Origin of the sequence: Bacillus sp. B4EP4a, from assembly GCF_006680105.1 — a bacterium.
GTDB lineage: Bacteria > Bacillota > Bacilli > Bacillales > DSM-1321 > Peribacillus > Peribacillus simplex_E.
Window position 1 is genome coordinate 1 of the sequence record NZ_VHIK01000029.1, and the last position, 215,516, is coordinate 215,516.

At 42.3% G+C, this 215,516-nt stretch carries 202 protein-coding genes, 2 pseudogenes, 3 riboswitches and 3 other annotated features; of the genes and pseudogenes, 48 read left to right on the plus strand and 156 right to left on the minus strand.

What is annotated here, in order from left to right; all coding sequences use genetic code 11:
- Positions 1–129: 129 nt before the first annotated feature.
- The 3 genes from pheT to FNK51_RS15160 all read right to left on the minus strand — a co-directional run bounded on the left by pheT (position 130) and on the right by FNK51_RS15160 (position 4,716).
- The gene (pheT, locus tag FNK51_RS15150) at positions 130–2,544 is read right to left on the minus strand and encodes a phenylalanine--tRNA ligase subunit beta (RefSeq protein WP_141993877.1); all 2,415 of its coding nucleotides are present in this window, start codon (positions 2,542–2,544) and stop codon (positions 130–132) included.
- A gap of 28 nt (positions 2,545–2,572) precedes the next feature.
- Positions 2,573–3,613 carry a phenylalanine--tRNA ligase subunit alpha gene (gene pheS / locus FNK51_RS15155; RefSeq protein WP_141993878.1) on the minus strand — a complete coding sequence of 347 codons (1,041 nt, stop codon included), beginning with the start codon at positions 3,611–3,613 and terminating at the stop codon, positions 2,573–2,575.
- A 58-nt stretch (positions 3,614–3,671) separates the two neighbouring features.
- Positions 3,672–3,913 (minus strand) — a binding site (T-box leader).
- 44 nt (positions 3,914–3,957) lie between these two features.
- Positions 3,958–4,716, minus strand: a complete 759-nt coding sequence (locus FNK51_RS15160) for a TrmH family RNA methyltransferase (protein WP_098370017.1) — start codon at positions 4,714–4,716, stop codon at positions 3,958–3,960.
- A 122-nt stretch (positions 4,717–4,838) separates the two neighbouring features.
- On the opposite strand from FNK51_RS15160, the gene sspI reads away from it, so the two are divergent.
- Positions 4,839–5,048, plus strand: coding sequence for a small acid-soluble spore protein SspI (gene sspI, locus FNK51_RS15165; protein WP_061464325.1), 210 nt, complete (start codon positions 4,839–4,841; stop codon positions 5,046–5,048).
- Between the two features lie 16 nt (positions 5,049–5,064).
- Here sspI and FNK51_RS15170 read toward each other — a convergent pair whose 3' ends face one another.
- The 7 genes from FNK51_RS15170 to FNK51_RS15200 all read right to left on the minus strand — a co-directional run bounded on the left by FNK51_RS15170 (position 5,065) and on the right by FNK51_RS15200 (position 13,719).
- Positions 5,065–5,448 (minus strand): general stress protein, encoded by a 384-nt coding sequence (locus tag FNK51_RS15170; protein ID WP_141993879.1) that lies wholly within the window; start codon positions 5,446–5,448, stop codon positions 5,065–5,067.
- 401 nt (positions 5,449–5,849) lie between these two features.
- Positions 5,850–6,662 carry a YflT domain-containing protein gene (locus FNK51_RS15175; RefSeq protein WP_141993880.1) on the minus strand — a complete coding sequence of 271 codons (813 nt, stop codon included), beginning with the start codon at positions 6,660–6,662 and terminating at the stop codon, positions 5,850–5,852.
- A gap of 169 nt (positions 6,663–6,831) precedes the next feature.
- Positions 6,832–7,761, minus strand: a complete 930-nt coding sequence (locus tag FNK51_RS15180) for a YsnF/AvaK domain-containing protein (protein WP_141993881.1) — start codon at positions 7,759–7,761, stop codon at positions 6,832–6,834.
- A gap of 230 nt (positions 7,762–7,991) precedes the next feature.
- Positions 7,992–9,317, minus strand: a complete 1,326-nt coding sequence (locus tag FNK51_RS15185; protein ID WP_141993882.1) for a (Fe-S)-binding protein — start codon at positions 9,315–9,317, stop codon at positions 7,992–7,994.
- A complete protein-coding gene (glcD, locus tag FNK51_RS15190) occupies positions 9,314–10,726 on the minus strand; it encodes a glycolate oxidase subunit GlcD (RefSeq protein ID WP_141993883.1) in 1,413 nt (470 codons plus the stop codon). Before glcD ends, FNK51_RS15185 begins: the two co-directional genes overlap by 4 nt.
- A gap of 118 nt (positions 10,727–10,844) precedes the next feature.
- Entirely contained in the window at positions 10,845–11,957 is a 1,113-nt protein-coding gene (locus FNK51_RS15195; protein WP_141993884.1) for a PucR family transcriptional regulator, read from the minus strand.
- A 73-nt stretch (positions 11,958–12,030) separates the two neighbouring features.
- Complete coding sequence (locus tag FNK51_RS15200) at positions 12,031–13,719, minus strand: L-lactate permease (protein ID WP_141993885.1); 1,689 nt, start codon at positions 13,717–13,719, stop codon at positions 12,031–12,033.
- 244 nt (positions 13,720–13,963) lie between these two features.
- On the opposite strand from FNK51_RS15200, the gene FNK51_RS15205 reads away from it, so the two are divergent.
- The 4 genes from FNK51_RS15205 to FNK51_RS15220 all read left to right on the plus strand — a co-directional run bounded on the left by FNK51_RS15205 (position 13,964) and on the right by FNK51_RS15220 (position 17,744).
- Positions 13,964–14,689: a FadR/GntR family transcriptional regulator gene (locus tag FNK51_RS15205; protein WP_141993886.1), complete on the plus strand. Its 726-nt coding sequence runs from the start codon at positions 13,964–13,966 to the stop codon at positions 14,687–14,689.
- A gap of 186 nt (positions 14,690–14,875) precedes the next feature.
- Entirely contained in the window at positions 14,876–15,592 is a 717-nt protein-coding gene (locus tag FNK51_RS15210) for a (Fe-S)-binding protein (RefSeq protein ID WP_141993887.1), read from the plus strand.
- A 23-nt stretch (positions 15,593–15,615) separates the two neighbouring features.
- Positions 15,616–17,046 (plus strand): LutB/LldF family L-lactate oxidation iron-sulfur protein, encoded by a 1,431-nt coding sequence (locus FNK51_RS15215; RefSeq protein WP_098370007.1) that lies wholly within the window; start codon positions 15,616–15,618, stop codon positions 17,044–17,046.
- Entirely contained in the window at positions 17,040–17,744 is a 705-nt protein-coding gene (locus tag FNK51_RS15220) for a LutC/YkgG family protein (RefSeq protein WP_220126993.1), read from the plus strand. The genes FNK51_RS15215 and FNK51_RS15220 overlap by 7 nt, the downstream gene beginning before the upstream one ends.
- A gap of 59 nt (positions 17,745–17,803) precedes the next feature.
- On the opposite strand, the gene FNK51_RS15225 is transcribed toward FNK51_RS15220, so the two are convergent.
- Together FNK51_RS15225 and FNK51_RS15230 are read right to left on the minus strand one after the other, a co-directional pair.
- On the minus strand, positions 17,804–18,889 hold the full coding sequence (locus FNK51_RS15225; protein ID WP_098370005.1) for a M42 family metallopeptidase: 1,086 nt from the start codon (positions 18,887–18,889) through the stop codon (positions 17,804–17,806).
- 64 nt (positions 18,890–18,953) lie between these two features.
- Positions 18,954–19,442, minus strand: coding sequence for a dUTP diphosphatase (locus FNK51_RS15230; protein ID WP_098370004.1), 489 nt, complete (start codon positions 19,440–19,442; stop codon positions 18,954–18,956).
- A 109-nt stretch (positions 19,443–19,551) separates the two neighbouring features.
- Here FNK51_RS15230 and FNK51_RS15235 point away from each other — a divergent pair, with 109 nt between their 5' ends.
- Positions 19,552–19,932, plus strand: a complete 381-nt coding sequence (locus FNK51_RS15235) for a sigma-w pathway protein ysdB (RefSeq protein WP_141993889.1) — start codon at positions 19,552–19,554, stop codon at positions 19,930–19,932.
- Positions 19,933–19,985: 53 nt separating this feature from the next.
- Here FNK51_RS15235 and FNK51_RS15240 read toward each other — a convergent pair whose 3' ends face one another.
- The 13 genes from FNK51_RS15240 to speD form a co-directional block, all read right to left on the minus strand.
- Positions 19,986–20,555 carry a TVP38/TMEM64 family protein gene (locus FNK51_RS15240; RefSeq protein ID WP_098370002.1) on the minus strand — a complete coding sequence of 190 codons (570 nt, stop codon included), beginning with the start codon at positions 20,553–20,555 and terminating at the stop codon, positions 19,986–19,988.
- Between the two features lie 60 nt (positions 20,556–20,615).
- Complete coding sequence (locus tag FNK51_RS15245; RefSeq protein WP_286178733.1) at positions 20,616–20,891, minus strand: DUF1294 domain-containing protein; 276 nt, start codon at positions 20,889–20,891, stop codon at positions 20,616–20,618.
- Between the two features lie 69 nt (positions 20,892–20,960).
- Positions 20,961–21,320 carry a 50S ribosomal protein L20 gene (rplT, locus tag FNK51_RS15250; RefSeq protein WP_034309067.1) on the minus strand — a complete coding sequence of 120 codons (360 nt, stop codon included), beginning with the start codon at positions 21,318–21,320 and terminating at the stop codon, positions 20,961–20,963.
- Positions 21,321–21,355: 35 nt separating this feature from the next.
- A complete protein-coding gene (gene rpmI, locus FNK51_RS15255; protein ID WP_034309070.1) occupies positions 21,356–21,556 on the minus strand; it encodes a 50S ribosomal protein L35 in 201 nt (66 codons plus the stop codon).
- Positions 21,557–21,590: 34 nt separating this feature from the next.
- Entirely contained in the window at positions 21,591–22,091 is a 501-nt protein-coding gene (gene infC / locus FNK51_RS15260; protein ID WP_034309072.1) for a translation initiation factor IF-3, read from the minus strand.
- A 98-nt stretch (positions 22,092–22,189) separates the two neighbouring features.
- Positions 22,190–22,326: a sequence feature (ribosomal protein L20 leader region), on the minus strand.
- Positions 22,327–22,453: 127 nt separating this feature from the next.
- On the minus strand, positions 22,454–22,948 hold the full coding sequence (locus FNK51_RS15265; RefSeq protein ID WP_141993891.1) for a GNAT family N-acetyltransferase: 495 nt from the start codon (positions 22,946–22,948) through the stop codon (positions 22,454–22,456).
- Between the two features lie 53 nt (positions 22,949–23,001).
- Positions 23,002–23,172, minus strand: a complete 171-nt coding sequence (locus FNK51_RS26620; protein ID WP_179085987.1) for a hypothetical protein — start codon at positions 23,170–23,172, stop codon at positions 23,002–23,004.
- 106 nt (positions 23,173–23,278) lie between these two features.
- Complete coding sequence (gene thrS / locus FNK51_RS15270) at positions 23,279–25,210, minus strand: threonine--tRNA ligase (protein ID WP_098369999.1); 1,932 nt, start codon at positions 25,208–25,210, stop codon at positions 23,279–23,281.
- 389 nt (positions 25,211–25,599) lie between these two features.
- Entirely contained in the window at positions 25,600–26,460 is an 861-nt protein-coding gene (gene ytxC, locus FNK51_RS15275; protein WP_141993892.1) for a sporulation protein YtxC, read from the minus strand.
- 120 nt (positions 26,461–26,580) lie between these two features.
- The gene (dnaI, locus tag FNK51_RS15280) at positions 26,581–27,519 is read right to left on the minus strand and encodes a primosomal protein DnaI (protein ID WP_098369997.1); all 939 of its coding nucleotides are present in this window, start codon (positions 27,517–27,519) and stop codon (positions 26,581–26,583) included.
- Positions 27,506–28,918 (minus strand): replication initiation and membrane attachment family protein, encoded by a 1,413-nt coding sequence (locus FNK51_RS15285; protein ID WP_286178734.1) that lies wholly within the window; start codon positions 28,916–28,918, stop codon positions 27,506–27,508. Before FNK51_RS15285 ends, dnaI begins: the two co-directional genes overlap by 14 nt.
- A gap of 64 nt (positions 28,919–28,982) precedes the next feature.
- Entirely contained in the window at positions 28,983–29,444 is a 462-nt protein-coding gene (nrdR, locus tag FNK51_RS15290) for a transcriptional regulator NrdR (RefSeq protein ID WP_057911467.1), read from the minus strand.
- Between the two features lie 268 nt (positions 29,445–29,712).
- Positions 29,713–30,093 (minus strand): adenosylmethionine decarboxylase, encoded by a 381-nt coding sequence (gene speD, locus FNK51_RS15295; RefSeq protein ID WP_034311443.1) that lies wholly within the window; start codon positions 30,091–30,093, stop codon positions 29,713–29,715.
- Between the two features lie 584 nt (positions 30,094–30,677).
- Between speD and FNK51_RS15300 the strand changes: the two are divergent.
- A pseudogene (locus tag FNK51_RS15300) lies at positions 30,678–30,920 on the plus strand (IS5/IS1182 family transposase); the annotation flags it as partial.
- A gap of 144 nt (positions 30,921–31,064) precedes the next feature.
- On the opposite strand, the gene FNK51_RS15305 reads toward FNK51_RS15300, so the two are convergent.
- The 13 genes from FNK51_RS15305 to FNK51_RS15365 all read right to left on the minus strand — a co-directional run bounded on the left by FNK51_RS15305 (position 31,065) and on the right by FNK51_RS15365 (position 46,733).
- Positions 31,065–32,102, minus strand: a complete 1,038-nt coding sequence (locus FNK51_RS15305) for a glyceraldehyde-3-phosphate dehydrogenase (protein ID WP_141993894.1) — start codon at positions 32,100–32,102, stop codon at positions 31,065–31,067.
- Positions 32,103–32,261: 159 nt separating this feature from the next.
- Positions 32,262–32,861: a dephospho-CoA kinase gene (coaE, locus tag FNK51_RS15310; protein ID WP_098369993.1), complete on the minus strand. Its 600-nt coding sequence runs from the start codon at positions 32,859–32,861 to the stop codon at positions 32,262–32,264.
- Positions 32,862–32,884: 23 nt separating this feature from the next.
- Positions 32,885–33,517 carry a sporulation membrane protein YtaF gene (ytaF, locus tag FNK51_RS15315; RefSeq protein WP_098369992.1) on the minus strand — a complete coding sequence of 211 codons (633 nt, stop codon included), beginning with the start codon at positions 33,515–33,517 and terminating at the stop codon, positions 32,885–32,887.
- Positions 33,518–33,596: 79 nt separating this feature from the next.
- Positions 33,597–34,427 (minus strand): DNA-formamidopyrimidine glycosylase, encoded by an 831-nt coding sequence (gene mutM / locus FNK51_RS15320; RefSeq protein ID WP_141993895.1) that lies wholly within the window; start codon positions 34,425–34,427, stop codon positions 33,597–33,599.
- A 19-nt stretch (positions 34,428–34,446) separates the two neighbouring features.
- The gene (gene polA, locus FNK51_RS15325; protein ID WP_141993896.1) at positions 34,447–37,071 is read right to left on the minus strand and encodes a DNA polymerase I; all 2,625 of its coding nucleotides are present in this window, start codon (positions 37,069–37,071) and stop codon (positions 34,447–34,449) included.
- Between the two features lie 127 nt (positions 37,072–37,198).
- On the minus strand, positions 37,199–38,131 hold the full coding sequence (gene hflC, locus FNK51_RS15330; protein ID WP_098369989.1) for a protease modulator HflC: 933 nt from the start codon (positions 38,129–38,131) through the stop codon (positions 37,199–37,201).
- Positions 38,128–39,162 (minus strand): FtsH protease activity modulator HflK, encoded by a 1,035-nt coding sequence (hflK, locus tag FNK51_RS15335; RefSeq protein ID WP_141993997.1) that lies wholly within the window; start codon positions 39,160–39,162, stop codon positions 38,128–38,130. Before hflK ends, hflC begins: the two co-directional genes overlap by 4 nt.
- 252 nt (positions 39,163–39,414) lie before the next feature.
- Positions 39,415–41,190, minus strand: a complete 1,776-nt coding sequence (gene pnpS, locus FNK51_RS15340; RefSeq protein WP_141993897.1) for a two-component system histidine kinase PnpS — start codon at positions 41,188–41,190, stop codon at positions 39,415–39,417.
- Positions 41,187–41,906: a response regulator transcription factor gene (locus FNK51_RS15345; protein ID WP_098369987.1), complete on the minus strand. Its 720-nt coding sequence runs from the start codon at positions 41,904–41,906 to the stop codon at positions 41,187–41,189. Before FNK51_RS15345 ends, pnpS begins: the two co-directional genes overlap by 4 nt.
- Before the next feature lie 239 nt (positions 41,907–42,145).
- Positions 42,146–43,081, minus strand: coding sequence for a malate dehydrogenase (gene mdh / locus FNK51_RS15350; RefSeq protein ID WP_141993898.1), 936 nt, complete (start codon positions 43,079–43,081; stop codon positions 42,146–42,148).
- Between the two features lie 122 nt (positions 43,082–43,203).
- The gene (gene icd / locus FNK51_RS15355; protein WP_286178742.1) at positions 43,204–44,520 is read right to left on the minus strand and encodes an NADP-dependent isocitrate dehydrogenase; all 1,317 of its coding nucleotides are present in this window, start codon (positions 44,518–44,520) and stop codon (positions 43,204–43,206) included.
- Positions 44,521–44,615: 95 nt separating this feature from the next.
- A complete protein-coding gene (gene citZ / locus FNK51_RS15360; RefSeq protein ID WP_141993900.1) occupies positions 44,616–45,731 on the minus strand; it encodes a citrate synthase in 1,116 nt (371 codons plus the stop codon).
- A 540-nt stretch (positions 45,732–46,271) separates the two neighbouring features.
- Positions 46,272–46,733 (minus strand): DUF441 domain-containing protein, encoded by a 462-nt coding sequence (locus FNK51_RS15365; protein ID WP_034309113.1) that lies wholly within the window; start codon positions 46,731–46,733, stop codon positions 46,272–46,274.
- 193 nt (positions 46,734–46,926) lie between these two features.
- Between FNK51_RS15365 and ytvI the strand changes: the two genes are divergently transcribed.
- Positions 46,927–48,051, plus strand: coding sequence for a sporulation integral membrane protein YtvI (ytvI, locus tag FNK51_RS15370; RefSeq protein WP_098369983.1), 1,125 nt, complete (start codon positions 46,927–46,929; stop codon positions 48,049–48,051).
- 86 nt (positions 48,052–48,137) lie between these two features.
- Here ytvI and aceA read toward each other — a convergent pair whose 3' ends face one another.
- The 10 genes from aceA to dnaE form a co-directional block, all read right to left on the minus strand.
- Positions 48,138–49,421 carry an isocitrate lyase gene (gene aceA / locus FNK51_RS15375; protein WP_098369982.1) on the minus strand — a complete coding sequence of 428 codons (1,284 nt, stop codon included), beginning with the start codon at positions 49,419–49,421 and terminating at the stop codon, positions 48,138–48,140.
- A gap of 31 nt (positions 49,422–49,452) precedes the next feature.
- A complete protein-coding gene (gene aceB, locus FNK51_RS15380; RefSeq protein WP_141993901.1) occupies positions 49,453–51,045 on the minus strand; it encodes a malate synthase A in 1,593 nt (530 codons plus the stop codon).
- Between the two features lie 376 nt (positions 51,046–51,421).
- A complete protein-coding gene (locus FNK51_RS15385) occupies positions 51,422–51,814 on the minus strand; it encodes an FxsA family protein (protein WP_098369980.1) in 393 nt (130 codons plus the stop codon).
- A gap of 81 nt (positions 51,815–51,895) precedes the next feature.
- Complete coding sequence (gene pyk, locus FNK51_RS15390) at positions 51,896–53,656, minus strand: pyruvate kinase (protein ID WP_141993902.1); 1,761 nt, start codon at positions 53,654–53,656, stop codon at positions 51,896–51,898.
- A 98-nt stretch (positions 53,657–53,754) separates the two neighbouring features.
- Complete coding sequence (pfkA, locus tag FNK51_RS15395) at positions 53,755–54,714, minus strand: 6-phosphofructokinase (protein ID WP_076364752.1); 960 nt, start codon at positions 54,712–54,714, stop codon at positions 53,755–53,757.
- A gap of 268 nt (positions 54,715–54,982) precedes the next feature.
- Complete coding sequence (gene accA, locus FNK51_RS15400) at positions 54,983–55,981, minus strand: acetyl-CoA carboxylase carboxyl transferase subunit alpha (protein WP_098369978.1); 999 nt, start codon at positions 55,979–55,981, stop codon at positions 54,983–54,985.
- Positions 55,978–56,841, minus strand: a complete 864-nt coding sequence (gene accD, locus FNK51_RS15405) for an acetyl-CoA carboxylase, carboxyltransferase subunit beta (protein WP_098369977.1) — start codon at positions 56,839–56,841, stop codon at positions 55,978–55,980. The genes accA and accD overlap by 4 nt, the downstream gene beginning before the upstream one ends.
- A gap of 90 nt (positions 56,842–56,931) precedes the next feature.
- Positions 56,932–57,561: a FadR/GntR family transcriptional regulator gene (locus tag FNK51_RS15410; protein ID WP_098369976.1), complete on the minus strand. Its 630-nt coding sequence runs from the start codon at positions 57,559–57,561 to the stop codon at positions 56,932–56,934.
- A gap of 5 nt (positions 57,562–57,566) precedes the next feature.
- Positions 57,567–58,808: an NADP-dependent malic enzyme gene (gene ystJ / locus FNK51_RS15415; protein WP_141993903.1), complete on the minus strand. Its 1,242-nt coding sequence runs from the start codon at positions 58,806–58,808 to the stop codon at positions 57,567–57,569.
- Between the two features lie 112 nt (positions 58,809–58,920).
- On the minus strand, positions 58,921–62,307 hold the full coding sequence (dnaE, locus tag FNK51_RS15420; RefSeq protein WP_483296122.1) for a DNA polymerase III subunit alpha: 3,387 nt from the start codon (positions 62,305–62,307) through the stop codon (positions 58,921–58,923).
- A gap of 155 nt (positions 62,308–62,462) precedes the next feature.
- On the opposite strand from dnaE, the gene ytrH reads away from it, so the two are divergent.
- Together ytrH and ytrI are read left to right on the plus strand one after the other, a co-directional pair.
- A complete protein-coding gene (gene ytrH, locus FNK51_RS15425; RefSeq protein ID WP_098369973.1) occupies positions 62,463–62,798 on the plus strand; it encodes a sporulation membrane protein YtrH in 336 nt (111 codons plus the stop codon).
- Positions 62,795–63,298, plus strand: coding sequence for a sporulation membrane protein YtrI (gene ytrI / locus FNK51_RS15430; RefSeq protein WP_098369972.1), 504 nt, complete (start codon positions 62,795–62,797; stop codon positions 63,296–63,298). Before ytrH ends, ytrI begins: the two co-directional genes overlap by 4 nt.
- A 56-nt stretch (positions 63,299–63,354) precedes the next feature.
- Here ytrI and FNK51_RS15435 read toward each other — a convergent pair whose 3' ends face one another.
- On the minus strand, positions 63,355–64,293 hold the full coding sequence (locus tag FNK51_RS15435; protein WP_141993905.1) for a DHH family phosphoesterase: 939 nt from the start codon (positions 64,291–64,293) through the stop codon (positions 63,355–63,357).
- Between the two features lie 168 nt (positions 64,294–64,461).
- Here FNK51_RS15435 and FNK51_RS15440 point away from each other — a divergent pair, with 168 nt between their 5' ends.
- Complete coding sequence (locus tag FNK51_RS15440) at positions 64,462–64,764, plus strand: YtpI family protein (RefSeq protein ID WP_141993906.1); 303 nt, start codon at positions 64,462–64,464, stop codon at positions 64,762–64,764.
- A 27-nt stretch (positions 64,765–64,791) separates the two neighbouring features.
- On the opposite strand, the gene FNK51_RS15445 is transcribed toward FNK51_RS15440, so the two are convergent.
- From FNK51_RS15445 to FNK51_RS15455, 3 genes are all read right to left on the minus strand, one after another.
- On the minus strand, positions 64,792–66,111 hold the full coding sequence (locus tag FNK51_RS15445) for a DRTGG domain-containing protein (protein WP_137018167.1): 1,320 nt from the start codon (positions 66,109–66,111) through the stop codon (positions 64,792–64,794).
- A 71-nt stretch (positions 66,112–66,182) separates the two neighbouring features.
- Positions 66,183–66,407: a hypothetical protein gene (locus tag FNK51_RS15450; protein ID WP_098369970.1), complete on the minus strand. Its 225-nt coding sequence runs from the start codon at positions 66,405–66,407 to the stop codon at positions 66,183–66,185.
- Between the two features lie 197 nt (positions 66,408–66,604).
- On the minus strand, positions 66,605–67,285 hold the full coding sequence (locus FNK51_RS15455; RefSeq protein WP_098369969.1) for a metal-dependent hydrolase: 681 nt from the start codon (positions 67,283–67,285) through the stop codon (positions 66,605–66,607).
- 119 nt (positions 67,286–67,404) lie between these two features.
- Here FNK51_RS15455 and FNK51_RS15460 point away from each other — a divergent pair, with 119 nt between their 5' ends.
- Both FNK51_RS15460 and FNK51_RS15465 read left to right on the plus strand, forming a co-directional pair.
- Positions 67,405–68,502, plus strand: a complete 1,098-nt coding sequence (locus tag FNK51_RS15460; protein WP_141993907.1) for a M24 family metallopeptidase — start codon at positions 67,405–67,407, stop codon at positions 68,500–68,502.
- Between the two features lie 490 nt (positions 68,503–68,992).
- Positions 68,993–69,427 carry a universal stress protein gene (locus FNK51_RS15465; RefSeq protein ID WP_141993998.1) on the plus strand — a complete coding sequence of 145 codons (435 nt, stop codon included), beginning with the start codon at positions 68,993–68,995 and terminating at the stop codon, positions 69,425–69,427.
- A 55-nt stretch (positions 69,428–69,482) separates the two neighbouring features.
- On the opposite strand, the gene argH is transcribed toward FNK51_RS15465, so the two are convergent.
- Positions 69,483–70,862 carry an argininosuccinate lyase gene (argH, locus tag FNK51_RS15470; RefSeq protein ID WP_141993908.1) on the minus strand — a complete coding sequence of 460 codons (1,380 nt, stop codon included), beginning with the start codon at positions 70,860–70,862 and terminating at the stop codon, positions 69,483–69,485.
- Complete coding sequence (locus FNK51_RS15475) at positions 70,859–72,064, minus strand: argininosuccinate synthase (RefSeq protein ID WP_141993909.1); 1,206 nt, start codon at positions 72,062–72,064, stop codon at positions 70,859–70,861. Before FNK51_RS15475 ends, argH begins: the two co-directional genes overlap by 4 nt.
- A gap of 212 nt (positions 72,065–72,276) precedes the next feature.
- Here FNK51_RS15475 and FNK51_RS15480 point away from each other — a divergent pair, with 212 nt between their 5' ends.
- Positions 72,277–72,591 (plus strand): hypothetical protein, encoded by a 315-nt coding sequence (locus FNK51_RS15480; RefSeq protein ID WP_141993910.1) that lies wholly within the window; start codon positions 72,277–72,279, stop codon positions 72,589–72,591.
- Between the two features lie 58 nt (positions 72,592–72,649).
- Here the strand turns inward: FNK51_RS15480 and FNK51_RS15485 are convergent, their stop codons facing one another.
- The 4 genes from FNK51_RS15485 to FNK51_RS15500 form a co-directional block, all read right to left on the minus strand.
- Complete coding sequence (locus FNK51_RS15485) at positions 72,650–73,162, minus strand: MogA/MoaB family molybdenum cofactor biosynthesis protein (protein ID WP_141993911.1); 513 nt, start codon at positions 73,160–73,162, stop codon at positions 72,650–72,652.
- A complete protein-coding gene (locus FNK51_RS15490; RefSeq protein WP_098369963.1) occupies positions 73,159–74,001 on the minus strand; it encodes an EcsC family protein in 843 nt (280 codons plus the stop codon). The genes FNK51_RS15485 and FNK51_RS15490 overlap by 4 nt, the downstream gene beginning before the upstream one ends.
- Before the next feature lie 210 nt (positions 74,002–74,211).
- Entirely contained in the window at positions 74,212–75,417 is a 1,206-nt protein-coding gene (locus FNK51_RS15495) for an acetate kinase (RefSeq protein WP_141993912.1), read from the minus strand.
- A 177-nt stretch (positions 75,418–75,594) separates the two neighbouring features.
- Positions 75,595–76,581, minus strand: a complete 987-nt coding sequence (locus FNK51_RS15500; RefSeq protein ID WP_098369961.1) for a class I SAM-dependent methyltransferase — start codon at positions 76,579–76,581, stop codon at positions 75,595–75,597.
- Between the two features lie 549 nt (positions 76,582–77,130).
- Here FNK51_RS15500 and FNK51_RS15505 point away from each other — a divergent pair.
- A complete protein-coding gene (locus FNK51_RS15505; protein ID WP_141993913.1) occupies positions 77,131–77,487 on the plus strand; it encodes a hypothetical protein in 357 nt (118 codons plus the stop codon).
- 168 nt (positions 77,488–77,655) lie between these two features.
- Here the strand turns inward: FNK51_RS15505 and tpx are convergent, their stop codons facing one another.
- The 9 genes from tpx to FNK51_RS15550 all read right to left on the minus strand — a co-directional run bounded on the left by tpx (position 77,656) and on the right by FNK51_RS15550 (position 86,590).
- Positions 77,656–78,156, minus strand: coding sequence for a thiol peroxidase (gene tpx, locus FNK51_RS15510; protein ID WP_141993914.1), 501 nt, complete (start codon positions 78,154–78,156; stop codon positions 77,656–77,658).
- Positions 78,157–78,329: 173 nt separating this feature from the next.
- Positions 78,330–78,806: a GerW family sporulation protein gene (gene ytfJ, locus FNK51_RS15515; RefSeq protein WP_098369959.1), complete on the minus strand. Its 477-nt coding sequence runs from the start codon at positions 78,804–78,806 to the stop codon at positions 78,330–78,332.
- A gap of 14 nt (positions 78,807–78,820) precedes the next feature.
- Positions 78,821–79,513: a DUF2953 domain-containing protein gene (locus FNK51_RS15520; protein ID WP_141993915.1), complete on the minus strand. Its 693-nt coding sequence runs from the start codon at positions 79,511–79,513 to the stop codon at positions 78,821–78,823.
- A gap of 100 nt (positions 79,514–79,613) precedes the next feature.
- Positions 79,614–80,153 (minus strand): RDD family protein, encoded by a 540-nt coding sequence (locus FNK51_RS15525; protein ID WP_260399618.1) that lies wholly within the window; start codon positions 80,151–80,153, stop codon positions 79,614–79,616.
- A 12-nt stretch (positions 80,154–80,165) separates the two neighbouring features.
- Positions 80,166–81,167, minus strand: a complete 1,002-nt coding sequence (gene sppA / locus FNK51_RS15530; protein ID WP_098369956.1) for a signal peptide peptidase SppA — start codon at positions 81,165–81,167, stop codon at positions 80,166–80,168.
- A gap of 308 nt (positions 81,168–81,475) precedes the next feature.
- Positions 81,476–82,471 carry a 4-hydroxythreonine-4-phosphate dehydrogenase PdxA gene (gene pdxA, locus FNK51_RS15535; protein ID WP_141993916.1) on the minus strand — a complete coding sequence of 332 codons (996 nt, stop codon included), beginning with the start codon at positions 82,469–82,471 and terminating at the stop codon, positions 81,476–81,478.
- Entirely contained in the window at positions 82,471–83,763 is a 1,293-nt protein-coding gene (locus FNK51_RS15540) for a four-carbon acid sugar kinase family protein (RefSeq protein WP_141993917.1), read from the minus strand. Before FNK51_RS15540 ends, pdxA begins: the two co-directional genes overlap by 1 nt.
- 29 nt (positions 83,764–83,792) lie before the next feature.
- On the minus strand, positions 83,793–84,767 hold the full coding sequence (locus FNK51_RS15545) for a 2-keto-3-deoxygluconate permease (RefSeq protein ID WP_063232702.1): 975 nt from the start codon (positions 84,765–84,767) through the stop codon (positions 83,793–83,795).
- Between the two features lie 155 nt (positions 84,768–84,922).
- Positions 84,923–86,590: a sigma-54-dependent Fis family transcriptional regulator gene (locus FNK51_RS15550; RefSeq protein WP_181762272.1), complete on the minus strand. Its 1,668-nt coding sequence runs from the start codon at positions 86,588–86,590 to the stop codon at positions 84,923–84,925.
- A 328-nt stretch (positions 86,591–86,918) separates the two neighbouring features.
- Here FNK51_RS15550 and FNK51_RS15555 point away from each other — a divergent pair, with 328 nt between their 5' ends.
- Entirely contained in the window at positions 86,919–87,719 is an 801-nt protein-coding gene (locus tag FNK51_RS15555; protein WP_141993919.1) for an NAD kinase, read from the plus strand.
- Between the two features lie 35 nt (positions 87,720–87,754).
- On the opposite strand, the gene FNK51_RS15560 is transcribed toward FNK51_RS15555, so the two are convergent.
- Genes FNK51_RS15560 through FNK51_RS15580 form a run of 5 tightly spaced genes read right to left on the minus strand, consistent with a single transcriptional unit; the run spans position 87,755 to position 91,347 of the window.
- On the minus strand, positions 87,755–88,525 hold the full coding sequence (locus FNK51_RS15560) for a TatD family hydrolase (protein ID WP_141993920.1): 771 nt from the start codon (positions 88,523–88,525) through the stop codon (positions 87,755–87,757).
- 15 nt (positions 88,526–88,540) lie between these two features.
- Positions 88,541–89,284, minus strand: a complete 744-nt coding sequence (locus tag FNK51_RS15565; protein ID WP_141993921.1) for an ABC transporter ATP-binding protein — start codon at positions 89,282–89,284, stop codon at positions 88,541–88,543.
- Positions 89,268–90,050, minus strand: a complete 783-nt coding sequence (locus FNK51_RS15570; RefSeq protein WP_098369949.1) for an ABC transporter permease — start codon at positions 90,048–90,050, stop codon at positions 89,268–89,270. Before FNK51_RS15570 ends, FNK51_RS15565 begins: the two co-directional genes overlap by 17 nt.
- Complete coding sequence (locus tag FNK51_RS15575) at positions 90,047–90,331, minus strand: thiamine-binding protein (protein WP_141993922.1); 285 nt, start codon at positions 90,329–90,331, stop codon at positions 90,047–90,049. Before FNK51_RS15575 ends, FNK51_RS15570 begins: the two co-directional genes overlap by 4 nt.
- 11 nt (positions 90,332–90,342) lie before the next feature.
- A complete protein-coding gene (locus tag FNK51_RS15580; RefSeq protein WP_141993923.1) occupies positions 90,343–91,347 on the minus strand; it encodes an ABC transporter substrate-binding protein in 1,005 nt (334 codons plus the stop codon).
- 134 nt (positions 91,348–91,481) lie between these two features.
- Positions 91,482–91,590: riboswitch (TPP riboswitch) on the minus strand.
- Between the two features lie 303 nt (positions 91,591–91,893).
- Here FNK51_RS15580 and FNK51_RS15585 point away from each other — a divergent pair.
- Positions 91,894–92,721, plus strand: coding sequence for a protein-glutamine gamma-glutamyltransferase (locus FNK51_RS15585; RefSeq protein ID WP_220126991.1), 828 nt, complete (start codon positions 91,894–91,896; stop codon positions 92,719–92,721).
- Positions 92,722–92,814: 93 nt separating this feature from the next.
- Here FNK51_RS15585 and rarD read toward each other — a convergent pair whose 3' ends face one another.
- From rarD to ezrA, 7 genes are all read right to left on the minus strand, one after another.
- On the minus strand, positions 92,815–93,744 hold the full coding sequence (rarD, locus tag FNK51_RS15590) for an EamA family transporter RarD (protein WP_098369947.1): 930 nt from the start codon (positions 93,742–93,744) through the stop codon (positions 92,815–92,817).
- A gap of 80 nt (positions 93,745–93,824) precedes the next feature.
- On the minus strand, positions 93,825–95,426 hold the full coding sequence (locus tag FNK51_RS15595) for an amidohydrolase (protein WP_141993924.1): 1,602 nt from the start codon (positions 95,424–95,426) through the stop codon (positions 93,825–93,827).
- A gap of 152 nt (positions 95,427–95,578) precedes the next feature.
- Positions 95,579–97,162, minus strand: coding sequence for an acyl-CoA synthetase MbcS (gene mbcS / locus FNK51_RS15600; protein ID WP_141993925.1), 1,584 nt, complete (start codon positions 97,160–97,162; stop codon positions 95,579–95,581).
- Positions 97,163–97,931: 769 nt separating this feature from the next.
- The gene (locus FNK51_RS15605; protein WP_034309203.1) at positions 97,932–98,138 is read right to left on the minus strand and encodes an alpha/beta-type small acid-soluble spore protein; all 207 of its coding nucleotides are present in this window, start codon (positions 98,136–98,138) and stop codon (positions 97,932–97,934) included.
- A gap of 82 nt (positions 98,139–98,220) precedes the next feature.
- Positions 98,221–99,432 carry a tRNA uracil 4-sulfurtransferase ThiI gene (gene thiI, locus FNK51_RS15610; protein ID WP_098369944.1) on the minus strand — a complete coding sequence of 404 codons (1,212 nt, stop codon included), beginning with the start codon at positions 99,430–99,432 and terminating at the stop codon, positions 98,221–98,223.
- Positions 99,429–100,577: a cysteine desulfurase family protein gene (locus FNK51_RS15615; protein ID WP_141993926.1), complete on the minus strand. Its 1,149-nt coding sequence runs from the start codon at positions 100,575–100,577 to the stop codon at positions 99,429–99,431. Before FNK51_RS15615 ends, thiI begins: the two co-directional genes overlap by 4 nt.
- A 232-nt stretch (positions 100,578–100,809) precedes the next feature.
- Positions 100,810–102,504: a septation ring formation regulator EzrA gene (gene ezrA / locus FNK51_RS15620; RefSeq protein WP_141993927.1), complete on the minus strand. Its 1,695-nt coding sequence runs from the start codon at positions 102,502–102,504 to the stop codon at positions 100,810–100,812.
- A gap of 166 nt (positions 102,505–102,670) precedes the next feature.
- Here ezrA and hisJ point away from each other — a divergent pair, with 166 nt between their 5' ends.
- Positions 102,671–103,474 (plus strand): histidinol-phosphatase HisJ, encoded by an 804-nt coding sequence (hisJ, locus tag FNK51_RS15625; protein ID WP_141993928.1) that lies wholly within the window; start codon positions 102,671–102,673, stop codon positions 103,472–103,474.
- Between the two features lies 1 nt (position 103,475).
- Here hisJ and refZ read toward each other — a convergent pair whose 3' ends face one another.
- On the minus strand, positions 103,476–104,132 hold the full coding sequence (gene refZ, locus FNK51_RS15630; protein ID WP_141993929.1) for a forespore capture DNA-binding protein RefZ: 657 nt from the start codon (positions 104,130–104,132) through the stop codon (positions 103,476–103,478).
- 154 nt (positions 104,133–104,286) lie between these two features.
- Between refZ and FNK51_RS15635 the strand changes: the two genes are divergently transcribed.
- Together FNK51_RS15635 and rpsD are read left to right on the plus strand one after the other, a co-directional pair.
- A complete protein-coding gene (locus FNK51_RS15635; RefSeq protein WP_098369939.1) occupies positions 104,287–104,766 on the plus strand; it encodes a GAF domain-containing protein in 480 nt (159 codons plus the stop codon).
- Positions 104,767–105,302: 536 nt separating this feature from the next.
- Positions 105,303–105,905, plus strand: coding sequence for a 30S ribosomal protein S4 (gene rpsD / locus FNK51_RS15640; RefSeq protein WP_098369938.1), 603 nt, complete (start codon positions 105,303–105,305; stop codon positions 105,903–105,905).
- Between the two features lie 98 nt (positions 105,906–106,003).
- Here the strand turns inward: rpsD and tyrS are convergent, their stop codons facing one another.
- The gene (tyrS, locus tag FNK51_RS15645) at positions 106,004–107,260 is read right to left on the minus strand and encodes a tyrosine--tRNA ligase (protein ID WP_141993930.1); all 1,257 of its coding nucleotides are present in this window, start codon (positions 107,258–107,260) and stop codon (positions 106,004–106,006) included.
- 67 nt (positions 107,261–107,327) lie between these two features.
- Positions 107,328–107,544, minus strand: a binding site (T-box leader).
- 148 nt (positions 107,545–107,692) lie between these two features.
- On the opposite strand from tyrS, the gene FNK51_RS15650 reads away from it, so the two are divergent.
- Entirely contained in the window at positions 107,693–110,722 is a 3,030-nt protein-coding gene (locus tag FNK51_RS15650; RefSeq protein WP_141993931.1) for a transglycosylase domain-containing protein, read from the plus strand.
- A 132-nt stretch (positions 110,723–110,854) separates the two neighbouring features.
- On the opposite strand, the gene acsA is transcribed toward FNK51_RS15650, so the two are convergent.
- Positions 110,855–112,573, minus strand: coding sequence for an acetate--CoA ligase (acsA, locus tag FNK51_RS15655; protein WP_141993932.1), 1,719 nt, complete (start codon positions 112,571–112,573; stop codon positions 110,855–110,857).
- 345 nt (positions 112,574–112,918) lie between these two features.
- Here acsA and FNK51_RS15660 point away from each other — a divergent pair, with 345 nt between their 5' ends.
- From FNK51_RS15660 to FNK51_RS15670, 3 genes are read left to right on the plus strand one after another with little or no spacing between them, the layout of a single operon-like run.
- The gene (locus FNK51_RS15660) at positions 112,919–113,551 is read left to right on the plus strand and encodes a GNAT family N-acetyltransferase (protein ID WP_141993933.1); all 633 of its coding nucleotides are present in this window, start codon (positions 112,919–112,921) and stop codon (positions 113,549–113,551) included.
- A gap of 26 nt (positions 113,552–113,577) precedes the next feature.
- Positions 113,578–114,228 carry an acetoin utilization AcuB family protein gene (locus FNK51_RS15665; protein WP_141993934.1) on the plus strand — a complete coding sequence of 217 codons (651 nt, stop codon included), beginning with the start codon at positions 113,578–113,580 and terminating at the stop codon, positions 114,226–114,228.
- Positions 114,221–115,402 carry an acetoin utilization protein AcuC gene (locus FNK51_RS15670; protein ID WP_141993935.1) on the plus strand — a complete coding sequence of 394 codons (1,182 nt, stop codon included), beginning with the start codon at positions 114,221–114,223 and terminating at the stop codon, positions 115,400–115,402. The genes FNK51_RS15665 and FNK51_RS15670 overlap by 8 nt, the downstream gene beginning before the upstream one ends.
- Before the next feature lie 82 nt (positions 115,403–115,484).
- Here the strand turns inward: FNK51_RS15670 and ccpA are convergent, their stop codons facing one another.
- The 5 genes from ccpA to FNK51_RS15695 form a co-directional block, all read right to left on the minus strand.
- Complete coding sequence (gene ccpA, locus FNK51_RS15675) at positions 115,485–116,489, minus strand: catabolite control protein A (RefSeq protein WP_098369931.1); 1,005 nt, start codon at positions 116,487–116,489, stop codon at positions 115,485–115,487.
- Between the two features lie 382 nt (positions 116,490–116,871).
- The gene (locus FNK51_RS15680) at positions 116,872–117,948 is read right to left on the minus strand and encodes a bifunctional 3-deoxy-7-phosphoheptulonate synthase/chorismate mutase (RefSeq protein ID WP_034309244.1); all 1,077 of its coding nucleotides are present in this window, start codon (positions 117,946–117,948) and stop codon (positions 116,872–116,874) included.
- 493 nt (positions 117,949–118,441) lie between these two features.
- On the minus strand, positions 118,442–118,768 hold the full coding sequence (ytxJ, locus tag FNK51_RS15685) for a bacillithiol system redox-active protein YtxJ (RefSeq protein WP_098370103.1): 327 nt from the start codon (positions 118,766–118,768) through the stop codon (positions 118,442–118,444).
- A 129-nt stretch (positions 118,769–118,897) separates the two neighbouring features.
- Positions 118,898–119,470 (minus strand): YtxH domain-containing protein, encoded by a 573-nt coding sequence (locus FNK51_RS15690; RefSeq protein WP_141993936.1) that lies wholly within the window; start codon positions 119,468–119,470, stop codon positions 118,898–118,900.
- Between the two features lie 48 nt (positions 119,471–119,518).
- Complete coding sequence (locus tag FNK51_RS15695; RefSeq protein WP_098369929.1) at positions 119,519–120,028, minus strand: DUF948 domain-containing protein; 510 nt, start codon at positions 120,026–120,028, stop codon at positions 119,519–119,521.
- Between the two features lie 229 nt (positions 120,029–120,257).
- On the opposite strand from FNK51_RS15695, the gene FNK51_RS15700 reads away from it, so the two are divergent.
- Entirely contained in the window at positions 120,258–121,370 is a 1,113-nt protein-coding gene (locus FNK51_RS15700) for an aminopeptidase (RefSeq protein ID WP_141993937.1), read from the plus strand.
- A gap of 56 nt (positions 121,371–121,426) precedes the next feature.
- On the opposite strand, the gene murC is transcribed toward FNK51_RS15700, so the two are convergent.
- The 6 genes from murC to FNK51_RS15730 form a co-directional block, all read right to left on the minus strand.
- On the minus strand, positions 121,427–122,731 hold the full coding sequence (gene murC / locus FNK51_RS15705; RefSeq protein ID WP_098369927.1) for a UDP-N-acetylmuramate--L-alanine ligase: 1,305 nt from the start codon (positions 122,729–122,731) through the stop codon (positions 121,427–121,429).
- A gap of 286 nt (positions 122,732–123,017) precedes the next feature.
- Positions 123,018–125,861, minus strand: a complete 2,844-nt coding sequence (locus tag FNK51_RS15710; RefSeq protein ID WP_353617878.1) for a DNA translocase FtsK — start codon at positions 125,859–125,861, stop codon at positions 123,018–123,020.
- 428 nt (positions 125,862–126,289) lie between these two features.
- The gene (locus tag FNK51_RS15715) at positions 126,290–127,477 is read right to left on the minus strand and encodes an amidohydrolase (RefSeq protein ID WP_141994002.1); all 1,188 of its coding nucleotides are present in this window, start codon (positions 127,475–127,477) and stop codon (positions 126,290–126,292) included.
- A 127-nt stretch (positions 127,478–127,604) separates the two neighbouring features.
- Positions 127,605–127,706, minus strand: a riboswitch (glycine riboswitch).
- Positions 127,707–127,960: 254 nt separating this feature from the next.
- Positions 127,961–128,767 (minus strand): DUF1444 domain-containing protein, encoded by an 807-nt coding sequence (locus FNK51_RS15720; RefSeq protein WP_098369926.1) that lies wholly within the window; start codon positions 128,765–128,767, stop codon positions 127,961–127,963.
- 50 nt (positions 128,768–128,817) lie between these two features.
- Positions 128,818–129,129: a thioredoxin family protein gene (locus FNK51_RS15725; protein ID WP_076364640.1), complete on the minus strand. Its 312-nt coding sequence runs from the start codon at positions 129,127–129,129 to the stop codon at positions 128,818–128,820.
- A 112-nt stretch (positions 129,130–129,241) separates the two neighbouring features.
- On the minus strand, positions 129,242–129,745 hold the full coding sequence (locus FNK51_RS15730) for a hypothetical protein (protein WP_141993938.1): 504 nt from the start codon (positions 129,743–129,745) through the stop codon (positions 129,242–129,244).
- A 123-nt stretch (positions 129,746–129,868) separates the two neighbouring features.
- On the opposite strand from FNK51_RS15730, the gene FNK51_RS15735 reads away from it, so the two are divergent.
- A complete protein-coding gene (locus tag FNK51_RS15735) occupies positions 129,869–130,318 on the plus strand; it encodes a YtoQ family protein (protein ID WP_098369924.1) in 450 nt (149 codons plus the stop codon).
- A 112-nt stretch (positions 130,319–130,430) separates the two neighbouring features.
- Here FNK51_RS15735 and FNK51_RS15740 read toward each other — a convergent pair whose 3' ends face one another.
- The 3 genes from FNK51_RS15740 to FNK51_RS15750 all read right to left on the minus strand — a co-directional run bounded on the left by FNK51_RS15740 (position 130,431) and on the right by FNK51_RS15750 (position 133,095).
- Positions 130,431–131,300 (minus strand): AraC family transcriptional regulator, encoded by an 870-nt coding sequence (locus tag FNK51_RS15740; RefSeq protein WP_141993939.1) that lies wholly within the window; start codon positions 131,298–131,300, stop codon positions 130,431–130,433.
- A gap of 118 nt (positions 131,301–131,418) precedes the next feature.
- The gene (locus FNK51_RS15745; RefSeq protein ID WP_098369922.1) at positions 131,419–131,940 is read right to left on the minus strand and encodes a DUF84 family protein; all 522 of its coding nucleotides are present in this window, start codon (positions 131,938–131,940) and stop codon (positions 131,419–131,421) included.
- An 81-nt stretch (positions 131,941–132,021) separates the two neighbouring features.
- Positions 132,022–133,095 carry a M42 family metallopeptidase gene (locus FNK51_RS15750; protein WP_076364630.1) on the minus strand — a complete coding sequence of 358 codons (1,074 nt, stop codon included), beginning with the start codon at positions 133,093–133,095 and terminating at the stop codon, positions 132,022–132,024.
- Between the two features lie 176 nt (positions 133,096–133,271).
- Between FNK51_RS15750 and FNK51_RS15755 the strand changes: the two genes are divergently transcribed.
- On the plus strand, positions 133,272–133,589 hold the full coding sequence (locus FNK51_RS15755) for a PepSY domain-containing protein (protein ID WP_076364628.1): 318 nt from the start codon (positions 133,272–133,274) through the stop codon (positions 133,587–133,589).
- A gap of 50 nt (positions 133,590–133,639) precedes the next feature.
- Here FNK51_RS15755 and FNK51_RS15760 read toward each other — a convergent pair whose 3' ends face one another.
- Both FNK51_RS15760 and trmB read right to left on the minus strand, forming a co-directional pair.
- Positions 133,640–134,485 (minus strand): YtnP family quorum-quenching lactonase, encoded by an 846-nt coding sequence (locus FNK51_RS15760; protein ID WP_098369919.1) that lies wholly within the window; start codon positions 134,483–134,485, stop codon positions 133,640–133,642.
- Positions 134,486–134,624: 139 nt separating this feature from the next.
- Positions 134,625–135,263 (minus strand): tRNA (guanosine(46)-N7)-methyltransferase TrmB, encoded by a 639-nt coding sequence (gene trmB / locus FNK51_RS15765; protein WP_098369918.1) that lies wholly within the window; start codon positions 135,261–135,263, stop codon positions 134,625–134,627.
- 241 nt (positions 135,264–135,504) lie between these two features.
- Here trmB and FNK51_RS15770 point away from each other — a divergent pair, with 241 nt between their 5' ends.
- The gene (locus FNK51_RS15770) at positions 135,505–135,780 is read left to right on the plus strand and encodes a YtzH-like family protein (protein WP_141993940.1); all 276 of its coding nucleotides are present in this window, start codon (positions 135,505–135,507) and stop codon (positions 135,778–135,780) included.
- On the opposite strand, the gene FNK51_RS15775 is transcribed toward FNK51_RS15770, so the two are convergent.
- The 8 genes from FNK51_RS15775 to FNK51_RS15810 all read right to left on the minus strand — a co-directional run bounded on the left by FNK51_RS15775 (position 135,781) and on the right by FNK51_RS15810 (position 144,848).
- A complete protein-coding gene (locus tag FNK51_RS15775) occupies positions 135,781–136,563 on the minus strand; it encodes a phosphotransferase family protein (RefSeq protein WP_063232868.1) in 783 nt (260 codons plus the stop codon).
- A 291-nt stretch (positions 136,564–136,854) separates the two neighbouring features.
- Positions 136,855–137,886, minus strand: coding sequence for a diacylglycerol/lipid kinase family protein (locus FNK51_RS15780; RefSeq protein WP_141993941.1), 1,032 nt, complete (start codon positions 137,884–137,886; stop codon positions 136,855–136,857).
- The gene (locus tag FNK51_RS15785) at positions 137,798–138,805 is read right to left on the minus strand and encodes an NERD domain-containing protein (RefSeq protein WP_141993942.1); all 1,008 of its coding nucleotides are present in this window, start codon (positions 138,803–138,805) and stop codon (positions 137,798–137,800) included. The genes FNK51_RS15780 and FNK51_RS15785 overlap by 89 nt, the downstream gene beginning before the upstream one ends.
- Before the next feature lie 21 nt (positions 138,806–138,826).
- Complete coding sequence (gene thpR, locus FNK51_RS15790; RefSeq protein ID WP_098370100.1) at positions 138,827–139,384, minus strand: RNA 2',3'-cyclic phosphodiesterase; 558 nt, start codon at positions 139,382–139,384, stop codon at positions 138,827–138,829.
- A 230-nt stretch (positions 139,385–139,614) separates the two neighbouring features.
- Positions 139,615–140,853 carry an Nramp family divalent metal transporter gene (locus FNK51_RS15795; protein WP_141993943.1) on the minus strand — a complete coding sequence of 413 codons (1,239 nt, stop codon included), beginning with the start codon at positions 140,851–140,853 and terminating at the stop codon, positions 139,615–139,617.
- Between the two features lie 213 nt (positions 140,854–141,066).
- The gene (gene dat, locus FNK51_RS15800) at positions 141,067–141,921 is read right to left on the minus strand and encodes a D-amino-acid transaminase (protein WP_141993944.1); all 855 of its coding nucleotides are present in this window, start codon (positions 141,919–141,921) and stop codon (positions 141,067–141,069) included.
- A gap of 21 nt (positions 141,922–141,942) precedes the next feature.
- Positions 141,943–143,355 (minus strand): dipeptidase PepV, encoded by a 1,413-nt coding sequence (gene pepV / locus FNK51_RS15805; protein WP_141993945.1) that lies wholly within the window; start codon positions 143,353–143,355, stop codon positions 141,943–141,945.
- Positions 143,356–143,510: 155 nt separating this feature from the next.
- Positions 143,511–144,848, minus strand: a complete 1,338-nt coding sequence (locus FNK51_RS15810; RefSeq protein WP_141993946.1) for an MATE family efflux transporter — start codon at positions 144,846–144,848, stop codon at positions 143,511–143,513.
- A gap of 463 nt (positions 144,849–145,311) precedes the next feature.
- Here FNK51_RS15810 and FNK51_RS15815 point away from each other — a divergent pair, with 463 nt between their 5' ends.
- A complete protein-coding gene (locus FNK51_RS15815) occupies positions 145,312–146,046 on the plus strand; it encodes an SDR family NAD(P)-dependent oxidoreductase (protein WP_141993947.1) in 735 nt (244 codons plus the stop codon).
- 84 nt (positions 146,047–146,130) lie between these two features.
- Here the strand turns inward: FNK51_RS15815 and FNK51_RS15820 are convergent, their stop codons facing one another.
- From FNK51_RS15820 to FNK51_RS15880, 13 genes are all read right to left on the minus strand, one after another.
- Positions 146,131–146,616 (minus strand): DedA family protein, encoded by a 486-nt coding sequence (locus FNK51_RS15820; protein ID WP_098369910.1) that lies wholly within the window; start codon positions 146,614–146,616, stop codon positions 146,131–146,133.
- Between the two features lie 259 nt (positions 146,617–146,875).
- A complete protein-coding gene (gene lepB, locus FNK51_RS15825) occupies positions 146,876–147,424 on the minus strand; it encodes a signal peptidase I (protein ID WP_192206107.1) in 549 nt (182 codons plus the stop codon).
- Between the two features lie 94 nt (positions 147,425–147,518).
- A complete protein-coding gene (locus FNK51_RS15830; protein ID WP_141993948.1) occupies positions 147,519–147,902 on the minus strand; it encodes a DnaJ family domain-containing protein in 384 nt (127 codons plus the stop codon).
- Between the two features lie 187 nt (positions 147,903–148,089).
- Entirely contained in the window at positions 148,090–149,979 is a 1,890-nt protein-coding gene (locus tag FNK51_RS15835; protein ID WP_141993949.1) for an immunoglobulin-like domain-containing protein, read from the minus strand.
- A gap of 176 nt (positions 149,980–150,155) precedes the next feature.
- A complete protein-coding gene (locus FNK51_RS15840; RefSeq protein WP_098369906.1) occupies positions 150,156–150,566 on the minus strand; it encodes a DUF4064 domain-containing protein in 411 nt (136 codons plus the stop codon).
- A gap of 527 nt (positions 150,567–151,093) precedes the next feature.
- Complete coding sequence (gene cobA / locus FNK51_RS15845) at positions 151,094–152,542, minus strand: uroporphyrinogen-III C-methyltransferase (RefSeq protein WP_141993950.1); 1,449 nt, start codon at positions 152,540–152,542, stop codon at positions 151,094–151,096.
- A 13-nt stretch (positions 152,543–152,555) separates the two neighbouring features.
- Positions 152,556–153,371, minus strand: a complete 816-nt coding sequence (locus FNK51_RS15850; RefSeq protein ID WP_141993951.1) for a uroporphyrinogen-III synthase — start codon at positions 153,369–153,371, stop codon at positions 152,556–152,558.
- Between the two features lie 529 nt (positions 153,372–153,900).
- A complete protein-coding gene (locus tag FNK51_RS15855; protein ID WP_098369903.1) occupies positions 153,901–154,173 on the minus strand; it encodes a hypothetical protein in 273 nt (90 codons plus the stop codon).
- Positions 154,174–154,312: 139 nt separating this feature from the next.
- On the minus strand, positions 154,313–155,023 hold the full coding sequence (locus FNK51_RS15860; RefSeq protein WP_141993952.1) for a DsbA family oxidoreductase: 711 nt from the start codon (positions 155,021–155,023) through the stop codon (positions 154,313–154,315).
- A gap of 74 nt (positions 155,024–155,097) precedes the next feature.
- Complete coding sequence (locus FNK51_RS15865; RefSeq protein WP_098369901.1) at positions 155,098–155,553, minus strand: RrF2 family transcriptional regulator; 456 nt, start codon at positions 155,551–155,553, stop codon at positions 155,098–155,100.
- A gap of 147 nt (positions 155,554–155,700) precedes the next feature.
- Positions 155,701–156,465: a TIGR03943 family putative permease subunit gene (locus tag FNK51_RS15870; RefSeq protein ID WP_141993953.1), complete on the minus strand. Its 765-nt coding sequence runs from the start codon at positions 156,463–156,465 to the stop codon at positions 155,701–155,703.
- Entirely contained in the window at positions 156,465–157,478 is a 1,014-nt protein-coding gene (locus FNK51_RS15875; protein ID WP_098369899.1) for a permease, read from the minus strand. The genes FNK51_RS15870 and FNK51_RS15875 overlap by 1 nt, the downstream gene beginning before the upstream one ends.
- 116 nt (positions 157,479–157,594) lie before the next feature.
- Positions 157,595–158,263, minus strand: a complete 669-nt coding sequence (locus FNK51_RS15880) for a YdeI/OmpD-associated family protein (RefSeq protein ID WP_141993954.1) — start codon at positions 158,261–158,263, stop codon at positions 157,595–157,597.
- A gap of 704 nt (positions 158,264–158,967) precedes the next feature.
- Here FNK51_RS15880 and FNK51_RS15885 point away from each other — a divergent pair.
- Entirely contained in the window at positions 158,968–159,471 is a 504-nt protein-coding gene (locus FNK51_RS15885) for a DinB family protein (protein ID WP_181762273.1), read from the plus strand.
- Between the two features lie 155 nt (positions 159,472–159,626).
- Here the strand turns inward: FNK51_RS15885 and FNK51_RS15890 are convergent, their stop codons facing one another.
- The 13 genes from FNK51_RS15890 to FNK51_RS15950 all read right to left on the minus strand — a co-directional run bounded on the left by FNK51_RS15890 (position 159,627) and on the right by FNK51_RS15950 (position 171,138).
- Positions 159,627–160,499 carry an ABC transporter permease subunit gene (locus tag FNK51_RS15890; protein WP_220126992.1) on the minus strand — a complete coding sequence of 291 codons (873 nt, stop codon included), beginning with the start codon at positions 160,497–160,499 and terminating at the stop codon, positions 159,627–159,629.
- Positions 160,499–161,284 carry a PhnE/PtxC family ABC transporter permease gene (locus FNK51_RS15895; protein WP_141993956.1) on the minus strand — a complete coding sequence of 262 codons (786 nt, stop codon included), beginning with the start codon at positions 161,282–161,284 and terminating at the stop codon, positions 160,499–160,501. Before FNK51_RS15895 ends, FNK51_RS15890 begins: the two co-directional genes overlap by 1 nt.
- Complete coding sequence (gene phnC, locus FNK51_RS15900) at positions 161,274–162,062, minus strand: phosphonate ABC transporter ATP-binding protein (protein WP_141993957.1); 789 nt, start codon at positions 162,060–162,062, stop codon at positions 161,274–161,276. Before phnC ends, FNK51_RS15895 begins: the two co-directional genes overlap by 11 nt.
- 27 nt (positions 162,063–162,089) lie before the next feature.
- A complete protein-coding gene (gene phnD, locus FNK51_RS15905; protein WP_141993958.1) occupies positions 162,090–163,124 on the minus strand; it encodes a phosphate/phosphite/phosphonate ABC transporter substrate-binding protein in 1,035 nt (344 codons plus the stop codon).
- Positions 163,125–163,252: 128 nt separating this feature from the next.
- Positions 163,253–163,966, minus strand: coding sequence for a phosphonate C-P lyase system protein PhnL (locus FNK51_RS15910; RefSeq protein ID WP_141993959.1), 714 nt, complete (start codon positions 163,964–163,966; stop codon positions 163,253–163,255).
- Positions 163,967–163,988: 22 nt separating this feature from the next.
- Entirely contained in the window at positions 163,989–165,167 is a 1,179-nt protein-coding gene (gene phnM, locus FNK51_RS15915) for a phosphonate metabolism protein PhnM (RefSeq protein WP_141993960.1), read from the minus strand.
- Between the two features lie 31 nt (positions 165,168–165,198).
- A complete protein-coding gene (locus FNK51_RS15920) occupies positions 165,199–166,044 on the minus strand; it encodes an ATP-binding cassette domain-containing protein (protein WP_141993961.1) in 846 nt (281 codons plus the stop codon).
- Positions 166,045–166,899: an alpha-D-ribose 1-methylphosphonate 5-phosphate C-P-lyase PhnJ gene (locus FNK51_RS15925; protein ID WP_141993962.1), complete on the minus strand. Its 855-nt coding sequence runs from the start codon at positions 166,897–166,899 to the stop codon at positions 166,045–166,047.
- Positions 166,892–168,025 carry a carbon-phosphorus lyase complex subunit PhnI gene (locus tag FNK51_RS15930; RefSeq protein WP_141993963.1) on the minus strand — a complete coding sequence of 378 codons (1,134 nt, stop codon included), beginning with the start codon at positions 168,023–168,025 and terminating at the stop codon, positions 166,892–166,894. Before FNK51_RS15930 ends, FNK51_RS15925 begins: the two co-directional genes overlap by 8 nt.
- Positions 168,007–168,624 carry a phosphonate C-P lyase system protein PhnH gene (gene phnH, locus FNK51_RS15935; RefSeq protein ID WP_141993964.1) on the minus strand — a complete coding sequence of 206 codons (618 nt, stop codon included), beginning with the start codon at positions 168,622–168,624 and terminating at the stop codon, positions 168,007–168,009. The genes FNK51_RS15930 and phnH overlap by 19 nt, the downstream gene beginning before the upstream one ends.
- Positions 168,625–168,636: 12 nt before the next feature.
- Positions 168,637–169,062 carry a phosphonate C-P lyase system protein PhnG gene (phnG, locus tag FNK51_RS15940; RefSeq protein WP_141993965.1) on the minus strand — a complete coding sequence of 142 codons (426 nt, stop codon included), beginning with the start codon at positions 169,060–169,062 and terminating at the stop codon, positions 168,637–168,639.
- Between the two features lie 278 nt (positions 169,063–169,340).
- A complete protein-coding gene (locus FNK51_RS15945) occupies positions 169,341–170,042 on the minus strand; it encodes a GntR family transcriptional regulator (RefSeq protein WP_141993966.1) in 702 nt (233 codons plus the stop codon).
- Positions 170,043–170,253: 211 nt separating this feature from the next.
- Positions 170,254–171,138: a PHP domain-containing protein gene (locus FNK51_RS15950; RefSeq protein WP_141993967.1), complete on the minus strand. Its 885-nt coding sequence runs from the start codon at positions 171,136–171,138 to the stop codon at positions 170,254–170,256.
- Positions 171,139–171,430: 292 nt separating this feature from the next.
- Between FNK51_RS15950 and FNK51_RS15955 the strand changes: the two genes are divergently transcribed.
- Together FNK51_RS15955 and guaC are read left to right on the plus strand one after the other, a co-directional pair.
- Positions 171,431–171,760: a hypothetical protein gene (locus FNK51_RS15955; RefSeq protein WP_141993968.1), complete on the plus strand. Its 330-nt coding sequence runs from the start codon at positions 171,431–171,433 to the stop codon at positions 171,758–171,760.
- 352 nt (positions 171,761–172,112) lie between these two features.
- Positions 172,113–173,096, plus strand: a complete 984-nt coding sequence (gene guaC, locus FNK51_RS15960; RefSeq protein WP_141993969.1) for a GMP reductase — start codon at positions 172,113–172,115, stop codon at positions 173,094–173,096.
- A 60-nt stretch (positions 173,097–173,156) separates the two neighbouring features.
- On the opposite strand, the gene FNK51_RS15965 is transcribed toward guaC, so the two are convergent.
- On the minus strand, positions 173,157–173,498 hold the full coding sequence (locus tag FNK51_RS15965) for a zinc ribbon domain-containing protein YjdM (protein WP_098372052.1): 342 nt from the start codon (positions 173,496–173,498) through the stop codon (positions 173,157–173,159).
- Between the two features lie 158 nt (positions 173,499–173,656).
- On the opposite strand from FNK51_RS15965, the gene FNK51_RS15970 reads away from it, so the two are divergent.
- The 4 genes from FNK51_RS15970 (at position 173,657) to FNK51_RS15985 (ending at position 178,145) form a co-directional block, all read left to right on the plus strand.
- A complete protein-coding gene (locus FNK51_RS15970) occupies positions 173,657–174,346 on the plus strand; it encodes a response regulator transcription factor (RefSeq protein ID WP_098372051.1) in 690 nt (229 codons plus the stop codon).
- Entirely contained in the window at positions 174,343–175,347 is a 1,005-nt protein-coding gene (locus tag FNK51_RS15975; protein WP_098372050.1) for a sensor histidine kinase, read from the plus strand. The genes FNK51_RS15970 and FNK51_RS15975 overlap by 4 nt, the downstream gene beginning before the upstream one ends.
- Before the next feature lie 100 nt (positions 175,348–175,447).
- On the plus strand, positions 175,448–176,209 hold the full coding sequence (locus FNK51_RS15980) for an ABC transporter ATP-binding protein (protein WP_141993970.1): 762 nt from the start codon (positions 175,448–175,450) through the stop codon (positions 176,207–176,209).
- Positions 176,199–178,145: an FtsX-like permease family protein gene (locus FNK51_RS15985; RefSeq protein ID WP_141993971.1), complete on the plus strand. Its 1,947-nt coding sequence runs from the start codon at positions 176,199–176,201 to the stop codon at positions 178,143–178,145. Before FNK51_RS15980 ends, FNK51_RS15985 begins: the two co-directional genes overlap by 11 nt.
- A 50-nt stretch (positions 178,146–178,195) precedes the next feature.
- Here the strand turns inward: FNK51_RS15985 and FNK51_RS15990 are convergent, their stop codons facing one another.
- Both FNK51_RS15990 and FNK51_RS15995 read right to left on the minus strand, forming a co-directional pair.
- Complete coding sequence (locus FNK51_RS15990) at positions 178,196–179,257, minus strand: NAD(P)/FAD-dependent oxidoreductase (RefSeq protein WP_141993972.1); 1,062 nt, start codon at positions 179,255–179,257, stop codon at positions 178,196–178,198.
- Positions 179,258–179,523: 266 nt separating this feature from the next.
- Positions 179,524–181,164: a PucR family transcriptional regulator gene (locus FNK51_RS15995; protein ID WP_141993973.1), complete on the minus strand. Its 1,641-nt coding sequence runs from the start codon at positions 181,162–181,164 to the stop codon at positions 179,524–179,526.
- Between the two features lie 425 nt (positions 181,165–181,589).
- On the opposite strand from FNK51_RS15995, the gene FNK51_RS16000 reads away from it, so the two are divergent.
- From FNK51_RS16000 to FNK51_RS27775, 3 genes and pseudogenes are all read left to right on the plus strand, one after another.
- Positions 181,590–182,711, plus strand: coding sequence for an alanine dehydrogenase (locus tag FNK51_RS16000; protein WP_141993974.1), 1,122 nt, complete (start codon positions 181,590–181,592; stop codon positions 182,709–182,711).
- 348 nt (positions 182,712–183,059) lie between these two features.
- Positions 183,060–184,427 carry an APC family permease gene (locus FNK51_RS16005; RefSeq protein WP_141993975.1) on the plus strand — a complete coding sequence of 456 codons (1,368 nt, stop codon included), beginning with the start codon at positions 183,060–183,062 and terminating at the stop codon, positions 184,425–184,427.
- A 23-nt stretch (positions 184,428–184,450) separates the two neighbouring features.
- Positions 184,451–184,601 (plus strand): annotated as a pseudogene (locus tag FNK51_RS27775) (IS110 family RNA-guided transposase); the annotation flags it as partial.
- Between the two features lie 62 nt (positions 184,602–184,663).
- Here FNK51_RS27775 and phnX read toward each other — a convergent pair.
- The 5 genes from phnX to FNK51_RS16035 are packed head-to-tail and all read right to left on the minus strand — an operon-like array spanning position 184,664 to position 189,963.
- On the minus strand, positions 184,664–185,479 hold the full coding sequence (gene phnX / locus FNK51_RS16015) for a phosphonoacetaldehyde hydrolase (RefSeq protein ID WP_141993976.1): 816 nt from the start codon (positions 185,477–185,479) through the stop codon (positions 184,664–184,666).
- The gene (phnW, locus tag FNK51_RS16020; RefSeq protein ID WP_141993977.1) at positions 185,476–186,570 is read right to left on the minus strand and encodes a 2-aminoethylphosphonate--pyruvate transaminase; all 1,095 of its coding nucleotides are present in this window, start codon (positions 186,568–186,570) and stop codon (positions 185,476–185,478) included. Before phnW ends, phnX begins: the two co-directional genes overlap by 4 nt.
- A gap of 25 nt (positions 186,571–186,595) precedes the next feature.
- Positions 186,596–187,588, minus strand: coding sequence for an extracellular solute-binding protein (locus tag FNK51_RS16025; protein WP_141993978.1), 993 nt, complete (start codon positions 187,586–187,588; stop codon positions 186,596–186,598).
- A 13-nt stretch (positions 187,589–187,601) separates the two neighbouring features.
- Positions 187,602–189,218, minus strand: a complete 1,617-nt coding sequence (locus FNK51_RS16030) for an ABC transporter permease subunit (protein WP_141993979.1) — start codon at positions 189,216–189,218, stop codon at positions 187,602–187,604.
- A complete protein-coding gene (locus FNK51_RS16035) occupies positions 189,211–189,963 on the minus strand; it encodes an ABC transporter ATP-binding protein (RefSeq protein ID WP_141993980.1) in 753 nt (250 codons plus the stop codon). The genes FNK51_RS16030 and FNK51_RS16035 overlap by 8 nt, the downstream gene beginning before the upstream one ends.
- A gap of 228 nt (positions 189,964–190,191) precedes the next feature.
- Between FNK51_RS16035 and FNK51_RS16040 the strand changes: the two genes are divergently transcribed.
- Positions 190,192–190,950 (plus strand): DeoR/GlpR family DNA-binding transcription regulator, encoded by a 759-nt coding sequence (locus tag FNK51_RS16040; RefSeq protein ID WP_141994004.1) that lies wholly within the window; start codon positions 190,192–190,194, stop codon positions 190,948–190,950.
- Positions 190,951–191,410: 460 nt separating this feature from the next.
- On the opposite strand, the gene FNK51_RS16045 is transcribed toward FNK51_RS16040, so the two are convergent.
- Positions 191,411–191,761, minus strand: coding sequence for a hypothetical protein (locus FNK51_RS16045; RefSeq protein ID WP_098372038.1), 351 nt, complete (start codon positions 191,759–191,761; stop codon positions 191,411–191,413).
- Positions 191,762–192,286: 525 nt separating this feature from the next.
- On the opposite strand from FNK51_RS16045, the gene FNK51_RS16050 reads away from it, so the two are divergent.
- Positions 192,287–192,508 carry a DeoR family transcriptional regulator gene (locus tag FNK51_RS16050; protein ID WP_034309346.1) on the plus strand — a complete coding sequence of 74 codons (222 nt, stop codon included), beginning with the start codon at positions 192,287–192,289 and terminating at the stop codon, positions 192,506–192,508.
- Positions 192,509–192,593: 85 nt separating this feature from the next.
- Here the strand turns inward: FNK51_RS16050 and FNK51_RS16055 are convergent, their stop codons facing one another.
- The gene (locus FNK51_RS16055) at positions 192,594–193,316 is read right to left on the minus strand and encodes a pseudouridine synthase (protein WP_076364518.1); all 723 of its coding nucleotides are present in this window, start codon (positions 193,314–193,316) and stop codon (positions 192,594–192,596) included.
- 123 nt (positions 193,317–193,439) lie between these two features.
- On the minus strand, positions 193,440–195,041 hold the full coding sequence (locus FNK51_RS16060) for a putative polysaccharide biosynthesis protein (RefSeq protein ID WP_141993981.1): 1,602 nt from the start codon (positions 195,039–195,041) through the stop codon (positions 193,440–193,442).
- A gap of 205 nt (positions 195,042–195,246) precedes the next feature.
- Here FNK51_RS16060 and FNK51_RS16065 point away from each other — a divergent pair, with 205 nt between their 5' ends.
- Positions 195,247–196,512 (plus strand): BaiN/RdsA family NAD(P)/FAD-dependent oxidoreductase, encoded by a 1,266-nt coding sequence (locus tag FNK51_RS16065; protein WP_141993982.1) that lies wholly within the window; start codon positions 195,247–195,249, stop codon positions 196,510–196,512.
- A 115-nt stretch (positions 196,513–196,627) separates the two neighbouring features.
- Here FNK51_RS16065 and FNK51_RS16070 read toward each other — a convergent pair whose 3' ends face one another.
- From FNK51_RS16070 to FNK51_RS16080, 3 genes are all read right to left on the minus strand, one after another.
- Positions 196,628–196,882, minus strand: a complete 255-nt coding sequence (locus FNK51_RS16070) for an MGMT family protein (RefSeq protein WP_063232865.1) — start codon at positions 196,880–196,882, stop codon at positions 196,628–196,630.
- A gap of 78 nt (positions 196,883–196,960) precedes the next feature.
- Entirely contained in the window at positions 196,961–197,521 is a 561-nt protein-coding gene (locus FNK51_RS16075) for an MEDS domain-containing protein (RefSeq protein WP_141993984.1), read from the minus strand.
- Between the two features lie 240 nt (positions 197,522–197,761).
- A complete protein-coding gene (locus FNK51_RS16080) occupies positions 197,762–198,016 on the minus strand; it encodes a hypothetical protein (protein ID WP_141993985.1) in 255 nt (84 codons plus the stop codon).
- Between the two features lie 62 nt (positions 198,017–198,078).
- Between FNK51_RS16080 and FNK51_RS16085 the strand changes: the two genes are divergently transcribed.
- Positions 198,079–199,008 carry an SDR family oxidoreductase gene (locus tag FNK51_RS16085; protein ID WP_141993986.1) on the plus strand — a complete coding sequence of 310 codons (930 nt, stop codon included), beginning with the start codon at positions 198,079–198,081 and terminating at the stop codon, positions 199,006–199,008.
- 117 nt (positions 199,009–199,125) lie between these two features.
- Here FNK51_RS16085 and FNK51_RS16090 read toward each other — a convergent pair whose 3' ends face one another.
- The 8 genes from FNK51_RS16090 to FNK51_RS16125 form a co-directional block, all read right to left on the minus strand.
- On the minus strand, positions 199,126–199,311 hold the full coding sequence (locus tag FNK51_RS16090; protein WP_048682016.1) for a sporulation protein Cse60: 186 nt from the start codon (positions 199,309–199,311) through the stop codon (positions 199,126–199,128).
- Between the two features lie 62 nt (positions 199,312–199,373).
- The gene (locus FNK51_RS16095; protein ID WP_141993987.1) at positions 199,374–200,456 is read right to left on the minus strand and encodes a tartrate dehydrogenase; all 1,083 of its coding nucleotides are present in this window, start codon (positions 200,454–200,456) and stop codon (positions 199,374–199,376) included.
- A gap of 270 nt (positions 200,457–200,726) precedes the next feature.
- On the minus strand, positions 200,727–201,038 hold the full coding sequence (locus FNK51_RS16100; protein WP_034309364.1) for a rhodanese-like domain-containing protein: 312 nt from the start codon (positions 201,036–201,038) through the stop codon (positions 200,727–200,729).
- 114 nt (positions 201,039–201,152) lie between these two features.
- Positions 201,153–202,487: an MFS transporter gene (locus tag FNK51_RS16105; RefSeq protein ID WP_141993988.1), complete on the minus strand. Its 1,335-nt coding sequence runs from the start codon at positions 202,485–202,487 to the stop codon at positions 201,153–201,155.
- 42 nt (positions 202,488–202,529) lie between these two features.
- On the minus strand, positions 202,530–205,043 hold the full coding sequence (locus FNK51_RS16110) for a PEP/pyruvate-binding domain-containing protein (protein WP_181762274.1): 2,514 nt from the start codon (positions 205,041–205,043) through the stop codon (positions 202,530–202,532).
- Positions 205,044–205,408: 365 nt separating this feature from the next.
- Positions 205,409–206,437 carry an NADH:flavin oxidoreductase/NADH oxidase gene (locus tag FNK51_RS16115; protein WP_141993990.1) on the minus strand — a complete coding sequence of 343 codons (1,029 nt, stop codon included), beginning with the start codon at positions 206,435–206,437 and terminating at the stop codon, positions 205,409–205,411.
- 200 nt (positions 206,438–206,637) lie between these two features.
- Positions 206,638–207,480: an aldo/keto reductase gene (locus FNK51_RS16120; protein WP_098372029.1), complete on the minus strand. Its 843-nt coding sequence runs from the start codon at positions 207,478–207,480 to the stop codon at positions 206,638–206,640.
- A gap of 180 nt (positions 207,481–207,660) precedes the next feature.
- The gene (locus tag FNK51_RS16125; protein WP_141993991.1) at positions 207,661–208,866 is read right to left on the minus strand and encodes an MFS transporter; all 1,206 of its coding nucleotides are present in this window, start codon (positions 208,864–208,866) and stop codon (positions 207,661–207,663) included.
- A gap of 188 nt (positions 208,867–209,054) precedes the next feature.
- Here FNK51_RS16125 and FNK51_RS16130 point away from each other — a divergent pair, with 188 nt between their 5' ends.
- The 3 genes from FNK51_RS16130 to FNK51_RS16140 all read left to right on the plus strand — a co-directional run bounded on the left by FNK51_RS16130 (position 209,055) and on the right by FNK51_RS16140 (position 211,100).
- Positions 209,055–209,426, plus strand: coding sequence for a winged helix-turn-helix transcriptional regulator (locus FNK51_RS16130; protein WP_034309370.1), 372 nt, complete (start codon positions 209,055–209,057; stop codon positions 209,424–209,426).
- A 186-nt stretch (positions 209,427–209,612) separates the two neighbouring features.
- Complete coding sequence (locus FNK51_RS16135) at positions 209,613–209,918, plus strand: hypothetical protein (RefSeq protein ID WP_141993992.1); 306 nt, start codon at positions 209,613–209,615, stop codon at positions 209,916–209,918.
- Between the two features lie 30 nt (positions 209,919–209,948).
- The gene (locus tag FNK51_RS16140; RefSeq protein WP_353617892.1) at positions 209,949–211,100 is read left to right on the plus strand and encodes a CAP domain-containing protein; all 1,152 of its coding nucleotides are present in this window, start codon (positions 209,949–209,951) and stop codon (positions 211,098–211,100) included.
- 89 nt (positions 211,101–211,189) lie between these two features.
- Here the strand turns inward: FNK51_RS16140 and FNK51_RS16145 are convergent, their stop codons facing one another.
- Positions 211,190–212,383, minus strand: a complete 1,194-nt coding sequence (locus tag FNK51_RS16145; RefSeq protein WP_141993994.1) for a nucleoside transporter C-terminal domain-containing protein — start codon at positions 212,381–212,383, stop codon at positions 211,190–211,192.
- A gap of 172 nt (positions 212,384–212,555) precedes the next feature.
- Positions 212,556–212,656, minus strand: a riboswitch (purine riboswitch).
- Positions 212,657–212,876: 220 nt separating this feature from the next.
- Here FNK51_RS16145 and FNK51_RS16150 point away from each other — a divergent pair.
- Positions 212,877–213,581: a DUF421 domain-containing protein gene (locus FNK51_RS16150; RefSeq protein WP_141993995.1), complete on the plus strand. Its 705-nt coding sequence runs from the start codon at positions 212,877–212,879 to the stop codon at positions 213,579–213,581.
- A 106-nt stretch (positions 213,582–213,687) separates the two neighbouring features.
- Here FNK51_RS16150 and FNK51_RS16155 read toward each other — a convergent pair whose 3' ends face one another.
- The gene (locus FNK51_RS16155) at positions 213,688–214,434 is read right to left on the minus strand and encodes an alpha/beta hydrolase (protein WP_098372024.1); all 747 of its coding nucleotides are present in this window, start codon (positions 214,432–214,434) and stop codon (positions 213,688–213,690) included.
- Positions 214,435–214,745: 311 nt separating this feature from the next.
- On the opposite strand from FNK51_RS16155, the gene FNK51_RS16160 reads away from it, so the two are divergent.
- Entirely contained in the window at positions 214,746–215,066 is a 321-nt protein-coding gene (locus FNK51_RS16160; RefSeq protein WP_141993996.1) for a PadR family transcriptional regulator, read from the plus strand.
- Positions 215,067–215,516: the final 450 nt, after the last annotated feature.

Consider the following 215,516-nt stretch of genomic DNA (forward strand, 5'->3'; position numbering starts at 1 on the left):
TTACGCCGTTTACTCGTGAATTCACGCTGTTTACTTGTAAATTTACGATTTACTCGTGAGTTTGCACCTTTCACTCGTAAAATCAAAAAAAAGACAGCTCCCCATGTGTCAGGGAGCTGTTTTTTGGTTTTATCCTCTTAGTTCTGCGCCAGCTTTTTCTTTAACGGCTTCAAGCACTTTTTCATGTGCTTTTGTAATGTCCTCGTCCGTTAGAGTACGTTCCGGGTCGAAGTATTTCAGTGAGTAGGCAATGGATTTCTTGCCTTCCTCCATTCTTTCACCTTCGTATAAGTCGAAGATGCTTACTTCTTTCAGCAGTTTGCCACCGGCTTCTTCAATAATATCCTGAATGTCCCCGGCTTTCGTAGCTTGATCCACAACTAGAGCGATATCGCGTGTGGTTGATGGATAGCGCGGAATGGTTTGGTACGCAATCGGCGCGACTTCGGCTTCGGCCAATGCTTTTAAGGAAAGTTCGAAAATGTATGTTTCTTTAATATCCAAGTCTTTTTGGACAGTTGGGTGCACTTGGCCGATAAAGCCAATCACTTCACCATTCAATAGTACTTCCGCTGTCCGTCCTGGATGCATGTCGTTGATTTCAGCTTGGCGATAATTGATTTGATCAGCTAATCCAAGTGTGTCGAATAATGCTTCGATCACGCCTTTGGCTACAAAGAAATCCACTGGTTTCTTTTCGCCTTGCCATAGATGTGACTCCCATAGGCCGGTGATTGCTCCAGCAATATGTTCTTTTTCTTCAGGCAGTTCTTGTTCATCACGCTTAAAGAATACCGAACCAATTTCATACAGTGCCAGTGAATCAATTTGGCGGGCATTGTTATATTTCACGACTTCCAGCAATTGAGGCACGATGCTTAAACGCAGCTGGCTTCTTTCTTCACTCATTGGCATTGCTAATCGAATGGATTCTCTTGCTTCCAATGCGAATTGGGACGCTTTTTCCTGGCTTGTCAGTGAATAGGTCACCGCTTGATAAAGGCCTGCGCCTTCAAGTGTACGGCGTGCCTTCCGCCGTTTAATTTGATAGTCAGTCAATTGGCCTGGGGTAGCAGCACCAATCGGCAGTGTAGCGGGAATGTTATCATATCCAAATAAACGTGCAGCCTCTTCGACTAAATCAGCTTCAATCGTAATATCACCACGGCGCGTCGGGACTGTGATTGTGAATGTTTCATTGTCAAGTTCAACGCCAAATTGCAGACGTTTGAAGATCGATTCCACAACCGATACAGTCATGCTTGTTCCAAGAAGTGTGTTGATTTTTTCAAGAGTGATGCTAATGACCGCAGGTTCCATTGTCAATTCATCAACTTCTGCTGCTCCTTGTAAGACTGTTCCGCCTGCATATTGTGCAATCAATTGTGCAGCACGTTCTCCAGCTTCACGTACACGGGCCGGGTCGACACCTTTTTCAAAGCGGGCACTAGCTTCACTGCGTAATCCATGGTCCTTTGAAGCTTTACGAACTACTGTACCTGCAAAATATGCACTTTCAATAATGATGTTCGTCGTATCATTTTTCACTTCGGAATCCGCTCCGCCCATCACACCAGCTATCGCTACTGGCTCGCTGCCATTTGTGATCACTAAATGGTCAGGTGTCAAAGTGCGTTCCGCTTCATCCAATGTTATGATTTTTTCAGCATCCTTCGCTCTGCGGATGACGATTTCCTTTGAACCAAAGCGGTCATAATCAAAGGCATGGAGCGGTTGGCCGTATTCAAGTAAAATGTAGTTCGTGATATCCACCACATTATTATGAGGTCGGATACCTGCAGACATCAACCTAGTCTGCATCCAAAGCGGTGAGGGTCCGATCTTGACATCCTTGATGATTTTAGCAATGTATATCGGGTTATCTTCTTTCGCTTCAACTTTGACACTGATATAATCAGTTGCTTTTTCAGCTGCCTCTTCTTTCTCGACAACCGGCCATTTCACTTCCCGTCCTAGAATGGCTGCCACTTCGTATGCAACACCAAGCATGCTCAATGCGTCGGAACGGTTTGGAGTCAGCCCAAGTTCCAGCACTTCATCACTTAGACCAAGTTCCTCCAATGCATCTTTCCCTACTTCCACATCATTAGGGAAGACGAAGATACCTGTAGCATAATCCTTGGAAACGAGCTTGGATTCGAAGCCCAATTCCTGAAGCGAGCAAATCATCCCGTGCGATTCCTCTCCACGAAGTTTCGCTTTCTTGATTTTGAAATTACCTGGAAGGACTGCGCCAACAGTAGCGACTGCGACCTTTTGGCCTTTATCGACATTCGGTGCTCCACAGATGATCTGAACGGGATTTTCGGCCCCGATATCAACTTGGCATTTATTCAATTTATCCGCATTTGGATGCTGTTCACGTTCAATGACATGCCCGATGACGACCCCTTTTAGCCCTTCACTTTTCTTTTCCACCCCTTCAACCTCAATGCCGCTTTTCGTGATTTTGTCAGCTAGCTCCGTCGCATTGATGCCTGAAAGGTCAACATAATCTTGTAACCATTTATATGACACAAACATGGTAGGTCCTCCTTTTTAAAATAAAAATTTATGCTTCGTGATGGTTGAATTGTTTTAAGAATCGAACATCATTCGTATAGAAATGACGGATATCATCCACACCGTACTTCAACATGGCAATCCGTTCCACGCCGATTCCAAATGCGAATCCAGAGTATTTCTTGGAATCGAAGCCAGCCATTTCAAGGACGTTCGGATGAACGATCCCGCCGCCAAGCACTTCGATCCAGCCTGTTTGTTTACATACGCTGCAGCCTTTACCACCACAGATTTTACAAGAAATATCCACTTCGACGGAAGGCTCCGTAAATGGGAAGAAACTTGGACGAAGACGGATTTCTCGGTCTTGCCCGAATACTTTTTTCGCAAATACGTCCAGCGTTCCTTTCAGGTCGCTCATGCTGATGTTCTCATCAATGACCAAGCCCTCAATTTGCTGGAATTGATGGGAGTGTGTAGCATCATCGTTATCACGGCGATATACTTTTCCTGGGCAAATGATTTTAACAGGACCTTGCCCTTTATGTTTTTCCATCGTTCTGGCTTGAACAGGTGAAGTGTGTGTACGCATCAGGATTTCATCCGTTATGTAGAAGGAATCCTGCATATCACGTGCCGGATGGCTTTTTGGCAAGTTAAGTGCCTCGAAGTTGTAGTAGTCGCTTTCGACTTCAGGACCTTCCGCAACGGTATAACCCATACCGATGAATAAGTCTTCGATTTCTTCCACGACACGTGTTAATGGGTGTAGATTCCCCTTGTTAACCGGACGTCCAGGAAGTGTGACGTCAATCGTTTCAGTTGCTAGCTTTGCATTGACTGCCGCAGTTTCAAGTGCTTTTTGTTTCTCCTCGATCTTTGTTGCGATCGCTTCCCTTACATCATTGGCCAGTGCCCCGATTTTCGGGCGTTCTTCGGCAGATAATTTACCCATGCCGCGTAATACCTCAGTGATTGGCCCTTTTTTCCCTAAATAAGCAACTCGGACTTCATTCAGTTCTTTTAATTCGGAAGCGGCGGCAACTTTTTGCAACGCATCTTCCTGCAGTTCTAGTAAACGTTCCTGCATCATGTCTTCCTCCTTTATTTTCCTTTTGTAAAAATGAACACAAAAAAACCCCAATCCCTAAAGGGACGAGGTTTATGTATCGCGGTACCACCCTTATTAGTGCACGAACAAAAAAACTTCTGCACTCACTTCATTAAAAATAACGGCTCTTCACCGGAACATTTTTCGGACATCATGTCTTCCCAATGCCAACTCGAAAGGTGAATTCCCTTAAGCAGTGCCATAAAAATGCTTTCAGTCAAGGCATTTTTTCCCTGGATATGGTTAACTTAAGCTACTACTCTTTGTCATCGTTGTTTTCATTATAAAATTCTGTTTTATTATATTATAATTCTTCGGCCGTTTCAAATCGATTTTCGTAAATAGTACATTAAAATCCCGGCAGCGATCCCCACATTCAATGATTCGCTTTTTCCGTAGATGGGAATATAAAGGTTTTTAGTCGTTTTCTCCAGTAATTCCTTCGATACTCCTTGGCCTTCATTACCGACCAACAGGGCAAACCGGGAAGACTTTTCCACTTCTTCAAATGGCGATGCGCCTTCTAATGCCGTGCCATATACCGGTGTGCCGCTTTCCTTCAGCTCATCGATGATTTCGAAAAGGTTTCCTTTAATGACAGGCATATGAAAGAGGCTCCCTTGCGTCGAACGGACCACTTTGGGATTATACAAGTCAGCACACCCTTCGCCAAGTATGACTGCATCGATTCCAGCTGCATCCGCTGTCCTGATCATCGTTCCAATATTCCCCGGATCTTGTACAGCATCGATCAACAAAAGTTTATCCGGATTGATGGACGCCATGCTCGTTGATTTCTGTTCACAAACAGCAGCAATTCCCTGCGGGGCTTCGGTATCACAAATCGCCTTCATAATATCATTTTTCACATAAATGAGTTCTGTGCCTTCCACCTTAAAATGTGCAGGCATTTCAGTTTCTTCATTGATGATCACTTCCAAGACGATTTCTTCTTTTAAGGCCTCTTCAACTAGGTGAAAACCCTCGACTAAATATTTACCTGTTTTATCTCGTTCTTTTTTCGTCAAAAGTTTTTTCCATTGCTTAACTTGCGGGTTTTTTACGGATTCAATATATTTCAAGGGTAAACGCTCCTTTAACTTCACACTGATTTTCCTATTATAACGCAATTCACATACATATTGCATGTGAGTTTGTGAAATGCTATTAATGTCAGTAATTATGTGTTAGAGGAGGAATTATTATGAATTTAAACTTACGTAATGCGATCATCCAAAATGTATCTGGAAATTCGCAAGATCAGTTGGAAGACACGATTGTCGATGCCATACAAAATGGCGAGGAAAAAATGCTACCTGGATTGGGAGTCTTATTCGAGGTCATCTGGCAAAATTCATCTGAGCAGGAAAAACAGGAAATGATCACTGCCCTCGAAGCAGGATTAAAAAAATAACAGCCTTCAAAGGCTGTTATTTTTTTGATTTCGCTTCGCAAGCCTTCAGTTCTTTGATGGAGACTTCTTCATCAAGCAGCAAGATGAATTTTTTTGCGCTCACTTCTTCAAGCATCGCTTTTGTCTCATCATAAGAGTAGCCGTATTTCGTGAAAAAGCTGCGTAAATCTCCAGATCCTTCATCTGTGAAGTAGTGGAAGATTCTTAAAAAAAGAGTGTCCTCCTTATCCTGATTGGCGATGATCAGTATATCCGTATGTTCATTTCCAAGCTGCACATTATTTTTTATATTAGCTGCTACTGTCATTTGGGTGCCAGATACGCCTTTAGCTTTTAAGTCCTGAATTGCAGCAAGTAGTTCCGGATTAGAGTCAAAAACACCATATACGTTTTTTTCCATGTTTCTCCCCCTCCTTGTTACTCTACTTAAAATAATACCTTTGTCATTATACCTTGCAGCTTTAACAATAAACAAGCAAATAGTCTATTGAGAATTCCTGACTAAAGAACAAGGGAACCCTTTGCCTAAAGGTTTTTTTAAAAAAACCGCCTGGTTCAGTTTGCAGATAAAAAGGGGTCGAAAAATATATCCTTCATCAAACAAACCAACTGAACCAAAGCAATATCTTCAACTCATCACCATGTATGATTTCTATCAAGGGAGACCCCGCGTAAAGCGAATGCCTGGAATGGAAATCAACGTCCCAATTTTACAAGCCATAAAGAAACTGCAGACAAACTCGATTTTCATCTAGTTTGTCTGCAGTCTGAACAGCCTTGTGCAGGCAGTTATTTTGCGTATTACAGATTGTCGGTATTGATTCGATTTTTGATGTTTTCATCCTGCAAGCCTTCCTCTTGCTGCCCGCTGGCATTCGGGCTCACGGTCCGATCCAGTGATCCTTGAGCATCAAGGGCTTTATCAGTATCAGCAGAAAACGGGTCTGCATGAGGGTCGCTTGCTAGTGTTCCTTCATAATTCCCTGGTTTTTTCTTCTTGAATTTTTCTGTGGAGTTCCCCCAGATTTCCCTTTCTTGAGCCCGCTTTGTATCCAGCTCTTCATTTCCAAAGATGTTCGCAGAATTCCCATGGAGTTCTTCGCTTCTTCCTGGCTGTGCCTCCACTTCCCCTGTTTGATAGGCATTTGCTGTTGTTTCAGGAAAAAGGTTCGGGTCCGGATTGTTCACCACCCCTGTTTTAAGCGGATTCTCTGCAGGTTCGTCCGTTTCCTCCATGCGATTGGAAGTTATGCTCTCCCGTGCTGTTACGGTTTCCGATTCATCTAACAGAATCAGGAATTTTCCAGCCTCCACTTCATTTATATAAGCGGTGGCTTCACTATCGGCAAGCCCTAACTCACCTAGTCGGTTCCTTATATCTTCAGAACCCTCATTCAGGAAAAAGTGTTTCATCTTATCAATGAAGGAATCCTCGTTAGAGTTAGTAACGACGTCGACATCCGGATCACGCTTTTGATTGACGAAATCCAATTCTTCTTTCTTATCAGCCATTACCGTTATTTCTCCTTCATGGACCCCCTTTTCCTTGAGGGATTGAATAGCCTGGATTATTTCTCTTTCCGTATTAAAAACACCATATAATGTTTTTCCCATGCATCTTCCTCCTCCAATTATTCCGATATTTCTTCTTATGTGTATTTATACCCTGATGGGTGCCAATTAAACAAAAAGGTTTGCCTTCCCTAGGCTCGTACCTTTAATCAGTCTTTTAGACCCAAAAGAAGCCTGCAGTTTTAAAAACTGCAGGCTTCTTTCTTCACCTTTAGAAGCGGTCGGTTCTACGTTCAGTTGCCTTTTTCTCATTTACGATCGATTCATCTGTACTATCAAGCTGGATATCTTCCTTTTTAAGAGTATCCTGAACTTGTTCCGTTTCTTGTACAGCATGTTTCTTGATGACAATTTCATCTGTGACGACCGGCTTTTTCGAAACTTCCAATTTTTCTTCAACTACGGGGATCCGTAATGTTTTCCCATCTTCAATGCTTCCGGTTTCCAGGTTCGCTTCACGTCCTGAAACTGATCTATGCTCGACTGTCACTTCTTCGTGTTCAACAGGGACATTAATCGTTTTATGCTGTTCATTGACTTCTTTGTTAATGACGACTTCTCCTGTCTGAACTCTTTCTTTGTCAATGTTCAGCTGTTCTTCCCGAAGTGTAAGCGTCCTTTCATCCTCTGGCAATTCACGGCCTTGTCCGTTGACTCCATAAACATCTTCATTATTTAATGCATCGGTTTTTTCAGTGCCATTATATAGTTGGTTGGTGGAATTTGTATCAAGCCGTGTAGCGGCAGTATCCATATTTCCGGTCGTGAATTTATCTCTTGCCGTTCCAAGATGGCCTTCACCTTCTTCTACCAGAACCAGGACTTTTCCATTTTCTACATCAAAGACATGTTCAGCCGCTTCACTATTCGAAAGGCCTGCATTCGCCAATCTTGTTGAAAGGTCTGCCGTATCATCCGGCATGAAGAAACGTGCCACCTTGTCCATAAATGATTCGTCGTTAGGAACATTCGTCATTGTATGAACATCCGTTTCACGTTGAGTGTTCGTGAAATCCAATGTTTCTTCCTTGTCTGCGACGACCGTTATATCGTCCCCTTCAAAGCCCTTTGCTTTAAGTGCATTAATTGCCTGGATCACTTCTGCATTTGATTCATATACTCCATATACTGTTTTATTCATTTTACATTCCTCCTTAGGTTTTGTTGTTTCGTTTAGTGGATGCTATGTATAAACTCTACCCGCTATGAACCTAAGTAAACGAGGAATGAATATTTCATTTATGTTATATCATTTACAAATTGTTCTCGGCACAGAACGCTTTTTCAATTGAAATCCAGACTTTTCAAGGGTTTCCCCATTTAAAAATGTAATGTTTAACTAAATAATGCTATTTCATTTTTTTTCTTCTATTATAATGCCACAGCCTTTATTAGCAGGTCCGCTATATGCACCGCTTTCGTACATTCCCCCAAGTTTTCCCTCTCGATCCCCAATTGCATTTGTAATAGACAGCCAGGGTTTGCCGTGACAACAATATCGGCCTGAGTCGATTTCGTGTGTTCCATTTTGGAGTCGAGGATATTCATGGACATCTCTGATTCAACAATATTATAAATCCCTGCGGAGCCACAGCACCGATCCGCATCCTTCATTTCCCTGAAGTCGATTCCTTCTATCGATTGAAGGAGAATTCGCGGAGCCAAGGAGGTGTTCATCACATTCCGTAAATGACAGGAATCCTGAAAAGTTACCGATTGAGCCGGCAGTTTTAACCGAACCTTTTCCTGGAAACGCAAATCAACAAGTATCTCGCTGATATCTTTCAACTTATTTTTAAATGTAACTGCACGGTCATGCCATTCCGGTTCAGCTTGGAGCAAATGGTCATAATCTATGAGAAAAGCTCCACAGCCGCCGGCATTCGTAATGATATAATCAACTTCCTCCGCTTCAAAAGCTTCTATATTACGCTTGGCCAGTTGCTTTGCACCTGCTTTTTCACCACTGTGCCCATGCAGCGCCCCGCAACATGCCTGGGATTTCGGAATCACGATTTCACATCCTGCCAGCTGAAGAAGTTTTAGTGTGGCCTTGTTCGTTTCCAAAAACATCGTATCCATCAAGCAGCCGGAAAAGAAAGCCACCTTTTTGAGCGGGGTTCCGATTGCAGGCAGCCCGGTTGGCCTATTTTTCATTTCTGATTTTTTCGGGACTTTCGGCAGCACCTTTTCCATGGTTGCCAAATTATTCGGAAGCATGTTGAGGACTCCCGTTTTTCGGGCCATGTATTGCAGACCTGATCTCTGATAGAAGCCAAGCAGGCTCGTCATGGCCTGCATTCGCTCCTGGTGCGGGAATAACCCACTAAAAACGGCCTTGCGGATCGTTTTTACAGGGTAACTATGCTTTTTATTCTGATGGATGATATCCCTTGCTTCTTCAAGAAGATGTCCATATTTCACACCTGAAGGACACACAGGTTCACAAGCCCTGCAGCCGAGGCAAAGACTCAATGAACGTTCTACATCCTCATCGGGCTCAATCACACCATCCGCCACCGCTTTCATAAGTGCAATCCGGCCCCTTGGCGAATGGGATTCCTTCAGCCCCGATTCCATATATGTCGGGCAGTGGGGTAAGCAAAAGCCGCAGCGCATACAATTCAACAATTCATCTTCATTCATTTTTTCAGCGAATTGCATGGCGATGGTTTCCCTTTCCTGAACTGTCGTCATGAAGAAATCACCACCCTTTTCCTGGTTTCCTTGGCAAATACTTTGCCGGGATTCATGATGTTATTGGGATCGAAAGCTTGTTTAATCGCTCTCATGGCATCAATCCCTTCTTTCTTCAGCTTCCATTCAAGATAAGGGGCCTTCATCGCCCCTACACCATGTTCACCGGTAATCGTCCCGCCAAGGTCGATAGCCGCGGCAAAAATGTCGGCAAAAGCGAGCTCCACTCTCTCCATTTCCTCATGATCACGAGCGTCGGTAATGCACGTTGGATGCAGGTTCCCATCCCCAGCATGGCCGAAAGTGCAAATGTCCACGTTATGCTTGACAGCGATCTCATTAATCGCCTTAACCATCTTGGCAATTTCCGACCGTGGAACGGTGGCATCCTCCAAAATGGTCGTCGGCTTGAGGCGTGCCAGTGCAGAGAGGGCTGTCCGTCTTGCGGTTTTCAAGGCGGCAGCGTCAGACTCCGTTTCGGCAATTTCCACTGAAACCGCCTTTTCCTGTAGACAAATATCGGCCATCCTTTTCATATCACGTTCCACCACTTCAGGCGGACCATCTTGTTCAATCAGCAGGACGGCTTCCACATTGGTGGGCAAACCGATTTTCGCGAAGTCCTCAACCACGATCAACGTCGGCCGATCCAGAAATTCCAATGTAACTGGAATGATTTTATTTGAAATGATCTTGGCCACTGACTGGGCTGCAGCATCCAGATCTTGATATAAGGCAAGCATCGTCTTTGTCGTTTCCGGCATTGGGATCAGCTTTAAGATCGCTTCCGTAACGATGCCCAAGGTCCCTTCTGACCCGACGAAAAGTTTCGTTAAATCATATCCGGCTACATCTTTGGCAAGCTTGCCCCCTGTTCGAATGATGTCCCCATTCGGAAGGACCACTTCTAGCCCGATGACATAATCACGGGTGACTCCGTACTTTAATCCTCGCAGTCCACCAGAGTTCTCATTAATGTTTCCGCCAATAGTGGAGATTTTCATCGAACTGGGATCCGGCGGATAAAACAATCCCTTTTCTTCAACTGCTGAAATCAAGTCCAATGTGATAAGCCCAGGCTGTACGGTCGCCGTCAAGTTCTCCTCATCTATTTCAAGTAATGAATTCATTCGATTGAATAAAAGGACAAGCCCCCCCTCTGTCGGGCAAGTGCCTCCGCTTAAATTCGTCCCAGACCCGCGTGGAACGATCGGAACACGGTATTCATTGCAAACTTTGACGATGGCTGCGATTTCAGCTGTGCAGCCCGGTTTAATGACAGCATCAGGCATCGCTTGAAACCCTGGCGTTGCATCATATGAATAGACTAGACATTCCACTTTCGAGTCATCGAAATTCTCCTGACCGACGATGGTAAGAAGTAGCTGCTTAACCTGTTTTGTTAACATGTACATCCTCCTCATATAAACATAGGAAATTCGAGATTTTTTATATGATGTAAGTATAAGAAAGAAAACACTCAATCATCTATGTATGAACATATAGAATTTAGAGCTTTCCATAGAATTAATTTGTATGTTTATCCAATATACTTAATGCTAGATACATAGTGACTAAATCGTCTAGCTTCCTGGGATTCAGGCGGGTCAAATCTTCTATGCGCTTGAGCCTGTAATGGAGGGTATTGATATGGATATGCAGGGCTCTAGCGGTCTCCTTTAAGGATAGATCACATGCAAAATACATGGAAAGGGTTTTAAGCAGCTCCTCATTAGGAAGCAACTCCTGAATCGTCCGGGATAAATATTCCTGTCTTGTTTCAGCGGTAACTTCATCAAGCAGGACCTCAAGCTTCAAGTCCTCGTCTAATATGATCCCCGATGAAGGAAGCGCGATTTTCAAAGAACGTTCCGCTTTAAAAAACGCTGACCTGAAAGCGGATCCCGATGCACGCGAACTAACTCCTGCACACACTTTATAACCCGAACTCTCTTCCAGCTTTTTTTGGAGTTTACTTAATTTCTTTAATTGCTGGATTTTTGTACCGATGAAATCGGCTATAGAAAGAATGACGAATTGGTTCCTCCCCCATCGGACTGCGATGTCATTGGGATGCTGCTGTCTTATGTATATCTGAAGCGTTCTCCACACATGAGGTTCAATGATTTCCTCAGTCTTAAATTCACCAAGGGTGATGATCCGGTCTGCATGAACATCTACCCCAAGCAACTTGGCCTTCTGAAGGAAAAGCTCATTGAACGTCTCCAGCTGATGCCATTCAAATACAAAGAATTCCATCAGACGTGATTGGGATTCTGCTTGTTCGATATGATAGCTTTCCTGAATGAACATCTCCGTCATCTTTTTTAAAAGTTCCGCATAGGGGGAAACATGTTTGGGGTCGCCTGTAATTCCAATGACACAAACTGCTTCCTGGTTGAAGAAAATAGGTAGATTTATACCTGCCTTCACTCCTTTCCAACTTCGTTCATCCTGTTTATTGATGATCAATTTCTCACGATTTTTGAAAGCGTGGATAGCTCCTTCATGATAAGCTCCAATACGGCTGTTATCGGTGCTGGCGATAATCGTGCCAGCATGATCAATAATGATGATTTCCTCATCAATCAGTTTCCGAACCTCATGAACCAATTTTCCTGCCACAGCTGTCAATTGCATGATATGTCCTCCTTTTTTGATTGGCCTCGAAAATATTTCGAGGCTCCCCTATGAAAAGGGAGCCTCATTCTACTTATGGAATCATCCAGGAAAGGACGCCATTTTGCAAGAAGGTAATCACACAAACAAGCAGCAATAAAAATAAACTATGTTTGAGCGTGAATCTCAATAATTCCGATTCCCTGCCCGCCAATCCAACGGCAGCACATGCAATCGCTATCGATTGGGGGGAAATCATCTTTCCGGTGACCCCTCCGGAAGAGTTCGCCCCAAGTGCCAAGACCGGCTCCATCCCCACTTTAAGTGCGGTCACTTTTTGCAGACTGCCAAATAAGAGGTTGGCTGATGTATCCGAGCCGGTAATGAACACACCCAGCCAGCCGAGAACCGGTGCGAAGAACGGAAATAAATCACCCGATTTTGCAAGGGTCATCCCTAATGTTGTCGACATGCCTGAAGAATTCGTTACATAGGCAAAAGCCACCACGGCAGAAATCATCAAGATTGGTTTTGCCAACTCTTTCATCGCTTCAACAAAGGTGCTATAAACGTCTTTTGCAGACATGTGTGCGATGAACTTCGTTACGATGGCAGCCAGTAAAATCGCAGTCCCGGCCGCTCCGAGCAGTTCTATTTTATAGAAAGCCGCAATCGGCAATCCATCGCTTCCGATTATCGCATTATGCAGACCTGGGACTTCGATTTGGAAGGTTAATAGTTTCCCGATTTCATTGATTCCGCCAAGCAACGCATTGTTGCCTTCATAATGCCCTGAGAGTGCCGGCTTTATTGGGTTCATCCCCCATATTGTTATGAAAAGCGTTAACAGAAGGAATGGTGACCAAGCATGGAATATCTGCCATTTCGTGTATTTTGTTTCCGCTTCTTCCGTATATAAAGGTTCGACGGCTGCTGCCGTTTCCTCGGATGCAAAGCGAAAGATCGTTTTAGGTTTCCAGAATTTAAGGAAAATTGCCAATGCAAATAGTGACACTAACGCGGAAAGGATGTCCGGTAATTCTGGCCCAAGAAAATTTGAACTTAAGTACTGTGTGATGGCAAAGGAAAATCCGGAAACCAATATTGCCGGCAAGACTTCAAGTGACCTTTTCCACCCAGTCATTATTAATATGAGATATAGCGGAATGAAAGCCGAAAGGAATGGCAATTGGCGGCCGACCATTTTTGAAATCTCCATGGCGGCTATGCCAGTTGGGCCTTCCATGGCGATGATCGGTATTCCAACCGCCCCGAATGCTACAGGAGCGGTATTCGCGATCAAACAAATCCCGGCTGCATATAGCGGGTTAAATCCAAGACCGACCAAAAGCGCGGCTGAAATGGCAACCGGTGCCCCAAATCCCGCGGCACCTTCTAAAAAGGCCCCGAAAGAAAATGCCACCAATAATGCCTGGAGGCGGCGGTCTTCCGTAAGCGAAAGCACCGAAGAACGAATGATATTGAATTGTCCGCTTTTAACAGTCATTTTGTACAAAAATACGGAAGTGATGATTATCCACCCGATTGGGAGCAGCCCATATACGGCTCCTTGTGAAGCGGACATCACTGCTTTTCCTGCAGGCATTCCATATATCAATACAGCCACTGCAAGAGCTACAAGCAACGTGGTTATACCTGCAATGTAACCTTTCATCCGTTTGATGGTAAGTGCCCAAAAAAAGTAAAGAATTGGAATGAGTGCGGCAAGAGATGATAAAACTAAATTATCGGTGATCGGCGTAAAGTTTTGTGTCCATGTCATTCATTTCGACTCCATTTTCTATAAATTTTTTAAAATCAACCGCTAATTGAAACCCCTTACATATCTGAAAATTCTAAGTCATCAGATGACTTGATGAGTACTCATTAAAATTAAATGATTAAAAATATAAAATCAAGATTTTTTTTATTTTTTGTTGATTTTTTAACCTTCTGGAAGTGTCAAAGATCATTTGTGTTATATAATATTAACCAGAGAAACTCATAGAAAATAGAGGTGCTACTACTTGGTATATAAAAAAATAAAGCCGAAAAAAATTTATGAAGAAGTCAGCGATGAACTTTATGAAATGATTCGGTCAGGCAGCCTGAAACCCGGTGAACAATTGGATTCCATTCAGCAGCTTGCGGAAAATTTCCAAGTCGGGCGCCCGGCCATCCGCGAAGCATTAAGTGCATTGAGTTCAATGGGTCTTATTGAAATAAAACAAGGTGAAGGAACATTCGTCAAAACCTTCGACCCCACCATCATGAACCATCCCTTGTCTGCCGCCCTTTTGATGGATCAAGCCAATATCAAGCATTTACTGGAAGTCCGGAAAATACTTGAGTCCGGTACGGCAGAAGTGGCAGCGAAGATGAGAACGAAAGAAAACCTTATCGAACTCAAGGAAAGTCTTTTTAATATGGAAAAGGTATCCGACGATGAAGAACTCAGTGATAAAGCAGATATCGCCTTCCATGTTGCAGTGGCAAATGCATCACAAAATGAACTGCTGATTACATTGATGAACCACGTTTCAGAATTAATGACGGAAAAGATGGGTGATATCCGCCGGATAGCGCTATATTCCGAAGAGATGACACTTAAGCAGCTTTACCAGCAGCATGTCCGGATTCATGATGCAATCGTGGCAAAGGATGAAGACGGAGCGCGCAGTGCCATGCTGTTTCACCTTCAAAGTGTCGAGGAATCACTGGACCGGGTCATCCAAAAAAATCAGCAAAATTAGAGTTGACCTTCCTTTAAATTTCAAAAATACCCTATACAAAAAAGGATTAAATTGATATATTATTTTGAAAACGATTACTTCATTTAAAAAATCTTGGAAATTGGTATATTCTCTTAACCATTTCCTTTTTCCATTTTCTAGTCATCAGATGACCTGTTAACCTATTTGAATAAGGAGGAGTTCAAATTGAAAGTTACTCTCTTTGCAACATGTTTAGTGGATTTGTTTCAATCCAATGTCGGCAAAGCGACAGTGGAGCTACTCGAGAGATTAGGCTGTGAGATCGATTTCCCGGAGTCCCAGATATGCTGCGGACAGCCCGCATATAATAGCGGGTATACGAAGGAATCGAAGGAAGCTATGAAAAAGATGATTAAAACGTTCGCGGATGCTGAATACATCGTAACCCCTTCCGGTTCCTGCGCAGCGATGTTCAAAGAATATCCGGTCCTTTTCAAAGGCGATGCCGAATGGGAAAAGAGGGCGGAATCATTAGCGGCTAAAACATATGAATTGACCCAATTCATCGTGGATGTCTTAAAAGTGACCGATGTCGGGGCGACCCTTAAGGGAAAGGCAACTTATCATACTTCATGCCATATGACACGGCTGCTTAAGGTGAAGGAAGCACCTGCCATTTTGTTAAGCCATGTCAGGGGGCTGGAAATGACACCACTTCCAGATGCCCAAAACTGCTGCGGGTTCGGGGGGACCTTTTCGGTTAAGATGGGGGACATTTCCGGGCAAATGGTCGAGGAGAAGGTCTGCAATATTGAAGCTACCGGCGCTGATTTTTTAATAGGCGGGGATGCAGGATGTTTGATGAATATCGGCGGACGGATCCAAAGGAAGGGGCAACCGGTGAGAGTGCTTCATATCGCGGAAGTCCTGAATAGTATTTAAAGAAAGCGAGGAGGGAAAAACTAATGGCTATGAAAACCAGCTCTGCCAAGTTTAAAGACCGGGTGGATGAAGGAATACATAATGATTTTATGCGATTGGCCGTATCGAGTGCCCAAGAACGATTACACGGAAGGCGTCTGACTGCCGTTGATGAATTGGGAAGCTGGGAGGATTGGCGGTCCCTTGGGGAAGAAATCCGGCAGCATGTGCTTAGTAACCTTGATTTCTATTTGCACCAGCTTGCAGAAAACGTTTCGAAAAGGGGCGGTCATGTCTTCTTCGCTGAAACCGCTGAAGAAGCAAGCGGCTACATTAAGGATGTCATTGTAAAAAAGAATGCCAAAAAGGTCGTGAAATCCAAATCGATGGTCACGGAAGAGATCAATTTGAATGCGACTCTTGAAGCAGTTGGCCTCGATGTCGTTGAAACGGACCTTGGTGAATATATTCTACAAGTGGATGATCATGATCCCCCTTCCCATATCGTCGCACCTGCTCTCCATAAAAATAAGGAGCAGATTAGGGATGTTTTTAAAGAAAAGCTTGCATATACGCAAACCGAAAAACCGGAAGAGCTTACCGCCCATGTGCGGGGCATTCTGCGTAAAGATTTCTTAAGCGCCGATGTGGGCATTACTGGCTGTAATTTTGCTATTGCGGAAACGGGCTCGATCGGTTTGGTGACGAATGAAGGAAATGCCGATTTGGTCACTGCCCTCCCAAAAACGCAAATCACCGTGATGGGAATGGAACGGCTTGTACCTACATTCGATGAATTCGAAGTCCTTGTCAGCTTATTGACAAGAAGCGCTGTCGGCCAAAGGTTGACCAGTTACATCACCGCACTTACCGGACCGCGTGATGAAGGAGATGTAGACGGCCCCGAGGAATTTCACCTTGTGATCGTAGATAATGGACGCTCCTCCATTTTAGGAACTGAGTTTCAATCCGTTCTTCAATGCATTCGATGTGCTGCCTGTATAAATGTTTGCCCGGTTTATCGCCAGGTTGGCGGTCATTCATATGGTTCAATATATCCAGGACCAATCGGTGCTGTGCTTTCCCCCTTACTCGGGGGGTATGATGATTTCAAGGAGCTGCCATATGCCTCCACTCTTTGTGCAGCCTGTACAGATGCCTGTCCGGTTAAGATTCCTCTCCATGACTTACTGAGGAAGCATCGTGAAGTCATCGTTGAAAAGGAAAAAATGGCCCCATTCTCAGAAAAGATGGCCATGAAAGCCTTCGGAATCGGTGCGGCCTCGCCTATGCTTTATAAGTTCGGCTCCAAAATGGCCCCATCCGCGATGTCTCCTTTTAAAACGGGGGATATCATCTCGAAAGGACCGGGACCACTAAAAACTTGGACAGAAAGCCGCGAGTTCCCTGCTCCAGGGAAAGAGAGCTTTCGGGACTGGTTCAAAAATCGGGAAAAAGGAGGGAAACCATCATGAATGGAACCATCCATAATGAAGGGACATTTTTAAACAATATAGCCAAAAACCTGGGAAGGGCTCCTATTACGGAAGGCATCTCCGTTCCGGAATGGAAGCACGCCCCCCAAAAAGAAGTTTTGAAACATGCGACACCAAATGATCTTGTTGCGGAATTGGAGGAGCAATGTAAACGGGTGCATACTCAGTTTCACGTTACCGACTCCAAGCAAGTGATGCATTGTTTAAAACAGGTGATCGAGGAACTTGGAAACGGACCCTTGATCATTCCTAAGGACGATCGATTTTCCGACTATGGATTGGAGGGTATCTTAAAGGAAAAAGATGTCCATATATGGGATCACCAAGCCGGGAAAGAAAATATCGAAAAAGCAGAAAGTGCTAACATCGGAATCACATTCAGTGAGATGACACTAGCAGAATCAGCGACCGTCGTCTTGTTCAGCGATAAGGACCATGGCCGTTCCATCAGCTTCCTTCCTTCCTGTCATGTTTCCATCATTCCAAAAAGCACCATCGTTCCGCGAATGACACAGGCTGCAGCGGCCATCCGTTCAAAAGTTACCCGGGGCGAAGTCGTTCCTTCCTGCATCAACTTCATAACAGGGCCGAGCAATTCTGCTGATATCGAAATGGACCTTGTCGTCGGCGTCCATGGTCCCATCAAAGCAGTCTATATAATCGTCGAAGATAAGTAGAAATAAGGAAAAAAAATGGAGATGACCTGATTAGGTCTCTCCATTTTTAACTTTCTATATTACTCGTAAATGATCCGATCAACCGCTTCACGATCGAGACGTTTGATCACTTCGACAATGAGCTTAACTGCATTCTCATAATCATCCCGGTGGAGCATTGCTGCGTGTGAATGAATGTAGCGTGTGGCAATCGTGATTGCCAGTGCGGGAACACCATTTGCAGTTAAATGGATGGAGCCGGCATCCGTCCCGCCGCCTGGAATCGATTCATATTGATAAGGAATATTCATTTCATCAGCCGTGTCGGTGACGAAATCGCGTAATCCCTTATGTGCCACCATCGATGAATCATAGATGACGATTTGCGGGCCTTCCCCCATCTTACTCATCGCTTCTTTTTCGGAAACCCCCGGTGTATCACCAGCAATGCCAACATCGACGGCAAAACCGATATCCGGCTGAATTTTGAATGTGGATGTTTTGGAGCCACGCAGGCCGACCTCTTCTTGCACAGCGCCAATTCCATAAACTACATTAGGATGGTCGCTGTCTTTCAGCTGTTTAAGCACATCAATGGCGATTGCACAGCCAATTCGATTGTCCCAGGCTTTGGCAAGCAGCATCTTTTCATTATTCATGACCGTGAATTCAAAATATGGCACAACCATATCCCCTGGCTTGACGCCCCATTCCTTAACCTCTTCTTTGCTGGATGCACCGATATCAATAAACATATCCTTAATATCAACCGGCTTCTTCCGCGCCTCCGCTGACAGGATGTGCGGCGGCTTGGAACCGATAATGCCAGTTAGATCACCTTTACTTGTAACGATCGTCACGCGCTGGGCCAGCATTACTTGTGACCACCAACCCCCTACCGGCTGAAAACGTAAAAATCCTTTATCATCAATTTGGGTGATCATGAAACCGACCTCGTCCATATGCCCGGTAACGATGATTTTCGGTCCGTTTTCATCACCCGTTTTCTTGGCAATCAAACTTCCCAGGCCATCTGTCGATATTTCATCCGCAAATGGTGTTATGTATTCGGTCATCACTTTTCTTACTTCACTTTCATTTCCTGCGATGCCTTTAGCATCCGTTAAGTCAGCAAGCATCCTTAACGTTTCATCCAATTGAGCCATACTTATACCTCCCTATAACTTACATTACAAGAATAATTATACAGAAAATCGATTGCATAAACAATCAGTAGCCTTGCTTTTGCCTTTCGTAATTCACTTCATTTTTGCTTACATATGCTTTTTCCACATCCACTGCTGAAAATCCAAGCAACTCCCCTAAATGTAAATACGCAGCAAAAACCTTTTGGAAAGATGCCTCTGTCAACTGTGTACGAAATTCACTGATGTAGCCGTAAATAGCAGTAAATTGAACCGTCAAATCCTCCTGATTCACCTTGAGGGCGGATGGAACTTCCGGTACAAATCCCCGTTCGATTCCAAGTGACAAAATGAAATGAATGCCATCCACGTATTCAGCCAATATCGTTTCTTTATCAGAGGGGCCTTTAAGACTCCAGAATTTAAAACATCTTGTTTCATTGGCAAGCTCTCCAAGCTCCACTAAAAGAGCAAGTATCTTCCGTTCCACTAAATCTTCAGCACCCAAATCATGCTTTGATTGTATATGCTCGTCCAAAGCTGCCTGCATTTCCATTAATTTACCTATGTTCATTTTCATCACTTCTTTCTATCGTCTTCCCCTAAATTATATCAAATAAATGAAACTTATTAAAAACCCATACGTAAATGAAGGGAATCACTCTGTTTAAGGAGGTAGAACCATGGTATTGATCATGCGGTTCATTCTTTTGACTCTCATTATTTTCTTAATATATACAGTCATCAAATACCTATTTAATCCGAAAAGAAAATTAGAACTTGCACATGAACAGAAAAAGTTCTTTCTGCTCGACGATACAGCCAATATACGAAAGAATTTTTTATTGACGTACAACGGGGTGATGTTTGAAGGGGAAAAGTATTTAGGGACGACGGAACGCTCCTTCGAGGTCATCTCCATCTTCATATGGCCTAAAAAAATGGCCGGCCTGAAAGGCTTGAAGCGAAATGACTTCTTAAAAATCGAGGCAGCCATTAAAAAACATTATCCGGATGCCGTTATTGATTGGAAGAGCCCGGTTAAGGAGTTTTTACAAAAATGAAAAAAATTAAACGTAATGAAGAGCCTTGAGAAAAATGGACTCAAGGCTCTATATTAATCATCTGAACGAAAAAATTCCTTCCAAGGGACGACCGTCTGCTTCTCTCTCAATAAATATATCAATAAGGTTAAGGATAATAAAATGATGACGATCATCGTTGGACTGAAATCTGCAATATAGTGGCCAAAAACCGTGTATACGAATGCTACAGGGAGATTGGTCATGAAGGATAGATAAAAATAATTTTTCAGCCCTTTATTAGATTCCAATAAGCAAAGCGACAGTAAGTAAAAGTGTATGAATGGTATTAGCCTCAGTACTGCAATTTGCCGGCTATTTAGCTTTCGATTTCCAAACAGCTTATTCTTTAGCCGCAGCAGCCTATCCTTGGTTTTCGGAAATTTGCCTATCACGAAATAAAAGGCCATACTGGACAACGTCAAACCGATTACCGAATAGATGGTTCCAAAGGCAGCCCCGAATAAGACTCCGCCAGACATGCAAACCACAATGACGGGAATGAATAAAAATTGCCTTAATAAATGAAAAGTGATAAAAATCAACGGTGCAAACACGCTTCCAGATTGAACGTAGCTCATCACAAGTGTCAGTTTATCATTCATGCTCTCCCTCCAGCTACTCTTTGCTGCTTCTACAAGCATATACATCATACGGGCTACATATTACAATTGAATGAATATCTTGATCAATAAGGCTATCTGAAGAATCATCAATAGGGGCAGGCCCCACTTAAAAGCGGCATGCTTCGTCTTATGGCGGAATTGTTTCATCCCCAAAAAGGACCCAGTCCCCCCGCCTATGACCGCCCAAAACCAAAGTGTCCTTTCGCTGATCCGGAACTGCCCATTACGCGCTTTCCTTTTGTCGATTCCCATTAAGGCAAATCCGATGATGTTCGTGATGATCATATAAGCAGCAATGAACCATACTCCTTGCATTCCCATTCCCTCCTTTAAAATATGTAAAAAGCCACCCTCTTGAAAAGAGAGTGGCTGTATCAGTCAGACTTATTTGTCTAATTGTTGTTTAGCAGCAGTTGCTAATTGAGCAAAAGCTTGTTCGTCAGCAACAGCAAGATCAGCAAGCATTTTGCGGTTCACTTCGATACCAGCAAGCTTTAGACCATGCATTAAACGGCTGTAAGAAAGACCGTTGATGCGTGCTGCAGCGTTGATACGAGTGATCCAAAGTTTGCGGAAATCACGTTTCTTTTGACGACGGTCACGGAAAGCATAGTTTCCTGACTTCATTACTTGTTGGTTAGCTACTTTGAAAAGAATATGTTTCGCGCCATAGTAACCTTTAGCTAATTTTATTACCTTTTTACGACGTTTGCGAGTAACAGTACCGCCTTTTACACGTGGCATGTTATTTCCCTCCTATTTAACTCGATAAATCGAACTTATTTAATGTTGTCTAGCATATGACGAATACGTTTGAAGTCACCTTTGCTTACAAGGCTAGCTTTGCGAAGCTTACGCTTTTGCTTAGTAGATTTGTTAGCAAATAAATGGCTTGTGTAAGCGTTAGAACGCTTAAGTTTGCCGGATCCAGTCTTTTTGAAACGTTTAGCAGATCCGCGGTGAGTTTTCATTTTAGGCATAAGGTATTCCTCCTCATTACAAATTACTTTACAATTACTTTTCGTTTTTCGGTGCTAAGATAATGAACATGCTGCGCCCGTCCATTTTTGGGTGTTGCTCGATTGTAGCCACTTCTTTACATGCTTCAGAAAAACGAACGAGTACACGTTGACCAATTTCCTTATGCGTAATGGCACGTCCTTTGAATCGGATAGAAGCTTTTACTTTATCGCCTTTTTCAAGGAATTTAATACCGTTGCGAAGCTTCGTATTGAAATCATGTTCTTCAATCGTCGGGCTCAAACGAACCTCTTTCAGACTGATGACTTTTTGATTTTTACGTGCTTCCTTGTCTTTCTTTTGCTGCTCGAAGCGGTGTTTTCCGTAGTCCATGATCCGGGCTACCGGAGGCTTTGCATTTGCAGCAACTAAAACTAGATCAAGATTTACACGAGCGGCAATTTCCAATGCTTCGAATTTCGTTTTAATTCCAAGTTGTTCTCCGTTTTGGTCAATAAGACGAACTTCACGGGCTCGGATGCCCTCGTTTACCATCGCGTCTTTACTAATAGTTAGCCACCTCCAAAGATATTGGCGAATACGAATATTTGAATAAATTCGGTCACGCTCACAACTCGCTTACAGGATATAATCATAATAAAAAAGTGTGGATGCATGCTGCACCCACACTGATAGACTCATTCAGAAAGATCCAAATAATCAAATCATGACCTGTTAACTGCATTGTTTGCGTCAACCAGGTGAGAAGCGGGTGCTTCTTCTTTTCATCAAACACGTATTCAATTCACTTTAGAAATATATCATAAACACTGATGACTTGTCAAATGCTAAATTTTATTCGTTTTTCACAACAAAATTAATATTATCAGACATTCAGTTATTTGACAATACGTTTTTTAAAGTAATTTGGACAAAAAATATTCATCATGATACTTTCCATCAAAAAACAGTGATTCCCGCTTTATTCCTTCCTTTTCAAAACCCATCTTTCGATATAAGGAAAGCGCAGTGGCGTTGTTTGCGATGACGGACAATTCCAGGCGCCGTATTTCGTTTGTCCGTGCATGCTCCTCCATTTTCTGAAATAGCTTCGTACCGATACCTTTTCCTCTGTCCTGTTCATTGATGCCGATGACGATTTTGGCTGAATGCCTCGTTCGGCCCATTTGATTGCCCAATAAGATTAAATAACCTTTCAACTCATGGCCGCTAGCAGCAACGAGGAAAACGGAAAGGGGATTTTTTTCGATTTGCTCCATTTGCTTTTCCATTTGTTTCCCCGTCGCTTTTCTTTCCCCAGGGTTGAACAGCATATACCCGGAATCTTCAACATGATTGAACAGAGCAGCTAGGTTACACGCGTCTTTCCTTGAAGCCTTTCTAATCTCCATTTATCCCCACTCCCCCTTTGGTTACAGTCCATGCTGACCGAAGCGATCAAATGCTAAGAGTTTTCTTTCGCCTTTTTCTTTTTCTCAATGGTGTCCCAGGAAAATAGGACTATCCAAAAAAGCAGGACCGGGACAATGGCATATTGTCGATAATCATCCAATAACAATAAGATGATGATGACAAGAAATGTCGGTCCGAATAGATAAGAAAATTTCTTTTTCATACTGACCCTCCTTTTCATTGCTGTACATATTTTCACATGATGTTTTCATTTTATCATGCCTTAATTAAGAAGAGGGACACAACTATATGTGCCCCTCTTTTTGCTTTTAACGGCTTACTTCCGCCTTAATCGCTGAAACGAAATCTTCAAAAGCGATCGTTTCGGATTTTTGTTCACCATATTTACGTACATTCACGCTGCCTTCTTTGACTTCATTGTCTCCAACAACCAGCATGTAAGGGATTTTTTGCATTTGCGCTTCACGGATTTTGTAACCGATTTTCTCGTCACGTGTATCCAGGTCGACACGAATGCCTTGCGCTTTAAGTTTTTCCTGTACTTCTTTCGCATAATCCAAGTGCACTTCAGGTGAGACCGGAATCACTTGCGCTTGGATAGGTGCAAGCCAAGTCGGGAATGCCCCCTTGTATTCTTCGATCAAGTAAGCGACAAAACGTTCCATTGTGGAAACGACGCCGCGGTGGATAACGACCGGACGGTGCTGTTTGCCGTCCTCACCGACGTAATTAAGATCAAAACGTTCAGGAAGCAAGAAATCAAGCTGAACAGTGGAAAGCGTTTCATCTTTCCCTAAGGCAGTACGCACCTGAACATCAAGCTTAGGACCGTAGAATGCCGCTTCACCTTCCGCTTCAAAGTAATCCAGGCCAAGTTCATCCATGGCGCCTTTTAACATGCTTTGTGCTTTTTCCCACATGTCATCATCATCGAAGTATTTTTCTGTATCCTGAGGATCGCGATAAGACAGTCGGAATGAATAATCCTTGATATCGAAATCTTTATATACTTCCAGAACCAGGTTCACAACGCGCTTGAACTCTTCTTTGATTTGGTCGGGACGGACGAAAATGTGCGCATCATTCAATGTCATTCCACGTACACGCTGGAGGCCTGAAAGGGCACCTGACATTTCATAGCGGTGCATCAAGCCTAGCTCGGCAATCCGAATTGGCAGTTCGCGGTAGCTATGGATACTGTTTTTATAGACCATCATGTGATGCGGACAGTTCATCGGACGCAGGACAAGCTGTTCGTTTTCCATCTCCATGACAGGGAACATGCCGTCCTGGTAATGATCCCAGTGTCCAGATGTTTTATAAAGGTCCACGCTTCCCATTACAGGTGTGTAGACATGGTCATAACCCAATCGTTCTTCCTTGTCCACGATATATCTTTCGATTGTCCGACGGATGGTCGCGCCTTTTGGCAACCACATCGGCAACCCTTGCCCCACTTTCTGTGAGCTCATGAACAAGTTCAATTCTTTACCGATTTTACGATGGTCACGTTCCTTGGCTTCTTCAAGGAAACGGAGGTGTTCGGCCAAATCTTCTTTTTTATAGAAAGCCGTACCGTAAATGCGTTGAAGCATTTTGTTTTTGCTATCGCCTCTCCAGTATGCTCCAGCGATGCTCAATAGCTTGAACTCTTTGATTTTCCCCGTTGATGGAACATGAATTCCACGACAAAGGTCAAAAAATTCCCCCTGCTCATAAAGCGTTACCTGCTGATCGGCAGGAATCGCATCGATCAACTCCAATTTATACTCGTCGCCGATTTCTTTAAAACGGGAAATTGCTTCATCACGACTCACTTCGATGCGGGAAATTTCCAAGTTTTCGTTGACGATTTTCTTCATTTCTTTTTCAATCAATGGAAGGTCTTCGGGAGTCAATGATTCCTCCAGATCCATATCATAGTAAAAGCCGCCCTCGATGACCGGACCTACGCCGAATTTAGCGTTTTTGTACAAACGTTTGATCGCTTGTGCCATCAAGTGTGCTGTACTGTGACGCAATACTTCAAGAGCATCCGCTGCGTCCTGTGTGACGATTTCGATTGTACCATCTTGTTCAATCGGACGTTTCAAATCATATAATTCACCATTGAATTTTCCGGCAATGGATTTTTTCCTTAAACCAGGACTGATGGATGCAGCGATGTCTTCAGTTGTTGTGCCTTTAGCAAACTCCTTAACCGCTCCGTCAGGAAAAGATATTTTCAGTAATTCTGACATTCAGTTTCACTCCTTCTTATTGTTCGAACAAATTACAGGTTTTTGATTCCATTACAACACAAAAAAGCCCGCCCCTGTATAAAACAGGGACGAGCTTAGTAATAAATATCATTAACCCGCGGTTCCACCCTCGTTCCAGCTTGCTTTTCACGGCAAAATGGCACTTGTAACTTGGTAACGGCAGCTTCCCGTCAGCTCATATTCGCAGAATGCCTGCTTTCCGAGCCGAAGTTTAAAGGTGGTAAGTGTTCCATGCGAATAGGAAGCTTACAGCCTGTTGGCTCCCCTCTCTGATAATCGGCGACTAGAATACCCTTGTCCTCATCATAACTTTTAGTTTTTTAATAGTATGTAGGAAATTATAATTTGTTATACGGTGAAAATCAAGGTTAATTTTCTTTTTTCCACGAAAGATCATTCAAATGCATCGAAAATGACGAAAGTGGCAAGATGGTCGCCCGTTCTTCGAAAATCCTTGAAATGGTCTGGATCAGCCCTTCTTCCTTGTCATCGGTATAGATGCACAAGTTTTCGGGTGCAATCGATAAAAGCGGGGCAAGTATCACCGTATCGAGAAAAAGTGAACTTTTGACAAGAAGCCTCCTGTCGATCATACTATTGATTTTTGGCCGGTCGAGTTTGCTGAATTTCTGATCATAGAAATGAAAACCATCCCGGTTGACCAGGTGCAGCTTTCTTAATTTCGACTCCTGCCCATGAAGGCAATCACGGAGAGTGGCAATGAAATTTTGATAGTCCTGTTCCAGCTTGTATTCATCAATAGCCTTAACGACATACTTTTCCAAAGTGTGCTGAAATGATTTTAAACGGAAGGTCGTAAAAGAATCGAATGAAAAAGATACCTTCCCAGCCAAGATGCTTTGAAGTCCTTCCTCAATCAATCGTTTCTCCGTACTGAATGCTCCATCTTGATTCCTGGCTCTTTCCACCTCGATGATCGATGATGCAATTTCAATGATGGCTTCAATTTCTTCCCGTTCCCTATAAAAAAATTTACCGACTATTATTTGCTCCAGAACAGGAAGCGTCTTTTCTTCCAATAAAAAAGAATGAAATGCATCACGAAGCAGAATTAGCCATTTATCACCTGAAGACTTCGTCATATCCACATGCATGCCTTGTTGCGGAAGAAATCGAATGTATGCTTGAAATTCTGCCCCCAGTGGATGGACAGAAACAAAATTCAGTAATTTCATTGCCTCTGAATCGTTTTGAAACGAAATTTGCACTACGACATCCCCCCTTCCCCCTTGCTTCTTTGTTCATGTATATGGGGATGGGGACGTGTTTAGAAGTAGGATGGGCCTTGTAAAAGAAAAAAGTGACCTCCATTAAGAGACCACTTTCCTTCATCTTCTCCGATTCAAGCCATCTAGCTTGACCGGCTCCGCTAAATATTGAATTCTTTCCATTATCCTGGCTGCCTTCACTTCTTCCTTCTCACCACGCTGTGAAAAGGTTAGGTGGTTTTCCAGGCCATTCAGGTCAAAATTCGAAGTGAAAAACGTCGGCAGGTTTTCCAGCATCCTAAATTGCAAAATCGGACCAAAAACCTCATCGCGTCCCCAGCTCGTCATGGACTCCGCTCCAATATCATCCAGCATGAGGACAGGTGCCGTTTTCACCATCTCAATTTTTTCATTGACCGTATTATCACCTATCGACCCCTTAAGTTCCCGCAAGTAGTCAGGGACATAGACAATAAGGGAGGAAATTTGCCTTTCTGCAAGTTCATTGGCAATCGCACCTAATAAGTACGTTTTCCCAACACCGAATTTCCCATATATATATAAGCCTTTTTGCATTTTACCTGGCTCATATTCCATAATGAACGACATCGCCTTACTTAAAACACCCAAGCGTTTGTTTTCATTATCCGTTTGAGTAAAGTCCTCAATGGTCGCCCTTAAAATATCCTTCGGTACATACAGGCTGCGGATCAACTTTTCCCGTTTCCGCTTTTCATCCTCTGCCAATTTCCGCGGGCAGATTTCATAATTCAGGTTCAGGGCCTTCCCTTGAACCACCAATTTGGGATAATACCCTTGCATCATATTGATGCAGCCATTCAAGCTTGGACATTTATCACATTTATTGCTTTGTGAAGTGAACTCATAAAGCTTCCCCAAGTTTTTATCAATCATTTCCTTCGTGACCGTCGAACTGTTGGCATTCAAAAATAACCGCACTTGTTCGTCTTCAAAAATCTCCTGTTTCAGCTTTTCATAACGCTGTTGAAATTGGTTTGTATTGGCCAATTTATTAAGGGATCTATTAATCTTTTCCATCGTTCATTTCACCTCCTGCTTTCCACTGCTTCCATTTCTCCTGTAGCTCGCGTTTCTGGGCATTCAATTCAGGCTGATCTGCATTCTGCTCCAGCTGTGCTTCTTCTTTTTTCTCAAGCCACTCCGGAACCACTTCTTCCCGTATCGCCTTTTTCCGGCTGCCCTTCGCAGCATTCCTGCTTCCTTGAGCCCAGTCCTGATATTTCCTATGTTCATTTTTAGCTAGTTCCATCGCCTCGACGACCGTAGAGACCTTCAACCGTGCCCAATGGCCTGCCAGCTTTTCCACATAGCCCTTCGTGAACTTCATATCCGTTTTGAGCATGACGTATTCAATCAAGACATTGACGACACCCGGATTCAGCTTTTGATTGATCATCACGCCCTCAACCACTTTTAAATCACCGCTTGATGGCTCTGCACCGCCAGACAATTGCATCAGTCGCTCCCTTGGGGAAATCGTCTCCAAATGACGGATTAACTCTTGTTCCTGTGTTTTCGGTTCTTCTTTTTGTGTCCGTTCACGAATCGGCTGCACCCGATTGACTAGGGAAGGCATATCTGCCTGCCGTTCGATCTGGTACCAGTCCCTTGCCGCCTTTCTGAGCACTTCCTCATCGATCTCATCATCCAATGAAACGGCATCCATTACTAGTTTTTGCATTTCCAGCGGATCAATGCCATATAAAAAAGCAAGTTTGGCAATCGTACTTTTTATTTTCGGAGTAAAGGCCTTTTTCGGTACGATTGAGGATTTCATCCCGGCAAATAAAAGGTCAAAATCAAATAAGTCATCAAATCCCGATGGCTCGACGCCGTCCGTCCGATCGATGAATTGCTGTTCAGGCATCGGTTTCCATTCGTTCTTCGCTTCATCCGTTACATATAAAGAGTCCAAATGATCTGATGAGAATACTTCCGCAAAAGATTTAGTCACACCTTCATATTGATCGGTTAAGATATGATCATCACAAAAGAATCTTTTTAACCGGTTGAATTGCGCTTTGCCGATTTTTTTGTACAAGTAAATATTCAGCATTCCATCCGTGAAAAACTGCTGCGGCGAAAGCGGCGGGTTTAACTCATAGATGAATTCCTTCGTTTCATTTTTCGATTTCTTATATACATTCAACAGACCAATTCCTTCAAGTAAAAGGCGTGCTTCGTAAATATCACCTAACTTAAGGCCGATGGTATTCATTAATTGATAATGTGAGGAGGATTCCGACCATAGCCTGTTTTCCTCCAGCTCACTCCATAACGTCATATATAGGCTAATGCAGATAGGTCCAATAAGAGGTTGATATAGTCGGGTAAGTATTTTCCGATCATAATCATGAAGCAGCCCCGCAGATGAGACCAAATATGAATCCGCTGGGAGCAATTCTTGCCAATGCATTGACATCTCCATTCAAACCTTTCAAAAGATGTAGTGAAAAAAGAGCCAAAGTGAATCTTCAGCTCTACTTTCTTTCCTTATTTATTAAATCTTTCAATTCATCGATAAAGACATTGATATCTTTAAATTGCCGATAGACGGATGCGAACCTTACATAGGCAACCTCATCGACTTCCGCCAGCTTGTCCATTACCATTTCGCCGACATTGTCGCTTTTCACTTCCGATATGCCCTGGTTGCGCAGTTCTTTTTCTACATAACTGGTAATTTGCTCTAGTTCCTTCAAGGGAACCGGGCGTTTTTCGCAAGCCCTGATTAAGCCACGCAGGATTTTATCACGACTGAACTCTTCCCGTGTCCCGCCCTTTTTCACTACAATAAGCGGTGTTTCCTCCACCTTTTCAAATGTCGTGAATCGAAAACCACATGCCTCACATTCACGGCGTCGTCGAATCGATTTACTTTCATCGACTGGCCTGGAATCGAGCACTCTTGTTCCGTTATATTGACATGATGGGCATTTCATCATTATCAGCTCCGTATTTTATGTAGGACTCCCCTATCTAAATGTTCCCCAAGGATTTACTTCTCTATCTTAATCTTATATTAAAAGGAACGGCCAGTACAAGTAAAAAGTGTAACTTCCAGCAGCAGGCACATTCGTTCTGCCCTTGGAGCACCTTTATCAAGGTCTTTGTGCTACAAGGCAATCCTTAGCTATAAAGTGAGCAGGCTGCCGATTCATTGCATTAAAAAAGAGATGCACCCATGGCATCTCTGTGTATACGTGTTTTTTATAGGGCACTTATATTAGCTTTTTTCATTTGTACAGGACCTAATCCACGTGGTAATTCTATGTTTTCACGTGTTTGCGCATTCAAAGCTTCTGCAATATAATCTGCCGCAATATTCGGATCCAAGTTACCGCATGTATAGACATCGATGCTCGCATAGCCGTGTTCTGGAAAACTGTGAATCGTTAAGTGTGATTCAGAAATGATGACAACCCCGCTGACTCCTTGTGGAGCAAATTTGTGAAAGGCAACTTCCCGTACCTCTGCACCTGATTTCAAAGCAGCATCAACAAAAATCTTTTCAATTAAATCGATATTGTTCAGTTTTTCAAAGTCACAACCCCAAAGTTCAGAAATGACATGTCTACCCATTGTTTCCATAGTGTAAGCTGTTTCCATATTAAGCTTCCCCCTTACCATGATTTAAAAATAAGTTCTGATAACTACCACGGGGGAAAGTTAGTCCAAAGAGGTCCTAACCCTTTAAGTAGCCATCATGCAAACCGCTTTTGAAGAAGTTCACGATTCATAGTATATATGGTTTGAATTTTTTTTGCAACTCCAAATTGAAATTTTGGAAAGATAAACTTTATATGTAATAGGGATATAGCGAAGGTTCCAATGTGGGGGGAATTCTGTTTTCCGGGTTTATTCAGCGCCTTAAAGCAGCCAGGAATTGATGGATCACTGCATTAAAAATAGCCCGCTAAAAAATTTTAGCAGGCTCAGACTGTTGACAAACCCGATAATAATTGAGTTTGTCTACTGTTTTTTTAGGTTTTTTATATTTGGCCGTTGATTGAACGTAGGGCACTCGCTTTCCGCGGGCGGTCCGGGAGCCTCCTCGGCGCCATTGCGCCTGTGGGGTCTCCCTTGGACGCGCTTTTCCCGCAGGAGTCTCGTACCTTCCGTTCCAATCAACTTTGTTTTAACAGTAAGATAGAACACCTTTTACCTACAGTCTATTTAAGGAAGAAACCAAGGAGATTAAGGACAGTTCAACTGATACTGAGAGTAGCTACTATTTGAAGGATGAACGAACAAAACAAGTTTGCCTATTCGTTTCATGCGGCATCAAACCGCGATGGATTTGTGTTGGGGACGATCCCGGAAATACGCATGATATTCATATCTTAGAGCCTCTGGTTAAACAAGTGATTGAGAAAGTTGGAAAACCAAGAGCAGTTGCCGCAGATGCAAAAGAAAAGCATGGTATGCGTTGGGTCAACATTCTCTATAACTGCTTCAAATCCAATAAAAATCAAAAAGGTTTCGGAATGTGACCATTTTGAAACCTTTTTGACTACAAACTGAGCCCGCTAAAAAATTTTAGCAGGCTCGATTTTTTTTCATTATTTTACTGATAGTTCGACTTCGGAAGTTTTTTTCAACTCGGATCCCACCAATTTCACAAGATCCACTACCCGGTTGGAGTAACCCCACTCATTATCATACCATGCAAGGACTTTCACTTTCCTGTCCCCAATCATCATCGTCGTCAAACCATCGATGATTGCAGAGTGAGGATTCGTTTTGAAATCACTTGAAACTAAAGGTTCCATCGTGAATTCCATAATTCCTTTGAGTTCATTCTCTGAAGCATCGATGAAGGCTTGGTTCACTTCATCAATCGTGACATCACGGTTTAAATCCACAACAAGATCAACTAGAGATACGTTAGGTGTCGGTACGCGGATCGCCATTCCATGAAGCTTGCCTTTTAATTGCGGCAACACTAGTGAGATGGCTTTTGCAGCTCCTGTAGTCGTAGGAATCATGCTTTCCGCAGCGGCACGGGCACGCCTTAAGTCTTTGTGCGGGTTATCAATATTATTTTGATCATTTGTATAAGAATGGATCGTTGTCATTAAACCGTTGTTTATGCCGAATTTTTCATCAAGCACTTTTGCAACCGGTCCAAGACAGTTGGTTGTACAAGATGCATTGGATATGACGAAATGCTTGTCAATTTCCAGCACTTCCTGATTTACACCCATTACAATGGTAACGTCTTCATTTTTACCCGGCGCTGATAAAATAACTCTTTTTGCTCCTGCGTCTAAATGAAGAGCCGCTTTAGAACGATCATTGAATTTGCCCGTAGCTTCAATTACAATATCTATGTTCATCTCTTTCCAAGGCAATAGCTTTGGATCGCGGTTATTTATTAGTTTTACTCGGCGGCCATTCACTACTAGTGAATCATCTTCCGCTATAATGATACCGTCGAATTTTCCATGTATCGTATCATATTTTAGTAAGTGTGCTAAAGTTTCAGCTGGATAGCTTGCATTAATGGCAACAATGTCCAAACTCTCATCTAATATGGCCTTTCGGAAAACCATTCTTCCAATTCTCCCAAACCCGTTAATCGCTATTCTTGAATTCATTGTTCGGACCCTCCAGAAAATATTAATGTTATACTTATTACCCTTCACATGTAATTAGTATAACATAATTCGAAGGAATTGTGCTAATAAAAATGCGGATTGTACTTATTTTTTCAACACAAAAAGAAGAAACCGGGTGGTTTCTTCTTTTTATCATAATTATATGACATGCCATTCGCTAAGTATGGACTTCACTTGCCTCTTCGTTTCATTAATGTCCCCATTATTGTCGATGACGGCATCCGCTAAAGCCTTTTTATCGGCCAAGGGCATTTGCGAATTGATCCTGGCAAGTGCCTCCGTCTCCGAAAGACCATTCCTGTTCATTAATCGCTGCAATTGAACTTGCTCATCCACATAGATCAAAAGCGTCTTTTCCACCATGAATGTCAGCTTACTTTCGAATAGGAGCGGAATATCCATGAACACCGTTTCTTCCCCTGATGATAGTGCCTCTTCCGTTTTGAGGCGCATCCAATTCCTGACGGCAGGATGCACGATGCCATTCAATAACAATCTCTTTTCCTGATCATTAAATATGATCGACCCGAGCTTTACGCGATCTATATTCCCATCCGGCAATAAGATATCTTCACCAAATGCCTTCACAACTTGATGATAGGCCTCTTCTCCTGGCTCAACGACAGCACGGGAAGCCAGATCTGCATCGACAATCGTGAATCCGAGTTCCTGTAAATAAAGGCTGACGGTGCTTTTCCCACTGGCGATGCCTCCGGTGATTCCAATGATTTGTCCCATAAGCTCCCCCTTTTAACCATGTATCATAACTTGAATAAACCGATGATAATCAATAGTACACCTGGAAGAAAGGTCAAATGCTGGACAACTTTATTATTTGAAAGCAATTTCCCGCTTTGAATTCCGCTCCAAATGAAAATTGAACTCATAACAGCGATGCACCCTGCGAGGATAATCGGCGAAATGCCGATCATAGCCGCTCCAACTCCGGCCCCGAACGCATCCAGCGAAAGTGCAAACCCCAGAACAAGCGCTTCAACACCCGTAATCGTACCTGATTTATCAAAATCGGCATTCAATGGTTTTTGTAAAATATTAATGACTACCCCAAGTGATTTAATTTCAAAATTAAAGATGATTTTTTCATGATATCTATCTTCTTTCAAATCTTTTTCAGGCTTAAAATACTGGTATACCATCCAGGCACCAAGGAAAATGAGGATGATGCCACCCGTTTTTTCAGCCGCCCCGATCGATATGAGCTGACTGATGAATTGTCCGATGACCATCGCAATACCTAAACTCAATGCAGAACAAAATGAGATGACCGCTATTGACCTTAAGGGGATTTTCATCTTCCGCATACCGAATGTCAAACCTACGCCAAATCCGTCAATACTAACTGCAAAAGCGAGAAAAATAATTTGTAGCCACATCGGAATAATACTCCTTCCCTACTCGTTGCTACCCTAGTATATGGATGGAGCCCATCCGATGTGTTTGAAAAAACATTAACTATTTTAGCGGCTGGCATGACGGGCAAATATGTGTGCCGCGTCCTGCAACAACCAGTTTTTCAAGCGGCGTGCCGCATATTTTGCAATTCTCGCCTTTTCGGCCATAAACATTCAGTTCCAACTGAAACATGCCGATTTGCCCTTGGGAATTAATGTATGAACGAATCGTACTCCCGCCTTTTTCCACAGCTTCACCTAACGTCGCAATGATTTCTGCATGCAACGTTTTGATTTCCTGCAACGAGAGTGAAGAAGCGATTCTCTCCGGATGGATACCGGAACGGAATAACGACTCGTCTACATATATATTCCCAATCCCGACGACAACCGTTTGATCAAGGAGAACGGGCTTGATTTTCCTGTTGGTTCTTGCCAACTTCGCACTAAGCCCCTCGACAGTAAAATCTTCAGACAGCGGTTCAGGCCCTAAATGCAACAGTGGCAGCCGCTCAAGTTCTTCCCCTTTGGCAAATAGATGCATCGTTCCGAATTTCCGGACATCCCTGTACCTAAGTTCACTGCCATCCGTGAAAGTGAAGATCACATGGGTATGCTTATCATACGGCTCTTCTTTTGGATGCACGCCGTATTTCCCTTCCATTCTTAAATGCGAAACCAACGAATAATCATCCAAGGTGAAAATGAGGAACTTGCCCCGACGGCCTATTCCAGAAATTGTCTGTCCCCTTAAAGCATCCTGAAACTGTTCGACAGGCTCCGGCGCTTTTATGATCTTTGGCCAGAAGACTGACACTTCCTTGATCTCTTTTCCGAGCACGAGCTGCTCTAACGTTCTTCTGACTGTTTCCACTTCTGGAAGTTCTGGCATTGCAATCACCTATCTTTTATTATTTGGCATCAAACCATGTTGGCCCGAAAGCATAATCCACTTTAAGGGGCACGTTCAATTCAATGGCATTTTCCATTTCCTCCGGAACGATCACTTTAAGGATTTCGAGTTCCTCAGGAGGAGTTTCAAAAATCAATTCATCATGCACCTGAAGAAGCATTCTCGTTTTAAGACCTTCCCGTTTCAGGCGCTTATTCATGTTTATCATGGCTAGCTTGATGATATCCGCGGCACTGCCTTGAATCGGCGTGTTCATCGCTGTCCGTTCGGCAAAGCTCCTGATGTTGAAATTCCTGCTTGTTATCTCAGGTATATAGCGCCTTCTTTGCATCAGAGTCGTGCTATATCCTTTTTGACGGGCCTCATGTATGCTTTCTTCCATATATTCCTGAACACCAGGAAAGCTTCTTAAATACTTCTCGATGAACTCTCCGGCTTCTTTTCTCGTGATGCCAAGACTTTGCGATAGCCCGTAGTCACTTATACCATAAACGATTCCGAAGTTGACCGCTTTGGCATGGCGCCTCATGTTCGAAGTGACTTGCTCTGCCGGTACATGGAATACATCCATAGCTGTCCTTGTATGGATGTCCATCCCGGCCTGGAATGCTTCCACCAATCCGCTGTCATTGGCGATATGCGCCAGGACGCGTAACTCGATCTGGGAGTAGTCGGCAGCAAAAATGATCCAATCCTTTTCGGAAGGAATGAAGGCCTGCCTGATTTTCCTGCCTTCTTCCAGTCTGATCGGGATATTCTGCAGATTGGGATCTGTAGAACTTAACCGGCCGGTCTGGGTCAATGCTTGGTTGAACCGGGTGTGCACCTTGTCCGTTTTGCCATTGACCACTTTAAGCAACCCTTCAATATAAGTTGATTGCAACTTACCAAGCTGGCGATACAGCAATATCTCCTTAACGATATCATGCTTGCTCTCCAGTTTTTCCAGCACATCGGCTGAAGTCGAATAACCTGTTTTGGTTTTCTTCATGACAGGAAGCTCCAACTTTTCAAACAGGATGGCCCCGAGCTGTTTAGGTGAATTGATATTGAACGCCTCTCCAGCCAAATCAAAAATTCGGGCTTCGATGTTTCTTAAGCGAATGGCTAATTCCTGCCCCATGTTTTTCAATCGGCCTATATCCACCTTAATTCCCTGCCATTCCATATTGGCCAGGATGATCGACAGTGGCAGCTCCAGTTCCGTAAATAGGTGAAATTGCTCGAACTCTTGCAGCTTATCAATCATCGGTTCTTTCAGAGAAAGGATCGCCTTCGATTTTCTGGCGATATGCTCCCTCAATTCCGCTTCCTCAGGTATTTTGCGTTTTGCACCTTTTCCATAAAAAACATCATCTGTTTCAAGGCGGATCGCACCTTGTGTTTTCGTGATTTCTGCCACTTCGTCCACTGACTCTGCGGGATTCAGGATATAGGATGCCAAAAATACATCAAAATCGATGCCCTTTATTTCGACTCCTCGATGACGCAGTGCCACAACCGTACGCTTCGCATCGAATACCGTTTTCTTTTTTGTTTCATCCTCTGCCCAGGATTTAAATGCCCCGGAACTCAGAGCATCATCCCCATTGAAGTAAAAATTACCTTGTTCATTACTGATAGCGATCCCCATTATATCGGCACGATGATAATTATCTTCTAAAATCTCAACATATAAGGCACTTTCTTCCGCAAACATTGCTTCTGTCATTTCGGCAGTGTGCACCTCTATCTTCTCCTGTTCAAGCGGTGCACTTTCCGTTACATCCAATTTATCGAGCAAAGTCGAAAAGCCAAGCTCCTTATAGAATGAGATGACTCTATCCTGGTCCATGCCAGTGTACTCGGTCTCGTTTACGGAAACTTCAAGCGGCGCTTCCCTCGTTATCGTAGCTAACTCTTTGCTTAATAGGGCCAGGTCTCTATGTTCTTCTATTTTCTCTTTCAATTTTTGTCCGCTTACCTCATCAATCGACTGCAGAAGGTTTTCAACCGTTTCAAATTGATGCAATAATTTAAGGGCGGTCTTTTCACCAACACCCGGAATACCGGGAATATTGTCGGAAGCATCTCCCATCAACCCTTTTAAATCAATGATTTGCATAGGGGATAGACCGTATTTTTCATGTATATGCTTTGGAGTGTATTCCTCAATTTCAGTAATCCCCTTCTTCGTGATGGAAACCGTCGTACTAGGGGAGGATAATTGTGTTAAGTCCTTATCACCGGAAATGACCTTCACTTCAAAACCATCTTTTTCCGCTTGTAAAGACAGCGTACCGATAATATCATCGGCTTCGTAGTTCTCCAGTTCATACCTTTTTATTTGAAAACAATCAAGCAGTTCACGAATGAAAGGGAATTGCTCCGATAATTCTGGCGGCGTTTTTTGGCGCCCACCCTTATATTCTTTAAATGATGCATGCCTGAATGTCGTTTTACCCGCATCGAATGCCACAAGTATGTGCGTTGGCTTTTCTTCTTCAAGAATGCGGTTGAGCATCATGGTGAATCCGTACACGGAATTCGTATGGACCCCCTTATCATTATTCAAGAGCGGAAGCGCAAAAAACGCACGGTATGCAATGCTGTTTCCATCTATGAGTACTAACTTTTTATCCAAATCCGTCTTCCTCCAGTCATACAGGTTTATGTAGTTATAGCTTCTATATAAAAACGCAAAAAGCCGTTCATTTTCTTTCTCTATTCTACCATGAGTAGAAGCGGAAAGAAAAATGACGGCATCAAGGTTATTTAGTATTTCCCATTAACAAGCTGGCATAAGGGGAGTCCGAAGGCAGAACGATGACCGTTTGATCTCCAATCGTTTTTTTGTAGGATTCAAGAGTCCGGTATAGTTTATAGAATTCGGGGTCTTTGGAAAACGACTTATTATAGATTTTCGCTGCTTCCCCTTCTCCTTCAGCCCTGATCACTTCTGCATCAGCCTCTGCAGTAGAGAGCAATTCTTTCACTTTCCGATCAGTATCCGCAATGATACGGTTTTTCTTCGCATCACCTTTGGATAAGTATTCTTGCGCTTTCGATTCCCGCTCGGAAATCATCCTCTTGAAGACGGATGCTTCGTTTTCGGAGGGTAAGTCAGTCCGCTTTATCCGGACATCCGTCAAGCTGATTCCATAACTGTCCTTTTGCAGCAGTTCGTTGACTTTTTCGGTTATGCGGTCGTTTAAACTTCCCCTGGATGACTTCTCATCATTGATGATCTCATCATAATTCAGCTGGCCCAGCTCTGAACGAACTGCCGAATAGATGAACTCTTCCATTTTCGTTTCGGCATTCTCAAGTGTCCTTGCATTTGTAATCAATTTCTTCGGATCTTCTATTCTCCAAACTGCATAGTTATCAATCAGCATCCGCTTTTTATCTTTCGTATTGATTTCCGCTTCGGAAACATCAGAAGTCATCTGATACTTCGGCAAGGTCATGACACTCTGAATGAATGGCACCTTCGCCTTCAATCCCGGGGTCTTATCGATCCTTACCACCTCACCGAATTGGCGGACGACTTTGTATTCGCCCTCTTTGACGATATAGACATTGGTGAGGATGATTAGCAGCAACGCGATGAAAATAATCAGGAAAATCCCGATTCTCACATAGCCCCTCCAATGAAAATCCCCCTTTTTCAACTCAGAGAAATCTATTATTTTTCCGCTCATTGTTTAGTGCCCCCTTCCCCTGTCGCTTTTTCTTCCGATGCATTCCCTATTTTCGTTTCTTCTTCAGGTATAGCGGCTTCATCAGGTGCAGGAGTTTTTTTCGTTTCCTCCTTTTCAAGCGAGCGAAGCGGCAAGTACTTCATTGTGTTTCCATCATCATTCATAATATACATCTCTGCATTCGGCATTACTTCCTCAAGGGTTTCAATAATAAGGCGGTCCTTCGTAATCCCCTTATTGCCCTTATACTCACTGAGTAATTTTTCAAAAACCGCTACATCCCCGCGGGCAGCTTCCGTACGGGCAGCTTTATCCCCATTAGCCTGTGAAATGAGGGCATCTTTTTCCCCTTCCGCTTCATTCATACGCTTATTTTCATATTTATCCGCTTCGTTGATTTTCGTATTCGCCGTTTCCCGGGCATCTGTTACATTGGTAAATGCTTTCCGCACTTCCTCATTCGGCAACTCCACGTCCTGGAGTTTAACCGCAGATATGGAAATCCCGACATCATATTTCTCCATTAGCTGTGACAATAAATCGCGTACATCCGCTTCGATTTGCGCTTTACCGGATGTAAGGGCATCATCGATTTTCGTGCTGCCGATAATGCTCCGTAATGCAGCTGAAGTCGTATCGTATAATATTTTTTCTGGATCATCCGCATTGTATAGATATTTTGGAGGGTCGGTGATTTTCCACTGGACCACCAGGTCGGCCAGCACAATATTTTCATCACCCGTAATCATTTTGGTCTCACTCGGGTAATCCTTCACCTCTCCATCCTCTTCCTTATATCCAAATTTAAGACTGAATGTTTCTTTGGATAATTTCTCGACCGATTGAACGGGCCAAGGCAGTTTAAAGTGAAGTCCTGGTTCCGTTATCGTTTGCTCCACTTTACCAAACGTCATTATGACAGCTTGATCGGATTCATCAACCGTGTACCAGGTCGATATCGCAACTACACCTAAAATTAAAATAAGAAAGACAAGTCCTGTGATCGTATATATCCTTTTTAAGCTAACGATATGTATCACCCCTTCTTTGCAGTTATATCTTATTTACGCAAGGAAGGGCCTAAAGTTTCATAAAAATAAAATATTTTCCCAGGAAAATAGGATAGAGGAATGGTTCCCGGGGAATATAGCCAAAATTAAAAGACAGAGACTATGTCTCTGTCAATGTTTAACTCCTTGGATGAGGGGTTGTACAACCATTGTACCCCTGCATTATGAAGTCCATTTTAAGGAATTGTAAAGGATATGTAAATAAGAAATCCGCTACATTCCTTTTAAGCTTTTATTTAATGTGACTGTAAAAGTCGTCCCGGTTCCAGGTGTGCTTTCCACATTGATTTTACCTTTATGGACTTCTATTATATGCTTGACGATTGCCAGTCCAATGCCCGTTCCTCCTGAATCGCGGCTCCTCGCCTTATCGATCCGGTAAAACCGTTCAAAGATCCTCGGCAGTTCTTTTTCTTCGATGCCGATCCCACTGTCCTGAACTGCAATATCGACCGTCTGTTCATATTCAATGATATCAACGGTGACCCTGCCGCCATTTGGTGTATAGGTCAATGCGTTCGTAATCAAATTGATGAAAACCTGTTTGATCCTGTCAGATTCCCCTTCAATGAATACAGGTTCCGGTGATGTTTTAATTTCAAGGGATACTTCTTTTTCTTTCAGCTTGCCTATAAGCATCTCTTGTATTTCGCCAAGCACTTTCGTAATATCCACGACCCCTGCGTTTAAAACGAATTCCTGTTGCTCCATTTTGGATAAATTCAGAAGCTCCTGAATGAGTTCTTGCAGCCGATCACTTTCTTTCAGGATAATCGATAAAAAGTGCTTTAAGGTCTTTTCGTCTTTTAAGGCGCCATCCAACAAAGTTTCAGAAAAGCCTTTAATAGAAGTGATCGGGGTTCTCAATTCATGGGACACATTAGCCACGAAATCCTTCCGCATCTGCTCGAGCCTTTTCAATTCGGTGATATCATGGAAAATGAGGAGGATCCCCTTCCATTCATCATGATTCCCGATAATGGGAGCCCCGTAAATCTCAAAATGCTTACGTTCTATGGCAAGCGGTATCTTCACCTGTCGTTTAATCGTTTTTTCCGTTCGAAAGATTTCTTCAATGATGGCTATGACTTCCTGATCTTTAATGACCGAATAATATTCCTGAAACAAAAACGTAGCGGAATTCACACGGAAGCTTTTCTTGAATTCCCGGTTGATTAATGTGGTATACCCTTTACTGTCTATCAGCAAGACACCACTACCGATGTTTTCAACAAGTGTTTCCAAACGATCCTGATTCATTTCCCTCGCAATCTCTGTTTCCTGAAGATTCCTCGCCAATATGTTCAAGGAAGTTGTCAGCATTCCCGTTTCATCGGAATGCCGCCCGAATGTCCGGGTTCCATAATTCCCTTTTGCCAGTTCAATGGCCGCCATCGTCGCCTCCTCGATCGGACGCGTATAATATGAAGTGATTTTGCTTGCAAGCATGAGAATGATGATCAAGGCAACCCCTAAACAAATGATCAATATTTGCCACATTTGTTTATTCACTTGATTGATGGCCTCTATTTCATTGCTATGTACGACAAAGCCTTCAATCTCCCCATCCTTTTCAATCGTCTTCCAATAATAATGGAGGTCCGATTCGCCTTCGACCACTTCATACCCTTCCCCTTGCTTAAGCCCTTTTTCCAAAGTTATTTTACGAAGGACATTGGCATGGCCTTTAAATATTTCATTGGATGATGTCGAATCGTATAATATTTCCCCATTCGTGGAGAGAATGGTTAAATTCGAATCTAAAAGGGGTGTCAGTTTTGCCGTCTTCCCTTTTTCCAAAAAGGACTCAATCCCGCCATGCTCCTGAATATATGTAGAAATGAAAAATGTTTCGTTCTGTATACGGTCATTGAACGTTTTAATATAATAGCTTTTGAACAAGTGTCCTAATAAAAAGCCCACGGCCATCAGGACGACCATCACCAATGTGATGAGGGTATATAAGAGCTTTTTACGATAGGTCGTCATTCTTTTTTAGGCTCCTCAAGCTTATACCCCAAGCCTCTTATCGTTTTAATATATAAAGGTTTTTTTGTATCTTTTTCTATTTTTTCACGAAGATGGCTAATATGGACATCGACGATTCGGGAGTCTCCCGCGAAATCATAATTCCATACCGCACTGAGCAGTTGATCCCTGGTCAGCACTCTTCCTTTATTCTTCGCCAAGTATAAAAGTAATTCAAATTCCTTTGGAGTCAATTCTAATTGCTGTTCATCAAAGAATGCTTCGTATCGTTCCGGGAACACTTTCAATTCCCCTAATTTCAAGAGGCCATCTTCTTGATCCTGACTTGAATCACTACCGTTAGCTTGTAACTGGGATCTTCTTAAAATGGCTTTAATCCGGGCCACTACCTCCCTAGGACTGAATGGCTTGGTCAAATAATCATCCGCCCCTAGTTCAAGTCCCAGCACCTTGTCAAATTCATCGTCCTTAGCTGTCAGCATCAAGATCGGTATATTTATTTTTTGCTGGCGAAGCTGCTTACATACTTCAAGCCCGTCCATTTTAGGCAGCATCAAATCCAATACCACTAAATCGGGGCGTATATCCACGGCAGCCTCCAGCCCTTGTTCTCCATCCAAAGCTGTGATTACCGAATAGCCTGCTTGTTCTAAATTGTACTGAAGTAAGGTAACTATTGATTGTTCATCATCCACTACGAGAATTTTCTTTGACATTAGATCCTCCTGAATTATGTATTACCCAAAAGACCAATTTCTTGGTCTACTCATCCAATTCCATTATAAAGAATATTATATGAAATTTACACATAAAAAAAACGGAAAGTAAGTTATTCCTTATCTTCAGCAGGGAGTTTATTAGTTCCCAGGACTTTTGAAGCGAAAAAAAACTGCCCGGAATCGGAAAAAGACCATGGCCTTTTCTTCCTATATCCGAACAGTCTGATCATGATCACTTATTGAAGGACTTGCATTACTGCTTTAACTGATTCAACTGATTTTGAAAGTGCCGCTTTTTCGTCTTCAGTCAATTCAAGTTCGATGATTTGTTCAATACCGTTTGCACCCAGAACAGTCGGCACTCCAAGGTAGATACCTTCAAATCCGTATTCACCTTCAAGGTAAGCGATGGACGGAAGAACGCGACGTTGGTCTTTAAGGATCGCTTCAGCCATTTCCACTAGAGATGCTGCTGGTGCATAATAGGCGCTTCCGTTTCCAAGAAGGTTGACGATTTCTCCGCCGCCAGTGCGGGTACGAGCCACGATTGTTTCTAAACGATCTTGAGGGATCAATGTTTCCAAAGGAATTCCGCCTGCATAAGAGTAACGTACCAATGGAACCATATCATCTCCGTGTCCTCCAAGTACGAAACCAGTTACATCTTTAACCGATAAGTTTAATTCTTGAGCTACAAAAGTACGGAAACGAGCTGTATCAAGGACACCTGATTGTCCGATAACGCGTTCTTTAGGGAAACCTGATTCTTTGTAAACAGTGTAAGTCATTGCATCTACAGGGTTAGTCAAAACGATGATGGTTGTGTTAGGGGAATATTTAACGACTTCTTTAGTTACTGATTTCATAACTTTTTGGTTAGTTTGAACTAAGTCGTCACGGCTCATGCCGGGTTTACGGGCAATTCCGGCAGTGATGATCACTACGTCGGAATCAGCTGTTTCTGCATAGTCGGATGTACCGATGATGTTAGCATCGAAACCTAGGACAGGTCCTGCTTCCGCCATATCAAGGGCTTTACCTTTAGTAGGGTTTTCAGCTTGCGGTATATCAACTAAAACGATATCGCCAAGTTCTTTTTGAGCGGCTAGGAATGCTGCTGTAGCACCAGTGAATCCAGCTCCTACAACTGTGATTTTTTTACGTTTAGACATGTTATTTCCTCCTTAAAATATATGAATACTTTTGGAATACTTTTAACATCCTCATGAAAATATATATAAGCTTCCTGGAAAAGCAGCCCATTCAGGCACTTTTCCAGAAAGCATGTAATGAATTATTTAAGGTTTTTGATAAGCTCGTCTGCGAACTCAGAACATTTAACTTCCGTTGCACCTTCCATTAGGCGGGCAAAGTCGTATGTAACAACTTTAGAAGCAATTGTTTGTTCCACTGATTTAGTGATGCTGTCTGCAGCTTCGTTCCAGCCAAGGTGCTCAAGTAAAAGAACGCCTGAAAGAAGAACTGAAGATGGGTTAACTTTATCAAGACCAGCATATTTAGGAGCCGTTCCGTGAGTTGCTTCGAAGATGGCATGTCCAGTTTCGTAGTTGATGTTTGCTCCTGGAGCGATACCGATTCCGCCAACTTGTGCAGCTAATGCATCAGAAATGTAATCTCCGTTCAAGTTCATTGTTGCAACAACATCAAACTCTTTAGGACGAGTCAGGATTTGTTGTAAGAAGATATCGGCAATGGAATCTTTAACGATGATTTTGCCTTCAGCTTCAGCAGCTGATTGTGCTTTGTTAGCAGCTTCAGTGCCTTCAGCATCTTTAATTTTGTCATATTGGTTCCAAGTGAACACTTTATCGGCAAATTCTTGTTCTGCAACTTCATAACCCCAAGTTTTGAACGCGCCTTCCGTGAATTTCATGATGTTACCTTTATGAACAAGAGTTAATGATTTACGGCCTTCTTTGATCGCATAGTTAAGTGCAGAGCGAACAAGACGTTTCGTTCCTTCTTCAGAAATCGGTTTGATCCCGATACCAGAAGTTTCTGGGAAACGGATGTTTGTAACACCGAATTCATTTTGTAGGAAGTCGATTAATTTCTTCGCTTCGTCAGAACCTTTTGCATATTCGATACCAGCATAGATGTCTTCAGTGTTTTCACGGAAGATGACCATGTCAGTGTCTTCTGGACGTTTAACTGGTGAAGGTACACCATCAAAGTAACGTACTGGACGAAGACATACGAATAAGTCCAATACTTGACGCAATGCAACGTTCAATGAGCGGATACCGCCACCGATTGGAGTTGTAAGAGGTCCTTTAATAGCGATTAGATATTCGTTAATGACATCAAGAGTTTCTTGTGGAAGCCATTCGCCCGTTTGGTCAAATGCTTTTTGTCCAGCTAAAACTTCTTTCCATTCGATTTTCTTTTCGCCATTGTAAGCTTTTTCAACTGCTGCGTCTAAAACGCGGGATGCTGCAGCCCAGATATCAGGACCGATTCCGTCTCCCTCAATATAAGGAACGATTGGGTTGTTTGGTACGTTAAGAGCACCGTTAGTAACTGTGATTTTTTGGCTTTGTGTCATGTCTCTTACCTCCGATTCAAATTCAAAGGTTAGATGGCCTGCCATTAAATGAGGCAGAACCACTAACCTTTTTTACTCACATCTATTAATTTACTACAAATTCGATGAAATAAAAAATGATTTTTCGAAAAAACTTTTAATTAGCGTTTTTCAATCGGTACGTATTTTTGCATACCTGGTCCAACATACTCTGCACGCGGACGGATAAGGCGGTTGTTTGAATATTGCTCAAGGATATGAGCGATCCAGCCTGAAGCACGGCTTACAGCAAAGATTGGTGTAAATAGGTCATGTTCGATACCTAAACTGTGGTATACGGAAGCAGAATAGAAATCCACGTTCGGCGGAAGATTTTTTTGACCAGTCACGATTTCATGAATTTTGATGGACATATCATAATATTGCGGTTGTCCAGTAAGTTCAGTCAGTTTTTGTGACATTTCTTTAAGGTGTTTAGCACGAGGATCACCTTTACGGTATACACGGTGACCAAAGCCCATGATTTTTTCTTTATTGGCTAATTTTTCGTTGATATATGGCTCAACGTTTTCAACTGAACCAATATCTGTAAGCATTTTCATGACTTGTTCGTTAGCTCCGCCGTGAAGAGGGCCTTTTAAAGCGCCAATGGCAGAAGTTACGCCAGAATAGATATCAGATAATGTAGCCACACAAACGCGTGCAGTGAATGTAGAAGCGTTTAATTCATGGTCAGCATGAAGAACCAATGCTTTGTTGAATGCTTCTTCTTCGATTGCCGTTGGTTCGTTACCGCTTAACATATATAAGAAGTTAGCAGCAAAGCTTAAATCTGTACGTGGAGCAACAGCTTCTTTCCCTTGACGGATGCGAGCGAAAGTTGTTACCAATGTAGGGATTTTTGCTTGGATGCGGATTGCTTTACGATAGTTAGCATCTTCACTCATTACATCTGCTTCTTCATCATAAAGACCCAGAAGAGATACTGCAGTGCGAAGAGCTCCCATTGGATGTACTTTATCGATTGGGTATGTTTTGAAGTGATTAACCACTTCAGCTGGAATTTCAGCATTTTCAGCAAGCTGTTGAGTTAATTCTTTTAATTGGCTTTTGTTCGGAAGAGCTCCGTGCCATAAAAGATAGATTACTTCCTCGAATGTTGCGTTAGAAGCTAAATCATCGATGTCATAACCTACATACGTTAATGTGTCATCGATAATGGAGCTTACTGATGAAGTTGTTGCTACCACACCTTCAAGACCTTTTGTTGCTGTCATACTAAATCTCTCCTTTTCCTAAATATTCCCCTATGCCCTTGCTATTAGCGTATAAATATAGCGCTTCCAAGAAATTAGCTATTGTAAACAACCATCTATTTTTTAGCAGAAGACATACATCTTGTATTGGAAGCGTTCACAGAATATGACCCCAACAATAGTAAAATGTACGATAATCTTTTAAACGAAATTCTAAAAATAATGCTTGTAGCTATTCCTAGTGAGCGCTTGCTCAATAACTACATCTTTTTTTTAAGATTCCTCAAAAATATCAATGATATTCTGAATCCCAATTTTAATAAATCAGAGCAGTTACACCATTATTATAAACAATAAACACTTTTTTGGGAATGAAAAGCACTTAAAATGTGAAAAAATTATTATTTTATTAGAAAAATTAGCTACATATTCTCTTGCTTTTTTTTATGCGATTCAAAACGTTTTTTTTGAAAATTTGCCTCAAAGCAGAATAAACGAAACATTAAATAGAAAATTTATATCCCCAGAACTGACGGACTTTTCTCCCCTTTGCCACTCGCTTCATTTAAAAAAATTGAAGATTTGCATGCATAAATAAGCAATTCCCGCCCCGATTAACGGACCGACAGCCACACCTTTGAATAATGCGACTGCAAGAATCGTCCCAAAAACAAGAGCCGTGGTAATGTGCGGATCATGTGATAGGAGCGTAATCCCATTTTTCGCTATGAGCGCAACCGCTATTCCAGATGCAAGCGCAATCCAGGCATAGGGAGATTTTATTGCGTCTCCGAGTTCCTTGAAACCTATCGCCCCGTTTGCTATGGGTATGAGTACCGAAATCGTAATGATCGTAACGCCCAGGTTGATTCCTTTCGCTTCCAGGTATGGAAACACTTTAGCGTCAAGGCCAATCAGTTTCATGCTTAAAAGAAAACCCGCAGCCATGATCAGTGAGGTGTTTTTCCCAAACCAACCGATTGCAGCAAGCAGAATTAAAAATACTACAGGACCGTTGATCATTCTCCCTTCACCTTCTTCCTTCTGTTTTTGTTATTTTAACATAACAAACTCCCATGTTTCCTGAGAGAAAAATGATTTATGGAACGATGCATCGGCGGAAAAAAGTTAAGCCGAAAGATGAAAGAATCTTTCCTTTCTTTTCCATCATCGTTACAATTATAATACAAACTTTATGATTGAAGGAGGATAAGACTTGAATCCGGTATATATGTATCGTTTCATTCGCTCTTTACTGGTCATCGGAGGGATTATTTTAGGCGGAATCGCCTTGTTTTATTTATCTAAATATACATATCCATTCATCATTGCCATGATAATCGCTTTCTTGATGAATCCCCTGGTCACTTTTTTCGAAAGGAAAGGAAGGCTGCCACGGGGGTTGGCTGTATTCGTTTCCCTTTTACTCATTTTCCTTTTATTTGCGGGTCTTATCACCTTACTGGTCACAGAGATCATTTCAGGGACCAATTACCTGGCCGGAGTCATCCCGAAACATATTGAAACCATCGTGGATTATATAGAAACATACATCGCGTCCACCGTCATCCCTTTTTATAATCAAATAGCTGCCATGTTCAATAATTTGGATACCGAACAGCAGGACACAGTCCTCAAGAATATCCAAAATATCGGTGAATCGATCACTACCGGAGTAAGCGGCTTCATTCAAGCTTTCTTGAAGAACATCCCCACAATCATCGGATGGTTTCCAACTACAGCAACAGCACTCCTTTTTACCCTGCTGGGCACTTTCTTCATCAGCAAAGATTGGGATACCTTTAGCCGCATGACCGGAAAAGTGTTGCCTGATAAGATTTTTGCGGGTGCCAAGCGTTTATTCAGGGACTTAAAACGGGCTTTGTTCGGATTTATCCGTGCACAATTCACTCTTGTTTCATTGACGACTGTGACGATTTTAATCGGATTTCTCATTTTGGGGGTGAATTATTCAATTACCATTGCCCTGATATGCGGACTGGTCGATATCATCCCCTATTTAGGGACAGGTACGATTTTCATTCCTTGGATCATCTTTGAATTCATTGCCGGGAATACAAGTCTTGCAATCGGTTTGTCCGTTCTTTACATAATCGTCGTTGTCCAGCGTCAGTTAATAGAGCCAAAAGTACTTTCTTCCAGTATTGGTTTGGATCCGCTTGCCACTCTCATCGCTTTGTTCATCGGCTTCAAATTGATCGGTTTCCTAGGTCTGATTGCAGGACCTGTCGTACTTGTCATATTCAATACACTCCAGCGTGCCAATGTCTTCAAGGCCATATGGACTTTCATCATCGGGGATACGAAGAAAACGACTTAAGATATTCCATACACTATTAGCATTCACCCATTTCCATTTAAAAATCCGCCTTGAGTACAAGGCGGATCTTTGTTTTTAAGCTAAAATTATTTTGACGTCTCGAATTGTTCTGTTTCAGTAGAACCTGCAAGCGCTGTTGTGGATGATGTTCCACCAGAAACGACTTGTGCCACTTCATCAAAGTAACCAGTTCCCACTTCACGCTGATGACGTGTTGCTGTATAGCCGTCGGGCTCACTAGCGAACTCCGCTTGTTGAAGTTCTGAGTATGCAGCCATGCCGCGGTCTTTATAACCAAGAGCAAGGTTGAACATGCTATGATTCAATGAATGGAATCCTGCAAGTGTAACGAATTGGAATTTATAACCCAATTTACCCAATTCCACCTGATAATTTGCAATCTCTTCATCACTTAATTTCGCTTTCCAGTTAAATGATGGAGAACAATTGTAAGCTAGCAGTTTGCCCGGGAACTCTGCATGGATCGCTTCGGCAAAGCGGCGAGCATCCGCTAGATTAGGTTCAGAAGTCTCACACCAGATAAGGTCGGCATACGGCGCATAAGCAAGGCCTCTTGCAATTGCTTGGTCAAGACCTGCATTCGTGCGGTAGAATCCTTCTGGAGTCCTTTCACCAGTGATGAATGGTGCATCGACCGGATCGATATCATCGGTGATCAAATCTGCAGCATCAGCATCCGTACGGGCAATCAAGATAGTCGGTGTACCCATTACGTCGGCTGCCAATCGGGCGGAAACTAAATTCCGTACTGCCGTTTGGGTTGGAAGAAGGACTTTACCGCCCAGGTGACCGCATTTTTTCTCGGAAGAAAGCTGGTCTTCAAAATGAACGCCTGCCGCTCCAGCTTCGATCATGCCTTTCATTAATTCGAAGACGTTAAGGGAACCGCCAAATCCTGCTTCAGCATCCGCCACGATTGGAGCGAACCAATCGATATCATCTTTTCCTTCAGCAAAGCTGATTTGGTCTGCACGCTGAAGTGTCTGATTAATGCGTTTAACTACTTGCGGCACGGAGTTGGCTGGATATAAACTTTGGTCAGGGTACATTTGCCCTGCGATGTTAGCATCTGCCGCCACTTGCCAGCCGCTTAAGTAGATTGCTTTTAAACCAGCTTTCACCTGCTGCATGGCTTGGTTACCAGTCAATGCTCCTAATGCATTGATGAAATCCTCCGTATTCAATAGATCCCATAGTTTTTCAGAACCACGGCGTGCCAATGTTTGTTCAATATCGATGGAACCTCTTAGTTTAATAACTTCTTCGGCAGTATAAGGACGTTTAATACCAGTCCACCGTGAGTCATTTTCCCAGCTTTGTTGTAATTTTTGCGCTCTCTCATTCATCATCATTATTTCCTCCTAATTTATATTTTGAATATTAAGATAATTTTTCGTATGCGGCATTCGTTAAGAAATCTGCAAAGTCATCCGCTTCAATCAATTGTTCAAATAGTTTAGTAGACTCTTCAAACTTTTCTGATTTGAAAGTTCCTTCCCCTACTTCTGATTTAATGACCGCCAATTCTTCTTCTTTGATTTGATGGAATAATTCCTTGGTTATTTTCCTGCCATCTTCGAGAATGCCTTTTGGATGACGGATCCATTGCCAAACTTGAGCCCTTGAAATTTCAGCGGTTGCAGCATCTTCCATTAAGTTATTGATGGGTGCCGCACCTCTGCCGCTTAACCAGGAGGCGATATATTGGATGCCAACGTTAATATTCGTTCTTAATCCTGCCTCTGTGATCGTTCCCTCCGGTACAGCCAGCAACTCTTGAGCTGTTACATGGACATCTTCCCGTTTTCGGAAAATTTGATTCGGTTTTGGGACGAGCAGGTCAAAAACCTCTTTTGCCGTGCTTACCATACCTGGATGGGCAACCCATGTTCCATCATGACCGTCTCTTGCTTCGCGTTCTTTATCTGCCTTTACTTTTGCAAAAGCCTCATCGTTCTTAACCGGGTCATTTTTAACAGGAATTTGCGCCGCCATCCCGCCTATTGCAGGAGCATTACGAGTGTGACATGTTTTGATTGCCAGTAAGGAATACGCCCTCATGTTCGGGACGGTCATCGTGACCTGCTGCCGGTCTGGGAAGATGACATCATCCGAGTGACGGAATTTTTTCAGGAAACTAAAGATATAATCCCAGCGTCCACAGTTTAGGCCTGCCGAATGTTCTTTCAGCTCGTACAGAATTTCGTCCATTTCGAATGCAGCAAGAATCGTTTCTATCAAGACCGTTGCCTTGATGGTTCCTTGCGAAATTCTCAAATCGTTCTGTGCATATACGAATATGTCATTCCATAATCTTGCTTCGAGATGGCTTTCCATTTTTGGTAAGTAAAAGTATGGACCGCTTTGTTTTTCGACCAACGCCTTTGCGTTGTGGTAAAAGTACAGTCCAAAATCAAAAATGCTGGCTGATATAGGCTGTCCATCCAAAAGGACATGTTTTTCCTCCAAATGCCAGCCGCGTGGCCTTACCTTTAGGACAGCTGTTCTTTCATTTAGTTCATACACTTTGCCATTTGGATTTTTAAATGAAATGGTTCCGCGGATTGCATCCCGCAGATTCAATTGGCCATCAATGCAATTCTCCCAAGTGGGTGAATTGGCATCTTCAAAGTCCGCCATGAATACATTGGCACCTGAGTTCATGGCATTAATGATCATTTTGCGATCAACAGGTCCAGTGATTTCAACCCTGCGGTCCTGCAAATCATTCGGGAGGGGCGCAATCGTCCAATCACTTTCGCGAATATGCTTCGTTTCTTCAAGGAAATCAGGAAGCTTACCTTGATTCAGTTCTTCCTGAACGCTTTTCCGCCGTTCTAGAAGTTCTGCCCTTCTTTCATTGAAATGCCGTTCAATTCTTTCGATGAATTGAAGAGCTTCCGTTGTAAGTATTTGTTCATATCCTGGCTTAATGTTGCCTGTAATTTGTAAGCCTTTTGCTTCCGTAATCATGTTGCCTCTCCACATCCTTTCCAACTCTTTTATGTTATAATACAGTTGTTTTATTTCCTGTTTGTATTATATAACACGTTGTATAAATTTGTCACCAGTTTTTTCTAAAAAATCTAAAAAAAGATTTTCAAGCATGGAAAAGCCTGATTTACCAATGTTTTCAAAGGGTTAATCTTTAAAAATCCTGTTATTATACACTTTTTCATTCTCTTGGAATTCATCATTTAATTGTGAAACAGGCAAAACCCGATTAACATTAAAACTCCCATTTGTTAATCAAAAAAAGCACCCTATAAAAAACTTGGATGCTTTTGTTGACCTTTTTTCCAGTCCAAAAAAGGCTGCCTAAAAGCTTAAGCCTTTAGACAGCCTTATATTATTTATGCTGAATGATAGTAACTTTCCCTTTATTCACCCTGTTCATGATAAACCGGATAACAATCGGTTTGAGGAGATTCCGGGTTGGCGGAAACACTAGGATCAATCCCATGATATCCGAGATGAGCCCAGGGGACAGCAACAGTGCAGCTCCGATAAAGATACAGATTCCATCAATGATTTCATTTCCTGGCATCATTCCGTAACGAATCTGTTCCTGTGCCTTTTTCCACGTTTCCATCCCTTGCCGTTTAGCCAAATAAGCTCCGATCAAGCCTGTGGCTACAATCAGGAACAGCGTTGGCCAAAAACCAATCAGGTTGCCTGACAGCAAAAGGACAATAATTTCAACGACCGGCATCGCAATGATAAACATTAAAAAATATTTCATCTACATTCCTCCTGCACAGCCCATTTCTGGTGCGGTACATCCATCTTACCTCATCGGCACGGAATCAGCCAAAATTTCGTTTTACAAAACGTTGGCATGTCCATCGTAAATGACTCCGCGACCTGCATCGACTGTTATTCTTTGACCATCCTTGAAAACCTTGGTCGCGTCCTCCGCCCCAACGATGACCGGTATGCCCAATGTGACTCCTACAACAGCTGCATGGCTTGTCAAACCGCCTTCTTCCGTAATCAAGGCCGCACACTTTTCAATCGCCGGCATCATTTCGCGGTCCGAACCGATCGTAACCAATACAGAGCCTTCCGTCACTTTTTCCAAAGCTTCCTTGGCATTCTTAGCGATAACCACTTCACCTTTAGCTGATTTCCTGCCGATTCCTTGAGCCTTCAAAAGAACCTCTCCTAACACATGAATTTTCATCAAGTTAGTCGTACCTGTTTCACCTACAGGCACACCGGCTGTAATGACGACTAAATCCCCATGGGAAACTAAGCCGGAATGCAAGCTTTCATCTATTGCGGTTTGAAGCATTTCATCGGTAGTCGTTGCTTTTGGACCAATCTGCGGATAGACTCCCCAAACCAATGCAAGCCCTCTTGTAACATGATCATTGGATGTAACCGCAATGATCGGTGCTTTAGGGCGGTATTTGGAAATCATCCTGGCCGTATGACCGCTTTCCGTAGGGGTGATGATTGCCCCTGCATTAAGATTAAGCGCGGTGTGGGCAACGGATTGGCCAATAGCATCAGTGACATTATGACGGTTCACTTTGCTTCTGACTGATAATATATCCCGATAATCGAGGGCAGTTTCAGCACGTGAAGCAATGTTATGCATCGTTTGCACCGCTTCGACAGGATAGGTTCCAGCAGCTGTTTCACCAGAAAGCATGATTGCATCCGTTCCATCAAATATGGCATTGGCCACGTCACTTGCTTCTGCACGGGTCGGCCTTGGGTTACGCTGCATCGAATCGAGCATTTGTGTAGCCGTTATGACTGGTTTCCCAGCATTATTACATTTTTTGATCATTTGTTTTTGGACTAATGGCACTTCTTCTGCAGGAATTTCCACTCCCAAGTCTCCACGCGCTACCATCAAGCCATCTGAAACTTCCAAGATTTCATCAAGACGGTCTACACCCTCTTGATTTTCGATCTTAGGGATGATTTGAATATGTTCCGCTCCATTTTGCTGCAATAATTCACTTACTTCAAGCACATCGGAAGCCCTGCGTACAAATGAGGCAGCAATGAAGTCAATACCCTGTTCGATTCCAAAAAGGATATCCTGTTCATCTTTCTCCGTTATGCCAGGCAGGTTAACCGAAACTCCAGGTACATTCACGCCTTTTTTGTTTTTAAGTGTACCGCTATTCAAGATCTTGGTATGGATTTCTTTTCTTACCTTATCTATCTTCAACACTTCAAGCCCAATCAATCCATCATCCAAAAGGATTTTAGATCCTGGGTGGACATCATGCAAGAGCCCTTCATAGGTAATGGAGAATTTTTCAGGTGTTCCCAGGACTTCATTCATGGAAATAATGATTTCATTGCCGGCTACAAGCTCTATGGAATCATTCTCCATATTATTTGTCCGTATTTCAGGTCCTTTTGTATCCAACAGGATAGCAACCTGTTTACCCGCTTTTTCGCTCGCTTCTCTAATATTGCGTATTCTAGCGGCATGTTCTTCATGATTTCCATGAGAAAAGTTAAGCCGTGCTACATTCATCCCCGCCTCTATTAATTGAACCAGCTTTTCTATACTTTCACTTGCGGGGCCAATCGTACAAACAATCTTGGTTTTACGCATATTGTCATCCTCCTTTAAGGAAAACTGCCGCCTATCCACCTTTTGAAGACAGGGGCGCAGTGTTTTATGTTTTCTTTAAACATTCCTATCAATAATGATTAAATGGATAGCTCAGCAGATAATTCATACATTTTCTTATCAATTGTATGCGGTTTAGCAAGAGCTTCGATGATATCATAATCAACGAGTTGATTTTGTTCTATCCCGACAGCCCTGCCTCCTTTTCCTTCAAGAAGCAGTTCAACGGCTTTTGCTCCAAGCCGGCTTGCCAATACACGGTCATTTGCCGAAGGAGATCCTCCGCGCTGGACATGGCCCAGGACCGTTACACGGGTTTCAAACCCTGCCTTTTCCTCAATTTTCCTGGAGATATCAACGGCACTTCCAACACCTTCAGCTACAATGATGATACTATGCTTTTTCCCACGGTCATGTCCGCGGTTCAGCTTTCCAATCAGATCTTCTATATCATATTCATATTCAGGACAAAGAATCGTTTCAGCTCCGCCAGCCAATCCAGCCCAAAGCGCAATATCGCCGGCATCTCTTCCCATCACTTCAACCACATAAGTCCTTTCATGAGAAGTGGCCGTATCCCGAATTTTATCGATAGCATCGATGACTGTATTAAGGGCCGTATCAAAACCAATCGTGAAGTCCGTACCCGGTATGTCATTATCAATCGTTCCAGGAACTCCGATACAAGGGAAGCCCCTTTCCGTTAAAGCTTTCGCTCCGCGGTATGAACCATCGCCACCAATGATGACAATGCCCTCGATACCAAGTTTATTCAATTGTTCAATCGCTTTCAGCTGGCCTTCCTCCGTCTTAAATTCCGGACAGCGAGCCGTATGTAACATCGTGCCGCCTCGATGAATGATATCCCCGACCGACCCAAGTTCAAGCTTCTTTATATTTCCATTTATCAGTCCCTGATAGCCATGATAAATACCGAAGACCTCAATTTCATGAAAAATTGCTTTCCGGACAACCGCTCGGACTGCCGCATTCATGCCAGGAGAATCTCCTCCACTTGTCAATACACCTATTCTTTTCATAAATGTCACCTCTCTACAGCACTAATCAATTTTTAGCCTCGTTATATCATTGTACCCTTTTTCAAGCTTCAATAAGCAGTAAGATGCTCACTTGATGTTATAAGCCTAACCGATTCTCATCAGAAATTGAAGTAAAATGGCGCAAAAGTTTACATTCTACACACAAACCATATTCTTTACACGTTTCTGTAATGAATACATATGTGCCCATGAAAGGATGAAAAAACGTGTTGCCCAAGGCAGCACGTTTTCCCTTTTGTAAATGTGTTTATGAATGCTGTTCAACTTCCTTAGGCTCTCCCTCAGGCTGTTTTGCAAATTCATATTCACCGATTTTCTTGAATTTCATATAACGCTGGTTGATAAGATCATCACTATTCAATGGCAGAAGTTCATTGAATGAACGTTTCAGGATATCCTTGATGGCTTCTGCCTGTAAATTTGAATCCCGATGGGCGCCGCCCCTCACTTCAGGAATGATCTCATCGATGACTCCTAAGCGGTTTAAATCGGGAGCCGTGATTTTCATCGATTCCGCAGCCCTCTTAGCCTGAGAGGCATCCTTCCACAGCAAGGCTGCAGCCCCTTCAGGGGAAATTACCGAATATGTTGAGTTCTCAAGCATGAAAATTCGGTCCCCGACGCCAAGTGCCAATGCACCGCCGCTTCCGCCTTCACCGATGACAATACTGATGACCGGCACCTTCAGCCCCGCCATTTCGAAAAGGTTTTTCGCAATGGCTTCACTTTGCCCGCGCTCTTCAGCAGCTTTACCAGGGAAAGCTCCCTTCGTATCAATGAAACAAATAATCGGACGGTTGAATTTTTCCGCCTGTTTCATCAGACGTAAAGCTTTTCGATAGCCTTCAGGATGGGGCATGCCAAAGTTACGACGGATGTTTTCCTTCGTATCCTTACCTCGCTGATGACCGATGACAGTCACGGCAAGTCCATCAAATTCTGCGATCCCAGCGACAATCGCTTCATCATCCCCATAATAACGATCACCATGAAACTCGATGAAGTCATTGAATAATAGCGGAATGTAATCAAGCGTCGTCGGACGGGCTGGATGCCGGGCAATCTGAACGCGATCCCACGGTTTAAGATGGTTATAAATATCCACTTCCAGCTTCTCTAGACGCTTTTCCAATGTTTCGATTTCAGCTGTTAAGTCTACATCAGCGTCCTTCGAAATGGCCTTCAGCTCTTTAATCTTATTTCTAAGGTCCGTAATGGGACGCTCGAACTCTAATTCGTAAATCATAACCATTCACCGCCCGGGGCATGGATTTTAAGGATCGTCGTCAAGGTTTCCTTCATTTCCGTACGTTTGACGACCGCATCCAATTGGCCGTGCTTCATCAAGAATTCAGACGTTTGGAAATCTTCAGGAAGCTCTTCATGAATCGTCTGTTCAATGATTCTTCGTCCCGCAAAACCAATAAGGGCTCCAGGTTCGGCTAGATTAATATCGCCAAGTGACGCGAAACTTGCCGAAACCCCGCCTGTGGTAGGATGAGTCATCATTGATATGATCAGTCCGCCTTCATTGCTGAATATCTTGAGTGCCGCACTTGTCTTCGCCATCTGCATCAAGCTTAAAACACCCTCCTGCATCCGAGCGCCGCCTGAAGCCGTAAATATGATGAACGGAATCTTCAATTCACCTGCACGTTCAATAGCACGGGTAATTTTTTCCCCAACAACGGATCCCATGCTTCCCATCCGGAAATTCGAATCCATGATGGCAGTTGAAACTTGGTACCCATTGATGTTTCCCACTCCTGTGACAACCGCCTCATTAATCTTGGCTTTCTTTCTATCTTTTTCCAATTTTTCTAAGTAATCCGGAAATTCAAGCGGGTTAACTGAAATCATTTCTTTATCAAATTCATTAAAAGTGCCTGCGTCGAATAAAAATTCGATGCGCTCATGGGAAGACATCGGATGATGGTACCCGCAATGCAGACAGACTTTCTTGTTTTTCACCAATTCTTTTGTATACATGATTTTTTTACAGCCGGTGCACTTTGTCATGATTCCTTCCGGTACATCTTGTTTCTCACGATCTAAAGGAACCGTTGCATATTTCTTCTTAGACTTCGCAAATAGCTCTTTAAGCAAGCTTAATCCTCCCTTTACCACCAATTATCTATTTTATGATACTTGGTACAAACTATATCAGAAATGAAATTAGTATCGTGTAAAAAGGTGTCACTCGTCCTTCGACATATTTCTAATTCTAATAAGATAAGTTTCGATGGCTTTTTCTTCATCACGTTCGAGCAAATATGTAAGAAGTGCCAGATAATCTTCTTTTTTCACATTACCCTGTACCATCTCTGATGTTCTAGCATAGCTGTTGACAATGCGCCAAATTCTTTCCAGCAATCGATTGCGATTCAAAATGGCAATTCTTAAGAAGAAATCATCATCATGAAACTCATCCGCTTTGACCCAGACCATTAATCTTTTAATATCCTCAGCCGTAGCGAAAAAGGCGACTATCCGCAAACAGTCAATTTCAATCAGCCTTTTCGTCTCAGACAAATCTTCTTGTACTTTTTTATCTTGCAAAAAAAAGGTTCCCAGAAGCTCGACTAGCTTATGCTCCTGGAAATCCCTGATAAACGTCCCTTCACCACGCCTTGTTTCTATTAACCCTAATAGTTCTAAGGCGCGCAATGCTTCACGGACAGAGGAACGGCCAACATTAAAACGATCCGATAACTCCCGTTCTGATGGGATTTTATCTCCCGGCAGGAGGCTGTCCGCTTCAATCATGGTACGTAGGCTCTCAACGACATCGAGATAAATTTTGGATGAAGAAGTACGACCTGCCAAATTAATTATTCCTCACTTTTTCCAATGATCGCTAATTTCCTTGTTTTTTCTTTAATTTCCTCTGGATCTACATTAATTCTAGCTACTCCCGTTTCCATCGCTGCCTTGGCAACAGCAGCCGCGACTGCAGGTGCTACCCTCTCATCAAATGGAGCAGGGATGACGTAGTCTTCGTTTAACTCATGTTCCTGTATTAAACCGGCAATGGCTTGTACTGCAGCAACCTTCATTTTTTCATTGATATGAGTCGCACGTACATCTAGGGCACCACGGAAAATCCCAGGGAAAGCAAGGACGTTATTGACCTGATTCGGGAAATCCGAACGGCCTGTTCCAACAACTTTGGCTCCTGCCGCTTTTGCATCTTCCGGCATGATTTCCGGATCTGGATTAGCCATCGCGAAAATGATCGCATCCCGGTTCATCGAAGAAACCATTTCTTTTGTCAATGCTCCTGCAGCAGAAACACCTATAAATACATCAGCGTTTTGAATGACAGTTTCCAAAGGTCCTGAAACCTTATTTCGATTGGTCACTTTCGCCACTTGTTCTTTTGTATCATTCATACCTGTCGAACGGCCCTCATAAATGGCACCCTTCGTATCACACATGATAATGTCACGAACTCCATAGCTATAAAGCAATTTAATGATGGCAATGCCAGCAGCGCCTGCTCCATTCGCTACCACTTTAATTTCTGACATTGATTTATTCACTAGTCGTAACGCGTTCACAAGACCGGCAACAGTAACAATGGCTGTACCGTGCTGATCATCATGAAAAACAGGAATATTCATTTCTTTCTTGAGTCGTTCTTCAATTTCAAAACAATTTGGTGCGGCTATGTCCTCTAAGTTCACTCCGCCGAAAGTCGGTTCGAGTAATTTAACGGTCTCTACAATTTTGTCCACATCCGTCGTTTTTAAACAGATTGGGAAAGCGTCAACTCCAGCGAAACTTTTAAATAGAACGGCTTTACCTTCCATAACCGGCATGGCAGCTTCCGGACCGATGTTCCCAAGTCCCAATACAGCCGTTCCATCAGAAATAACAGCAACAGTATTCCCCTTCATTGTATAGTCATAAACGGTATCCGGCTTATCGTAAATATCTTTACACGGTTCTGCGACACCAGGAGAATAAGCCAGGCTTAAATCTACTGCATTCCTTACCGGTACTTTCGAAACTGTTTCTAATTTTCCTTGATTCAAGCGGTGCATATGTAAAGCTTCTTCTCTTAATGTCATAGTTTCACTCCTAAACCAAATTGGGTATCCCATATCTTATATGCTGAAATCTAGTGGTCAGACCACAGCGGCCTGTTTTCAATATAACATAACTATTAAAGTTGTAAAACAGTTATTCTTTCTTGTAAACCACATTCCCTTTTCCGACCAAGTCAAATAATGCCTGCATCAGTCTATCTGTAGGATTGACCCAATCCCAATAAGATAGCTGTACATAGCGGTTTTCCCTCTCGTAAAAAAGCATGACCTTCGTTTCACCGCTATGCTGCATTAAAATTTTTTTTATTTTTTGCAGTGTATCCTTCGTTTGCTTACCAGCCTCGATTTTCAGGAATATCGTTCCGTTTCTTTCCTCTTTCATCTGCTTCACTTTTTCAAGCGGGTATACGTTCCTGATCAAGAGCTGTGTTTTTCCATCCCGCTCTTCCAATGTTCCTTGCAACATAACGAGTTGTCCGTGATTCAAGTCGGCAGAGTGATTTTTATAAACATTTGGAAAAACGACCGCTTCAATATCCCCCTCTTCATCACTAACGCTCAAAAAAGCCATCACATCGCCCTTTTTTGTCCTTATGGTTTTAACCGACGTAATGTACGCGCCAAGCAAGACTTTTGATTCCTTTTTATTGGTAGCTTCATCTATGGTCAAACAGCCGAAGTGCTGAAAAAGTTCTCTATAGCTTGTCACCGGATGATTCGATAGATAAAGCCCCAATGCGCTTTTTTCCAATGAGAGTTTGTGCTCGATAGGGATAGGCTCGACACGGTTGTATTTCGGTTTGAGTGAAAACTCGCCATCGGAAAACATATCGAATAGGTCATCATCTGGATTAACCAATTCAGTATGATTGATCGCTACGTCCAAGCTCGCCAACAATGTTGCCCGGTCCTCACCGAATTCATCAAATGCACCTGAATGCACAAGCGCCTCCAACACTTTTCTATTTACGATTTTTCCCGAAACGCGCAAACAGAAATCGAATAAATCAGCGAACTTCTTCTGCCTCCTTGCAGCAAAGATTTCTTTTAGGACCGTACCGCCTATCCCTTTTATGGCTCCAAGGCTATAACGGATCCCTTCCTTTTCCGGTAAAAACGGGTAACCGCTCCGGTTAATCGAGGGACTCAGAACCATTATCCCTTTCTTTTTGGCTTCACGGATATATTGCGATATCTTTTCATCATTCCCGACGACCGATGTCAGGAGTGCTGCCATGAAATATTCCGGATGGTGGGTTTTCAAGTAACCCAGCTGATAAGCGATGAAACTATACGCCACTGCATGGCTTCGGTTGAATCCATAGTTAGCGAAGCGGACGATCAAGGAATAAATCTCATCTGCCGTTTTTTCGGAGTATCCTTGTTTCAATGAGCCGTTCACGAAATGCTGCCGCTCTTGATCCAGAACATCCTTCTTCTTCTTCGAAACGGCACGACGGAGCAGGTCAGCCTCCCCTAATGAAAACCCGGCTAAGCGGGAGGCGATTTGCATGATTTGTTCTTGATAAACGATGACCCCGTATGTAGGCTCGAGGATATCCTTCAAATCCTCGTGCAGGTAATCAATCGGAGCCAGTCCATGTTTTCGCTCGATGAACAGCGGTATATTTTCCATCGGACCTGGACGATATAGGGCATTGACCGCGACGATATCCTCGAATCGGTTCGGTTTCAGCTTAATCAAAACCTTTCGGATGCCATCCGATTCAAATTGAAACACTCCAGTTGTTTCGCCTCTCCCTAAAAGGGCTAGCGTCTCGGGGTCATCCATCGGGATATGGGACAAGTCGAGCTTTTTCCCCGTTCCCTTTTTTATGTTATTTAAAATATTATCGATGAGCGTTAAATTGCGGAGTCCAAGAAAATCCATTTTAAGAAGTCCCAGTTCTTCGAGAAGGTCCATTGGATATTGAGTCAGATGGATGCCTTCATGCCCCCCCTGAATCGGAATATGCTCGGTCAGTGCCTGATCGCTGATGACGACGCCGGCGGCATGTGTCGAGGCATGGCGAGGCAGCCCTTCAAGCAATAAAGCGGTTTGAAAAAGTTTTTGATTCAGGTCACTCTCATTAACGAATTCCCTGAGCCTTTTCGATTCCTTGAAGGCCTCGGGAAGCGTGATGCCCAGGCGGCCTGGAATCATTTTCGATACCGCTTCCTGTTCCTTTGAATTCAAGCCGAAAACACGGCCTGTGTCCCTTAACGCAGCTTTGGCAGCCAATGTTCCGAATGTAATGATTTGTGCTACATGAAGTTCCCCGTACTTCTTCGCGACATAGGCAATCACTTCTTCACGACGGTTATCCGGAAAGTCAATGTCGATATCCGGCATCGAGACACGTTCCGGATTCAGGAAACGCTCGAACAGCAAGGAATGTTCGATTGGATCGACATCCGTTATCGACAGCACATAAGCGACCATCGATCCGGCGGCCGACCCCCTTCCAGGACCAGTCAGGATTTGTTGATCCTTAGCGAATTTCATGAAATCCCAAACGATCAAAAAGTAATCGCTGAATTTCATCTTGGTGATGATATCCAATTCATATCGCAGGCGCTCTTCATATTGAATGGATGGCTCCGGCAATCTTTTCTTCAGCCCTTGGAAACAGATGGCTTCGAGCATTTCCTCGGCTGTGACTCCATCTTCAGTCGGGTACTTAGGAAGCAGTGAACGGTGAAATGGAATTTCCAGATTGCATTGCGCGGCAATATGCAGTGTATTTTCGAGTGCATCCGGTCTGTCATGAAATAGTTCTGCCATCTGTGCCCGGCTTTTCAAATAAAATTGATCGGATTCAAGAACCGTATGCGTCTCATCCGCCAGCTTGTCGCCATTTCCAATTGCCAATAGGACTTCTTGAGCGAGTGCATCGCTTTCGTTCAAATAATAGACTGGATTCGTCGCGACAATCTTTATCTCTAAATCTCTCACCAACTGACTTATGGCTTCGTTACCTTTTTCCTCATTCGCGATCGAAAGTCTCTGTATGGATACATAAAAGTTATCATGACCAAAAATTTGCAGAAATCGCCCCGCTGCCTGTTTGGCCTCCTCAGGATTTTCTTCCCTCAATAGCGTTTCTATTTGCCCCTCCGCACCCGGTGTGATTGCTATCAAGCCCCGAGAATAGGCTTTAAGCCAATTCATTGGAATGCCTGACGGGGATTTCGTTTTTATGGCACTACTTATTTTAAGCAGGTTTTGATATCCTTGTAGACTTTTTGCCAATAAAAGAAGTCCATGTGGCGAATCCCGTTCATCAAGGACATCTGCAAGTATGCCGATGATCGGCTTTATCCCCTGTCTCTTGCATTCTTTATAAAAATAGACCGAACCGTACATAACATTTCGATCGGTTAAGGCAAGACTTGTACAGCCATCCGCTTTCGCTTTGGCCACAAGTTCAGTGATCTTCACCGTACTTGTCAGCAGGCTGTATCCGCTCTGAATATGGAGATGAGTATACACGTTTTTTCTCCCACCTTTGTAAGGCATGTTTCTTTTCATTATAGTGTTTATTTCAAAAAAAGAAAATATGTTCTCATTACCAATGGAATTTAACTTACTGATTTCCGGCGACTATCATATTACCTCTGAACTTCCCATATAAATGGAATAGAAGAATATCAAGAAAAAAAGGATGATGATATATGAATGAAGCCTTTGTTCCAGCCTTCATCAACAGCTTTTTCATATCGCTTGGCGTATTACTTGGCGGCTCGATAATCGGGGGCCTCGCCGCTTTTTTTACTGGACAAGCCCCGATGACGACTGTATTCCGACTGTCGGACAGCCTTCGTATTTGGGCGATTGTCGCTGCAATCGGGGGTACTTTTGATATGGTTTATAATTTCGAACGCGGTATTTTCCACGGGGAAACGAAGGATATAGTCAAGCAGGTCCTATTGATTCTATCTGCACTTGGCGGAGCACAGACAGGAGCACTGATCATAAACTGGTTCACGCAGGAGCATATTTCATCATGAGGATTCCTCCCTATCACCGGTCTCCCACCTGGCAGCGCTTCTTTGCCGGAGCCGCACTTGGCGGATTGATCAGTTGGGTGATTTTCTTTTATATGCATGGTGTCCAGCAGGAGAAGCAGATCCGGACCCTTCACGAACAAAGTGAAGTGATACAGGATTTAAACGGGAAAATCGCAATTTGGGAGCAGGATTATAAAAAATTGAACCAGAAAAACGAGGAGATATTGACGATTCAGGAAGTGGAAGTAACCATTACGAATGAAAAATACAGTCTGGATCGGCTGAGTATTGCAGAAGCCGAGGATGTGATCGAGGACGACCTTTCCTCTCTTCTTGCCAAAGATGTCGCCAGTGTCTATGACGGAAAGCTGCTTTTGAAAAAATCCATCGAAAATAAGATCGTTACCATCAATAAAAAGCGCTATCGACTTGAAGTCGTCGAGATCATGTTTTATACGAAAATGAATATTGAAATCAAACTAAAAAGGACTACTTCTTAATAATATCCACTAAATTTAAAGACCAAATCATATGCGATTTGGTCTTTAAGTTTTTTTCATTCCGATTTATTCAACTCTTCCATGTCGGCAAGGATATTATCCACTTCATCCCAAGACTGAATCGAAGCCCCTGCTGCAAGCGGGTGGCCTCCTCCGTTATATTTACGGGCAATCGTATTGATGATCGGACCTTTAGAACGGAAACGGACTCTGATTTCTTTATCCTCTTCAATGAAAAAGACCCATGACTTAACATTTTTAATCGAACCGAGCGAGGAAACGAGCTGAGATGCCTCAGATGTAGAAGCCTGGAATTGTTCAAGTATATCTTTTGTGATGATCATTTTCCCTGTGCCATATGGAAGGATTTCAAAATGCTGCAACACATAGCCATTCAACCGGACTATGCTTTCCTCGACGTCATACATCTCCTGATATAACTGCGGGCGGGAGAACGAATAGTTAATCAATTCACTGGCATAGGCAAATGTTTTTTCAGTCGTATTCTGGAATAGGAAACGACCTGTATCGCCAACAATGCCTGCATATAGAAGGCGTGCCGCTTCATCACTCATCTTCAAGCCCTGTTCTTTACCGAACTGGTAAAACTCATAAATCATTTCACTTGCTGAACTTGCCGATGTATCGACCCAACGCATATCCCCATATGGATCTTCATTAGGATGATGATCGATCTTAATCAGTTTATCACCCGTCGTGTACCTTGCATCACAAATCCGGTCCGTATTTGCGGTATCACAAACGATGACCAGAGCACCTTGATATGTTTCATCCGAAATCACATCGAGCCTTCTTAAGTAATTCAACGACGGTTCTTCTTTCCCGACCGTAAAAATTCGCTTTTCTGGGAAAGATGCTTTCAGGATTTCCGCCAATCCCCCCTGTGAACCATAAGCGTCCGGATCTGGACGGACATGACGATGGAGAATGATAGTATCATAACGCTTTATATCTGCTAATATTTCAGCTTTCATATAGATCTCCCCTTAACATATGTATTATCGAGCCTTATAAAGATGATATATTTCATTTAATCAAAAAATTGGGGAAATAGGAAGACTCATCTTGTTAACAGTGGCATTCTCTTTCATTTCCCGCTACAATAAAAAGGTACATATGTTAAATTGGGGGAATTTCAAACGATGCCTATTCTTGTCACCTTGATCGTTCTTTCGCTAGGGGTCTATATGTTTTATAAAATCAAATCGGTCCGAACCAGGATGCCGATGGAGAAAAAGTGGATTTCTGGGAAGTCTTCCATCGCCCTCGGTGCGTTTGTCGCACTATTCGGAATCAATCAGCTTTTTCTGTTCCACACGACCATCACTTATATCATTGCTGCCGTTTTCATCTTCGTTGGCCTATTCAGTGTTTGGGGCGGCTATAAAATGTATAAATTTTATTTGCCACATGCAATCGAAGAAGCTGCAAACCAAAAAGGATAATCGAATTTCGATTATCCTTTTTATTTTTCATGATCGGTCCAGCAATTGGCAAGTCAACATCGCCTTGCCGACAAGTTTGCCTTGGTTAAACACCTCGACATCCACTTTTCCGAATTTACGTCCTACATCAAGGACACGCGGGTGGATTTCAAGCGTACTGTCGATCTGGACTGGCTTGATGAAGTAGATCGTCATGTTTTCCACGACCAAGTCACCGCGCTTATAACTTCGAAGTGCACGGTTTGCTGAGTCGGTGACCAATGTCGTGAACACACCGCTTGAAATGGTCCCAAGGTAATTGGTCATCTGCGGAGTGACGCCATAGTTATACACTTCCTCGCCCTTGCCACGATTCGAAGTCATTACAAGCTGGCTTGTAATCGTATCGTCGATCGTTTCGCCGACCTGTGGCTGCCTTTGACTCATTTGCAGTGCCTTCAGCACATCCTGCCTGCTCACGATTCCCTTTAGGATATGGCTGTCATTCACGACCGGGATTAACTCAATCCCTTCCCAAACCATCATATGTGCAGAAGATGCCACACTCATTTTATCGCCTACGGTCATCGGGTTTTTCGTCATCACCTTATCAATGAGCGTCAGCTCTTCCTGTCCGATGATATCTTTTGATGTGACCATTCCTTGAACCTTCATATTGTCATCGACAACAGGGAAACGGCTATGCCCGGATTCCTGATTCAGTTCATGCCAAGTCTGAACCCGGTCACCCACAGTCAAAAAGGTCGTTTCCTGTACGGGTGTCAAAATATCCTCCACCAGCAAGATTTCCTTTTTGATCAATTGGTCATAGATCGCCCGATTGATCATCGTTGCGACGGTAAACGTATCGTAACTCGTTGAGATGACTGGCATCTCCAATTCATCGGCTAACCTTTTAACGGGCTCTTCCGTATCGAATCCCCCGGTGATCAGCACCGCTGCACCCGCTTTTAACGCGTGCTCGTGGGCCTGTGTACGGTTCCCGACGATCAGCAGGTTTCCTGCCCCTGTATATCTCATCATGGCATCCAGCTTCATCGCCCCGATGACGAATTTATTTAATGTCTTATGAAGTCCCGTTTTCCCACCAAGAACTTGTCCGTCAACAATATTGACTACTTCTGCGAAAGTGAGCTTTTCAATATTCTCTTTTTTCTTTTTCTCAATACGGATCGTGCCTACCCGCTCAATCGAGCTCACGTAGCCCTGGTTCTCCGCCTCTTTAATTGCCCGGTATGCCGTACCTTCACTAACATTCAATGCTTTCGCAATTTGACGGACGGAAATCTTTTCGCCAACAGGGAGACCATCGATATGTTTTAATATTTGTTCATGCTTTGTAGCCAAGCGCTTCACCCTTTTCACGGTATTCCTATTCCCCATTATAAGGTCAAAGAGCCTAGTTTATCAAACAACTACTAGTATTGGCGCAACCTTTTGTATTCCAGCTTGCGTTTTACCTTTTGTTTCTTAGGAGAATATAGTATGCCCGTCAAGTTTCCAGCTACCGCCAACAATGCAAACAACAGCCAGGATCCCGCAAACAGACTCTCCAGACCGCCACTTTCCAACGACAAACGCGGCACGGCATAATACAGCATCACACCGCATAAAAGCAAACACAGCAATAATCTCTGTTTCATCCAATCCCCCCTTTTTTCTCATCTATTCATTTTATGCCTGTGAAAGGAAAAAAGACTTGGCTGCAGAACGAGACTTTACTTTCCATTGCTGGAATCATCTGCGTAAAAGGCAATACTGAACGGAGATCAGTCAATTCGGTCGGCTATGCCAACACGTTACACAAAAAAACGGAAGCCCCTGCAGGCTCCCGCTCCTATTAAAATTCTATTTCATCCCCGGCTTCCATGATCAGTCCATTTCCCTCTTCAAGCAAGTCGATGAATTTGTCAGGATCCTGTTTGATGACAGGGAAAGTATTGTAATGAATCGGCACGACTTGTTTGGCTTGAAGGAATTTCGCAGCAAGTGCTGCATCTTCAGGCCCCATGGTGTAATTGTCGCCGATTGGCAAGAATGCCAAGTCAATCGGATGTCTCTCCCCAATCAGTTTCATATCGGAAAATACCGCTGTATCCCCTGCGTGATAGATCGTTTTCCCTTCTAACATAAGCAATACGCCAGCAGGCATTCCTAAATAAATGATTTGCCCCTCTCCGTTATTGAATCCCGTTCCATGGAAAGCTGGCGTCAGTTTCACTTTTCCAAAATCGAACTCGAAAGCTCCGCCGATGCTCATCCCGTGGGTCCTAACTCCTTGAGCACCCAGGTAGTCGGCAATTTCTGCAATGCCAATGACAAGTGCATCATGCCTTTTGGCCAATTCAACCGTATCACCGACGTGGTCATTATGGCCATGTGTTAAGATGATCACATCCGGTTTCACATCTTCTACCTTCAAATCGGTCAATTCGTTTCCAGTAATGAATGGATCGATTAAAATCGTTTTACCATTCGTTTCTATTTTTACAACTGCATGTCCATGAAAAGATACTTTCATTTTTGATGCTCCCTTCCCATACCCACTAATTTTTTTTAGTAGCTTTCTTAGGCCTTTCCCATTTACTATACTTTTAAATATTGCTAAGGTAATTATATCTTATTAATGGAGGTATCGTCATGAATGAACGTTTGACAGAACTACAAAATTGGTTACAGGCCAATGAGTCAGAAGCCGCTTTACTTACATCTACAGAGAGCATCTTCTATTTGAGCGGTTTTTATAGTGATCCACATGAAAGACTGCTAGCACTTGCGACTTTTGCAAATGCCGACCCATTCCTTGTCTGCCCGCAGATGGAAGTCCCAGATGCTAAACAGGCAGGATGGGCTGGAGATATCATCGGTTACACCGACATTGAAAATCCTTGGGAAAAAGTTAAGCAAGCAGTGAAGAATCGCGGGATAACCATTAATACAATGGCCATTGAAAAAGAGCATATGAATGTAGAACGTTATGAAAAGGTCCAACAATGCTTCGGAGCACCAAAGCTCGTTTCCGCAGAAGAAAAACTTCAAAGGATGCGAATGATCAAATCGGAAGATGAAATGGTCAAAATCCGTGAAGCATGCCGACTTGCCGACTTTGCGATCGAAGTGGGTGTCAGCGAAATTCATGAGGGTAAAACGGAAATGGAAATCCTTGCAGCTATAGAATACGAATTGAAAAAGGCCGGCGTCAGCCAAATGTCTTTTTCCACCATGGTCCTGACTGGTAAAAATGGCGCTTCCCCACATGGCACACCCGGGAACACGAAGGTTCAGCGCGGTGACCTTGTCCTCTTTGACCTGGGCGTCGTTCATGAAGGGTACTGCTCTGACATCACTAGAACGGTTGCTTACGGAGATATCAATGATAAACAGGCAGAAATATACGAAACTGTACTTAAAGCACAAGAAGCTGCCGTTGCAGCCAGTAAACCTGGTATATCCTGTTCCGAGATAGACTTGACTGCCAGAAACATCATCAGGAATAAAGGATACGGTGAATTCTTCCCGCACAGGCTCGGGCACGGACTTGGGATCAGCGTCCATGAGTATCCATCCTTGACTGAAACGAATTCGCTTGAACTTCAATCCGGAATGGTTTATACCATCGAACCTGGCATATATGTTCCAAATGTTGCCGGCGTCAGGATTGAAGATGATCTACTGATCACCGATACCGGCTGTGAAGTTTTGACCAAATTCCCGAAGAGCCTGCAAATCATAAGGTGATGATGTGTTAACCATTTAATATATCGAAACCCGGATACCCCCGCCTTCATTTAAGACGGGGGTATTTATTATTCAAAATTCATTTCAACTAATCGGTCCGAACCAGATATACTCTTCCTTCATCATCATTTAACCATCTTTCAGTGGTGAAACTTGATTCATATTCATTTACACCTGACATAACCACACTATAATAGAAGAGAAAAGCCAAGGCTTGAAATGGTTATAAATCTAATTTTGATTTTCCTTTATTATGCTGTTCTCAAGAATATTAAACTATGCATTATATTTATACTTGCTTTTGCATGCTTTGATATATTTCATTTATATTTTTTACATCACATATTAAGGTTTGAATCATTTTTTCATTTTGGGATTTCCAGATCATTGGCTAAAACATTCGCTAATTTGTTACAATTGAAATCAGATCCATTAGGTAAAACATAGTATAATAGGAATATAATAGAAGGAGGAGATTCACTTGAATAGTATAGATTATAAAAATATTCTTGTAGCAGTGGACGGTTCGGAAGAAGCAGAGTGGGCCCTAAAAAAGGCAATCTATTTAGCAAAACTCAGTGACGCTACCCTTGTGCTCACACATATCGTGGATACAAGGAATTTCCCTACTGTCGAAGCTTATGATATGACTATCCGTGATCACTCTGAAACCTTTGCCAATGAGCTATTGGACAAGTATAAAACGGAAGCCATTGCCTCCGGGATTGCAAAGGTCCAAACAGAAGTTGCATATGGTTCTCCTAAAGTTCAAATTCCAAGGGATTTAGCGAAAAAGCATTCAATCGATTTAATTGTTTGCGGTGCAACAGGCCTAAATGCAGTCGAACGTTTCCTCATCGGCAGCGTGTCGGAAGGCATCGTTCGCCATTCAAAATGTGATGTAATGATCGTGCGTACGAATTGATAAAAGAAAATGATAAAAAGCTCGTTCGCCAAATTGGTGAACGAGCTTTTTCCTGTTATTCACTTACAAGTTTTTCCGCTTTTTCAATCGCCAGCAATACTTGGGCAAAACCTGTACCGCCCGCACTGTTACGGCGTTTAACGGCCTCATAAGGATTTAATGCATCATAAATATCCTGTTCAAACAACTCGGAAGCTTCCTGGAATTGTTCAATGCTTAGGTCCACTAAATAGCAGCCATTCTGGACACAGAACAATACAAGCTTCCCGACCACTTCGTGCGCCTTACGGAAAGGCATACCCTTTGAAGCCAGGTAATCAGCTAATTCCGTCGCATTCGAGAAGTCATTTTTTGTTGCTTTTTCCATTACTTCTGTTTTCACTTTCATCGTTGAAATCATGCCGGCAAATATTTTAAGTGAACCAACAATGGTCTTAACCGTATCAAAAACGCCTTCTTTATCTTCTTGCATATCTTTGTTATAAGCAAGCGGCAGTCCTTTCAAAACAGTCAATAACCCCGTTAGGTTCCCATAAACCCGTCCTGTTTTACCACGGATTAATTCCGCCATATCAGGGTTTTTCTTTTGCGGCATGATGCTGCTTCCCGTGGAAAATGCATCATCCAATTCAATGAATTGGAATTCCTGGCTTGACCAGAGAATGATTTCTTCGCTGAAACGGGATAAATGCATCATCATTGTCGCACTGTTGCTCATGAATTCAATGGCAAAATCACGATCACTCACCGCATCAAGGCTGTTTTCGTAAATTCCCTCAAACCCCAATAACTCGGCACTGAGGGCACGGTCAATCGGGAAAGTAGTCCCAGCTAATGCCCCGGCACCCAATGGAGAGATGTTAATCCTTTTGAAACTCTCGGTGAAGCGCTGCTTATCACGCTCAAGCATCCAAAAATAAGCCATTAAGTGGTGGGCAAATGAAATGGGCTGTGCACGCTGCAAATGTGTATAACCTGGAATTAGTGTTTCCACATTTTTCTTGGATTGTCCCAAAATCGCCATTTGCAAATCATTGATGAGTTCCAGAATCACTTTCGTTTGGTTACGCATATACAGATGAAGGTCGGTTGCAACTTGGTCATTACGGCTTCTTCCTGTATGAAGCTTTCCGCCAACTGGACCGATTTCGCTTATTAGCATACTTTCCAGGTTAAGATGGATATCTTCCATCTCAACCTTAAAAGTCAATTCACCCTTCTCAGCTTTTTCCTGTAAAGTTTTCAGACCCGCAATGATCTGATCCGCATCTTCTTCAGGTAAAATGCTGCATTCCTTTAACATGGTTACATGAGCTAAACTGCCTTGAATATCTTCAAGGACAAGTTCCTGGTCAAAGGAAATGGAAGCTCCAAACTCATCTACCCATTCTTCGGCAGATTTCGTGAATCTTCCTCCCCAAAGCTTGCTGCTCACACTGTCACCTTCTTGTTATTGACCATGCTGTTCACTTTCGTTGGAAGTCCCCATAACTTAATGAATCCAACTGCTGCATCATGATCGAATTCGTCTGCTTTTGTATAGGTAGCCAATTTTTCGTCATATAGGGAGTACTCGGATTTTCTTCCTTCAACAATCGCATGACCTTTGAATAGTTTCACACGGACCGTACCCGTTACATTAACTTGTGTTTCTTTCAGGAATGCAGCCAAAGCTTTTTGAAGCGGAGAGAACCAAAGTCCTTCATAAATCAATTCAGTCATTTTCTTCTCGATCACCGGTTTGAAGTGAGCCAATTCTTTTACAAGCGTGATATCTTCAAGTTCTTTGTGTGCAGCTATCAATGTCATCGCACCAGGAGCTTCATAGACTTCACGTGATTTGATTCCTACTAATCTATTTTCAACGTGATCGATACGTCCAACTCCGTGTTTGCCGGCAATTTGATTCAACTCGACAATCAGGTCAGCCAATTTATAGTTTTTATCATTCAATGTAACCGGTACTCCTTGTTCAAAACCAATTTCAATGATGTCAGCAGTATCTGGCGTATTTTCAAGGCTAGTTGTCAGATCATAAGCCTCTTCTGGCGGAGCTGCCCATGGGTCTTCTAGGATTCCGCATTCGTTACTTCTTCCCCAAAGGTTTTGGTCAATCGAGAACGGACTTGCTAAGCCGATTGGAACGGGAATGCCATTTTTCGCTGCATACTCAATCTCCTCTTCACGAGACCATTTCCAATCACGAACAGGTGCAAGTACTTGCAAATTAGGGTTCAAGGCGGAGATGGATACTTCGAAACGCACTTGGTCATTTCCTTTTCCCGTACAACCGTGTGCAACGGCTACCGCGTTTTCCGCTTCAGCCACTTCCACTAATTTCTTCGCGATCAGCGGACGTGATAATGCTGATACCAATGGATATTTCCCTTCATACAAAGTATGTGCCTGAAGAGCAGTCAATGCGAATTCATCAGCGAATTCGTCTTTCGCATCAATTACATATGAACTTACCGCACCAACTGTGATCGCTTTTTCTTTAATGAAGTCTAAATCTTTCCCTTCACCGACATCCAAGCAGCATGCCACAACTTCGTACCCTTGATCTTGTAACCATTTAATTGCAACGGAAGTATCCAAACCTCCGGAATATGCTAAAACAACTTTTTGATTTTTCATTTTCATCGTCCTTTCGTGTGAATAAAAATTCATCGTTTGTTATTTTTATTCAATCTATGATTAGTACTTTATCATCTTTATTAATGGAATACAAGTAGTATTTCAAACATTTTGCTAAATAATTCGTTAATATTTCAGGGAATTTACACATTGGATGCTTCCGCAAGAATATAGTAAACTAGGAGTATGAAAAATCGAAAAGCGGAGGGCATATGAAAAAGCTATTTACCTATGATGAACGGCTTGGCATCTCAATTCCCGATTTGAATCTGGAGTGGGATGAATATACAAAAGGCGAGCAACAGCAAATACTCGTACACTGGGAGAATATCCGGGGAAGCATCCCGGACCGCATCAAGGAACTGGAATCCACCATTAACCGAAAGCAGTATCGGCTCTCCGATGAGAGTAATTTCGCCAAATCATGCCAACTCAATTCCGAAATTGCGGAACTTGCTTCCATCATTAATGATTTATGGTTATGGTATCGTGCCAATCAAGCCGTGAGTGAAAAGATGCATAATTAAGGCCTATTCCATGCAAAAAAAGCCACAGTTTAAAACTGTGGCTTTTTTTGCATCCCTCTTATAAATCCTTGCGAAGTTCACCAACGACATGTCCCAATTCCGGGAGAATCAATTTATTCATCGCAAGCCTAACCGCCCCTGAAGAGCCTGGGGTGGAAAAAACCGCTTTGTTATTCACGACTCCGGCAATCGCCCTGGATAGAATGGCGGCAGACCCGATATCCTCTTGATAGCTGAGCATTCGAAAAATCTCGCCAAAACCGGGAATTTCCTTGGTCATCAACTTTTTGACCGCCTCGATCGTCACATCCCTATTGGCGATGCCAGTGCCTCCATTTGTTAATATGACATCGACCGTGCTGCTTTGGCTACCGGAATTGACCGCATCCTGAATCGCTTTCCGCTCATCTTTAACGATTACATAATCCGTCACTTCATGTCCTTTCGACTTCAGCAATTCCATCATCAGTGCTCCGCTTTTATCCGTTTCTTCATTTCGCGTATCGCTGACGGTTATCACCATGCAGCGAACTGCCTCCGTGATGGCGTTTTTATGATTCTTGACACTCATTCTTCATCAGCCTTCTTCTCAAGTAAATAACGGTACTGATAGAACTTCTGGGCAAATTCACTGACACTCCGGGTCATTTGATAATTAGACCCAGCCCCTATGGCCATGCTGATGAACGGTATGCCCCGAACCAGTTTTTTTCGGAAAACAGTAATGGATAATGCTTTCAACAGCTGCTTCAGCGGCTGTTCCATCCAGGTAGGGTTTGTCAGTTCTTCGATTCCTAAATAAAAATAATCATCTTCTGCGGTCTGGACCTCGCGGATCAATTCTTCCCAAGCTATTCCTTGGAGCCTCTTTGGCATCGCTCCTGCATTGAATACCTTAAGGGCCAGCATCATTTCAAACGGTGTATTCACCTCAACACCATAAGACATCGCAATCAGCTGTACGATCCTGACATTGATGACCGTCATGGCCGGAATATCGCTCCCTAGCAGAAGCAGGCCTCCTGATCCGCTCATCCCGCCTTGTGCAAATGAATATAAGCGATGCTTAGCGATATGCTGATTGGCTATGTAATTCAACTGATCGATCGATAGGTGTTTCAAATCACTCAACGTTTCGATTTCTTCATTAAACACGCGCGCAGATGCTAAAATCCGCTCTCTTGCATCTATTTGAACTTGTGAGCTCTGAACCATGGCATGCAAATGAAAAAGCCAAGTATCAAGCTTGTCAAAAAACTGTTGTTGGATGTTTTCCGGAAGCAGGGCAAACCCCTGCTCCAACCATTTATCATACAATGCAGCCAGATCCGTTGGCTCATATTGATAAAGTTTTTCCTGCCATTCACTAATTTCATTCAAAAGTTTTATTTCCCGGTTCGTGAATTCCATGCATCAAGCCTCCTATGTACAGAATTGGTGGATTCTCCCTTAAGTATAACATAGAGAAAAGTTTTTCAAAGAATAGATGATGGCGACCCAGCGTTCAAGGGGATCGGTTTGCATGGAGATAAAATCCATGGGAAGGCGGATTTTGAGGATGAATTTTCATGGGAAAGACCCCTTACCAGAGAGATAAGGGGGTCATTATAAAACAGGAAGTCATATTTTCCAAGTTTCGCTCAAAGCTATTTTCATTGTATCCCTGACAATCATGATTTCTTCATTAGTGGGGATGACCATGACTTTCACAGGGGAATAGGGTGCATTGATGAACGCTTCCTTACCCGAGGTGCGATTGAGATCCTTATCCCAATATACCCCCATGAATTCAAGCCCCTCCAAGATTCGCCCCCTAATGGTTTGACTGTTTTCACCGATGCCCGCTGTAAAAATGATGCCGTCCACACCTCCCATTTTAGCTGAATAGGAGCCTATGTACTTGTGAATCCGGTCTGCGAACACTTTAAGTGCGAGTTCAGCCCGCTCATTGCCTTTATCCGCTTCAACTTGAATATCGCGCAGGTCGCTGGAAAATCCGGAAAGGGCAAGAATGCCGCTTTTCTTATTCAGGACATCCAGAACTTCATCTGCTGTTTTTCCCGTCTTCTCCATGATATAAGGAATCAGTGCAGGGTCAATGTTTCCTGAACGCGTTCCCATAGTAACACCGGCCAATGGTGTAAATCCCATTGATGTATCAATTGATTTGCCGCCCTTTATGGCCGTAATGCTTGCACCATTCCCTAAATGGCACGAAATCAATCGAAGCTGTTCAATTGGGCGGCCAATCATTTCGGCAGCCCGCTGCGATACATATTTATGTGAAGTGCCATGAAACCCATACTTCCTTATTCCGTAATCTTCATAATATTCAAGAGGTAAGCTGTACAAATAGGAACCTGCCGCCATCGTTTGATGGAAGGCAGTGTCGAATACCGCAACCGCTGGCACATCATCCAGTATTCGCCTGAAGGCTTTGATTCCGGTGATATTGGCGGGATTATGAAGGGGCGCCAACTCGGAAAGCTTTTCAATTTCCTCTATTACGTCTTCCGTAATCAAGACCGAGTCCGTGAATATCTCACCGCCATGCACCACCCGATGCCCTACGCCATCTATTTCTTCAAAGGAGTCAATGATGCGATGGTCAATCAGCTTTTTCAATAAAAGCCCTACAGCTATTTCATGATTGGGTATATCCATCGTTTCAGAAACCTTTTCGCCTTCGACGCTTAAGGTAAATGCGGAATTTTTCAAGCCGATTCTTTCTACAAGACCTTTTGTAATTACTTTTTCACTTGGCATCTCAAAAAGCTGAAACTTCAATGATGAGCTGCCCGCATTAATAGCCACGATTTTTGACATCCATCCTGCTCCTTTACTCTAAGCTAGTTCCTCCAATGTTCATCCCAACGAACCGTGCAGTGTATTGTACAATCTTATCATGGCAAGCGGATTCAACCAAATAATAATGAAAAATTGCAAATAATCACTCTTTCAAAAAAAAAGAAAGCCAATGCCTGCGGCATCAGCTTTCATTGACTATTTTTCCTCTTTAAACCAATCGTCCATCTGTTGCATGACAGACCTGGTCGCTTCGAAATCCGACAACTTCGGAAGTTGTACGAGCAATGCCTTCTTCGGTGCTTCGATACCCTCTTTTTTCTTTTGGAGGATCAGGATGCTTTTCGCAGCCGCTTCACTCTTAAACATGGAAAGCGGCAGTTGCACCATCCCTTGGATATGTGTATGCTTCTTCAGGAAATCATTGAGTTTCGGAGCTTCCTCCGAGACGAACAGGTTATTCGGGACAATGAAGAATAGGTGTCCGCCATCCTTCGCGTGTTTAACACCTTGTTCAATAAACAAATGGTGTGCATACGAATGTCCCTTATCGGCCTTCAATTCATACTCAGCTGCACGCACATCATTCGGGTAATAACCTATCGGCAAATCACTGACCACAACATCTGAAGGATCGATGAAAAGCGGCTCCAAGCTGTCCTGGTTGAAAAATTCCAGCGGGTGTTCTTGCAGGTTGGCACCTGCGTATGCAAGCCTGATCAAGGTTTCATCAATCTCGACACCATATGAAGCGATGTTTTTATCAGTAAGTTGATTCAAGATCGCAAATAGTAAATTCCCCGTTCCAATGGCAGGATCGAGCATGACTATCTCTTTTTGATTCTTGGTGAATTTACCGACTAAATAGCTGACGAACATGCCGACTGCATCAGGGGTCATATGATGATTCGGCTGAACGCTCTGCTGCATGCCTTTTAAAATAGCAAGCTGATACGCTTTACGGATTGCTTCCTTCTCATATTTCTCCGGTGAAAAATCTGCATAATGCTTCACTAACCTTTTCTTCGATACTTCACTGATTTCCTCCTGCAGGACTTTCCCTTGGAAGAAATTCTCGCCCGTTTCACCCAGGGCATCCAGATACGTACATGAAAGTTCACTTTGCAATATTTGGGCTGTTTCATCAAATTCATAAAATAATTGTTCAACTGGGGTAGACTTCACTTATTAATTCCTCCTGTTTGCTTCTGTCCCTATTTTATAGGTAAGAAGAAAGAGATACAAGCCGTACGTCCTGCTTATCATTCTTCGTATGTTTAACATACTGTTTTTCGATTTGAAAGTTAAATATATGGAATCTCGCGCGCACTCCTTTTTTCAAAATTTCAACCACGAGTAATTAAGAGGTAAATTAAATACAGGGTGTGAAATTTGGAAGTTGATTTCCGCTCCAGGCACTCGCTTTCCGCGGGCGGTCTGGGAGCCTCCTCGGCTTGCGCCTGCGGGGTCTCCCTAGACGCGCTTTTCCCGCAGGAGTCTCGCACCTTCCTCTCCAATCATCTTTGTTATAAAATTTAGATATAAACCATACCCAAGGAGTTGAAGATATTGCTTTGGGTCAGTTGGTTCGGGAACATCATTTGATCACAGTTACGTTTTCCGAAGCCCTTTTGTCTACAAACTGAAATACAGGGTTGCTGCCCTGATTTTTTATTACTTGGAAAGGCTCAATGAATGCCCAAACAGAATACCATACATGAGGTGGTGATTATTATGGATAATCAATATCAATACTATCATGGGCAGGTTAATCCGATAAATCAGCAACATGATACACAGTCAACAGATGAATTTAACAGGCAACAACATGGTATACAGTCAGCAGATGAACTTAACAGGCAACAACAAGGGTTTCAACAAGGATTTCGACAAGGATTTCGCCAAGGGTATCGACAAGGGTATCGAGAAGGATTTCGAGCAGGGCAACAAGCGGGGTTTATTCCAGGACCTCATCAAAGACAAATGCCGTCGTGGCCTAATGAAATTGACATAAAAGTTGGTACACCTAATGGTCAAGAGTGGTCTGGCAAAATTGTTTTACCACTGAATGGTCCGAGTTTGGAGCCATAACTAAATCAAGCATATAATGATAAAAACAGTGTATTAGAAACGAACTGTATTGGTCGGCACTCAAAGTTTAATATACACAGCTCCATTGAAAATCAGGCAAGAATAACATCCGTTAAAAGTTAAAACAAAAAACCGGGCACATAGCGCCCGGTTTCTTAGGATTGCATCTTATTTTGCCGCTTTAGCCGCTTCGATTGCACCTTCGTAATTTGGATGGTTAGTACCTTCACTCACATATTCTACATATGTGATTTCATCAGAGCTGTTCACTACGAATACAGAGCGGGCCAATAGACGAAGTTCCTGCATGACGACACCATATGCTTCACCGAATGAAAGGTCACGGTGATCGGAAAGAACTTGAACATTGTCCAAGCCGCTTGCAGCACACCAGCGTTTTTGCGCGAAAGGAAGATCGTTACTGATCGTCAGTACTTTCACATTATCCAATTTTGCCGCTTCTTCATTGAATTTACGTGTCTGTGCATCACATACACCTGTATCCACGGATGGAACCACGCTGATAATGCGGACAAAACCTTTGGAGTCGCTTAATGTAACCGGTGATAAGTCATTAGCCAATACTGTAAAATCAGGTGCTTTGTCCCCAACTTTTAGTTCTTGTCCCACTAAAGTGATCGGGTTGTTTTTAAATGTAACTGAAGCCATTAATAATTCCTCCCTTTTCTGCTATATGTACAAGCATAATCATATTTGTTTTACCGGAATTTTGCAATAAATTGAATTGGGAAATGTGAATGATGCTTGTACATTACATACATGCTTTTTATGTTGATGGAATACTGCAGCAAAAAGAAAACTCGGCGGGTGCCGAGTCACAGTTAGAAATCTATATCCTGTTTAGGTTCTTGATACCTCTTTACAGCTGGTTGACTGCCGCCTTGATTACTGCCTTGCTTTTGATTACTGTCTTTCTTGGATAGCATGGACTGAATTTTATCGACGACTTGAGGAGCTAAATCCATCATTTTTTCGAGAAGATGTGTCCCTTCATCCAGATGAATCATTTTCACCCCATGGGAACCGACAATCAAAAAGGCAATTGGTGTTATGGAAACCCCACCGCCGCTACCGCCGCCAAAAGGCTGCTTGGAACCACCTTGCTGTCCTTGATGGTTCCCATCCATCATAAATTCGCTGCCACCGGCTGCAAAACCAAATCCCACTTTGGATACGGTTAAAATGACACTTCCATCCGGAGTCTCCACCGGATCCCCGATGATCGTGTTCACATCAACCATTTCTTTCAGATTTTCCATAGCTTCTTTCATTAAACCTTGGATCGGATGATCTGACATTTAAATTCCTCCCTCTAGAACGATTGTTTATTGGAATCATCTGATAGCTTCGCTAATTTCCTCGACTTGAAATGCGGCTTTCCGCCTTTCCTATAACGAAGCAGTTTTATTCCAGTCACCATAGCTTGCCCGATTCTAAATTGTAATATGCAGGAAATCGACGTGTTTGCCTGCCATCTCTGAAAGTCGGGTGTAATGGAATAGGAGGGCATGATCCGGAAGTTGAAATAGGTTGTCAGCAACCCGATGATTGAACCTTTAAGTGCCCAGCATGCTCCAGTTAAAACACCGGTGTGTGCAGCGTTTTTAGTACCGACCATACTATGCCAGGTGAATTTTTTGACTTGGACTTTACCTGTGAATTGACGGACGATCCTATGAAATCCGATTATATGCTGAAGCATCTCCAGACTGTCTGCGAATCCGTCACGCAAATCTTCGGCCGTGTATTTTTTCATTTCTTCCTTTTCGGTTTTTCCGTTCATTTCTTGCTCTTCCTTTACTACTACAGCTGCCGAGTCATCATCCATTTTGATGACTGGAACCTTGAATGTATAGTGAAAAAGCCCATACCAAGCTGATAATTTAATATGTATTAGGTCATTCGTTTGGACACGTTTGTAGTCGATCGACACTCTTACTTTAGTGAAAACAACAATTAGCAGCACCAAAATGAGGATACCCATAATCAACAAAAGCCACTTCATGCACCCACACCCCTTCAGCCTATCATTATCGGCATATGCAAAAAAAAATAAACCTGCAAAAGCGAAAATCACGCTCTTACAGATTTATGAAGCGAAGAAATCATCTTCTGATCAACACAACGCCCGTGTCTGCAAAGACATCATGCAAAGCCTGTTTCTTCGGTAATAGGCCTGCCAAGAGATAGCCAATCCAAGTGACTTTTGAAATATAGCGGCCAATTAGCTCCCTGAACAATATCGTACCCCATGAAATGGTTTTTTTCTCTTCCTTCAATGCCACGACTTTCAGTCCAAAAATCATCTTGCCAAGGGTTTGGTTCAAGAATTTGGTCATCAAAACAAAGTATAAGAAGAATACGACCCCCGTTAAGAAGCCCTCTGCGGAAAACCAGAGATCATCTGTCCCTTCATAAAACTTGAAGATCGGATGAATCAAAATCCGGTTCAAACTTCCGATAACCAATAGATCGGCTAGATAGGCCCAAAACCTCATCCAAAAACCTGCAAAATGCACTTTCTTGACTCCGTCATCATCCACGGTCTTATTGGCTGGTGTAAATTCCTGCTGAACGGGAACCTCTTGATCTGCCATTAGATTGGATGAAGCGATTTGTTCATTGTTTTCATTTCGTTCCGTCATCCTTCAGCCCCCCTATTCCGCATACAAATACATTAAGCGTGGAGAATTTGAAGAGGAAAGGATTTTTGTCAAGACTGCCGTTTCCACATCATTTCCCAACATTTTTTGCGCACCCATACTGAATAATGAACCAAAACCTGCCTCATCTGTATAACGGATAACTTGAGCATCCTTTTCACCGATATCCGTTTTCATTGCAGCAATTACATCATCCAAATGGCCGAAATCATCGATTAGATGGTTTTCTTTAGCCTGACGCCCATCATAAATGCGTCCATCGGCAATTTCCCTTACTTCCTTCTCTGTCATACCGCGTCCGTCTGCAATTACTTTTACAAATTGATCATAAGAATTATTAATCATATTTTGCAGTATTTCACGTTCTTCCCCAGTCATCTCCCTGGTCGGGCTCATAATATCCTTGTGTGGTCCGCTTTTGATGGTTTCGAACTCGACACCATATTTCTTGGCCAGCTTCTCGTAATTATACCCATGCATGATGACGCCAAGTGAACCCGTCATCGTTTCTGGGCTGGCGTATATCTTATCAGCTGGTGCAGAAATATAATATCCACCGGAAGCCGCCATTGACCCCATGGAAACATAGACAGGTTTTTTCACTTTCTTGATATCAAGGATCTTGTCATAGATCTCTGCACTTTCGACGACACCGCCGCCTGGAGAATTCACCCGAAGGATGATTCCTTTGATATCATCATTTTCCTCTGCCATCTTCAGCTTATCCATGAAGGCACGGTGATTATATGTTGCTGAACTAAGTAATGAGGCTTCTCCTGTATCTTGAATCGTGCCCTCTACATCAAATACGGCAATAACATTTGAGTAATCATCACCTTCTATGACTTCCTCGTAAAATGCACTTTCGGAAGCAAATAATTCATCAATGATATTTTCCGTATCCGCTGTAAATAGAGTCGTAGCCGCCCCTACAGCAATAGAGACAAAAAATAAAACGGCTGCGATTCCAAGTGCCGCCCAACGCTTTCCATTCATCTGTTTTCCCCCTTAAGATATATGTATCCTTCTTACCATACGAACTAATGACGAAAATGTTTCATTCCATGATAAACTAAGACATATAAAATTGTAGCAAATAATCCTCTAATTGGAAATGCATTGGTGCATTTTGCACAATTTGCATATTCCTTTCTTTCCTATTTATACAAAAGAGGGATGATGATATACATGCAAATAAAAAAATTTCCTCAAGTTTCTAATTTCGAGCCGGAGCAGTCCATGCTTTAAACGGAAAATCAGCCAAACTAAAAAGCTGCCGGGATTCATCCCGGCAGCTTCTATATTTATTGCTTTGGAGCTAATTCAATTGCTGACTGAATGGCCGCAAGCATGCTTTTTTCATCAGCGATATTCTTCCCGGCAATATCAAATGCTGTCCCATGATCTACGGAAGTTCGGACTATGCCGCCCTTGAGCCCTACGGTAATATTGACTCCAGCCTCAATTCCCATGACCTTGATCGGGGCATGTCCCTGATCATGATAACAGGCAATGACAATATCAAAATCTCCACGGCCAGCCCTGAAGAACAATGTATCTGCAGGAAGCGGCCCGCTTACATTGATTCCCTCACCCTGTGCCCGTTCTATTCCAGGCATTAATTTCTCTTCTTCTTCACCATTTCCAAATAAGCCATTTTCCCCTGCATGGGGGTTTATACCACAAACAGCGATGCTTGGGTTTTGAAAGCCCGCCTTTGTCAGCGTTTCATGTGCAAGCTTAATCACTCTGTACGTCCGCTCAGGATTAATGCTTTCGATAGCTTCGATCAGCCCCATATGAGTCGTCAAATGGATGACCTTTAAATTGGGAGTGGTCAGCATCATCGAAAAGTCATCTGTACCTGTAAGATCAGCAAGAATCTCTGTATGACCAGGGTACATATGACCACCTTTGTGGAGCGCTTCTTTATTCAAAGGGGCCGTACAGATTGAATGAATTTTCTTCTCCTTTGCCAAGTCGATGGACTTTGCCAAAAATTTAAAGGCGCCGTCTCCCGCTAGAGCAGAAACCTCTCCAAACGGAAGGTCCAAAGGCAGGATGTCCAAATCAAGAACATCTATCGAACCGAACTCATACTTCGCCTCTGCAGGATCTTTAATGGCATGCACCATCCCCTCAAAGCCTACGATAGGCTTTACCTTTTCTATTATTTTCGCATCTCCGATAATAAGCGGCCTGCACTGTTGATACACCTCAACGTGAGCCAATGCTTTTACGATAATTTCCGGGCCAATTCCCGCCGCATCTCCCATAGTAATTCCGATAATGGGTCTCATCAAGCATTCTCCCCTTTCAACTTATTCAACGCATGGATAAATACGTCCTCTGAACCAAATCCTCCAGCTTTCGTGACGACATAAATAGCGTCATTACCCAAGAATTTGGAGATAGGGACTCCTATTTCCAGTTCATCAAGCAATTCGAAACCTTTTACATCCCATAGATTGCATATTTGCTTGGCTGTATCGCCGCCGGTCATTGTCACACCTTTAAAATATTGTTTCTCTAACAGGACAGAACATACTGTGCCAATCGCTTTCACAATCTCGTTGCTGACCTGAGTATGAGTAAGGCCTTTTGATTCGCCCGTTTTCCAAGCCATTTCAATATCCGCTTTTTCTGCAGTGGAATAAATGACGACATCCTGCCCTTCTGCTGCCATTTGGATGGCCTCATGATAGACTCTCCTGATTTCCTCTGTTCTTTCCCGGTCGTCCCCTACAGCTTTATGGGACTCGAATGATATTGCATGTACCTGTATCTGTTCCAACATTTTTTTCAATTGTTTCCTTGAATTCTTATTTACACTTCCGATCACCGTAAGGACCGGCGAGCTAGAATTAGGGATCGTCAATCGATTTTCCTTTTGTGGAATGGAGTAATGGTCAGGCAGGTAATTGGCGATTCCTGCCGATCCCGCCCAGGCCAATTCAAGATCCATTTCCTTTGTATAATTCAATATGTCTTTCAAATGCTGCTCTTCGGTTGCATCGATGATGATATACGTTATCGAATCGTCTATAAACCCTTTTAACTTATTGTTCACATGGTTTTTGCCTTTTTCCAAATCTCCCACTGTAATTGTACCAATTCGATGTGATGTCTGGGAACCAATCAACTCTGGCAGATATGATTGGGTCACAGGCGTTTTTGGATCCTTGGAAATCTCTGTTTCACCAAGAGGGATGCCATTTAAATAATGGGTAGAATCCAGAATGGATCTTCCATTTTTGGGATACCCTGGAGCAATCATGACTAAATCCGGTTTTATAGCATCATACATGGCATCCATTTCAGCACCGATATTTCCGCGCATTGTCGAATCCAGCTTTTTGAAGATCGTTGAGAAGCCAGCCTGCTTTAAAAAATCTGCTGCTGCCTTGACTTTATCGTAAGCATCTTGCCTCTCCAGTGAGCGGCTGTCTGTATCAAATACGACGGCATCATAATTTCGTACATTTTCTTCATCCAATCCAAATAGTACGGTCGTTTTAAGACCATGTCGAGCTAATTGGACACCGCTATCATTGGCACCCGTTAAATCATCCGCGATGATCGCTAATTTCATTTTCAATCCCCTCCAAAACATGGGCTAGCCTAATTATTGTATTTAGCCACTCCACCCTTCTTATCCAAGTGCTTGGATAGGAAGCCGATGAATATCGGGAGAAGGATAGCTGTTGTCACGACACTTGCTGCAATTTGAACAGTAGCAAGCTCAGCATGGATTCCGAATGAGGCATTTGCTGCCACGATAGCTACCGGGGTCCCGACAGCATTACCCGCAGTGGAACCTTCGGAAGCACCGACAATAGGGTTCCATCCTATCCATTTAAAGATCAGATACCCTCCTCCACCAGTTAGGAGAACTGTAATCACACCAAGTAATACCCCACTTAATCCTCCTTGGATTATCGCTGTGAAATTAATCCCCATACCTAATGAAAAGGCAAAGAACGGAACAAGCTTATCGCTTCCTTTAGAAAGGAAATCTTTCATCTCGGAATCTAAATTCCCCAATACCACCCCGACTAGCAGCGGAAGCAATACGGCTATGAACGAAGTTGGAGAGAACATGCCATCAGCGAAGCCCATTGTCCCGAAAATAGCAAGCGCTACCATTGTTAAGAATGGACCGTCACTTAAAGCGAGAAATGGGTAGGCGGCCTTGTCTTCTTCCTTCCCATACTGACCGGCTAATGCAATATAAAGCCCGCCATTGGAATTTGTCATGGCTGCAATAATTGCCAATGGTGCCATTCCTAAAAATAATCCGTTACTATCGGCCAGCCAGAATCCTAGTAGCCCGACCAGCGCTCCTAACACCCATTTATATGTTAAAAGTGTAACGCCCTTTTTTACCGAAGTTCCTGCTGTACGAAGATTGATTTGCGTTCCGGCAATTAATAGGAATAATGCTATCAAAGCACTTGAACTGTTCACGAACAGTGCTTCCGTAAAACCGCCAATCCTTAATAGACTAGGAAATAATGTATTGATAGTGGCTGCCAGCAATAGCGGAACAACCATCATCCCCCCTGGGATACGATCAAGCGTTGCTTTAATTCTCATAATAAAAACCCCTTTGTTTTATTATTAAAGCGCTTACAAACTTTATATTAGAATATGATGTTAATAAAAGCAACACTTATTAAAATATAAAACTATTTTTAATAAAAATAGTTTAAAAATGCAACACTTTAATCAAAAAAAAAGCAAACTTAAAGTCATTCTTTAAGTTTGCGCCATAATGTTGCCCGGTTGATACCCAATCGTTCGGCAGTTTTCGTTTGATTATAATTTTCCTCTTTAAGAACTCGCTGAATGATATACTTTTCCATTTCTTTTAGCGTCGCTTTTTGTGAAACGAAGATATCAGTCGGAATGTTATTATCCGCTATTATTTTCTCGATCGTTTCCTTTCGTATCACATACTCTTGTTCATTCAAGGCTATTTGCTTAATTAATTGTTTTAAATCGTCAATGTTGTTAGGATACGAATACTCTTCCAGAAGTGCAAGGGCATCACTTTTTATATTCATCGCCGTTGTTCCGTACTTCTGATGATAATAGGATAAGAAGAATTTCGTTAAGTTTCCTATATCGCTCTTACGTTGCGATAAATCCTGCATATGAATCGTATTTATTGCAAAATTTCCAGCAATGGCTTCGTTGATTTGAACATTTGCTACAATGAATATCGATAGACTTTTTCTGCAGCAAGTGCTTAGAAATTCTCTTAATGGTTCATAATCCTGCAGACAATCGATATTCTTCATAGTTATGGTGCGGATATGCTCAAGAGGCAGCTTGTTAAGATCAGCTTCCTTGAATTCTTTGAAATCAATTGTAAGGAGCTTTCCATTTTTTGTTTGTTCATTATGTATATGATTGACAAGAAACTCTTTACCCGTCCCTCGATTTCCTTTTAAGTGAATGATTTCATGGTTCTTATAGAGTGCTGTTACATTTTTGATCAGAACGGTATCCAAGGCAATCGGTTCTGAGATAGAAGCTGCCTTGATCTGTACACCTTTTTGATCGAATCGTTTCATTGGACTGGCATCTAATACATAAACCCCATATGACGAGTACAAACCATCATGCCAAAAGCCGTCTACCTCTATACTGCTGCCATCGTGTGAAAAACTGGTATGCAGCTGCTTACTTACGTTCACTTCTCCATTCATGCTTCTAAATTGATCATCAGTCAATGGATTGGAGTCAAAATCGGTTAAATGCTCATAGACGATTTGATTATCACTATTTAAAATGACGATATTTTGGACTTCTTTGACTAAAAGCCTTTCAAACATCCTATTGATGTCGCTTTTGTATTGAAGATAGGTGATCATTTCCTTCGCATCATTGATTGCCCTTATGATTGATTCCTTTCCCGATTGAATGAGGAATCCTTTCATACCATAAGAGATGGTTGTATTGATTGTAATCACATCACCAACGATCTGTTTATAACCCTCGTTTTTCAAAGTCAAAATGAGAGGAGCAACATCTTTTGACTCACGGACCGTATAAACCTGTAAAGGAAGGTCCAATAAGTCGATTATCGATTGGGCACCTGATGTTATATTTGAAAATCCCACGATCGCCGTTTTATCTTTAAGCTCACTGGCTAATGTCAGGGAACGAATCATATCATAACCGGAAAGGTGCATGTCGATCACTGGGATATTGACGGATTTCTTAATTAACTTGGCCGTTCCTCCCCTGCTGATTATAGCATCCGCTCCGTTTTCCTCTTCCAATTTCGCAAGTTCCACACCCTTTTCCAAGTCTCCTATGGAATACCCTATTCCTAAATCTGGATAAAGAGGCACGCACGCTTTAATTATTGGAATCATTGATTCATACGGGGCAATGATATGTACTTTCATACACATAACCTACTTTCTTATATATCCGAACCCTATTCACCATTTAATCATATACCCATTGTATGACAGGGATTGAAAGAGCCCTTATTGAGAATTAATTATACCATCATTCGCTTTTCACTTCCTAAAAGGAACTGCTTCGCTATCCAGTTAATCATTCTTTCTTCGATACTGCTTCCTCAAACGAATAACAAAAATGCTTCATTCCATGATAAACTATGTCATATAAAAGTGTACGAAATGTGCAGCTTCATTTTGTACTGGCGGCTTTCCCTTCTTGAAAGAAAAGAAAGCCCTTTCATCACCATACATACTAGGGGGGAACATGATGAACACTCGAAGGAATATTTATTTTTTCCATGCACCGAATGCAGAGATGATCAGCAAGGTGGAATACTTGTCAGACTTGGCGAAGCAACATTCGTATGAAGTCATCCAGGATTTCACGAAAGCAAACATCATCGTAAGCATCGGTGATGACGGCACATTCCTGCAGGCAGCCCGTAAAACCGGATTCAGGGATGACTGTTTATATGCGGGCATTTCCACCACAGGTAACTTGAATATGTATTGCGATTTCCACTTGGAAGACAGTGATAAAATGATCGATGCCATGACAAAAGAGCAAATCGAGGTACGTAAATATCCAACTATCGCTATCCAATTGGACGATCAGCCCTCCTTTTATGCCCTTAATGAACTCAGTATCCGGTCTTCCATCACCAAAACGTTCATTATGGATATTTTCATTGATCAACTCCATTTTGAAACTTTTCGCGGGGACGGGATCATCATTGCGACTCCGACTGGAAGCACCGCCTATAATAAATCGGTCAATGGGGCCGTTGTCGATCCTCTCCTCCCTTGCTTTCAAGTGAGTGAACTTGCTTCCGTCAATAATAATACCTATCGGACCCTAGGTTCCTCATTTATTTTAAGCGGTGATAAGACGTTGACCGTCCACCTTGAAGAAAACGGACCAAGCTATCCGATCATCGGAATGGACAATGAAGCACTAAGCATCAATCATGTCGAAAAGGTAAAGGTCCGGTTAAGCGGTAAAGTCATCAAGACCGTTAAGCTAAAAGACAATTCCTTTTGGGAAAAGGTTAAAAGAACCTTTCTTTGAACTAAAAAAGGTACCGGGTATGGTAACCGGTACCTTTATATATGATAAAAATCTTTCGTATTTTGATAAAGGATTTCATAGACATCCTCAATCGGCAATCCTTTAATCGAAGCAATCTGACGCACACTCTCATGCATCAAGCCGGGATGGGTCCATTTCCCATTGAAAACCCCTTCAAACGGCCATGGTCCATCCGTTTCAATCATCATCAGCTTAAGTGGGTATGCAAAAACTAATTCCTGTATTTCCCTCTCATAACAAACATCAGGTGTAATCGAAATACGGTAGCCCTTTTCGGCCATTCTTTCGACTGTCCGGATATCGCCTTTAAACCAATGAAAGTGTGCCTTTGTGATTTGATGCTTATCCAAAAGGTCGCAAACGATGGGTGCATCGTCATGTACGGCATGAAGGATAACCGGCTTTTCAACCTCTTTAGCTAAGGTCAGGAACCTCTCCAGTATCACTATATACGCTGAGTTATCAATATCGGGATTTTCCTGCCTTAAGTAATAGGGCAGCCCAACCTCACCTATGGCAACCATATCTTGACGATGTTCCCGCATCCAGTTCAAAAGTTCGTTCACTTCTTCATCGCTTGGGAGGGGCTGCTCTGGATGAAAACCAAAGGCAGGCTTTATTCGTGAATCCTTCAGTGAGAGCTGATAATTGTTAATCGAAGAGGCCAAATTCATGGAAACAGACAGCAAGGATTCCATATGAACCTTTTCCATGTCAGTCAGAATCTGCTTCCGCTTAACAACATCATACCGGTCCAAATGGATATGACTGTCGATGATCCTCAAGTTTAATCGCCTCCCTTAAGTAGAAAAAGTTGGTTTCAGTGCTGCATATAAGTCTCTCTTCAAATGAAAAAACTCATCACTAAGAAGCTGTTCTTCACTTCTTGGCCTTGGAAATGGAATTTCCACTTCTTTGATGACAGCAGCCGGTTTTGCTGATAACACATAAATCCTATCTGAAAGGAAAACCGCTTCATCTATGCTATGCGTAACAAAAAGCACCGACCTCCGATTTTCTTCCCAAACCGACAACAGCCATTTTTGCATTTGCAATCTTGTCAGTTCATCCAAGGCAGAAAAGGGTTCGTCCAAGCACATCAAGTCCTGTGGACTTAAGATACTCCGGATGAATGCGGCCCTTTGCTTCATGCCACCAGATAATTCATGCGGATATGCTTTCTCGTACTCTTCTAATCCAGCTTTCATCAAAAGGGCTTTTGCCTTTTCTTTATCTCTGACCCCAGCAAGTTCACTTCCAAGCAAAACATTTTCCAATACCGTCCTCCAAGGTAAAAGGGAAGGCTGCTGAGGCATATAGCTGATATGGCCCTTTAAGCCATTTATCTTTTTACCATCCAGTGAAATGATGCCATGATCCGGCTTCAAAATGCCGCCGATCAAGTGGAACAATGTACTTTTACCGCTGCCTGATGGCCCAAGGATCGTGACAAATTCTCCTTCATCCACATGGAAATTCATCTTCTCCAATATATTCTGTTTATCATCGAAAGAATAGGAGACGTCTTTAATTTCCAGCTTCATCCTTTTCGCCCTCCTTTCTCTTCCAAGAAACTAAGTATTTCTCCAGGATGGTGATGATTCCAAAAAAGATCAGGCTCATTCCCATGATGATGAAAATGGCAACAAACACCCGATCTGTCCTGAACGCAGAGGAAGCGAGAGTCATATAAACACCAATCCCCGATTTTGCTCCAAGCCATTCCGAAATAACTGCACCCATTACACTATAGGTGGCTGAAATTTTCAGGCCGGAGAAAATGAACGGAATCGAGTGAGGAAGTTCCAGCTTCCAAAATAACTGGTTTTTTCCCGCTCCCATCATCTTGAAATAATGCTTAAGTTCGTATGGTGTCTGGCGAAAACCGTCCAATGATGCAACCGCCACCGGAAAAAAACATACAAGCGAAATCACTATTAACTTAGGCAGCATGCCAAAGCCAAACCAGATCACCAAGAGCGGCGCCAAAACAATGATGGGTATATTTTGTGATAGTATGAGCAGAGGATAAACCGCGTCCTTCACACCGGGAAATAGGTGTAAAATTGCCGCGATCAATAAGCCGATGCAGCTTCCAATAAAAAAACCCGACAACGCAAGCTCGGTTGTGGATATAAGGTGTCCGTAAAGATTGCGGGACGACTCAATTCCTTCAATGAAAATGGCCGATGGAGCGGGAAGCAGCCATTCTTCGACTTTCAATAAGACTGTCACTGACTCCCATACTATCAGCAACAATAATAAAAGAAAGAAGGGAGCCCCCTTCTTCCAAATTCCCCTTCCGATCATGCGCGATATTTCTCCGTTAACGTATCCATCGTAATCCCGCTTGGCTGATATAATATTTTCACTTGGGAAATGACATTCGGCGATCCTATTTCAACCATTCTTACATTCATTTTTTCTATCACGGCAAAAAGTTCGGAAAGCTCACCCTCCATTGTCGTTTCTAGCGGGTGAACCTCATACTTGACACCTGATTCTTCAATGATCTTGATTGCTTCATCGACCATAGGGATGACATTTTCCCCTTTAGGAATAATCTGTATACTAATTAATGAGTTGGCCATTGTATTTCCTCCTATTTTGGTAAAAATTCATTGGTAAATGCCTTTTCAGGATCGAAATCACCTTCAAGAAGCTTATTTTCAGTCATCCATTCACTGTAATTCTTCCAAATTTCAAGCTTTTGTTCACCCCATCGCGGAGCATCATCCTGATACTTGTCTGCAAGCCACTCCTGGCTTTTCTTCACTAGTTTTGCATCAAGATCCGGTGCAGACTTAATTAATATGTCCGCTGCATCGTCAGGATTCTTAATCGCAAACTGGTACCCTTTCGAAGCTGCTTGAACGAATGCTTTAACAGTCTCCGGATCTTCTTTTATCATCTTTTCATTCGTAGTTAATACAGGCGTATAGTAATCAAGCTTATCAGAGTATTCGGTTAAGTAAACCATATTAAGCTTTTCATTTCGCAATTCAGCCTCAATGCCTGTCCATCCATAATAAATCCAGGCAAAATCTATATCCCTTTTAACCGAAGTGAAAAAATCCGTGTCTCCTGTATTGACTATATCCACTTTATTTACATCCGCATTTTCTTTTTTCATGAGTGAATCAATGATGGCCTTTTCAACCGGAGACCCCCAGCCGCCATACGTTTTCCCTTCAAAATCCTTGGGAGTTTTAATGTTCTTTGCCTCAGGGGAAGCGAATCCCGAGGTATTATGCTGAATGACGGCAGCTACCGAAACAATCGGCACGCCCTGCACGCGGGCCTGCGTTATGCCCTCCTGGTAACTCACGCCAAATTCAGATTTCCCTGAAGCGACAAGCTTATCAGCTCCGGCTTCACCTGGCATGATAATTTCCACATCAAGACCTTGTTCTTTAAAATAACCTTTTTCCTTGGCTACATACAATCCTGTATGGTTTGTATTCGGTGTCCAATCGAGCACGACCGATACTTTTTTTAATTTTTCATTTCCTTCATTTTTAGATGCTTCTTCTTTTTCATTAGTTCCGCCTGCACCGCATCCAGCCAAAAGGAACAACGAAGTTAACAGTGGCAAGAATTTATTCAAGTCATTATCCTCCTACACATCATATAAGTTCCATATGCCGGAACCATAATGGGGCTCCAGGGTTTATTCAAATACTGGATAAAAAAGCAAAAAACGCCCGAAGATGAATTCGGACGTTAACATACAAAACAGAAAATCAGTAATAATATGTTCCCTCCGCTGGCATCATCCAGATCAGGTTCAAAGAGTCAGCATCTAAAGGATGCAATCTCAGCCAGCATACTGGCCCCCCTACATTTCTCGCACATATGAACTTTTCTCTCTCATTATATCAATTCATGGGGAAAAAGGAATACTAATTTGCTTCTTCTCGCTAATTGGAAAGGTATTCCTTGCACTCTAGGATATCTAGCAAAACATCTTTTGGAATGAAAGCAATAAAATTCTGCCTCTTTTCATTCCAATCATTCTCGGCTGCAACGCTGACTGACACGTTCCAAATAGTCAATTCAAAGCTTGCATTCATATAATGAGCATTACATGTAGACATTTTTGTTTACCGGTTTTATAAACCGTTAATTTCATAAGTAAAAGGTGGATATGATCATGATAAAGATTAATCACAAATGGTTAGATGTCAGTCAAATCCAACCAGGAATAGCATCTGCTAAATCGCTTGAAATTGTCCATTTGCTGGCGGAAGATTCTAACGTCTTTGAATATCGGAAATTTGGAGAGTTTAATTTCGAGATACAACTGAGGAACCGAGTCATTGCGGCAGCTATTGCGTTGGATAAAAGTAATGTAGAATTTTCCACACTTGAGGAATCGGAAAGCAATAAACAATATTGGCGCCTTTCAAAGGATGGCACCTTTACCCTTCAGCCAGGGATTCTCCCTCATGCTGCAATCGTTGACATTTTCATAAATGGAAGGCTTTATGCATTCGAATGCGGGACAGCAATAGTCATCACTTTTTTAAAGGCCATTTTGGATTTAATCGGCCCGAGGAATTTCGACGACCTTTTTTCAAACCTAGTTTTATATGATTGGCACCCTCCACAAAATATGGCTCTCATCATTCATAAAGGAAGGGATTATTCACCAGGTGATTGTGTTTACTTCAAAAACCCTGAACACGACGAGTCAACTCCTGAATGGCAAGGTGAAAATGCCATATTATTAGGAAATAACCTCTTTTATGGCCACGGGATCGGGATTACCAGTGCACAGGGAATCATCACTGAATTAAATAGCAATAGAAAGCCATTCGCCACCATATCAGCATTCCTGACAGATCATATCATTTTCCTGGATAGTTCCTTCTATAGTCAATTCCAACTAAATATCCCCCGTGCAAAGCCTGATCACAGTCCTGTCAGCCTTTCCAATTGTATTGTTTCTGAAATAGGCTCGAATATTTACCTTTCATGACCCTGGCATTTCACTTATGCCGTAAAACCGCTTCATTAAAACTGGCATTTCAAAAAATGCTTGGGGAGAAATCTCCCAAGCATTTTTTGTTATTCACGCACCAATATTCCCTTTGCCTTTGAACCTGCGGGCACTTGCCTGACCCCATTTCGTTATGGATAATGTATAAACAGCCAAGGCTGACCATATGAACAAAAAGGCTAAAAGATGTGCTTTAGTAAAACTTTCATGATAGACGAATACCCCGATCAATAAAGATAAGGTCGGAGCGATATACTGAAAAATGCCAAGCATCGATAACGGGATCTTCTCCGCCCCTTTCGCAAAATATAAAAGAGGCAATGCCGTGACAATCCCGCCGCCCACCAACAGCAGGCTTGTGCTTCCCTCTGTAAAGAATTGCATTTCTGACCTGTTCATCAAGTATATCAGGTAACCCAGGGCAAGAGGCGTTACCATCATCGTTTCGAGCGTCAGCCCGATCGCCGATTCGGCCTTGATCATTTTTTTTGCCAGACCGTATAATCCGAACGTCATGGCCAAAACAAGAGAGATCCACGGGATCGTGCCAAAATGAATGCCAAGGATCAAGACTCCGATTCCTGCAAGCAGGAATGAAATGATTTGGGCCCTGCTCAATTTTTCTTTTAAGACTATCACTCCCAATAGTACACTGACTAGCGGATTGATATAATATCCAAGGCTCGTGTCGAGGATCCGTCCTGAGTTAACGGCCCAGATGAACACTCCCCAATTAGCTGTAACAAGCAGTGACGCCGTTAGTAATGCAGCAAAGAGTTTGGGATTTCCCAATATGTTTTTAACATAAACAAGAAACGCTTGCCATTTTTTCATGAACATCAATAAAACCAGCATGAACACGAAAGACCATAATACCCTCTGAGCTAAAATTTCTGTTGCACCGACTCCCTGAAGGAACTTCCAGTAAATCGGCACGACTCCCCACATCATGTAAGAAAGGGCTGCATAGATCGCCCCTTCTTTTTGTTCATCCACTTTCATAACAAGCCTTCTTTCCATTTACATTCCTTTATCTAATTCCATCTAACAATCTTGTATTCGCATTTCTTTTTTTGCAACTGTTATTTTTTATCATACATGATTTTGTCATCGATGACCGTCATGACCGCCTCAGCTTTTAGGAGATCCTCCGGCGCAACAGCAAAAACATCCAGATTAAACACGGTAAAATCGGCATCGTACCCTTCAATGATCACACCGCGACGTTTTTCCTGGCCGATTGCTGCAGCACTCCCTTTTGTATACAGTGCGAAAGCCTCGTATACGGAAAGCCTTTCGCCCAAGCCATATACGGTCCGGTCCTCACTGTTGATTTTCATCCTTGTGACAGCTGCATGAATGCCCAAAATTGGATTTAATGGTTCAATGGGTGCATCCGACCCTCCCGCACAAATGATGCCCAACTTCAAATAGGTTTTCCAGGCATAGGAGGATTCCAATAGATCGGCTGGAACCTTTTCTTCCACCCACGGGAAATCGGACGGGACGAAACCCGGTTGGATATCAAAGATTACCGGCAGCTTTGCCGCCCGCTCCAACAGCTCCGGCCGGACAATCTGCGCATGGATGAGCCGGTCCCTCTGCCCCTTTTTCGGGGGGAGGGCTTCTATTGCATTCAAGACGTATTCAAAAGCGAGATCGCCAATCGCATGGACAGCAATCGGCATTCCGGCATCCCTTGCTTTTTTCACCCATTCCTGAAGCTCGTTTTCAGTGAATATCGCTACTCCATTCGTATCCTCTTGATCTACATAAGGCTCGCTCAACAGGGCTGTGCGTCCGCCCAAGGAGCCGTCGGTAAATATCTTCATGCTGTCGAATTTGATATATCGCGTACCTTTCTGATAGCCGCCGCCTGCTGCCAGCATTTCTTCAAACGCTTCGTGATGGACGAGCAAATTGGCGCGAAAGGCCATTTCCCGGTCCTCGATTACCGATTTAAACGCCTGATATGTCGGCATGAAGCCATTGTAATAATGGAGGTCCTCTGTATGTCCGCCAGTCAAACCTAGCTTATATGCGTCTTCTATGGCCTCTGTGAGCGCGTTTTCGATATACTCTTGATCAATGCCGGGAAGACTGTCTAAAATAAGGCTCTGCGCCTGACTTTCTTTAAATAAACCATTCAAACGTCCGTCAGGATAACGGCAGATCACCCCGCCTGAAGGTTCTTTTATATCTTCTTTAATATCCGCTTCCAAAAGGGCGCGGGAATTGACCACCAAGGCATGACGGCAGATCCTTTTCAATACGATGGGATGTTCTGTCGATATCGCGTCAAGCTCATCCCGTAATATCAATTCAGGACTCGGCCATTCATTTTCATTCCACCCTTCGGCAACAATCCACTTTCCAACCGGGGTTTTTGAGCACTTTTCCTTCAAGGATTTCAAGATGGACTCCCTGCTATCCATCAAAGAGAGGTCTAAACGAAGCAGCCTTTCACCATGCCCGACCAAATGAAGGTGACTATCCACCAACCCCGGCAGCATCGTTTGTCCATTTAAGTCGATTTCCCTGGAAATATTGCCGGCATATTCATTTTTCAAATAGTCCAGGCTGCCAGTATCAACAATTACCCCCTTTTCAGTGAAGACTGCCTCCACTTGATCGTTTTCTTTAATCATCGTATAAATCGACCCATTGAACCATAACGTTCCCATTCCGGCTTTACACTCCTTATTAAATGATTGTTACTGTGCAGATATGCAGTAAGTGTACCATCTCATATCATGAATTCCCATATTTATGCTTTTATCCAAACACCTGTTAATAAAAAAACGCCAGCCGTGGGGGCTGACGGTAATGCTATCAATCAATTGTTAAGGAGTGCTTCTTCCCTTTTGCGTAAATCCACCCGTTTGATTTTACCTGATGTCGTTTTGGGCAGCTCTTCTAAAAATTCGATTTTCCTTGGATATTTATATGGGGCAGTCAATTCTTTCACGTGCGATTGGAGCGTCTGGATCAAGCCTTGGCTGTTCGGATCGATGTCCTCCATCAGAACTACATATGCCTTGACCACATTTCCCCTTATTTCATCAGGGCTTGCTATAACGGCACACTCTTTAACAAATGGATGCTTAACGAGTGCATCTTCAACTTCAAACGGTCCAATCGTATATCCCGAGCTGATGATGATATCATCAGAACGACCCTCAAACCAGAAATAACCATCTTCATCCTTTTTCGCTTGGTCGCCGGTGATATAATAGTCCCCGCGGAATTGCTGCGATGTCCGCTCGGGATCTTTAAAATATTCTTTAAAGAGAGCAGGTGTATCTACATGTACGGCAATATCCCCCACTATGCCAGGAGAACAAGGTTTACCGGAATCATCAATGATTTCCACATGGTTGCCCGGAGTCGGTTTGCCCATGGAGCCCAATTTAATTTCCATGCCTTTCGTTACACCTACCAGCAGGGTATTTTCGGTCTGACCATATCCATCACGCACTTCAATATTGAAATGGTTTTTAAAGACCTCGAACACTTTTTGATTTAAAGGCTCTCCCGCTGATACAGCACTATGAAGATGGGATAAATCATAGTCATCAAGGTTATCTGCCTTTGCCATCAATCGATACTCGGTCGGTGTGCAGCATAATGCATTCACTTTGTAGTCCTGAAGCAGCTGAAGATATTTTTTCGCCTCGAACTTCCCATGATAGGCAAGACCGGCCGCTCCCGTTCCCAGAACCGCCAGGAAAGGACTCCAGATCCACTTTTGCCACCCTGGGCCTGCAGTTGCCCAAACCACATCCGTTTCGCTGATGCCGAGCCAGTTTGCTGCAGACGTTTTCAAATGTGCATAAGCCCATCCATGTGTATGGACGACCCCTTTTGGATTTCCTGTCGTTCCGGAAGTATACGATAAGAACGCCATATCCTCACTCTTCGTGTCGGCCATAGTCAGCTGATCTGATTCCTCATCGGCAAGCTCATTCAAATCCAGCCAATTTTCGATTCGTTTTCCGATTGAAAATTTCAGGAGACTTTCCGCCCCTTCTATTTCATTCAATTCATGAGTATATTCATGATAACTGATGATTCCTTTGACATCACCATGGTTGACTCGATACTGCAAGTCCTTCGCACGAAGCATTTCGGAACAAGGTATGACAATCATGCCAATTTTTAATGCGGCTAAATACACTTGATAAGCTTCCACCAAACGAGGGATTATGATAAGGACCGTATCACCTTTACCCAGTCCTTTTTTCTTGAAGGCATTTCCGATTTTATTTGCACTTTTTAATAAATTCTCATATGTAAGTTGTTTTTTATCCCCGGTTTCATTCTCCCAGAGGACGGCAACTTTTTCTGGATCTTTTGCAAAACGTTCCATTTCACTCACTAAGTTGTAATGTTCCGGAGCCAATAAGTCTTCACGCTTCATATTCTTCCCCTCCAATTATGAACTCTTAGTACCTACTCATTATACAAGATACTTCTCTAATATTTCTATTTATTTTTACAAATAAATAAAGAGAGCGGGTGTTAGAACCCGCCTCTCTTTAGACTGTAGTCAAATTCGATGAAAATCCAGTTTTCACTAAAAAAACCGTTACAGTTGATTTCAGAAACCCGCTCCCTTTCCGCCGACTGTCTGCCAAGCCTCCTCGACGCAAGCGTCTGTGGGGTCTCGGCTAGCCAGTTTTTCGGCAGGAGTGTCGCAAATTTCTTCAATCCAGTGAGTTTTCATTTTATATAAAACAGTAAAAATCATGAAGTATTGCTAAGTCTTGTTTAAAATAATGGTCCGCACTTTATTCGGCCGCTACGAATTTTGTCAACAAAATAAGAGAGCGGGTGTTAGTACCCGCTCTCTTTAGGTTGTAGTCAAATTCGATGAAAATCCAGTTTTCACTAAAAAAAAACCGTTACAGTTGATTTCAGAAACCCGCTCCCTTTCCGCCGACTGTCTGCCAAGCCTCATCAAAGCAAGCGTCTCTGGGGTCTCGGCTAGCCAGTTTTTCGGCAGGAGTGTCGCAAATTTCTTCAATCCAGTGAGTTTTCATTTTATATAAAAAAGTAAAAAATCATGAGGTATTACTAGGTCTTGTTTAAAATAATGGTCCGCACTTTAATCGGCCGTCACGAATTTTGTCAACAAAAATAAAGAGAGCGGGTGTTAGAACCCGCTCTCTGTAGCCATGTTTATTAAATTATCTGTTGAATCCTCCGCCTAATTGTTGTTCAGCCATTTGAACAAGGCGTTTTGTGATTTCTCCACCAACTGAACCGTTAGCGCGAGATGTTGTGTCGGCACCAAGTTGTACGCCGAATTCTGTAGCGATTTCATATTTCATTTGTTGTAGAGCTTGTTCCACTCCAGGTACCAATAATTCGTTTGAGCTGTTGTTGTTTGCCATGTGTTTTTCACCTCCTTGTGATTATAGAGTGTGTTAAAACACATGGCTTCATTCGTTCAATTTTATTGGTAATTACAGGATATTAAAATAAGTCTTCCATCGCTTCTTCCTTATCGAAAGTCTGACCAGGTTTAACCGTTAATATTTCTGTTTCGGAGACCGCTTTTTCAATCAAGGATTCAAAGTCGACGAAGCTTTCATAGTAATTGACTTTTTCACGTTTCGGTTTTGTTTTTGGGCTTGCCGGCGTAAAGACCGTACAGCAATCCTCGTACGGCAGATTGGATATTTCAAAAGTATCAAGCTCTCTTGCAATTTTGATGATTTCTGTCTTATCCATGGTAATCAGCGGACGCAGGATCGGTGTATTCGTCACCTCATTGATGGCAAACATGCTGCTCATCGTCTGGCTCGCAACCTGTCCAAGGCTTTCACCGGTAATCAGTGCCATGGCTTCTTCCTTTTCACGGATTCGATCGGCGACCCGCATCATTAAACGCCGTGTTGTAGTCATTGAGTAGTTTTCCGGGATTTGTTTTTGAATCAATAATTGGATTTCCGTAAATGGAACGATATGCACTTTCATGCTTCCACTTATTTCTGCAAGCTTGCCTGCCAAATCAATGACCTTTTGACGTGAACGTTCGCTTGTGAACGGCGGGCTGTAAAAATGGATTGCTTCCACGTCCAATCCCCGTTTCATCGAAAGGAATCCCGCAACAGGGCTATCAATCCCGCCTGAAAGCATCAGCATCGCCTTCCCGCTTGAACCGAATGGAAGACCGCCTGCCCCCTGGATGATTTCACCTGTCAAATACACGGCTTCGCGTCTCACTTCCACTAGCAGGTTCAAATCAGGGTTCTTTACATCCACTTTTAAATCTTCTGTATTTCGAAGTAAATGCCCGCCAATTGCCCTGTTAATTTCATCGGTATTATATGGAAAATCCTTATCCGCGCGTTTTGTCGTGATTTTGAACGTGTTCACCTCTTCAAGAGTATGATTAAGATAATACAATGCTGCCGTTTTCATCACTTCAAGATCACGCTCTATTTTTATTGCAGGGCTTAATGACTGAATTCCAAAAATGCCTTTCAACCGCTCAATGACAGGCTTATGGTCCGCACCGTTCAGGAGAACGTACATCCGCTCCCGGTTGGCAGTAAGCACTACACCTTCTATATCTTTTAAACTCCAGCGGATATGTGCCTTCATTTTGTCTACAAAGCCTTTACGGTTTCTTTTTTTCGTGGAGATTTCTCCATAGCGGATAATTATATGATCAAATTTCATTTTGCAACCCTCATTATTTTTTCTAAATTAGCGACTATTTTCTGTATCGCCGCCAGAACATGCTTTGCTTCTTCCATTTCATTGCTATAGGTAGTACTGATTCGGATGACGCTTTCGGAACGGGCTGAATTATGGAACATCGCATCCACCGTTTTGCTTACCGTTCTTTTTTTCGAAGAACAGGCACTGGTCGTCGAAACATAAATTCCTTCCGATTCAAGTGCATGCAGCAATACCTCGGATTTAAGCCCCGGAACGGAAAAATTCATAATATGGGGTGCACCCTTTTCAGGACTGTTAACCATTACCCCGTCCATTTCCTTCAAGCCTTTATATAAATAAGTTTTGATTTGCTGCAGCTTATCATGATACAGCAATTGATTGTTCATACTAATACGCAAAGCCTTCGATAGGGCGACGATTCCCGCAACATTTTCGGTACCGCTCCTGATTTTCGTTTCTTGATTGCCACCATGGAAAAGCGGATCGACCCGAACGCCTTCACGAACATAAAGGATGCCCGTCCCCTTCAAGCCGTGAACCTTGTGGCCGGAAATTGTACATAAATCCACATTGGCTTCACGCAATGATAACGAAACTTTGCCTGTTCCCTGTACATTATCGACATGAAAGAGCACGTTTGGGTATTGTTTTAACAATTTGCCAATTTCAGCAATCGGCTGTATCGAGCCAACTTCATTATTAACATGCATGACGGAAACCAAAATGGTATCTTCCCTCAATGCTTCCTTAAGATCCATTACATCAATTTGCCCAAATTCGTTAACGGGAAGATATGTGATCTCAAAGCCCATTTTCGTCAATGATTGGCATGCATCTTCTACAGAAGGATGTTCAATCGCTGTCGTGATTATGTGTTTGCCGCGATTTCCCTGAGAGTGGGCGGCCCCTTTGATGGCAAGATTATTTCCTTCCGTCCCCCCGGAAGTGAAATATACTTCCGAACTCTTCACCTTTAATAAATCAGCGATTTGCTTTCTTGCAGCGGAAAGCAGTTTTTCGGATTGCACCCCAAGTCCATGAAGCGAAGAGGGGTTTCCGAAATAGTCCGAAGCAACCTTCATGAATGATTCGATTACTTCGGGATATGGTTTTGTTGTTGCACTATTATCAAAATAAATCATGGGTTCACCTTCCATGTTTTTGTATCTATGATGGTCACTCTACTAAATATAAGTTTCAATGTTGCTGTTGCAACTTCTAATATTAACATAATTGAATTTGAAAGAGAATGTAAAACACTGGTCCACTGAATGATAGGAGACCTGCTTCTTTTTATTCCTGCAGAATGATTTAACTTCCCGCCTAGTCTATTCAGGGTCCTGTAAAAGAAAAAAACCCGCCATGGCGGGTTTTTTAGGAAAGGACTTCTTCTATGTTCGCCCCGATTTTTTGTAAACTGCCTGGGTCGACCTTTTCTATGGCCGTGGCTGCCGTTTCCAATGCGGCTTGATATTCGTAGCTTCGGAATTTGGCCTCCGCCTCCCTAAGGCTCTCGGCAACCATATCATGACTGCTTCGATAGCGATTTCCGAATTGGATCACCTTTTCGGCCAAATACATATGTTCGATCAATTCATTGGCTTTTTCGTGGACCCTATTCACCTGTTGAACCGCCTTTTCCAAATAAATATAAACAGAGGCCATGTCAAGCGGCTTTTCTTCAAGTTTCCCCTGAACGTCATCCATGCTTTCTTTGGCGTCCTGAAGCACCACTTTATACTCTTCTGGAAGACCTGGAATATTGCTTTTTGTAATTAAACGTCCAGTATCGACCATTTTGCGCTTCAATTCGGCCAATGCATCCCTGGCATCCATTTCATCTTTTCGTAAAGCCTGTAATTTAAGGGTAAAGTCTTTCTGATTTTCCTGTAATTCCTTCAACTGTGCCGCCAGCCCCTGCATCTCTTCACTGATAAGGGAGCTTGCCATCACATTATCCTCCATTTTCAAGACGAGCAATTGATGGCGTTTCGAAATCTGGGCAATCTGCTTTTCCATTTTCCGTTGTGCATCGAGCTCATTTTCCGTCAAATGATATGTGTGTTGAACATGTATGGTTTCAACTTTAAGTTTATCGTTTTCATATTCAAGGTCACTTAACGTTTTTCTGAGAACTTCATCATTTTTCAAGATATACTGTTTTGAAAGTACTTCTTTTTCCAAAAGGTCATACAGCACTTCAATGCTTTCGCGCATTTCCTTAATGCCCTTTTCCACGGCTTCCGTTTCGGCATTTTCCAATTGTGTTTTATATAGTTCCAGTTCTTCCTCAAGCCGTGATATTTCCTGCTCGAATTGGATATGGCTCAACAGATAACCTTGTCCTGACATCTCCTCATAACCATCCTTCAATTCATGAAGCTGGGAATGCAGCTCTGATTGGCTATCTACCAATAATTTTGGGAGCATTTCCATTTTAACTGACAGAAGCGCCAATTTTCCCTTAATGGATAGAACAAGCTCCCTCGCATTCAAATAATTGCCGTTCACCGTCTCTTCTTCATACTTCTGGAGGATTTGCACTACTTCATCCAAGGAATTTTCCAGCTTATCAGCCGCTTTCCCATAATTATGCCTGTGAGCAAGCAGGGATTTCTTCAATTGACGGTAGGATTCTTTGATATCCTCAATTTCCAATCGATTCTTTTCCTCACTGCCTACGAGTTCATTCAGTTCGTATAAGATCTTTTTGATCATTTCTTCGATTTCATTCAGCTTGACTGTAATTTTGTGCTGTACCTCTTTTGATCGGCTGAAACGGTATTTATCGACGAATTCCTCGGCATCGAATAAAAGCTCTTCGACTTCGGGCATATGATCCGTAATGATGGCGTCCCATTCAATGCGCCAGTTTTCGAACATTTCCTCTGTTTCACCTGTCATATTCAATTGTTTGACTTTAGAAAGCTCTTCCAGCACGGGGCGGTGCATGATGCTTATTTTCCAGGATTCCAGTCGATCGATTTCTTTAAAATATCTCTTTTTGAAAAAATAACCCCAAATGATGAAAATCAAAATTAATACAATTACGCCAATTATGTAATCCATGGTAAGCCCCCTGTTCTAGTCCTTACAGTCTTGCTCGTTTATATCAATTTTAAAAATGTTAAATTTAATGCTTTTATGATACCATGTTAGCAATAATTTTTGACGAGAAAAATGATTTTTTTGTAGAAAATTGCTACAAATACCTGTTTTTTGGGAGGGAAGAACCATGAAAGTTGACGGTCATGTGCACACTCCGTTTTGCCCACACGGCTCTACGGATAAATTCGATGAATATATTACGCGGGGAATCGAGCTAGGATTAAAGGAAATCTCATTTACGGAACATGCTCCATTGCCACGAAATTTTCAAGATCCTACGCCTGAAAAAGACAGCGGCATGGACGCTGCCCTGCTCCTGGATTACTTTCAAGAGCTCCGCGTACTGAAAGAACGCTATAAAGACAAAATCCTGATCAAAACAGGCCTCGAGGTTGACTTTATAGAGGGGTATGAAAATGAAACAAAAGCATTCCTCGACGAAATCGGAGAATTCCTTGATGATAGTATACTTTCCGTCCACTTCATCAAGCATCAAAACAGTTGGCATTGCATTGATTTCAGCGATAATGGGTTTGGTGAGATTGCCAATGAACTAGGTTCAGTGGATTCGGTTTATACCAAATATTACGATACACTGGAAAAATCAATAGAAGCTGATTTAGGCATATATAAACCAAAACGGATCGGGCACATTACGCTTGTCCATAAATTCCAGCATCGATATCCGCCGGCATCAAGTTTTGACGAGCGGGTTTACAAGGTTCTCGACATGATCAAGGATCAAAGATATGAACTAGATTATAACGGAGCCGGGCTTGTAAAGCCGCTATGCGGTGAGCCCTATCCTCCTGAACGATTTGCAAAACGTGCAATAGATCTCGGAATTCCGCTTATTTACGGTTCCGATGCCCATCAGGCTAAAGATTTGGGTCAGGGCCATCAGGCACTGATTGCAGGTTTTAAAGGGTAACTCATGTATACACTTCAGGCCGGCCGGCTAACAGTGGCTGTAAGTCTTCGGCAATGAAAAGGGTATCTTGCAGAAAACGTCCGACTTCATTGGCATAAATATTCGTGTAATAGGCTTCCTGCGGGAAGACATGAAGCACATCCATCGCATAATGGGTATGCAGGACAGGGGCCGTCAATAATCCCTTCAACTGCAGCATATACATGGGAACGGAGACCTGCTGGAAACTCCTGCTCTTGATTCCCTGTTCCAAAATATATTGAAAATAAGACTTTTCCTTAGTAAAATAAGTCGAATGAATTTCGCGGTTTAAATTGGAATCGAGTGAAGATTCCCCATATATGAACCGTGCAGCAAGGAAGTTTTCCCTCTGGAAAGCAAGAATATCCTTTACAAGATTCATCAAGCAATGCTGCGGGCCTTTAAGTTCGAGCAATGTCATGTTCTTATCAAGGACCAGGATATACTCTTCTAAATAGGAAATGAAACAGAATTCCAGCAACCCCTGTTTATTCTTGAAATAGTAGGCAATATTTGCAGCGTTCACTTTCGCTTTATTCGCAATATCCCGTATGGATGTAGCATGATAGCCTTTTAAATGAAATAAATGCAATGCGGCTTCCACAATGGCTTGTTTCGTTGGCGTCTGGCGATTCATTCAGGCAATCCCTCGCTTTCTTTGAGACAAGTCTTGTGGACTACTTCTTCACGGAAGAGCCTGAATCCTTTAGTAAGTTCTCGACAATTTCCCAACAATAAAGCATCATGATTAGATAGTGCTGTAAAAATATGCGGAAGACAGGTGAACGCTTTTGTTTAATGTCGAAATGTATCAAGGAAAAAAAGAAAAAAACTATGAACTGGTCCAAAAACAACTACTTGCATTAATCGAAGATGAAACGAACCAAATAGCCAATTTAAGCAATGCGGCAGCTTTACTTAATCTTTTTCTCGATGAGATTAACTGGGTAGGCTTTTATTTATATGAAGAAGGCCAATTAATTCTAGGACCCTTTCAAGGTCTTCCAGCCTGTGTCCGCATCCCAATGGGCAAGGGCGTATGCGGGACTTCAGCGGCAACTGAAAAAACCCTGCGCGTAGAGGATGTCCACCAATTCCCTGGACATATCGCCTGCGATGCGGCATCAAGATCTGAAATTGTCATACCGCTCATGAAGGATGGCAAATTGCTCGGTGTCCTCGATATCGACAGCCCGATAACGGACCGTTTTGACGAAATGGATCAGCAAGGACTGGAGAAGTTCGCTGAAATCCTTTCCAATCATCTATAAAGTAAAAGGGAGCGGCAAACCTTGCCTGCTCCCTTTTACATTACAGTACCCGTTGTACATGTACCCGGTCCTTTCCTGAACTTTTCGCAATATAAAACCCCTCATAGGCCCTTTTGACATTTTTAGCGAAGAAACAGGATTGAGCCATCCCATGGCATAGGCACCCATGAAATGTCTCAAACCATCCATAATTTTTGGATTCATTATTTCATAATGCTTACAATGAAAAAAAACACTCTATAAATTGCATTTTTTTAATATTTTGTATTTTCCTGCTGTGATACTCTTTATCTATTCCTTAATAAATCATAACTGTCCTTGACTCATTGAGCAGAATATTATACAATACTCCTTGTGTAAAATATTGCAGCCTATGTGACAGCCTTTATGTTCTCATTTTGTTCCTCAATTCAGAGGTGTATCTCGTAACTCTCTGCTGCTAGGGCGAAGGTACATGAAAACAAAATGGTCATGATCGTACATTCACACGGTTTTTATTTTACCAAAATAAAAACATTTAAAGGAGGAGTCATCCTATGGCTCGTTATACTGGCCCAAGCTGGAAACTATCCCGTCGTTTAGGAATTTCCCTAACAGGTACTGGTAAAGAATTAGAAAAACGCCCTTATGCTCCAGGACAACATGGTCCTAACCAACGCAGAAAAATTTCTGAATACGGAATGCAACTGCAAGAGAAACAAAAACTTCGTCACATGTACGGAATCACTGAACGTCAATTCCGTTCAATGTTCGACCGCGCTGGCAAACTTAAAGGTGTTCATGGTGAAAACTTCATGATTCTTCTTGAATCACGTCTTGACAACCTAGTTTACCGTCTTGGTTTAGCTCGTACACGTCGTCAAGCACGTCAACTTGTTAACCACGGTCACATCACTGTAGACGGAAGCCGCGTAGACATTCCATCTTACAAAGTGTCTCTTGGACAAACAATCTCAGTTCGTGAAAAATCACGCAACTTCTCAATCATCAAAGAATCAGTTGAAGCAACTAACTTCGTTCCTGATTTCCTTACTTTCGATGCTGAGAAATTAGAAGGTACTTTCACTCGTTTACCAGAACGTTCTGAATTGCCTGCTGAAATTAACGAAGCTCTTATCGTTGAGTTCTACTCTCGTTAATAACTTCAAAAAACCTCATCCTTGGATGGGGTTTTTTTTTGCACCTAAACACCCTTGCATGACAAAGCCCGGCTGGGATTCAGCCGGGCTTTGAACAATCATTTCACTAATGTGTATTTCTTCTTGCCGCGACGAACGAGGATGAACTCCCCTTCAATCTTGGCAGCTTCCGTCACTACATATTGCAGATCAGTCACTTTCTCCCCATTAATGGAGATTGCCCCATTCTGAATATCTTCACGGGCTTGACGCTTTGATGGCGAAATTTTCGCTTCAACGATTAAATCGACCAAACCGATATCTTCTTTGCTCTCACGTTCGAAGCTAGGGACATCTTTAAAGCCCAATTTGATTTCCGCTGCACTTAAATTCTTCACCTCACCGCTGAATAGGGCGGCAGAGATTTTGATTGCTTGTTCAAGAGCTTCCTGACCATGAATCAAACGGGTCATTTCTTCCCCTAAAGCTTTTTGTGCTTTACGCAAATGCGGTTCGGACTGTACGGATTGCTCTAACTCTTCAATCGCCTCACGAGATAGGAATGTGAAGAATTTCAGGTATTTCACGACATCAGCATCGGCTGTATTGATCCAGAATTGATAAAATTCATACGGAGTCGTCTTTTCCGGGTCAAGCCAAATCGCTCCGCCTTCCGTCTTACCGAATTTCGTTCCATCCGCTTTCGTTACGAGCGGGATCGTCATACCGAATGCTTTAGCATTCTCATCATTGGATTTCCTGATCATTTCAAGACCGGTCGTAATGTTGCCCCATTGATCACTGCCGCCAATTTGCAATTTACAGTCGTAATTGCTGTATAAATGACCGAAATCAATTCCTTGTAAGATCGTGTACGCAAATTCAGTAAAGGAAATTCCCGTATCCAAGCGGGAAGCAACCGTATCTTTTGCCAGCATGTAGTTTATGCCGATGTATTTCCCGTAATCCCGCAAGAATGTAACCATATCGATTTTACCTATCCAGTCATAGTTATTGACCATGACCGCACCATTTTCACCGTCGAATTCAAAGATGTGGGATAGCTGCCCTTTTATGCAGTCTGCATTATAAAGCACTTTTTCCAGTGTTTGCAGCTGGCGTTCCTCTTTTTTACCGCTTGGATCACCAATAAGTCCAGTCGCACCGCCTACTAGCACAAGTGGACGATGTCCGTGCTGCTGGAAACGGCGCAATGTCAAGAATGGCAATAGATGTCCGATGTGCATACTATCCGCAGTTGGATCGACACCACAGTATAAAGAAATTTTCTCTTTTTCTAGAAGGGCCTTAAAACCCTCTTCATCCGTTTGTTGATAAATAATCCCTCTCCACTCGAGGTCTTTAAGCAATTCCATTAAATATTCCTCCTCCATCTTAGAAAAAACCCGCAAAAAGCACACAAAAACGCCCCTTCATAAAATATGAAGGGACGAATGAATTCGCGGTACCACCCAACTTGAGGACATAATATGCCCTCCGCTCAAGACGAATAACGGCCGTCAACCGTTTCCTGCTACTAATCATTTCACAGCAAATGCTCAAGGAAGTAATTCATCATACCATTTGTACCGATTTCCACTAACCACCGGCTCTCTGAAACAGGGATAGTCTGACTACTGGGTCCTATCATCGCGATCATTTAATCATTTTATTATTGTTAATAAACTTTTATCATACATAAGAATCATTGTCAACATCACCCTTACAGATTCTAGAAAAATAAGAAAGATGCCTTTCCCCTACCTGTTATATGCTATAATATATGTGATTTCAGGGGGTATGATACGATGAATAATAATCAAAAAGATAGATTTCTAACAATCTGGAAGCAGCTGACCCGTTTTTTTCAAAATGAAAAAACACACAAAAACGCGCGGGTTACATACCAAGTCATTTGGAATTTAACGCTGATCCTCATTATTGTCGGGATTCTAGGATTCTCATTCGCCGGCGGCGTCGGGGCCGGCTATTTCGCTGCCCTCGTCAATGATGAGCCGGTACGCTCAAAAGAAGATTTAAAAAAAGACATTTACAATTATGAAGAGACCTCTGAAGTATACTTTGCTGATAACGTATACTTGGGCAAGCTTAAGAGTGACCTTGAGCGTGAAGAAGTGTCCATCGATAAAGTTTCCGAGCATCTAAAAAATGCAGTCATCGCTACAGAAGATGAGTATTTTTATGAGCATGATGGAGTTGTCCCGAAAGCCATCCTGCGTGCCGTTTACCAGGAATTTTCGAATGCAGCCGTCCAATCGGGAGGAAGTACATTAACACAGCAGCTCATTAAAAACCAGGTCCTCACCAACGAAGTATCATTTGAACGGAAAGCAAAAGAAATCCTTCTTGCGCTCCGGGTCGAAAAGTTCTTTGAAAAAGAAGAGATTTTGGAAACCTACTTAAACGTCTCCACTTTGGGACGAAACTCTTCAGGCCGTAACATCGCTGGTGTCGAGTCCGCCGCTGAAGGTATTTTTGGCGTGGAGGCCAAAGATCTGACGCTGCCCCAATCAGCCTTTATCGCTGGATTGCCGCAAAGCCCTTTCGGTTATACACCATATACCCAGAAAGGAAAACTGAAAGAAAATCAAGAGCCCGGCATCAACCGGATGAAAACCGTTTTAAAGCGGATGTATAGTAACGGATACATAACAAAAGAAGAATATGATAAAGCAGTCGCATACGACATAACAAAAGACTTTATCGGTAAAACGGAGATGCCATCCGAGAAATATCCATGGCTCACCTATGAAATCGAAAAACGCTCCATCGAAATCCTATCTGTCAGTCTGGCAAAAGAAGATGGATATGAAGAGAAAGATTTAAAGAATGATGATTTAAAAGATCAATATCTAGCACTTGCCGATCGTAAGCTGCGTCAAAACGGCTATCAGATCTATACGACAATCGATAAAAAGATTTATGACAAGATGCAGGAAGTAACGAAAAACTATCCGAATTACGGATACGATAAGACGGCACAAGTCGTCGATCCTGATACGAAAGAAATGAAAACGGTGAGTGAGCCCGTTGAAGCCGGGGCCATTCTTATCGAAAATAAAACAGGAAAAATCATCAGTTTCGTAGGCGGCCGTGATTTCAAGCGGGAACAGACGAATCATGCAACCGCATCACTGCGATCGAACGGATCAACGATGAAGCCGCTGCTCGTATATGGCCCAGGAATCGAGTTAGGAAAGATCTCACCTGGAAGCGTATCGGCCAACGTACCCATTTCCATTCCAGCAGGATCAATGTGGCGGCCAGGAAACTATGGCGGCGGAAGCTATACGGGGGTAACGACAGCCCGTGAGGCACTGAAGAATTCCTATAATATCCCGGCAGCGCTCTTTTACATGAAAATAATCAACCAAGGTCCAGCTTCCTATTTGGAAAAAATGGGCTTCACAACAGTGACGAAAGAAGATTACTCTAATCCATCCATGTCACTGGGAGCTATGTCAAAAGGTGTAACCGTTGAAGAGAACGTCAATGCATTTGGCACATTTGCCAATTCAGGGGAATTCGTCGATGCTTATATGATCGATAAAATCGTATCAAAAGATGGCGAGGTCATCTATGAACATAAAGCGAAACCAGTGGAAGTATTTTCGCCGCAAGCCGCTTACTTGACGCTTGATATGATGCGTGATGTCGTAAACAGCGGGACGGCCGCTTCGGTCAGGAACCGACTCGCTTTCTCAAGTGATTGGGCAGGCAAGACCGGAACTTCCCAAAACTATTGGGACGCTTGGTTCGTCGCTACCAATCCAAATGTATCATTCGGTACATGGCTCGGATATGACACACCGAAATCCTTGCAAGGGACCTACAATGGTCTGGAATATAATAAACGTAATATGTATTATTGGGCAGATCTGATCAATGCCGCATACAAAGTCGATCCTAAACTCATCGACCCCGATAAGCGATTTGAAATGCCAGGCGGAATTGTCAACCGTTCCTTCTGCGGCGTTTCAGGACTGCTGCCTTCAAGTGCATGCCAAAAGGCAGGTCTTGTAAAATCAGATTTATTCATCGCCAAATATGCTCCATCCAGGACGGATGATAGTTTCATAGATGGACAATATGTATCAGTCGGCAGCAAACGCTACGCAGCCCTTCCGCAAACGCCTGGCGAATTCACAAGCGGCGGGTTCATGTTGAATCCCGATTCCTTTGCAGATATCGGACTGAAATATGTCGATGACCCGGGATCCGTGATTCCTGGAGGCGAAAAATCAGGAAATGTCGTCGGAGCGAAAGCGAAATTGAATGATAATGGCAAAGCACCAGATCCCCTATCCATAACGATCAGTAACGATAAGATTACATGGGGCCTGCATCATGAAGGAGATGTCGTCGGTTATCGTGTCTATAAGGACGGCAAAAAAGTGGCGAGCATTAATGCTGGTGGGAGTCTTGTTTACAAAGTCGGCTCAGGCGGTTCCTATTACGTAACGGCCGTAGACATAGTCGGTAAAGAATCAGCCCCTTCCCAACGTGTTGAAAGCGGCGATAAAAAGACAGGTTCAAAAGAAGATTCCGCAAAAAATAAAGATGATCGCGGAAAAGATAAAGTAGCTAACGAAGATAAAAAACCAGACTCAAAAGAAGAGAACGGTTCAGATAAAGAAAAAGAACCAGAAAATGAAACAAATAAAGATAAAGAGCCAGCCCTAGACAAAGATCAAAACAAAGAAAATACTGATAAAGAAAATCAAGAGACCGACAAAGATCAAGACACAGTCAATGATAAAGACACAGTCAATGATAAAGAGCAAGACACGGATAAAGCTGAAGAAGAGGAAGAATGACACTCTTTCTTGAACTAAAACAGTCTGTCGGGTTAGCCCGACAGACTGTTTCCTTATAATCTCCCAAAAAGGCATCCATGAAAGTGACAATGGATGCCTTTTCCTTTTCAATAATCAGCATGACTCAGTTTCTCAGTCCTCCATCGATGATAAATCACCAGTTGGCAAATCAAGTTCCCAAGCTTTCAGGACACGGCGCATGATTTTACCGCTTCTTGTTTTAGGAAGCTTATCCCTGAATTCAATTTCACGAGGTGCCGCATGTGCTGCTAGACCATGCTTTACAAATGTACGAATTTCCTCAATCAACTCATCGTTTGCATCGTATCCGTCACGAAGGGCGATAAACGCTTTGATAATTTCCCCCCGAACCGGATCCGGCTTACCGATGACACCCGCTTCAGCTACGGCTGGATGCTCGACCAACTTGCTTTCCACTTCGAAAGGTCCAACTCTCTCCCCTGCCGTCATGATGACATCATCCACACGGCCTTGGAACCAGAAATAACCATCTTCATCCATATATGCGGAATCCCCGGACACATACCAATCACCTGGCATAAAGTAAGATTCATATTTCGCTTCATTCTTCCAGACGGTCTTCATCATCGAAGGCCACCCTTTCTTGATGGCAAGGTTCCCCATTCTATGCGGCGGAAGCTCGTTGCCTTGATCATCCACTATCGCCGCCTTCACACCAGGAATCGGTTTACCCATCGAACCCGGTTTGATTTCCAGGCAAGGATAATTGCAGATGACCTGTGCCCCGGTCTCCGTCATCCACCATGTATCATGGATACGGTGATTGAATACCTTCATTCCCCAGCGCACCACTTCCGGGTTCAACGGTTCACCGACACTTAAAATATGGCGGAGAGTGCTTAAATCGAACCGCTTAACGATTTCGTCACCTGCGCCCATCAGCATCCTGAAGGCCGTCGGGGCACTATACCATACCGTGACACCAAAGTCTTCCAAGGTCTTGTACCAAGATTCAGGCTTGAACCGCCCGCCTACAATGACATTCGAGGTGCCTGTCAGCCAAGGTCCAAAGATCCCGTAAGACGTCCCTGTCACCCATCCAGGGTCCGCTGTGCACCAATACACGTCCTCATCCTGCAAATCAAGGACCCATCTTGCTGTTTGATAATGCTGGATCATCGCATTATGAACGTGAAGCACTCCTTTTGGTTTGCCTGTGGAACCGGAGGTATAGTGAAGAATCAGACCGTCATTCCGATCCACCCATTCAATTTCGAAATTTTTATCGGCTTCTTTTAATTTTTTATTGAAGTGATGGTACTTTCCTTCTTCTTTTATATTTTCCCCCACCAAGAAAATATGCTTTAAATGGGGTAGCTCATCCACTGGGACGCGCGGCAAAAGTTCAGGTGTCGTCACGATCACACTTGCCTCACTATCTTCAAGACGATCCCTTATTGCGCCTTCCATGAAGGCTTCGAACAACGGCCCTACGACCGCTCCCGTTTTAATCGCGCCCAACAATGCAAAATAAAGCTCCGGGGAGCGAGGCATGAAGATGAAAACACGATCACCTTTTTCCACATTTGCAATGTTCTTGAACACATTGGCCGCCTGATTCGTATAATCTTTCATTTCCTTGAATGTATACTTTTCATTTCTTTTATCGTCTTTGTAATAAAGGGCTACTTTATTCTTTTTGTATGTTTCGACATGGCGGTCAATGGCTTCATGTGCAAGATTCACTTTACCGGTTTCAGACCAGGAGAATTCCTTTTCCGTCTCAGACCAGTCAAACTTCTTGTATTTTTCATCATAATTCTTTAAATTAAAATTACCTTCCACTACTGGCAACGCTTTCACATTCATACGACAAACTCCCCCTTCATTCGGCTCTATATTTTTATTATAGTATAAGAAGACAATTTTCTCAATTTTTAAAATATTAAGTATTTCCATATTAGGGAAAATCCAGCTTGCTGAATTTTGAAAATTACAAGTATGTTATAGTTAAGGTGAATTCATGTTGATGGCTCGGAAAGAAGAAGCACTGTAACAAAAGATTCATATATGTGTTGAACTTTCTAAATTATGCCCCTTGTTTTTATGTATAATTTATTTAAGCTTTCCATTCGGTCAGTTTTTACAAGCAATGCTTCTTATACTCCGGAATGCTAGAGTGTAAGATTACTACATAACAAGGGTGGTGAAAGAATGGAATATAATAAGACCTTCTATACTAAGGAACTGCAGACATTGAGCGGGACGCTCATCATCGAAGGGCCGTTGAACGGCGAAAAAATGTCCGCTTATGAGTTTCACGAGGACTTGGTCGCCTTTCGCCCGCCTGCTTTGCAGCATAAAGCGTTAATAGAGATTGCAGACTTGCCTGAGGGCAGGATCTTTATCGCCCGTGAAAATAAAACGATCGTGGGATATGTAACTTACTTATATCCCGATCCATTGGAGCGCTGGTCGGAAATTAAGATGGAGGACTTGATTGAGCTTGGTGCAATCGAGGTCATCCCTAAATACCGGGGTGCCTCCGTCGGGAAGAACCTGATCCGCCTTTCCATGGAAGACGATTCGGTTGAAGACTTCATCATCATCACCACTGAATACTATTGGCATTGGGATTTGAAAGGGACAGGACTGAATATTTGGGACTATCGCAAGGTCATGGAAAAAATGATGAGTGCGGGTGGCCTGGTCTACTTTGCAACAGATGATCCTGAAATCAGTTCCCACCCGGCCAACTGCCTGATGGCCCGTATCGGCAAAAGAGTCCCGCCGGAATCCATCCAGAAGTTCGACCAATTGCGTTTTATGAATCGGTTTATGTATTAAAGAGGCGAATAAGAGGAGGAAGGAAAATGATTGTAGAAACAATAATGAATGAGGATATTATCACCCTCACTCCAACCGATACAATCCATAGCGCTGTCATGATCATCAAAGAGAAGCGAATTCGCCATATACCCATTGTCGATGACAGCTATCATCTTGTGGGATTAGTCAGCGACCGAGATATTCGGGATGCTGCCCCTTCTATATTCCGTACCGCAGAATACAAAAATGATTTACAAAAACCATTATCAAGCATCATGAAAACGGAAATAATCACGGGGCACCCGCTGGATTTTGTGGAAGAAATCGGGGCTGTTTTTTGTGATAACAATATCAGCTGCCTTCCAATCGTAAAGGGAAGGAAGTTAGTGGGCATCATAACCGGTTCCGATTTACTTCATTCATACGTTGAGTTGACTGGAGTCAATCAGCCCGGTTCCCAAATCGAAATCAGAATCCCGGATAGGGCAGGTTCCCTTCATGATATTGCCCATATTTTCAAAAGGCGCAATTCGAATATCCTGAGCACCCTTGTTTATCCTGAAAAAAATGGAACCGATTATAAAATTCTTGTAATTCGTGTACAGACGATGAATCCATTTATGGTGGTGGAGGATTTGAAGAAAGAAGGCTATACCGTTTTATGGCCTAACCTACCGGGGATTTCACATGAATGATACACCCCTTTTCGTCTATTCGGATGAACTCCTTACCTACAAATTCAACGATGAACATCCATTCAATCAAAAACGGCTTAAGCTCACGCTTGATTTATTAAAAAAACACCATGCCATCAATGATGATCAAATTATCAAGCCCAGAATGGCTACCGATGAAGAATTGGAACTGATCCATGATCACCATTATGTAAACGCTGTCAAATTAGCAGGCCAGGGAAAGCTCCCCCCCGAAAAGGCAGTAAATTATGGGCTGGGAACAGAGGATACCCCTATCTTCCCCAAGATGCACGAAGCGAGTGCCTTGCTTGTAGGCGGTACCTTGACGGCTGTGGATGCCGTCATGACCGGTCAGTCCCTGCACGCACTTAATCTTGGCGGGGGCCTGCATCACGGTTTCCGCGGGAAAGCCTCAGGCTTTTGCATTTACAATGATAGTTCGGTCGCGATTAAATACCTGCAAAAAAAATATGGGGCACGTGTCTTGTATGTCGATACCGATGCACATCATGGTGACGGAGTCCAATGGTCATTTTATGATGATCCCGATGTATGCACCCTATCCATTCATGAAACGGGGCGCTACTTATTTCCCGGCACCGGCAATATTAACGAGCGGGGCCAGGGAAAAGGCTACGGCTATTCATTCAACATCCCGGTCGATGCGTTCACTGAAGATGAATCCTGGCTCGAATGCTATAGGGCTTCTTTTAAGGAGGTCATTGAATTCTTCAAACCGGATGTCATATTAACGCAAAACGGGGCCGATTCCCATTATTACGATCCGCTCACCCATTTATCTGCCACCATGAAGATTTATAGGGAAATACCAAAGTTGGCCCACGAAATGGCCCATAAGTTTTGCGAAGGACGGTGGATTGCAGTAGGCGGCGGCGGATATGATATATGGCGCGTCGTCCCGAGGGCTTGGGCGAGGGTCTGGCTTGAAATGACGAACAATGATATATCAGGTCCCCTATCAAAGGAATGGCTCGATTGCTGGCAGCCTGAGTCCCCTGTTACCCTGCCGGATGAATGGGATGACATGGAGGATATATACGAACCCATTCCGAGGAAGCCTGAAATTACCGAGAAGAATGCCCTGACGCTTGAAAAGGTCCTTTATCCCATCAGGTCTTCCAAGCAAACTTCGAAAAGCAATGAACAAAGTTAGCCAAAAGATCGTTGAAAAACGATCTTTTTTGTCCGGTTGAGAAACAAAAGAGAGTGCCCTCCGGGACACTCTCCAAACAAGTTTATTTCGTTGATTGACGGTTTTCAATCCGATGCGGCAGGATCACTTTTTCAAGACCTTCCTCCACTTGTTCTTTATTCATCAACTTCGTAAGAAGCCTCATCGCAACCGCACCAATGTCATATAAAGGCTGAACGATCGTCGTGATTTGCGGACGCACCATCAATGTCAATCTCGTGTTATCGAAGCTGATCACCTCAAAGTCCTCCGGTACATTATACCCTTTGTCCTGTGCGGCATGGACAATTCCAAGAGCCATTTCATCAGCACCGGCGATGAATGCCGTCGGTCTGTCTTCAACTTCCAGGTACTTTTCAAAAGATTCAATTCCTGAATCATATGTATAATCACCTTCAACAATATAACTTTCATCAAATGAAAGACCAGCTTCTTTCAACCCTCGTTTATAACCAGTCAATTTCATTTCATTAATCAGCGCGGAAGGGTTTCCGCTTACAAAAGCGATATGCTTGTGGCCTTTATCAGCAAAGAATGTCACTGCGTCGAATGCCGCTGCCTCATAATCAATATTAACCGATGGAACTTGCCCGCTTTCATCCACCGAACCTGCCAGTACGATTGGAACCGGTGAATTCTTAAACTCTTTGACATGCTCATCAGAGATGTTGCCGCCCATGAACACGATACCATCCACTTGTTTTCCAAGCATCGTATTCAGCAAATGGAATTCCTTATCTATATTCTCATCAGAACTGCTTAGAATGATATTGTATTTATACATCGTGGCTATATCTTCTATGCCCCGTGCCAATTCGGCAAAAAAGATGCTCGAGATATCCGGGATGATGACCCCGACTGTAGTCGTTTTCTTTGAGGCAAGTCCCCTTGCCACTGCATTGGGACGGTACCCTAACTTCTCAATCACATCGGAAACTTTCTTCCTTGTTGCAGGCTTTACATTTGGATTCCCGTTAACTACGCGGGAAACGGTGGCCATGGAAACATTCGCCTCACGCGCCACATCATAAATGGTTATATTATTCATTCATCCATTCCTCCATTTCTTTCATTTTCCCCATAAAAGACCCGAATTATTTCGAAAAAAAATCTTTTATGCGTTTTTCTCTATAAGGAAGATTATTTTAGGAACGATCTGCCTAACAAAAATGCAGTCCTACTCTCTTCTCAGTCAAATATTCAATACCCTATTCAAGTATAAAATTCACATAGATATCACTTTATGTATGACTCAATCTTCCGAACAGTTCTCATTCTTGTTATTTATCATACGATAGTAGAATCTTTCCTGCAATCCAATAGTGCTTATTTCGAAGCTTTTTCTGCAAAAACTAGTATTTTACCATTAAAAAAAGCCCTTGCCAAGTTGGTAAGGGCCGTAAGTAGATCATTTTAAAGACTTTCTTAGCTTATACAGTTACCCAGTTCAAACGTTTAATTTCATCGTAGAATTCATCAAATTGTTTGAAGTCCATTTGCTGTGCAGAATCCGATAAAGCAACGGAAGGATCTGGATGCACTTCAGCCATAACACCGTCAGCACCGATTGCAAGAGCCGCTTTAGCCGTAGGAAGCAGAAGATCGCGACGTCCAGTTGAATGCGTCACATCAACCATGACTGGTAAATGAGTTTCTTGTTTTAAAATCGGTACAGCAGAGATATCAAGTGTATTCCTTGTTGCTTTTTCGTAAGTACGGATACCGCGTTCACAAAGGATGATGTTGCCATTGCCCTGCGACATGATGTATTCCGCTGCATGAATGAACTCTTCAATCGTTGCAGCCAGTCCACGTTTTAAAAGAACTGGTTTATTTACAGCACCTGCAGCTTTTAGCAAGTCGAAGTTTTGCATGTTGCGCGCCCCGATTTGGATGACATCGATATGATCGATCGCCGCTTCAATATCGTTGGCACTCACGATTTCACTGATGACAGCCAAGCCGTATTCATCAGCAACACGTTTAAGTATTTGTAAACCTTCCAAACCAAGCCCTTGGAAGTCATATGGAGATGTACGTGGCTTAAATGCACCGCCGCGCATCAATTTCAGACCTTTAGCTTTAATGACTTCCGCCACCGCAGCTGTCTGTTCATAAGATTCAACCGCACATGGTCCGAAAACGAAGCTAGGGATCCCGTTACCTACCAATTCACCTTTAATGTCGATGATCGTGTCTTCAGCCTTTTGTTTTCTTGATACAAGAAGCGTTTTCTTCTGATCATCTTTTTGAAGCTCCAAGCCCAATTTAAAGATTTCTTTGAAAATATGTTTAATCGAACCAAGATCAAGCGGTCCTTGATTATTGGCTTCGATAAGATCCAGCATTGTTCTTTCACGGACCGGATCGTAACGGTTTACACCTTGTTTTTCTTTAACGCGACCAATTTCCTGTACAAGTTCAGCACGTTGATTAATAAGATGTAATAACTGAAGGTTCACATCATCCAGTTGATTACGAAGTCCATCAAGCTCTTTGTTGCTCATTACATATCCATCCCTTCGTTTTTTAAAATAGAAATCGGCTCAGCGGACTCAAACTAAAAAATCCCATCTGGATCCTCGAACATCCACCCCGATTGTATTATCAATGAAAAATTTAGAATATTTCATGTATGATTAAATCAATTATAAATGAAGTGCCCATAAATGTCACGATATTTTTCTTTAATAATTAAACGCTTTTAAGCATTAAAGTTATGAATGCATAAAATCAGGTGTTTCATGCAGGAAAAACGATTTAGACTGAATATTGGAACAATCCGTTGTAGGAATTATATTGGAAATAGAACAAGAAAGCTATAATTTAATTGATATTTTATCTTAAAGAGCATTGGACCATGATCAAATCGTCTGCCACTTGAACAGGAAGGGCCTTTAAAGAAAAGGTTTCCCCTTGAGACCGTTTAAAATTCACATGGCCACCAAATGGAATAATAAAAGGCCGGACCCCTTACAAAAGGGATCCGGCCTTCATCATTCATTCAGTAATGGCCTTGCTCAATGAATCATATGTAATCCGCCAATGAGATTCATTCCAGGCAGGTTTTCCACTTTTAAAAAGGATGGCCTGAGGTGATTGATGTTTGACATCAAATGTTTCTGCCACATAATTAGATAGTGGACGAGCTTCCTGAACGGCTAAATAGGCCGTTTTAAGTTGTTCGTTCCCCAAGATGTACCTCTCATATTGTTCAAATGCTTCAGCACTGACCGGGCACGTTACACTATGCTTGAAAAGCAGGAATGTATCCTCTTTTAGAAGCTCATTGAATTGTTCTTCTGTTTCGATTTTGCTCATGACCATAAAACAGTCTCCTTTCCTTGTCCATATAAATTTTACCATCAAAAAGGCGATGAAGCCATCAAAGCACTTCACCGCCTTATTCTTCGTCCCTTTATGCCTCTTCATCCCCATTAAAGGAATCCAAGGAGTTTATTTCATTAGATTATTCTCTGTTTCATCAAATGCCTTTTTCGCTTCATCAAGTTTTAATTTTGCCGCATTCTTGTTTCCGCTTGTAGGATCTGCAGGATTATTTTCCGAGTCATTGCCGTTAGCAAAGTTCGTTTCGACGGATACGATAGGAGAATCGGAAGTTCCGGTTACATCTATATCCTTATTGCTGGAATTCGTCGTATCATCAGCCGCGTCGCCGTTTTCTTTTCCCGTTTTTAAGCTTTTCACTTTATTGACGATATTTGAAGATTTGTTGGAAACGATTTCCGTGACGGAGCTTGTTTTTTCTTTTGCAGTATCAGCAAGGAATGTTCCTTTTTCCATTGCCGTTTGTCTTAATCTTTCTGTTTTCTCTGAAATGTTTTTAGCTTGTTCATTGAAGTCATTCCTTAATTCCTTGCCTGTTTTCGGGGCCATGAACAAAGCTGTAGCCGCTCCGATCATCCCGCCGATCAAGGCGCCAATCATAAAGTCCTTCGAATTGATCGAGTCGCGTTCGTCCTCATAAGATTTCTGATAGTCGTTTGCCGCAAATTCTTTTTGAGTCATAATACATTCCCCTTTCAATTTTCAGTTCATTTTTTATTTAACTAGATTTTAAGATCTAGAACGTAAAAACCTTTTTTTAGGCAGGTTATCTGTTTCAAGCGCTTCCCTTTCTAACTCCGCCCTTTCGGTTGGGGTCGGGGCAGACTGTTTGCTTCTGGCCTTCCACTTGTCCCTTATCTCCATGGCTACATTGCTCCATTGTACAATTTGTGAGATTCGTTCTTGATTATTATCAATCTCAGCCTGCACTTTATGGGAAACCTTTTGGATGGAAGAATTAAAGCTAGAGATGGATGTGCCAACATCCTTCACGGCATCCACCACCGTGTTCAGGTTTTCCGACTTTTGCTGCAAATCTTCAGCCAACGTATTCGTTTTATGTAATAACTGAGTAGTTTCGAGCGTTATGCCCTGCATTTGGCTCTCTAGTCCTGTCAGCGTCCGGGCCACACTGTCCAGGGTAGTTTGAAGTGATGTCAGTACCTTTGTTAGGAAAATAACAAGTACCAAAAAAGCTATCGCTGCAACAGCAGCACTTACGTATAAAATAATCTCCATTGGAACACCTCCGAAAAAAATCGACTTATTTAATGGCTGTTAGATATTAATTACCCCTTCCCTATTATTATAAACTTATTTATTTTTTCAATATACCCTATCAAACCCTAATCTGGAAATATTGTTGTCTGCATCCAGTTCCTCCGTGAAATTCATGGGTGACACTTATGGCAGGAAATCGGGTATGATAGAAAAGATAAGTCGAATTTAAACAATGGAGGTATTTTTTATGAAAGATCCCAGAATTGGTACATTGGCCAAAAACTTAATCAATTATTCCGTGAAGCTTCAAAAAGGTGAAAGAATCTTGATCGAAAACTTCGGATTGCAGCGTGAGCTTGTTAACGCACTTGTGAATGAAGCCTATGCAGCAGGTGGTTACCCATTCGTCCTTTTAAAGGATCACCAAGTGGATCGTGCCTTGCTGATGGGTGCCAAAGAAGAACAGTACAAGTTGATGGGTGAGTTTGAAGCAAACGTAATGAAACAGATGGATGCTTATATCGGGCTTCGTGCCGGGGATAATATCAATGAACAATCCGATGTCCCTTCAGAGAAGATGGCGATTCATGGACAGACAGTCGGTAAAGTACATAGAAATATCCGCGTGCCAAAAACAAAATGGGTCGTACTTCGCTACCCGACAAATTCAATGGCCCAATTAGCCAAAATGAGTACAGAAGCATTCGAAGACTTTTATTTCGAAGTCTGCAACCTCGACTATGGCAAAATGAGCGCAGCAATGGACAATCTTGTTGAATTGATGGATAAAACGGATAAGGTCCGCTTAACTGGGCCCGGTACGGACCTAACCTTCTCCATCAAAGACATTAAAGCCATCAAATGTGCGGGTGAGCTAAACATTCCTGACGGTGAAGTATATACGGCTCCGGTTAAAGATTCCATCAATGGAGTGATTTCGTATAATACTCCGTCCCCTTATCAGGGTTTTACTTTTGAAAACGTGAAGTTGACATTCAAGGATGGAAAAATCGTTGAAGCGGTTGCGAATGATACGGAACGCATCAACAAAATTTTTGATACTGATGAAGGCGCACGATATGTCGGTGAATTTGCAATTGGTGTAAATCCTTATATTCTACACCCGATGCAAGATATCCTCTTTGATGAAAAAATTGATGGAAGTTTTCATTTTACTCCCGGACAATGCTATGATGATGCCTTTAACGGAAACCATTCAGACATTCACTGGGACCTGGTCAATATCCAGCGGCCTGAATATGGCGGCGGGGAAATCCATTTTGATGACGTCTTGATACGTAAGGACGGACGCTTCGTTTTACCGGAACTGGAAAATTTAAATCCAGAAAATTTAAAATAACATAAACACCAATAAAAAAAAACGACCGATCCGCTACTAACGGATGGTCGTTTTTTTTATTTTACCTGCAGTGAATGCTCGTAGGCTGCCTGGAACTTTTGAATGTCCCCCGCACCCATGAATAACACGACACTGTTTTCATGATGTTGCAATATTGATGTTGTGTTCTCCGTAATCAGCTCGGCACCGGGAATCTTATCTTGAAGGTCTTCAATCGATAACTTCCCTTGATGTTCACGAGCAGATCCAAAAATTTCACATAAGTATACTTTGTCGGCCAAATTCAAGCTGTCGGCGAATTCATCCAGGAATGCCTGCGTTCTCGAGAAAGTATGTGGCTGGAATACCGCAACAACTTCACGCTCTGGATATTTCTGACGCGCCGAGTCGACAGTTGCAGAGATCTCGGTCGGATGGTGTGCATAATCATCAATGATGATCTGACTCCCGATTTCCTTTTCGGAGAACCGGCGTTTAACTCCGCCAAAAGTCCGCAACTGGGCTTTCACAGCTTCCGTATCCAAGTTTTCATATTTACAAAGTGCAATGACACCAAGTGCATTCAACACATTATGCTTTCCAAAAGTAGGAATAGTGAATGTATCATAGTAATTGTTCCTTACATGCACATCAAAAGTCGTGCCATCCGGAGTGACGGAAACATTTTTCGCTTGAAAATCATTTCCTTCTGCAAATCCGTAAAAAATAACCGGTACTTTCGCCTGAATATGTGGTAAATGCTCATCATCCCCGCACGCAATGATGCCTTTGTTGACTTGAAGGGCCATCGTTTGGAAAGCCTCGAACACGTCTTCGACATTGGCGTAATAATCAGGATGATCAAAATCGATATTCGTCATGATTGCATAATCCGGATAATAGGAAAGGAAATGACGGCGATATTCACATGCTTCGAATACGAAGTAATCAGAATTCACGATACCTTTACCCGTTCCATCCCCAATCAAGAAGGATGTCGGTTTAGCGCCCCCCATTACATGGGCAAGCAAACCGGTCGTCGATGTTTTACCATGCGCTCCCGTAACGGCCACGCTAATGAAGTTTTTCATGAAATCACCTAGGAAGCGGTGATAACGGATAATCGGCAAATCAAGTTCTTTTGCCTTCACGATTTCCGGATGACTATCCGGAAACGCATTTCCTGCAATGATGGTCATTCCAGGTTGAATATTTTCCTCGTTGAAAGGAAGGATTTTAATCCCGGCTTTTTCTAATGCCAATTGTGTAAAAAATTCTTTTTCGTAATCGGAACCCTGCACTTCAATATTCATATCATGCAGTATTTGTGCAAGAGCACTCATACCCGACCCTTTAATTCCCACAAAATGGTAAGCAGTCATAAAGCGAACCTCCACCAATCGTCTACCTGTATGACAGTATATGACGTCATCTTTTATTTGTTTTTTCCATTACGAGACTTGTTAGTAACGCAATTTCTTAATAGGTTTTTCAAGCTCTTATCTTTAATCATTCATCAACAAAAAACTATTATATCACTTTTTTATTCATTCATCCATGTCAGGCAGATGCCAATTTATCAAATCATTGGTTTTTCCCTCAATTAAGGTGATAAAAAAGGGTTTTCACCCTTTCACATTATATTCAATTTCCTTTTATTAGGTTCTCTTAATTAACATGTAAAAATTCCAGTTCTTCTTCCGTAATCAATACATCCCTGGGCCTTGAGCCCCTGGATTCGGAAACGACTCCCCGTTGCTCCATCATTTCTATTAGACGCGATGCACGGTTATAACCGACACGGAAGCGCCTTTGGACACTCGATGCAGATGCCGCCTGCTGGCTCACGACAAATTCACAGGCCTCGAAAAACAGTTCATCCGCATCTTCCGTGACTTCGGCCCTGTTCAGCAAGTCTTCCTGTTCAAACAGGTATTTCGGCTGCTGCTCCAGTTTAACATGGTTTACGACTTGATCGATTTCTTCATCACTCACGAAAGTCCCTTGCAGGCGCACCGTTTTCGAAGAGCCGTTTTCAGCGAATAACATATCTCCTCTTCCCAATAATTTTTCTGCACCGCCGCTATCGATGATTGTACGGGAGTCGACTTGTGAAGAAACCGAAAAAGCGATCCTTGTCGGGATATTTGCCTTGATCAATCCAGTTATGACATCGACTGAAGGTCTTTGAGTGGCTACAATCAAATGGATGCCGCAGGCACGGGCCTTTTGCGCAATCCGGCAAATCGCTTCCTCTACATCAGCCGGGGACATCATCATTAGATCCGCAAGCTCATCGATGATCACCAGGATATAAGGCAGCTTGCTTGAATATTGACCGGCTTTTTCCGCTTGGTCATTAAAGCGGGTGATATCACGCACACCGGCATGTACAAACAATTCATAACGCCGTTCCATCTCCTCTACAGCCCATTTCAACGCAGCCGTAGCGGCTTTTACATCGGTTATGACTGGACTGACCAAATGCGGGATCCGGTTATATGGGGCGAGCTCGACCATTTTCGGATCGATCAACAGTAATTTCAATTCCTGCGGCGTCGCTTTATACAGCAAGCTGACCAGCATCGTGTTGATACATACACTTTTCCCCGATCCCGTTTGCCCGGCTATCAATCCATGCGGCATCTTTCTCAAATCCGTGATAATCGGCTGACCGGATATATCGAGTCCTAAAGCCACGGCAAGCGGTGATTCATGCTCTTGAAACTCAGTACTTTCCAAAACCTCACGCAAAAATACCGGTTTGCTTTTCCTGTTCGGAATCTCGATGCCAATTGTATGTTTACCCGGAATAGGCGCTTCCATCCGCATATCCTGAGCAGCAAGGCTTAATTTGATGTCATCCATCAGGTTCGTCACTTTATTCACCTTCACTCCCGGCTCCGGATGCACCTCGAAACGAGTTACTGCCGGTCCTTGAGTGACATTGACGACCTTTGCACGGACATTGAAATTTTTCAATGTCTCATCAAGTAATAAAGTCTGTTCCTCGAGCCACTCATCATCATGCACAGCATAAGTGGGAGGTGTCAGCAATTCGATATTCGGAAACATATAATATGGATTATCCTCCGCTTCCACGGAGCCAAAAACTGCCGGGGTATCGCCCTGGCTACTTTCTGCTGCCGCCTCTGTATAAACTGCTTCTTGATACCCACTTCCGGAAATGGTGGATTCCTGTTCCAAGAGCGGCTTAGTGACCGGGCTGGAACCAATATTGGATTCAACTGTATTTTCAGGCACGGCGGCGATTTCCGAACCAGCCTTAGTGTCCAAAAAGGTTGGTGTAATGACCGGAGTCCCCTCTTTCGGCATAACTCTGCCTTCCTCTTGTTTCCGTTCAGGAATGGCGGATGGTTTCGCTTGTCCTGTCTCCGTTTCAGCAGCATCATTCATTGGTCGCTTATCAGGGGAAACTACTGCCCTTTCCGAATTAAGGCTTTTTTTTTCCGGCATCATTTTATTCATGAAGCTGTTTTTTTCCCGATCTTGCTTAAGCATCATCACATTAAATGGGATATGTTTTTTCGGACGTTTAGGCTGCACTTCAGGTATTGCCTCAGATGGATCTTCAGGCAGTGTCCCTTGACTAACGGATGGTTGATTTGATTGTGCAGCAACCTCCCCAGGAACCGATATAGCTTCAGGCGGGGTGTCGTCCGCCTGTTCCATGATGGATACAGCGACTTCGCGTCCAAAATCGACCTGGTCCTGTTCAATAGCCCCTTTTTCCACCGCAGGCTCAATTATGTCAGGCTCGCTTACTGCTTCTTCTGGCAGTGACTCAATGGAATTCCTACGAAAGAAAGCGGGTATCTCCGAATCTTCCCTTTTTTTTTCAGCTTGTTCCGGTATAAGAACGGATGGTTCTATCGTCATTTCCTCATGTGACACTTCTTTTGAGATTTCAGGGATCGATACCGGAATCTCGATATCGGGTCCTTCTTTTTTAAGGATGGGCATTTTGCTTTCTAATTCATATTCGACAATTTCTTCAGAAGGGACCGTTTTTTTTTCCGGACGACGGAACCCATAAATGGGTGAAGGGATTTCCGTTGGGCGGAATGGAGTTTTTGACGGGACTATTTTTGAGGTTTCCTCCCGGTCGAAGCTTCTCCGTTTTGGTTCAGTATCCCTTACAGGCCTTCTCGTTGTTTCTTTGGACACATTCTTCCCCTGTTTGGGTTCATTTTCTTCCCTGTTTCTTTCCCTAGGCTTTCTTTTATTCTGCTCCCGGTCTGGAATGAGCGGAAACTTGAACTGTCCTTTTGGATATTGAAACAGGATTTTCGTATCCGGGTCTGGCGTCTGGGACATATTTTCCACTTTTTGATTGTAAACCTTTATTTCTTCTTTCTTTGACTTAGAAAGCTTTGAAAAATCCATTTTCTTTAATGTCTCTTCATCAAGCGGCTCATCTATAATAATTTCTTCGATTTCAATAATTTCCTCTGCTTGGAACCATTTTTTCATCTTATTTAGCCATTTCAAAACTATCACTCTTTCTACATCTGTAGTTATGTAACTAATTCTACCAGTTATTTTAAAAATATCGAGAAAATTTAAGCTGAATTGGGATTAGCATCTATTTTTTTTATCGCATTCCTGCTAACTTAACGTATTTCGCAGAGCTCCTACCCTATTAAACCCCTTCTGGAATGAGTTTAAACCTATCAATTGCGAAATAACATTAGCCCCTAGTCTACTATTTAAATAAAACACCGCTGTTAAATCGCGTTTACAAAGAGATTAAGTTTTCATGCAGCCTTTGAAGCAGACTGGCCAATTCATTGCAACATCCTTCATGAAACCGCCGACGGCATCCAAATACCTGCCGCAACCCATAAAACACCGTTCGTTAATACCGAACGGTGTTTTGTGGGTTTCTGCGTTTTTTTTGCAAACAAAGACCAAAGGTACTATTTCCATTCATAAAAACTGCATACAACCTGCGCCACTGATTTGGAAGCGATCAAAAGGGCATCCTCATCAATGTCGAATTTAGGATGGTGATTGAAATATGCCTTCTCCACCCCTTTCGGTTTACAGCCAATGTAAAAGAAGCAGCCAGGAATCTTTTCTGCATAATACGAAAAATCTTCCGAACCAGAGAAAACCGGAAATTCCACAACCTTCTTAATATCTTTGTCATCCATGCTTTCCAGGCTATTTTTCACGAATCCAGTCAGTTCAGGGTCATTATATAACGGAGGATAATCGGGAACATATGTAAGTTCGCACTGAACATCAAATTCCGTTTCTATCCCTTTAACGATCCGGTGGATTTCCTTATCGATCAGCTGTTGGGTCTCTGCTGTCATATAACGAACATCCCCTTCAATTTCTATACGATCTTTAATGACATTAAAGCTTCCTTTTCCATCGAAGGAGCCGATTGTGACTACACCCATATCAAAAGGGTTCAAGCGACGGCTGATTACGGTTTGTACGGCTGTCACGAAATGGGCGCCTGCCACAATGGTATCATTAGCCATATGCGGGGAGGATCCATGGCCGCCTACACCCTTTATCGCTAACTTGAAATAGGTCCGTCCAGCCATCGAATAGCCGCCGCGATACCCGACAACCCCTGCTGGATGAGAAGGAAATAAATGGATTCCAAAAACAGCATCCAGTTCATCCAAAAACCCTGATTCCATAATGCTTTTGGCTCCTCCGGGGGGTGTTTCTTCTGCATGTTGATGAATTATTTTGATCGTACCTGATAGGGAATCTTTCAGCTCATTGATGCAGTCTGCCAATACCAATAAATAAGCGGTATGCCCATCGTGTCCGCAGGCATGCATGACACCTTCATTTTTTGAACGGAATGGAACCTCCGCTTCTTCTGAAATCGGCAGTGCATCGAAATCGGCACGGAGACCTATCGTTTTCCCTGGTTTTCCGCCTTCGATCGTCACGATGATCCCTAATCCATTTCCTACATTCGTTTGAATCGATACACCTTTCCCCTTATAAAAATCAATGATATATTTTGCCGTTTTCTCTTCTTTGAAGGATAGCTCCGGATTCTCGTGTAAATGACGGCGGATTTGAACCATTTCCCCTTTACGGGCTTCAAGCATGTTCATTAATTTGCTTTTCACATTCACGATTATTCTCCCCCATTATTTCAAGTTGATTAGCATATTAGTAAGTTCCATGTTCGCTGCAAACCTTCTGTATGTAAAAAGCCAAATAAAAAAGGACAGAGAAGGGTTCCGTAAACTTACCGCTCCCTTCTCTGTCCTTTTACCTGAGAGTTTAACTCCATTTTGGTCATGGAGGTTTCCCCGTTGGTGGCACACTTCCTGCGCGCTCTCCAGAGTTGCGTCCAGCTGCGGTTCCATTTACCTGAGAGATTTGCTCCAAGGGATATTTTTGGAACTTGCTCCTTCGGTGGCTCAATGCTTTGCACTCTCCCACAACGTTCATCCGCTCGTTATATTGTTTTATTCCATATTTTCAAAATATTACAATTATATTATCACCGATTAAAAAATAAATATCAACTCTAAGGGTCATAAACTCTATTAAACTTTAAAAGGACCGCTGTCAGATGCTGACACGGTCCTTTTGTATTCAATATATTATTGTTCACGCTTTTTGTTTTTACCCATAATGAAGATGGGCTCCAACTCATTTTCTTCGTAAAGAAATGATAGAGCCGTTATTGGAACATGACCGCTGGCAAAGAAGCTCATCGCCATTTGCGCAAGAATATCATAGCCCGTATCATTCTTCACATCGGCAATGATGATGACGTCCTGATGGGGAATGGCCACAGCCATGGTTCCCTCGATCTTGTCCTTCATTTCCCGAAGCCATGATTCATTCAGGATCCTGCTGGCATCATAACCATCATTCGTGTTCAAAAAATAAAATGCATTACCTGCAACGATATCCGACTTCATTTCAGTGGAGAGGGAACGGGCATTAAAAAGGGCAATTTCACGGATCCTGTCACCCTGCCAATTTTCCCGTTGAATCATCTTTTCATCTATAAGACGGTAGGTTTTCCCTAAATCAAGGGCATAAAAAATCCGGGTTTCAGCCGTATGCTCATCGAATAAAAATGGATTTCCTTCTTCCGATTCCATTGGAAAGGAGGTCGAGCGGATGACTGGGAAAATGAATTTCTCCTTGCCTTCCATGCTATGTTCTCCCCCCATCACATTCAGGGCCTCTTCCACGTAATAGATAATTTCATCGATGGCCTTTTCCTGTACGTTTTCATAGTTAGCAAGTACAGGAGGCAACTCGATGGTGATACCCTTCCCGGTCTTCACATTTTCCACCCGTAACGTATCTTTCTTGCTATCGAATTTAAATGTGCGATTTTCATCTTTTAAACGTTCCTTCAGGATATTTTTCAGCTTCGTGCTGTCCATTTTCATGACTGACCCTCCTCTTCATTGAAAAATCCCCAGCGAGAAGGGGATTTTGATTATAGTGATTGTATGAATTCCTCAATTTGTTCTTGCGTTTTACGATCCTTGCTCACGAATCTGCCTAGCTCTTTACCATTATCATACGCGATGAAACTTGGTATACCGAATACATCATTAGCCGCACACACATCGATGAATTCATCACGGTCCACATGAATGAATGTAAAGTCAGGAAATTTCGTTTCAATCTCCGGCATTATCGGTTCGATTACACGGCAATCCCCACACCATGTCGCCGAAAAAAGAAAGATATGTTTGCCTTCATTTTTCAATGCATCATATTGCTCAACGGTTTGTAAATTTTCCATTTGAATATTCCTCCTGCTCTAAATGACACCTTAGTTTTTATAATCCCATCATACCAGACTCTCCAGAAATCAACCATTAATACGGATCGGTTGAAAGGCAGGGGTCAGCTTATTACTGGGGCACGGATGAAACGATTTCCATCATTTGTTTTGCATCGGTTTTTAATTGGTCTTTATCCGTTTCGGTTGTCAGCTTCACCCCGCCGATTCCCACTGCAAGCTCATACTTTTCTTTCGGTATCTCTTTGATCGAGATAAAGCCGAATTTATCTTCAGTCTGAAAAGAATGCAGCATTACATTTTGATCATCTTGTTCCTTTATCGCCAAATATATCACGGAGCTGTCTTCTTTTTCATTTGGATTGTCAAATAATATATAAATCTTATCACCTTTTTGTAAAATCAAATTATTATCATGTTCTTCCACTACTTTAAAATCCTTTGGCAGATAGACCTGAATTAGCCCCGCCTCTTGATTGGGCTGTTTTTCATCGTCACGAAAAGCCACTTCAGCAGCCTTCATAGCCTTTTCGGTTTGTCTCTCGATACTTGAGCAGCCCACAACCAAACTGCTTATCAACAGAAAAACAAGGATATTCTTATTCGATAAAGCCATCGTCATTCCTCCAGCCGTCTCTTTTACTACCTTATGGATAATATTATCCTTATTTATGGAATTCATCCATTTTCTAAAAAACATGGTACAATGAAAGCAATTTTAATACCGAGGAGGAAAACAATGAAGTTAACCGTGTATCTTGCTGGGGAGATCCATTCAAATTGGAGAAGTGAGCTGAGAGATAAGTCCGCTGCACTGAAGCTTCCTTTAGAATTTGTAGGCCCGATGGAAAATCATGAACGCTCCGATAATATCGGTGAAGATATCCTCGGGGAACAGCCGAATCCCATCCTGAAGGATGCGGCCGCTTCCCAAATCAATAATTTGCGGACAGGCCTTTTGATGAAAAAAGCTGATCTTGTCGTCGCTCTGTTTGGCGAGAAATATAAACAGTGGAATACTGCCATGGACGCAAGCACCGCCATTTCCCTGGGTAAACCGCTTATTTTGATTCGTCCGGAATCCCATCATCATGCCTTAAAGGAATTATCGGAAAAGGCGAGTGTCACGGTAGAATCCGTTAACCAAGCCATGAAGGTGCTTTCTTATATTTTTGAAGAAGGGCTGTAAATCCCATTGTCCCTTAACTGTCCAGCTCAAGTATGAAAGACTGATCATTTATAAAGAAACGAATAAAAAGCTTGCAGGGCCTCCCCTGCAAGCGAAAAACGAATATTTTATCTTATCCCTTTTTAATGGGAATCCAAATTTCGGAGTAATAGTCAGGGTTTGAAGCGTCGTCATTCGCGTATACTTCCAATTCTGGAGTTCCGGCATGTTCATAACCGCTGGTAGGGAACCATTCGGAAAAAATTCGTTTCCAAGCTTGTTGGATGGCATCCGGCATAGGTCCGTGAACTTCGAATGCAACCCACTTAGAAGCCGGTATCGTAAGGGGTGAAAACTCTTCAGGCACTTTCCCGGCATACTCTGCACCTATCCAATAATCCATCGTTTCATTTTTTTCCACAGCCCGCTTATCGACACATACACCAATCAAGCCATCTATTTGGCCATTGTTCAACTTCGCTAACCTATCTCCTGTTCCATCCGAATTCACTTTCTCCCACAACTTTGGAATCCCGATCAAATTCTCTTCATTAACCAAAGAAAACTCTTGCTTGATTCCAATCAATTGAAAGGAATCCCTTTGAAGGATATTGTATTTCATCGGTTTTGCCCCTTTCAGAATCACCTGTATCACCAGGCGTTCATAGAATTTCAGCTTCCCCATATACTTTCGGGCTTCGCTTGGAGATACCCCATGCTGCCTTCGAAAAGCTTTTGAGAACGCCTCGGGGGTGTCATAGCCATACTTGTAGGCTAAATCAATGACCTTGCCATTTGTTGATGAAATCTCCTGGGCCGCTAAGGTCAGTCTTCGACGACGGATATAGTCACCAATGGTTATATCCGTTAAAATGGTGAATGTCCGTTGAAAATGAAAAGCTGAGGCATTCGCCTGCCTGGAAATACTCTCGATCGTCAGGTCCTCCAATAAGTGCTCCTCGATATATTCGATGGCCTTTTGGATTGATTCAACCCACCCCATTTCGCTCCCCCCTTGTCACTATACTAGCAAGGCCGCTCAATAAAATCCTGTCCGTTCCTGCTCTGTTTTAGCAGTGTTCGTTTCCATCATTCGAAACCCGCTTTTCCATGACAGTGATTCAAAAATCCTGCTTTTTCATTTTCAGCTTATACTCGTGTTGACCGGCTAGCATCCTCATGATATGAAGGAACATTTCCCCCCTGGTGATTCGCTCATTTGTAAATACGCCGATCGCTCCTTCCTTTTTGCTAATATTCTCTTGCCTTGTGAAGGCATCCATCACCGGGCCCAACTCTTCACCGTCCAGCAGCTTCTCAGCAACAATTCCCGGAACTGGGATTCTCGCTCCGGCAGCTACAAAGACCTCACCGTCCCTTGTTGCCATTGCACCCCAATTACACAGAAACAGGGCTTGTCCCATTTTCACGACACCGCCTTCAAGCCCGATACCCATTTCGGCATCACTGTGAATCAAGCAGTTCCGGGCACGTGTCATTGCCCCCTCCATCGTTTCCTCGTCTGAAAAAGGCTGTTCCGGGACCCCGCTCTCCACTTGAAGCGAAATGATTTCTGCATCTTCATATACACCAAGCACGGCACTTACTTTCGCCGGATTTTTACTGCCTACTGCTATTTTCAATATAATTACCTTCCTTCTATGTAAAAAAAGCTGATGGAAAAGGATTCATGACAGCACCCCTTTCCATTTCAGCTTCCACCATCAACCGTTATTAATCAAGGTCTCGAATGTCGTTTTATCACAGGAACGAACCAATTTCCCAATCAGTTCACGTGCAGCGGCATAATCATCAATATGAATCATGGATGCATGTGTATGAATATAGCGGGAACAAATGCCAATCACCCCGCTTGGAATGCCTTCGTTTGCAATATGGACTTGCCCTGCATCCGTGCCGCCTTGGGAAACGAAATATTGATACGGAATCTCATTAGACTCGGCCGTATCGAGGATGAATTCCCTCATGCCGCGATGAGTGACCATCGAACGATCGAAAATGCGGAGCAGTGCCCCTTTTCCTAGCTGGCCAAATTCACTTTTACTGCCGGACATATCGTTCGCCGGACTTGCATCCAAAGCGAAGAAAAGATCCGGTTTGATCATATGAGCTGCAGTTTGCGCACCCCGTAACCCGACTTCCTCCTGGACGGTTGCCCCGGAATATAAGATATTCGGTAACGTTTCACCTTTTAAATCCTTTAACAATTCTATCGCAAGTCCGCAGCCGTAACGATTATCCCACGCTTTTGCGAGGATTTTCTTCTCATTGGCCATAGGAGTGAATGGACAAATCGGTACAATCTGCTGACCTGGCTTAATGCCGATTCTCTTCACATCTTCCTTATCATCCGCCCCGATATCAATCAGCATATTTTTGATATCCATTGGTTTTGAGCGTTGCGATTCATCAAGCAAATGGGGCGGAATCGAACCGATGACACCAATGACCGGACCGTTATCGGTTATGATCTCGACTCTTTGGGCCAATAGCACTTGACTCCACCAGCCTCCCAAGGTCTGAAAGCGTATCATTCCATTTTCTGTTACAGAAGTGACCATGAATCCCACTTCATCCATGTGTCCGGCAACTAGTACAGTCGGCCCATCCTCATCGCCTCTTTTTACGCCAAATATTCCGCCAAGGCGATCCTGGACGATTTCATCCGAATACTTTTCCAGCTCCCGCTTCATGAAACTCCGAACTGCATGTTCATTTCCCGAGGCTCCCGGTAATTCCGTCAATGTTTTAAAAAGCTCCAAAGTCTCATGATTCATTTTTCTACCCCTAACTATGTATTGTTTCTTACTATTTTACAGAACTTAGCATCGTGATACACTAGAAAGTTCTAATTTATCAGTTAATGGGTAAAATTTCAAATTATTAGTCAAATAAAGCGTTCTTCTGTATACTGGAAGAAGCGATTTTAATAAATGCAATGGAGGAGAAATCAATGAATTGGAAAACCTTTTTACTAGGTACTGCAGCAGGTTTTGCTGCTGGATATGCGACAAAACAACTATTGGATCAATCAAGTAAACCTTCTCCCGATAAAGTCTTGGCCCAAGTGAAGGAAACAGTTAAAAAGGATGGAAATATATATGGCTCATGGATCTTGATGAAGCCGGAGAATTATACAAAAAATGACTTGGACTATGAAGTGTACAAAGGCGGGATCACTAGAAACACAGAGGGTAAACGCGAGCAATTCGAGTTTGTTGCAGATGCCTCAACAGGAACGATATTGGAGCTTAATGCGCAAAATGATTGAAACAACAACAGGAGGGCCGTCAAAATGACGTCCTCCTGTAGCTTTCCCTCTTATCGCTTCCGTTTCAATTCGGCTATTATCTCCTTACCCGTTACATCCCATTTGATGGCACAGTATTGGGCATCATGATAAAAGCTATACCAGGAACCATTTTCCAGTCCGGATTTCATCCACTTTTCCTTCGCCTCGATGGAAGTCATCGGATAATCGTCATAAGCGAGGACCCAGAGGACATTCGCATGCGCGTGCGTCGGCATGATATCTGCCATGTGAATCAATCTGTCACCACCATCCTCAATGATGATGATCGCATGTCCATCACTATGCCCCCCGGTATGGATCATTTTAATGCCGTCCGTAATTTCCTGCTCACCTTCAAAAGGACGTACAAGAGAAGCGACAGCCTCCCAGTTTTCTGCCCAATATGTACTTTTTGAACGAATATTCGGGTTTTTCATTTCCACCCATTCAGTTTGGGTCGTAATGATTTCTGCACGCTCGAAAACAGGCACCCAAGTTTCACCTTCACGTTTCGTCAAACCGCAGGCATGGTCGAAATGTAGATGGGTCATTAAAATGTAATCGATATCATTTGGCTGAATCCCAAGTCTGCCAAGATCTTCGACAAGATTGGATTCCTCCGTCACCCCAAAATTCCGTTTCTGCTTGTCATTCAGCTTTCCATTGCCAATACCGGAATCTATAAGCATGTTCAATCCATTGGCCTGCACCAAAATCGGATCCGTACGTAACTCGATTTGGTTATTTTCGTTAACAGGATACTTCTTGGCCCAAAGCGGTTTCGGTACAACACCGAACATCGCACCGCCATCCAAGTGAGTCACACCGCCATTCAACCATGTTAATTTAATTTCCCCTATTTGCATCGTTTCCATTTTACCCCTCCTCTTCCTTTAGTTTAACACCCACTTCCATATATTGAAATCGATAAAGATCAAGTCACCCTCCTGAATGAAATACACCGCCTTAACAAGAAAAAAACCAGATGCTGTGCACCTGGTTTTTGATCGATGATTATTGGAACATTGCTTCCAATCGGTATATCCGGTTGCCTTTACTCGAGAACTTTTCTTCATATTCAGTCATGATGTTGCCTTCAAAACTGCTATTGTGAAGATCAAGGCTTACATATTTCAAGAGCATGCCGTACTCGGAAATACTTTTCAAAGAAGATTCGAATAACCCTTGGTTATCCGTCTTGAAGTGAATCTCGCCTTTGTCTGGCAGGATGCCTTCATATACTTCGAGGAAGGTCTTGTATGTTAACCGACGTTTTGCATGACGTGATTTCGGCCATGGATCAGAGAAATTCAAGTAGACGCGGTCCACGTCACCTTTTGCAAAATAGTCCCCTAAGTTCGCTGCGTCAACATTCAACAGCCTTAAATTTGGAACATCCGCTTCAATCAGCAAGTCCAAAGCAGCTACAATGACGCTTCCATATACTTCAATTCCAATGAAATTCACATCAGGATGGGCTTTTGCCATTTCTGTGATGAAACGGCCTTTTCCCGTACCCACTTCAATATATAACGGATTATCGTTACCGAAAACTTCATGCCATTTACCTTTATGGCTCACTGGTTGCTGAATTACATATTGTGGAAAATCATTCAAACGGTCTTCAGCCCAAGGTTTATTTCTTAAACGCATGATGACACCCCTATTTATAATATAATCGTTCAAACCATAACACGAGTGCATGGATTCCCGCAAGTTGATTTTTTCAGGAAACACACACTGAACAAATAAAAAAACTGCCGGCCATCCAGGCGACAGTCTCTGTAGTTTTCATGTATAAAACTTTCAGCAAAACACACCATAAATAAGTGAAGGGCAGGCGACAACCACCTGGGAATCCCTTGAATCATATTTAAGAAAGGAGAGGTATTATATGCCGCTTTCCCATGAACATCAAATGTCACTATTGAAAGATATATTGACCAACCATCAAACAGACTGCTGCGGATCCGTTTCTGAATGTGAACAGGTTGAAAGGCTCGTCAAATCCTTAATGATCAATAGGGAAATTGACAGCAATGTGAAAACGATACTGACGGAGATTTACGAATACAGTCAAACAGGCATCGGTACCGCCGATTTAGATGCACATATTTCAACCCACCAAAACGACCTGTCCCAGTGGGTGGATGATATAGATCAATTCTGATCAGCCAACCATCAATAATGCTTCCAGCTTTTGCAGTAATTCATTTCTTTCCTCGTAACGCTTTCTACGATGATGCCATTGGATGGAAAGCACAAGTTGTGAAACCGTGTGCCATTTCATCCTCATCTCCAGGCCTGCGTCAAGCTTCTTGCCGTAACGGGCAAGCCATTGATTCCATTCTTCCCTTGGGACATAAGAATACAGGAGTATGCCGAGGTCAATGGCCGGATCGCCAATGACCGCTCCGTCCCAATCAATCAGGAACAATCCGTCAGTTTCGGTCATGAGCCAATTATTATGGTTCACATCACAATGACAGACGACTTTTTCGTCGCATTCAATCAACAGGAGATTATTCTGTAAAAAATGGATGGCCTGCTTGATAATCGGAATATCCGTAACATCCGAAGATAACCCGGTTTCTATGTCTGTAAGTATACTTTCAGGTCGTAAAGGGGATTTCCCAAGCCTTTTGAGCATGCTTAACAAAGGATCGGATTGATGAATTTTTTGAAGCAGCTTTGCGACTCTTATATTGTTCATTTCCTGCTGAGATAGCTCCCTGCCTTCCATCCAATGCTGGGCCGTAATTACATCCCCATTTTCCAGGCGTTTTGTCCACATTAACTTTGGAACAATGCCCTCAGCCGAAAGAACAGCTAAAAATGGCGATGAATTTCGTTTAAGGAAGAGCTTCTGCCCCTCTTTCTCGGCAATAAAGGCTTCTCCCGTAGCTCCTCCGGCAGGGGATATATCCCACTCCTGACCTAATAAATGTTCCAACTGGTTCACCTTCGATTTCCTCGCTTAATCATACAAATGTGGGTACGTTCACCTAGTGTATGTATTACCACTACTTTGAGTCCATGTTTTATAAAAAATCCGCCTGCTGGCGAAGCTGCATATATACTTGCATCGGGATGATACCCGCAATTAAAAACATCCTCATTTAGAGAAATAAAAAAATAGCTATTGAGCAATTAAACAATAGCCATAAATTAAATTTTAGTTGAAAAACGGTTTCTTCGTCAAGTACTATAAAACGATTATACGCATAAAACAAAAACAAATAAATCATTTCATATTTTTGTATGGGTTATTACCCTTGAACATGACGCGGATTTTCTCTTTCAGAACCACTGCAGCTACTTCATGCGTACCAACCATTTGCCCATCAGACTGGATTTTTACTGACCCTTGATTCTTCATTTTTATCATTTTACCAGAAAAAGAATCAACATTTTTCATGCTTAGGTGACCGCCCCAAAAAACGGTGATGAAGACGGTCAATAATTTCAACAAAGTAATATCATGGACCGCAATCACGTTCAACCTGCCATCATCCAGCTTCGACATCGGTGAAATTTTCATCCCACCGCCAAAGTAGGGCTGGTTCGCAATAACAATGAACCAAACCTTTTTCAAAAGATGCCGCTCACCATCAATGATCAATTCCATGCAGCTGGGCTTGTAAGTAAATATCTTTTTTATAAAAATGAACAGATAAATTAATTTACCCGCCCTGACAAAATTAAACCATTTTTTCAGAGCGGAACGTTCTGCTTCATCGGAAATTTCAGCATCAATGCCCATTCCCAGGCTGTTCACGAAATAACCCGCCTTGCCATTCGTCTGAAACCGTCCAATATCAATGGCACGGAAGGCATTATCCTGAAATAAAGAAAGAGCTTCTTCCACACTCTTAGTTTTTTGAATGCCCCTTACATAATCATTGCCGGATCCAGCCGCAATGGAGCCGATGATAGCGTGAGGGAAATCAATGGCGCCATTTAACATTTCATTAATCGTGCCATCTCCCCCGACAGCGATCACCCTGGTATCCTGATTCGTCCCTGATAGAATTTCCTTCGTCAATCTTAGCGCATGCCCCTTTTCACGTGTAAAGAACACCTTATGGGGAACAGCTTTTGATTTCAATATTCCCTCGGCTTTTTTCCAAATCTTCAAACTCTCTTCATTTCCAGCCATTGGATTGACAATGAAATATACCGTTTCATTAAGGCGCGGCATGCTCATTTCCTTCTGTTTGGTTAGGATCGGCTTCCCATTCAGGTCGCAGGCTGGATGTAGTTTGGCAATATTCAAGCAATGCCTGCGCCCCTTTTAACTGCTGTGCCTTAAGAGGGGACGATATAGCCCGCATCCTTTCAAACCATTCCGGGAAGGTCCGTTTATCCAACATCGTAATATTATAAGGTGCTTCGGGATAATCGACATATCCATTCCGGGATAAAATCACCTTTTTAATCGGCATGTTCACTTCATATAGCTCAAATAACTGGGAGACGATGTTCGTCATTCGATTTGCACCCAACAAAGGGTTGAGCACTTTTTTATCAGGATGCTTATGATGCCTGCGGACCCAGAACCGTTCACTCGAACCGATGAAAGCAGCGTCTTCTTCCGCTTCCAGAAAAGTGATGCACCAAGCATCAACAGGGGTCAATAAAATGACTTCGACTTCAACAGGCGCATTTTTCAATAGAAAGATAGGTTTATATAATACGAGAAACGTATCCGGAAAACGCTGCAGAAAAAAGCGGAGCCTCTCATCCAAAAAGAATGATTGGTCCACAAATGACTTTTCACGAAGCGTCGAACTCCCCCATTTCATTTGAAAACGGAGTAATTGATTTAAAAAATTTTGCTTTAATTCATCCAGACTGGCCGGTCGGAACGGAAATCTTAATGAAAAAACATTAGTATCTTCAACCTGGTTCGGTATTAGCAGTTCTTCTGCCTCTGCCTCCTGTTTACCTGTCCGGTGGAATATGCCTTTCACCTTATTAAACAGACCCTTTGACTCTTCCTGAGGCGGATCAAATTTGACCTGTGTTTCACTTTCAGTATGTTCGCTATACAACCGATCCAGCTCGCCCGCATTATAAGCAGCCTTCAATTTATCCCATTGCTGTTTTTTCAACCGTGCAAATTGTGTTGGATAATGATAAATATCCTGCTCATACCGGGAAATATAATCCTGCATCTTTATGAGCTGTGCCATTCGACCACCACCCATCTCTTTCTATTTTTGAAGGTTTATCGTGAAAATCTTTTCATATGAAGGGGAAGCTCCAAGATGTGTTTGATATAACGCAACCTGAACTGCTTCAAAATGCTTATCCTCCAAATTCGCTATCTGGCGAACGCTCTCCAACGAAAAGGGACTATCCCCCTCGAATTTTCTTGCAAGCGTAATATGAGGCTTAAACGGCTTTTTATCAAGTTCAAAACCTGCTTCGATACAAGAATTATAGACTTTCCTTTGAATGGCAAAAAGCCTTTCTTGCTGCTTGATGCCTGCCCATAGAATCCTTGGACTCTCACTCTTGCCAAAACCGCCGATAACGCTGAGTTCCAAGCCGAATGAGGCCTCATTGGCAAGCTCGTTTTCCACACGCCCCAAAGCATCCTCTTTCAATGTATCGGGAGCATTGCCCAAAAATGCCATCGTAATATGATAATCGGCTGGATGCAGCCATTTCTTAAATGGAAAGTCTTGCTTTAGTTGTTCCGTAACAGCATTTAAATAAGCCTTAATATCATCAGGCAATACTAAAGCAAAGAAAAAATGAGTATTCATGGTCACTTACATTCCTTCCTATTTTCCCTTTAATTTTACCATAATTCCCATTGCGTATACCTTTTCTTGGGCATCCTAATAAATATTCCCTCCATCAGGAATATTCCCAATCTACGGATAATACACAGATCCAGGCCGGTTTTTTCGGGCTGGGTGGATAAATCGAAAAAGTCAGCAAAAATAAAACAAAAAAGGACCAAAAAATTGGTCCTTCCCTGCCATTTCTTCCTTTAGCTGAACAGTGTTTCGTATAGCAGGAACAAGTTCAGTCCAATGATAAGTACAGCTATAAGCCAGGCGACGCTCGAGGTGATTTTATGGTTGACCAGGCTGCCCATGATTTTTTCATTGCTTGTAAACATGATCAATGGCACTAAGGCAAACGCGATGCCAAACGAGAGTACAATTTGACTCATCACAAGTGCTTTGGATGGGTTCACTCCCCATAATATTATGAGCAGGGGCGGAACGGTGGTAATGACCCTTCTTAAATAAATCGGTATATGTCTTTTAATGAATCCTTGCATGACTACATCACCTGTCATTACACCAACGGATGAGCTTGATAAACCGGCAAATAATAATCCTACTCCAAAGAACATCGCGACTGATGGTCCAAGCATCGCACCGAATTGTTGATAGGCAACATCCAAGTCCTCTACAAGTATTCCATTTTTATGAAATAGGGCAGCTGAAACTATGACCATGGCGGCATTGATCGCGCCTGCTATCAACATGGCGATGACAATGTCAATTAGCTCAAAACGATAAATCCTTTTTCTTTCCATATCGTTTTTTCCGACTATTCTTCTTTGAGTCAAAGAAGAATGAAGGTAAATCGCATGTGGCATAACGGTGGCTCCAAGCATACCGGCCGAAAGTAAAATACTGTCCACTCCCTCGAACTTTGGAGTGAAGAGTCCTAAAACAACGGCTGAAGTGTCAGGTTTTGCATAAAAAACTTGAGCACCAAATGCTATCACAACGACAAATATCATGACCGTGATCAGAGCTTCGAATGTTCGATAACCTCTGCGCTGGAATTCCAGAATGGCAAAGGAACCAATCGCTGCAATTATTGCCGATGTGATAAGCGGTAAGTCAAATAGCAAGTAAATCCCTAGTGCAGCTCCTATGAATTCAGCTAGGTCGGTTGCCATTATAACGGCTTCGGCCTGAATCCATAATAAGAAAGATGTTTTTTTCGAAAATCTTTCCCTGCATAGCTCTGGAAGGTTCTTTCCAGTGGCTATCCCCAATTTAGCTGATAGTGATTGGATTAGCACAGCCATTAAATTGGATGCGAAGATAACCCATAATAACGTATAGCCATATTTTGATCCTGCTGTAATATTGGTCGCATAATTCCCTGGATCAATATAGGCCACAGCAGCTATAAAGGCAGGCCCTAGATAGGGAAGAAGTTTTTTTATTCCTCTCGAAGAAGATTGATGCAACACATCGGACATATCTATGTCAACTCCTTTTTATACGCAACTCAAATTGTTGTGGTAGGTAAACTTTTTAGGTTATTAGCAATTATATTCCTGGTTCTTGAAAATGTCAAAAAGGGAGGATTGCATAAGGTGGTAATTAACGTAAACGGGGATTCGGTGATGGCCATCTGCTTCCGGCTACACATATAAAAAACCCTTTGCCAATAGTGGCAAAGGGGCTTTTATTTATTTAACGGAACCGCATTGCTTCTCGATTTCCTCGGAAAACAGTTTCTGCAGTCTTTTGGTTATCGGACCGGCTTCCCCGGCTGCAATCGATTGGCCATCGATATTTATAATTGGTGTCACTTCTACGCTTGTGCTTGTATAAAGGACTTCGTCGGCTGCCATCATGTCCTCGACGGTGAAGGCTTCCTCGACATATGGAATCCCATGATCAGCGCAAATTTTCAGCATCACCTGACGGGTAATCCCATTCAGGATCAAGTTTGTGGCCGGATGCGTTTTAAGTAGTCCATCCACCACGATTGAGACATTGGACGAACTTCCCTCCGTCACCGTACCATCACGATGCTGGATCGCTTCATCACAGCCGGCTTCTACAGCTTGCTGTTTAGCCATTATATTACCCAGTAGATTTAAACTCTTGATATTACAGCGCAGCCAGCGTATATCGTCGGTGGTAACAGCCTTGACCCCTGGCTTTATTTTTCCTGTATAAGGCATTTCCTTGGTATAGGCAACAAAGACCGGTTCCACCTCAGCAGTTGGAAATGAGTGTGTACGCGGAGATACGCCCCTTGTCAGCTGCATATAGACGATACCGTCCTTCAGTTGATCTTCAGCGATCAGCTCTTCCATGAGTGCTTTGATTTCCGCTGCAGTAAAGGAAACTTTCATCTGTATCAACTTCGCACTGTCCATCAGCCGGTTAAGATGCATCTCCCCCGCAAATAATTCGCCATTATAAACCCGGATGACTTCATAGACGCCATCACCGAATTGATATCCCCGGTCTTCAATATCTACCTTTACTTCGGGCCTGCTTTTAAGGTCGCCGTTAAAAATGATTTTCCCCATGTCTTTCTCCCTCTTTGCCTCTTATTTAGCCAATTCATGAATGGCACGTGCATAAATGGACGTAGCCTTAAGCATATCTTCAATATCAATATATTCATCTTTCTGATGCGCAATGTCTTCGCTGCCAGGGAAAAGCGGGCCAAATGCAACGCCTTCTTTCAATGAACGGGCGTAAGTGCCACCGCCAATCGAAAGGAGTTCAGCTTTATCACCTGTCTCCGCTTCATAAACTTCCTGCAACGTCCTAATCAAGAAGCTTTCACTGTCCACATAATGTGGAGTTGAATGCGAATTGGTCTTCACTTTCAAATTATATGCCGCAAGTCTTTCTTCCAATGCCGCCTTTTGTTGTTCCCACTCAAATGTCACCGGATAACGCATGCTGAAACCAATCGAGCTGTCGCCTTGTTTAGAGTAATTGAAAACGCCGGCATTGACCGTCAATTCTCCTGTTTGCTCATCCGAATAAGCCACACCTAAATTATTTCCGCGGGAATCTTCAAACAAACGATCCTTTATGAAAGTGAAGTAGGCTTTCGCATGCGGATCAAGAGTAAGATCAGCTAAAAATACGGCTAAATGCAGACCTGCATTCTTTCCATTTTTCGGTTCCATCGCGTGTGCCGAGACACCATTCATTTCAAGCAGCACTTGATTTTTTTGCGGAACTGCTTGGCCCCTCAATGAGTATTTTTGCAAATAATCCTGATAGTTTGCCACCACTTCAGCAGGGTTGGCCGCTTCCACAATAGCCGTAGCAAAATCCGGTACCATATTCGTCCTTCGACCTGAAGAAAATTCCATAACATTCACTTCAGAGTTCGTGCCATTTCCTGCATCGGCAGGGTGTATAACCGAGAAATCCCAGATTCCTTTTTCCGCACTGATGATCGGGAAGTCAGCATCTGGTGCGAAGCCAATGGAGGGCATTTCCTCCACTTCAAAGTAACGGTCAACGCAGCGCCAGTTCGATTCTTCATCTGTTCCAATGATCATCCTCACACGTTTGTTCAAAGGTTCTCCTAGCTCCCGGACCAGCTTCATCGCATGATAGGCAGCCATCGTCGGCCCTTTATCATCGATTGCCCCACGAGCATATATGCGGCCATTGCGGATTTCAGCGCCGAACGGATCCGAACTCCAGCCATCTCCCTCAGGTACCACGTCGACATGGCATAATATCCCGATTAACTCCTCGCCTTCACCCATTTCGATATGACCAGCGACATTATCGACATTTTTAACAGTAAAACCGTCTTTTTCGCCTAATTGAAGCATGAAATCAAGCGCTTCCTTCACCCCTTTACCGAATGGGGCATCCTCTGTCGGATGTTCTTCATCCAGTACACTTTTTATTTTCAATAAGTTTTGTGTGTCCAGTAATAAGTCCATTTTCCGTTTTTCAACTTCTTCTCGCCAATTCAATTCACTCAAAATACGACAACTCCTCTTTTATATATATTTTTCATTTTATCACTTTTACTACCTGATTCGCCAAGCGTTGCTACCTATTCTTCGTATTCCCGTATTATCGCCAACATAAAACTACCGATAAAATTCCCTGCATTAATAAAAAACACCCTCTTTTATTAAAAAGAAGATGATTTCATTAGACTATCGGCATCCATAAGCTTTGTTACTTTTCGGTTCAGCCTTGGGATGTATAATGCTAAAAACACGGAACGTCCTAAACTGAAAGCCAGGAATGCAAGCCATAATCCATGATTGCCATTATGCGGGACAGCCATGAATTGGACAAATAGAAAAGCCAATAGTGCAAGGAGCATTGAGTTCCTAACTGGAACGGCTTCTGTCGCACCGGTAAACACTCCATAAAAAATGAGTCCGATAAAGGCACTGAATGGGAACAGGACTATCCAAAGTCCATACTCATGGGCCAGTTCGATGACGCCGGGAATGTTCGTAAAAAGGAGAATGACCTTATCGCTGAATAGATAGTAAGATGCGGCAAGTATGAACGAAGCATACAAGCCCCACCGCGCCGATAGTGAGAGTGTTTTTTTATAAAGGTTTATATCTCTCGAACCAATCGCCTTCCCGACCAGAAGACTCGACGCGTTCGCGAAGCCATCAAAGCAATAGGCCATCAGGTAATGGATTTGAATGAGTACGGCATTGGCCGCCAGTGTCTCTGTCCCGAAAGTGGCTCCCTTGGCCGTAAAAAGATTGAAAACCGTGATCAGGCAAATGGTCCTGATGAATAAATCCCTGTTGACCACCATCATTTTTTTCAGGGAAGCCCGATCGAACCCCTCCCGGAATGAAAATGAATCCGGTACGTTAACCGCTTTTCGGATGACCCACAAGCCCAGCAAAAAAGCGGAAATCTCTGATATTAATGAAGCGGCAGCAACCCCTGATACAGACCACGAAAAGCCATTTACAAAAACGAGGCATAAGACAATATTGATCACGTTCATGAAAACTTGAATGAACAAAGATGTTTTTATCCTGGATTTCCCGATTAACCAGCCTAAGATGACATAGTTCAATAATGCAAAAGGTGCACCCCATATCCGGATGCCGAAATAATCTGCGGCAAAGGCGGAAACGTCCGATTTCGGACCAATTGCGCCTAACGAGATATTCAAAATGGGTTTTTGGATCACGATAAAAAGCAGGCCGATGATCACTGCAATGAAAAAAGGCCGAATCAAGGCCATCAGGCTTTGCTTTTCATCCCGTGCCCCCTCCGCTTGTGCAGCAAAGGCAGATGTACTGACCCGTAGAAAACCAAAAAGCCAATACATCGTATTAAAAATTATGGTTCCGACAGCCACCCCGCCAATATAAGCGGGATCACTCAACTTTCCAACCACAGCCGTATCGACCGCACCGAGCAAGGGCGTACTCATCGTCGAAATCGTAAGCGGGATGGCCAAGGAAAGATACACTCTGTTATTCATAAAATGATGACCTCCTATGTACATAAAAGTTCTGAAAAGTTAGAATTGGAATCGCGTTATAAAAATTTGTATTTAAAGTACAAAAAGATTGCAGTATTCAATTTTAATTACTAGAATTGAACATATGGTGCTCCCCGGCATGCATGAGATGCCTCTACAAGATTACTTGTGAATCGTTTCAAATAGAACGGGTAAAGCTATTTAGATATTGATAATTTACGGTTTCAATATAAGAAGATTGAAAGATTGATACCGCTTTCAACCTGCACAGTTATGGGAAGTCCATTTTTTACAGGCATACATGCACTTTTTATCCACCAAGAAAAAGGAGATTCATAAGCCGGAAAATAAAATGCTTGACGGATTCTTGAAGGAGTTATAGTAATGCTCGTTGATAATGTAACTTTTGCACTATGCTTGAACATATATTCATCGTTATAACAACTAATTAGGAGTGATCATTATGGGAAGATTGACTGATAAAGTAGCCATTATCACTGGCGGAGCATCTGGTATGGGCAGGGAAATGGTAGACCTATTCACAAAAGAAGGAGCACAAGTCATTGCTGCTGATATCAATGAAAAAGCTGTAGCTGTTGTGAATGAACTGGATAATGTCCATGGAACTGTACTTGATGTATCCTCTGACGAAAGCTGGAAAAAGGTGACCGATGAAGTTATCGCTAAATTTGGCAAAATCGACATTTTGGTAAACAATGCCGGTATCTCAACAGAAAAAGGCATTAACGATACGACATTGGCCGATTGGCAGCTAATGTTAAGCATCAATGGATTTGGACCATTCCTTGGAATGAAACACGTTGTTCCTCACATGGCTAAAGAAGGTAAAGGCGCAGTTGTAAACATTTCTTCCTTCACTGCTCAAATCGGAATGGGCTTAAACTCTTACTCAGCTTCAAAAGGTGCCGTTCGTGCTATTTCCAAGGCTGCCGCAACGCAATATGGCCGCATGGGCGTCCGTGTCAATGCCGTATTCCCTGGTATCATCGAAACACCAATGACTCAAAAATTAGAAGAGTCAAAAGAGTTAGTGAACCAAATGATCAAAGCAACTCCATTACAACGTTTGGGTCAGCCGGCGGATATTGCAAATGCAGTGCTTTATCTAGCATCCGATGAAGCTTCATACGTAACTGGTGCCGAGCTTGTCATCGACGGCGGATACTCAGCTCAATAAGCAGAAATGGAAAATCCCGTTTCTAAAGATCCAGAAACGGGATTTTCTGATTCCAATAAAGAAATTTGGGTAAGTTGAAATGAGTTACGTTAACACACCAATGAAATAACCAAAAGTCGTAAATACCAAACACCAGCTGAAAGCCCCTGCTCCTGCAAAGATAAAGTACTTGCGTTTCCCCATTCCATTCATCCCGGAAATGTAACTGGCGAAGTGACGGACTCCTGGAATGAAATAGGCTATGATGATGGTCCAAGGACCGTATTTATTGAACCATTTCTCCAATCTCTCCAACCTCGCGGGGGTCATTTTGATCCACTTACCATGCTTCCTCAAAAAAGGCTTCCCCACCTTTTTTCCGATGAAATAACTGACAAGCATCCCGGATATCGAACCAAGGAAACTGACAAGGAATGCTCCCTGGACATTCAAAACGGAAATGGATGACAAATAGCCGACAAAAGTCATCATGAACTCATCAGGTACCGGCAAGCCAATAATCCCAATGGCCAACAGTCCATATATCGCAAAATAACCATAGTTTGATATTAAATCTTTTACAATATCCATCTAAAGTACTCCATCTCAGCACCCTTTTTTAAAGTAATCCATATTTTACACGGGCCTGGGTAACGTGATTACTTCTTTTTAATAGGATAACCTAATTTAACCCAAATGAGTTGATTTTCATAAAAAAAACAGAAAAAAAAGAAGAATGGACACGTTTTTTGTTGAAATACCTGTATGATAATGCTAATCAATGTTTCCTCTTTACGGAAATGAATAACGGCAACAATAAAGCGGACTCGATACCCGAGTCCGCTTCTTCTTAATTCACAAGCTTTATTTCATTGATTGGCCAATACACTAGATTCGCCTTGCCGACAATTTCATCGACGGAAATCGTGCCTATTTCACGGCTATCCAAACTATTTTGGCGATTGTCCCCCATAAGGAACAACTGGCCTTCCGGCACTGTCATGCTGCCTGTAATATCTTCCAGCTTGAAGGATTCAGTCAGCGGCACCCCTGCCATCTGATTCTTATATTTGTCCAAGTATGGTTCTTCATAAGCTTTCCCATTAATATAAAGCGTATCGTCTTTATATTCAATATGGTCACCTGGCAGACCAATTACCCTTTTTATATAATCTTTATCTACCGTTGCATGAAAAACGACAATGTCAAACCGGTCTATATTATCGATATTCGTTCCAAACTTGGTAAGAACAATTCTTTCGTGGTCTTGCAGAGTCGGCATCATTGACTCACCGTCCACGACAATCGGTGCAAAAATATACGTTCGAATTAAAAAAGCTAGAATGACTGCAATCAATATCGCTTTTATCCATGAAAAAACTTCTTTTCTTTTTTCCAATCGAAGTCCCTCTCTCTGTTTTTTATTCATGTCATTATATCATAATCCATTAATGATCACGTCATACAAATACCCGCATTTTACACATTATCAATTACTTCCATTTTCCATACTGGATTTCGATGCTTTCCAACTCTATTTCCCTGCGTTGCATTTTGGCTGGACAAATTGCATTATATGTACGGACTTTCTCATTTATTTCAGCAATTCGTTTCTTAATTTCAGATTCAGTTCCATTCATTTTTTTCAATCGAACCAATCCTGATAGCTCTTCCCGAATTTCTTTTTGCCATTTTATCCAAAGCGGAAGGTAACCGGCATCCTTGGCCTTCGTCAAGAAGTTGTCATATATATTTCCCGATAGCGCCGACTCCGGAAGCGGTTTTCCAAAGCCAGGATTATTCTTCAGCCCGCCGTCTCTTTCATATTCCTTAAAAATCTGATCCATCCAGTTCACATGCCCTTGTTCTTTGCCCATAAACAATCCCCCTTCAGATCACTTCGCATTACATGTATTTACAATTATAACATTTTTATCAATATTCGCTCCACCCTGGAGGATCAATCCTTGAACACTTTCTACTATTATATATGCATATCTTTCAGCCAAACACATTCTGACAGCAAAAAAAGGATTCCCTATTGCGGGAATCCCATTTTGCCTTCTATTTAACTGTGATTTTCCGTTTTACTTCTGCCTTGTTCTTCGATTTATCCGTAACTGTGTAAGTCAATGTATAGGTGCCTTTTTTCTTCGTATTCACAGTCCCTGTTATTTTGATCTTACTTGTTAAACTTCCATCAAGATTATCTTTCGCGGATACACCTGATTTAGGATTGAATGTCGAGTTATAGGCAATGGTTTTGCTATTGGCACCGGAAATGACCGGCTTGGTGCTGTCTACCGTAATCTTTCTTGTGACTGTCGCAGTATTTTTCGATGAATCAGTGATTGTATACTTTATTGTATACGTTCCTTTTTTCTTTGTATTCACCGTACCTGTCACCTTTATTTTACTAGTCATGTTGCCATCCAGGTTATCTTTCGCAGATACGCCTGATTTAGGGTTGAATGTCGAATAATAGCCAACGGTTTTACTATTGGCTCCCGAGATGACTGGCTTGGTGCCATCTATCGTGATCTTTCTTGTGACTGTCGCTGCATTTTTCGATGAATCGGTGACCGTATACTTCAATGTATAGGTCCCCTTTTTCTTCGTATTCACTGTACCCGTCACTTTGATTTTACTAGTCAAGCTGCCATCGGCATTATCCTTGGCACTCACGTTTGTTTTTGGATTGAATGTAGAATTAAGTTTGATGGTTTTATTCCCGGCACCGGAAATCACCGGCTTGACTTGATCATAAACGGTTATTTTCCTTGTGGCCTTGGCAACATTCCCAGCTTTGTCAGCTACCGTATAAGTCAAATTATAGGTGCCCACTTTCTTGGTATCCACCTTACCTTCCACACGTATGGCACTCGTTAAGTCACCATCTTTATCATCCTTCGCCTTCACGCTGGTTTTAGGATTGAAAGTTGAGTTGAATGGTATCGATTTACCAGCTGCCCCTGAAATCACAGGTTTATTCGTATCCTTCATGGGCACGACAACCGATGGACTATTGGAGATGTAAGCCGATGAAACATACCCCTTAATACTCTTGTCCTCCGTTTGTACTGGGTAAAAGACAAATTTATTTCCCTTAGATTCGTGATAGTCAAAATTCCCTGTGATGGTCAAGCTTGTATTTGGCGGCACAAGTACTGCACCTGCCGTAGTGCTTATTTCTTTCCTGATATTCGCACTGGATGTCGTCACAACTTTGTCTCCTGCCTTGAACCAATAAACAGAGTCATGCGTTTGATCTGTCAGTGTGTATTCAAGATTTTTAAAGATGATATTTTCGGTGCTTTCCCGGTCATATTGAAAGTCCGTTGTTTTGAATGGATATTCGGCCAGTTTTGTGCCATCCAAATAACTTTGTTTTTCTATCTCAGCAAAAACTTCCTCTTGGTAGGCATTCTGATTTATTTTCCCGTTTTCCTGGTAAAGAGGACTGTTAACCGGTTTTGTCCCATTGTATGCCATTACAGGGAAATACCAATTTTCGATGACCCTTCGTCCTGCACCTTTGATCTTGGGCAAATCCCTTCTTGAATACATATCACCCAGTACCTCGACGCCTGCCTCGATATTGTAGACTATATCATTTTCCAGCTTTTTCTGGTCATACCCACTTTTATTGGTAAGCTGCATAAGACCGATACCGCCATCGCCGGATATAATCGGTTTACCGTCCTCATTAAATTGCCTCCAATCCCCGTTTTCCTGCGTAGCCACCGCTTTTACAACTTCCGGGGGGATTTCGGCCTCTATTGCCGCATTCGTCAGTAAGCAGTTAATCTGCTTATGGGAAGGATTTACATTGGATTGAATCTCACCGAATGATGAACAAGCATTGGTTATTCCAGACTCCGCAAAAGCCTGTCCATTGAACAAACCGATCGTTAAACAGGTCAGTGCTCCAACCTTCATTAAAGGTATCTTCATCGATCGAACTCCAGTCTATTTATATTTAAATCTATAATAATAGTAACATGATAGACTGGTGATTGCAGGTATAAATAGGTATATTCCCCTAAAATATCCTCACAGCACAAAAGGAGCTTACCCGCATTTTCGGGACAGCTCCTTTGTTTTCAAATCACACTATGTATTGTGTCGGATCAAACGATCACTTCCACCGGTTCCCTCGGCTTCCTTACAAGGCACATGATACCCGGTATGATGAAGAAAATAAGCGGCCAAACATGAAAGATCGTCAGAATGCCCGTAATGATCAATAAGATTCCGGCTCCCTTCGCTTTGCCGCCTTTTAATAGAAAGATAGCGATCAAACCGCCCGCCAATGCAATAAACAGCGATATGATTCCCGCCCATAGTATGCCCATGAACAACTTGATCGACATATCTACCTCAGACGAGGAAAACTCAGAATCTGTCATTAAAGAGTAGTCCATCATTTCTTTCATATCGATACTGTTGAGATAAACGGCCGCTATGATCGTCATGATTAAAAAAATCACAGCGATACCCACGCCTAAGATACTTAATACGAATTCCCATGTCCGTTTCATTTACTTCGCCTCCCTGGAAAAGTCACGTATATATAATACCCAATCTGTGGAGGAATAAAAGACTTTTATTCCTTACTCCTCAAAGTCTTATGAGCGTCCATCATTTGGTAAAGTCGACCAAATCCATTCAACGCCCATCCCTGCCCTAACGACCCGAAGAAAGGGGCCATCAGTCATCCCTTTTTTCAATCGATCATGTAATTCATCTCTTTTACTTTCCAGGTTATTCACCTTTGTCATATGTTTTATAAAGAAACGGAACGCCTTCACAACCATTACGAATAACAGAACAAGCAGGGCAATGTAGAATAATTGCCATAAATATCGCCAATATTAAACATGAAGTCACCCCCTGTCATTGAATGTTAAACATCAATTCCGGCCAATAAAAGCAGTAGGTGAGGCTTTTCGAACTTTCCTAATTAAATGATAACACTATAGGTCATTACACTGAACGCAAACAACATTTCAACGGGTATGAATAACGAATCCCTTCCAAAGGAAATAGACTCTGTTTTTATCAGAGCCTAAAAAACATTCCTATTCAAGATCAACTCCACCAATTGTTCGACAGACGGTTCTTTCGGCATCATATCCAATGTAAATCCATAGTCTTTAAGTCTATTGCCAGTGCTTTCCCCGATTACCCCGATGGAGGCTTGATTTAGCAGCCCTTCAACATCCACGTCTGCCTTTTTCCCATATTGCATCAGCATATCAACTGAATGCCGATTCGAAAATAGTACCGTTCCGACAGCTATCCCGTCCAGCATTCTCGGAAGAATTTCAAGGAATCTTTCATCGACGAATTTATCGACTGATTGAAAATAGTCTCCGTCCCCATGAGCCGGATCTCTTTGATCTCTGTTTCGATCTCCAACAACCAACAGGGTTCCGGCTTCCGACATCTCGGATTTGAGTTCGGCCATCAGTCCCCGCTGCTGTAAAACTTTTTTCGATTTCCTTGATAACACATAAAGTTTAGAAGAAATCCGGCGGAAATCAATAGCATGTTCAGTGAGTGAATCCAAGAATCCATGGACACTTTCGGGCGAAGTGAAGAGAATCCGATCATACAAAAGAAAAGAGAGCAGCTGACTTTCATCTATTTTCACTTTGGCCGCATTCCATTTAGGAAACTCGATGACTTCGCCGCCAAGTTCATCCAGGGTTTCTGCCAAGGTACTTTTTGCCGTCCCGGTCCGGGCCACTAAAAACCGTTGCCCAAACAGTGGCTTCTTTTCGAACCATTGCAGTTTTCCCCTTAGTGAAATGATATCCCCGACCAAGGTGATCGCAGGATTGCCAAGCGACCTTTCACTTACCCTTTCGACGATATCATCCAAAGTCCCCTCGACACTTTCCTGTCTTCCATAAGTGCCCCATTGTATGACGAGTGCCGGCGTATTCCCCGGCTTTCCATGATTAATCAAATTTTCGCGGATATACGGAAGGTTGGCCACACCCATATAAAAGGCAACCGTATCTATACTTTTCACAAGCCCGTTCCAATCCATATCCTTCTTCGTTTGGTCATGGCCCGTCACCATCGCAAAGGAACGTCCATAATCCCGATGCGTGACGGGGACTCCCGCGTACATGGATGCAGCAATGCTGGACGTAACCCCCGGAATGACTTCGAATGGGATTCCCACATCTTTCAACGATTCAGCTTCCTCCCCTACTCTTCCAAAAACGGAAGGATCCCCGCCTTTCAAGCGAACGACCCGATGCCCTGCCAGTGCTTTGGAAACAAGCAGCTCATTGATTTCCCCTTGAGTGATGCCATTCGTATAAGGTGTCTTGCCACAATATATCAATTCACAATCGAGGGTGGCAGCCTCTAACAATTTGGGATTTAGCAATCTGTCATATAAAATGATGTCCGCTTTTTCAATCGCTTTTTGACCTTTTACGCTAATAAGGCCCACATCACCCGGACCAGCACCAACAAAATAGACCTTGCCCTTGGTCATGCCGAACTCACCCCTATCTGCTTGCTATTCCATGATAATATTTCACCAGCTCCACCATTGCACTGCCCATCCGCTGATCTTCAGGATATATGACCCGCTCGATCCCTTCATCGATTACCACCTGTGCCGTTACCTTTCCGACCGCAAGAGCAATTACATCTGATGCAAACAGGTCGATTATCTTATCCTCCACACCTTGTTCACGGACAAATCTCATTAAATTTCGCGGCTGCGGTGCACTCGTGAACACAACCGAATCGATTTTGCCTTCAAGGATTTCTTGGATCAGCTGCTGCATCGTTTCTTTTTCGGGCGGTATATGTTCATATGGCAGGATTTCTTTATGTTCCACTTTTTGTTCATCCAACCAGTTCATCAAAAGAGGAGCCGGATCGCCGTGAAGCTGCAAAGCGACCTTTACACCTTTAGACAGATGGCCTTCCAGATTGCGAACAAGCCCTGCCGTACTGCCATCATCATCCCGGATTAATGGCTGCAGGCCAAGCTTTTTCAGCATATTCACCGTTTTATAGCCCCTGGCTGCAATTTTCATAGACTGCAAGGCTTTTATGAAACGATCTCCCGCTTCCATCTTCACTGCCGTTTTATATAATAATTCCGTCCCCACTCCCGTCGTAAGGATGATCCAACCGAACTCCCCTGCCATCAACCGGGTGACATCCTCTTCCAAATGGGAATCATCCAGGAATACCGTCCCCTGTGCCGGGCGAACGAGCGGGACTCCCCCAAGATTTTGAACGATTTTACTAAGTTCTTCCGTCTTCCGCGCTCCCAATAAAGCAACGGTCCTGCCATTAAGCTTACTCATCCATGCCCCTCCTATATGTACATTCAATTAAATCCATCTCACCCATTATACAAATTTTCAGTCTTTGAAACTATAAAAAACGAATTCCATATCAAAATCAACGCTTTTTCTTTCTTTTATCCTATATAAATTCAATGGAAAAATGGATTAGCAGCATTTTTCTTCTTATTAGTCTCACCCTCGTGAGTTTCGAGCGAATACTCGTAAGTTTCGAGCGTTTACTCGTGAGTTTGGAGCAAATACTCGTGAGTTTGGAGCAAATACTCGTGAGTTTGGAGCAAATACTCGTGAGTTTGGAGCAAATACTCGTGAGTTTCCAAGGAAGTAATATTTGACCTGGAGTTCACTCCAGGTCATTTCGCTTAAAGAACCAGGTTATGAATGGAACGAAAGATTGATTGTTAGAGTAGTAATTGTTAGTTCAATAAGAAATATCATCACATACGTAAAACTTCATTTCCCTATTTACCTTTCCTAGCCAGTAAAAAAGGCCGCCACCAGGACAGCCAGATTCAAGATTTTCACTTTATTAACTTTTGTGAACGGCCCTTTGGGCAATATGCTCCTGTTCCTTTTTCACAAAAACATCATATTGAATTGTTTCATGGCGATTTTGAAAGTTTTCGGATCCTGAATTAATAGGCGTTTTCGTTTTGAATTGTATCCCTTCCCTTTCCAATTTCGCAACTACCTTAAAATAATTTTCATTCCCGAATGCCGTATAAATACATGTCCAATATTTATAGGAAATTATTTTGGCAGTTACTACACATGCAATCACGAAGACTAGTATTCCAATCATTATATACACCTTTTAGCTCCCTTTCATTTCGGACTTTTTCGAAAAGCCATCCTATATACTATATTCTTTGCCATACATAACATTTCCTTTATAAGTAAAAAAGGAGACCCAGTTTCGGGTCTCCTTCTTCATATCTGCATTATTTTTCCGGCACGTTACAGGAACCGTCCGTACAGGTGTCGCCTGTTGCTGGATCATTCACGATTGTAAGCGGATTTTCCTCAGCCCATACTTTTTTAAGCGTATCCAAGAATGCTTCTGTTGGCTGGGCGCCGGAGATTCCATACTTGCGGTTAATGACGAAGAATGGCACACCAGTAATACCAAGCAGGCTTCCTTCTTGCTCATTTCCCCTAACCTCTGCAGTGAATGCCGTTCCTGCCAGCATGGCCTCCGTCTCGGACTTTTCAAGGCCAACCTCTTCAGCCAAACTAGCCAATGTAGCGTGATCGCCAATATGTTTGCCTTCCGTAAAGTAAGCTTTAAATAGGCGTTCATTCATTTCTTTCTCTTTACCTTTTGATTCAGCAAAGTGCATCAAGCGGTGAGCATCGAATGAATTCGTTAAGACCACTTTGTCCAAATGATAATCGAGTCCCAATCCTTTAGCCTGTTGAGTCAGGTTTTGGCTGCTTGCTTCCACCTGCGCTTGAGACATGCCGTATTTCTTGGCCAGCATTTCATTTTGAGTCATATTGATATCCCGCTCAGCCTCTGGATTCAACTCAAAACTGCGAAATGAGACCTCTACCTGATCTTTATTTTCAAACTGCTTTAACGCCTCTTCGAATCGACGCTTTCCTATATAACAGAACGGACATTGATAATCCGACCAAATTTCCACCTTCATGTAAAAACCTCCTCATTTTAAATGCAATCGCATTAAGCACATTATATAATCCTGGGTATCCTCTTGCAAGGATATTACCCCAGACACTCATTTTCAAAATTGGTGAAGTCGACTTTTTTCATGAATTCTTCCAATGTATAGCCCTTTAGCAGGCGCAATGTTTCCTTTTCGGCTTCGTTCATGATCTCCTCCAATGCCGTATCCAGCTGCTTCCCGACTTCACCGCATTCGCTCGTTTCCAAACAAACAAGGCATTCCGGCCTTACCGCTTGATACACATCCGCCAAAGTAAGCTGAGACGCAGGCACCTTCAAGCTATATCCGCCTTCCCGTCCTTCCTTCGTTTCGACGATCCCCGCAGCTGCAAGCTGGGCCATCACCCTTCTTAAAAAAGTGGCGTGTGACTTCACCTTTAAGGCGATTGCCGAACTTGTCAGGAGCTTTTCGCTTTGTGCGAGCCAAACCAGAGAGTGAATGGCAATAGCGAAACGCGGCGGTCCGATTTGATTGTTTCGATTACCTGAAGACATGATTATTCCCCCTTACACCCTATCCATGGTAAGGCCATTATACTATGTTACGTGCTTCCGAACAAATGGCGCCGTTTCCGTTTTTTTCGACCGCAGCGCACGATTTTCCTGCTCGGCAAAAGCATCCTTTTTCCGGGTTTTCCAATTCTACTGAATGATTTGTACATTTTCATATAAATAAGCTTCTTCGGGTGCCTTTATTTTCTTCGACTCTTTTAAATCGATCACCGGTACGGGTTCCCCTTTATAGCTTCCTTTTTTTAATGTCCCTGTAATCGTATACCAATCATTCGTCTTCATTCCTTCCACGTTCCCGTTGACCATATATCCGTATAACGTCGCATCGACCACACAGCAGGACATGGAGAGGCGGGAGATGGCCATTTGTTTTTTCGTAAATTCATCCTCACGGTATATGAAACCCGAAATCTCTATTTCCTTCCCCTCGATCGTATCGAGGTTGTTCAGTAAATCATCCAGTACTTCAAAATAATTATCATCGGTTACGGAGATTTTCTCCCCATGCGCATGTTTCCCTGGATCATACGAACTTACCATCTGTGTCTGCTGCTTCGCCAGCCCCCTTTTCGCCAGCACTTCGCCGCTTAATGTAAAATCGGTCAAGATGAAACCCAGAAGAATCGGAATGAAGAACAAACTATATTTCAGGACCAGTGCCGACGAGGAAGACTCTCCATTCGATCCGCAATCACAATGATGTCCACCTTGCTTTTGTTTTTTCATTCTGAGAAGGCTGATCACTAAAAAGGCAAAAAGCGCCGCCAATGCATATGGAATCATTTTGGGTGCAATCAATTTCGTTAAATATCCTGAAACATACAATTTAAAGATCATGAGGCCCAGTCCAAGCAGCAGCAATCCTTCAAGTCTTTGAATAAATAAACGTTTCATCAGAAGCCCCCCTTACTGATCAATCCGCCTGCAATCAGGCAGAGACTGAATACGACTGCGAAAACAAGCAGGACATACGTGACGACGAAGCTCCGTTTAAAACAGGACATCATGATAAGGACATTTTTCAAATCCAGCATGGGACCGAATACAAGGAAACCGAGTAAAGATCCTGGCAGAAAACTATGGGAAAAGGAGGCGGCAACGAATGCATCAGCTGATGAACAGAGTGAAAGCACAAATGCAATTCCCATCATCAATGCCGTGCCTTTTATTGGTGCCTGACCAATATCCGCCATTACGGACCGATCCATAAACACTTGAAATACACTGGCAAACAAGGCCCCGATGATAAAGTATCTGCCGACCATAAAAAATTCCTGTGAAGTATGTTCCATGAAGCTTGTCCATTTATTACTGGACTGAATATCATGTTCATCCCCGTGAACCAGTTCCACTTTATCCTCTTTCACCACATCTTTCGTGCTGAATATATGAATGAATAAACCTGCGATGATGGCAGTCAGGACACAAAGAATGATTCTTCCATATAGAATGGCCGGATTATTTTGGAACGCATAATAAGTTGAGCCGAACACGATGACATTCAATATTGGGGCAGTTACGAGCAAGACAACACCTGCATGGACCGGGACACCCTTTTGAATCAATTTCCGGACGACCGGGATGATTGCACATTCGCAAACCGGAATGATCAGCGCCGCCCCTATCGCAGCAAAAATGGCCGTCAGGGGTCTTTTTGGTATCATCCGCTGAATGATTTCTTCACTGATGAACAACTGGATGAACGATGAGGCAATGGCCCCCAGGAACAGAAAAGGAATCGATTCTAAAAACAATCCCAAAAACACGACGAACACAGAGTGAAGCATCGGGTAGCCCGAGAGATCAATCGCTTTGGGAATGAATACATCGCCTAGGAAAAAGAATGCCAGCATCGAAAACAGCAGCATCACTAACAGCAAATTTGCCGTGTATCGTTTCAAAAGCATATTCTACCACCTCACAAATCATAATTATTACGATTTAAGTTTTGATTCGGTCTAGTATATGCTTTTGATAGGATGAACAGAACATGAAAAAAGAGAATGGAAGACATTCCCCACCCTCATTTATTTCTTCGATATAGATCCCTGCTCTTGTAACCTTCTCCTAAAATCGTTTTCATTTCCTGGCGCCGTTTCACTTGGGTCGCCTCTTGTTTTGCACTATACACGTAACGAGCCCAATCCTTGCGATACCCTGGGGTAAGTGATTGATAGAACGCAAGCAAATCAGGAGAATCCTGCAAATTTTTCTCAATTCCAGAAATCATTTCGATATAATCATCTACTGATTGGCTTGCTTTAGTAGATGGACGGTTTCTATTTTTCGAATCTTCTTTTAGTCCAACTACCGTAAAGACATCATCCAACCCAACCATACGTGCAAACTTCAGGTCACTCGAGCCAACATAACCGTCATCATCCGCACCAAGGCCTTGCATCAGATCATCACGATGAATATATGTAGCATATTCTTTATTCCCCTTCTTGGGATACGCCAAATGAATATAGCCATTTTTATTCAAGTGATTTTTCTCGATCACCTTATCCACGATTCCTTTTAAAGAATCCATATCCAATACAAAAGCAAATATAAGATCATAGGCACTTTCATTAAGCTTTGTATCGTAATCCGGCAGCTCCGCTAAATAATCCGCCCCGGCTGGCAGATTCAAGACTGCAACCCGTTCATATTTATGTAAATTCAGTTTTTCGACTATTGTTTTAGCCATTGGGATTCACCATCCTCGTTCATTTTGTCTATCTTCAGTTTATAAGCTCCCCATTGCGTTAGCAACTTTTCTCTTGATAGTCTATCCAATATAAAAAGCAAAAAGACGATGTGTAAACCTTCCGTCTTTTTGCATATAATCATTTCTAGGAAAATATTAACTGTGCTATAATTCAGATATAATCAATTCCAATGTCCAACTTCTTTTAGTGAATGCCAGCATACATTATCCGGTTCATCAGAGGAAGCCCTGGACGTCGCATTCTTGTATTGAAGCGCGTAGGCATAAACTTAACTTTTTTGCATAGGCATGATAGGGTATCAAAGCTCCAGAAAAAATGTAGTCCCTGGAAGTACTGACCTGACTTCAGCTCTGCATAACTTCCTCAAGACAACATAAAAGCCAATCTTTGAAGCAAGGTCTTACACATGAAACATGCTTTTTTTATACAATGTGAGATATCTTTGACGATCTTTCCCAAATAGAACCTTCCTTATATGCATAGTGTTACACCCCATTAGACATTCATATTCCATCAATGAATAAAAATCATAATTCTTTTGAGATCAATGCGTTTTTTTATAAGTACCACATCGTTTCATCTTAGTTTTATTGCATTTGTCATGCAGTCGATATCCCTTTTTTTCCTATTTAAAAAATTTCGTGATGCTTTCAAATGGAGGTGTCACAAAAGGGGAGTTCTCATGAATTATATCGAGTATGATTTGCTATTCGAATCAAGAAACCAGTTAATAGAGGAAATTACGGAGTTGGATGAAACAATACTCCACCATAGGCCTGCATCTGAAGTATGGAGCATCGCCCAAATTTGCCATCATTTATATCTTACGGAACAGGTGTTTACAGAAGCTATAGCAAATGGCATTCGGGAAAGGGACTTTAATAATATCATTCAAAAAAACATTTACCTGGTTACTAATAGAACAAAGAAATTCGTATCCCCTGACATCGTTTCACCCTCTTCAACCCCATTTCAATTATCGGGCCTTATGGATTTTCTGGCAGAATCAAGGGATCGTTTATTACAGGTTCTTTATGATATGGATTCAGATATCTTGTTAAATAGAAAGAAAGCCAAGCATCCCCTGTTCGGGGACCTCTCATTGGATCAATGGATTGAATTATTATCGTTACATGAACAAAGGCATATCAAACAGATACAAGAAATAAAGTCCGCCCTTATATAAGCCTTTCATGACAATGACTACATTTAAATCGATTTCCAAACAAAGAGACCACTTCATTTTGTGGTCTTCTTTCATGCATTCTATGAAACGAACGGACTGTCGGGGGCTGCACCAAATTGATAGATGGGCAGAACCCATATTTCCCAATTCTAGCATCAAGATGATACTTTAAGTTTCCTTTTGATTTGTGTTGCGAAGATTTCAAGACAGATTGCAATTATCAGGATAAAATAAGTGATTGCTCCAATTTCACTCAAGTCAAAGTAAAATCCACTTGCCATGAACATATCGAAGCCGATTCCTCCTGCGCCTGCCGCTGCGCCCATTGCGACCGCCACTGCAAAATTGATTTCAAAGCGCATGAAAGTCCATGAAATGATATAAGTGATCGAAGATGGAATGATGACTTGGAACACGATTTGCCACCAATTCGCTCCGCTTGCTTGCAGGGCTTCTATGGCACCTTTATCAATTTCCTCGAAGGATTCCGAGTAGGCCTTTACAAGGTAACTTATGGAGTGAAACGTCATCCCTATAACTGCCGCTACACTGCCCAACCCTGCTGCGACTGCAAAAATGAGGACCCATAATACGGTAGGTACGGCTCTAATCAGGGCAACCGATCCCTTTATGACAATCGATAATGGCTTGGACGAGATATTTCCAGCCGCTAATAGTCCCAACATCAGGGCAATGATTGCACCAAATATTGTCGTTAAGAAAGCTAAACCTAATGTGATCGACACCTGATAAAGCGCTTGAGTGAAGGTAAAGTGCTTTAAATGCGGCTCAAAAAACATGGTCTTCAAATTATCGACGGTCAATAATAGCGCGTCCCACAGTTTAACATCCTTATAATCAAAACTGGCAAATGCATAAATAGTCAAAACTGCAAGTACCAGCATACTCAACCTAATCGCGAATGAAGATTTCGAGAAGGGCTTTTTGGATAGTCGTTCAAGTAGCATTTTATCTAGCTCCTGGCCAGTAGGAGAAGGAAATGGTTTGATTGGACCCTCTGCCTGCATTATAAAATCACCCTCCTCACATAATTTGAGATCAATTCAATACTTAATATCGAAATGATGATCGTAATGACGACAAGACTGGCAATGTCATAACTCAAGTTTTTATAATACAGATTAAACGTAAAACCAATTCCCGATCCTGTAAGCAGTCCGACCAATGTTGCATTCCTGATATTCGTTTCAATCATAAAAAGTACCCAGCTGATCATTTGCGGAATTGTTGAAGGAATAACAGACTGCGAAATGACGGTTAGATAACTTGCGCCGGTTGTCTGCAAAGCTTCTACGGAACTGCTGCTCACTTCATCGATCGTTTCAATGAAAGCTCTTGTTAAAAAACCGAAAGATCCGAAAAACAAGGCAAAATAACCGGTCAAGGAACTTTGTCCAAATGAAAATAACAGAACCAACGCCCATATTGAGACATCAATATTCCTAAATAAAACTGCTATCCCACGGCTAAACCCTCCGAAAAATGCATTAACTCTTGTCGTATTGGAACCCAATATTGCAAATACGAAGGCCAATATTCCCGCGAATGTGGTTGCAGCAACGGATATTAATAGTGTTTCTTTCAGCTTTATCAAAATGTCTGGCAGTTTGGTAAGCGATTCCTTTGTTGGATAAAAATTCGATAACGACCATTGTATAGCCTTAGGAACGGAGGTAACCCCTTTTGCGATGCTGAATTCTGTAATGATAATGGAAACAGCCGTCGCAGCCCCAATAAGCAAAAACAATACAAGTGAATTTCTTCTCTTTTTTGCAAAAACATCAGCCGACATGGGAACCTCCCAAATCAAAAATCAACTTCCCTTCATCTGATCCATAAATCTGATGGATATCATTTGAGGTTATATTTTGAGTTGTGCCATTGAAAACAACCTTGCCACTATTCACACCGATGATTCGATCCGAATATTTCAGGGCAACATCGACTTGATGTAGGTTGACTACTACCGTGATTCCCATGGAAGTGCAGATATTCCTTAAATGATCCATGATCACTTTGGAAGAATTCGGGTCAAGGGAGGCAATCGGTTCATCGCACAATAGCAATTTAGGATTTTGGATAAGCGCCCGCGCAATACCAACCCGCTGTTTCTGGCCTCCGCTCAACTGATCAGACCTTTTATAGATTTGATCTTCCAGACCGAGAATTTGGAGAACTTTAGCAGCCTGAAGCTTCTCCTCTTCACTATAAAGTCCAAGGATTCCAGCCAGTGTAGATTTATAGCCTAATCGTCCATGCAGGGTATTTTCAATCACACTTAGTCTATTTACAAGATTGTAATGCTGAAAAACCATCCCTATTTTCCTGCGTACCTTCTTTAACTCCCTTTTATTCACCTTGTATACATGATCATTATCAAAAATGATTTCTCCGCTAGAAGCATCGATCATCCTATTGATACATCGAAGAAGAGTTGATTTCCCTGCTCCAGATGGACCTATGATCGAAACGAACTCTCCTTCTTTCACAGTGAAGTCAATATTGGATAACGCCTTTGTACCATTTCCAAAATGTTTTGAGACATTTTTCACTTCCAATAATGTTTTCATGTATGATCCTCCTACATTTTACTGCCTTTATTTAGATAATTCCCGAATTGGATTGAACCAGTCATCCTCAACTTCTACCAATCTTTCTTTTCCGCTCACCCGTTTAAATAGACCTGATAACTTAGAGTCTTCTGGTACAAAAACTTTCTCATTATTTGCTATTTCATCAGACATCAACGTTTCAAGAATTTTTTCACGTGTTTCCTCACTGACTAATTCGGTGTTAACAACGAAAGGTGCATTCAAAACTGGAGTCACTGAAATGAGTGAGAATGTCTTATCTACAACTGTGTTGAAGGGTTCAGCTGCATCCTTCTTTACCTTATACACGGCACCTGCTTTATTCTCTTCTCCATCGGCCAGCTCCACATAATTATTGACACATGTGTCACAAAAAGCTGCCACTTCCGCCTTCCCGGTTAAAAGATTTACAGCGGATCCTTGGTGTGAACCTCCATAAAGCACTTCACTGAAGAATTTATCTTTCCCGCCTTCCAATAAATCCTCAGCCTTTAATTCCTTAAACTTATCTTGCTGCGAAAAATAATCAACGATTCCTGTGGAAGGGACTTTGAAGCCAGATGTTGAGCTATTTGATACGAAAGAGAACTTTTTCCCTTGGATACCGTCTATCTTGTATTCGCCGTTAATTTTATAGTCATCTGCATTTTGAACGGCCAGCCAGCTATTATAGACTGCATCATCCAACGTACCTGATTCACCGCTTGGAACAACTAGAGGCTGAACACTATCGTTTTTGTTGTTTGCTTCAATATATCCTTGCGCTCCCAGGAATGCTAAATCCGCGTTTCCATTAGCAATTGCCTCGATTGCAATGTTATAGTCCGTAGTGGTCTTATGTTCGACTTTCTTCCCTGTGGCGTCCTCCAAGATCTTCCCGATTTCATCGCGGGCTTCCCCTAAATCTTCCCCGGATTCATTTGGCAGCCATGCTACGGTTAATGTATCATCTTCATTTGCACCTGTTGAACTAGTGGAAGAACAGCCTGTGAACACCAGCAAAATAACTAACATCAATATGGACATCATCGATTTTTTCACGTTAAATCTTCCCTCCTATTTAAAAGATCTTTTCTTATTTCAGTCACTTCCCATAAAACAATACCGGTACAATACTAACCTGCCGTTAAGGAGGCTGAACATTCAGTAAAATTTATGTGAATTCGTCGTTAAATTTTTTGAATAGCTTGAGTAAAACATCCATTCTGTATGCTATATTCTTTATTTACTAACCGATTCATGAACTCCAAGTCATGAAAAATGCCTAGCATTGTCGTTCCTTCGTTCATTAGCTGTTCCAGCAGGGTTTTCACCTTCACTTTAGAATCGTGATCCAAACTTGCAGTCGGTTCATCCAGCAGGAGGAGCCGCGGCCTTTTCACCATTGCTCTTGCTATATTTAACCTTAGCTTCTCCCCTCCTGAAAAAGTAGCAGGGTAACTGTCCCATAGCTCTTTTCCTATTTCAAAGTGGTCGAGGATTTTTTCCGTTTCGATATTGGCCATTTCCCTGGTTTGTCCCATTTCAAGGATGGCACCGGTAACGAGCTGCCTTGCTGTAGTTCTTGGCATGACATTTAAAAATTGGGATACATAGCCTATCTCATGTTTACGCAGGTATATCATTTCCCTTTCTGTAGCTTTTGCTAGATTAATCGCACCATAGTGGGAAGATTCATACCAGATGTCTCCTTCTTGAACCCGATAGGTACCATAAATCGATTTTAGGATCGTTGATTTTCCGCTGCCGCTCTTGCCTGTTATGCCAATGAATTCGCCTTTTTTCACTGTGATCGTAATGTTGCTGACCGCATGGATATTCTTGCGTTGATTATGTAAAATAAAAGACTTTGATAAATCATTGATCTCCAATATGTTCTCCACTTTCCCACCCGCTTTCTAAAATTTAGATCCTGTAATTCGTTTTTTGAATCAATTTTCCGTCTACAATCACAGTTGTTATTACAGGGAAATCACCCGAAATTTTTTCAATAATAAGTATGTCAGCCTTTTTCCCTTCGTGAATCGACCCAATTTCGTCCTCCATCTTGACTGCCTTTGCGGGATTAATCGTAACTAGCTTAAACATATCGACAAGATCCATCCCATGGTTTTCGACCAATTCAAACATTGAATGCAGCAGGGCCGCAGGGTAATAATCACTGCATAATATGTCTATGCTTCCATCCTGAATGGCTTCAGTGGCACTTAAGTTCCCGCTGTGAGAACCTCCCAAAATCACATTTGGTGCACCGGCTATGGTATACATCCCCATATCATGGGCCTTACGGGCAATCTCAAGTGTGATTGGAAATTCACTTATACTTGTTCCGAAGCTGTGAACCAATTCAAGCTTCTCTATTGAATCATCATCATGTGAGGCAACGGCAATATTATTTTCCCTTGCTAGAAGTGCAATTTCCTTCATTCTTTCAATCGTCAGCTTTTCTTTCACTTGATGAGTCCGGATCATCACATCAATGGCTTCATCACTATAATTGTTATACCCCCTTAAAGTGTTTCGATATATCTCTAGATGCCGATACTGCCCTTGTCCTGGAGTGTGGTCCATGAATGAGACCAGATGCACTTTCTTTTCGGAAACATATTCTTTTAAACTATCAATATCCTCCAAATTATCGATTTCATACCGGGCATGAAACCGATGACGGACCAGGTGCTTCATCGTATGTGTTTGATCAATTAAGTCGATGAGCTTCCTTACATTCTCAGGCTCCCGAATTGGCTTATATGCGTATTCAGTGGATTTATAGAGCGACAGAGAATGAAACATGGTTGTGATCCCGTGCGTAATCAGTTCCTTTTCCGTTTCTCTTAAGCTCAATTGAAAATTCATTAAAGAAGTCGGGCGCGGCGCAGTCATATGTTCAATATAATCCGAATGGAGATCAATGAAACCAGGTGAAACATATCCACCCAAAGCGTCCAGCACTTCCATCTCAGGACTCATTTCGATTTCTCCCACAGGTGCAATCCGGCAAATTCTATCATCCTTAATTAAGAGATCATGGTCCATCAGGATCGAGTCTTCCGTAATTATTTTTCCATTTTTAATCAGCAACAATGTCTCTTCCCCCATTTTCCTTTAGTTTCTTTTACAGCAGTGAGTGTACTAATTTTTGGGTATAAGGATGCTGTGGATCTTCGAGTATTTGATCTGTTAAACCTTGCTCGATTACTTTACCCTCCAGCATGACGAGCGTACGGTCTGCAAGCATTCGGATTACGCCCAAATCATGGGATACCAATACAATGCTGATATTCAAATCTCTTTGGAGACCTTTAATTAGATCCAACACACTTGCTTGAACTGATAAATCCAAACCCGTGGTGACCTCATCCAAAAGCAGTATGGGGGGATTGTTGGACAATGCTTTTGCTATCTGGACCCGTTGCTGCATTCCGCCTGAGAAATTCCTTGGTTCTTCTTTCATTCGATGAATGGGAATATTGACTGCTTCAAGAAGCTCGGCGCCTCTTGTTTCCATGCTGCCAACATGTCTGTTCCCAGCTGAAATTAACTTCTCAGCAATATTGCCTATCGAGGAGAAATCCATTTTCAACCCTAGAATCGGGTTTTGATAAACCTTCCCCATCAGGTGGTTTCGAACGAATCTTTTTTTCTGGGCTGACTCCATGAATAAATTCTTTTTTCCATCCTCAAAGCCCGCCACATACATTTCTCCATCTGTTACTTCTTCGTCAAAATATAAACTTTTCATTAAAGTGGATTTACCGCTGCCGCTTTCCCCTACAATTCCGAGAACTTCACCGTGATACAAATCAAACGTCACATCTCTACAGGCATATACCGTCCCGCATTCGTGACAATAGTTTTTCGCCACTTTTCCTAATTTCATATGTTTACAAATTGAACATCCGTTACCGTACTGTTTGTTCATTTGTTTAACCGATAATACGGGTACCTCTAGCACAGACATTTAATTCACTCCCAATGATTGTTTTTGATTGACCATTTCAAGGCAATTGCTTGTATCATTGCATAGGAAATACGTTTCCCCTGATTCCTCATCAACAAGTTCATCCAAAAACACATCATTGGACCCGCAGAGAATGCAAGCATGATTTGTAAAGGACTCGATTTCAAATTCGTAATCATCAAATGCCAAAGATGATACATTTGTATAAGGAGGTACTGCATATACCTTTTTCTCCCTGCCTGCACCTAACAAAATGAGCGCTTCACTTTCGTCCAGCTTGGCATTATCGAATCTTGGTATTGGACTTGGTGCCATGACATACCTGTCGTGGACCATCACCGGATGGTCTGCATCCGTCGCCATTATTCCGTACTTCATGATTTGTTCAAATAACATAAGCCATGCACCGCTATACTCTCTCTCAGCATGAAGCTTTTTCGTTTCATGTTCGCTCGGCTCAAAATTCCTTAAAGGTTCCGGTAATGGAACTTGAAGAATTAAAATCTGGTCTCGTTGCAACGGCACTTCCGGCACCCTGTGTCTAGACTGGATTAAAGAGGCATCTTTTGTGCTATCCGTCGTCCTTACCCCAGTGGTGTCAGATACGAGTTTTTTTATGTTAACGGCATTAACGGATTCATCCGAACCTTGGTCGATCACCTTAAGGACGTCATCCTTTCCAATCAATGACAATGTCAACTGCAGGCCGCCCGTGCCCCAACCACGCCCAATCGGCATTTCCCTTGAAGCGAATGGGACTTGATAACCGGGAATGGCAATCGCCTTCAGTGTTGCCCTTCTAATCTCCCGTTTCGACCCTTCATCAAAGAATGCAAAATTATAGGTTTTATTCATGCGATCCAACCTCCTGCTCTGTGGTCTTATCTTTTGACTTCCGGATGCTATCAAGCTTGGATTGGAACGTAACATAATGAGGCATCTTCAAATGGGAGATGAAACCCGTTGATTCAACTGAATCTATATGATAAAGGACGAATTCCTCGTTGTGACTTGGAAACTCCTTGTTGGGTTTTTCCAGGCAATTATCCAGGATGCCCATTGCGATTGATTTTGTTTCATTTTGTCCCATGCACATGCCATAGCCAACTTCAAACTCTATTTCTTTTTTGCCTTGTTCCTTCTCTACCGTAAGCGGAATGAGCATCTCTACCTCCGTTGCTGTAAAGTCCCCAATATAATAGCTATCTTCCTCTTTCCCTTCGAGCAGCGGGTGATCGAGATGGACGGGCAGCTGACCTACCCGCAGCTCCCCTACTGTCGGGTGCAGTGCACCATATCCACGAATGACTGCATAAGCAAGTGATGTCACTGCACCGGTTTGGCCTCTTGTTAAAATTTGCAGGCGTTCACTCCGCATTGAAGGAAACTCCAGACTTTTCCTTGTGACATCCCCAGGCTGCAAATCATTGTTTTCACAGCTTGCTAATAAGCCTTCACTTCTTAAGTAGTTCAAAACTTTAGGCAGAGAGTTTAAATCAGCCATATGGTTCTGATATTCTGTTGAATGATTTTCTTCTTGAAAAGCCCGTAACCAATCTTGAATGCTTATATCCGATTCATTTTCCAGCTCCGAATCTAGTAACCGATGTGTATAATCGGTCGTGGCACCTAAAATCTGTCCGCCAGGTACATCCTTAAAACTAGCTGAAATCCGCCGTTCCACTTTCATATTTTCAGAACTGATCACACGTGAAACATGTTTTCGCGGCAAAGTGGATCGATAGGCCCTTAAGAGGAAAACAGCTTCTTCCGGATTGCCTTCAGCCTGTTTAATGGCAAGTGCAGCCAGTGATTGATCATACAAACTGCTTTCTGACATAACCTGATCAATCAGCCCTCTCATCCCAGCTTCTATCTTATGCAGCTCTATAGCCGTCCCTTTTTTGACCCGTTCATACTTTAAGCGTTTGATCGATTCCTCAATCGCCCTTGTTCCTCCCTTTACTGCAACATATCCCATATAATCTCACCCCCATTTTCTTTGATTTGAGTCGTTCTCGGTAAAGCTATTAAACGATCTTGTTGATCCACAAAATACATATCGATTCCTAAAGGGAATTCTATGTTTTTTTCGTTCCTTACACCAAGCCAGGCGGAGACATTCGGGAGGCTTATGAATGATTCCTCTTGAATTCCCGGTCCAGAAAGAATCATTGAGTCCCCTTTCGTTACATCCGGCACTTCTAGAATGATCATTGCCGATTCATGGGGGTTAAACAGATTTCCTACCTTTGCTTTATTTATCGCTTCCTTCATTTGCTCCTCGGAGGCATCATGTAAAATAAAGATAAAATCCGCTTCCGGCAAATCGACAGGCTTTGAATAAGTAAGCTGATTGATCATTCTTGACACCGCCTCCCCCTCCTTTGCAATGACCTTAAAAGTCACTTCAGGGTCAAGTACCGTTCGTGCAAGCAGGATAGTAGAAGATAGGCATTCCATTTGAACATCCAAAGTCTTGGCTTCCCTCTCCAAAACCACTAAAGTTCCAGGTCTTGAAGTCGCCGTTACAAGCTTTCTATAAACAGTTTGTATATCATGAACTACATCCAAATTCATTACTTTCCCCCCTTATTGAACATCCATTGTTTCAAAGTTTACCTTGGTTCTTAAGATTGATCGATTCAGCTCTTGAAGATTTTTCTGTATATTCTCCTTCTCATTTTCCAAAACATGTGACCATGATCTCGTTTCGCCAAGATCAGCCTGATAAGCAGCATCAATGATAGCTAAACGATGTGCCAGCTCTTCCCGATGTCCCTTAACGATACCAATCCCAATTGAATCCTGAATTTGGACCGTGCATTCGGTCACCAGCATTTCCCCAAGATAAAACAAGCTTTTTTTTGCCGTTTCCCTTGTCTTTAGCAACACAAGGGCACTCTCTGGCTTTTGAATGACGGTAACTTTATATTTCATTGCTATTTCCTTGGCAAATTCCTTCGCAATGTCCTCAGAGCCTTGAATCAAAATCTCGGTTCTTTCCCTTCTTCTCATTCCATTGGCCTCCAATGTTTTAGTTTCCCGCTACATCTTCAATGTATCTTGTTGCCAAGTGAACGTACGTTAAGAAAGAGTAAATCTTGTATGAAATTTGTTAAAGCCGGACATACACTATTCAAAATTTCGTGCCATTACTCGTGAATTCGAGCTTTACTCGTGAGTTTCGTACTTTTACTCGTGAATTCGAAGCATTTACTCGTGAGTTTCGTACTTTTACTCGTGAATTCAGAGCATTTACTTGTGAATTCGAGCGATATCTGGAATGGAAGTTTTTATATAACATATGTGAAACAATCGCTTCGATAGATTATGACCGTGTGCTCAAGTACTTGATTGCTCCGCTTATCCCGGCATAACGATTCCACTTGCAAAAGTGGAATTAAACTTGAACACTGCAAAATATCCCGTTCGAAAAGAGTAGGAAAAATCACGTTCAGTGTACTGCTGCTGGATCCGAATTCCACAAAGCCATGCTGCCTATAATATTGAAACATAGAGGTAATATCAGGACCGTCCTTTTCAATTTCAGGAAATGTTGATTTTGCTACAAAAGATGTATGAAGAGCAATCGGGAAATCGTCCATTAACCTAAGCCTGCCAATTTTAAAGACCTTGTCATCCCTTTCCGCCTCGAGGCTTTGAAAAATCTTCTGATCATAAGAAATTTCTTCGCAAAAAATAGTACTCGTTTGAAAGGAAAACTGGAATTCTTTCATTTTCTCGGTGAAACTGACATCTCCGGATAGAATTAACGGAATTTGCTTCTTGCTTTCCTGGACATAACTTCCCTTACCTTGCTTTGAATAGATAAAGCCTAAATCTTGAAGCTGCTCGTATGCCTTCCTGACAACCATTCTTGGAACATTAAATTGATCAGCGAGTATATGCTCTGAAGGTAACTTTTTATCCAATTGAAAGGTCCCACTCTTAATTTCCGATATTAAATGATCCACTAAAAAGTTTTTTTCCGCCAACAGAAATCCCCCTTTAAATATTAGATCTGTCCAATACCTATTTTTCCTTGTTAGTGTCAGTGTAATGAGAAAATATGAAGCTACCATGATTTTCTTGTAAAAAAAAAGTCCTGGTCAATTACCAGAACGAAAGGGAATACTTATTTTATGGATCTTTTCAATACGACATCCAGCATATGATCAGGTCGCTTTCACAGCAAAACTCCTGGTTTCATAGATCGATATTTTTCAATACCACATCATTAATGGACATGCTTTTTTTCCTTAATTTCAAAGCATCCACACATTCCTTTCCAGGGCTCATGCTGCCAAGCCGAATCGGATTCTCCCCATAATCCCCATGAAAATCCGAACCTCCTGTCTTAATGAGATTATATTGATCTGCATATGAAATCGCTCTTTCCTCTTCTTCATGACCATGATGAGGATGAAGAACTTCAATCCCTTCAAGCCCTGCTTCTACAAGATCGGGAATAATTTCGAAGCTCCCGTATTGTCCAGGATGAGCAAGGACCGGAACGCCTCCGGCAGCACGAATCGCCTTCACAGCAAGGATGGCATCCACATACTCCATAGGAATGAAGGCAATGCCTGGCTCTTCTCCATTTTGGCCGCGACTGAAGATCTTCTTATACAAATCTCCATAGATAGAATCCGTATACCCCGATTCGCGCAGCGCCAGCATAATATGCTGTTTATAAACACCGGTTCCTCCCCTGAATTTAGAAACCTGATCCCAAGTTATTCGATATCCTGCATGAATCAGCCGTTCCACCATTTTTTCAGAAGCTGCATTCCTCTTATGAATCAGTGGATTACATAGCTCCTCAAGCGCCTTATGACCAGGCTCAACAAAATAGCCCAAAATATGTACACGCCTTCCTCTTGCAAAGTCATAACCAGAAACTTCTATTCCAGGGATGATTTCAATTCCTATTTCCTTTCCCCGTTCCACCATCTCTTGCAATCTCATCGTTGTATCGTGATTCGTAATCGCTATATGGCCAATGCTTTCCCTTTTTGCAGTCTCCAATAGTTCTTCAAAAGAACTGGAACCATCTGAAATGTTCGTATGACAATGTAATTCAACCTTCATGCCAATCCCCCCATTCTTATTCGTTACCCATTATCATTTTAACTTAGTGCCATGTCGGTCCCGTTAAGAAGATGTAAAAAAACGTAAAGGTGTAAAAGTCATACAGATTGGTGAAAATACTTAAGTATTTAAGGCTGTAGACAAATAAAAACATTCGAGTTGATTTCAGAAATCCGTTCCCTTTCCGCCGACTGTCTGCCAAGCCTCATCAAAGCAAGCGCCTTTGGTGTCTTGGCTAGCCAGTTATTCGGCTGGAATTTCTTCAATCCATTAAGGATTACTGTAAAAAAACATGAAGGATAACCTTGTCTTAACCAAGGTTCGGGATGAGCCCGCCTGCAGTTTTTTCTTTTTAAAAACATTCGAGTTGATTTCAGAAATCCGCTCCCTTTCCGCCGACTGTCTGCCAAGCCTCCTCAAAGCAAGCGCCTTTGGTGTCTTGGCTAGCCAGTTATTCGGCCGGAATTTCTTCAATCCATTAAGGATTACTGTAAAAAACATGAAGGATAACCTAGTCTTAACCAAGGTGCGGGTTGAAACCATTCCCATTAGGTCGACAAACTCAAAGAAAGCGAGTTCACCTGCAGATTGCCAGGAGTGGAAAGCAACGGGCATATTCTAAAAACCTAAAAAACTGTAGACAAACTCCATTAATATCGAGTGTGTAGGCAAAAGGAGTTCTAACTAAAAAGTTAAAACAAAGTTGATTGGAGCGGGTGTTCGAGACTCCTGCGGGAAAGGGCGGACCGCCCGCGGAAAGCGAGTGCCTGAAGAGGAAATCAACGTTCCATAGTATCATGTTCGTTCGCCTTTTTCAGCTTCCTGCCCTGTAACGGATTTTCCATCAGCTGAAATAAAATCAAAATAAAACCATTAAAAATTTTGACTTACTGTCAAAAATGATGTACATTACCTATTGGGCGAACAATTTTAATAAATAAATATAAAAATATTCGTATATAGAGGTGCATAACATGGAAAATGTGTTTGATTATGAAGATATTCAATTAATTCCTGCAAAATGTGTAGTAAATAGTCGTTCTGAGTGTGATACATCCGTTACTTTGGGTAAACATACATTCAAGTTACCTGTAGTACCTGCCAATATGCAAACGATCATTGATGAAAAGATTGCCATTTACTTAGCTGAAAACGGTTACTTTTATGTAATGCATCGTTTTGAGCCAGAAAAACGACTGACTTTCATTAAAGATATGCATTCACGAGAGTTGATCGCTTCCATCAGTGTCGGCGTTAAAGAAGAAGAATACGGATTCATTGAACAATTATCGGCTGACAACATTGTGCCTGAATACATTACTATAGATATTGCACACGGCCATTCCAATGCCGTGATAAAGATGATACAGCATATTAAAAAACATTTACCTGAAAGTTTTGTCATAGCAGGAAATGTGGGAACTCCTGAAGCGGTACGGGAATTGGAACATGCCGGTGCGGATGCTACAAAGGTTGGCATCGGGCCAGGGAAAGTTTGCATCACTAAAATCAAGACTGGATTTGGAACGGGCGGCTGGCAGCTAGCTGCACTTCGCTGGTGTGCAAAAGCGGCAAGCAAGCCAATCATAGCTGACGGCGGCATTCGCACGAATGGTGATATTGCTAAATCAGTTAGATTTGGAGCTTCCATGGTCATGATCGGTTCACTATTTGCTGGACATGAAGAATCTCCAGGTCAAACGATCGAGAAAGATGGAAAGGCCTTTAAAGAATACTTTGGTTCAGCTTCTGAATTCCAAAAAGGTGAAAAGAAAAACGTTGAAGGTAAAAAGATGTATGTCGAGCACAAAGGATCTTTGGAAGATACGTTGAAGGAAATGGAACAAGATCTTCAGTCTTCCATTTCATATTCCGGCGGAACCAAGTTGGAAGCCATCCGGAATGTGGACTATGTGGTCGTTAAGAACTCAATCTTTAACGGTGACAAAGTTTATTAAGAAGGAATCATTAACGTAATAAAGAACGGCCTAATCAATGGATTAGGCCGTTTTTTATTATTATATCTTTTTAACAAATTGGGATTTTAATTTCATCGCACCAAAACCATCAATCTTGCAATCAATATCATGATCTCCATCAACTAGACGGATGCTTTTGACTTTAGTGCCCATTTTTAAAACGGATGAGCTCCCTTTCACTTTAAGGTCCTTGATTACCGTAACGGTATCACCATCGTTCAAGGCATTTCCATTAGCATCCTTGATAATCTTCTTTTGATCACCATTTTCCGTTTCCGCTTCCACCGCCCACTCATGGGCGCATTCCGGGCAAACAAAAAGGCTTCCGTCTTCGTATGTATATTCTGAATCACATGCAGGGCAATTAGGAAAATCAGACATAAATTCACTTCCTCCATTCGTTATTGTCAATTCTAATATAATAATGGTTTACACACAACCGTCAGGCTATTACAGTTCCTGTTCCTCCCTACCTCTAGAACCTATAGAGTTTTTACTATATACTTTTAAGAAAAAGCTGGAAAGTGCGGTGAACCCTTTTGTTTAAACTACTATTGATAGAAGATGATACGACGTTATTCAATGAAATTAAAGATAGATTGGCGCAATGGTCTTATGATATTTACGGAATCGGCGATTTTAGTAAAGTGGTTCAGGAATTCACGGAAATAAAACCTGATTTGGTCATCATTGATATACAGTTACCGAAGTTTGATGGGTTTCATTGGTGCAGAATGATCCGGTCCCATTCCAATGTTCCCATCATCTTTTTATCTTCCCGTGATCATCCTACCGACATGGTGATGTCCATGCAGCTTGGAGCTGATGATTTTATCCAGAAACCTTTTCATTTCGATGTACTCATCGCAAAGATACAGGCCACCCTACGCCGTGTCTATAATTACAATACCGAAAAGGTCGAGTTGAAAACCTGGTGCGGCGCAACTGTGGATTACGAGAAGAACACGGTGTCGGCCGAGACTGGCACAATCGAATTGACGAAAAATGAAATTTTCATCTTAAAAAAACTCATTGAACAGAAAAACAAGATCGTAAGCCGTGAAGAATTGATCAACAGCTTATGGGATGACAAACGTTTCATAAGCGATAACACCCTTACAGTGAATGTGAACCGTTTACGAAAGAGATTGGATGAACTGGGTTTAGGGCATTTTATCGAAACGAAGGTTGGACAGGGCTATATCGCCGTAGAAGAGGCAAATGCATGATCAGAAAATTTCTCGTAGAAAGGTTCAGCTGGATCATATTCTACATACTTCTTCATCTATTCATTATCTTTGTCGCTTATCTTGATACGGCGATACCGTTAAAGCCCATACTGTATATTGTTTTTTTATCATTGCTCATATTCATTATATTTTTGATATTCCGCTATAAAAAAGAAACATATTTTTATAAAAGTTTAGAAGCGCGGGAAGACAACCTGGATATTACGAATATAGCCGAACCAGAAAGTCCTTTCGAAAAAATCATAGAAAACAGCATCATTAACCAAACCGAAATATTGAAGCAATCGGCATCAATTGGTCAAATGACTTTAGAGCAGGAGAAGGATGAATTATTAGCTTGGATTCATGAAGTGAAGACACCATTGACGGCGATGCATTTAATGATTGACCGCTTGGATGATGAATTGCTGAAATCGCATTTGACTTATGAGTGGCTCCGCATTCACCTACTTCTTGATCAGCAGCTCCATCAAGGGCGCATGCCTTTCATCGAAAATGATTTGTATATAGAGAAAACCGATTTGGAAACAATAATCTTTGATGAGATTAAAACGCTGCAATCATGGTGCATTCAAAAAGGGATCGGCTTCGACATACAATTGGATGTAACCGAAGTGCTTACTGATGCCAAATGGCTGGCCTTCATCATGAGGCAGCTCTTGACCAACTCCATTAAATACAGTGAAAACTCAGATATCCTGATATATAGCCATGAACAAGCTGGACAAATGGTTCTTGAAGTGAAAGATTCTGGACGGGGCATCGACCCAAAGGATTTATCCCGCATATTTGATAAAGGATTCACTTCCACGACAAATCATCGTGACACTGCGGCAACAGGCATGGGTTTATATTTAACAAAGAATGCAGCCGAGTCCCTATTCATCTCCATTGACGTGAAATCAGAGCTTGGAACCGGAACGACCTTTACCTTGACCTTCCCAAAAAGGAATGATTTCGTGAATATCACAAGCATGTGACAAAAGTGTCACATGCTTTTATTCTTTGTTCGTCCAAACGAAGGAAAAGAAATACATAGCCTTTTATAATGAGGATATAGAAAAAAAGGAGTGTATCCAAATGAATATATTAGAAGCGAAAAAAATCCATAAAATCTATGGTAATAAATTCAATAAACAAGAAGTATTAAAGGGTCTTGATATAAGCATACAAGAAGGTGAATTCGTAAGTATCATGGGTGCATCCGGTTCAGGAAAAACGACTTTACTTAATGTCCTTTCCTCGATTGATAAAATTAGCAACGGCACCATTACGATCGATGGAAAAGAGATTTCGGGGATGAAAGAAAAGAAGTTGGCCGAATTCCGTAAGAACCATCTAGGCTTCATCTTCCAGGAATATAACTTATTGGACACACTGACTGTCAAAGAAAATATCCTTCTGCCCTTGTCCATTACCAAAACGCCCAATAACGAAGCGGCACAAAAGTTTGATAGCGTGGCGAAGGAACTTGGCATATATGAAGTGAAGGATAAATACCCAAATGAAATTTCCGGCGGTCAAAAACAGCGTACGTCTGCAGCACGGGCTTTCATCCATGATCCAAGCATCATATTTGCGGATGAACCGACTGGGGCGCTTGATTCCAAATCAGCTTCCGATTTACTGAACAAACTGAGCGAAATGAATCAAAAGCGCAAAGCGACCATCATCATGGTAACCCATGATCCAGTGGCGGCTAGTTATTGCAGCCGAGTCATTTTCATTAAAGATGGACAAATATATACACAATTGAATAAAGGTGAACAATCCAGACAAACCTTCTTCAAGGACATCATGAAAACACAAGGTGTATTGGGAGGGGTTCAAAATGAGCATTAATCAACTCATCTTGCGAAATTTGAAGAAAAATCTGAAGAACTATTATCTGTATGTGTTTGCCCTGGTCTTCAGCGCTTCCCTTTACTTTGCTTTTGTCACCTTGCAATATGACCCAGCGCTGGATGAAGCGGAGGGTACGGTGAAAGGGGCCGCCTCCATCAAGGCTGCATCGATCCTGCTTGTTGCAATTGTTTCCATATTCCTTTTATATGCCAATAGCATTTTCATAAAAAGACGCAGTAAAGAAATTGGCTTATTCCAATTGATAGGCATGACGAAGAACAGGATATTCCGGATCCTGAGTGTGGAAAACCTGATCCTGTATTACTGTTCCGTATTCCTGGGAATCTTTGTAGGGTTTGCCGCTTCAAAATTGATTATCATGATCCTATTTAAAATAATGGGTGTCCAGGCAATCGCAACCCTTAAATTTTCTTTTCAGCCGCTAGTGCAAACCTTGCTCGTTTTTAGCGCCATCTATCTTTTCATCATGTTGATGAATTATGCCTTCATTAAAAGGCAGACCATTCTATCATTATTTAGAGTGACTTCAATGACGGAAGGAAAAGTGAAAAAGGTTTCGATGTTCGAAATGATCCTCGGGATATTCGGGATCATCCTGATCATTGCTGGCTATGTCGTTTCATCCAAATTATTCGATGGAGCTTTTACAGAGATGACCGAGCTTTTTATGGCCATGATATTCATTTTGGCAACCGTCATCATCGGTACCTACCTATTCTATAAAGGATCCGTAAGCTTCATCTTTAATATCATCCGTAAAAAGAAAAATGGCTATTTGAACATTAATGAAGTATTGTCCCTTTCATCTATCATGTTCCGGATGAAATCGAATGCGATATTATTGACGATCATCACGACCGTTTCCGCTTTGGCGATCGGGTTATTATCATTAAGCTATATCTCCTACTACTCAGCGGAGAAAATGGCTCAAAGTAGTATCCCCACCGATTTTTCGATGACGGATAGGGGAGATGCGAATACATTCAAAGAAGCTTTATCCGACAGTAAAATTGATTATGACGAAAAGGTGATAGATGTCATTCAAGTGGATGTCAATGTAAAGGAAATAATGGAAACGAGCCTCGAAGGAGTGAACTTTGATCCTGACATCATGACTGTTCCCGTCATCAGTGATGAATCCGTTAAAGGAATCAACCTTGCTGAAGATGAGACCCTTTTCAGCGGATACAGTAATATGATGGAGAAAGTCATGTCCTTGAAGGATTCCGGAAAGATTGAACTGAAAGGCAAAAATGAAGCGATTCCGCAAACATACATGGGATTGAATGATGATAGCATCCTGTCCTATTACTTCACGAATGGCGGATTGCCCGTTGCCATTGTAGACCAAACAATTTTCGACCGTTTGAAAAAGGATGTCGACCCAAAAATCCAAAAAGTATCATCTGTAAATATCGGCATTGATGTGAAGGATGAAGCTGAACTTGAAAAAGCGAATGATCTATTCAATAAAATGAGTTTTAAAGAAGAACATGTGAATGATTCCCAATTTGAAATGTTCAACACTCAGAAGAAGAATATGGGTCTTATCATGTTCATCGTCGCCTTCTTGGGATTAACCTTCCTCATCACATCCGGTTGCATCCTCTATTTCAAGCAAATGGATGAAAGTGAAGGTGAAAAATCCAATTACACCATCTTAAGGAAACTGGGATTCACGCGAGGTGACTTGTTAAGAGGAATCCAAGCAAAACAAGTTTTCAATTTCGGCATTCCTTTAGTCATCGGGCTGCTTCATAGTTATTTCGCAGTCCAATCAGGATGGTTCTTATTCGGGACCGAAGTTTGGACACCGATGATCATTGTTATGGCATTATACACGGCATTGTATTCGATCTTCGGAATCCTATCCGTATTTCATTACAAGAAGGTCATTAAAGAATCTCTATAAGTGCTAAAAAGCTCCAGGGCCCATGAGGCCCTGGAGCTTTTATTTTCCCTTTAAAGTACCCCAGCCGGTTTCATCATTTCCTTGATCAATTCCCTGTTGCGCTTTTTAAAGATTTCATTATGGGAAGAAACCATCCCCACTCCGTGAGCGTCAGGCTGGATATATTGCTTTGCTTTGTTTACGGCATTTGCTGCATCTTGAAAAGTACCTGCTATTAGGTTCAATTTACCTTCATGCTTAAGGATATCACCGGCAGCGTATATTCCATCCATCGAGGATTCACTTGAAGAAGTACCTTCAATATAATAATTGTCGGCTATGGCTATATCCACTTTACTATTTCGAAGCAGCGATGTATCACGCTCATAACCATGATTGATGATGACTTCGTCGATCGGCAAGTAAGAAACCTCTCCCGTTGCGTGATTCGTCAGTTCAACATGCTCAATTGATTCATGATCAGCGCAGGCGATCAGTTTTGTAATCGTCGTATTCAAAAAACAAACAGCAGAGCTTTCCATCAATTGCCTTGCTTGTGATTCATGACCTGCTAAACTATCTTTCCTGTATGTCAGATACACCTTTTTGGCGATGGGCTCCAATTCATTTGCCCAGTCTATAGCAGAATTCCCGCCGCCTGAGATGATCACCGTCTTATCCTTGAATCGATTGAAAGACTTAACAGTATAGTTTAAATTGGAGACCTCAAACCTTTCTGCCCCGTCTATTTCCAACTTTTGCGGATTCAGAATTCCGCCGCCAACCGCGACAATGATCGTCTTGGAAAAGTGCATTTGACCTGAAGCCGTATGTAAAACGAAGATACCTTCTTCATTCCGTGTGATGGATTCCACTTTTTCATTCAAGACGACTGTTGGATTGAATGTTAAACCTTGCTCCACTAGCTGCTCAATTAATTTTTCCCCAGTAGTGGGTGTCAGCCCTCCTACATCCCAAATCATTTTCTCCGGATAGACATGAATTTTCCCGCCTAGCCGTGGCTGGTATTCAATCAGTTTAACTTTCATTTCTCTAAGTCCGCTATAAAAAGTGGAGTAAAGGCCTGCTGGCCCTCCCCCAATAACCGTTACATCATATAAATCTTGTTCCATTTACGCCCACTCCCCGGTAACCAAATGTGATTGATTATCATTCTCATTTAATGGTACACTCTTTTTTCATTTTTTACAATAAGCAGACATTAAATAACTCTGTTCATTTTAAAAATCTACAAAGTTGTTTATTTCCAATCACTAAAACTTACCATTCATTAAGAAAGTATGAATGGTAAATGGAGTAAGGGTATGGGACGTTAATATTATTGCTAAATTATTTTTATCCTCGGTCTTAACATCGCCCCGTGGTTGGCGGTTGATAACTACTTCGTAGGTACTCCCACTTGTTGTATGAGTTGATATGCTTTCAAAGCCATTTCAACGTTTAATCTGTTCTCCGGCATATCAAAATCAAGATCAAGAATCTTTTTTATTTTTTCCAGCCGATGATAGAGTGTTTGTCTTACAACATGTAATTTTTGAGCAGTAAGCTTCTTTGAGCGATCAAGCTCAAAGTATTTTGCTAAAGTCAGAAGCAATTCCGTTCCATATTCCTTATCATAGGATATTAAAGGAGAGAGATAGTCTTCAATAAAATGGGCTGTATCTTGATCATGTTGAATTAATTGTATCAACCGAAGGATGCCAAGGTCTTCGTAAAAGGCACTTGTTGAAAACGTACGATAATTTAAAGCTAACTGCGCTTCTCGATAACCAGTATGAGCATCCAAAAGTAACTGGTATTGTCGCCCAACGCCTATACGGATTTGGCTAGATTCACCTTCTTTAACATATAGCAAGGCATTGATCACTTTCAAGAAGCGTGCCTTAGAGGAATCGGCAGTTCCAAGATCAATAGCTAATACAATAATCTGATTTCTTACTGATGTGATATAGGGTGTAAAAGAATATTTTGCGAACCCAGATCGAATTTTTAAAGAATAATGATATATAGCAGATTCATTTTCTTCATCAGATAAACTTAATGAAGACGGATGAAAAACATCTTCGATATCAACGATTGCAACTCGATAATGTATAGAAGCGTGCTTAGATTTTAACGAAATAAATCCCCTTGCTTGTTCCTCATTATTGATGCGTCTATAAAGTAAATCATTTAGCCATGTAGATTCTAAACGTAATCGTTTTTCGTCCAAATAATGTTTGCGCAGTAAGTCTTGTGAGATTGCTAGAGAAGCACGATCAAGGATTAGGAAATCGAATTCATCCGATTCACGATCTAAAACCATAACAAGGTACGCCCAGATTTGATCCATTGCCCCGATCGGTTGGAGAAGAATAGTATGGTTTAATGCCTTCCATTCAACGGGCGAATCATTTGTAATTCGGTCTTGCCAGTGTTCTTTATCTTCATAAATGGTTTGAAGTAGCTGTTCCATGAATTCATTTTTCAATCCTGGAATCGAAAAAGGTGTTCCATCAATAGGAAGATAGATAATTGGTGCTTCTGTCTTCTGTTGCAACAACTTTAAAATATTTGATAACCCATGAGTAGTGAGTGACAATGAATGGAACTTTCTTGATATCGAATCTAATGTAACCAACTTCTCATGATGAGCATTAATGATAAACGAATGTAGATCCTGTGCTATTTCAACGAAATTTATGAATTCTTTGAAAATAATAATCGGAAAGTTATACTCATTTGCCATCTCGATCATTTCATTAGGGACCTTTTCGAAGTGGTGTCCAAGTTCTATACATAAACATGAGGCGTTGCGTTCGATAAGATTTAACAAAAATGAAGTATTAGAGGAGTCTCTCCATTCAAACCCAAATCCGGTGGAGAGTATCAGTTCCCCTCCCTGAAAGATGGTATCATCAAAAAACGGGATTTCAAGGACATGTGTCCATTTCACTTGACGGTGCAACCCGTTAGCCCCCGCAACTACCTCCGTCTTTGAAAAGAGTGAGCGCTTAAGAACATCTTGTACTGTAAGCATGTGTACCTCCTCATTTAATAATTGTTAGCTGTATCATTTTATTATAACTATACTAGAAAGTCTAAGCCCATAAAATATGGATCTCTATCTCGTTTAACCCCAAGTAATGTTCTTTTACATGCTTTAATGAAATACCTCAATCAACCTGATAATCTTTTATAATTTCCACCATTTTTCATCAGTTATATGTGTGCATGAACGATGAAGTACTGAAACTTAAAACGACCAAAACATTAGATAAACAATGGAAAAATTATCACTTTTTCACCAAAGCTATATTCATAAAAGTACAAAATGACCAAAAGTGCTTGGTTAAAAAAAAACTAATATACATTTAACCTCGTGTCTAATGAAAGGGTTATCATTTCCCTGTAAGATTTTAGAATGTTCAATAAATTAAATACAATTAAAAAGGAGAATGAACAATGATAGTAGGAGTTCCTAAAGAATTAAAAACCGCAGAGACTAGAGTGGGATTAAATCCATCATGGGTAAAAAAATTAACAGCTTTCGGTCATGAAGTACTAATACAAAGCAGGGCAGGTGAAGCTAGTGGTTTTGGTGACGAGAAATATATTTTGGCTGGAGCAAAAATAGTAAACACGATTGACGAAATTTATGAGAAGGCAGAATTTGTTGTTAAAGTGAAGGAGCTTCAACCATATGAATACGGCCTTCTTAAAGAAAATCAAATGATAATGGCATGGTTTCATTTGGCGGAAGATGTAAATCATGAGATGACACAGGCATTACTAGATAAAAAAGCAATTTCAATATCAATGGAATTAATCGTTTTACCTGATAGGACAAGACCTACGATTAAACCAATGAGTGAAATTGCAGGAACATTGGCAATGCTTGAAGCAGTCAAATATGCTCAATATGGTTATGGAGGAAAAGGAATACTTCTCCGGAAACTGGCCGGTTTACCGTCGAGCAAAGTATTCATACTTGGTGGTGGCAATGCTGGACTCAATACTGCGCAAGTTGCTGTGGGCCTTGGATTGAATGTAACGATCATGGAAGCCTCAATGAAACGCATCGATTATTTGAACAATCAGTTGCCAGGGGTGGACATTTTGTGTTGGGATAAAGATATGATGTTCGAAGAACTTATTCAAAGTGATGTTTTAATTAATACAATTTATCCGATGCCAGGGGTAACCGAACCTCTCATAACACGAGAGATGGTCAGTAAGATGCAACCTAATTCTATCATTATTGATATTGCAGGAACGGGTATAATTGAAACCTCACGTTATACGACTTTAGAGGAACCAGTTTACTACGAACAAGAAGTCCTACATTACTGTGTCCCGAATATGCCGGCTCTATGTCCACAAACCTCGACAAACATGATGCTGATGACAACAGGCCCATATATTATGGACATTGCGAATAATGGTTTGAAAGAGGTTATAGTAAATGATGTAATAGTAAGAAATTGTATCAGCACTTTGAACGGTGAAATTGTTCATCACGAAGTTGGGATCAATCATAACATGCCTTATACAGAAATTAAAACGGAGTTACTATTGTCCAAATAATAAAGCGTCCTTAGAGTTATCTCATATTCTTAGTTTTTCTATTGATTAGAAATCAGTATTCACGTTGAACAAGTCACTACTAAAGAAATTACAAGAGTCCGTAAAGATGCCAGTGAGAAGATTTTTGCAGGAATTATCATTGTTGTTCTGCAGACGGAATTCCTTACGGGGAACGGGAAAATAAGTTCTACACAACAAGTTCATGGATAATTCAAAGCAGGCTCCCTAGCATCTTTCTGACTTTTATATGATTTCTAGAAAACCACGTATTAAAAAAGCTTTGGAAGTAATAATTTGAATCCCATTTATTATAAAAGTTAAATCAGGTAAAAGAGGTGAGTATTTTACATGACAAATTTAAGGAAAACAGATAGAACACTGACACTCATTCCAGTTGTGTTGTTTGGCTTTTCATTTATGGGGTTAACCACAGCTTTTACTACGTATGGTATTGCGGCTAATATTTCTCACGGTACGGTTCCGGGGGCAATGATAGTTGCTCTAGTGGTAATGATGTTTACTGCTTACAGTTATGGGAAAATGGCAATTGCGTTTCCATCTTCCGGTTCTGCTTATGTTTATACGCAAAAATCGATCAATCCCTCTGTTGGATTTCTTGTCGGATGGGTGATCTTAATGGATTATTTATTTATGCCAATGGTAAATTATTTAGTATTTGGTATTTTTTTCTCAGCAGCCTTTCCTTCCATTCCAAGTTACATCTGGATTGTAGGTATGCTGGTGCTCGTCACTTTTATTAATATTAAAGGATTGAAGTTTGCCACAAATGTAAACGCATTCATAACGATTTTCGCTTTACTTTTTATCCTTATCTTTATAGGTTTTTCTATTAAGGAAATTTTTATGGGCGAAAGCACGGCAACTCTTTTATCTCTTGAGCCATTCTATAATTCGAAAGAACCCTTTTCTTATACAATAGCTGGAGCAGCATTATTATGCTTTTGTTTCCTTGGGTTTGAATCAGTTACAGCGTTTGCGGAAGAGACAGTGAACCCTAAGAAAACAATTCCCCGAGCTATTATTTTAATTACCCTTGGTGGTGGTTTAATCTTTACAAGTGTTGCATATTTCTCGTATCTTGTATGGCCAGAGTATCACACATTTAATAATCCTGATTCGGCTGCCTATGAAATTATTAAACTTGTTGGTGGAAAGGTGATGTACTCAATATATCTTGCGCTTTACGCATTAGCTGTATTGGGCAGTGCCATGTCGTCCCAGGCAAGTGCATCACGAGTCCTCTATACGATGGGGCGCGATGGACAGTTTCCTAAAAAGTTCTTTGGTACCCTGCATCCGAGATATAGGACACCCGTAAATAATATACTGATCATTAGTTCTGTCTCTTTGCTTGCTTTATTTTTAAGTTTAGATCTTGTAGCATCATTTATTAATTTCGGGGCGTTTCTTGCGTATACTTGTGTTAATATTTCCGTAATTGCTCATTATTATATTAGAAATAGAGAACGTTCGGTAAAAGGAACTGTCTTATATTTAATTGTTCCTATTATTGGAGCTGCTCTTGATCTTTTACTACTTGTGAATCTTGATGTGCACTCAAAAATACTTGGAGTAAGTTGGTTAATAATAGGCATCATTTATTTACTTGTATTGACAAAAGGACTTAAAAAACAGCCACCAGAATTGAAAATCGAAGAAAATTATGATGTGGATTTAAAAAGCCAAGATGCTTAAAAATAAGATAAAAATACAGTTAAGACACGACTATTGTCGGTATGAGACCCACAGGTCATTACTGGATTAATCTATCGAATGGTTATCTAACAAAAGATTGATGTCGTAAGTCAATCCTCACCTTGTAAAAGAAATAAAGAGAATCGAGATAGAACTCAGTCCAAAAGCGAAAAAGTGCAGCAATCCCTCATTCCTACTCAAGGATGAAAGATGCTGCACTTTTCTGGCACTGAATGTTAGCTTGAATGAGGTCTTTTCCCTTCTGTTATAAGAAGGTTGATTCGATCTATGAGTTCAGGCAGTTCCTCGATCGTTTTGATGGTGAAGTCTGCCCCGTTTTGCATAAAGGTGTCTGCCGTTTTAGAGATGAGATTTTGTTTATCTCGTTCTGGTAAACTTGTATACTCATTCAAACTCAATCCCATCTCGGAGCTTCCGACAATGATTCCGACCGACCATACCCCAGCATTGACTCCCTCTTGCATATCGGAAATGGTATCTCCTACCTTCACTACCTTCCATGATGCGGTTAACTTCAATTCTTCCATATTCCGATATATCATGTAAGGATAAGGCCTTCCAATCGAATGGGTTGCATCCGGGGTGACATGAAAATCCGGCCGATACCCTTTTTTCAAAGCATTTGCTACGACGACCTCCATCATTGTATCCGTATAACCCGTTGTCGACCCAATCTTCAGGCCACGATTTCTTAACGCTTCCACTGTCTCGATAACCCCTGGTATTGGATCTGTATAATCCGCCAATGACATCATCAGTGCCGGTTCGAATTCAGCATATAGTTTTTCAACGTCTTCCTCATTGAATGGCCTTCCGTATTGTTCTTCCCATAACGAAGATATCCTTGGCATGGTCAGCATCGCACGAATATGGTCGATTTTCAGCATGCCCATCGGAGCTCTGGCTTCCTCCATCGTCACGTCCAGTCCAGCATTCTTAAAAATATCCACAAAAACATTCACTGGTGCAAAACACCCAAAATCCACAGCTGTTCCAGCCCAATCCAAAATGATTCCCTCTACCTTATTCATACTGTCACCACTTTCATATATTTTTCTACGATCCTGCCAAGTTCCTCGATATCTTCTTCATGGATTTCGCCAATATTGCCGATTCGGAATGTATCTATATCAGTCAGCTTTCCGGGGTATATTACGTAACCCCTCTCTTTGATAAAATTGTAGAAGTCCCCAAAATCAAAGGTTTCATCAGGAAAAAGGAATGTTGTAATGATGGGCGATTGTTTATCAGGTGAGATATACGCATGAATGCCCAATTTACCCATAAGCTCCCTCAGCCTATCATTATTATTTTTATAGCGGGCGAATCTGGCTGGAATGCCGCCCTCTTCCGTTAATTCTTCCAACGCTTTAGCAAACGCAGCCACTACATGTGTCGGAGATGTGAAACGCCATTTTCCATCCTTGTCCATCTCTTTCCACTGATCATATAAATCCAGGGACAGACTGCGGGCATTGCCTTCACATGCCAACAATTTGTCAAGCTTTGCAATGACGAAACCAAAACCAGGGATTCCTTGAATGCATTTATTTGCACTGCTGATCAAATAATCAATTCCAAGTTCAGGTACATTCATGTCAACTCCGCCAAAGCTGCTCATCGCATCAATAATCAAGGTTTTCCCTTGTTCCTTTGATATCTTCGAAACCATTTCTATCGGATTTAAAATCCCTGTCGTCGTTTCACAATGAACCATTGCAATATGTGTGATGTCACTATCATCCAGTAAGATGTTCCGGATTTCAGTCTCCTTTGGAAATTCATTGTACTCAACGCCATATTCCACATGATTCAGTCCGATGCACTCGGCCATTTTCACAATCCTTTTTCCATATGCGCCATTCGTTATGATCAGCACTTTATCGGATTTTGAAAGTGCAGTCGTCAGCACAGATTCTACAACAAACGATCCGCTTCCCTGCATAAGTACAGCCGTATATTCTCCGTTTGCAGCATATGCCAATTCAAGAAGCTGGGCTCTGATTTTTTGCGTGATTTCTTTATAATCATTTTCCCACGTACAGCGGTCAACAAGCATTTCCTGTTTCACCGTACTTGTAGTGGTCAGCGGTCCAGGCGTTAAAAGTTTATATGTATTCATTTTCCTTCACTCCTCACTGTATTTATCATTGTGCTGATTTAAAGAACTCTTGATGCTGTTTTAATAATTCGACCGTTAGAGGCTGCTTGTATTTCTTAGGGTGGGCCGGTTTGTTCTTTTCCGTCACCTTTTCACCTTCATAAAGTGCGACCGGGTAATGTTTCAACAGTTCTTTTCTAGCATCTTTACTGATCGTTTCCGCCATTTTCATCGCTAAACTTGTTTTTGCTTCATTATCTTTTTTCACGACAGCTACGGATTCCGTGTAGGAGAAATTCCCCTCTGTCGGATCGACAAACTTGATCGGTAAGCCCGACTCTTTAGCCATCACGGCCTGATAGCGTAAACCAAAACCGGCAGCCACTTCCCCTGCTTGCACTTTATTGATTGGACCTGAACCTGAGCTCTCAAGATGCGGACCGCTATTTGCTATTAAGTCATGGAGAACCTTTTTCCCTTCTGCGTCACCGTATTGACTGATAATTGCTTGAACTAACAGCCACCCAGTTGAAGAGTCCAGGATGTTAGGAATTGAAACGAGCCCTTTATATTCCGGCTTTGTTAAGTCCTTAATCGTGGTCGGCATCTGCAGGCCTTTTTGTTTGAGAACTTCCGTATTCACAAAAATGGAACCGGTATTTGCCAAGATCGGCGTATAATAGGCTGGATTTTGTTCCAATGCTTTTGTACTGAATGACAGATCCTTAAACATGGAGTGCTGTTCTTGTGCACTTTCGATGAAATAGGAACTCATCGTCACGACATCAGCCTCGATTTCAGTGCCTTCTGCCAGCAGTTTCCCTCCTAATTCAGATGTGCCTAATGATTGAAGGACATATTTCCCTTCGTATCCGGCATCTTTCAAGGAAGTCTCCATTGCTGCAGTGGCTTCTTCATCACCATTCGTATAAATGACCACTTTTTCCTCATCTGCTTTGCCGCTGTTACGGCCCACCAATACAAATACCAAACCTAAAGCAACTAGAGACAGTAAGGCTATCTTCATCGTTTTAAACATAATATCCCCCTCATTAATGTTTGAATTGTCTTTTTTGATAATGATCACAAAGCAGCTTCACGACTAGATTTGTAAAAAAGATAAGTAAAGACAGGATGAATATTTCATTGAATTTGGCAAAATGCTGAAGCTCTTTAATTTTACTGGCCACCAATGTGGTTTGGGCGGTGACCAAAAAGATGATTCCGCTGATCGTCACCATACTATTGATGAAATAGTAGCTGAACATCTCAATGACCGTGGATGCCGAGTTAGGCAGGATGACACGATAGATTGTCCTGATCCAGCTATCCCCTAATAGATTCCCGGTGGTTTCCCAAGCAGGGTTCATTTTGGATAAAGAGTTCTTCGCCATTAAATAGGGTGTCGTAAAGAAATGGACCATGTTACATAGAATGATGATGGCAAAGGTCCCCTTCCAGCTGCTGCCGTTGAACAGCAGCAAATACGATAAACCCAACACCATTCCCGGTACTGTATTCGTCAACATCGAAATGACATCCATTGACGATTTCCCCCTAAGTGGCGTCCGGACATTCAAAACAGCCGAGCTAAAGGCGATGAACGTTCCCAGTACGGCCGTCATCAAGGCGACGAATAAGGAGTTTTTATAGACTGCCGTTAAATCGCTCGATTGGAATGTGTCGATAAAGTGCTTAAAGGTGAACGAGAGATCGTAAGGGAAACTAGTTAAAAATGGTGCAATGAACATGACCGCAAATACTGAAAACATCCCTATTAAGACCAGCAGCGAGATACCCCCAAAACATATATCCCTCCCTTTGTGCTGCGTCAATTCGATATCGCTGAACTTATCATAATGAAAGTTCAGTTTTTCGAGATAGTTTAATAGGAAAACACTGAATACTACCGGAATGAGCATGAGAATGGCAATCACTGCACCATTATTGAAATCAGGGATCGAACCTAGCATGACTTGATACAGTTGCGTCGCAACAACGGAGTAAGTCCCGCCGACTGAAGCCGGTATCCCAAAATCGGTAAAGCTCAAGATGAAGGAAAGTACAAAAGCTCCACCCAAAGTTCCCGCCAATGGCCGTATGATCGTATTCATGAAACTTCTTATCGTTCCGTCACCCATTAATTTTGAAACGATGATGAACTTTTTATCCATGTACTTGAAGGAATTATTAATGAGAAGAAAAGCTGATGGCAATGTATAAATCACATAACCTATCAATAATCCATTAAATCCGTATATATCGAATAGATTCCTTCCAAAAATCTTCGTTATGATCCCTTGATTGCCGAAGGAGTAAATGATCGCAAACCCGAATGTGATTGTCGGCAGCAGCATCGGAATTAGGATCCCTGTTTTAATTACACTTTTTAATGGCCTATATAATCGGGTGCAATGGATGGAATAAGCCAGGAAAAAGGCTAAAACGGTCGTAATGACGGCTGTGAGACCTGAGATTTTCACGCTGTTTCCAAATGACTTCATCAGCTCTGCATTTGAAAGCACCGTTAGATAATTCGAGAGATTGATTCCATCAGCCGTTTCAAAAGAACGGACGAACAATGTGCCAAGCGGCAAGAAAAGAAAAGCGGCAAATAGCAGTAAGATAGGTATATAAATGACTCTCATTGCCGGTTTTACATCAGGCATACTTTTCACCGAATAAGTTATAAATATTTTCTCTCTTGATCTCCAGTTGCTTAAGAATGAATTGCTTAACAAAATCATTGGCTGGCTGATTGATGATTTCTTGTGGTGATCCAAATTGAGAAATATTCCCTTGATTAATGATCAAAATTTTATCGGACATCGTCAAAGCCTCTTCCGGGTCATGTGTCACTATGATCGTCGTCAGCTTATATTCCCGGGCAATGGATTTGATGCGTTCCTTTATCGATTCCTTGATCACACCATCCAAAGCACTCAGTGGCTCATCAAGTAATAAGATCTTCGGTTTCATTACAAGAGTCCTTGCGATCGAAACCCTTTGTTTCTGACCCCCGGATAATTCGCTGATCCTTTTTTTCAAATGCGGTGTCAATTCCAGGAAATCGATGTATTCCTGTAGCTCTTCCTTGGAAACGGATCCCTTCCTGTTCCTCAATCCATAAACGATATTTTCATAGGCGTTTAAATGAGGGAAAAGAGCGTAATCCTGGAAAACGATATTAAATCCCCGGTCTTTCATGGGCACGTTACTCAAATCGACACCATTGAAAATTATTTTTCCATGATTGATACCCGTCAAGCCCAAAATTATATGTAATAAAGTAGTTTTGCCGCTTCCACTTGGTCCTAATAGTGAAACGATCTCCCCCGTTTTAATTTCAAGATTTATATTATCCAAAACTGATTTTCCATCGAATTGCTTGCTAATATTTTGTAATTTTAGCAAACCGTTCACCTCCTTTAATACACCCTTAGTATAAAAGTCATTTGTAAAACGAATTTGAGATTTTTGTAAATACTATGTAAATATTGAACACTTCTTTACTAACTTCATACTAACTTTTGACCAACTAGTGATATTTTTATCATCTACTTATTGAATATATTCATGGTACACAGTACACTTAAAATGAATATCAGGAAGAAAGATATGAAGAATAGGCGGGTGAAACTTATGCTTCCTCTTGAAAGGCAAAAGAAGATCATCGAGTTATTAACGATTAGAAAAGTTATGAAAATTGCCGAGCTTACTGAAGAACTGCAAGTTTCCATCGAAACCATCAGAAGGGATATGAACCTTCTTACAAGGCAAGGAAAAATAGAAAAGATCTACGGCGGCGTTAAACTGGTTCAATCGAAGTTTGGAGAATCGACAATAGATGAACGGATGTTCAGTCAATTAGAAGAAAAGGAAACCATCGCCCAAAAATGCAGTGAGTATATTGACGATGGTGATTGCATTTATATCGATAGTGGTTCGACAACCTATCAAATCGCTAAATATATAAAACAGAAAAAGAAACTGACCGTGATAACCAGTTCGATCCCTGTTGTAAATGAGCTCATTCATAGCGATATCGAGATCTTGATCATAGGGGGGAAAGTCAGGCAAAATGAACAATCCATTGTTGCATTTGACTACTTATTCAACTTTAGTGAATTGAATATTTCAAAAGCATTCATTTGTGCGAGTGGCATAACCGTTGAAAAAGGCATATCCGACTATAATTTAGAAGAAGCAAATACACGAAAAAAAATCATTGATTTATCTCAAGAAGTCTATGTTGCCGCTGACAGCACAAAGTTCGGGAAAGACGTGACCATCGGGATATCGTCACTGGATAAAATCGATTACATCATCACTGACGATCATGTACATAAAGATTTCATCTCTTCGTTTAAAGAGACCGACACACATTTGATTCTTTCTTAAAAGTAAGAAAAAACGGGAACTATACAGTAGTATAGTTCCCGTTTTTTTTGTTCAAGTTGCAGTTGATTTCAGAAATCCGCTCCCTTTCCGCCGACTGTCTGCCAAGCCTCCTCGACGCAAGCGTCTGTGGGGTCTCGGCTAGCCAGTTTTTCGGCAGGAGTGTCGCAAATTTCTTCAATCCAGAGAGTATTCATCCTATAAAACAGTAAAAATACGTGAAAGATAACCAAGTTTTGTTTGAAAAATGTGGTAAAAAAACCCCCTCACTAAAATCATGAGAGGGATTCGGGATGAGACCATTCCCAAATAAAAAACTGTATCCTCCATCAATGGAGTGAAACTCAGGCTATTTTCATGGCTTTGACTCTGACCGGGTCCCGGCGATTCCCATAAATTTGAGCCAAGTATCCTACTTAAAATTCCTTTTATGCTGACATACCAGGGCATTTTCATGATCCAATTAATTTACGAATAGATATAACTTTCTATGATATTCCACAAATGCCTGCTGGTCCTTTTCCGTGTAGTCCATCCACTTTACTTTCTTGCATCTTTCCTCTAATCTCTCATTCAGTTCATCTTCTATTTCATTCATGAAACGAATGATTTCCCCATAAGGCATATTGAAATGACGGGCTGCGAGCCTGGGCGGAGAATGCTTTACCAGCAATCTCATGAATTGATCGACCGTGTCCGCCTTCGATGCAAGATAATCTTCTTCGTTCACGATGAATTCATACACTTGTTTTTTGACGCCAGAAAGTCTGGTTACTTCGTCGCGCAATAAAAACTCCATTAATCTTTCGTTCATATGGCTCTACCTCGAATTGGTTTATATTTAAATCCTTATAGATATGTATGTAAAATCTATACTGCCCGATACCTCATTATGACATCGTAACCGCAAGCCATCAAGCACCTATTACACAAAGCGTAATAATTACGATTTATGATCATTTTAAGTAAAGTAACATGTACATGCCTTAAAAGTCAACGTTCGTGTTGTGTGACATCTCGAAATGCATATTAAGCGTCCTGTATTGGCAAAATATGTTCAAGAATGGAACAACTCTTTATTAATTTTGTATATGTTTAAAGAATAATTTTGTTAAAATTCGATATAATAAATGTAATATTTAGTCAATTAGTATCTTTTCCTAGAATTTGCTTTTGCAAAGGGGTAGAATGAAGCTAATGACATCTTATTTTTTCTAAATGTTTCCGAGGAGTTATAGGGTGGGTATAGCAAGTACATAGTGACAGCTGAAATGCTGTCCGACATATCGGTTGTTTTCATTTGTTCAAAATAACAATGAAAAGAATAAGGAGTGATTTTTTGAAACCTTCAACAAATCGCATGTTAACCCGTATTAAATCCGTTTATATGTTCATTAGTAATAACGGTACGGTTTCTACTCAAGAGCTTGTAGAAGAATTTGGCATCACTCCTCGAACTGTGCAGCGCGATTTAAATGTCTTAGCATACAATGACCTTGTTCAAAGCCCAAGCCGAGGCCTTTGGACTACAACAAGTAAAAAGGTGAAGATGTCATCGTAAAAAGAACGACCACCCGAACAGGATCGATATGTAAAATACTTTGAGGCGGACAATTTTTGTCCGCCTCATTTTTTGTTTCCACATATCATTCAGCCGGTTGACCCGCCTTTAACTGTTCAAGTTCCTCCGCCGTCAACTCACGGTATTCACCAAGCTCAAGTTCCTCATCAAGCTGTAAACTCCCCATGGAAAGACGCTTTAGGTAGACGACACGTTTGCCAACGGCCTCAAACATCCGCTTCACCTGATGGAACTTCCCCTCCATGATCGTCAGCTCGATATCCGATGTCAGACCTGATTTTAAAATGTTCAATTCACCTGGTTTTGTTTCGTATCCATCATCCAAGGTCACGCCATTGCGGAATGCCTCGATATCCCGTTCCGTCACTTCGCCATCAATGACCGCAAAATATGTTTTAGGGACATGTTTCTTCGGGGAAAGCAGTTGGTGGGCAAGCTTTCCGTCATTCGTGATCAACAATAAACCTTCTGTGTCCTTATCAAGACGGCCTACAGGAAATGGCTCGAAAACCGAATCTTCCGGCTCCAAGATGTCGATGACCGTTTCTTGGTAGTTGTCTTCCGTTGCCGACAATACGCCTGGCGGTTTATTCATCATTAAATAGATGAATTCCCTATATTCAACCCGTTCACCATGAACCGTCACGATTTCCGTATCAGGGTCCACTTGTTCCTTCGGGTCCTTGAGCAGCCTGTCATTGACCTTGACGGCGCCGGATTTCAGGAGCTTTTTCACTTCTTTCCTGCTGCCATAACCAATATTGGATAAAATCTTATCAATTCTCATCGTTTCCTCCTAAAGCCTTTTCCGTAAAAAGCCTTGCCCACTTTAATGAAAGGCAAGGCCACTATATTTTAATTTGGGGATTAACCATTCAATACCCTTTTTTTTACACATCAAACTTCCAGCTTATAATCCTAATTTAGCTTTTAACCGATCGATCCGGGCACCGAACAAACGGTGGGCAAGTTTGCTTTTCAAGGCAAGCGCCGCATAAATGAGCGCTCCAAAAATTGCACAAACGGCCACGATCAAAATCGCCTGGAATCGCCCTTCCGTTGTAAGCCACAGCGATAATAAACTGTTCATGCCCCATGCAGCCAGTCCCATTATCACTGAAAAAACAGAAATCAAAACAGATCGTCTGATGGTAAGGCTGTAACGATATCCAGTAAAGTAGGTAATGATATACAAATTCAGCAGCACAGCAGCCAAGTAGCCGAATGCCGTAGCATAAACGGATCCTTCCGTTTCAAACAACTTGATCAAGGGGATATTCAAGCTCAACTTGATTAAAAAGCCCAAAAGCAGGCTGAGCACCGTATATTTTTGCTGATTGATCCCTTGTAAAATGGCCGCCGAAACGGAAAAAAGCGCAAACAAGATGGAAACGGGCGCATATGCCTTCAGGACGCTGATTCCAAGTGGATCATGGCTGTAAAAGGCACTATAGATTGGATCGGCTAGCACCGACATGCCAACGACCGCCGGTATCGTAATGAACAACAAAATTTGGAAAGCTTGGTTCAGCTGGCGGTTTAACTCTTCCGAATCCTCGCTTACATATGCCTTCGTCACCGAAGGGAGAAGCGCCATTGAAAACCCGGTTGCAAGCGTCATCGGAATCAAGACAAGCTTCTGGGCATATACATTCAACACCCCAAGGGCATCTTCTGCGACATGCTGCAGCCCGATGGACGACATCGCCTTATTGAAAGACAATAAGTCCGCAAACTGAAACAATGGCATCGCGATTCCGACGAATATGAAAGGAATCGACGATAGAAATATTTCTTTATAGATCTCCTTCAGGGAAATTTCCATCGTCCCCCGGTCTTTCTTCATCAAGCTGTCCAAATGGGGTTTTTGTTTTTTCCAATACCAAAATAACACTACTAAACCGCCGACAGCCCCGACCGTCGCCGCGAAGGTAGCCATTTGGATGGCTCTCACTAACTCTCCATCAAGGACATTCAAAACAACATACACACCAGCCAAAAGGAACACGATGCGGACAATTTGTTCGATAACTTGAGATATGGCCGTTGGCTCCATCGCTTCATGACCTTGAAAGAAGCCGCGGATGATGCTCATGAACGGTACAAAAATCAAGGCGAAGCTGACTGCCCGTATGATCTCCGTGACAGCTTCGACATCTTCCTGCTTGACCCCAAAGACTCCAGTGAACATCGGTGCCATCGTATAGAGAATCAAAAAAGCAAGAAAACCGGTGACAACCATTAATTTCAGACTCGATTTAAATAACTTCTCACCGACGGCGTACTCCTCGAGCGCATTATACTTCGAAATGAATTTAGAAACAGCAAGCGGCATGCCTGCCGTTGCAAAGCTAATGAAAATGGTATATGGAACGTACCCATATTGATAAAGGGTAGCTCCTTTATTCCCAACCATATGTTCAAATGGGATGACGTAAAATAAACCAAGTACCTTGGAAATAATCGCTCCCAGCGTTAATATAAAAGCCCCTTTTAAAAACTTAGATGACATCTAATCCCTTCCTGCCTCTGTCAGTTACGTTTCACACGCTCTTTATCTTATCATATTAAAGTATTTTTTCTATAGAAAACTACAATCAAGTTTATCGTTTTCGAAGATAATACACAAACAAATAATTCCTTTTTTTCTACATTCGCAATCTGACGGGCTCTTGCTATATAATGAAGGGACTGAAAATGATAAAGTGGTGATCAATTTGAAATATGATGTAGTGGTAATTGGCGGCGGTCCTTCCGGATTGATGGCAGCAATAGCAGCCGGGGAAAAAGGGGCCAATGTCTTGTTAGTGGATAAGGGCGAGAAGCTTGGCAGGAAGCTTGCCATCTCGGGCGGCGGACGCTGCAACGTGACGAACAGGCTCTCAATCGATGAAATCATTCAGCATATCCCTGGAAACGGGCGATTTCTATACAGTGCTTTCTCAGAGTTCAATAATGAAGACATTATTCAATTCTTTGAAAAATTGGGCGTGGCCCTTAAAGAAGAGGACCATGGCCGGATGTTCCCTGTCAACGATAAAGCGCAAAGTGTCGTGGATGCCCTTCTGACGCGCCTGTCTAATTTAAAAGTAACGATTTATAAGAACTCTCCAGTTGCGGAAGTTCTCTATGAACATGGAAAAACAAGCGGTGTCCGGTTAAAAGATGGACAGACCATTGATACAGATGCAGTCGTGATTGCAGTCGGCGGGAAATCAGTTCCCCACACCGGTTCAACCGGCGACGGCTACGCATGGGCTAAAAAGGCGGGGCATACGATTACCGAACTGTTCCCAACTGAAGTTCCCGTACTTAGCCATGAAACATTCATTAAAGATCGCACACTTCAAGGTCTCGCACTTCGCGATGTTTCATTGAGTGTCCTTAATCCAAAGGGCAAGGCCCTGATCACACACCGAATGGATATGCTCTTCACCCATTTTGGCGTCTCCGGTCCAGCTGTTCTAAGATGCAGCCAATTCGTCGTGAAAGCGATGAAAAAATGGAACCTGTCGGAAGTGACAATGAAACTCGATGCCCTGCCGGACCGAAACAAGGAAGAGGTCTTTCAAGACATCATGAAGGAAATCAATGCCGAACCGAAAAAAGCCATAAAAAATACCTTAAAAGGTTTAGTTCCTGAACGATACCTTCACTTTCTGCTTGAGCGAAGCGGCATCGACCTTCAAGAACAAGGAGCGACGATATCAAATGAAAAAATCCGCCGCTTTGCAGAGTTATGCAAGGACTTCCAATTCGGAGTACACGGCACCCAGCCGCTAGAAAAAGCCTTCGTAACGGGCGGCGGCGTAACCGTCAAAGAAATACACCCAAAAGAAATGGCATCCAAACTGATGGACGGACTGTATTTCTGCGGTGAAATTCTGGATATACACGGATACACAGGCGGCTATAATATCACATCGGCATTAGTAACAGGAAGACTCGCCGGTATGAATGCTGCCATGTATGCCCGTTCATAATTCCTAAAAAGAGGCTGATCCAAGCGGATCAGCCTCTTTTAATGCGATCGTTATTTGGCCGTCCCGCAGTTTTTTAGTCCGCATCCGCGCCGCCTCTTTTATCCGGTTTTCCCGTTTAAAATATTTCTGGATGATAGCGAAAAGCTTCGAGGTCAATGGTATTCCGTTCCGTGAATGTGATGCCTTCACTCTCGAGCATCGCCTTCTGGTGTTCTGCGGCGCCCTCTGCTTTTATACCGATTTCTCCCTTGGCATTAATTACCCGGTGCCAAGGAAGGTCATGTTTTTTGCTGCTTGAATGAAGGATCCTTACGACCTGCCTTGCACCGCGCGGACTACCGGCGAGCTGTCCGATTTGACCATATGTCATCACTTTACCGGAAGGGATATGTTGAATGATAGTAATTACCCGTTCAGTAAAACTTTCCAAATAACTCGCTCCTTTTTTCTATCCGTTTGCTAACATCGTGATTTTTTCATCGGTTATCAGGACCCCATGATGCTTGACCAAGTTTGTTTTAAGCTCGGCAGGCACTCTGCAGTCATCGTATGCACAAACAGAAATCAATCCTCGTTCCTTGATCAGTTTGTCGATTCCTTTTTCATAGTCGCCTATCGCTAAGTTGACTTGATCGTCATGACCCCATTCAACATGGCCCCATGTCCGCACGTGCTGATTACGTTTAGTGTATGTATCGATATTTTCCAAGAAATAGTTAACCATCGTCGAAGGATGGAAGTCTCCATGAAAACAATAAAAATCAAAATTATTCATAAGATGCACTTGCTCCAACTGCTCCTCATTTAAATGAAGCTGCAATTTCTTGTATACGAAAGGAAAGATACGGTCATTTTCGACGACCAGGATATGGTCTCCCTGTTCAACACCGGCAATGATGAAAGTTGCCTCATTTTCAATGTAGGCTTCCAATTCATTAAAACAGTATAAAATATGGCCACCATCCGATTGCTGTATATTTTCTATTAGTTGTTTCATATTGTTATCCAAAATGGATCTCTCCTTTAAATACACCAGTCCGCACTATGTATTATTTATAACTTTAACCATTATCTCCGTATTTGTAAAATTCATAGAAGAATATAGTCAGTTTTTCCTAATGTCATCTGTTATGATCGGGAATTTCGTTGAATCGAATTGAGGCTGCATTTAGTCCACTCATTGAAAGACCAAGGCAGCCCAATTCAGCAGACTCCGTTCTTCATCCATTTTCCCTTTTTATGTTCACCCTTAAATCACGGGATAATACGGCACATATCGCGGGTTATAATAATATGGCGGTCTTGGTCCGATAAGCGGCAATTCAAAGGTATTTGGGTTGGAATCATATAACAACTCCACTTTTTCATCCGTTTGTTCGACCAATAATAACTTCACTTCTTCGCTATAATAATAGGGCATGTTGAGGCCTCCAAAAACTTTTTTCTCCCCTTCAGCATATTCGCGCTGCACGGCAACGAGCCCGTCCCCATACATGTTCTTCATGCACGGCATATACCTGATCATCATAAAGTAATCCGACTAAATACTTTTTTAGGAGGACCCTCATGGCAGAAGATAAGAAAAAGAAGTCATCCGGTAAAAGCTATCCCATGCATCCGAATTATGGAAAGATCACCCGTTATCAAGACGTTCCCATCACGGTTCCTGAGCAACGCCAATTCCGCCAACCTGGTGTAGAAAAATTAATGGTACCCCGGCCCATCATCGAAAATCCCAATTATAGGGGCAGCGGGAAACTAACAGGAAAGGTCGCATTGATAACTGGCGGAGACAGTGGGATTGGCGCTGCGGCTGCCATCGCTTTTGCTAAAGAAGGTGCAGATGTTTCCATCGCTTATTTGGATGAACATGAGGATGCGAATCGGACTAAAACGAGAATTGAAGAGCTTGGACAACGTTGCTTACTGCTGCCTGGCGACTTAAGGGATAAGCAGCAATGCATCAATATCGTGGAAGACACCATCGAAACATTTGGAAAGCTCGATATTCTCTGTAACCACGTGGGTATTCAATTTCAGCAATTAAGCTTGCTTGATATTACGGATGAGCAATTCGATGATACCTTTAAAGTCAATATCTATTCCCACTTCTACACGACCCGTGCTGCCCTTCCCCATTTAAAAGCTGGGTCGTCCATCATTAATACATCTTCTGTCGTGACGTTTAATGGGAATAAGCAATTAATTGATTACACGGCGACTAAAGGGGCCAATATTGGTTTTACCCGTGCCTTGGCAAACAGTCTTGTCGATCAAGGCATCCGGGTGAACGCCATTGCGCCCGGAAGGTTTTGGACACCCCTCATCCCGGCAAGTTTCTCGGCAGACGAAGTGACACAAGTCGATAACCCGATGGAGCGTCAAGGCCAACCATTTGAACTGGCTCCCACCTTTGTCTATCTCGCTTCTGATGATTCCCGTTTTGTGACGGGACAAACATTACATGTCAACGGCGGGGAAGCGACATCGTCATAATTTCCACATCGAATATGCCCCCTCCCCGGGAAGTCACGAAAAAAAGACTACCTTGGATTGCCCGCCTTGCAGCAATAGGTAGTCTGATATGAATGATATGGCCTTGCCGGCCGGCCTTTATTTTTTCTTATAGATGATCATCGCACTGAAACAGTAGATCTGTTCCTCTTCCTCTTCACCTGTAGTGGCGACATTATATTTGATATCGACGATTTGATTATCGCGAATGTCTTCAAGGAAAAAGTTCATTTCGTCCTCTAGATCCTTTTCATGCTCATAATCAAATAATTTTACTTGTATCATCGGCTCCCCGCCCTTTTACTATAATGATAGTTATTGTGCAGGATGCCCATTTTTCATGATGATTATACTTGATTTGTTTGTAACGCGGATAATATTGCAACAACTTCATCCCCGACTTCTTCTGTAGAAGCTGCCCCGCCCATATCAGGAGTCAGCGCCTTTTTATCGACCATCACCTGTTCGATCACGTCCAAAATTTTTGCACCCCAAATGTCATGCCCAAAGAAATCGAGAATCTGACTGGCGGACCATATGGCCGCAAGTGGATTGGCGATGCCTTGATGTGCAATATCCGGGGCTGAACCATGAATCGGTTCGAACATCGATGGATAAATCCGTTCCGGGTTTAAATTGGCACCAGCCGCCAGTCCCATCCCGCCTGCAATGGCAGCACCTAAATCCGTGATGATGTCACCGAATAAATTGGAGGTGACGACGATTTGAAAGCGTTCGGGCTGTTTGACAAAATACATGCTTGCCGCATCGACCAGATAGGAATTCGTTTCTACTTCCGGATACTCCTGTCCAATTTCTTCAAAAAGCTGATCCCAAAAAACCATTGAATAATTCAATGCGTTCGCCTTGCTTATGCTCGTTAGCGTCCTGCCCGTCTTACGCGCAAGTTCATACGCATAACGGATGATCCTCTCCGTTCCCTTTCTGGAAAAGACCCCCGTCTGCAGTACCACTTCTTCCGGCTTGCCTTTAAAAAGCCAATCACCGGCACCGGAATATTCCCCTTCACTGTTTTCACGGATGACAACCATATCGATTTGGTCACGAGTCACGTCTTTTAATGGACAGGGTGCACCTTGAAGCAATTTAACGGGTCGAACATTCACATATTGGTCAAATCCCTTTCTGATTTTCAGCAGAAGTTCACGTAAGGAAATATGGTCAGGGACACCAGGGTAACCGACAGCCCCAAGATACACGGCGTCAAACTTCATCAGTTGTTCCAGTCCGTCGTCGGGCAGCATTTTGCCGTGCTCAAGGTAATATTCACAGCCCCATGGAAAATAGGTGAACTCGAAAGAAAAATCCCCGGCAATTGCAGCCACTTCTTTAAGTACCTTTACACCCTCATTAATCACCTCAGGGCCAATCCCGTCACCCGCAATGACCGCTATTTTATGAACATTCATTCTTCAACTCTCCTTTTTCTATATTTTCTGATTTCAACACCCTAATTTTAACATATAATTTTTGCATTCCCGTCAGGGGGGAGGTTCATACAGAAAAAAGAGCCCTTTCATGATGAAAGGGCTCTTTTTTTCACGCCTTCAAATATGCGCGTCTTTCCGCATATTCACGGCATTGTGAACAAACCATGATCTTTTTTCTTTCTTCATTCAAATAAGCCGTCACATTCTTGGATTTACGCTTACAAAAGTAACAGGTCTTTTTGAAGAACTTCACTTAACGATGACTTCGCCGTCCCATTCAAGCATTCCGCCAACCATGTTTGCCACTTTATATCCTTGTTCCTGAAGATAGTGGCATACATTTTCACTGCGGCGTCCTGAACGGCAGATAAAAATATATTCTTTTTCTTTATCAAAATAGTCAAGGTTCGCCGGGATGTCATTCATGCGAATATGTTTCGCGCCTTCGATCATTCCCTCTTGCACTTCTTCGTCTTCACGAACATCGACAAGTTCCATCGCTTCGCCTGCCTCAAGCTTAGCTTCCACTTCTTCAGTTGTAATGATTTTGATTTCTTCCATAATTAGCACCTCGAATTATCGTTTGATTTATCTTTTTCATTATAGCAAAATTCCCAGTTAAACATCACGTAATGGATTCGCTGATAAAAATTCCCTCATGCCATGTATTTATTTTCAGAAATTATCATCAACACTCAAATTTTTATTGCTTCTAAAAACCATCCTGGATAAAAATGCTCCTAAAACTGCCGCCACTATCAGGATACCGAAAAGGATCGAATAATTGGCGATGATTCCTATCAATGTAGATGAGATGATACTCCCAAAATATCGAAAGGTCGAAAAGATTCCCGATGCCGAGCCCGATGCGGATTCCTCCACTGCTTCCAGGGAAGCGACCTGCATGCTTGTAAGCCCTAAACCGATAGCCAACCCATTCACGATAAGTGTGACGGCTAAATACATAAGCGACTGGATGTGGATGACGAATAAGAATAATAGATTCGTTAACACAGTGATGGCGAATGAAAGGAATATGACCTTTTCCGAAGAGTATTTCCGATTAAGCTGTCCGCCTATCATATTGCTTAAAGCCATTGAAATGGAGAACAGTGATAACATGACACCGCTCACGGAAACCGAAATATCCATTTTTGTGGTCATGATCAGCGGCATGACCAACAAAATCGCGTACATCGTGAAATTATTGATCAACACAGATAAATTGGCATTCACGAATATAGGACTCTTAAATAAGCTAAAGTCTATAATCGGGGATGGGACAGAACGTTCTTTCCGTACGAATAATCCCAGAAACAGAAGGCTCCCCATACCGAGTACGATGTACATCGTCGTTGATTCTGCATGAGTCAAAGTAATCAATAAAGTGATCGTAACGGCTAAATAAATGGAACCGATAACGTCCAATGGCTGTCGGGAATGCTTTTTCTGCATTTTTGGTAAAAGAAAAATGCCTCCAGCAAGTGCACCCAATAAAAAAGGGACGTTAACCAAGAATATCGCTTTCCAACTGGATACAGCAATCAAAAGCGAGCCTATCAATGGACCTACTGCCGCTCCCAGACCCATTCCCAACCCGAAAAATCCCAACACCCCCGGCAGCCGCTCACGTGAAACGGTCTGTCGGATAAGGGCAACGACATTCGGGATCAGCAATCCGCCCCCTATGGCCTGCAGTGATCGAAAAGCGACAAGCATGCCTATATTTGGCGCAAGCCCGCATCCTATCGAGGCAGCAAGGAATAGTAATATGCCAATTATATAGATTTTCCGATTGCCATATAAATCCCCAAGTTTACCCGCAATCGGCTGGGTAACGGCCATTACAATGAGATAGATGGTGACGACCAAAGTGACACTGTGAATATCCAAACCGTAAAAGTCTGAAATCGAGCCCAGTGCTATCGAAATCATCGTTGAATTGATCGGTACGAGAAACGCCGCCATTAAAGTAAAAATGATCATCAGGAATTCTTTCTGTCTGCTCATTCTTTCACCTCAGTCCTTAAAACAACACTGTGTTCTACTTGCTCATCCATCGATAATCGTAACGGTTCCCGTATTCCCATCGACAATGACACGATCTCCATCTTTTAAGCGATCCGTTCCTACTTTTGTCCCTAACACTGCCGGAATCCGATATTCCCTAGCAATGATCGCAGAATGGGACAGCATGCCGCCTGTATCGGTAATGATTGCTTTTGCATCCTGGAAAAAGGACGTCCAGACTGGTGTCGTGTTCCTGCAGACCAGTATATCTCCTTTTTTAAAATTAGAGGCTTCATGCATTCCGGATATCACTTTGACTTTTCCTTCGCATAATCCTCCGGATGCTGAAATTCCTTTAATCGTACTCGCCGTATTTTCCTTGTTTTCTTCCAATGAGCCAAACACCATTTCCACGAAAGCACGATCTTCATCCGTAGGTTTGCCAAAAAATGATGGCGTTTTCATTTTACCCTGCAAATCATATTGCCTTTTCCGTTCCAATACCGTTTCCCTTAAAGAGTGGGAGGCATCCAAAGCGGATATGACCTCATCTTTATATAAAAACCAAATATCTTCTGCGTCATCCAGCACGTTCTGTTCAACTAAAAGCTCACTTACTTTCAATAAGTATAAGCGTGCCTTTGCATCGAACATGGCATCAATATAAAAATGATGATCATCCGTGATTACAGCAGCATCCAAGACCATTTGGTAATATTTTTTAAATAAGTCCCGCTCAGCAGAATCTTCAATTCCATTTAAAAACCTTTGGTATATCCGTTTCCCGTCAGCTACTGCCGTTTCGAATTCTTTATCGAAATCATATCCATTAATGATGAAATTCCTAATGATTTGCAGTACATGCTCAGGATTTTCAATCCAGGTTTCCCCAACGAAATCATGTGCCTTAAGGCATCTGTACCCGTAAACATTGACGAAATTATCAACACGTTCCAGAAAATCCTTCCCTTTTCCAAACGCGCTCAGATCCCGGGATAAATTTCCTTCATCAGCATCCATGATCACCTTCAGCAACTGAGGTTCATTCTTCGCTTTCAACGATAATTGCCACAGTATTCGATCGGACTCCAGTGACTTATTCATCACTCCAGCCATGGATTGGTAGAGTTCATGGAGTGGTTCGGTCCCCAGCAAGCTTTTAAATAGCCGTTCAAGTTTAATAGTAATACTCGCATGCGGAAGGACGATCATGAAATGCCAGTAATAGACCTCTTTGAAAAACCCTTCTAACTCACCCAACCCTCTTATGGCTTTGGCTGCCGTGAATTCCTTCGAAGTTTCTTCATCCATATATCGATAAATTGGCAATAAATGATCATGGATAATATCATGCATCCTGTTCGTCATATCTGGATACAAGTTCTCCATAAGCTTTTCGTTTTCCATGAATAATTGCTGTGGGTCTGTTTCTAGGTGGATTTGCTTTCCATAATAATACCCGTTATGGACTTTCATTTGGATGTATCCCGACTGTTCCCTGAGTTCCTCTGTCGCTTTAGCCATTCCTTGATAAAATGGTTGGGTGACTATGGATGCGAATAATGGGGAAATTTGATCAGGAAATCTTGAATCGATCAAAAACCAAAATTCATCCTTATCAGTTCGTTCCAAAATAAATTCTTTCCTGGCTTCTGGAATGACTTCAGCGTCTTCGATCACTGTTGTAATCGGGCGAGCTTGCAAGAGATATACCATTTGATCTTGAATGGCGAATTCCAAATCGACAGGATGTCCATAATGCTTCTCCACATCCAGTGTCAATTCGATCAACTGTGTAAGCTGCACATCATTGAGGCAATATGCATCCTGTTCCGCTTTTGTGGTCTCCACTTCTAACGTGCCTGTGGAGCCGGAAACGATTTTCAGTTCTTTGCGGCCCTTGATTTTCTCGATCTTCGTACCATCACGTTTAGCCAAATAGGTATCGGGTGTCACGATACCAGATACTACCGCCTCCCCAAGCCCATAACTGGCATTTATCACTATATGATCTGGATTGTATGTAATAGGGTCCTGGCTGAAAATCACTCCTGAAACATCTGAATGTATCAGACCTTGAACCACAACGCCCATTGATATTTTTTCAACATTTTCATGTATGGTTTCGGTATATTGCCGAACCCGGTTCTCGAAACAGGAAGCCCAGCAGACTTTTACCCTTGATAGGAATTCTTCATCCGTTTTAACATTCAGGTATGTTTCATACTGACCGGCAAAGGATGCTCCTTCCAGGTCTTCTGCACCCGAAGAGGAACGGACTGCCACTGATGTATAATCTTCTCGCAGCTCATGAAAAGAGCTCAAAAGGATGCTTGACAATTCATCCGGGATGCTCGCTTCCATAATCCCGGCCTGGATGGCTTCACTTTGTAAATTCAGTTCATTTCTTTCCACGAAGTGCATAAATGAATCATTGCTAATGACAAACCCATTTGGCACGGGCATGCCCAACTTCGTCATTTTAATTAAATTTAAAGCTTTTCCCCCTACGATTTCATTGGACTCAGCAGCATTTTCAAATCGCTCTGTATACATATTCGCTCCCCTTCCATCACGTTGAATAAATACTTTCTTTCCCAAGACCGGGACATACCCATTTATAGGTATAATTCCCACTCTTAACCATAATGGAAATCCTGTTACATTGCATATGAAAAGGCTTACACTAAATTCCATGACGGGCATTGCTTTCGCAATGATTCTTAGGGCTTTATTGCCATTTTCCCGAATGATCGATCGGCAAAAATGCAACAAACTATTCAATTTTATATTTATTTACATTTATTAAGTAAATACATCAAATCCAATCACAACGAATAATCCCTACAATAGTCACAATGGAGCCTGAATGAAAAAAACGCCGACGAATATAATATTCGCCGGCGTTTTAAAAATCCGTATCAATGCTTGAAACCTAGTTGATATTGTTTAGGGATCTCCGTTTTTATATTCAAAGCTTTAGATGCTTCCAGTGCCCAATAAGGGTTTCGCAGCATCCCTCTGCCGACGGCTACTAAATCGGCTTCTTCATTGCCAATGATTGAATTTGCTAGAATCGGATCATCTAATCGACCTACAGCAATCACTGGAATATCCAAAGCTTTTTTGATTTCCCTGGCCAATGGAGTTTGATAGCTAGCATGCGTACCCGGTCTTCCGTCTGCTCCAATCGGGCCTTCTCCTCCAGAGCTTACATGGAACATATCGACGCCTGCTTCTTTAAAGACTTGTGAAAAGGCAATGCTGTCCTCAATGCCATATCCGCCTTCAACGTATTCTTTTGCAGAAATGCGCATGATTAAAGGCATGTCGGCAGGCATTTCGCTTTTCACTGCTTTAATGACTTCCACTCCGAATTTGGTCAGGTCTTTTCCATATTCGTCATCACGTTTATTCGTAAGCGGTGATGTAAATTGGTGGATTAAATATCCGTGTGCACCATGTAATTCGATTACGTCAAATCCTGCTTGAACAGCCCTTCTGGCCGATGCCCGGAATTTATCGACCATTTCCTTCACTTCTTCCGTTTCTAAAGCTCTTGGTGTTTTGTACGTTTCATCAAACGCAATGGCTGATGGTGCCACCGGAGTTTCGGCATCCTCCGCTTTACGGCCTGCATGGGCAATTTGTATCCCGATTTTTGCACCGTATTGATGAACTTCCTTAACGATGTTGGAGAAAGCTCCAATTTGGTCGTCGGACCATAATCCAAGATCACGATTCGAAATGCGCCCATCAGGCTCCACATCGGTCATTTCCACTATAATTAATCCCGTGCCGCCAACTGCCCTGCTTACATAATGCTGCTGGTGCCAGTTTGTTGGTATACCATCTTCCGCTTCGACGGAGTATTGGCACATCGGCGGCATGACGATCCTATTTTTAAGTTCAAGTTCTTTTATGCGATAAGGTGAAAATAAATCATTCATAATTTTTTATCTCCTTTTTTTATATAATGCATGCACATGCATTTATATCATCTGATTAATTCTGTGTCAAATAATCAGATTCCCGAATCTTTCATTGTAAATGACATCGTCTGTTGGTACAGCATTTCCATGCCCGCCAATGCGGAGATCTAATAAAAAAAGAGAAAGACGGATATCCCGTCCCTCTCCTTCATACTTGATTAAAAGTCGAAATTATCAGGATCCGGACCAACACGGTGATTCTGATTCAATCCATCAATTTGGTTCATTTCCTCTTCCGTCAATTCGAAATCGAATATAGATGAGTTTTCTACAATACGATGTTCTTTAGTGGATTTTGGAATCGTTACAATCCCATTTTGGATATCCCAGCGCAAAATGACTTGTGCAACTGATTTGCCATGCTTGGCCGCAATTGCTTGTAAAACGTCATTATCCAGAAGTTCACCTTGCATCAATGGTGACCACGCTTCAAGTTGTATCCCTTGTTCCTTACAGAATGCCTGAACTTCTTTTTGAGTTAAACGCGGATGGCATTCCACTTGATTGACCATCGGCTTCACCTCTGCATCTTCCATTAAATCTTTAAGATGGTGAATCTGGAAATTGCTCACACCGATCGCTTTTACTTTTCCTTCTTTATAAAGAGTTTCCAACGCTCTCCAGGCTTCTTTATATTTTCCTTCCACTGGCCAATGGATAAGATATAAATCCAAGTACTCCAAGCCAAGTTTCTTTAAGCTTTTTTCGTAAGCCGCAATTGCTGATTCATATCCTAAATCGGCATTCCAGACTTTTGAAGTTACGAATAAGTCTTCTCTTGAGATTCCGGCTTCTTTTATGCCCTCACGGATCCCTTGGCCGACCCCTTCTTCATTTTCATAAATGGCAGCCGTATCGATACTGCGATAACCATGTTTAATGGCCACTTTAACTGCATTTACCAGCTCCGGTCCTTCTTCCACCTTAAATACGCCCAATCCGAACCAAGGCATTTTAACGCCATTATGCAACGTTGTTGTATCTTGTAAATTTTTCACCATTATACTCTACCTCCAAATTTTTTCTTCATTGTTTTTAAGAGTGTAATGCGTTTAAGTATCAGTATCATTACATCCCTTCAAGGAACCTTCCATCATTCGCTGAAGGGATGCAATAATACTTGGTTATTGATACTCTAAACGCATAGCATGCTTTTTCTAACATGCATCACTTTTTCAATCCTATGCTATTTTGTCAGTTCCCTTGGAACGGTCTTTACTTTCCAAGGCACGGCTCCAAGCTGTTAAAATCACTGCCGCAAACACCATGACTCCACCTATCCACGCTGTATGGATCAGTCCGATCGAATCCGTAATCACCCCTCCTAAGTAGGCACCAATGGCGATACCCGCATTGAAGGCGGCAATATTGATGGCTGACGCCACGTCCACTGCACTCGGCACGAAACGCTCCGCTAACATGACGACATACACTTGAAGCCCCGGAACATTCATGAATGCAAACAAACCCATTAAAATGATCGTAATTAAACCGGCTATCTTAAACGGTGCAGTGAAAGTCAAGACCACAAGTACAATGGCTTGAATAAGAAACATATAGAATAGGGCATTAATAGGATTGCGATTAGCGAATTTCCCGCCAAGGGTATTTCCTATTGCTATTGCTACTCCATATATTAGCAAAATCAAGGCCACAGTTCCTTCTTTAAACCCTGTCACTTCTTGAAGTAATGGCGACAGGTACGTGAAGACAACGAATGTACCTCCATACCCTAATGCTGTAATGATGAATACTAGCAGCAATCGGCCATTCGTCACCAATTTGATTTGATCACGAAACGTGGTCCGTGCAGCCTTTCTTAAATCGGATGGGACCAGGATGCCGTTTCCGATGAAAGCAATAAAGCCGATTGCCACAATGATGATGAAAGCGAATCTCCAGCCGAATTGCTGACCGATGAAGGTTCCAAAAGGAACTCCGGTCACCGTTGCCACCGTCAGACCTGTAAACATGATGGCGATGGCACTCGCCCTGCGGTTTTCAGGGACCAAATCAGCCGCAATCGTAGCGCCGATTGACATGAAGATACCATGTGCAAGCGCTGAAATGACACGTGCGATCAATAATACACCGACCGTGGCCGCAGAAGCCGCTAATGCATTTCCGGCAATGAACACGACCATTATCCAAAGTAATAAAGTCTTTCGCGACATATTCGATGTCAGGGATGTCAGGATAGGTGCCCCGAACATGACCCCCAAGGCGTATAAGGATACCGTCAATCCCGCCGTCGTCACTGTAATGTGTAAATCTTTAGAAATGAGTGGTAATAATCCCACGCTGATGAACTCTGTTGTTCCAATCGCAAAGGCACTGATCGCTAAAGCCAGCAATGCCCATGTACTTCTATTTTTATTTGAAATCATATCCTCTTCTCCTTCTTGTCATTTTGTACTATCATTGAAATTGCCTTAGCAACTTTTTTTATAAATGGTACAGCGAAATTCGGTGTGCAAATGTTATTATGAGATATAATACAAATAAAGAACAGTACGCACTTCAAAGTGATATAGGCACCTTTTAGTACCTATAAAATAAGGAGAGTATGCCAATCATGCAAAAAAAGAAATACAATATATCAGTTGAAGCGACACTGGAAGTAATGGGCGGAAAGTGGAAATGCGTAATCCTCTGCCATCTGACCCACGGAAAAAAGCGGACCAGTGAATTGAAGCGCCTTATGCCGAACATCACCCAAAAAATGTTGACCCAACAATTGAGGGAGTTGGAAAAGGACGAAGTCATCAACCGTATCGTTTACAACCAAGTCCCCCCTAAAGTGGAATATGAACTTAGTGAGTATGGGCAAAGCCTGGAAAGTATCCTATCCGCACTATGTACATGGGGGGAAAATCACATAACAAGAGTGTATGGAGATAAGTTTTCCGTTCTTGAGGAAAGTGTATTGAATGATCAATTGAAGTAATTCCCCAAAAAAAGATTAGCGCGAAGCGGCTAATCTTTTTTGTATATAATGAATGATCCTGATTCAACTTCCATAAATTTCACCAACGTTTTATCCCCTCTTCTTTCTGGTATAATATGTAATACGCAACTTGAAATTTTTTATTTTGTAAACGAGGAAGTATAATGGTGAAACCAAGGAGGACATATGAGGGTCTTATTAGAATTGATACGCATCATATTAATATTCGGGATAGCCGGAACAATCATTTCGACGATTGTAAACGGCATATATATAAACATCGGAGTCAATCAGTATGGCTGGCTAGGCTCGATTGCGATACTGCTTTTATTATTCGTCTGGTATAGAAATAAACTTCAGTTCAGTGGCTGGTATTCGGGAAAAGGGAAGAAAAAGCTTCCCAAAATGGCCTCACACATACTCATTCTGTCTTCACTATTTTTGTTATGTGCCCCGCCTGTTTTAAGTGTGCTGCAGATGACCTTTCATTAAACGGGATTCTATATCCTGGATAGAGCAGGAGTGAACGATTTGCGGAAATTGTTTAATATTGTGGTCCTCATACTCCTACTCTCTGGATTATGGTATGGATATGGTAAAGATATCCAGGAGTCTGGATTCAAAGCAGGGGTCGGTGCCTTTGCAACAGATGTTCGTTCCTTTATAAATGGGCCCGAGGTTTCAACTGCCTTGGAAAAACTGAATACTGGAGTCAGCAGTCTCATTGGCACTTTGACGGAAACATTGGATACCGCTTCTGAAAAAGAATCTCAGGAAACGGAAAAAGTGAAAAAGCCAGCATTGGAAGCACCTGCTGATGCATCCTTCTCGGTCCATAATATCGAAATTGGCGACACGAAGGATGATGTAGAAAAATTGGCTGGTAAAGCTAAGCGGAATACGCGGAATGAATATGGCGTAGATTGGTTCGCCTATCACGAAAATTATCAAAATTTCTTCATGGTTGCCTACGATAACAACGATAAAGTTGTTGGTTTATATACGAATCAAGATTTGATTTCCTCGAAGGAAGGCATTAAACGCGGCACTCCCAAAGAAACCGTTACCGGGAAAATGGGGGAGCCTGTAACAAAACTGCTTAAAGGAAACGTCTATTACCAGATTCGAAGTGACAGCGGCGAATACGATATGTTTGAAATGGATAATAGCTATGTGACCATTTTTTATGACAAACATGAGAAAAATACAGTCACGGCAATTCAAATCATCGACGCAAAACTCGAAAAGCAAAAGAGCGGCTATTTTGCAGAAGCCGGCCCTGAATTAAAGAAGGGCTTTGAATATCAATTATTCGATTTGACCAATGCATCACGGGTCAATCATGATCTCTCAGTGCTTTCATGGGATAAACGAGTGAAGGTCACGGCACAAGATCATAGTAAAGATATGGCCGTGAATCAATACTTCAACCATACAAACCTTGAAGGAGAATCCCCGTTCGACCGGATGGAAGATGACAAAATCAATTTTCGAATGGCGGGGGAAAACCTGGCTGCCGGTCAGAATAGCAGTATTTTTGCCCATGAGGGCCTAATGAATTCCATTGGCCACAGGGAAAATAAATTACAGAAGGATTTTGAATCGCTCGGTGTCGGAGTTGCCTTCGATGAGGAAAATAAACCATATTATACGGAGAACTATTTGACGAAATGAACAAAAAGCTGTGCATGGGAAAATCCAGCACAGCTTTTTTCACACAAGAGAGGGCATCCATTTATAAAAATGGATGCCCATGTTTTAGATCACCAAACGAATAACCCAACGACCATGGCACTCAGCAAGGAAACAGCCATCCCGCTAACCAGCAGTTTCCAAACATTCCTTCCGATAATGTTCGATTTCTCATCATTGAGGATGGAATTGAATGTTCCATAAATCATGCCCACTGTACTGAAGTTGGCAAATGACGTCAGATAAGTGACAGCCACTGCAACTGTATGCGGAGGCAGTGTACTGACTTTATCTTTTAAATCGAGCAAGGCAACGAACTCATTTGTGGCAAGCTTGATTCCCATCAATTGAGCAACGTACATGGCATCATGTCCAGATAGTCCAAGCAGGAATGCAAATGGACTAAAAATGACAGAGAAAATCTTTTGAATGGTCAAACCATCCACAAAGAAACCGAAAATGCCGTTTACGCTGGCCGTTAAGGCCACATAGCCGATAACCATTGCCATGATGACGAAGACCATTTTGGCCCCGACAAGCATACTGTTGGAAATGGTGGAAAAGAAATCTTTACGTTCCTCTTTAGAAGGTACATAAACGACGTCTTCCTCTTTACTGACGTCGACGGGATTCAGCATGTTTGCTATCAGCAAGGCATTTAAGCAGTTCAAAGGTATCGCTACAAAAACATAGGTTGCCGGTACCATGGACAGGTAGGCTCCAATGATTGAACCACTGATGCTGCTCATGCTCATGATTCCAAATGTCAAAAGACGCTGATCCTTAATCGCACTGAGCTGCATGCGGATAACCGCAAGTGCCTCGGTATTCCCTAGGAACATCATCTGAATCGAAAAGAAACTCTCAAGTTTTGGCAAACCGGATACTTTTGAGATGAGCCATCCCACTTTATCAATGATCCAGGTAAGTATACCGAAATACGTTAAAACATCAAAAAACGTGATAATGAAGATAATTGGCATCAATGCGCTGAAAAAGAAATCCACTTGTTCATTTGCCATAAGTGAAGGAAAGACAAAAGAAATCCCTTCATTCGCACATTCAATCAACCAGGTGAAGAATGAAGCGATCAGATTGATGACCCATGCCCCAATTTTAGTGGATAACATGAACCATGTGATAAGTAATTCGAGAACCAACAAGGTAAGAATGGCTTTCCACTTAAGGTTCCTTTTATTAGGTGAACAAAGGTAAACGATGCCCATTACAACCAAAACACCTAGTATATTCAATAAGAAATACATGCTTTCATCCCCTTTGGTTTTATTATTTCCCATTCATTTTTTTTATATAAAAAGCCCTCACCTTTTTACACTTTCAGCCGCAGGAAGAAAGTGTGAAAAAGTAAGAGCCTTTATTGAAACGTTTTGTGGATCAAGCCTCTTCAAGCGAACCAACATAAACCTATTCATCTCTTCTATTTTCATACTTCCTTGTAGTCCGGCATTACGGCTGCCAGGTAGAAACTATCAGACCATCATCACTGATATTATACAAGGATATTTTTTAAATAAATTTCTCAGGAAAGATATCATTTTAAATCAGTTTATTTTTAATTACAATACGTTTCAAAGTTGTTATATTAATATAAATTTTTCGAAAACAGTCAAGAAAGTCTCCAAGGGGCCAATGTTGGGTAATACTAATGAAGGAGCTGGTTTAAACCCTCCCAGTTGTTTCAATTCACCATATTAACCACTACCTCTCCTTTACAGGAAATAAGGACGTGAATTTTTTGTGGATTTTTTTAATAACCAGGAAAGTCTTACTGCAATTCAGTGGACTTTAAGAGCCATTATATCCTTCTTCTTCTTAATTTTTACGGTTAAATTGATGGGGCAACGATCCATTTCCCAGTTAAGATTACTTGATTTCATAATGGCATTAATTATTGGGAATATTCTTGCCCACCCTTTGTCTGATGAACAGTTAGATTTGAAGGGCTCAATGATCACGACCTCTGCATTAGTCATCTTATATATAATTAGTGTGTTTTCGAGCCTTAAGTGGGGCAAACTCCGAAGGTTTTTTGACCCTGACCCCTTTCCGCTTATCGAAAATGGACAAATCATTTACAAAAGCCTAGCAAGGGCCCGAATCTCCATCGATGATTTATTATCGGAATTAAGAAAAGAAAAGGTCGAAGATATTCAAAAGGTATCCCTTGCACTATGGGAACCGGGTGGTACCATCTCATTGTTTTTATACCCACAATATGAAGCAGTAACACCAGCAGATATGCACCTAGCAACAAATGCCTTCAATTTTCCTAAAACGATCATTAAAGAGGGCAAGATTGATTCTAAAGAATTAAATCGGGGCGGTAAAGACGAAAAATGGCTGAAAAAAAAAATCAAAACAACATATAATGCTGACGTGAACGATATTTTATTAGCAACTATTGATAATAACGATAACGTAAAGGTCTTTTTCTACAAATAGTTACTCATTTGCAGCCAAAATAAAATCCCCTCAGGCATGGTGTAAAGCCTACGTACGAATGTAGGCTTATAACACGTCAACTTAAAGGGGATTTATTAACTCGTTATTACTCCGACCAATTCAGTGTATTCAAGAACTTATAAACATCTTCATACACTTGATTACGTTCCTTACCCAATGTGATGATATGACCTGATTTTTCATACCATATCAAGTGTTTATGCTGCGTATCGACTTCATTGAAAATCGCTGTAGCACTCTCCGTATAGTCGGGATCATCCAAACGCCCTTGTAAAACAAGAGTTGGTGATGTGATTAAATCTAAATCTTCACCTGTCTCATTTATAATATTCAACACATCTTTTAGTTGAGGCATAGGCTCTTCTGCCAGCAGCTTCACTTCCGCAGCAATTTGGTCTGCATCTTTGCCCTCAAACTTCTTATAAGCCTGTGCATAATTGAGCAAGCGGTTCTTTTGTCGATCGATACTTTTTCCTTGCGTCGGAGCGCACATTGAAACCACCCCTGTTACAGGCAATTCAATTCCCACTTTTAATGAGAAAACTCCTCCTAAAGAAATTCCTACAACAGCAATTTCCTCATAGCCTTCCTCTTTAAGGAATTGATAACCATCAACTACGTCTTTCCACCATTCCTTTGGACCTGTTTTTGCAAGTTCCTCGGCTGATACTCCGTGCCCACTATAAAGAGGTCCATGGCAAGTATAGTCGAGATCATTCAAGTATTTTCCTAATTTCTTCATATCTCCTGTACTTCCGGTAAACCCGTGAAGTAAAAGAACAGCTCTTTTTCCACCTCTGTATGTGAATGATTCAGGTGCTTTCACTTTCATCTATCTAGGACCTTCTTTCTTTGCTCTTGTTGATAAATAGAATCTATATGATTTTCAAAAAAAAATCAATTAATACCCCTTGAGTAGTGATTCTTCTATCCTATTCCGAATTTTCATTAAAACAATTAAATCATGTATATAATATCCTTACCACACTCTTCGCAACTCATCCGTTCCGAAGCACATTTTACTATGATTAAAATTATTTAGCAATCGTCATTTAACCATTTTTTTTAAGAAAAGTAAAATGCACCTTGTGATACGATGTACAAACGTATTACACTTTAAAAATGAAAAGGAGGAGAATTTATTTGGATAAAGAATTAATGAAGGGAAGCATTGACCTCCTTTTGCTTTCACTTCTTTCACAAAAAAAGCTATACGGCTATGAAATCACGAAGATCCTGAAGGAAATGAGCATGGGAAAATATCAAATAAGTGAAGGCACCCTCTACTCCGCCCTTAAACGATTAGAAAAAAAAGAATTCATAACAGGCCATTGGGAAAAGTCAGAATCAAGCCGCAGGAAATATTATCATGTCACCGAAAATGGACAAACCGAACTTGAACGGAAACGAGAATGCTTTTACTTCCTGGAAAAATTAGTCCAGAAAAGCGCAGAGCAATTCTAAACAAAATAAAAAGCTCCCTGCACCCATTATTGGAAATGTGCAGGAAGCTTTTTTGCTGTTTACTCGTGATTTTAGCTGTTTTACTCGTAAATTGGTGCTGTACTCAGAATATCGCACCGTTTACTCGTGAGTTTCACACTTTTACTCGTGAGTTTTGCTGTTTTACTCGTGAATTTCGCACTTTTACTCGTGAGTTTTGCTGTTTTACTCGTAAATTGGTGCCGCACTCATGATTTCGCACCGTTTACTCTGAATTTCACACTTTTACTCGTGAGTTTTGCTGTTTTACTCGTGAGTTTTGCACTTTTACTCGTGAATTTGCGCTATTTACTCGTGAATTTGCGCTATTTACTCGTAAATTGGTGCTGCACTCAGAATATCGCACCGTTTACTCGTGAGTTTCGCACTTTTACTCGTGAATTTGCGCTATTTACTCGTAAATTGGTGCTG

Coding starts and splice junctions, on each gene's coding strand:
- rpsD (WP_098369938.1), top strand. CDS start 105,303: ATGGCTCGTTATACTGGCCCAAGCTGGAAACTATCCCGTCGTTTAGGA.
- FNK51_RS15195 (WP_141993884.1), bottom strand. CDS start 11,957: ATGCAATTGACAGCTGTGGCAGGAAAATTGGTTCATGAGGTTCGGAAA.
- FNK51_RS15170 (WP_141993879.1), bottom strand. CDS start 5,448: ATGGAAAAAAACGTATATGGTGTTTTTGACTCTAATCCGGAACTACTT.
- FNK51_RS15755 (WP_076364628.1), top strand. CDS start 133,272: ATGAATTGGAAAACCTTTTTACTAGGTACTGCAGCAGGTTTTGCTGCT.
- FNK51_RS15440 (WP_141993906.1), top strand. CDS start 64,462: ATGCCTATTCTTGTCACCTTGATCGTTCTTTCGCTAGGGGTCTATATG.
- FNK51_RS15490 (WP_098369963.1), bottom strand. CDS start 74,001: ATGGAATTCACGAACCGGGAAATAAAACTTTTGAATGAAATTAGTGAA.
- aceB (WP_141993901.1), bottom strand. CDS start 51,045: ATGATTACGGAAGCAAAAGGCTTACAAATTACAGGCAACATTAAGCCA.
- phnH (WP_141993964.1), bottom strand. CDS start 168,624: ATGAATTTGGATGTAGTTCATGATATACAAACTGTTTATAGAAAGCTT.
- FNK51_RS15435 (WP_141993905.1), bottom strand. CDS start 64,293: ATGAAAGCTGAAATATTAGCAGATATAAAGCGTTATGATACTATCATT.
- FNK51_RS15750 (WP_076364630.1), bottom strand. CDS start 133,095: ATGAATCATGAGACTTTGGAGCTTTTTAAAACATTGACGGAATTACCG.
- FNK51_RS15855 (WP_098369903.1), bottom strand. CDS start 154,173: ATGATTGGAATACTAGTCTTCGTGATTGCATGTGTAGTAACTGCCAAA.
- FNK51_RS16125 (WP_141993991.1), bottom strand. CDS start 208,866: ATGATTTCAAATAAAAATAGAAGTACATGGGCATTGCTGGCTTTAGCG.
- phnW (WP_141993977.1), bottom strand. CDS start 186,570: ATGAATACATATAAACTTTTAACGCCTGGACCGCTGACCACTACAAGT.
- phnX (WP_141993976.1), bottom strand. CDS start 185,479: ATGAATAAGGTAGAGGGAATCATTTTGGATTGGGCTGGAACAGCTGTG.
- FNK51_RS15215 (WP_098370007.1), top strand. CDS start 15,616: ATGGCTATGAAAACCAGCTCTGCCAAGTTTAAAGACCGGGTGGATGAA.
- FNK51_RS15980 (WP_141993970.1), top strand. CDS start 175,448: ATGAATATATTAGAAGCGAAAAAAATCCATAAAATCTATGGTAATAAA.
- FNK51_RS15245 (WP_286178733.1), bottom strand. CDS start 20,891: ATGCAAGGAGTATGGTTCATTGCTGCTTATATGATCATCACGAACATC.
- FNK51_RS15895 (WP_141993956.1), bottom strand. CDS start 161,284: ATGTCGGCTGATGTTTTTGCAAAAAAGAGAAGAAATTCACTTGTATTG.
- FNK51_RS15545 (WP_063232702.1), bottom strand. CDS start 84,767: ATGAGAATTAAAGCAACGCTTGATCGTATCCCAGGGGGGATGATGGTT.
- FNK51_RS16060 (WP_141993981.1), bottom strand. CDS start 195,041: ATGTCATCTAAGTTTTTAAAAGGGGCTTTTATATTAACGCTGGGAGCG.
- FNK51_RS15870 (WP_141993953.1), bottom strand. CDS start 156,465: ATGAAACGTTTATTTATTCAAAGACTTGAAGGATTGCTGCTGCTTGGA.
- FNK51_RS15865 (WP_098369901.1), bottom strand. CDS start 155,553: ATGTCTTCAGGTAATCGAAACAATCAAATCGGACCGCCGCGTTTCGCT.
- mutM (WP_141993895.1), bottom strand. CDS start 34,427: ATGCCAGAACTTCCAGAAGTGGAAACAGTCAGAAGAACGTTAGAGCAG.
- thpR (WP_098370100.1), bottom strand. CDS start 139,384: ATGAATACTCATTTTTTCTTTGCTTTAGTATTGCCTGATGATATTAAG.
- FNK51_RS15995 (WP_141993973.1), bottom strand. CDS start 181,164: ATGCTTACAGTACAAGATGTTCTTAAGCGCTCACTCTTTTCAAAGACG.
- FNK51_RS26620 (WP_179085987.1), bottom strand. CDS start 23,172: ATGAAAAAGAAATTTTCTTATCTATTCGGACCGACATTTCTTGTCATC.
- phnG (WP_141993965.1), bottom strand. CDS start 169,062: ATGAGAAGAAGGGAAAGAACCGAGATTTTGATTCAAGGCTCTGAGGAC.
- FNK51_RS15180 (WP_141993881.1), bottom strand. CDS start 7,761: ATGAATAAAACAGTATATGGAGTATATGAATCAAATGCAGAAGTGATC.
- pnpS (WP_141993897.1), bottom strand. CDS start 41,190: ATGACGACCTATCGTAAAAAGCTCTTATATACCCTCATCACATTGGTG.
- FNK51_RS16145 (WP_141993994.1), bottom strand. CDS start 212,383: ATGTATTTCTTATTGAATATACTAGGTGTTTTGGTTGTAATGGGCATC.
- FNK51_RS15480 (WP_141993910.1), top strand. CDS start 72,277: ATGAAAAAGCTATTTACCTATGATGAACGGCTTGGCATCTCAATTCCC.
- FNK51_RS15680 (WP_034309244.1), bottom strand. CDS start 117,948: ATGAGCAACAAAGAGCTTGATGGACTTCGTAATCAACTGGATGATGTG.
- icd (WP_286178742.1), bottom strand. CDS start 44,520: ATGGCAGGCCATCTAACCTTTGAATTTGAATCGGAGGTAAGAGACATG.
- coaE (WP_098369993.1), bottom strand. CDS start 32,861: ATGGGACAAATCATTGGAATCACCGGAGGCATCGCCAGTGGGAAAAGC.
- FNK51_RS16100 (WP_034309364.1), bottom strand. CDS start 201,038: ATGGAAGAAATCAAAATCATTACAACTGAAGAAGTGGAAGCTAAGCTT.
- FNK51_RS15785 (WP_141993942.1), bottom strand. CDS start 138,805: ATGGCACAGCTCATAAAGATGCAGGATTATATTTCCCGGTATGAGCAG.
- FNK51_RS16135 (WP_141993992.1), top strand. CDS start 209,613: ATGAGGGTCTTATTAGAATTGATACGCATCATATTAATATTCGGGATA.
- FNK51_RS15665 (WP_141993934.1), top strand. CDS start 113,578: ATGATTGTAGAAACAATAATGAATGAGGATATTATCACCCTCACTCCA.
- FNK51_RS15495 (WP_141993912.1), bottom strand. CDS start 75,417: ATGTCAAAAATCGTGGCTATTAATGCGGGCAGCTCATCATTGAAGTTT.
- cobA (WP_141993950.1), bottom strand. CDS start 152,542: ATGACCAAGGGCAAGGTCTATTTTGTTGGTGCTGGTCCGGGTGATGTG.
- FNK51_RS15550 (WP_181762272.1), bottom strand. CDS start 86,590: ATGAAAGTACATATCATTGCCCCGTATGAATCAATGATTCCAATAATT.
- FNK51_RS16070 (WP_063232865.1), bottom strand. CDS start 196,882: ATGACATATGGTCAAATCGGACAGCTCGCCGGTAGTCCGCGCGGTGCA.
- citZ (WP_141993900.1), bottom strand. CDS start 45,731: ATGACAGCAACAAAAGGTCTTGAAGGTGTGGTAGCAACAACTTCATCA.
- mbcS (WP_141993925.1), bottom strand. CDS start 97,162: ATGAAGCGTGAAGACTTATTGGCTCCGGAACATTACAACTTAGTGAGT.
- FNK51_RS15860 (WP_141993952.1), bottom strand. CDS start 155,023: ATGAAGGTGGAAATTTGGTCGGATTATCAATGTCCGTTCTGTTATATA.
- FNK51_RS15265 (WP_141993891.1), bottom strand. CDS start 22,948: ATGGAGATTAGAAAGGCTTCAAGGAAAGACGCGTGTAACCTAGCTGCT.
- FNK51_RS15925 (WP_141993962.1), bottom strand. CDS start 166,899: ATGAATAAAACCTATAATTTTGCATTCTTTGATGAAGGGTCGAAACGG.
- FNK51_RS15885 (WP_181762273.1), top strand. CDS start 158,968: ATGAATTATATCGAGTATGATTTGCTATTCGAATCAAGAAACCAGTTA.
- FNK51_RS15225 (WP_098370005.1), bottom strand. CDS start 18,889: ATGGCTCAATTGGATGAAACGTTAAGGATGCTTGCTGACTTAACGGAT.
- FNK51_RS16120 (WP_098372029.1), bottom strand. CDS start 207,480: ATGGTGAAAAATTTACAAGATACAACAACGTTGCATAATGGCGTTAAA.
- FNK51_RS15920 (WP_141993961.1), bottom strand. CDS start 166,044: ATGTCTGTGCTAGAGGTACCCGTATTATCGGTTAAACAAATGAACAAA.
- FNK51_RS15985 (WP_141993971.1), top strand. CDS start 176,199: ATGAGCATTAATCAACTCATCTTGCGAAATTTGAAGAAAAATCTGAAG.
- FNK51_RS15990 (WP_141993972.1), bottom strand. CDS start 179,257: ATGGAACAAGATTTATATGATGTAACGGTTATTGGGGGAGGGCCAGCA.
- acsA (WP_141993932.1), bottom strand. CDS start 112,573: ATGAATGTGAAAGCGTTGCCAGTAGTGGAAGGTAATTTTAATTTAAAG.
- FNK51_RS15695 (WP_098369929.1), bottom strand. CDS start 120,028: ATGGAGATTATTTTATACGTAAGTGCTGCTGTTGCAGCGATAGCTTTT.
- hflC (WP_098369989.1), bottom strand. CDS start 38,131: ATGAGCGGAAAAATAATAGATTTCTCTGAGTTGAAAAAGGGGGATTTT.
- glcD (WP_141993883.1), bottom strand. CDS start 10,726: ATGTTAACAAAACAGGTTAAGCAGCTACTTCTTACCATCGTCGGTCAG.
- FNK51_RS15690 (WP_141993936.1), bottom strand. CDS start 119,470: ATGACTCAAAAAGAATTTGCGGCAAACGACTATCAGAAATCTTATGAG.
- nrdR (WP_057911467.1), bottom strand. CDS start 29,444: ATGAAATGCCCATCATGTCAATATAACGGAACAAGAGTGCTCGATTCC.
- refZ (WP_141993929.1), bottom strand. CDS start 104,132: ATGAATCGCCAGACGCCAACGAAACAAGCCATTGTGGAAGCCGCATTG.
- sppA (WP_098369956.1), bottom strand. CDS start 81,167: ATGAATGGAAAGCGTTGGGCGGCACTTGGAATCGCAGCCGTTTTATTT.
- FNK51_RS15285 (WP_286178734.1), bottom strand. CDS start 28,918: ATGCATTGGCAAGAATTGCTCCCAGCGGATTCATATTTGGTCTCATCT.
- FNK51_RS15455 (WP_098369969.1), bottom strand. CDS start 67,285: ATGAAAGTATCTTTTCATGGACATGCAGTTGTAAAAATAGAAACGAAT.
- FNK51_RS15345 (WP_098369987.1), bottom strand. CDS start 41,906: ATGTCAAAGAAAATTCTCGTAGTGGATGATGAACAATCAATAGTTACC.
- FNK51_RS15725 (WP_076364640.1), bottom strand. CDS start 129,129: ATGGAAAATTTACAAACCGTTGAGCAATATGATGCATTGAAAAATGAA.
- dnaE (WP_483296122.1), bottom strand. CDS start 62,307: ATGCCTTACAAAGGTGGGAGAAAAAACGTGTATACTCATCTCCATATT.
- ytaF (WP_098369992.1), bottom strand. CDS start 33,517: ATGTGGCTACAAATTATTTTTCTCGCTTTTGCAGTTAGTATTGACGGA.
- FNK51_RS15605 (WP_034309203.1), bottom strand. CDS start 98,138: ATGGCAAACAACAACAGCTCAAACGAATTATTGGTACCTGGAGTGGAA.
- FNK51_RS15305 (WP_141993894.1), bottom strand. CDS start 32,102: ATGAATTCAAGAATAGCGATTAACGGGTTTGGGAGAATTGGAAGAATG.
- rarD (WP_098369947.1), bottom strand. CDS start 93,744: ATGAAAGTGGATGAACAAAAAGAAGGGGCGATCTATGCAGCCCTTTCT.
- ytfJ (WP_098369959.1), bottom strand. CDS start 78,806: ATGTCAGATCATCCGATCCAAGGTTTAATGAAAGAAGCTATGGAAAAT.
- FNK51_RS15700 (WP_141993937.1), top strand. CDS start 120,258: ATGAAAGATCCCAGAATTGGTACATTGGCCAAAAACTTAATCAATTAT.
- FNK51_RS15880 (WP_141993954.1), bottom strand. CDS start 158,263: ATGGCTAAAACAATAGTCGAAAAACTGAATTTACATAAATATGAACGG.
- FNK51_RS16005 (WP_141993975.1), top strand. CDS start 183,060: ATGACAAATTTAAGGAAAACAGATAGAACACTGACACTCATTCCAGTT.
- FNK51_RS15955 (WP_141993968.1), top strand. CDS start 171,431: ATGAAGGATAACCTTGTCTTAACCAAGGTTCGGGATGAGCCCGCCTGC.
- FNK51_RS15795 (WP_141993943.1), bottom strand. CDS start 140,853: ATGTCCGATGTGTTGCATCAATCTTCTTCGAGAGGAATAAAAAAACTT.
- FNK51_RS15875 (WP_098369899.1), bottom strand. CDS start 157,478: ATGCTTTTGAAACGATACACGGCAAATTTGCTGTTAGTGATGCTGCTG.
- pfkA (WP_076364752.1), bottom strand. CDS start 54,714: ATGAAAAGAATAGGTGTATTGACAAGTGGAGGAGATTCTCCTGGCATG.
- sspI (WP_061464325.1), top strand. CDS start 4,839: ATGAATTTAAACTTACGTAATGCGATCATCCAAAATGTATCTGGAAAT.
- FNK51_RS15575 (WP_141993922.1), bottom strand. CDS start 90,331: ATGGCCAACTCATTAATTAGTATACAGATTATTCCTAAAGGGGAAAAT.
- FNK51_RS15235 (WP_141993889.1), top strand. CDS start 19,552: ATGGTATTGATCATGCGGTTCATTCTTTTGACTCTCATTATTTTCTTA.
- tpx (WP_141993914.1), bottom strand. CDS start 78,156: ATGGCTTCAGTTACATTTAAAAACAACCCGATCACTTTAGTGGGACAA.
- FNK51_RS15570 (WP_098369949.1), bottom strand. CDS start 90,050: ATGATCGGAAGGGGAATTTGGAAGAAGGGGGCTCCCTTCTTTCTTTTA.
- FNK51_RS15730 (WP_141993938.1), bottom strand. CDS start 129,745: ATGGCTTTATCGAATAAGAATATCCTTGTTTTTCTGTTGATAAGCAGT.
- FNK51_RS16085 (WP_141993986.1), top strand. CDS start 198,079: ATGGCAGAAGATAAGAAAAAGAAGTCATCCGGTAAAAGCTATCCCATG.
- FNK51_RS16045 (WP_098372038.1), bottom strand. CDS start 191,761: ATGAACGAAAGATTAATGGAGTTTTTATTGCGCGACGAAGTAACCAGA.
- FNK51_RS15950 (WP_141993967.1), bottom strand. CDS start 171,138: ATGAAGGTTGAATTACATTGTCATACGAACATTTCAGATGGTTCCAGT.
- FNK51_RS15240 (WP_098370002.1), bottom strand. CDS start 20,555: ATGAATGATAAACTGACACTTGTGATGAGCTACGTTCAATCTGGAAGC.
- ytxJ (WP_098370103.1), bottom strand. CDS start 118,768: ATGGTCATGAGCAAAATCGAAACAGAAGAACAATTCAATGAGCTTCTA.
- FNK51_RS15230 (WP_098370004.1), bottom strand. CDS start 19,442: ATGAACATAGGTAAATTAATGGAAATGCAGGCAGCTTTGGACGAGCAT.
- FNK51_RS15385 (WP_098369980.1), bottom strand. CDS start 51,814: ATGAAATATTTTTTAATGTTTATCATTGCGATGCCGGTCGTTGAAATT.
- rpmI (WP_034309070.1), bottom strand. CDS start 21,556: ATGCCTAAAATGAAAACTCACCGCGGATCTGCTAAACGTTTCAAAAAG.
- FNK51_RS16040 (WP_141994004.1), top strand. CDS start 190,192: ATGCTTCCTCTTGAAAGGCAAAAGAAGATCATCGAGTTATTAACGATT.
- murC (WP_098369927.1), bottom strand. CDS start 122,731: ATGACTGCTTACCATTTTGTGGGAATTAAAGGGTCGGGTATGAGTGCT.
- FNK51_RS15770 (WP_141993940.1), top strand. CDS start 135,505: ATGCCGCTTTCCCATGAACATCAAATGTCACTATTGAAAGATATATTG.
- FNK51_RS16090 (WP_048682016.1), bottom strand. CDS start 199,311: ATGATACAAGTAAAATTATTTGATTATGAGCATGAAAAGGATCTAGAG.
- FNK51_RS15555 (WP_141993919.1), top strand. CDS start 86,919: ATGAACACTCGAAGGAATATTTATTTTTTCCATGCACCGAATGCAGAG.
- FNK51_RS16030 (WP_141993979.1), bottom strand. CDS start 189,218: ATGCCTGATGTAAAACCGGCAATGAGAGTCATTTATATACCTATCTTA.
- speD (WP_034311443.1), bottom strand. CDS start 30,093: ATGGAAACAATGGGTAGACATGTCATTTCTGAACTTTGGGGTTGTGAC.
- pheS (WP_141993878.1), bottom strand. CDS start 3,613: ATGCAGGAACGTTTACTAGAACTGCAGGAAGATGCGTTGCAAAAAGTT.
- guaC (WP_141993969.1), top strand. CDS start 172,113: ATGGAAAATGTGTTTGATTATGAAGATATTCAATTAATTCCTGCAAAA.
- accA (WP_098369978.1), bottom strand. CDS start 55,981: ATGATTTACGAATTAGAGTTCGAGCGTCCCATTACGGACCTTAGAAAT.
- mdh (WP_141993898.1), bottom strand. CDS start 43,081: ATGTCTAAACGTAAAAAAATCACAGTTGTAGGAGCTGGATTCACTGGT.
- FNK51_RS15660 (WP_141993933.1), top strand. CDS start 112,919: ATGGAATATAATAAGACCTTCTATACTAAGGAACTGCAGACATTGAGC.
- FNK51_RS15930 (WP_141993963.1), bottom strand. CDS start 168,025: ATGGGATATGTTGCAGTAAAGGGAGGAACAAGGGCGATTGAGGAATCG.
- FNK51_RS16155 (WP_098372024.1), bottom strand. CDS start 214,434: ATGAAAGTGAAAGCACCTGAATCATTCACATACAGAGGTGGAAAAAGA.
- pheT (WP_141993877.1), bottom strand. CDS start 2,544: ATGTTTGTGTCATATAAATGGTTACAAGATTATGTTGACCTTTCAGGC.
- ytrH (WP_098369973.1), top strand. CDS start 62,463: ATGAATGAAGCCTTTGTTCCAGCCTTCATCAACAGCTTTTTCATATCG.
- FNK51_RS15850 (WP_141993951.1), bottom strand. CDS start 153,371: ATGAGTAAGCTTAATGGCAGGACCGTTGCTTTATTGGGAGCGCGGAAG.
- ezrA (WP_141993927.1), bottom strand. CDS start 102,504: ATGGATTACATAATTGGCGTAATTGTATTAATTTTGATTTTCATCATT.
- pdxA (WP_141993916.1), bottom strand. CDS start 82,471: ATGAGACCCATTATCGGAATTACTATGGGAGATGCGGCGGGAATTGGC.
- thrS (WP_098369999.1), bottom strand. CDS start 25,210: ATGTCAGAATTACTGAAAATATCTTTTCCTGACGGAGCGGTTAAGGAG.
- phnC (WP_141993957.1), bottom strand. CDS start 162,062: ATGAAAACATTATTGGAAGTGAAAAATGTCTCAAAACATTTTGGAAAT.
- FNK51_RS16095 (WP_141993987.1), bottom strand. CDS start 200,456: ATGAATGTTCATAAAATAGCGGTCATTGCGGGTGACGGGATTGGCCCT.
- FNK51_RS16000 (WP_141993974.1), top strand. CDS start 181,590: ATGATAGTAGGAGTTCCTAAAGAATTAAAAACCGCAGAGACTAGAGTG.
- FNK51_RS15735 (WP_098369924.1), top strand. CDS start 129,869: ATGAAGTTAACCGTGTATCTTGCTGGGGAGATCCATTCAAATTGGAGA.
- FNK51_RS15450 (WP_098369970.1), bottom strand. CDS start 66,407: ATGAAACAGAGATTATTGCTGTGTTTGCTTTTATGCGGTGTGATGCTG.
- FNK51_RS16130 (WP_034309370.1), top strand. CDS start 209,055: ATGCAAAAAAAGAAATACAATATATCAGTTGAAGCGACACTGGAAGTA.
- FNK51_RS15540 (WP_141993917.1), bottom strand. CDS start 83,763: ATGAAATTAGCGATCATCGCGGATGATTTAACGGGTGCCAATGATAGC.
- FNK51_RS16105 (WP_141993988.1), bottom strand. CDS start 202,487: ATGAGCAGACAGAAAGAATTCCTGATGATCATTTTTACTTTAATGGCG.
- FNK51_RS15505 (WP_141993913.1), top strand. CDS start 77,131: ATGGATAATCAATATCAATACTATCATGGGCAGGTTAATCCGATAAAT.
- FNK51_RS16110 (WP_181762274.1), bottom strand. CDS start 205,043: ATGTATACAGAGCGATTTGAAAATGCTGCTGAGTCCAATGAAATCGTA.
- FNK51_RS16115 (WP_141993990.1), bottom strand. CDS start 206,437: ATGAATGATTTATTTTCACCTTATCGCATAAAAGAACTTGAACTTAAA.
- trmB (WP_098369918.1), bottom strand. CDS start 135,263: ATGCGTTTAAGAAATAAACCTTGGGCTGAAGACCGTTTGAATGATTTT.
- FNK51_RS15835 (WP_141993949.1), bottom strand. CDS start 149,979: ATGAAGATACCTTTAATGAAGGTTGGAGCACTGACCTGTTTAACGATC.
- infC (WP_034309072.1), bottom strand. CDS start 22,091: ATGGTAAACGAGGGCATCCGAGCCCGTGAAGTTCGTCTTATTGACCAA.
- FNK51_RS15185 (WP_141993882.1), bottom strand. CDS start 9,317: ATGACGACAGTTCAGGAAAGGGAAACCATCGCCATGCAATTCGCTGAA.
- FNK51_RS15585 (WP_220126991.1), top strand. CDS start 91,894: ATGATAAAGATTAATCACAAATGGTTAGATGTCAGTCAAATCCAACCA.
- FNK51_RS16055 (WP_076364518.1), bottom strand. CDS start 193,316: ATGAGAATTGATAAGATTTTATCCAATATTGGTTATGGCAGCAGGAAA.
- FNK51_RS15475 (WP_141993909.1), bottom strand. CDS start 72,064: ATGAAAAATCAAAAAGTTGTTTTAGCATATTCCGGAGGTTTGGATACT.
- FNK51_RS15965 (WP_098372052.1), bottom strand. CDS start 173,498: ATGTCTGATTTTCCTAATTGCCCTGCATGTGATTCAGAATATACATAC.
- dnaI (WP_098369997.1), bottom strand. CDS start 27,519: ATGGAAAAGATTAATAGATCCCTTAATAAATTGGCCAATACAAACCAA.
- FNK51_RS16025 (WP_141993978.1), bottom strand. CDS start 187,588: ATGTTTAAAACGATGAAGATAGCCTTACTGTCTCTAGTTGCTTTAGGT.
- FNK51_RS15525 (WP_260399618.1), bottom strand. CDS start 80,153: ATGACGGAACGAAATGAAAACAATGAACAAATCGCTTCATCCAATCTA.
- ccpA (WP_098369931.1), bottom strand. CDS start 116,489: ATGAATAATATAACCATTTATGATGTGGCGCGTGAGGCGAATGTTTCC.
- FNK51_RS15175 (WP_141993880.1), bottom strand. CDS start 6,662: ATGGGAAAAACATTATATGGTGTTTTTAATACGGAAAGAGAAATAATC.
- FNK51_RS15365 (WP_034309113.1), bottom strand. CDS start 46,733: ATGATCAACGGTCCTGTAGTATTTTTAATTCTGCTTGCTGCAATCGGT.
- FNK51_RS15820 (WP_098369910.1), bottom strand. CDS start 146,616: ATGGATATTGTAAAAGATTTAATATCAAACTATGGTTATTTTGCGATA.
- hisJ (WP_141993928.1), top strand. CDS start 102,671: ATGAAAGTTGACGGTCATGTGCACACTCCGTTTTGCCCACACGGCTCT.
- FNK51_RS15565 (WP_141993921.1), bottom strand. CDS start 89,284: ATGAAGCTGGAAATTAAAGACGTCTCCTATTCTTTCGATGATAAACAG.
- FNK51_RS15650 (WP_141993931.1), top strand. CDS start 107,693: ATGAATAATAATCAAAAAGATAGATTTCTAACAATCTGGAAGCAGCTG.
- thiI (WP_098369944.1), bottom strand. CDS start 99,432: ATGAAATTTGATCATATAATTATCCGCTATGGAGAAATCTCCACGAAA.
- FNK51_RS15975 (WP_098372050.1), top strand. CDS start 174,343: ATGATCAGAAAATTTCTCGTAGAAAGGTTCAGCTGGATCATATTCTAC.
- tyrS (WP_141993930.1), bottom strand. CDS start 107,260: ATGGAATTGCTTAAAGACCTCGAGTGGAGAGGGATTATTTATCAACAA.
- dat (WP_141993944.1), bottom strand. CDS start 141,921: ATGGGGAAAATCATTTTTAACGGCGACCTTAAAAGCAGGCCCGAAGTA.
- FNK51_RS15890 (WP_220126992.1), bottom strand. CDS start 160,499: ATGCAGGCAGAGGGTCCAATCAAACCATTTCCTTCTCCTACTGGCCAG.
- FNK51_RS15595 (WP_141993924.1), bottom strand. CDS start 95,426: ATGGGAACGTTATGGTTCAATGGGTCGATTTATACGATGATTAAAGAA.
- FNK51_RS15485 (WP_141993911.1), bottom strand. CDS start 73,162: ATGAGTGTCAAGAATCATAAAAACGCCATCACGGAGGCAGTTCGCTGC.
- FNK51_RS15200 (WP_141993885.1), bottom strand. CDS start 13,719: ATGACATGGACACAAAACTTTACGCCGATCACCGATAATTTAGTTTTA.
- aceA (WP_098369982.1), bottom strand. CDS start 49,421: ATGATGAATGAGAGAGCGCAAAAATTACAACAAAGCTGGGAAAATGAC.
- FNK51_RS15810 (WP_141993946.1), bottom strand. CDS start 144,848: ATGAATAACAGAGTGTATCTTTCCTTGGCCATCCCGCTTACGATTTCG.
- FNK51_RS15840 (WP_098369906.1), bottom strand. CDS start 150,566: ATGAAACGGACATGGGAATTCGTATTAAGTATCTTAGGCGTGGGTATC.
- FNK51_RS15520 (WP_141993915.1), bottom strand. CDS start 79,513: ATGAAGTGGCTTTTGTTGATTATGGGTATCCTCATTTTGGTGCTGCTA.
- FNK51_RS15615 (WP_141993926.1), bottom strand. CDS start 100,577: ATGATTTATTTTGATAATAGTGCAACAACAAAACCATATCCCGAAGTA.
- rplT (WP_034309067.1), bottom strand. CDS start 21,320: ATGCCACGTGTAAAAGGCGGTACTGTTACTCGCAAACGTCGTAAAAAG.
- ystJ (WP_141993903.1), bottom strand. CDS start 58,808: ATGACATTAAGAGAAGAAGCTTTACATATGCACCGCTTGAATCAAGGA.
- FNK51_RS15670 (WP_141993935.1), top strand. CDS start 114,221: ATGAATGATACACCCCTTTTCGTCTATTCGGATGAACTCCTTACCTAC.
- FNK51_RS15830 (WP_141993948.1), bottom strand. CDS start 147,902: ATGGGCAAAGAACAAGGGCATGTGAACTGGATGGATCAGATTTTTAAG.
- FNK51_RS15760 (WP_098369919.1), bottom strand. CDS start 134,485: ATGGAAACGATGCAAATAGGGGAAATTAAATTAACATGGTTGAATGGC.
- pyk (WP_141993902.1), bottom strand. CDS start 53,656: ATGCGTAAAACCAAGATTGTTTGTACGATTGGCCCCGCAAGTGAAAGT.
- FNK51_RS15460 (WP_141993907.1), top strand. CDS start 67,405: ATGAATGAACGTTTGACAGAACTACAAAATTGGTTACAGGCCAATGAG.
- FNK51_RS15720 (WP_098369926.1), bottom strand. CDS start 128,767: ATGAAAATGGACAGCACGAAGCTGAAAAATATCCTGAAGGAACGTTTA.
- FNK51_RS16080 (WP_141993985.1), bottom strand. CDS start 198,016: ATGAAGAACATGTATGGGGACGGGCTCGTTGCCGTGCAGCGCGAATAT.
- ytrI (WP_098369972.1), top strand. CDS start 62,795: ATGAGGATTCCTCCCTATCACCGGTCTCCCACCTGGCAGCGCTTCTTT.
- FNK51_RS15815 (WP_141993947.1), top strand. CDS start 145,312: ATGGGAAGATTGACTGATAAAGTAGCCATTATCACTGGCGGAGCATCT.
- FNK51_RS15740 (WP_141993939.1), bottom strand. CDS start 131,300: ATGGGGTGGGTTGAATCAATCCAAAAGGCCATCGAATATATCGAGGAG.